This window comes from Brevibacterium sp. SIMBA_078, assembly GCF_046534565.1.
Taxonomy (GTDB): Bacteria; Actinomycetota; Actinomycetes; order Actinomycetales; family Brevibacteriaceae; genus Brevibacterium.
In genome coordinates this window covers 172,542-403,227 of record NZ_JAWRYQ010000004.1, presented here as the reverse complement: position 1 = coordinate 403,227, position 230,686 = coordinate 172,542, and the positions used below count along the sequence as shown (strand labels likewise).

Below are 230,686 nucleotides of genomic sequence, written 5' to 3'. Positions count from 1 at the left end.
CCGGCTCGGCTGGGATGCGCTTCGCCATGAGACAGAACTTGTTGCCGTCCGGATCCGCGAGAACATGCCAGCTTCCTGACGGCACGACATCAGTCTTCTTCGCACCCAGAGCCATAAGTCTTTCTAGCTCAGCCGAGCTGGGTCCGGGGTTTTGACGACAAGATCCCCGATTCGACTCACCATGGGCAATCGAACCTCACAGTCGGATTCCGTTGCCCGGGCCCAACGGCAGGTCGAAGACGAACCAGATGCCCAGCAGCACGGCCCAGGCCAGCCAGAACGGGATGACGAACGGGAACATCCGAGAAATGACCGTGCCCAACCCGGCGTTCGGCTCATACCGGCGGACGAGCCCGAGGAGGACGATCATGTACGGGTTGAGCGGGGTGATGACCTGAGTGGCCGAGTCTCCGACGCGGAAACCGGCTTGGATGAACGCCGGTTCGTAGCCGAGCAGGGCGAAGAGTGGGACGAACACGGCAGCCATGAGGGTCCACATCGACGACCCGGACACGATGAACAGGTTGAGCACACTGGCCAGGAGCATGAAGCCGATGACCGCGGCGAACCCGGTCAGCCCGATCGCCTCGAGCCCCGACGCCCCTGCGACGGCGATCCACGAACCGATTCCCGTCCAGTTGAACAGGGCGATGAACTGGCCGAGGATGAACGCGAGGATGAGGAAGGACATCATGTCGATGATCGACTGGCTCATCATTCTCACCAGGTCGTTCATCGATCTCACGGTGTGCACGACGATGCCGTAGACGACACCCATGAGCATGAAGTAGGCGAAGACGATGAACACGATCGACGACAGCAGCGGGGACTCCGGGAGGAATCCGCCGTCCTCGTTCCGCCAGGGAGAAGCAGGGAGCAGGAATGCGAAGAGGAAGACCGCGGTGAGAACGAGCCCCGAGACGACCGCCCAGATCAGCCCTTTCTTCTCCTCCGGTTCGAGTTCGGCCTTGATCTCTGTGGACGACTTTTCGTCCGAGGATTCAGAGGATCCCTCTGTTTTCACCGAGGCATCTCCGTAGGGGCTGTCGGGTGCCTGGTATTCGCGGGCCAGCCCGCTCGACGAGGCGTTCGCGTATTCGCGGGGCACTCCCTTGCGCACCATGTTCGGTTCGATCAGCCGGTCGATGATGAATCCGGCGATGACGGCCAGCACGATCGACGAGGCGATATTGAAGTAGTAGTTCGACACCGGGTTGACCGCGGTGTAATCGGTGTTCGGCAGGGTCTCCATCACCGAGGTGGTGATCCCGGCGAACAGAGCGTCGAGGCTCGTAGGGACGATCGAGGTCGAATAGCCGGCACCCGTGGCGGCGAACCCGCCGATGAGCCCGGCCATCGGATGCCGTCCTGCCGCTTTGAACACGAGCGCAGCCAAAGGCGGGATGATGACGAACGCCGAGTCGGCCATGATCGACCCGACCACCCCGACGAAGCCGACGGCATACGGCAGCAGCCACTTCGGGCTCTTGCCGAAGGCGATGCGCACGGCCGCTGCGAGCATTCCCGACTTCTCGGCCACACCGACGGCGAGGAGAATCGGCAGCACCGTCGCCAAGGGCGGGAACCCGATGTAGTTGTCGCCCATCGTCGTGGTCAGCCACGACAGGCCCTCCCCGGTGAACAGTCCCTTGATCGCAACGGTCTCGTCGCCGCCGGGAATGGCCACGGTGACATCGGCCATGGCCATCGCCGTGGAGACGAGGCCGGTGATGATGAAGAGCCCGAGGAACAGTGTGAACGGTTCGGGCAGCTTGTTTCCGATGCGTTCGATCCAGTCCAGCGTGCGCTGGCCGAAACCGACTTTCCCATCTGTCGTCGACATGAGCGGTCCTTCTCTTCGATGGATCAGGTCTGGGTGCGGCGGGACGATCTCAGTCGAAGAAGTGCTCGACGTCGATGGCTCCCCCGTCGCGGGTGAACTCTTCGGTCACCTCGGCGGCGAGAGCATCGTCGACGAGGAAGTCCAGTGCGGTGCACGCAAGACCGTAAGCTGCGTCGAGTGCCGCAATTTCAGCGGCCGGGGTCTGCGCTGCCTCGGCGAATTCACGAGTGTGCAAGGCCACCTCGGCGTCGGCGGTCTTGATGAGCGGATGGATGCCGGGAATCCGGTAGGAGACATTGCCGAAGTCCGTGGACGCAGCGATCGATTCGTCGAGCACTCCCGAGGGAAGCGGTTGGCGACCGCGCGCCTGTTCGTGTTCGGCCCAACGGGCGGTCAGCGTCGAATTCGTACGCACGGGCAGCGACGGCGGATGTTCATCCCAGTCGACAGTGACGCCGGTGCCGGTCATGAGCGCGGCGCCCTTCGCCGCCTCCTCGACCCGGTCGGAGAGCTCTTTGAGCGTCTCAGGGAACTTCGAACGGACGTAGCACTGCACGGTGGCGGTTTCGGTGATGATCGACGGTCTCGTTCCGCCGTCGGTGATGACCGCGTGCAGACGGGAGATCGGCGGCATCTGCTGCCGCAATAGGCCAAGTCCCTGATAGAAGAGGTTCGCCGCGTCGAGGGCGTTGCGCCCCATGAACGGCTGCGCCGAGGCGTGGGCGGCGACCCCCGAATACGTGACCTTGAGCAGGCGGCGTCCCAGCCACACCTGGTCGGCGCAGTCGTAGCCGTAGCCGTGGACCATGATGGCTGCGTCGATTCCGTTGAAGGCACCGGCCCGGGCCATGACCTCTTTGCCCGAATGACCTTCTTCCGCTGGGGTACCCAACAGCACGACGGTGCCCGGCACGGCGTCGGGGTCCTTCTCGTACAAGGCATGGAGGGCCAGGAACGCACCGACTCCAGCGGTGGCGATGATGTTGTGCCCGCACGCATGCCCGATCTCGGGCAGGGCATCGTATTCGGCGAGGATCGCGATCGTGCGACCGTGGCCGGATCCCGTCGTCGCCCGCAGTGTGGTCTTCACGCCGTAGAGGCCGGTCTCGACGTCGACTCCGTGATTCTCCAACACCGAGGCGATCGCGGCGACCGAATCGAACTCTTCGAAGGCCGTCTCGGCGAGATCATGGATGGTGTGGAGCAGGCCCGTGAGGTCGCCCTCCGCGGCGTCCAGTCCCGCAGCGATGCCGGACCGGCTCGTCACCGGGGCACCGGTGAAGTCAGAGACCCACTCGGCGGCCTGCTCGGCCCGAGCCCGGGTCTGTCTGGCCATCTCGTCGAGGTAGCTGTCGTCCGGTGCGGTCGAGTGGCCGAGGTCACGGATTTCGCTCATGGGTCACAAGCATAGGTGCCCTGCCGATCTGACACGCCCGGAACGGTCAGACTTCGACGAGGCGGATGGCCAGAGAGTCGATCTTCGCGACGAGGTCCTCGTCACCGGCGACAGTTTCCTGGAACCGGCGCACTTCCTCCGGCGGCACTTCGGACTCGACGCCGAGTGTGATGCCGAGCTCCGGCCCACCGAGGTGGACACTGTTGCTGCCGGGGCTCACACCGATCCGAGCCAGCCACGGGAAGGACTCGGCAATGGCACGCAGACGCTCGGCCACCTCGGCGTCGGCCCAGGACGGAGTCCAGGGCTGGGACTGCACGAACGCGAACATAGCCGGGCGGCGCAGCAGGAACGAGGACTCGGCCCCCGGATCGAGGACGACGAGCTGGGACTCGGCCTCGATCGCCCCGAGGACGAGCCGTTCGGACTCGATCGGCACGGGACGGGCGCCGGAATGCCACGCCGTCAACGGTGGGATTCCGGAGAACCCTGGAGTGCACTCGCGGCCGTCCTCGGCTTGGAGGCGGACCATCGCCATCTCCGAGGAGTTGTCGGCCATGAGCCCGTTCTCTCCGACCTCCTGATCGACGACCATCGGCACGATCGGGGCATAGAGCCTGGCCCCGGACAGTGCCGCGACGACCTGCTGGTGGGCGGCCGGATCCAGGGGTGCATGAGCGACCTGGGTCAGGGCCTCCAACAGGGCCGCATCCGCCAGCCCGGTGTCACCGGAGAACGGGTTGGGTTTGAGATCCCGGCCCTCCCACGCCTGTCCGGCGGAATCCGTCGGGGCATGGGCGTCGCCCGCCTGGGCATCAGACGCGGCGGACCGGGGCTCGTCCGGCCCATGCGGCTGGCCCGACTCGTGAGGGTGGCCCGGATCGTGCGAGTGCGTGCTCACAGACTCACCGTCCTGCGACGTCGAGGGCTTCTTCCAGAGTGAACTTGCCGGCGTAGAGTGCCTTGCCCACGATCGCCGAGTCGACGCCGAAGGGCACGAGCTCACGGAGGGCACGCAGATCGTCGAGGCTCGAGACTCCGCCGGAGGCGACGATCGGAGAGTCCGTCTTCTGCGCGAGATCCTTGAGCAGGTCGACATTGGGGCCCTGCAGGGTGCCGTCCTTGCGCACATCGGTGACGACGTAGCGGGAGCAGCCTGCGGCTTCGAGGGTGGCGAGGACTTCGTAGAGGTCGCCGCCGTCCTTCGTCCAGCCGCGGGCGGCCAGGGTGGTTCCGCGCACGTCGAGGCCGATGGCGACCTGGTCGCCGAAGCGCGAGATCATCTCGGCCGTCCACTCGGGGTTCTCCAGGGCGGCGGTGCCGATGTTGACGCGCTCGGCTCCCGTGTCGAGTGCACGTTCGAGGCTTTCGGTGTCACGGATGCCACCGGAGAGTTCGACCTTGATCCCCACTGCCTTGACGACCTGGTTGAGCAGATCCGAGTTCGATCCGCGTCCGAAGGCGGCATCGAGGTCGACGAGGTGGATCCATTCGGCGCCGCGGCTCTCGAAGTCCTGAGCGGCGTCGATGGGTGAACCGTAGTCGGTTTCGGTTCCGGCTTCGCCCTGGACGAGGCGGACGGCCTTGCCGTCGGCGACGTCGACGGCGGGGAGGAGGACCAGCTTGTTCGAACTGTCTGTCATTGTGACCTTTCTGCCAGGGTGCCACGGGGTTTGAGGCAACCATAGTCGGTGTGCTCGGTCAGGAGCTGAGTGAGCCTGTGGGGTTGGTGCCGGAGCTGCCGGTGCTGCCGGAATCGCTGCCCGGGCTGCTGTCGGCGGCGAACGAGGCGAGCCAGTTGCGCAGGAGCTTGGCGCCTGCCTCGGCGGATTTCTCGGGATGGAACTGTGCTGCCCAGGTGGTTCCGTCTTCGACGGCGGCGATGAAGTCATTGCCGTGGCGGGCGGTCGTCACTGTCGCGTTCGCCGGCGGCTCGGTCGCGGCGTAGGAGTGGACGAAGTAGAAGCGTTCGTCCCCGATGCCATCGAACATGGCCGAGTCCGCGGGAGCGTTAACCTTCGACCATCCCATATGCGGGATGACCGGTGCGTCGAGGCCGGTGACGGCTCCGGACCACAGACCGATGCCCTCAGTCTTGACTCCGTGTTCGACACCGCGGGCGAAGAACACCTGGAGGCCGACGCAGATGCCGAGCAGCGGTCGCCCTTGTTCGTGGCGTGCCCGGATGAGGTCGACACCCCCGACGTTCTCCAGTCCGGCCATCACGGCCGAAAATGCGCCGACGCCGGGAACCAGCAGTCCGTCGGAGTCGTTGATGACATCGTGATCGGCCGTCAGCGTGACCTCGGCACCGGCCGCGGCGACCGCACGAACGGCGGAACGGACGTTTCCGGCACCGTAGTCGAGGACGGCGACAGTCGTCATCGCTTCGCTCCCTTGCTCAGCACCGACCAGATCCTCCACAGGGAGAACCCGAGGACGATGGCACCGAGTGCGGCGACGACCCAGGCGATGGTGTTCCCGCCGAGGGCCAGAGCAATGCCGAAGGCCATGACGAGTCCGGCGAGGACGGCGGCGATGATCCACAGCAGAGCGGTGCGTGCCATGGCGGCCCGGCCAGGGCTCATCGTGGCCGCACTGGCCTGCAGCTTCGTCATCGACGAGGTCGGGATATTGCCTTCGACGTCCTCTGCGGCAACGGTTTCGAGCAGGAGACCTTCGAGCACATCGGGCAGGTTCTTCAGCGCCAGCCCGGCCGGCACATCGGATTCTCGGGCGCCGTGGCGGAAGTGGCCGGCGTCGATCTGCTCTTCGCTGCGCACGAGGAGGAGGACCTCATGTTTGCCCGCGAGCTTCGAGATCACTGCGGCCGCCTCGTTGCCGGCTTTGACATCCGTGTCGGCGAGCACGATTCCGCTGAACTCGCCGATCGGCACGATGATGCCGGAGATGTTCGACAGCACGCACGCGGCGGCCAGCTGTTGGGCGACCCCGAACGGGGTCACGATGACGGTTGTGCTCACAGGACTCCCTTGGTGCTGGGAACGGAGTTGCTGCGCGGATCGGTTTCGACGGCCTCCCGCAGCGCGCGGGCGAAGGCCTTGAACTCGGCTTCGACGATGTGGTGCGGGTCGCGACCGCGCACCAGGTCGAGGTGGACGGTCAGTCCGCCGTTGAAGGCGATCGATTCCAGCGAGTGTGAGGTCATCGAACCGGTGAAGTGACCGCCGATGAGGTGGTACTGCTGGCCTTCGGGCTCGCCTTCGTGGACGAAGTAGGGGCGCCCGGAGACGTCGACGACGCACTGGGCCAAGGCCTCGTCCAGCGGGACGGCGGCGAAGCCGTAGCGGCGGATGCCGACCTTGTCGCCGAGCGCTTCGCGCAGGGTCTGGCCGAGCACGATCGAGGTGTCTTCGACGGTGTGGTGGACGTCGATGTGCGTGTCGCCGGTGGCGGTGATGTCGAGGTCGATCATCGAGTGCTTCGACAGGGCGGTGAGCATATGGTCGAAGAACGGCACGCTCGTCGAGATGTTCGAACTTCCGGTGCCGTCGAGGTTGACGGACACGGACACCGTGGACTCGGACGTGGTGCGTGAGTTCTGGGCCTGCCTCATGGAGTGCCTTTCGTCGGGGCGGCTGATGACGGGGTCGGAGACTGCGGACGATCCGCGAGGATGTCCGGGGATTCGGCGAGGATGTCGTCGATGGCGTTGAGGAACGCTTCGGTCTCCTCCTCGGTGCCGGCGTTGACACGAGCGTGGCCGGTGATGCCGATATCGCGGATGAGGACTCCGCGGTCAAGGAGCTTCTGCCACAGATCGGCCGGTGAGGCGATGTTGCCGAAGAGCACGAAGTTCGAATCGCTGTCGTGGACGGTGAAGCCCGCCTCGGCGAGGTGGCTGGACATCCGATTGCGCGAGTCGATGAGACGGTCGACATTGCCAAGCAGCAGTTCGGCATGTTCGAGAGCCGTGCAGGCCAGCACCTGAGTGACCTCGGACAGGTGGTAAGGCAGGCGGACGAGGCGGAGGACGTCGATGAGCTCGGGTGCAGCGATGGCGTAGCCCAAGCGCAGGCCGGCACAGGCGAAGGCCTTGCTCATGGTGCGGGAGACGACGAGGCGGGGCCGGCCCTCAAGCAGAGTCATCGCCGAAGACTTGGCGGGACGGGAGAATTCCGCATACGCCTCGTCGACGATGACTATCCCTGCGCAGTTGTCGTAGGCGGCTTCGATGACGTCGAGACCGATCGAGGTCCCGGTCGGATTGTTCGGGGTGCACAGGAAGACGATGTCCGGATTCGCACGAGCCACCTCGGCGGCGACGGTCTCGGCATCGAGGGTGAAGTCGTCATTGCGTTCGACGTGCTGCCATTCGGCACCCGTGCCCGTGGTGATGAGCGGGTGCATCGAGTACGAGGGGGTGAAGCCTATGACAGTGCGGCCCGGACCACCGAAGGCCTGGACGATATGGCTGAGCACTTCGTTCGAGCCGTTGGCGGCCCAGATCATGGAGGGGTCGAGGTCGACGGAGTCTCCGGCGCGTTCGTTCACACCGTCCAGATAGGTGACGAGGTGTTCGCGCAGTGCGGTGAATTCGCGATCGGGATATCGATTGAGTCCGGCGAAGTGATCGTCGACGGCGGCGCGCATGCTCTCGACGACGACGTCCGGAAGCGGATAGGCGTTCTCGTTGACGTTGAGTTGGACCGGCACATTGAGGTGCGGAGCCCCGTACGGCTTGAGGCCGACGAGGTCTGAACGCACTGGCAGAGAGTCGATGTTTCCCACGGCGATCATTCTACCGAGAGGCCCCCGCCGCCCGGGCGGCGGGTCGGGCATCGAGATACGCCGGTCGGCTCACCCGATCGAACGGGTCAGCGCGCTGCCGGTCGGGCCGGCGCCCTGCCGGTCGAGCAGGGTCCGACCTCAGCGGACGGGGACGTCGAGGGTCTGGCCGGGGTGAACCGTCGGGGTGTCCAGGTGGTTGATCTCGACGATATCGGCAACGACATCGCGGGTGTCGCGGTCGATGCCGAGATTCGAAGCCACGGTCCACAGCGATTCGCCCTCACCGACGACGACTGCCTCGGCGTCGATGCCGATGCTCTCCGTCTCCGATTCGGCGACAGCAGCTGCCGAGAACGACTGGGTGGCGAGGAGGACCGCTCCGCCGATGACGACGAGAGCGACGAGCAGGGTCCGGAGAAGGCGCACAGCCTGGCGTCCACGAGGGGTCAGGTGCAGCTCGGTGTTCTGTGCAGACATCGCATTACCTCTTTCATTCGTACGATTCCACCAGTAATCGGTAGAACGTCTGTTCTATTCAACATGCCAATCGAACAAATGTCCAGTCCAACTCGAACATCTATGCGACAATGAGAGGGAACCAGCGTTGTTGATTGATCTGTCAGAACCATCTCAGTCGGCACTGACACGAGAATTTCCGAAGCGGAGATCACGGCGTTCAGCGGCAGGGAATAGAACGAAGGGGAACGAGCAATGGTTCAGAACAAACGAGGCAGAGGCAGGCCTCGCAACGAAGATGTTGCCAGCGAGATCGCTGCCGCTCGCACCGATGACGACGTCGTCCAGATCCCTGAGGGGTCATCCGGTGAGGGCGACTTCCGCCTCACTCCCCGTCAGCGTCTCGTGCTTGAGACCATCGAACGTGCGGTCGTGACCAACGGCTACCCGCCGAGCATGCGCGAGATCGGCAAGGCCGCCGGGCTGGCCTCCCTCTCCAGCGTCGCCCACCAGCTCTCCCAGCTCGAACGCCTCGGCTATGTCCGCCGCGACCCGAAGCGCCCGCGTGCGATCGAAGTGGTCAATCCGTTCGAAGAGGAAGAGGCAGAGCGCGCGAAGTACGAGGAGCTCGCCAACAACACCGTGCAGGTGCCCGTCGTCGGACGCATCGCCGCCGGTGGCCCGATCCTGGCCGAGCAGGAAGTCGACGATGTCTTCTCCCTGCCGACCCAGGTCGTCGGCTCCGGTGAGATGTTCCTGCTCAAGGTCGTCGGCGATTCGATGATCGAAGCCGCCATCTGCCACGACGACTGGGTGGTGGTGCGCAAGCAGCACACCGCTGACAACGGTCAGATCGTCGCCGCCCTCCTCGACGGCGAGGCCACGGTGAAGACCCTTAAACGCAAGGCCGGTCAGCAGTGGCTGATGCCGCAGAACGAGAACTACGAACCCATCGACGGCACCTACGCCCAGATCATGGGCCTCGTCGTCGCCGTCATCCGCCGCCTCTGATCTTCCGTCGGCTCTCCGCAGTCTGAACGCAAAGGCCCGCGACCGATTCGGTCGCGGGCCTTTGCATCATCCTTCGTCGGTTTCGGCCAGCCGTGCCAGGCTCTTGCGGACGAGGCCGGAATTCGTCGTCGGCCACATCCGCGGCATCGAGTTGACGAGGAACCCGGCATACCGGGCCGAGCGCAGCCGCGAGTCGAGCACGGCCACCACTCCCCTGTCCTTGGTCGACCGGATGAGGCGTCCGGCTCCCTGAGCCAGGCGCAGGGCGGCATGCGTGGCCGACACCGCCATGAATCCGTTGACTCCCCGCTGGTCGGCATCGCGTGCCCGCGCCTGCATGAGCGGGTCGTCGGGACGGGGAAACGGCAGACGGTCGATGATGACCAGGCGGTTCGTCCGTCCCGGCACATCGACTCCCTGCCACAGTGACATGGTTCCGAACAGGCAGGACTGATCATCGGCGGTGAATTGGGAGACCAGCGCCGGCAGGCCGTCGTCGCCTTGGAGCAGGATCGGGAAATCGAACTTCTCCCGCAGATGTTCGGCCGCCGCATTGGCCGCCGCCCGGGAGGAGAACAGGCCCAATGCTCCGCCGTTCGAGGATTCGACGAGTTCCTCGAGTTCGGTCAGCGCCTCCTCGCTCAGTCCGCTGCGTCCGGGTTTGGGCAGGTGGGAGGCGACATAGAGGATGCCCTGTTTGCCGTAGTCGAAGGGTGATCCGACATCGAGGCTGTCCCATTTCGGGGCGTCGGGTCCGAAGAGTCCCAACGAGGCTGCCACTGCGTCGAAGTTGCCACCCAGGGACAGAGTCGCCGAGGTGGCCACGACCGTGGATTCTTCGAAGATGCCGTTGCGCATGGTCCCGGCCACGCTCAAGGGTGCGACGACGAGATTCGTCGTCTCCTTCTCGCGGAAGGTCGAGCGTGAGAGCCAGATAACGTCGTTCTTTCCCGGGTCGCAGAAGCGTTCGGCGAGTTCGAAGATCTCCTGGCAGCGTGCCTTGGCCATCTGCCGGCCCGCGTCGGCCTCCTCGGTCTTGCCGCCGATGTCGTTGATGATCTGGCGGGCGGAATCGCGGATCTGCGCCAGAGCCAGTCCGAGCGCCTCGCTCATGTGGAGGATGAGCCCCTCGGGCACCGAGGTCTGCGCACGTTCGAGTGCCGCCGCGGCGGAGTCGAGCAGAGACACGACGCCGTCCTGGACGGTGGTGTGTTTGCGTACGGAACTCGTCGCGGCCGAGAGCATGCTCGTGTTGATCTGCCCGGACAGGGCGCTGGTGACCCGGTCCTTGAGCTCGTGGGCCTCGTCGATGATGATGACATCGTGTTCGGGCAGCACGTTCGATTCCCCGAAGGCGTCGATGGCCAGCAGGGCATGGTTCGTCACGACGATATCGGCGTCGGCGGCATTGTTCCGGGCGATTTCGGCGAAGCATTCGGTGAACAGCGGACAGTTCGAACCGAGGCAGTCGAAGGCGTTGACGGACACCTGTGACCAGGCACGATCGCTGACGCCGGGTAGGAGATCGTCGCGGTCGCCGGTGTCAGTGGTCTTCTCCCAGGTGCGGATCCGCTGGATCTCCTCCCCCAGCCCGGAGCGTTCGGTGGGTTTGCGTCCCGCCTCGGCGTCGGCACCGAGGTCGAAGAGCATGCCCTCGCCCTCGTCGGGGTACCCGCCGGCGAGCTTGTGCTTGCACACATAGTTCCGGCGCCCCTTGAGCAGTGCCGCCCGGGGCAGCGGATCGAGGTCCTTCTTCACGGCCTTGAACAGCCGGGGCAGGTCGCGGTGGATGATCTGCGTCTGCAGGGCCAGGGTTGCCGTTGAAACGACGACCTTCCCGCCGGTGCGGGTGACGTACTCGGCCGCCGGCACCAGGTAGGCCAAAGATTTGCCGGTGCCGGTTCCCGCCTGCACGAGCAGATGGATTCCCTTGTCCAGCGACGAGGCGACCGCCTGCGCCATCTCCTGCTGACCCTCACGTGGCGATCCGCCGATGGCGCCGACAGCGGATTCGAGGAGGGTGTCGACTGCCTTCACTCGTCGATGACCAGGTCCGGACGTTGGAATTCGCGCAGTTCGTCGACGAGCTCGGTCGGCACCTTGGCCTGCAGGCTGGTGCCCTCCGTGCCGTGCGATTCGTGTTCGACCGTGCCGAGGGCGTAGATCTTCGACACGAGGTCACCGCGTTCATAGGGAACGAGCACGGTCATGTCGATGTCCGGGACGGGAAGGCGGTTCTCGATGGCCTCGATGAGGTCATCGATCCCTTCCTTCGAGACTGCGGAGACGAACTGGGCGTCGGGATACTCCGCGCGCAGGCCGGTGATCACGGCCTCCTCGGCGATATCTGCCTTGTTGAACACGAGGAGTTCGGGGATATCCCCGGTCTCGACGTCTTTGAGGACGTCGCGCACGGCCTGGATCTGTCCGTGCGGATCCGGGTGGGAGGCATCGACGACGTGGAGGAGCAGATCCGAGCCGGCGGCTTCCTCCAGGGTCGAGCGGAAGGCCTCGACGAGCTGGTGGGGCAGGTTGCGGACGAACCCGACGGTGTCCGTGTAGGTGAAGACGAGGCCGTCGGCGGTCTTGGCCTGCCGGACGGTCGGATCGAGGGTGGCGAACAGGGCGTTCTGCACCATCACCTCGGCGTCGGTGAGCAGGTTGAGCAGGGAGGACTTGCCCGCGTTCGTGTAGCCGACGATCGCGACGGAGGGTACGTGGTGGCGGGCGCGGTTCTTCCGCTTGGTCTCGCGGGAGGGCGCCATGGCGTTGATCTCGCGGCGCAGCTTCGACATGCGCGTACGGATACGGCGACGGTCGAGTTCGATCTTCGTCTCACCGGGTCCGCGGGAGCCGATTCCGGCACCGCCGGCGACACGGCCGCCGGCCTGACGGGACAGGGACTCACCCCAACCGCGCAGTCGCGGCAGGAGGTATTCGAGTTGGGCGAGTTCGACCTGGGCCTTGCCTTCGCGGGATTTCGCGTGCTGGGCGAAAATATCGAGGATGAGCGCGACGCGGTCGACGACCTTGACCTTGATGACGTCCTCGAGTCCGCGCCTCTGGCTGGGGGCGAGTTCGGAGTCGATGATCACGGTGTCGGCGCCGACGGAGGAGACGACCTCGGCGAGTTCGGCAGCCTTGCCTTTGCCGAGGTAGGTGCCCGGGTCCGGCTTGTCGCGACGCTGGATGAGCGCGTCGAGGACCTCGGAACCGGCGGTTTCGGCGAGTGCGGCGAGTTCGCGGATCGAGTTCTCGGCTTCGGCCTGGGTGGTGTTCCAGATGCCGGCGAGGACGACGCGTTCGAGGCGGACCTGACGGTATTCGACCTCGGTGATGTCTTCGAGCTCGGTGGAGAGTCCGGCGACGCGGGTGAGGGCGGCGCGCTCGGCGAGGTCGAACTGGTCATCGCCCTGGGTGGTGTCGTGATCATCGAGGGCTTGGGCGCCTCGGGAGAGCACACGATCGAGCATCGCGTTGCGACGCTCCTTGTCTTCAGACGTCATTCATTCCTTTGTTCTCTGCCGCCCGCACGGAACTTCTCGTGCGGACGTCGTCATGCTTGCCACCGGTCCAGACGATTCGCACCGACGGTGGTGTCCATCAATTCTCCCACAGCCGTCTAGACTGAAACGGTGTCAGAGCACTATTTCACCGAATCGCCGAGCAGCGAGGCCAAGTCGCGGGTACTCAACCTCGATCTGGCCGGCCGCGCCGTCACCGTCGAAACCGTATCCGGCACGTTCTCGCCCACTCGCCTCGACCTCGGCACCGCTGTGCTGCTGCGGCATCTGGCTGAGCCGCCGGCCGGCGATATCCTCGATCTCGGCTGCGGTTGGGGGCCGATCGCCCTGCACACGGCCTTGGATGCCCAGGACGCCGAGGTGGATGTTCGAGTGTGGGCACTCGACGTCAACTCCCGGTCCCTGGAGACCACCGCGGCGAATGCGCGCAGGCTGGGTCTCGATACGATCAACACCGTCACCGCCGCTGATGTTCCCGCCGACCTGCAGTTCGCCGCGATCCGGTCGAATCCGCCGATCCGCATCGGCAAGGAAGCGCTGCACGAACTCTTGGAGACCTGGCTGCCGCGTCTGGCGCCGGGCGGCCGCGCCGATCTCGTCGTGTCGAAGAACCTCGGCGCCGATTCCCTGCAGAAGTGGATCGCCGGGATGCTCGGCGACGGATTCGAGGTCGTGCGGACGGGATCGTCGAAGGGCTTCCGCGTGCTCACGGTCGAGCGCGACTGAGCTCAGCCGATCGTGCCGCTGGCGACGAGGACCGCGGGGCCGGCAAGGCTGACGCGTCCGCTCGTACCCTCCGCATTGGGCTCGATTTCGATGCGCAGCTGACCGCCGGGCACGTCGACTCTCCACTGCAGAGGTGACTTCTCGCCTGCCCAGTGGTGGGCTGCGATCGCTGCCGCGCAGGCGCCGGTTCCGCAGGAGCGGGTCTCACCGACGCCGCGTTCGAACACGCGCATGCGCAGGGCGCCTTCTCCCCCGGCCACATCGGATCGGGCGGGTTCCATGACGATGTATTCGACATTGGATCCCTGTGCCGGGACGGGGTCGAGGACGGGGGCATCGCGCAGTTCGGCTGCTGCGAGTTCGGAGTTCTCGGCCAGGGCGACGACGGTGTGCGGGTTGCCGGTGGACACGCGCAGTCCGGGACGGGCGACGTCGATTCCGCCGGTGGTCACGAGCACGCTGCTGGCGGGGTCGAGTGACCATTCGCCCATGTCGATCGTGTACCAGGCGTCGCTGGCCGATCCGGGTCCGGCTGTGCCGGTGTCGACGACGTCGTCTCCGGTCTGAACGCCGAGGGCGGGATTGAGGGTGGTGCGCACGGCTTTGATGCCGTCACGGGTGCCGACGAGGATCTCGCGGGCATCGGCGGGGACGCGACCGCTGGTCACGAGTGCGTGGGCGAATACGCGAACGCCGTTGCCGCACATCTCGGAGAGGCTGCCGTCGTTGTTGTAGTAGTCCATGAACCATTCGGCACCGGCGTCGGCCTGTTCGGCGGCTCCCGGGATGCCGCTGGCTGCGGAGCGGACGATGCGGATGATGCCGTCGGCGCCGAGTCCTGCACGTCGGTCGGCGAGCGTGGCGACGGTTTCGGGATGCATCTCCAGTGTGCTGTCGTCGTCGGAGAGCAGAACGAAGTCGTTCTGGGTGCCGTGCCCCTTGAGGAAGCTGACATCGGTCCAGGCGGCGAACGGGGTATTCGGAGTGCTCATGGCTCCATCTTATCGGTGAGCGTCCAGTCAGGTCTTCAGTGCCCGTTCAGGACGTCGAGTGCCGCCGCCAGATTCTGTTCGGCGTCGGCGGCGCTGCCGTCGATCCAGCGGATGCGCGGGTCGCGGCGGAACCAGGTGTCCTGTCGGCGTGCGAACTGCCTTGTGCGGATCGTCGTCTCTTCCTTCGCCTCGGCGACGGTGAGTTCTCCGGCCAGGTGGCGTTGGATCTGTGCGTATCCGATGGCGCGCGATGCCGTCTTGCCTTCGGCCAATCCGACGTCGAGGAGTCGCAACACTTCGTCGACCCACCCGTGGTCCCACATGAGTTCGACTCGGGCGGCGATGCGCTCATGCAGAATCGCCCGGTCCATGCTCAATCCCAGATGGATGGTCGGTTCGATCTCCTGGTAGTCCGGCAGTTGGGCGCTGAAGGGTCGTCCTGTGAGTTCGATGACTTCGAGGGCTCGGGCGATACGTCGTTGGTCGTTGACGGTGATCTTCTCGGCCGCTTTCGGGTCGAGCTTGCGCAGTTTCTGGTGCAGCGCCCACCGGTCTGTTGCGACCTCGGCCTCGAGGCGGGCTCGCACCTCGGGATCCGTGCCCGGGAACTCCATATGGTCGACCGCGGCGCGCACGTAGAGTCCGGACCCGCCGACGAGGATCGGACGCAGTCCGCGCTCCCGGATGTCCGCAATCGCTGCGCGTGCACGCGCTTGGAAGTCCTGAACGTTCGCCTCTTCGGTGACGTCGAGGATATCGATGAGGTGATGCGGAACCCCCCGGCGCTCATCGACCGGCAGCTTCGCCGTGCCGATGTCCATCCCTCTGTAGAACTGCATCGAATCCGTGTTGATGATCTCCCCGCCGAGGCGGCCTGCCAGATCCAGCGCCAGGTCGGATTTCCCGGTGGCAGTGGCTCCGACGACGGTGATGATCGGCGCAGTGTCCTCAGTCATCGACGATCACTCCCAGAATCCGGTGCCGCAGACAGAACGCACCTCGTGGACACGTTCGTCGACGACCGGTTCCAGAGTCGAGACACGAGCGCCCTGGTCGACGGCGTGGCGGATGCCGGCAGCCAGCACACTGAGGTTGGCGGCCATGGCCTCCGCTTGGTCGCAGAGGTCGAGAAGACTTCCAATGTCGAGCGTCGTCCCGGAGGTGAGTGTCTCGACGACGGCACGATCGAATTCCGCGGCGCCGTCGATCGGGGCCAAGGGCGCGTCCTCCGTGGCGGCTCCGGACAGGTCGATGGGGAGCAGGAGGTTCTCGCTCGATCCGAGCGGGCCGATGTCGATGCCGATGGCGTGAGCGTGAAGGATCGCGACGAGGATGGCGGGGTCGGCCGCCTCGGCGAGTCTGCGCTCGTCCGTCGTCAGGCCTTCAACGGTGTCGACCCACTCGGTCCCGGACAGATACTGACCGGTGCGAGTATCGACGCCGCGGTCGATTCCCCACCCGCCGAGCCCAGCCACGGGTGGCAGGGTCTCGATGGGCAGGGCCCAATCGGTCTGCGTCCTCAGAGTGTCGCGGATAACGGTCCGCAGTTCGACCATTCGCGCCGTCTCGCTGCGGTCGATGTTCTCGAGCAGCACCGGGGCTGCCGGGATGCTGGCGAAGGCGCCCATCTCAGCCGCGAGGGCGGATGGTCGGCATACCGAGGTTCGTCGCGCCGGCTGCACCCTGTCCGGGGCTCGGTGCGCCGCAGCTGTCGGCCTGTGCCCGGTCGTAGGCGTCACCGGCGCGGGACGGGCGTACGGAGAATCCGGAGTCGGCGAGGAGGAAGTAGGGCTTCGCCTCGGTGACGGTGGCGGTGACGAAATCACCGGGTCGCGGCATCTGGGAGCCTTCGGGGATTCCGACGTGGACGAGGCGGTTGTCTTCGGCGCGACCGCTCAGTCGTGGGGAATCGTCGTGGGGCAGCTTGGTCACGAGCACTTCGACCTCACGACCGACCTGAGCTTTGTTCTCGTCCCAGGCGATCTCATCCTGGAGCGCGGTGAGGCGTTCGAACCGCTCCTGCACGACGTCCTTCGGCACCTGGTTGTCCATCGTGGCCGCCGGTGTGCCGGGGCGGATGGAGTACTGGAAGGTGAAGGCCTGTGAGAAGCGGGCACGGCGGACGATGTCCATTGTGCCTTGGAAGTCCTCTTCGGTCTCTCCGGGGAAGCCGACGATGATGTCGGTGGTGATCGCTGCGTGTGGGATACGTTCGCGCACGGAGTCGAGGATGTTCATGAACCGCTTGGTCCGGTAGGACCGCCGCATGGATTTGAGAATCGTGTCCGAACCGGACTGCAGCGGCATGTGCAGCTGCGGCATGACGGTCGGGGTCTCTGCCATCGCGTCGATGACGTCGTCGGAGAATGCGGCCGGGTGCGGGCTGGTGAAGCGGACTCGCTCGATTCCATCGACGTTGCCGACGGCGCGCAGCAGTTTTGCGAATGCGCCCTTGTCACGGAATTCGGCGCCGTAGGAGTTGACGTTCTGCCCGAGCAGGGTGACTTCGACGACTCCGTCGGAGACGAGTGCTTCGACTTCGGCGAGGATGTCGCCGGGACGGCGGTCCTTCTCTTTGCCCCGCAGGCTGGGCACGATGCAGAAGGTGCACGTGTTGTTGCAGCCGACCGAGATCGATACCCAGCCGGAGTGCTGGGATTCGCGGCGGCTGGGCAGGGTGGAGGGGAAGACGTCGAGGCTTTCGAGGATCTCGACCTGGGCTTCCTCGTTGTGGCGGGCGCGTTCGAGCAGCGCCGGCAGGGATCCCATGTTGTGGGTGCCGAAGACCACGTCGACCCAGGGCGCCTTCTTCACGATGGTGTCGCGGTCCTTCTGTGCCATGCATCCGCCGACGGCGATCTGGAGGCCGGGGTGGTTCTCTTTGACCTTCGCGAGCTGGCCGAGGTTGCCGTAGAGGCGGTTGTCCGCGTTTTCGCGGACGGCGCAGGTATTGAATACGACGACGTCGGCCTGGTCGTCGGTGTTCGCCTGAACGTAGCCGGCATCGTCGAGCAGTCCGGACAGACGCTCGGAGTCGTGCACGTTCATCTGGCATCCGTAGGTCTTGACCTCGTAGCTGCGAGGGGTGGTTCCGGATGTCGTCGGGGATTCAATCAGTTCAGTCATGGCGCACCCATTCTAGCCGTTCCCCATGTGCCGTTTCAGTCTTCGGCGAGCACTTCCCGTGTGACCTTGATGCAGATCGCCGAGGGGAAGCCGCGGCGGGCGAGCATGCCGAGGATTCGGCGCTCCCGCACCGCATAGTCGAGGCGCCTGGTAGAGGCGGCTTTCTTCTCGGCGACTTCGCGGGCGAGCTCTTCCTCGCCGTCGATGTCGGCCACGGCGTCGGAGGCGAGTTCGGGGCTGATGCCCTTCTTGCTCAGTTCACGTTTGAGCACGGACCGGGAGAGTTTCCGGTTCTCGCGCTGTGCCCGTGCGAAGCGGTGGGCGAACTCTTCGTCGTTGAGCAGACGCGAATTCTGCAGCTTCTCGATGAGGACATCGATCGCTTCGGGCATGAGGTCGCGTTTGAGGAGTTTCTTGCGCAGTTCGTCGCTGGAGTGGTCGCGCATCGCGAGCATGTTCATCGCCGTCTTCTTCGCCTGCGCGTAATCCGCGTCGAAGTCGGGAGCGTCGTCTTCGTCGTCGTCGAAGCTCAGCCCGGGACCGGCAGCGAAGTCAGGCGCGACATCGCCACCGCTCGCCAGGAAATCTGGACCATCATTCTCGGCCGCAAGGAAATCAGGGACGTCGATGAAATCCGGAGTCGAGTCGGTACCGCCTTCGACCCACCCGTTGTCCGGTTCCTGCTGCTGTCGCTTCCAGCCGCTGGAGTTCTTCTTGCGCTTCGACCCCGAGCTCTTTCGTTTGGCAGTTCGACCATTGCCGCCGGTGACATCATCGTCGTCGAGTCCGGAGAGACCGGCGAAGAAACCGGCCTCCCCTTCGGCATGACGTTGGTCGATCTCCGAGATCGCACTGCGCAGCTGCGAGAGTGTCTTGGTCTGAGGCGAATCGGTCCGACCCGAGTCCCCCGCACCGACCGTGTCGGTCGATGCGGCGGGCTCGTGGCCGGCGAATTCGTCGTCAGTCGACGAAGCGTCAGGAGACTTCGACGTCATCCGTCTGTGCTTCTCCGGCCATCTCGGCGCCTTCCTCGGGTTCGTCGACCTGGATGAGACCCAGCTTGTGCTTGATCTTCAGCTCGATCTCTTCGGCGAGGCCCGGATTGTCGCGGAGGAAGTTGCGGACGTTCTCCTTGCCCTGCCCCAGCTGATCACCGTCGTAGGTGAACCAGGATCCGGACTTGCGCACGATGCCGTTGTCGACGCCCATATCGATGAGGCTGCCTTCGCGGGAGATGCCGTGGCCGTAGAGGATGTCGAACTCGGCCTGCTTGAACGGCGGAGCGACCTTGTTCTTCACGATCTTCGCACGCGTCCGGTTGCCGACCGCGTCCTGACCTTCTTTGAGGGTCTCGATGCGGCGGACGTCGATGCGCACGGAGGCGTAGAACTTCAGCGCCTTACCGCCCGAGGTGGTCTCCGGGGAACCGAAGAAGACGCCGACCTTCTCACGCAGCTGGTTGATGAAGATCGCGGTGGTCTTCGACTGGGCCAGGGCGCCGGTGATCTTACGCAGAGCCTGCGACATCAGGCGAGCCTGCAGACCGACGTGGCTGTCGCCCATCTCGCCTTCGATTTCGGCCTTGGGCACAAGGGCCGCGACGGAGTCGATGACGATGACGTCGAGGGCCCCGGAGCGGATGAGCATATCGGCGATCTCGAGAGCCTGCTCACCGGTGTCCGGCTGGGAGACGAGGAGCTGATCGGTGTCGACGCCGAGCTTCTTCGCATACTCGGGGTCGAGTGCGTGCTCGGCATCGATGAACCCGGCGATTCCGCCGGCCTTCTGAGCATTCGCCACGGCATGGAGGGCCACGGTCGTCTTACCGGAGGATTCCGGACCGTAGATCTCGACGACGCGACCGCGCGGCAGACCGCCGATGCCCAGAGCGATGTCGAGTGCGACCGAACCGGTCGGGATGGAGGCGATGGGCTCACGCACACCGTCGCCGAGGCGCATGATCGCGCCCTTGCCGTAGTTGCGATCGATCTGGCCCATTGCGGCTTCGAGTGCCTTCGACTTGTCTCCGCCGGTGGGAACCTGAAGGTTCTTGGGTGTACGTGCCATGACGTCTCCTCTTCGTTGCTTTTCCGTTGAGACCAAGGCTAGAAGATGGCACTGACATAACGACAGAGGAAGCGATTCCCCCGTGGATAACCAGCCACTCGTGGTCACAGGTCCCGTGATTCCTCACCAGGATAACCCACATGGGAACAGGTGTTCTATATATTCGGGTGTGTCGCGTGTCTCCGCGAGATTCAGCCCTGGGCCAGGCCCAGCTGCCAGGTGAGGCCGAAGCGGTCACCCAGCCACCCGAATGGGCCGAATCCGTAGTCGTCGAGCGGCATGAACACAGTTCCGTCTGTGCTCAGTGCGGTGAAGATGCGTTCGAGCTCCTCAGCCGATTCGCAGTCGACCATAAGTGACACACCGGGAGTGATGTCCCACTCGTGTGCGACGAAGCTGTCGCTGAAGCGCAGTCTCTGGCCGGCGATCTCGATCTCGGACATGATGACCGTGCCTTCGGCGCCCGGACCGTCGGGACCGTAGCGATTGTCGAGGATCACTTCTCCGTCGGCGAAGACCTCGAGGTAGGTCTCCATGGCCTCGGCGGCGTTCTGTCCACGACTGGGCTGGAATGTGATGAACGGGACGGCCTGATTCATGCGGTCAGTCTACACGCGGGCGGCACGGCGCCGACAGTAAAGACCAGCACTGCTCCGACCAGACAGAGTCACAGACAATGCCGAGCGCCCCCGATCGATCAAAACTGCTCCGATCCAGCAGAACGGCATCGAGCCTCGGTCAGAACGGCGTCGCGCGCGGCTTTTCCTTGCCGAGGCGCCGAGATTCGGGAACGCCCATGGAATCGCAGACGGCGGTCCAGATGTCGCGGGGTTCGACTCCGGCTTCGAACGCCTGGGCTGCGGTCCGCGAACCCAAGGAGCTCAGAGTGAGGTCGGTGTGCAGGGAGGCGGCGCGGGCCTCACCGAACTCCTCGTTCATGAGGATCCAGTAGAGCGTGTGCCGCATCAGGGTTTGGCGGCCAGCCGCGGAGCAGAGTATCCCTCGGGATGACCGAGGATCTTGTCCGAGAGCTCCTGCGGAATGGTGTCGGGGATCTGCACGCCTTCTTCGAGAGCGAAGCGATCGGACACAGACGACAGCAGTGCCGACAGCGGCAGGTCGAGTGCTTCACAGATCGCCGACAGCAGCTCCGAGGAGGCTTCCTTCTGTCCGCGCTCGATTTCGCTGAGGTAGCCGAGCGACACGCTGGCACCGGTCGAGACATCGCGAAGGGTGCGTCCTTGACGACGGCGGGCGGAACGAAGTGCGTCGCCGATTTCGACTCTCAGTAACATAACGCGGCCCTCCCTTTGTCAGCGCGTCCCGTCAATGTAGTTCCAATAACCTTACAACCTGGCCGTGACACAGCACCAACCTGGTGCCCCGAGCGGATGGTATTGCCAGTCCATTCGAAGACTTTGGAGAATTTTCGTCCGATGGTCATCACGCGGTCAACCCCACAGCAGACGAACTTATTCCGTGGCGTCCTCACGAGCATTCGACGCCTGCCCGGCCTCGGGTCCGAAGGCGAGTTCGCCGACGAATTCGTCGAGGTTGACGGCCATCGCCTGCACCGTCTGACTGCGGATGGCATCACGGTCGCCGGTGAACTCGTGTTCGAAGACCTTCGCTTTCCCGCCGAAGGCGATCGCCGTGTAGACGAGTCCGACGGGCTTGTCGTCCTGCGGATCGGGTCCGGCGACGCCGGTGCAGGAGATCCCGATGTCGGCGACGCACTGCACGGCCGTGCCGACGGCCATCTGCGCGGCGACGACCGGGTCGATCGGTCCGGTCTCCTCGAGGTGGTCGGCATCGACTCCGGCCAGGCTCGCCTTGAGGTCGGTGGCGTAGGTGACCAGTCCCCCGCGCACCACGGCCGAGGCGCCCGGCACATCGACGAGCGAGGCGACGAAGCGTCCCCCGGTCAGCGACTCCGCCGACGCCAGCGAGATCCCCAGCTGAGAACAGGTGGAGATGATGCGACGCGCAGTCGCCAACAGCTCGGACTCAGCCACGCTGCGCGTCCCCATCGGACTGCGCGTTCCCGCCGTTCTTCGCGTCTTTGTACAGCTTGGCCGCCTGCACGCAGTAGTCGACGCCGGTGACGATGGTGGAGACGATGGCCGCGGTCATGATGACCCAGGCAAGTATGAGCAGGATGACGTAGACAACGGACGGCAGCACGGCCGAGAGCGGGAAGACCAACAGGAAGAGTCCGATCGCCGCGGTCTGCAGCACGGTCTTGACCTTGCCCCCGCGCGAGGCGGGCATGACGGCGATGCGGATCATGAAGAACCGCAGCACGGTGATCCCGAATTCGCGGACGAGGATGATCACGGGCACCCACCACGGCAGTTCGGCGATGATCGCCAGACCGATGAGTGCCGCGGCCATGAGCGACTTGTCAGCGATCGGGTCGGCGATCTTGCCGAAGTTCGTGATGAGGTCGTTTCGCCTGGCCAGGTAGCCGTCGACGAAGTCGGTGAACATGGCCAGCAGGAATACGATGAGTGCCCACCAGCGCAGTGTCACATCGTTGCCGCCGTCTGCCAGCAGAAGCACGAGGAACAGGGGCACCATGAGGATGCGCAGCACCGTGAGTGCGTTTGGGACATTCCACGGACTCGGTTCTGCGGAGGGCTGCTGAGAGGCTCCGGCCTCGACTCTATCGTTCACGCATCCAGCCTATCGGAGTGAGCTGAGCAGATCATTCCAACCAGGGCCATCTCAACCACAATCGCCGAGGCGGCGCACCGTCGGTACGGTGCGCCGCCTCGGCGAGGGGTGGGGTTCTTATCGGATCAGCGGCCGGTGAGCTGCCAGGCGTCCTCTCCGCTGGCCTCGACGACCTCGAGTCCGGTCTCCGGATCGACGTCGCCGACGGTGAGGTCGCCGGCATGACCGACGCCGTTCGCGTAGCGGTCGGGCGATGCCGATCTGTACGCCGACGCCGAGCCGTGGGAGGTCTCGCCGTAGTCGTCGTCGAACTCCTCGTCATAGTCCCCGGCTGCCGAGGCGTGCCCGGATCCGGTCTGTTCGGACTGGCCGTGGACTCCGTCGGTCGGGGCGTCGGCAGCGGCGCCGCCGGAATCCTCGGGCGGGGTCTCGCCCTTGATGATGGCCAGGGTGCCCGGCAGGTCGTCGGGGCGCACGAGCACGTCGCGGGCCTTCGATCCCTCGGAGGGTCCGACGATGCCGCGGGACTCCATGAGGTCCATGAGGCGACCGGCCTTGGCGAAGCCGACGCGCAGTTTGCGCTGCAGCATCGAGGTCGAGCCGAACTGCGTGGTGACGACCTGCTCGATCGCCTGGAGCAGCAGTTCGAGGTCGTCTCCGATGTCCTCGTCGATCTGCTTCTTCGGCGCTTCGACGGCCACGTCTTCGCGGTAGTTCGGGGTGAGCTGGCTCTTGACGTGTTCGACGACCTTCTCGATCTCGGACTCGTTGACCCAGGCGCCCTGGACACGCATCGGCTTGGCCGCGCCCATCGGCAGGAACAGGGCGTCGCCCTGACCGATGAGCTTCTCTGCGCCGGGCTGGTCGAGCACGACTCGGGAGTCGGCCAGCGACGAGGTCGCGAATGCCAGCCGGGAGGGCACGTTGGCCTTGATGAGGCCGGTGACGACGTCGACGCTGGGTCGCTGGGTGGCGAGCACCAGGTGGATGCCGGCGGCACGGGCCAGCTGAGTGATGCGCTGGATCGAGGCTTCGACGTCGCGCGGGGCGACCATCATGAGGTCGGCGAGCTCGTCGACGACGACCAGCAGGTACGGGTAGGGCTGGAGGACTCGTTCGGATCCGGCGGGCGGCTGGATGCGGCCCTCGCGGACGGCCTTGTTGAACTCCTTGACGTGCTTGAACCCGTAGTTCGCGAGGTCGTCGTAGCGGGCGTCCATTTCGCGCACGACCCATTCGAGCGCCTCGGCGGCCTTCTTCGGGTTCGTGATGATCGGGGTGATCAGGTGCGGGATGCCTTCGTAGATCGTCAGCTCGACGCGCTTGGGGTCGACGAGGATCATGCGGACCTCATCGGGGGTCGCGCGCATCATGATCGAGGTGATCATGGAGTTCACGAAGCTCGACTTACCGGCACCGGTGGCACCGGCGACGAGGAGGTGGGGCATCTTCGAGAGGTCGGCGACGACGAATCCGCCTTCGACGTCCTTGCCCACGCCCATGACCATGGGGTGGTCGGTCTTGCGGGCGGCCTTCGAGCGCAGCACATCACCGAGCGCCACGTTCTCGCGGTCAGTGTTCGGGATCTCGATGCCGATGGCCTTCTTGCCGGGGATCGGCGAGAGGATGCGGACATCGGCGCTGGCCACAGCGTAGGCGATGTTCTTCGACAGCGCCGTGACCTTCTCGACCTTCGTGCCGGCGCCGAGCTCCACCTCGTAGCGGGTGACCGTCGGTCCGCGGGAGAAGCCGGTGACCTCGGCATCGATCTTGAACTGCTCGAGTACATCGCGCAGGGCTTCGACGACACGATCGTTGGCCTCGGAGCGCTCCTTCGCGGGAGGTCCGGGCTGGAGGTTGTCGGAGGCGGGCAGGGTGTAGGTGACGTCCCCGGCCAGGGTGAGCTGTTCGACGCGTTCGGGAAGCTGCTCCGTGGGCGGGGGTGCGGGTGCGTTCGTCGTCGGCACCGGCGCCGAGGCGGCAGCAGGCTCGGACTTCTTCGCCTGGTTCGCGGCGTCGTCGTCCATCCCGATGGTCTTCTTCAGCTCGGCCATCTCGCGTTCGGCCTTGGTGGGCCGGCGCTGGCCGGGCTTGAGCTTGGGCTCCGGATCGGTTTCGATCCGCGTGGTATCGGCTTCTTCGTCGCTGACGTCGTCTTCGTGGATGTAGGCCTTGTCGTAGGCCTTCGTCGCGGTGTCGTCGTCGGCGGACTCGGCGTCGAGATCGGGGATCTCGGTCTTCTTCTTCCGGCTGCGGCGCTTGGCGCCCATCACGGGTTTGAGGTCGGAGGTCCGGCCGTTCTCGGCAACGAGGTCGGACTGTTTGGTCTCGGCCGCCTCGGCGTCGGTTTCGGGGCGGGCTCCGCCGGTCAGGCGGTAGTACAGGTCGGTGAGGCGACGGGGAATCGCGCGCACCGGGGTCGCGGTGACCACGAGCAGGGAGAACAGCCCGAGGAGGACGAGCAACGGCACCGCCACATACACGGTGGTCGCGACGACCAGCGGTGAGGACACGACGAATCCGAGCGCGCCTCCCCCGTTGGCCATGGCCTCGCGGGAGTTCGTGAAGGTCGGGTTGCCGGCGGCGATATGGGCTAGGCCCGAGGCAGCCAGCAGGCCGAGGATCATTCCGATGAGGATGCGGTTGTTGCCGCGGTTGTCGTCGCCGCGCAGGAACAGGCGGATCGCGTAGCAGGTGAAGACCACCGGCAGGGCGAGTGCCACCCGGCCGAAGGTGCCTTCGACGATTCCGCGGACGCCGTCGCTGATCGCGCCGGGGATGTTCCACCATTCGAAGGCGGCGATGATGATCGAGAGTCCGATGAGGAAGAAGGCTGTGCCGTCCCGCTTCGTCGGTGATTGATCGGTCGGTTCGTCGCTGAGAGTCTTTCGCGCACGGTTTCCGGCCATGTGGGCCACTCCCCTCCATGCACCGGTGACAACGTTTGTCCCGGGTTCTTCGGTCCCCGCTTGACCGGACCGACCAGCGTTTTTGCGCGCTGTGCGTTTCCCGGAACCAGAAGCGGGGGAAGTCGTTCTGGTCGCCATGTCTCTCATCTTAGGACGATATTGCGCTCCTGCCCAGCAAATCCGCAGGTTTCGGCGTGTGGTGCGGCGGCCCGCGGGGGCAGGTGTGAAGCACGGATTCGCACGTCAGGCACCCCGTATCGCCGAGAAACGGGCTGCGTGTCGAGAAACGGGTGTGCACGTGCGTTTCTCGACGCTGCGCCCGTTTCTCAGCGAAGTCGCTCGGCTGCGCTCCGTTTCAAGAGACTATTGAGTCAGTGCGGCTGGACCATACCGACATAGCTGTCCCCGGCGTCGTCAGCAGGAATCCCGGCGCTGTCAACGGTCATGCGGGTCGCTCGGGTGCATGGCGATGAACAGACCCCATTGGGTGGCACCGTCCTTGTTGCGCCGGCTCCGGAACTCTTCGAACAGCTCATCGATGCGAGCCCGGAACTCCTCGACCTCATCCTCGGTGAGCATCGCCGCCATCCGACCCATCGTCCGCTCCTCATACGGTGCGGCGGTGAACTCGGCGGTGAAGGCCTCGATCATCTCGGTCGTCATATCACCGGTGTTGAGGAACCAGCTCTTGCCCGTGGCGAGGTACGGGATCTCCCTGGACCCGCGCTTGCCTCGCCGCGCCTCCTGAGGTTCGAGGAATCCGGTGTCGGCGAGCATCCGCACATGGTGGAGCGAGGTCGCGGGATTGAGGCCGGTCGCCTCGGCGATCTCCCGATTGCTCATTGCCTCATCCAGACACAGCCGCAGGATTCGGATGCGAATACTCGAGGCCAGCGTTTTGGCCTCGGCCTCGGTGGCATCCCGGCGATCGACTGCTCGGGCGAGGGAGGCCGCGGCGGGTGTCTGACCTGTCGAACTCGGGTTGGGCGATTGCCCGGCCGCAGGAGTGTCATCGTTCATGCCTCAACGCTAGCGAGTGATCGGGAGATGTCAATCAATCGTCCAAAGTGATTGACTTTCCCCAATCACTCGTGGAGCATTATTGATTGACAACCCTCAATCACTGACTCTCAATCACTGATCCTCCGCCCGCCGTCTCGAGGAAGAGCCATGGCAGCAGCCGACCAACCGCCGTCGAGCGAACCACAACCGCAGCACGGTCCCGCCTCATCGCAGCGGCCGAAACACGTTTCTCTGTGGAGACACCGCGATTTCATGAAGTTATGGGCAGGCAACACGGTCTCCGTGTTCGGCTCCCAGCTCGTCCTCTTCGCCCTCCCCCTCATCGCCGTGCAGCTCCTCCACGCCGACGCCTTCCAAATGGGAGTGCTCGCAACACTGGAATCTGCGGCGTTCCTGCTCATCAGCCTGCCCGCCGGTGCCTGGGTCGACCGACTGCCGAAGAGACTCGTCATCGTCTCCGGCGACATCATCCGCGCCGCCATCCTCCTGACCATCCCGCTGACCTGGGCGTTCGACGCACTAAGCATGGTCCAGCTCTATCTCGCAGCGGCCGGGGTCGGAATCGTCAGCGTCTTCTTCGACATCGCCAACCAGTCTTACCTGCCCGAACTCGTCGATGGCGACGCGATCTCCGACGGCAACGGCAAGCTCCAAGCCAGCCAGCAGACTGCCGGAGTCGCCGGCCCCACGCTCGCCTCCGGGCTGGTCACCGCGATCGGTGCCCCGCTGACCATCGGACTGACCAGCTTCTGCATGGGACTGTCGAGCACCCTCGTCGGACTCATCCGACACCGCGAAACCCCACGACCGGCCGAGGACCGGGCCGGATTCGTCGCCGAGATCCGCGAGGGACTCGGCTTCGTCCTCGGCCATCCGCTGCTGCGCCGGATCACTGCCTGCACAGGTCTGACGAACTTCGCGTCGTCGGGCATCTTCGCGCTCCTCGTGCTGTACGCCCTCACCACACTCGGTCTCCACCAGGTCGAACTCGGAATCATCATGTCCGTTGCCTCGGCCGGCGGCATCCTCGGCGCACTCACGGCGGCATGGGTGCAGAAGATCCTCGGCGAAGGAACGAGCATCGCTGTGTCCGCGCTGATCGGCGGCCTCTGCTTCCTCGGTGTTCCGCTCGCTTCCGTCCTGCCGGCGCTGCCGACCCTGCTGATCAGCTGGTTCTTTGTGACCTGGGCAGTCGTTGTCTACAACATTGCGCAGGTGAGCTTCCGCCAGCGCCTGTGCCCGAAGCCGCTGCTGGGCCGGATGAACGCCTCCATCCGCTTCCTCGTGTGGGGACCGATGCCCTTGGGTGCCTTCCTTGCCGGCATCCTCGGCGACCGGCTCGGGGTGACAACGACGATGTGGATCCTGGCAGCCTGCGCACTGTTCGGCTCACTGCCGGTGCTCGCCTCCCGCCTGCTGGGAATGCGTGAACTCCCCCGCGAACTCGATCTGCTCAGCAGCGGGCAAACGGCTGATCGCGATTGAGAACGACAAGCCCGCCCCGCCTCAACGGGTGGCGTAGAGGTGCTCGGGACGGCCGGTGTTGCCGTACTGCAGGGACACCGTGATCGTGCGGGCCTCGACGAGTTTCGCCAGATGCCGCTGCGCGGTCGCACGGGAGGCGCCGACCGCCTCGGCGACCTCGAGAGCCGTCATCGGGCCGCTCGCCTCCTCGAGTGCTGCGAGAATCCGGGTCGTCGTCGACGATCCCGCCGGGCTCGCTCCGGTCCCGCCGACGGCCGCGGCATCGTGGAGGTTGCGCAGCTGCCGCTCGAGATCGGTCTGCCCGACCTTATCCCGCTCCCAATAGCGGAGGAATCGAGCGTAGCGGCGCAGGAAGTTCTGCAGAACCTCGGCGGCGAAGGGCTTGACGATGTACGTCATCGCCCCCGCGCGCAGCGCCGAGCGGACCACCTGCGGATCCGTGACCGCCGAGAGCACGATCGCCTCGATATCGGTCTCGCGGATGAGTTCGACCCCAGTGCCTTCGGGCAGGACGTAGTCGACGAGAAGCAGATCGACCTCGTTCTCGGCGATGACCTCGCGGGCCGTCTTCAGGTCGCGGACGGGTTCGAGAGCCGTGAAGCCGGGCACCTCGTCGACGTACCGGGCATGGATCTGCCCGACGAAAAAATCGTCATCGAGCACGAGAACGTTGACCATCATCTCTCCTCATCTGTTCGGAATTCGTCGTCGCCGGGTATCGCGTCGACATCACCGTCGCCGTCAATCGCATCAGCATCGCCGTCTTCGCCCATGTCACCCACGTCGCCCGCGTCGGCCGCGTCGCCCACGTCGGCAGGATCGTCGAGGGCATCGGGCAGGCGCATGCCGAAGCTCGCCCCGCCGAGGTCCGGATCGTGGCCGTCGATGAGCCACACCGCTCCCCCGCCCTTCTCCGCGACCCGGCGGCTGAGCGCGAGTCCGATGCCGAGTCCGTGACCGTCTCCGGTGCCGGTTCCCGAGGTGAGTCCGATCCCGAAATCCGGCGCCGAGGCGGCCGTCGAGGTCGAGAATCCCTCGTCGAAGATCTTCCCCGCCACCTCGTCGTCGATCCCGTCGCCGGTGTCCGTGACGACCGCGTGGAGTTCCGGTCCGGAGCTGAGGACCTGCACCTCGACCCGACCGCCGTCCTCGGCATACCGACGACCCGCGACGGCCGCACGGACGGCATTGTCGATGAGGTTGCCGAGGATGAGCGTGACCGCCTCCGGGTCACGGACCGCACCGACGGCCAGGGAATCGGGGGTGACGGCCAGGGCCACTCCGGCCTCGGCGGCGGTCGTTCCCTTCGCTTCCAGAACGGCGCGCAGGTACGGGTCGGCCACGAGGTCGATGTCCTCGACGGGGGTCGTGATCGGCCCGGTTCCCAGCAGTGAGGACAGATAGGTGTGGGCTTCGTCCGTCGCGCCCGTGTCGACGAGACCGAGCACGGTGTGCAGCCGGTTGGCGAACTCGTGCCGCTGAGTGCGCAGGGCCCGGGCCATGGCGGTGACGGATTCGAGCTGGCGAGCCATCGTGAGCATCTGGGTCTCGTCCCGCAGTGTCACAACCCCGCCGACGGACACCCCGTCGCGTTGGACCCGGACGGCTGTGGCCAGCAGAATCCGGTCGCCGATCGTGATCCGGCGCCGCAGGGCTCCGTCCGCCGGGGCGTCAGCCATGAGCGCGGTGACCTCCCCGGGCACATTGACGAGTTCGTCGTCGGAGAGGTCGACAAGTTCGCGGTCGGAATCCCCCGCCGAGGCGGCTGCCCCGTTCGCGTCGGCCGTGCCGTTCGCATGGTCGACGTCCCCCGCCGAGGCGGCACGGAGCAGCTCCTTCGCGTTCGAGTTGCTCAGCGTGAGCTTCCCGTTCGTGTCGAAGCCGAGCACTCCGTCGTCGAGGCCGTGGAGCACGGCACCTTGGTCGCGAGCCATTTCGGCGAGCTCTTCGGGTCCGACGCCGAGCGTCTCCCGCCGCAGCCGGCGCCCGAGCCAATACGAGACTCCGACCCCGAGTGCCAGCGCAAGCACTGCCACGGTTCCGAGCAGCAGCATCTCCCGACGCACATCGGCATCGAGCACGGAGGCGAAGATGCCCACCGAGACCTCGCCGACGACGGTCTTGCCGTCCTCACTCGAATAGATCGGCACCTTCGCCCGCACCGTCTCGCCCAGGGTCCCGGATTCGTGGGAGACGTTCTCGCGTCCGGCGAGTGCCTCATCCGGCGACGTCGAGACCTTGTGCCCGATCTTCGACCGATCGGGGTGGGTGAGTCGGATGCCGCGATCGTCGGTGATGACGGCGAAGGTGATGCCCGACCGGTCGCGCAGATCATCGGTGATCCCCAGCATCGAAGTCACGAGCTGCTCATCGGGCTTCTCAGCGTGCTCGGCCGAAGCCTGGGTGGCGGCGGCGCGGACGTCCGGATCGATCGCCAGCGTGCGGGCAGTGGCCAGCGCCTTCGTCTCGGTCACCTCGGTGACGGTGCGCGCCCCCATCCACGCGAACACTCCGGTGACCAGGGCGAGGATCACGATGACGAGCGCGAGCTGAGAGATCAGCACACGTCGGGAGAACGAACGATGGGGCCGGGGCACGCGCTCAGCGTAGCCGCGTTTGAGCGCAATGCGCAAAAGGCGCGCAACGATCTAAACGCCGTCAGTGCACACAAGCGCGCGCGGCCCGTGATCTGGGCCCTACGGTGTTTCGAGCCTCACATTCGCCTTCGAAGGAGAAGCTCGTGCTTGTCATTCTCGGTTTTGCCATGATCCTCGTCTTCATGACGCTGATCATGACCAAACGACTCTCGCCGATCCTCGCGCTCATCCTCGTGCCCACGATCTTCGGCCTCTTCGCCGGGGCCGGACTGGGCATCGGGGACATGGTCATGGACGCGATCGCCTCGATGTCGTCGACGGCAGCGCTGCTGCTCTTCGCCATCATCTACTTCGGCATCATGATCGACGTGGGTCTCTTCGACAAGCTCGTCGAGTTCATCCTCAAGGTCGCCGGCAACGACCCCGTCAAGGTCGTCCTCGGCACCGCACTGCTCACCGGCGCCGTGTCTCTCGACGGTGACGGATCGACGACGTTCATCGTCGTCACCGCGGCCATGCTGCCGATCTACCAGCGCCTCGAGATGTCGCCTGTGGTGCTCACCTGCGTCGCCGGTCTCATCAACGGCACCCTCAACATCGTCCCGTGGGGCGGCCCGACGGCTCGAGCCTCCTCGGCGCTGCAGATCGACGCCAACGAGATCTTCGTCCCCATGGTCCCGTCCCTGGTGGCCGGCCTGCTCGTGTGCCTCATCTTCGCTTACGTACTCGGCATCTCCGAACGCCGCCGCCTGGCCAAGAACGGCGTCGCCTGGGTCGAGGACCGCGGTTCGAACCGTCACAAGGACCTCGTCGGCGCCGTGGCCGGAGCCAGCACGGCCGCGGGTTCGTCCGCGGGCACCACCGCGGGTGGGCACGGGCACGGATCCGGCTCGGCCGCCTCGGCCAATGACGACACCACCACCGAGGCGACCCCCGCCTCCGCGGGCGACGCAGACGGATCCGCCGGAACTGGTTCGGGCCTGTCGAACACCGCGCTTGATCCCAACCGCGCGACCCTGCGTCCGAAGCTGTTCTGGTTCAACCTGGCCCTGACCGTGGCCGTGATGGTGCTGCTCATCATCGACATCCTGCCGCTGCCGTACCTGTTCATGATCGGCACCGTCATCGCGCTCATGGTCAACTTCCCTAAGATGAAGGATCAGCAGGAGGAGCTCGCCTCCCATGCGACGGCGATCATCTCCGTCGTGGCCATGGTCATGGCTGCGGGCGTGCTCACCGGCATCATGTCCGGCACCGGAATGGTCGATGCGATGGCCGAATGGCTCGTCGAGGTCATCCCGAACTCGATGGGACCCTACATGGCCGTCATCACCGGCTTGCTGTCGATCCCGATGACGTTCTTCATGAGCAACGATGCCTTCTACTTCGGCATCCTGCCCGTCCTCGCCGAGACCGCCTCCCACTTCGGCATCTCCGCGGCAGATATGGCCCGCGCATCAATCACCGGCCAGCCCGTGCACATGCAGTCGCCGCTCGTACCCGCGATCCTGCTGCTCGTGTCCCTGTCGGGCGTCGAGCTCGGCGATCACCACAAGAAGGTGCTGTGGCGTGCGCTCATCGTCGCCCTCGTCATGCTCGCCGTGGGTGTCGCCGTCGGCGTCATCGGAATCGGCTGAGCGGAGGACTGCGATGACTGATCTCTATTCGACCTCGCACCCCCGCTTCCCTGCCCCGTCCCTGCAGGTGACCGCCTCATCGGGCATCGGTTCGGTCTCAGCGACCGTGGTCCTGGCGCTGCGTCCGGATTCCTCGGACGAGGTGCTCGAACAGGGGATCGCCGCGGCCCGCCGTGAGAACGCAGCGGTGCAGGCGGTTGTGTTCGGCACGGACACGACGACGGCACCGTCCACGTCTCCCCTGGCCGAGTGCACCAAGTTGGGTGCCGCCCTCGCCGAGGCGGGGCTCGAGTATGCCGTCCACCGCTCCGGTCCCGATCCGGCCGAGCAGATCCTCGCTCTCGCAGACGATCACGATGCTGCGCTCATCGTCATGAGCACGAAGCGCCGCTCGCCCGTGGTGAAGCTGCTGCTCGGCTCGAGTGCACAGCAGGTCATCCTCGAGGCCGAGTGCCCGGTGCTGTTGGTCAAGTAGACGTTCGGAGCCAGTCGCACGAGCTGATCGCGCGGCCCCGGTTGCGCGGCTCTAGTCGCACGAGCCGGTCGTCCGACTCTAGATTCCGGCGATTCCGCGGCCCGGAGCCAGGAGTCCCCGCGGGTCGACCAGTTTCTTGATCTCGCGCAGACCCGACCGTCCCGGCTGCGGGCCCCAGGCGTCGACCTCGTCCCAGACCGGTGCGGGTGCGTGGATGAGTCGAGCGGCGATGACATGCAGGCCGAAGCTGCGCAGATGTTCGAGGACCACACGGGTGGCCACTCCCGGTTCGGACTCCGGCGCGCCGATGCCCAGTTCGAACGTGCCCGTGGCACTGCCGCGCAGCTGCAGCGGATAGCCGATCGTCGTCTCCAGTCGGGCGACGGCGTCGATGAGCGTCGGAATGAAACTCGGCGCCACGGACATTCCGATGGTCGCAGCCAGCCGCGCTCTGTGCCCCCACCATTCCGGCTGCCCGCACGGGGTCGCACCGGGGATCCGATCGACGAGGTGGCCCACTTCGGCCTCCACCTCGTCGGCCTCCCCTTCCACGAGGATCACTGTCGCCGCCGGTGAACCGGGTGGTCGTTCGATGACGACCGCGTCCGGGACTCTGCGGGCGAGGAGGAGGTCGGCGGCCGCCTCGGTGCCGGGGATCCATATGAATCCCTGCGTTGCGGGTCGCCTCGTGAGACGGATCTCGGCCTCGACGATGATCGCTCGGCCTCCCCACGATCCGGTGACGAGTCCGGGCAGATCGCGGCCGCCCAGGTCACGGTGGAGCCCGTGAGAGGTGCGGGCGATGGTCCCGTCGGCACCGACGACGGTCACGGATTCCACGGTCTCGGCCAGGCGAGGGCGGCGCAGGCAGCGGGGACCGGTGGCCGCGGTGGAGATCATTCCGCCCAGGGTGGCGCCGGCTTCGATGCGGTCGGCGGGAAGGTCACTGATGATCTCCAGACCAGACTGTGCGGCAAACCTGTTCAGGGCGCTGATCCGGGTGCCGGCTCCGGCACGGATGGTCCCATCGCGAGGATCGGCCGCCTCGGCGATGGAGGTCAAGTCGATGAGGAGTCCCGGAGTGGACGCGGGTGGATGATCGTCAAAGGCGGTGCCGCCGCCGAACACGGCCACGGTGCGGCGCTCGGCATGGGCACGGGCCATGAGTTCGGAGAGTTCGGCAATGCTTGAGGGGCTGGCCAGTCGGGGCAGTTCGTCTGTGGTCAGGCTCATCCCCACCTCCATGTATCCGTCCGTCGTCGGCGCCTCCCACCTGCAGGTCGGTCGGGGACCGTCACGTGGGAGTGTGTATGTCGAGCTTAGCGAAGAACGCCCCCGAAATCGGTGCTCATGGCACAGATTTCGGGGGCGTTCGGCGTCGTCAGCGAGTGCCGATCACGGCATGCGGGCGTAAGCCGGCAGGGTGAGGAAGTCGACGTAATCGGGGTCGAGTGCGACCGAGACGAAGGTGTCGGTGGCGTCCTTCCAGCCTGCGTCGTCACCGGGCAGCTTGGCGACCTCCTCGGCGACGATGCGCTCGACGAGCTCCTTCGTCACCGTCTCACCGGAGTCGAGGGTGATTCCGGCGTCCAGCCACTGCCACACCTGGGAACGGGAGATCTCGGCGGTCGCGGCGTCCTCCATGAGTCCGTTGATAGCGACAGCGCCGTTGCCTTCGAGCCAGGCGCGCAGGTACTGGATGCCGACGGACACGTTGGTGCGCAGGCCCGCCTCGGTCATCGCACCCGGAGTCGACTTCACGTCGAGCAGATCGGCAGCGGTGACGTTGACGTCTTCGCGCTTGTTGTCGATCTGGTTGGGCTTCTCGCCGAGGGTCTCGGTGAAGACCTCCTTGCAGAGTGCGACCATTCCGGGGTGTGCGACCCAGGAGCCGTCGAAGCCGTTGGAGGCCTCACGCGACTTGTCCTCGCGGACCTTGTCGAAAGCGGCCTTGTTCGCGGCTTCGTCCTTCGAGGGGACGAAGGCGGACATTCCGCCGATGGCATGTGCCCCGCGCTTGTGGCAGGTGCGCACGAGCAGTTCGGTGTAGGCGCGCATGAACGGCACCGTCATCGTCACGTCCGAGCGGTCCGGCAGCAGGTAGTCGGAGCCGCGGGAGCGGAAGTTCTTGATCACGGAGAAGATGTAGTCCCAGCGACCGGCGTTGAGACCGGCGGAGTGCTCGCGCAGCTCGTAGAGGATCTCCTCCATCTCGAAGGCCGCGGTGTAAGTCTCGATGAGCACGGTGGCGCGGATGGTCCCGCGGGCCAGGCCGAAGGCGTCCTCGGCGTGCTCGAAGACCTGGTTCCACAGGCGGGCCTCGAGGTGGGATTCCATCTTCGCGAGGTAGAAGTAGGGGCCGCGGCCCTTCTCGATCTGGATCTGACCGGCGGTCGAGAAGTAGAGGGCGAAGTCGACGAGCGAACCGGAGGTCTCCTCACCGTCGATGAGGATGTGCTTCTCCGGCATGTGCCAGCCGCGAGGACGCACGACGATGGTCGGCAGCTCCTCGTCGGGGGCGAGCTTGTATTCCTTGCCCTCGGGCGAGGTGAAGTCGATTTCGCGGTTGAGCGAGTCGAGGAGGTTGATCTGGCCCTGGATGACCGAGTCCCACTGCGGGGTGTTCGCGTCTTCTTGGTCGGCCAGCCACACCTTCGCTCCGGAGTTGAGCGCGTTGATCGTCATCTTCTTGTAGGTGGGGCCGGTGACCTCGACGCGGCGGTCTTCGAGACCGGGAGCCGGGGGTGCGACCTGCCAGGAGGGATCGTTGCGGATCTCCGCGGTCTCGGGGAGGAAGTCGAGGTCCTTGCCTGCGGCGATTTCGGCCTGGCGTTCCTTGCGAGCCTCGAGGCGCTCGAGGCGGTCGCCGTTGAACTTCCGGTGCAGATCGACGATGAGCTCAAGCGCCTTGGGCGTGAGGACCTTCTCAGCCCCGTCCGGCAGCTCACCGGTGATCTCCATCCCGGCGGGGATGTCCAGGTTTTCGATATGAGCGGTCATCGATGGTTCTCCTTAGTCAGCACATCGGTGCTGCGTCCTTTTCCACATCTGGTGATGCGATATGTTCGCTGGTCAACGGGGTTTTGACTGCGAAACTTTCACATTGTGAAAATGTTTGTTCACACAACGAAAGAATATGAGGTGATGCACGTCTCGTCAAACCATATCCTGCATTCGAGACGGTGTGTTCATTGACTCCGCCCAAGGGGCCGGAGAGGATAAGGGGAACATCTCTCATGGACTCGCCGATGCGGCAATGATGCCGCGGATCGGACTCACGGTGGACAACCTCGCTGTTGCAGCTCTCTTGGCCCTCTCCCCCATCCTCTTGGCCGGAATCCTTCTCATCGGATTCCGCTGGCCCGCCAAATACGCCATGCCCATCGGACTGGTCGCCGCAGCGCTCGTCGCGAACTTCGCGTGGAAGATCGAGTGGGTGACGATCGGCGCCTCGGTCGTCCAGGGCCTCCTCGTCGCGATCGGCCTGCTGTGGATCGTCTTCGGTGCGCTTCTGCTGTTGGCCACGATCACTCGGTCCGGAGCGATCGAGACCATCCGCGCCGGCTTCATCGCGATCTCCCCGGACCGGCGGGTGCAGGTCATCATCGTCGCCTGGCTCTTCGGCTCGTTCATCGAAGGTGCCGCCGGCTTCGGCACTCCGGCCGCCGTGGTCGCCCCGCTCATGTTGGCCCTCGGCTTCCCCGCGATCGCCGCGGTGCTCGCCGGTCTCATCATCCAGTCGACGCCGGTGAGCTTCGGCGCCGTCGGCACTCCGATGATTCTGGGCATCGGCTCCGGGCTTTCGCAGGAGGACGGGTCGATGTCGGCCGATGTCGCCGAACGTGCCGGTCAGCTCGGCCTCGGCCAAGCCGAATTCGTCGCTCACACCGCGACGCAGGTCGCGCTCATCCACGCCTGCTGCGGCATCCTCATCCCGCTGCTGCTGTCATGCATGATGACAGGATTCTTCGGCGCCAACCGACGCTTCGCCGATGGCCTAGCCATCGCCCCGTTCGCGATCTATGCGGCCGCGGCGATGATCGTGCCCTACCTCATCGTGGCCAATGTGCTCGGGCCTGAGTTCCCGTCGCTGCTCGGCGGGCTCATCGGTCTGGCCATCGTCGTGACGACCTCGCGGATGGGCTTCCTCATGCCGAAGAAGACTTGGGACTTCGCTCCGCGTGAGAAGTGGCCGTCGTTCTGGATGGGCACCGTCGACCCGAACAAGGAGAAGGCGCAGCTGACCAAGAAGATGTCGCTGCCCCGCGCGTGGTCGCCCTATCTCATCGTCGTCGCCCTGCTGCTCATCACGCGCAATGTGCCCGCGATCAAGGAGTTCCTCAACGGTCCGGCCGTGATCAAGATCGACAACATCTTCGGCACCCCGATCAGCCAGAACATGGATCTGCTGTGGTCGCCCGGCGCGATCTTCGTCCTCGCCTGCGGGCTGACGTACTTCATCCACCGGATGACGAAGAAGCAGATCGCAGGATCGTGGCAGATCGCCGGTTCGCAGATCGCCGGCGCGGCAGTGGCCCTGCTGTGTTCCCTGCCGCTGGTGCGCGTGTTCATCAACTCCGGTGCCGACTACAACGGCGCCGGCCTGGATTCGATGCCGGTCACCCTCGCCGAGGCGGCCGCCAGCTCCGTGGGCGACGCCTGGCCGCTGTTCGCCCCGTTCGTCGGCGCCCTAGGCGCCTTCGTGGCAGGCTCGAACACCGTCTCGAACGTCATGTTCTCGCAGTTCCAGTTCTCCACCGGCACCGCGATCGGCGCGGCCAGCCCCGAGACCGTGGTCGCAGCTCAGGCGGTCGGCGGCGCCGCTGGAAATATGGTGGCCGTACACAACGTCGTGGCCGCCTCGGCGACGGTGGGACTCATCGGTCGGGAGGGCGAGCTCATCCGGCGCACCTCGATCCCGATGCTCGTGTATTCGCTGACCGCGGGCGCCCTGGCGTTCATCGGACTCAACGGGCTGGGCTTCAACGCGGGCACCGTCGTCCTCACCGCGATCATCATCGGACTCGCCGTCGTCGTGGTGATGATCCGCCGCTCGCCGGGCAAGCCGCTGCCGGGCCTTGAGGCAGGAGGCGGCAGCGCAGCCATGGCCGAGGGGATTGCCGAAGGCGCCGACGGGCACTCGGCTCGCGGCGGCAGCTCTGACATCGACGATGACGAACCGGAGCCCACCGCTCGCGCTTAAGGGCCCGCAACTTTCCGCGGATCGTCCCCGCACTTGACGCTTCCGCACGCGCGAATCGTCCCCCGCACCAGGTGTCATCGCCTTTTGAGTCGGGAGTCATCGCCTTTTGATCCACGCATCGGGTTCAAACGCGATGCACCGGTCAAAAGGCGATTCGCCCAGAACGCGACAACGCCCGCAGAGCCTCACGGGGAGGCATCTGCGGGCGTTCGCGGTTTCGTCGGTGTAGCAGACCGACGACGGAGCTGCTCGAAAGGGGAGTCTCAGACGATGACGACCATGGGGACGATCATCGGCTTGCGGCGCAGCTTCGAGGACACCCAGCGGCCGACGGTGCGGCGCACCACCTGCTGCAGCTGGTACTGATCAGTGGTGCCGTCACGCAGGGCATCCTCGACGGCCTTCTGCACCTTCGGGACGATCGAGTCGAAGACGTCATCGGACTCGGCCACACCGCGGGCGTGGATCTCGGGTCCGGCGATGAGCGACTTCGTCTGCGAGTTCACGGCCATGAAGATCGTCACGAAGCCCTCACCGGACAGGACGAGGCGATCCTTGAGGTCCGCCTCGGTGATCTCACCGACCGAGGAACCGTCGACGAAGACGTAGTTGCAGTCGACGGCGCCGACGACCTCGGCGTGACCGTCCTTGAGGTCGACGACCCAGCCGTCATCGGCCAGCACGATATTGTTCGGGTCGACTCCGGTCGCCTCGGCGTGACGGGCGTTGGCCAGCAGGTGGCGCCACTCGCCGTGTACGGGCATGACGCCGCGGGGCTTGACGATGTTGTAGCAGTAGAGCAGCTCGCCGCCGGAGGCGTGGCCGGACACGTGGATCTTCGCATCGGCCTTCGAGATCACGCGGGCGCCGAGCTTCATGAGGCCGTTGATGACCTTGAACACGGAGTTCTCATTGCCCGGGATGAGCGAGGAGGCGAGGATGACTGTGTCGCCGTCGCCCACGTCGACGCGGTGGCTGCGGTTGGCCATGCGGGACAGGGCGGCCATCGGCTCGCCCTGGGACCCGGTGCACATGAGGACGATCTGGTCCTCCGGGTAGTCGTCGACCTTCTTGATGTCGATGAGCGTTCCCTGGGGCACGTTGAGGTAGCCGAGGTCCTCGGCGATCTTCATGTTGCGCACCATGGAGCGGCCGACGAGGGCCACCTTGCGACCGTGGGCGGTGGCGGCGTTGAGTACCTGCTGCACACGGTGGACGTGCGAGGAGAACGAGGCGACGATGATGCGGCGTTCGGCGGTGCCGAAGAGGTTCTCGAGCACGGGCCCGATGTCCTTCTCCAGCGCGGTGAAGCCGGGGACCTCGGCGTTCGTCGAGTCCGTCATGAACAGGTCCACACCCTCTTCACCGAGGCGGGCGAAGGCGCGGAGGTCGGTGATGCGGCCGTCGAGCGGCAGCTGGTCCATCTTGAAGTCACCGGTGTGCAGGATGTTTCCGGCGCCGGTGCGGATGAACACGGCCAGGGCGTCGGGGATCGAGTGGTTGACGGCGACGAATTCGAGGTCGAAGGGACCGAGCTGGTCGACGTCGTCTTCCTTCACCACACGGGTGATGGGCTTGATGCGGTGCTCTTTGAGTTTGGCTTCGATGAGCGCGATCGTCAGCTGCGAGCCGAGGATCGGGATGTCGCCCTTGCGGCGCAGCAGGTAGGGAACGGCGCCGATGTGGTCTTCGTGGCCGTGGGTGAGCACGAGGCCGATGATGTCATCGAGGCGGTCATCCAGGTAGGAGAAGTCGGGGAGGATGAGGTCGACGCCGGGCTGGTCCTCTTCGGGGAAGAGCACACCGCAGTCGACAATGAGGAGTTTGCCGTGGTATTCGAAGACGGTCATATTGCGGCCGACTTCGCCGAGTCCGCCGAGCGCGACGATGCGGACGGCTTCTCTGTCCATCTTCGGCGGGAGGGACAGTTCTTGGGTCAATGCATTATTCACTGAGGTAACCACTCCTGGTCAATTGGGCGGCGACGAACGCCATCTGCTCCTCATCAGCTGGGAGCAGCGGCATACGAACGTCGCGGTTGTCGAGTATTCCTTGGGCCTGCAGAGCGGCCTTCGCCGAGATCACTCCCGGCATGTGGTTCATGAGCGCATCCACCACGTCCGCGGTGTCGCGGGAAAGGGTGCGTGCGGTGTTGAGGTCGTTGTTGGCCACTGCGGAGACCATGGCGGCGAACCGGTCCGAGCAGACGTGTCCGGCCACGGACACGAGCCCGAGCGCGCCGAGAGACAGCAGCGGCAGGTTGAGGGCGTCCTCGCCGGAGTAGTACACGAGCGAGGAGTTGTTCATGACGAACGAGGAGGCGAAGAGGTCTCCCTTGGCGTCCTTGACCGCGAGGATGTTCGGGTGGTCCGAGAGTCGCAGCAGAGTGTCCGTGATGATCGGGGCACCGGCGCGGCCGGGAATGTCATAGAGCATGACCGGCAGGTCGGTGGAGTCGGCGGCCGCGCGCATATGGGCTTCGATCGCCGGTTGGGTCGGCTTCGAGTAGTACGGGGTGACGAGCAGGATCCCGTCGGCTCCGGCGTCGGCCGAGCGGCGGGAGAGGTCGATGGTGTGTGCGGTGACGTTGTTGCCGGTGCCGGCGACGATCTTCGCCCGCTTGCCGATGACACCGCGGACGACGCGGATGAGTTCGACCTTCTCGTCGTCGGTCGTCGTCGGAGATTCGCCGGTGGTGCCGGAGACGACGAGCATGTCGTTGCCGAGCTCGACGAGGTGGTTCGCCACCTTCTCCACGGACGCATAGTCGATGCTGCCGTCGCGCTTGAATGGAGTCACCATTGCCGTGCCGACGGAACCGAACGCGTCAATGGCAGTCGCTGCTGCCTGATCACCGAGAATCGCCATAGACCCAAGGATACCGCCCACGTCGTCTCATCAGTGCAGTGGTCCACCCGCGTTGCGGGTGTCGTTCGCCTCGGATGCGGCGCTCATGCGGCCACAGTGAGAGACAGATCACACCCGTGTCCGTCTGATCGTCTACGCTTGTGCCCTGCCTGCCACCGAAACTCAGGAGTTTTCGATGACCCGCACCCGCATCCGCGATTTCCATGATGATGACCTCGACGGAATCATCCGTCTCTTCGAAGCCGCCGTCCCGGAATCCGAGTCCGCTCCCCCGCTCTATCCGCTCTCCGAGGTGTTGGCCGCCTGCCAGCGCAATCAGGCCGTTGTGGCCGTCCGCGATGAGGAGATCGTCGGTGCCGCCGTCGGTCGCGCCGCCCACGGTCAGGGAGTTCTCGTGTTCTTCCATGTCCTGGAGGCGGTGCGTGCCGATCCGGAGCAGGGCACCCGCGCCGAGGCGGGGCTGCTCGATGCGCTCGAACGCCGTCTCATGCCGCTGGGCCTGGGGAAGCTGTCGATGCTCATTCCCGCCGGCACCTCGGCCTGCGATGGTCTGGTGGCCAACGGTTTCGAGACCCGGTCCGGGTTGAAGTACGTCGAACGGCACCTGCCGGTGCAGCGTCGTGAGCTCGACCGGCTCAAAGCGGTCGGGGGACGGATTCTGCCGCGCCACCTCTGGGATGGGGTGAGCGGGATGCAGGAGGAGAAGGACATGCTCGAGGACCGCCTCGTCGTGCCCTTGGCCGAACCGGATCTCGCCGATCATTTCGGGGTGGTGCCGCCTCGGGCGGTGATGCTCTTCGGTCCGCCGGGGACGGGGAAGACGACCTTCGCGAAGGCGGTGGCATCGCGGTTGGACTGGCCGTTCGTCGAGGTGTTCCCGTCGCGTCTGTCCGGTGAGCCCAGTGGTGTGGCTGCGGGTCTGCGGACGACGTTCGAGCAGATCAACGAGCTCGAGCATGCCGTGGTGTTCATCGATGAGGTCGAGGAGATCGCGTCGAAGCGCGGAGGTGAGCCGCCGTCGCCTACCCAGGGGGTGACGAATGAGCTGCTCAAGCAGGTTGCAGAGTTCCGGGATCGGGAGGGCCGGCTGCTCATCTGTGCGACGAACTTCGTCCGTGCCCTCGATGCGGCGTTCCTGCGGCATGGGCGCTTCGACTATGTCATTCCCATCGGTCTGCCGGATGCCACCGCCAGGGAGGCGATCTGGTCGCGCTACATTCCCGAGCACACGATCGCCGGTGTCGATCTCGATGTGCTCGTCGATGCCAGTGACGGGCTGACCCCGGCCGATATCGAATATGCGGCCCGGCGGGCTTCGCAGGAAGCGCTGGCCTCGTCGCTGCGACAGCAGCACGTCGATATCTCGTCGCGGACGGATGTGCTGTCGACCGATGACTATCTCGAGGCTCTGCGGGCGACGCGGGCGACGGTGTCCGAGGAGACGGCCCGGGAGTTCGGCGAGGACGTCGATACGATCGCGAGGTTGTGAGGCGGGGCCCTCTCAGCCTTCGAGCAGGCGGTCAGCGGTTTCGATGAGGATCCGCGTCATCGTGCGCGGTTCCGGTCCATGGCCGGCGACGATGGCGAGATCGAAGCCGTCGATGATCGCGATGAACGTGTCGACCACCTCGGCGGCGGTGAGTTCGAAGAGTCCGAATTCGGCCCTCTCAAGCCCATCGTCGACGATCGTCCGAAACAGTTTCCGCCACCCGTCGAACACGGCGTCGACGCAGTTCTGCAGGCCTTCGTCGGTGCGCGCGGCAGTGACGAGTTCGAGCCAGATCCGTGATCGCTGCTCGTGCATGCCCACACCGTGGATGGCTGCGAACGCGTCGTGGAGACGATAGCGAGCCATCCGACCGCGGGGGTCATCGCCGGGTTTCGACATCTGTTCGAGGTGCAGCAGGACTGTGGCCGTGTGGAAGGAGAACGACTGGGCCAGCAGTTCGTCCCGGGACTCGAAGTAGTACTGAACTGTGCCGATCGACATTCCAGTCGCTCTCGCCACGTCCCCGAGCCGGACGGCAGCGGGTCCGCGAGCGACGATCGCGTCGAGAGTCGCTTGGATGATCGCGAACTTCTTCGCTTCGGCCTGCTCGGGCGGCTGTGTCGGGCGCGGGCTCATGATGAGACCGCCTGTTCTCCTGTGGCCGGTTCCCTTGGTGGCCGGTGGCCGGCGCGTTCACCTGGGGCCAGCTGGGTGGCCGCGGTCAGTCCTTCGTAGACGGCCTCTTCGACCGTGCGCGGAGCCAGGGCGTCGCCGATCACCGTCACCGAGGCGGCTCCGAAGTCGAGGTCGACCGTTACCGATCGCGGGGCTCCGGAGACGATCGTCGCGGCGACATCGTCGACCTCGTGCACGACCTCGCAGAGGGTGGACTGCAGGTAACCGGTGTCGGCATCGACTCCGACGAGGCGGGCGTCATTGACGAACTCGAAGCGACCGGTCCGCAGCGCTTGGGCCACGAGCAGGGTGCGCGTGTACTGCTGGATCGCGGCGCCGGCGAAGTTCGCCGCCGTCGCGAGAACCACGTGCCGCCCGGCCTCGGCCAGACGCAGGGCGATGCCGAGGCCGATCCAGTCACCCTTCCAGTCCGTGACGAGCACGCGGCCGGGCGGAAGATCCGGGGTCTCCCGCAGATAGTCGCGAGCCCCGATGACGAGCGCATCGTCGGCGACTTCGAGGGCAGGCATGCGCTGTTCGGCTCCCGTGGCGATGATGACGTGGTCGGGGGCCACCTCGGCGATGAGGTTCTGGGTGGCCGGTGCGGAGGTGCGGATGTCGACGCCGGCGCGGGCCGCCTCGGCGGTAAGGTTCGTCGCCGCTCCCCCGAATTCGGATCGATACGGCAGCTCCTGAGCCAGCAGCACCGCCCCGCCGAGGTGGGGCTCCTTTTCGCACAGGACGACGTCATCGCCCTGTTCGGCGGCAATCGCGGCGGCCTTGAGTCCGGCCGGTCCCCCGCCGATGACGAGGACTCGGTCGCGGGTGCGCACTGTTGGTCGGGGAAGGAAGGTGAGCTCCCGGCCTGATTCGGGGTATTGAATGCATGAGATCGGCACGCCCTGTTGGAAGTGGCCGATGCAGGCTTGGTTGCAGCCGATGCAGGCGCGGATCTCATCGACTCGGTCGGCCCGGGATTTGTTCGCGATCTCGGGGTCGCAGATCATCGCACGGGTCATGATCGCCATATCGGTGCGGCCCTCGGCGATCGCGGTTTCGGCTTCGTGGGGCTGGTTGATGCGGCCGGCGACCATGACGGTCTTGTCGGTGATCTTCTTGACCTGCTCGGACAGGTTCGCGGCGTAGCCGGGGTCGATCTGCATCGAGGGCACGATGTGGACGGCACCTTGCAGGGTGGAGGAATCGCCGGCGGTGATCGAGAAGTAGTCGAGGCAGTCGACGCCGTCGGCGGTCAGGGTGTCGAGGTGTTCGATGAGGTCGAGGATCTCGGTGGCGACGAGGCCGTCCTCGGTCTTCTCCTCACCGGAGATCCGCACGCCCACCACGACATCTGGGCCGACTGACTGACGGACGGTCTGGGCCGCCTCGGCGAGGAAACGGCGGCGGTTCTCAGGGCTGCCGCCGTAGTCGTCGGTGCGGGTGTTGACGGCGGGGTTGAAGAATTGGATGGGCAGGTAGCCGTGGCTGGCGACGATCTCGACGCCGTCGATTCCGGAGTCGGCGATGCGTTTCGCGGCGTGTCCGTAGCCGGCGATGATGTCGCGGACCTCGGCGGTGGTCAGGGTTTCGGGGACGACTTTGAAGCGTTCCTGCGGTTCGTCGCTCGGGGCCTTAGCGCGGGGTGCCATGCCGCGTTCACCGTCCATGACTTCGCGGCCGGGGTGGAAGAGCTGAGCGAAGATCGTGGCTCCGTGGCGGTGGACCGCCTCGGCGACGTTCTGGTATCCGGGGACGGAGGATTCGTCGGTGGCCATGAGGACGTGGCTGGTATAGCGGGCGGTTTCGTGGACGCCGGAGACCTGGAGGACGATGAGTCCGGCCCCGCCTTTCGCGCGGGCCTCATGGTAGGCGACGAGGTCAGCACCGATGTGGCCGTGATCGTCGAGGACGGTGTCATGGCCGGAGGAGACGATGCGGTTGCGGATCGTCGAGGAGCCGATGGTGATGGGGTCGAAGAGGTGCGGGAACAGCTGTGACATGATCGTCCTTGATCAGATCGTCGGGATCGTCCGACGTGTTCGTTCGGACGGGGTGCCTCAGTTATTCATATCACCGTATGACGAACTGCGGCAAGGGGTCGGCTCAGGTCAATCGACTGCTTGGCTAGCTTCCTGCAGTTACCCTGAAGCTATGCCTGACGCCTGCTTTTCACATCCTCGACTTGCACAGGTCTATGACCCCCTTGATCCTGACCGATCCGATCTGGACACGTATGCGAACTTGGTCGTCGAGTTCGGAGCGGAAGCTGTGCTCGATGTCGGGTGCGGCACTGGTGAGTTCATCGCTCGGCTCGTCGACATGGAAGTCAGGGCTCTCGGCGTCGATCCTGCTGCAGCCTCCCTACGCGTCGCAGAGTCCAAACTGACACCTGGTTCAGCAGAGCTTGTCATCGGCACAGTTTCCGCCCTGGCTGGGGACAACGCTCTGAGAAACTCCTTCGATATGGCAACGATGACCGCGAATGTCGCACAGGTCTTCCTCGACGACGATGAGTGGCTCTCCACATTGCGCACGATCCGTCGGTGCCTTCGTTCCGGGGGAAGGTTGGTGTTCGAAACACGCGATCCAGCGGACCAAGCTTGGGAGCGGTGGACCAAAGAAGCGACTCACCGCACCGTCGACCTGGGAGATTTGGGCGAGGTCGAGGAGTGGATCGAGACGACGAATGTGGAAGGTGAGTTCGTCACCTTCGTATCACCAACGATCTTCCACCTTGACGGAGAACGCATCGATTCGACGTCCACACTGCGGTTCAGACCAAATTCTGTGCTCGAACAGACTTTATCGGAAGCAGGATTCACCGAGGTCGAGATTCACGATCTCCCCTACGCTCCCGGCCGCGGATAACTGTTCATCGCCATTGCCGGTTCCTGATGATGCCGACGGCCGAAGTCGGGTCGTCACAGTTCACGATCTTTCGCATCAGAGCTGATCACCGGACACAGAGAAGGTGTCGCAGCTGTTCAACCCTTCGTTGTATCCGGTGGTGAACCATTTCTGACGCTGCTTGCTCGAGCCGTGGGTGAATGATTCAGGGTTGACGAAGCCCGACTGCTCTTGGATGTGGTCGTCGCCGACGACGAAGGCCGCGTTGAGGGCATCGTCAAGCTGTTCTTTTGTGGGCTCTTCCAGGTACGGAGTGCCGTTGTCGTCGGTGAGTGTGGTGACATTGCCCAGCCAGGCGCCGGCGTAGCAGTCGGCTTGGAGTTCGGTGCGCACGCCGTTGCTCTCCGGACCTGTGCCGTTGTTCGGGTGCTCGCTCATCACGCCGGTGATGTTCTGGATGTGGTGACCCCATTCATGGCCGACGATATAGAGCTGGGCGAGCTCATCGGCCGAAGCACCGTACTGCTGACGCAGAATGTCGAAGAAGCTCGGGTCGATGTAGACGCCCTGGTCGGCCGGGCAGTAGAAGGGTCCGACCTGGTTCGATGCGGTCCCGCAGCCGGTCGACGTCTGACCGTCGACCAGTGTCATCGCCGGTGGTTCGTAGCCGTCGACCTGCTGTGCCCAGTAGTCGTCGAGGACGACCTGCGCTCCGGCCATTCGGCAGTCGATGTTCGTATTCGCGTCCTCGCCCGTATCGCACTGGGACATGCTCGTCCCACTGGACTGGTTCTGACCGCCGTCGTCCGGGGTGATTCCGCCCATCAGTCCGGTGACGTCAACACCGAGCAGCGGTCCGATGAGGAAGACGAGCAGGCCGACGATGCCCACGCCGCCACCGCCGACGATCGCGGTGTTGCGACCGCGTTTGCTCGTGCTGTTGCCGCTGATATCGGCGTTCGGGTTGAAGGTCATGGCATAAAGATACCCCGGGAGCGTACGCGGGAGAGCGTGCAGATGTGAAGTCGTGTGAGAATCGTTCCATGAGCTCTCACCCGGCGGAACCTCACCGAGCGCACGACGCGGACTCCACGGCCACCTCGGCGAGGGTTGCCCGTCGGCTCGGCCCCGACGGTCGGCTCATCGGACTCGATGTCGCACGCGGGATCGCGCTCTTGGCGATGATGGTCACGCACATCTTCGCCCTCGGCGACGAAACGGGGATGCCGACCTGGGCGGCGGTCTTCGCCGGTCGCGCCTCGGCGCTGTTCGCGGTCCTCGCCGGCTGTTCTCTGGTGCTCTCGACCCGATCCCGGATGGCGGTGTCGGGACGGTTGCGCGATGCGGCACCGAGCGTGCTCATCCGGGCGGCGGCCATCGTCCTCATCGGGCTCTGCCTCGGGTCGATCTCCGGACTGCTCGCGGTCATCCTCGTCAACTACGGGATCATGTTCGCCCTCGCCCTGTTCTTCCTGCGGTTGCGCGCGGGGGCGCTGTTCGCGATCGCCGGGGTCTGGATGGTTGTCTCCCCCGTTGTCTCGATGTGGGTGCGTTCGACGTTCCTCCTCGAACCGAGCTACCTGCCGATGGGCTTCTTCGACTTCGCGACGCCGGGGACGATGCTCACCGACCTCTTCCTCACCGGCTATTACCCGGTGCTGCAGTGGCTGTCATACATTCTGCTCGGCATGGCCGTGGCGAAGCTCGACATCGGACGCCACCTGCTCGCACTGTTCACCACCGGGCTCGGATTCTTCGTCATCGGTCGCGGTGCCTCATGGATTCTGCTCAATGTCTTCGGTGGCGATGCCGCGCTCGTGGAAGTTTCGCAGATGTGGGGCACGGACCTCACAGCGGCACTGTTCACCGGCAGCTACGGGGTGACTCCGGCGACGTCGTGGTGGTGGCTGGCGATCGCGGGACCGCATTCGGGGACGCCGTTCGATCTTCTCTCCACCGGCGGAACCGCGGTGATGACGATCGCTGCGTGCCAGGCCGCAGCGGTGCTCTTGGGTCGCCGGTCATGGGTGCTCGCGCCGCTGTCGGCGCCGGGATCGATGCCGTTGAGCGTGTATTCGGCGCACGTCGTGCTGTTGGAGATCACGAGGTCTCAGATCGTCGGCGGCCCGTTGGAGGCATCCGCAACTGTTGGCGAGCAGACTCTCGAGTTCGTCATCCACGCGGCAACGTTCGTGCTGCTGCCTCTGCTATGGAAAGCATTTGTCAGCTTGCGCGGCCCGCTAGAAGGCGGAATCGCGGGCATCATCAGGGTGGCGTCGCCGGGACCTAAGCGCCCTGCTTCTGACCTTCCCGGAACAGGCTGATCGACTTGCGCATCGTGGCGCGCGCCCGTTTGCGGTCGCCGCTGGCGTCGTAGGCGCACGAGAGCCGGAACCAGGACCGCCAGTCCTCGGGGGCGGCCTCGGCTTCGGCCTGGTACTTCACGAATTCCTTGTCGGCGGCCTCGCGGATGATCTTCCCGCCCGGTGTCCTGGCCAGGTCGTCGACGGGCAGTCCGCCTTCCTTCCCGAGGATGCGCGCGAGCTTCTCCGTGCGGGCGCCGAAGACGAGTTCAACGATGAGCGTCCATGCGCCGATGATGGGCAGGACGAACAGGGCGATGCCCATGATCTTGGGGATCATCGCGGGTTCGCGGACGAGGATCCACGCCCTCTGTCCCATGAGGACGAAGTAGAAGACGAGGACGACGGAGACGATGATCGCTCCGATCTTGGCCTTCGACATCAGAGGTCGAGCATGTTCTCGAGGCCGTGGATGAGCCCCGTGTAATCGGCGATGGACCGCACGGCGGTGACGATGCCGGGCATGAACGCCGAGGTGGAGTGCGAGTCCGTGCGGATGGTCAGGGCCTCTCCGTCGGACCCGAAGAGGATCTCTTCGTGGGCGTTCATGCCCTGCTGACGGATGGCGTGGACGTGGATTCCGTCGATGACGGCGCCGCGTGCACCCTGCGGATCGGATTCGGTGGAGTCGGGAACGGCGGGCAGTCCGGCGGCGTTGCGTGCCGCAGCGATGCGCTGGGCCGTGTGGTTCGCCGTGCCGGACGGGGCGTCGAGTTTGCGGGTGTGGTGGATCTCGACGACTTCGGCCGAGTCGAAGTAGGGTGCGGCGAGTTCGGCGAAGCGCATGGCCAGGACGGCACCGATCGAGAAGTTCGGGGCGATGAGCACCGCGGTCTCCGGGTGGTCCTTGAGTGTGGCTTCGAGGCGGGCCAGACGGTCGTTGTCCCAGCCGGTGGTGCCGACGACGGTGTCGATGCCGTTCTCGACGAGGAAGGTGACATTGTCCTCGGTGGATTTGGGCACGGTCAGTTCAACGGCGACGTCGATGTTCTGCTCGATCAGGGTCTCCAGCGAATCGCTGCTGCCGAGTGCGGCGACGAGTTCGAGTCCTTCGGCGTCATTGATCGCATCGACGGCGTGGGATCCCATCCGCCCCTTGGCTCCGATGACGGCTACGCGAATGCTCATATGCTGCTGACTCCTTGTGCGATGATCCCTGCGAGGTGTGCCTGTCGGGCCGAGACGGAACGACCGGAACGATCTCCGCCAGTCAGTCTAGCGACCCTCGCCGGATCTCTTCACATCCAGTGACCATCCGAACACTCCCAATTACTACCTGACGGCGGCCCAGCAACCTGGCGCGAGGTATCTGGGCCGCCGTCAGGTAGTTCTGGAGGGGACGGTGCGGGGTCAACGAGGTGGGTCGAACGGTACGCGCGGTCCACGGTGCCGCGGGTCTCCACTCAGCCGAGCGCAGACCTCGGCGTCGTATCTGATGCCGTCGTAAAGGAGTTTCTTTCGTTCGCGGCCTTCGACGATGAAGCCCGCATTCCTGGCGACTGCGGCCGAAGCCGGGTTGCTCACCCGGTAGCCGAGTTCGAGCCGGTAGATCCCGAGTTCGTCGTGGAGGAGATCGACGAGGCTGCGCAGCGCCGCCGACACCACGCCATGGCCGCGGGCCTCGGCCACCGACCAACAGGAGATCCACGCGCTCGAGTGGCGGCGTTCGATCCCGGGGGCCATGACGTTTCCAAGGATTCGTCGGCCTGAACGATCAGCATCGCCAACGATCGGCCGAGCGCAGAGGTCACCGGCATCCTCGGCGTCGGTGATGGTCTCCAGCCATGTCCGGGCACCACCGATCGTACGGTCGTCGGGGATGTTGCTCAGCAGTGCTTCGTCGGCCCGCTTGTACACCTCAGCCAACGCCTCGGCGTCGCCCGAGGCACCTGCCTGCCACGGTCTGAGCATTGCGTTCATCCGGCCGCCTTATCCGCGGTTGGGGGCCCAGCCGCCGGTCGGCCAGCGCTCGTTCTGGACTCTCAAACAACCTGACGGCGGCCCAGCTACCTCGCGCGAGGTTGCTGGGCCGCCGTCAGGTAGCAATTGGGGTGTCAGCCGAGGAGGAGGCCCTTGGTCTGAGCGACTGCGCGGTCGAAGCGTGCGCCGGCGTCGGCCCAGTTGACGATGTTCCACCAAGCCTTGACGTAGTCGGGCTTGACGTTCTGGTAGTCGAGGTAGAAGGCGTGCTCCCACATGTCGAGCTGCAGAACCGGGGTGCCGCCGAGCTGGATGTCGGACTGCTGGTCCTTGAGCTGCTCGATGAAGAGGTTTCCGCCGAGCTGGTCGTAGACGAGGACGGCCCAGCCGGAGCCCTGGATCGTGGTGGCCGCGGTGGTGAAGTGCTCGCGGAACTTGTCGAACGAACCGAACTGGTCGTCGATGGCTGCGGCGAGTTCACCGACCGGCTTGTCTCCACCGTCCGGGGACATGTTGTTCCAGAAGATCGAGTGGTTGACGTGACCGCCCAGGTTGAACGCGAGGTCGCGCGTCAGCTTCGGCACAGCGGCGAGGTTGCCGGATTCGCGAGCTTCGGCCAGCTGCTCAACGGCGGTGTTGGCGCCCTTGACGTAGGTGGCGTGGTGCTTGTCGTGGTGCAGCTCCATGATGCGAGCCGAGATGTGCGGCTCAAGAGCGGAGTAGTCGTAGGGCAGTTCCGGAAGTGTGTACTGCTCAGCCATGAGATTCCTCCTGATCAGATTTGATGACCACCACATCGGTGGCTTCATTTCGACCCTATCCCAGGGTCTCATCTCGAACAACAAGAGCCCCTCGGGTCCTATTCCATAACACGCGAAAAGAACGGCAAACCTGTCCTCACGCGCCCGATCCGAGGATTCCACCGCCCCGATGTCCCGAATCCTGAGACACCGAACAGATCATTCACCCCGGAAGCATGGCCTCACCCGCCCGCGATCGTTCGAAGATGTGGATGAGGGTCGGGCCCGCGTGGCCATCCGCCTCGTAGAGGGCCGCCAGCAGCGCCTCCTCACCGTCGACATGGACCCCGCGGGCGCCCATTGCCCTGGCCAGGGCCGGGAAGTCCGGACCGGTGAGGACGACTCCGGAGGGTTCGTCGCCGCGGTCGGACATTTCGTTGCGGATCTCCCCGTAGCCGCCGTTGTCGACGATGACGAGGGTGACCTGCACCTGCGCCTGCACGGCTGCCGCGAGCTCGGCGATCGTGAACATCGATCCGCCGTCGCCTTCGATCGCGATGACCCGCGCCGAGGCGGTCGCGAGCTTCGCGCCGATCCCTGCCGGCAGCCCGTACCCGAGCGTCCCGGCCCCGGCCGGGTAGAGGAACCGGTCCCCCGCTCTGGCCGACCACCCGGTCTGCACACCGTAGTAGCAGGCCATCGTCGAATCCGCCGCGACGATCACGGGCGAGTCCGCCGCGGCGGTGAAGGAGTTGAGTGCACCGCACAGGTCCGCCCAGGGGCGACCCGAAATTTCGGCCGCCGAGGTGGCCGCCGCCTTCTTCTGCTCCGCCCAGTCCGCGGTCGCCCGGGTGGTCGCCTCGGACCTGCGCGACCGGAGCACATCGACCAGCTGGGTCGCCGCCGTTGCCGCGTCGGCGAGGATCGGATGGGTGACCTCGCCGTTCGTGAGCATCTGGACTTCGTCGATGTCGATGCGCACGACCGTCTCGGGCAGAGGCAACGGTTCGGGCCAGAAGTCGCTCGGTGCCAGTTCGGTGCCGATGGCGATGACGGCGTCGGCGCCGGCGAGCAGCTCGGGCAGGGAGTCGAGGACTCCGACGGCCCCGAGGCACAGCGGTTCGCTGTCGTCGATGATGCCCTTCGCATTCGAGGACAGGATGATCCCGGCACCCAGTGTCTCAGCCAGCTCGAGGAGCGCTGGACCGGCCGATCGGGCTCCGGCACCGGCGATGATGAGCGGTCGCTGGGACTCTGCGACCGCCTCGGCGGCGGTGTCCACGGCGTGCGGATCGGCGGTCGGAAGGGGACGGACGATCGAGGGGTGGAGGCTGCCGGGGCCGGTGGCTTCGATGAGGTCGAGGGGGATCTCAATGGCGGCGGGTCGGGTGCGTCCGGCACGCATGGCCGTCAGGGTCTGTCCGACGGCCAGCGATATCTCGCCGGGGCTGGTGACGCGGTGGACCTCGGTGAGGACGGCCCGAAGTGCGGCCGTCTGGTCGCGGACTTCGTGGAGAAGTCCGTTGCCGCGGCCCGGATGGGTCAGCGGCATTCCGGGACAGATGAGGAGCACGGGTATCGAATCGGTGAAGGACTGGAGCAGCGCGGTGAGTGCATTGAGCACGGCGGGGCCCGTGGTCGTGACGACGACGTTGATCTCGCTGGTGCTCCGGGCCGCACCGTCGGCCATATAGCCGGCGCCCTGTTCGTGACGTGGGGAGACGATGTCGATTCCGTGTGCGCTCAGTTGGGCGAAGATCTCGAGATTGTGGGTGCCGGGGATGCCGAAGACTCGCGTGATGCCTTCGGCTTTGAGCGCTCTGGCCAGATGGGCGCCGCCGGTGAGTTCGACCATGGAAGTTCCTTAGCTTGAGTGGTCTCGGTTCGAGTGGTGACGTCTGTGCTCAGTGATCGCCGGCGTGGAGTTCGGCGAGATTCGCATCGACCTTCGCCTGCGCGGCCGCACGCGGGCTGATGCCATGGTCGCGAGCGGCGGTGAGGACCTCGGTGGTGAGCTCGCGCAGGGTCGTCGTGACGATGGTGCGGCTGTCCTCCCAGCTGCCGTCGACGTCACCGAAGGTCACCCACCACCACCAGGCGTTCGTCGCCGAGTTCGCGAGGAAGTCCGGGATGACGGTGACGCCGCGGTCCAGCAGCGTCTCTTCGGCGGCGGGCAGGACGGGCATGTTCGCAGCCTCGACGATGAGTGAGACGGTGATGCGGTCGCAGTTGTCCGGGGTGATGGAGTAGCTCACCGCCGCGGGGACGAGGACATCGGCATCGGCAGCGAGCCAGTCGTCACGATCGCCGACCTGATCCTCCGGGCGCAGTGCTCCGCGGTCGATACCCCCGAACTGGTCACGGGTCGCCAGCAGCGCTTCGACGTCGAGCCCGGCAGGATTGGACACGAACCCGTCGGCGTCGGCGATGCCGACGATGCGCAGTCCCGCCTCGGCGAGATAGCGGGCGGTGGCTCCGCCCATGGAGCCGAATCCCTGGATGACCGCGGTGGATTCGCTGGGGTCGCGGCCGGCGTCGTGCAGGGCAGCGATCACCGAGGTGGCCACACCGAGGCCGCCGACGAGTTCGTCCTGAGCGACGCCGTCGACCACGGCGGAGAAGGCCTTGGCCGCGCGGGCCTCGACGGCGGCCGGATCGTCGACGAGCTTGTTGACGGCGGAGAGCCCCGAGCCGAGTTCGCGGCGGGCGAGGATCTCGTCGATGTCGTCCTGGCGGACGCCGAGGTCTTCGCCGAGAGCCCAGTAGGCGTGCATGATCGGGTTGATGTCGACGAGGAAGCGTTCGAGGACGTCCTTGGCTCCGGGTGCGCGGGGGTCGAAGTCGATTCCGCCCTTGGCTCCGCCGACGGGCACATAGTGTCGGCCCTGGCGGAGGTGGATGGCTTCCTTGCGGGTCATCCCCTGGGCGAGCCCGCGCACTTCTTCGAGGGTGCAGCCTCTGCGCATGCGCAGACCGCCCGAAGCGGTGCCGCGCACGAGGGTGTCGATGACGACGTACCCGTATGCGCCGGTGTCCGGATCCTGCCAAGTGATGTCCATGAACATGGGACTCCCAAAAGATCGGCGGCTCAAGACTCTTACTGAACCGCTATTCAGTAAGGCGTGTGACTCCAGTCTGTCCGGGTGAGGGCCACCACGTCAAGGCCGCTAGGATCGAAGCATGCCGACAGCTTCGACCGCCACATGGCCGTCAACGCACGCGCGTCGCTGCTGCTCATCGCGGCGTTCGCGAGGCAGACCGGCGAGTCGGGAGGCGCTATCGTCGCCTTCACCAGCGATCACGCCACGGGAAATCTGCCCTATGGAGCGTCGAAGGGCGCACTCGATCGCATCGTCATCTCCTCCGCTGCACGGGAACTCGGGCCGAAGAGGATTTCGGCGAACGTCGTCAATCCTGGGCCGATCGATACGGGCTGGATGGACGATGAGACGAGAGCCGGGCTGGTCCCCTATCAGCCGCTCGGCCGTATGGGCACTCCTCGCGACATCGCCGGAGTCACAGCATTTCTGCTCTCCGATGAGGGCCGGTGGATCAGCGGTCAGCTGCTCTCTGCCGACGGCGGGTTCTCCGCCCGCTACTGAATTGAGCGCACGGCATTCGGCCTCAGTGAAGTTCGCGGGTGAGGAAGTCGTCGACCCAGGTGTTCAGCACCTCAGTGTCAACGGTCTCAGAGTTGACCATCAGCTGGATCGCTAGTCCGTCGAGAAAGGCGAGGATCCGGGTCGCACATGCCTCGGTGCCCCCGTCAGGTGCCGGGGACTCCCCCGCCGCGACGGCCTCGTCCATGAGGCGCACGAGAATCGACTTCCACTCGCGGTCGAGAGCGGCGAACGTCGACCGCAGAGCATCATCGAAGAGCCCAGCCGACCAGCCGTCGATCCAGATCTTCCAGCTGCGTGAGGATCCGCTGGGCAGGTACCAGCCGACGACGTCCCGCAACCGTCCGAGGGCCGTAGATCGTCCCCTCGCCGAGGCGGCTACCGTCGTGTGATCTTCACCGCCGTCGTCTGGTGCGTCCGTCCCCGCCGATGCGGTCCCAGCCGCCATCTCCCGCGCTCGATCGATATCTTGCCGCCCGGCGAAGTCGAAGGCCTCGGCGACGAGGGCTTCCTTCGTTTCGAAGTGGTAGATGACGAGACTGGCGCTCAGACCCAGACGTGCGGCGACGTCGGAGACGCGCAGCGCGCGCAGACCTGTTGCCTCGATCTCCTCAACCGTGGCCGCCAGGATCTCCTCCCGGCGGACCGCTGCACTCTTCCTCGCCACCTCGCCTGTCTCCCTTCACGTTCCTGCCGGCCCGCATCCCGCGCCCGAGGACCGAAGCCCCGAACGCGGAGACGCGCTCAGGGCAGTTCGACCTCGGCGGTCGGTCCGACCAGGGCCAGTGCCTTGGGCCGCGACAGCAGCCGTCCGGCCATCTCGCTGACGTCCTCGGCGGTGACCGAGCGGACGCGTTCAATGAGGTCCATCGGCGATTCGAGCGGCAGCCCGAAGATCTCCGACCGCGCAAGACGATTCATCCGCGCGGCAGAGGACTCGAGTCCGAGCACCATCGACCCCGACAGCTGGGACACGATCTCGTCGAGCTCGAACTGGCTCGGCGTCTCCTGTGCCAACCGATCCCATTCGCTCACGGCCAGATCCACGACGGCCTGAGCGTTCTCGGCCGTGCAGCCGGCATAGATGCCGAAGGTGCCGGTATCCGTGAACTGGCTGGCGACGCAGTTCACGGCATAGGCCAGTCCGCGCTCCTCGCGCACGCTCTGGAACAGCCGCGACGACATTCCGCCGCCGAGCATCGTGAGCATGACCGAGTAGATGAACCGGTCGTCGTCGCCTTCCGGCAGGCCTTCGCAGCCGAGCATGATGCCCAGCTGTTCGATGTCTTTGACGGTGTGCGACTTCCCGGATTGGAACTCCGGACGCACCCGTGCGGCCCCACCGAGGTGCGAGCCCTTCGCCACCGAGGCGGCGTCCCCGGCCCCCGCGCCCGACCAGACGTCGGCACGGGACCCGAGCCCCGCCTCGGCGAGAGCATCCTCAACCATCGCGAGGACCTCTTCATGGGTCGCCCCGCCCGCGGCAGCGATGACCAGACGAGGCGGAATATACGTCGACTGATAATGGTCGATGACCGTGTGGTGGCCGAGCACGCGGATCTGATCCTTCGTCGCACCCACGGGCCGGGCCAGCGAATGCGAGCCGAAGACCAGGGAATCGAAGTCGTCGAAGAGGACGTCTCCGGGATCATCGGCGGACATGGCGAGCTCTTCGATGATGACACCGCGCTCGCGTTCGAACTCCTCGACGTCGAGCTGGGAGTTCGAGACCATATCGACGAGCAGGCCGGTGATGTTCGGCAGATCCGTCACGAGGCACCGGGAGTAGTAGCAGGTGAGCTCCTTGGCGGTGATCGCATTCGAATCCCCGCCGGTGCGGTCGAAGGCCGCGGCGATGGTCTTCGCATCGCGGCTGCCGGTGCCTTTGAACAGCATGTGCTCGAGGAAATGCGTCGAGCCGGCGGTCTCGGCGGATTCGTCACGGGACCCGGCCGCGACCCAGATCCCGATCGTCTCCGAAGCCAGACCCGGCATGTGTTCGGTGGTCAGCGTCAAACCACCGGGGAGGACAGACCGATCGATTCGGCTGCCCTCCCCGGTGTGCGAACTGCTCAGTATCAGTTGTCTGATCCCTCTTCGTCCGACTTCTCGTCTTCGTCGGTGACCGGAGCCAGCGACAGCTTGCCGCGGTCATCGATCTTCGTGATCTCGACCTGGACCTTCTGGCCCACACCGACGACGTCCTCGACGTCCTCGACGCGCTTGCCGTCGTTGAGCTTACGCAGCTCGGAGATATGCAACAGGCCGTCCTTGCCCGGGGTCAGGGAGACGAACGCGCCGAAGCTCATCGTCTTGACCACGGTGCCCAGGTAGCGTTCGCCGACCTCGGGAACCTGCGGGTTCGCGATCGCGTTGATCATCGACCGGGCGGCCTCGGCGGCCGGTCCGTCGGTGGCACCGATGAGGACGGTTCCGTCGTCTTCGATGCTGATGTCCGCGCCGGTGTCCTCCTGGATCTGGTTGATCATCTTGCCCTTGGGGCCGATGACCTCACCGATCTTGTCGACGGGGATGTTCACGGAGATGATCCGCGGTGCCGTCGGTGCCATCTCGGCCGGGGCGTCGATGGCCTCTGCGATGACGTCGAGGATGACCATGCGTGCTTCGCGGGCCTGCTTGAGGGCGGCACCGAGCACCGAGGCGGGAAGGCCGTCGAGCTTGGTGTCGAGCTGGATCGCGGTGATGAAGTCACGCGTACCGGCGACCTTGAAGTCCATGTCGCCGAAGGCGTCTTCGGCACCGAGGATGTCGGTCAGAGCCGCGTACGCGGTCTGCTCGCCCTGGTCGGTGGAGATGACGTCGGAGACGAGACCCATGGCGATGCCGGCGACGGGCGCCTGCAGCGGCACACCGGCCGAGAGCATGGCCAGCGTCGAGGCGCAGACCGAGCCCATCGAGGTCGAACCGTTCGAACCGAGGGCCTCGGAGACCTCACGGATCGCGTACGGGAAGTCCTCGCGCTTGGGCAGAACGGGCACGAGGGCACGTTCGGCGAGAGCACCGTGGCCGATCTCGCGGCGCTTCGGGCTGCCCACACGGCCGGTCTCACCGACCGAGTAGGGCGGGAAGTTGTAGTGGTGCATGTAGCGCTTCGACGTCTCGGGTGAGAGCGAGTCGATGGTCTGCTCGAGCTTGAGCATGTTGAGCGTGGTGACACCCAGGATCTGGGTCTCACCGCGTTCGAAGATGGCCGAACCGTGCACGCGCGGGATGACGTTGGTCTCGGCTGTGAGCGGACGGATGTCCTTGAGTCCACGTCCGTCGATGCGGACCTGCTCGGTGAGGATGCGCTTGCGCACAACCTGCTTCGTCAAGGCGTTGAGAGCGTTCGCGATCTCCTTCTCACGGCCCTCGAAGCGCTCACCGAGCTTCTCGAAGAGCTCGTCGAGGAGAGCGGCACCGGCGGCTTCGCGCTCCTGCTTGTCGGCGATCTTGAAGTTCTCGGTCTGCTTCGCCTCGGCGAGTTCCTTGACGGCTTCGAAGACATCGTCCTCGTAGTCGCGGAAGACGGGGAATTCGACGGTCGGCTTCGCGGCACGATCGGCGAGTTCGGACTGTGCACGGCAGAGCTCGGCGATGAACGGCTTCGCAGCTTCGAGACCTTCGGACACGACCTCCTCGGTGGGGGCCTGGGCGCCGGTCTTGATCTTGTCGATGGAGTTGTCGGTGGCTTCGGCCTCGACCATCATGATGGCGACGTCGTCACCGACCACGCGACCGGCGACGACCATGTTGAACACGGCGTCCTCGAGCTGCGAGTGGTTCGGGAAGGCGACCCACTGGCCGTCGATGAGCGCGATGCGCACACCGCCGATGGGGCCGGAGAACGGCAGACCCGAGAGCTGGGTCGACATCGAGGCGGCGTTGATGGCCAGAGCGTCGTAGATGTGGTCCGGGTTGACCGACATCACGGTGACGACGACCTGGACCTCGTTGCGCAGGCCCTTGACGAAGGACGGGCGCAGCGGACGGTCGATGAGGCGGCAGGTGAGGATCGCGTCCGTCGAGGGGCGACCCTCGCGGCGGAAGAACGAGCCGGGGATGCGTCCGGCGGCGTACATGCGCTCTTCGACGTCGACGGTCAGGGGGAAGAAGTCGAAGCCCTCACGGGGGTTCTTGCCGGCCGAGGTGGCCGAGAACAGCATGGTGTCGTCGTCGAGGTAGGCGACGGCGGAGCCGGCGGCCTGCTGGGCCAGCCGACCGGTTTCGAAACGAATGGTGTGTTTGCCGAAGCTGCCGTTGTCGATATGGGCAACGGCGGATTCAGGGTTGAGTCCCACGTAGTCTCCTATGTTGTGCCGGCACGCGGTGGTCTGTGGTGCGCAGGTTTTCGTTCTCAACGCATGAGTGGACGCGCTGCCTTCGGCGTTGTGCCCTCGGCAGTGCGCGACCCCGCGCCGTTCCGGCGGGATATTGGCTCGGACATCCCATGGATCCAAGCCGGTCATCGATCGGGGCCCACGGAACCGGCGCCCTAGCGCTCATTCCTCCGGAGGCCACTACCGAAGACCGAAACGTCCATGGCGTGGTTGTCCGGTACGAAGTCTACCGCAGAAGCACAGAAGCGCCCCACCCGAAGGTGGGACGCTCTGCGTTTCAGCTACGCAGACTCGAATCAGCGGCGCAGGCCGAGGCGCTTGATGAGCGAACGGTAACGCTCGATGTCGACCTTCGCGAGGTACTTGAGCATGCGGCGACGCTGGCCGACGAGGAGCAGCAGGCCACGACGCGAGTGGTGGTCGTGCTTGTGGTCCTTGAAGTGCTCGGTCAGGTCGGTGATCCGGCGGGTCAGCAGTGCAACCTGGACCTCGGGAGAACCGGTGTCGCCCTCATGAGTTGCATATTCCTTGATGATCTCTTGCTTCACAGCGGTATCGAGAGCCATGGAGTTCTCCTTCGTGTCGTTGCGCGGCGCAGGGACCTGAAGTCTCTGCCCTATGGGACCGCGGCCGGTGAAAACGGCAGAGATCAGCTTATCAGGTGTGCAGGACCTCGCGCACATCGGCGATGTCCTCATGCATCTGCACGATGAGGTCATCCATCCCGGTGAACGCAACCTGCCCGCGGATGCGGGAGACGAATTCGAGAGTCATCTCACGGTCGTAGACGTCGAATTCGCCGAATTCCTTGTCGAGCACATACGCCTCGACCCGTCGGACCTGTCCCTGGAAGGTCGGGTTCGTGCCCACGGAGATCGCGGCCGGGTACGCCTGATCCTCACCGGAGAACGTCGCCCAGCCGGCGTAGACGCCGTCGGCCGGGACGAGTCCGTCGGGATTCTCCGAGAGGTTCGCCGTCGGGAATCCCAAGTCGCGGCCGCGGGCATCGCCGTGGACGACGGTGCCGTGGAGGGCGTGGTAGCGCCCGAGTTGGTCGGCCGCCTCGGCGACATCACCGGCGGTGAGCTGCTCACGGATCCGGGAGGACGAATACCGTCCCCCGCGCCCGACTTCGTCGATCGTTTCGACTCGGAACCCGAATTTCTCGCCGAGGCGGCGCAGGGTCTCGATCGTGCCTTCGTTGTCCTTGCCGAAGCGGACATCGTCGCCGACGACGACGATCTTCGCCCGCAGGGCTTCGACGAAGTATCGGCGCACGAATTCCTCGGCCGACTGGGCCGCGAAGTCGAGGTCGTAGGGCTGGATGAGGAGGCCGTCGATTCCGGTGGCGGCGATGAGGTCGGCGCGCTGCCGGGTCGAGTTGATCATCACGGTCGGCTCTTCGGGGCGGTGGACCGTGCGCGGATGGGGATCGAAGGTCATTGCGATCGAGTGCAGGCCCTCTTGCCTGGCCAGGGCGGCGACGGTGGTCAGGACGGTTTCGTGTCCGCGGTGCACGCCGTCGAAGTTGCCGAGGGTGACGACGGTGCCGACAGCGTCGACCTCGACTTCACCGAGTCCGTGATACAGCTCCACCAGACATTCGCTCCTTCCGTGCACCGATTCAGATTATCGCAGAGATCTTCCGCCTCCTAACCCGGACCTCGCCGAGGCGGGAGGACGGTTCAGGCGATGATCGCCCACCCGATGACGCCGAGGAGGGAGGCCAGGGCGATGGAGACGAAGGTGCCGATGATGAACCGCTCCCCCGCGGCCGCCGAGGATTTGATCTCTGCGAAGCGTCCGAGTCCTTTGACCGCGATGACCACGGCCATGAGTTCGGGCCGGCCGAGCACGATCGCTCCGGCGATGAGTGCGCGTTCGACGATGCCGATCCACAGTCCGCCGCGCAGGACTTCGACGTCCTCGGCTCCTGTGCGTTCGGGTTTGGAGCCCGGGCCCGCATGGGTCAGGCGGAGGAGCAACGGGACGAGCGGCCAGCCGATGAGGGCCGCGATGACGGCGGCGGCGATGGCGACGAGCACGTCAGTCCACATGTGCGTCTCCTTCCGACAGGGCTCGTTGGAGCCGGTCGAGGTGATGTCGGGCCAGATGCTCGGCTCCGGCGATGATCTCGGCGGGACCGGCCGCCAGCACCCGGGAGACCGCTTGCTGGGAGACGTCGAATTCCGCGGCGATCGCAGCCTGTGTGGCGTCCGGATGGTCGAGTCGGTATCCGACGTATCCGCGGGAGTGACCGCGCAGCTCGGTCAGTGTGCTGATGAGGAGCCGCAGAGCCGCCTCTGCGAGCCCACGATGGTCGGTGTCCGGGTTCGCGCTGACGACGTCCGGATCGGCGCTGACGACGAGGTGGGCGGGTGCGGATTTGGCCGCTTCGACCGCTTGGCGGGCGGAGTAGAAGGCTTCTCCCCTGCCTTCGGTGGTCGTCTCGGGCAGCGGCCGTTCGACCTCGCCGATTCCGAGGCCGATATGCCACTCGGAGTCGATCCCGATTCGGCGTACCGCCTCGGCGACGGCGTCGGGATCGTCGAGGACTCCTTGGACTTCGTCTCCGATGGTGCGGGCGAAGGGAATGACCGTGTCGATCGGAGAGAGAGCATCGAGGATGCGGGGCACCGCGTCGGCGTTCGACCGCGAATCCTGCTGGTCGATGGTCAAGACGAACATAGGACAAGTAGACCAGATGATTGCCTCAGATACAAGAGTTTCGGTTGTATTTGATGAATACAACTTTTTTAGTTGTTCTGAGCGTGGAAGCTGGATCCCTCAGGCGAGGTCGATGGCAAAGGCGGTCAGCGATTTCAGACCGCCGTTCCGACGCACTTCGGCCACGGAGACGAGGGCATCATCGCAGACGACGGCGACTTCCCGGTTCCCCGTGTCGCCGGCAGGTTCGGCTTTGTCTGCGTCGGAGCCTGTATGCCAGTCACCGGCCGCAACAGTCTTACCCTGCATGAGAGCTCTGGCCCGATCGGCATCGACGGTGACGACGGGCAAGAGGGTGCGGGCCGCCTCGGCGAGGGAGATGAGGGTGGGCGCGGGAACGTCGAGCTCCTCAGGCAGCGTCACAGCTTGGTCGATGTGGAAATCGCCGACGCGCGTCCGCCGCAGCGCAGTGAGGTGCCCGAAAATGCCGAGGTCGGTGCCGATATCGCGGGCCAGGGCGCGCACATAGGTGCCCGACGAGCAGTCGACTTCGACATCGACGTCGATATGCCCGTCCTCGGCTGCGAAGCGGATGTCGATGATTTCGAAGGCCGATACCTCGACACGTCGGGCCTTGAGTTCGACGTTCTCGCCGGCACGGACGCGGGCATAGGAACGCTTGCCGTCGACCTTGATCGCCGAGACGGCACTGGGCACCTGATCGATGGGGCCGCGCAGCTTGGCCACGGCGGCTTCGATGGCCGCAGCGTCGACACGAGCGAGATCGGAGGGATCGGCGAAGCGATCGGGCTCGGAATCGGCATCATCGGTCGGAATCGACGACCCCAGACGGATGGTGGCGAAATACGTCTTCGAGACCCCGGTGATGTAGGTGAGCAGCTTGGTGCCGCGGCCGAGGCCGAGCACGAGGACGCCCGTGGCCATCGGGTCGAGAGTGCCGGCGTGGCCGACCTTCTTCGTCCCGAACCAGCGGCGGATGCGGGAGACCACGCCGTGGGAGCTCAGTCCCTGCGGTTTATCGCAGACGAGAACGCCTTGTGGGGAAGTATCGCTCACTGGGTGCGGCGATCAGTTGAAGGACGCGTGCACATGATCGAAGTGGTTCGCCGTGGCGCTGCCGCGGTCCTCCATGGCCTTCCAGCCCTTGCCGGGCATCCAGATGCGCTGCTTCCAGATGACGTACTTGACGTTGAGGGCGCCCTGGTTCTGGATGAGGTAGTCGGCGATGCGGTCGCCGGTCGAGCCGGTGATCATGATGTCGACGGCTTCACCGGTGTTGTGGTCCGAACCGGTGCCGGGGCGACGTCCACCGAAGGTCTTAACCTCGGGGAACTTCGCGCAGACTGCACGGTAGCCGTTGACGGCGTTCGGCAGCAGGCCGGACTCGATCGAGGAGGACACGCTGCACGGCGGAGCCGAGGTGTCCGAGGAGGTGCCTTCGCCCTCACCGGAGGACTTCTCATCCGAAGACTTCTCGTCGGAGGACGAATCGTCGCTCTTCTCCGAAGTGGCCGAGGATTCAGCGGTCGGCTTGGGCTTCGGCGGAGCCTTGACCTCGAGATCGGTTTTCGAGGTCTTGTTCTTGTACTTCGGGTCGTCCTTGACCTTCTCCAGGTACTCTTCGCCGGCCTTCTTGCGTTCGGCGTCGAGCTCTTTCTGGCTCGGGGTCGAGGCAGTGGTCGACTCCTCGGGTGTCGTCGATGCGGCCTCGGTGGTGACGTTGCCGGATTCGGGTGGTCCCATGACGACGGTCGAACCGACGACGGCGGCGGTCGCGGCTGCTGGAACGGCGATCGCGGCGACGACGGGACGCTGCTTGACGGTCGCCAGCACGGAAGTCGCCGAGGACGGCGCATTCGCTGCGCGTCGACCGGCGGGGCGCTTGCCGGGAGCCAGGTCCCGGATCAGCTGCTTCGCGAACGACGGCTTCGGTGAGGAGTGCTTACCCAATGCAGAATTCCCTTAACAGAGTCGTAATCATTTCGTTACCGCAAAAAGTCTACGACATCTCGGAAAGATAACAAAACTGTTACGAGAACTTATTTCGCGACGTGACGAAGCTCAAATCGGGCAGAAAGCCGTCATTCTGCCGCTCTCCCCCGTTGACCAGGCGCGATGCACTCTGTTCGCTGGGATGCGACGATCACTCTTCGTCGGCGTCGTCGGCCTTCTTGTACGGGTCGGATTCACCTGCATGCTGCGCGTTCTTGGCCAACCCGGCGACTCGAGCATCGTCGGCGGCAGCCTGAGCGAGCAGTCCGTCGAGACGGGCGGCCGCCTCGGGGACGGCATCGGCGATGAATTCGAGGCTCGGAGTCAGACGGATCGTCAGCCCCTTGCCGACCTCGGAGCGGATGAAGCCCTTGGCCGATTCGAGGGCATGACCGGTGCCGACGAGATCCTGGTCGTCGCCGTAGACGGTGTAGAAGATGGTGGCGTGCTGCAGATCGCCGGTCACGCGCACATCGGTGACGGTGACGAAGCCGAGGCGGGGATCCTTGAGCTTGCGCTCGATGGTGCTGGCGACGATGACCTTGATCTGGTCGGCGATCTTGCGGGCCCGTGTCGAGTCTGCCATTGTGAGTGTCCTTCTGTTCGGGGCCGGAACAACTCTTCCGGCCCTATGATAGCTGTGCAATCGAACCGGCTCCGGCCGGTCCCCCGTTCGGGGGCCGACCGGAGCCGTCGACTCACGGTGTGAGTCCCATCCTCCTCGGCTGCGCTGCTGCGCTGTCGGATCAGAGGGTACGACTCGCTGTGCGACCGATCAGTCGCGCGGCTTCTCCTGCATCTCGAAGGTCTCGATGATGTCGCCGACGCGCAGGTCGTTGAACTTGCCGAGTCCGATACCGCACTCGTAGCCCTCGCGGACCTCGGTCGCATCGTCCTTGAACCGGCGCAGCGATTCGATGTGGACGTTGTCGCCGATGACGATTCCGTCGCGGGTGACGCGAGCGGTCGAGTTCCGCTTGATGAGGCCGTCGCGGACGATCGAACCGGCGATGTTGCCGAACTTCGAGGAGCGGAAGACCTCGCGGATCTCCGCGGTACCGGTCTGGACCTCTTCGTACTCGGGCTTGAGCATGCCCTTGAGCGAGGACTCGATGTCGTCGATCGCCTGGTAGATGACCGAGTAGTAGCGGACGTCGACGCCTTCGCGGTCTGCCAGGTCGCGAGCCTTCGCTTCCGGACGGACGTTGAAGCCGAGGACGATCGCGTTGTCGACCGTGGCCAGGTTGATGTCGTTCTCCGTGATCGCACCGACGCCGCGGTGGATGATCCGCAGGTCGACGTCGTCGCCCACATCGATCTTGAGCAGCGAATCCTCAAGCGCTTCGACAGCACCGGAGACGTCACCCTTGAGGATGAGGTTGAGCATGTCGACCTTGCCCTCAGCCAGAGCCTTCGTGAAGTCTTCGAGGCTGATGCGCTTGCGACCGCGGGCCTGAGCGGCGTTGCGCTCGATGGCGTCACGCTTCTCAGCGATCTGACGGGCCGTGCGATCGTCATCGGTGGAGATGAACGAGTCACCGGCACGCGGGACGGACGACAGACCGAGCACCTGCACGGGGCGGGAGGGTCCGGCCTCCTCGACGACGTTTCCGTTCTCGTCGAACATCGCACGCACACGTCCGTAGGCGGTGCCGCAGACGATGGCGTCGCCCTGACGCAGGGTGCCGGACTCGACGAGCACGGTGGCAACCGCACCGCGGCCCTTGTCGAGCTTGGCTTCGATCGCGATGCCGCGAGCGGACTTGTCGGGGTTCGCCCGCAGGTCCAGGGCCGCATCGGTGGTCAGCAGAACGGATTCGAGCAGCTGGTCGATGCCCTCGCGCTTGAGCGCGGAGATCGGCACGAACATGGTCTCGCCGCCGTATTCTTCGGCCACGAGGTTGTATTCGGTCAGCTGCTGCATGACCTTGGCGGGGTTGGCGCCTTCCTTGTCGATCTTGTTCACGGCCACGACGATCGGCACATCGGCCGCCTGAGCGTGGTTGAGAGCTTCGATCGTCTGCGGCATGACGCCGTCGTCGGCGGCGACCACGAGGATCGCGAGGTCCGTCGACTTCGCACCACGGGCACGCATGGCGGTGAACGCCTCGTGACCAGGGGTATCGAGGAAGGTGATCTTGCGATCTTCTCCCTCGTGCTCGACCTCGGCCTGGTAGGCACCGATGTGCTGGGTGATTCCGCCGGCCTCGCGGGAAGCGACATTGGCCGAGCGGATCGCATCGAGCAGCTTGGTCTTACCGTGGTCGACGTGACCCATGACGGTGACGACCGGCGGACGTGCCTGCAGGTCCTCGTCGTCCTCTTCTGCGGCTTCGGCATCGAGGTCGATGTCGAAGGTCTCCAGCAGCTCACGGTCTTCGTCTTCGGGCGAGACGATCTCGATCTTGTAGCCGAGCTCTTCGCCGAGGACCTCGAAGGTCGCCTCGTCGAGGGACTGGGTGATCGTGGCCATCTCACCGAGGTGGAAGAGCACGGTCACGAGGTTCGTCGGATCGGTGTTGATCTTCTCGGCGAAGTCGGCCAGTGAGGAGCCGCGACGCAGACGCAGCGGCGTGTTGCCGTCTCCGCGTGGAACGGTGACGCCACCGACCGAGGGAGCCTGCATCTGCTCGAGCTCTGCGCGCTTCGCCCGCTTCGACTTGCGTCCCTTCTGACGGGGACCGCCGCCGCGGCCGAATGCGCCCTGCGTGCTTCCGCGACCGCGACCTGAACCGCGACCACCGGGACCGCCGCCGGGTCCACGACGAGGACCGCCGGGTGCGCCGCCCGGTGCACCGGGTGCGCCGCCGCCTGGGGCGTTTCCGCGTCCGCCGCCGCCGCGACCGCGGCCGGGAGCGGGCTTGTTCAGTGCCGAGTTCTTCAGCATCGACGGGTTCGGGCGTGGTGCGCCCGGGCGAGGTGCCGGACGGGGACCGCCCGAGGATTCCTCACCGGATCCGCGCTGCTTCTGGCCGGGCTTCGGCATTCCCTGCGAAGGTGCGAACGGGTTGTTGCCGGGGCGTCCGCCCTGGCCACCCTGACCGCCTTGGCCACCCTGGCCGCCGGAACGACCGCCGGGCTTGGGTCCGCGACCGGGCTTCGGCATTCCCTGCGAGGACGCGAAGGGGTTGTTTCCGGGACGCGCGGCACCGCGACCGCCGGGCTTCCCGGCAGCACCCGGCTTGGGAGCACCGGGCTTCGGGGCACCGGGCTTGGGCGCGGCAGCCGGCTTCGGGGCTCCGGGCTTCGGCGCCGAGGAGGCAGCCGGCTTGGCTGCGGGAGCCTCGGTCGATCCGGCTGCCTTCGGGGCAGCCGGGGTCGCCGGCTTGGCGGCAGGCTTCGGTGCGGACTTCGCAGCGGGGGCGGCATCCTCGGCGGGGGCCGATTTCGCCGCACCGGCGGACTTCGCAGCACCCGGCTTGGCAGCCGACTTCGCGGCGGGCTTGGGTGCGGGCTTCGCACCGGGTTTCGGGGCTCCGGGCTTCGCGGCCGACTTGGCGGCCTTCTTCGCGCCGGTGGACTTCTCACCATCGGCGGAAGAGGAATCGGCGAACGCCTCCTTCACGCGGCGCACGACGGGCGCTTCGAGCGTCGAAGAGGCGGAGCGAACGAATTCGCCCATGTCCTGGAGCTTTTCGAGGACGTTCTTACTTGTTGTGCCGAGCTCTTTTGCGAGCTCATGGACACGGGGCTTTGCCACAGTTCTCCTGTCCGGGTTCTTTCCCGGTCAGGAAAGAACCTCATCAATGAAGAGCAGTACTCATTTCACTGCTCTCTCGAATTCCGTTTGGGTGTCATCGTGCGACACTCACAACTTGTCATCCATTCGGCTACCCGTTCTCTTTGGGTTCGGTGTCCGGCCTCGGGAGGTCCGAGGCGGTGATCTTCGTTCGAAAGGATCGAGCGAAGGCGGCAGTGGTCAGGGCCTTGTCCAGGCACTTCGCATCAGGATGCACCCACGCACCACGTCCCGGCAGTGTCGCTGACACATCGCGGACGACGGCGGGGTGCTGATCGGGGCGGAACACGAAGCGTGTCAGCTCGTCCCGACCGGCCTTCTGCCTACAGGCGATGCACGTCCTTACGGGTCCATCACCAACATTCACAATGAATGATTCTACAGCACCGGCGCCCCCGCTCGCGCCAAGGGGCCAGTGGTGCGAATCACTGCACGAGGCTATTCGCCTGCGACGATGTCGATCTTCCAGCCGGTGAGCTTGGCTGCCAGGCGGGCGTTCTGCCCTTCCTTGCCGATGGCCAGGGACAGCTGGTCGGTGGGGACGACTGCGCGGGATTCCTGAGCGGCGGCGTCGAGGATCTCGACGCTCTTGGCCTTGGCCGGGGACAGGGCGTGGGCGATGAACTTCGCCGGGTCGTCGGAGTAGTCGACGATGTCGATCTTCTCCTGTCCGAGTTCGTTCATCACGGCGCGCACACGGGAGCCGAGTTCGCCGATGCACGATCCCTTCGCGTTGACTCCCGGCTTCGTGGCGCGCACGGCGAGCTTCGTGCGGTGGCCGGCTTCGCGGGCCAGGGACACGATCTCGACGGTGCCGTCGGCGATCTCCGGAGCCTCATGGGCGAAGAGTCGGCGCACGAGGTTCGGGTGGGTGCGGGAGACGGTGACCGAGGTGCCCTTCGTGCCCTTGTGCACGTCGGCGATGTAGACGCGCAGTCGGGTGCCGTGGGCGTAGGTTTCGCCGGGGACCTGTTCGTGCGGGGGCAGCACGGCTTCGACGTCTCCGATGTCGACCTGGACCATCTGCGGGTCGCGGCCCTGCTGGATGATGCCCGAGACGATCTCGCCCTCACGGCCCTTGAATGTGCCGAGCAGAGTCTCGTCCTCGACATCACGCAGCCGCTGGTGGATGACCTGCCGAGCGGTCTGGGCGGCGATGCGGCCGAAGCCGGTGGGAGTGTCGTCGAACTCGCCGATCGGATTGTCGTCGTTGTCGAATTCCACGGCGAGGATGCGCACCTCGCCGGTGGACTTGTCGAGTTCGGCACGGGCGTCGGGCCAGGCCCCTTCGGTCTTCTGGTAGGCGAGGAAGAGCGCCTGTTCGATGAGTTCGATGAGGGTTTCCAGCGGAATCTCACGCTCTCGTTCGATGACGCGCAGAACATTGAGGTCGATGTCCATGTCTAAGTCCTCTCTCGCTCAACCGAGCATTGAATTGTCTGTGTTCACTTATGCAGGCGTAACAGTCTATCCCAGTCCGCGCCCGCATTCTGTCTGCGAAGGGGCCGCCGCACCGCCGGAGGTACGTGAGGTTCGCCTCAGCGGAACTTCAATTCCACCTGGGCCTTGCGGATCTCGCCGAGGTCGACCGTCTTCGACTCCTTGCGCTGGGGGTCCGTGCCCGTGATCGAACTCTCCCCCACCTCGGCGAGGTCGAGCTTGAAGGTGTCCTTCTTCGTCGTGATCTCCAGGCGACGGCCGATGACGCGTCGGAAGTGGCGCGGGGTCTCGAGCTTCCGGGTGGCACCGGGGCTCGTGACCTCGAGCTGGTAGGGCTTGTCCCGGAAGATCTCGACCTCGTCGAGGGCGTCGCCGACGATCTTCGTCGATTCGGCGATCTTCTCCATCGACATCGGATCGGTGCTCGATTCGTCGAGGTCGACGACGACGGTGAGCGTGCGCCGCGGACCGGCCGCCACCGCTTTGACGGTCTCGAGGTGGAATCCCGCATCCTGCAGGGGCGGGGCGAGCAGGCCCTTGATCCGCTCGACGTCTTCGTCCATTTCTCCTCCATATCCTTGTGCGTCCCCTTCGCCGAGGCGGGGCGAGGGGGTCGGCGCACCGTGCACCTGTGCGACCGCCGTGTTCTCACCCACCCTAAGCGACAGCCGCCGTCGAGGTTAAGCCTTCGGCGCGGTTCTGCCGGGTGTCGAGTCTCATTCTGCGGTCGGGCGGGCGACGGGCGGGCGACGGTCCGGTGTCGCTCAGCGATGGCGGGGCATCCGATAGGATTGCCGTATGCATTCTCCCGTCAGTCGCCGCGGCCTGTTGACTGCCGGCGTCGGCGGGTTGAGTCTGGGCCTGCTCACCGCCTGTGGCCTGCGACTCGATCAGGATCCCGAGATCCCCACTCTTGATGCGACTCAGCAGCTGCGCAATCGTCTGGCCCGTATCTTAGACTCCGCTTCTCCCGGCGCCGGCGATCCCGAATCTGCTGGTGAGAACCTTGCCGACTTCGTTGCGGCGATCGGTCCCGAATGGAATCCGCCGACCGAATTCGCCACAGAGGCGCCGCCGACAGAGGAGAACCGCACCTTCGTCCAGGCCGCCGAGGTGGCTTCCCGCGCCGTCTTCGAGGCCTCAGCGTCCTTGGGTTCGGATCTCATTCCCGTCCTGGCCGATGTGGCCACGGGCCTGGCTCTGCTCGCTGGGACGAAGAAGCCGGAGATCATCACCACCGCCGACGAACTCATCCGCGCTGGCCGTGAGGAACTTGACCAGAGCAGGGACGGCGGCGATGATGCGTCGGCGTCACCTAATGCCACCGGCGGAGCCGACGCCGATGCTGGGACGAACGACTCTGGAAGCCAGGTGCCGAAGGGGCAGGCGGAGATGTTCAACGCGATCCTCAATCAGTCGCGGGCAGCCGCCTACGGCTATGAACGGCTGGCCGTGAACTTCGATGCGAAGTCACGCGAACGCAAAGCGGCGCTGGCCAGGCTCGACTCCTTGGGTGCCCTGTCCGGGGAGATGCTCGAACGCCTCGGTGAGGATGCAGCCGATCCGGCCGCCTCGGCGTGGAGGCTCGATCCCTCACCGACGGATGCGGACTCCGCGAAGGAGTTGGCGCTGTCGTTGGAAGACGGCATCGCCTCCGCGCTTCTGCCCTGGTTGGAGGCGGACGCCTCGGCGATTCTCCGACTCTGGGAATCGGCCCGGACCCGGATGGTCTACGCCGCTCCGCAGCCGCTGCGTTTCACCTATGACGAACCCGGGCAGGCGGAGGTGCAGGAGTGAAGGTCCCACCGGTTCTCTACCGCGCGACGCGCGAGATCATCGGCGAATATCGCACCGATTCGTGGGTTGCCGCGCTCGACTATATGGCCAATGAGCTCCTCGATCGGTGGAAGCTGCGCTTCGACGATGTGCCGGGGGCGCCGTGGGCCGGATGCGAGTCCTTGGTGATTCCGGTGCTCACTCAGGAGAACTATCAGGGGGTGCTGCGGTTCGCGGCTCCCACCTCGGCGCATACGGCCGCGCATGCGCAGGTGCTGCGGGCGCTGAAGATGTGGAACGGGCACGGGGCGGTGCGGGTCATCCGGGATGATCGCAGCTTCCGGGTCACTCTGCAGGAGCGGCTGCGTACGAAGGACAATCTGTCCGTGCTTCCCCTGGCCGATGTGCCGCCGGTGTGGGGTGCGCTGCAGAGGTCCTTGGAAATTCCGGCGACCTCCGAGTTCCTGCGGGTCCAGGATGTCGTGGCCGGGTGGCTGAACTCGTTCGATGCCGATGCCGCGCTGCTGACCGGGTGGTCGGAGGCGGGTCCGCACGATTCTCTGCTGCTGTCGTTCGCCCGCAATTGGATGCAGACTCTGGCGTCCTCGGATGAGAACTGGCTCATCCATGCCGATCTGCACTACTACAACATCCTCGCCGGCAATCCCGATCCGACGGGCATCTCCACGTGGAAGGCCATCGATCCGCAGCCCTTGGCCGGTCCGACCGCGTACACCTTGGCCCCGGTGCTGTGGAACCGGCTGGCCGAGATCCCCTCGGATCATCCGCAGGCGCAGGCGGCGTGGCTGCGTGGTTTCGCCACGGACCTGGCGCTGTGCGCCGGGGTCGATCCGCAGTACGGGATGGGGGCGACCGTTGCCAGGGAGATCACGAACATGTTCTGGTATCTGCGCGCGGCCTCCGGCGGTTCGAATTCGAGTCTGGCCGACGCCGCCCGCTCCCTGTGGGTGGCCCGCGCGCTGTCCGGCGCCGATGTCGCCGGAGTCAACGCCCACGCCCTCAAACCCATCGGCTAAACCCTATTGCTACCTGACGGCGGCCCAGCAACCTCGCGCGAGGTTGCTGGGCCGCCGTCGGGTAGTAATTAGTGGATGAGGGTGGAGATGAAGTCGAAGCCGAGTTTGAGGATCAGCGCGGAGACGACGATGACGAAGACGACGCGGACGAACCCCGAGCCCTTCGCCAGCGCGGTGCGGGCACCGAAGATCCCGCCGGTGACATTGCCGACGGCCATGATCACACCCAGCAGCCAGACGACCTGACCGTCGGGGATGAAGTAGACGAGCGCTCCGAAGTTCGTCGCCCAGTTGATCACCTTCGCTGTGGCCGAGGCCTGCAGGAACGAGAATCCGATGATCGAGACGAAGGCGATGACGAGGAACGATCCCGTCCCCGGCCCGAGCACTCCGTCGTAGATGCCGATGACGAGCCCGATCAGCCACGACAGCGCGTGGTGGCGTTTCGAGGTCTCCCCGAACCGCAGCGTGGCATCGGCGCCGAGGCTCGGATTGAGCACGGTGAAGATCCCGACCCCGATGAGCGCGAGCAGAATGATCGGGGTGAACGCGTCGCTGGGCACCAAGGTCGCGAGCTTCGCCCCGAGCACCGCACCCAAGAACGCCGAGGCCGCGGCCGGGATCGTCGCCGACCGGTCCGGGGTGATCTTGCGCAGATAGGTGACCGCCGAGGCGGTCGTGCCCGCAATCGACCCGACCTTGTTCGTCGCGACCGCTTGGACGGGGCTCATCCCCGGCACGAGCAGCAGCGCGGGCAGCTGGATCAGTCCGCCCCCGCCGACGACGGCATCGATCCACCCGGCCAGGACTCCCGCGGCGAGCAGCCACAGGACCATCGTCCAGGTGACATCGATGCCACCGGCGAGGGCTTCGAACACCGAGGCGGCTCAGGCGTTCTGGTCGGCGCTGATCGCCGCATCGGCCGCGGCTGCTGCCTTCGCGTACGCCTCACGCACACGTGCCACGGTGGCAGGGACCACCTCTGCCACGGGCTGGTCTGACTTCTCCCCGGCCAACCGGTCGCGGACCTCGACGACGCCGTCGGCCAGACCGCGGCCGGCGACGATGACGGTGGGAATGCCGATGAGCTCGGCATCGGCGAACTTGAATCCGGGTGAGACCTTGTTGCGGTCATCGAGCAGGACGCTGACGCCTTCGGCCTCGAGTTCGGTCGTCATCTTCTCGGCGGCTTGAGCGATCTCCTCACCCTTGCCGGCGACGATGATGTGCACATCGGCCGGGGCCAGGTGCTGCGGCCACAGGAGGCCGTCCTCGGAATGGTATTCCTCGGCGATGCAGGCCATGACGCGGGTGACGCCGAGGCCGTAGGAGCCCATGGTCACGGTCGTCGCCTTGCCGTTCTGGTCGAGCACCTTGAGGTCGAGGGACTCGGCGTACTTGCGGCCGAGCTTGAAGATCTGACCGATCTCGACACCGCGGGCCAGCTCCAGCGGACCGGAGCCGTCCGGTGCCGGATCGCCGAGGACGACCTGGGCGGCTTCGATGGTGCCGTCGGCAGTGAAGTCCCGTCCGGCGACGAGGTCGAAGACGTGGCGTCCGGGCTCATTGGCTCCAGTGATCCAGCGGGTGCCGTCGACGATGCGGGGGTCAAGGAGGTAGCGGATCTTCGAGGGCGATTCGAGGCCGAGAACCGGCGCGTCGAGGGAGTTGCCGGGCCCGATGTAGCCCTTGACGAGCTCCGGATGGGCGGCGAGATCCTCAGCCGTGGCGGCTTCGAGGTCGACCTCACCGTCGCCGAGCATTCCGGTGCCGGCGGCCCGGTCGAGGTCGACTTCGCGGTCGCCGGGCAGGCCGATGACGATGATCTCGCGGGTGCCGTCGGGGTGGGTGACGGCGCAGACGACGTTCTTCAGCGTGTCCGCGGCCGTCCACTCGCGGTCGTCGCGCGGATGCTGGGCGTTCGCGGCGGCCACGAGAGTCTCGATGGTCGGAGTGTCCGGGGTGTCCTCGACGTGCGCGGCAGGCGACTGCGAGTAGGGAATCGCCTCGGGCACGATCGAGGTCACGGCCTCGACGTTCGCGGCATACCCACCGGGAGAGCGAACGAACGTGTCCTCCCCGACCTCGGAGGGGTAGATGAACTCCTCGGTGCCGGAGCCGCCCATGGCACCAGGGGTCGCCTTGACCGGCAGGCACGGCAGGCCGAGGCGAGCGAAAGCCCGCAGGTAGGCCTCGCGCATGGCTTCGTAGGAGGCGTCGAGTCCGGCGTCGTCGATGTCGAAGGAGTAGGCGTCCTTCATGATGAACTCGCGTCCGCGCAGCAGTCCGGCGCGGGGGCGAGCCTCGTCGCGGTATTTGGTCTGGATCTGGTAGATCGACAGCGGCAGGTCTTTGTACGAGGAGTAGAGGTCCTTGACCAGAAGGGTGAAGACCTCCTCATGGGTGGGGGCGAGGATGTAGTCGTTCTCGCGGCGGTCCTTGAGATGGAAGAGATCGGGCCCGAAGGCCTCCCAACGGCCGGACTTCTTGTACGGGTCGGCGGGCAGCAGGCCCGGGAAGTGGACCTCCTGGGAGCCGGCGAGTGCCATCTCTTCGCGCACGATGGCTTCGATCTTGCCGAGCACGGCCAGTCCCAGCGGCAGCCACGTGTAGATTCCCGGTGCTGACCTGCGGATGTATCCGGCACGGTGGAGCAGTTTGTGGCTGGCCACCTCGGCGCCGACCGGGTCTTCCTTCTGGGTTCGCACGAACAGGGACGACATGCGCAGGGCCATGGGTAAATCTCCTCAACTTGTCAAGACTCAGATCGAACACTATCGCACGCGGGCGAGCCGGAGGGAATCGGAGGGAATCGGAGCGAGCGCGGATTCGTCACCTGCGGGAAGAGAATTAGACTGGGGGCTGCAGCACCGAAGCCCGACATCGGTCGGGGCCGTCCGGTCCCCCGCCCGGTCCCCGTTGAAATGACGAGTCCGAACGATACGAAGAGCATGCCTGATCCCAGCCAACTCACGCAGTTCCCGCGGCCCTCGGTCGCGGTCGACACCGCGGTCCTCTGCCCCGTGCCCGGCCGTGGCCTGCATGTTCTCATGACCCATCCCGGGGACGGGGTGTGGCAGCTGCCCGGGTCGATCCTGCGTCCGCAGGAACGCCTCGCCGAGGCGGTCGCCCGCTGTCTGCGCGAAAAAGCTCGGTTGGTCGACCGCGCCCCCGTCCAGCTGCACGTGTTCGACCAACCCGACCGCGATGATCGCGGCTGGGTGATCTCCGTGGCCCATCTCGATGTTCTCTCCGCTTCCGATGTCGGGCTCGCCGAGGAGGGCGATCCCACCGAGGCGGCCGTGCCGGATGCTCCGGCACAGAGCACGGAATCGTCCGCCGCCGAGGCGGTCCTCCCCGAGGCGGCCGACCCTGCTCCTGCCGAGTCGGATTCCGATCACCCGGACTCCCCCGTCCACCGGCGGAAGCTCGTGCCCGTCCACGACGTCGGCGAGCTCAGCGCCGAACATCAGGAGATCGTACGCGTGGCCGTGCACCGACTGCGGTCGTTCCACGAACGCACTCCGGATCCCTTCGGGCTGCTGGAGAAGGAGTTCTCGCTGCGGCAGCTGCGCGAACTCCACGAGATCGTCGCCGGGGAGAGTCTGCAGGCCGATACGTTCCGCCGCACCATGCTGCCGCTGCTCGATCCCACCGGGGAGGCCGTCAGCCAGGGGCGGGGTCGTCCCGCGCAGACGTTCACCCGGCGCTCGGCACTGGCGCTGCGCGCCGACTCCCGGATACAGGACCCCGATGGCGCCGATACCGGCCTGCGCTCGTCCGGCACGAATTTCGCGGATGGCCGTCGCTGATGACCGAGATCAACCGCGATGCCGGAAAGCACATGCGCGTCGACGTGTGGCTGTGGACGACGCGGATGTTCAAGACCCGCAACCTCGCCACTCAGGCCTGCCGCGGCGGGCATGTGCAGGTCGACGGTCAGCGCGTCAAGGCCGCGCAGAAGGTGAGCATCGGCCAAGAGGTGCGCGTGCGCAAGGCCGGGTCCGAGTTCATCTGGAAGATCACCGGGTTCATCCCCACGAGGATGCAGGCCGCCATCGCCGTCCAATGCTACGAGGACCTCACTCCCCCGCCCGATCCTGCGCTGCGCGGATTCGTGCCCCGGCGAGACAAAGGGCTGGGGCGTCCGACGAAGAAGGACCGCCGGGAGATGGAGAAGTTCCTCGGCGATATGGCCAAACCTCAGTCGCGCAACCGCCGCGACTGATCCTCCGGGACCTCAGTACATGACGGTGGCGAAGGTGCCGACCTGTTCGAAGCCGACGCGGGCATACATGCGCAGCGCCGTCTCGTTGTAGTCATTGGCATACAGGCTCACCGTGGAATGGCCCTTGTCACGGGTGCGCTGGACGACCGCGGCCATGCCCGCTGCCCCCAGACCCTGATTGCGCACTGCGGGATGGACCCATACTCCTTGAACTTGGACGATGCGGCGGGCGCGGATGCCGATATCGGCCTTGAACAGCACCTGTTCGTCCTGCTCTTCGGCCGGCCACCGCGGCACCGCACCGCCTTGGGGCAGGGTGGAGGAGATCCGGGCGTAGCAGTTCTTGCCGCGGATGATCCCGCGCACCCGCGCCAGGTACCCGGCGGTGCCGTCCTCGATCGGTGAGAATCCGACCTCTTTGGTGAACATGTCCACACTGGCGGGAAACACCGCCCCGAGGTCATCGAGGGTCACCCGGTGCACATGCTCATCGGGAGTGACCAGCGGATCCGAGCTGATGGCCAACAGCGGCTGCCGTTCACGCACGCCACGTGCTCGGCCCCAATTGAGTCGCTGCTGCAGGTCGAGGATGACGGACCGGCTGCCGATGAGTGAGCAGGACACGCGACCGTCGGCATTGAGTTTCCGGGCAAGCACCTCATTCGTCGCCGGGGTCGCCGCGACCGGGATGATATTGCCGCCCACCCAGTAGGCGGCGACAGGCCGGTCACCGTCGAAGATTCCGTACAGCGTGCCTGCCGGGGAGCCCAGACGGGCGGTGCCCGTGACTTCGAGCAGGGAGACGAGGTAGACGTTCTCGCAGGGGTTGCGCGCAAGCAGGTCCGTCAGCCACCGGGTGTGCTGATGTTCCAGTCGTGCGATCCTCAGCGCCATGTGCCCCTGAACTCTTTCTCAGCCGTCAGCATGGGCCAATGACTGGACCATGAAACTCTTCGTCCTCACAAGGTATCGCACCTAGCCGACGGTCACTTCAGGCGGCCCCGACGCAGCGCCCGATGGCTGCCCCGCTGCCTCCTCGGCGATGCGGTTGGCCTCATGGATGAGCGTCTCGACGATCTCGGATTCGGGCACGGTTCGGATGACCTCGCCCTTGACGAAGATCTGGCCCTTGCCGTTTCCGCTGGCCACGCCGAGGTCGGCGTCGCGGGCCTCACCGGGGCCGTTGACGACGCAGCCCATGACAGCCACCCGCAGCGGCACCTCCATGCCTTCGAGCCCGGCGGTGACGCGTTCGGCCAGCGTGTACACGTCGACCTGAGCGCGCCCACAGGACGGGCAGGAGACGATCTCGAGCTTTCGGGGCCGCAGGTTGAGGGATTCGAGGATCTGGTTGCCGACCTTGACCTCTTCGGCGGGAGGCGCGGACAGGGAGACTCGGATGGTGTCTCCGATGCCCTCGGCCAACAGGTGTCCGAAGGCGGTGGCGGACTTGATCGTGCCCTGGAAGGCGGGCCCCGCCTCGGTGACGCCGAGATGGAGCGGCCAATCGCCGCGCTCGGCGAGCAGCTCATAGGCGCGGACCATGATCACCGGGTCGTGGTGTTTGACGGAGATCTTGAAGTCATAGAATCCGTGCTCTTCGAACAGGGACGCCTCCCACAGCGCGGATTCGACGAGCGCCTCGGGAGTGGCCTTGCCGTATTTGTCCATCAGCCGTTTGTCCAGGGATCCGGCGTTGACGCCGATGCGGATGGACACGCCCGCCTCGGCGGCGGCCTTCGAGATCTCCTTGACCTGGTCGTCGAACTTGCGGATGTTGCCGGGGTTGACGCGCACTCCCGCACAGCCGGCGTCGATGGCGGCGAAGACGTATTTGGGTTGGAAGTGGATGTCGGCGATGACGGGGATCTGGGATTTGCCGGCGATGATCGGCAGGGCCGCCGCGTCGTCGGCGGTGGGACAGGCCACGCGCACGATATCGCAGCCGGCGGCGGTGAGTTCGGCGATCTGCTGCAGGGTCCCGTTGATGTCCGTCGTCTGCGTCGTCGTCATCGACTGCACGCTCACCGGGGAATCGGATCCGACCCCCACTTTTCCGACATTGATCTGCCTCGTCTTCCTCCGCGAAGCGAGCACGGGAGGCGGCGGTGCGGGCATTCCGAGATTGACCGATGTCACGAAGGATCCCTTCAGTCAGGCTGTTGACCAGCCACAATGTCCGGGCCGGCGCCGATGCGGGACCCGGATTGTGCGAACCATCACCATTGTAGGACCTCCCACTGACACAGGACGCTCCGTCCGCAGGGCGTACCCCGAACAGTCCACCGGCTGACGATAGAGTGAAGGCGACCTGATGTCGGTACGAAGGAGCAGCCCTGTGAGCACACCCGGATTCGTCGAACCCGATGTCGAGGCGATGGCCGCGGCTCTCGAAGCCGAAGCACAGCAGCTCGACGACGAGGGTGCTTCCCTGGCATGGGGAATCTTTCGCCGAGGCGGCCCCGCCCGAACCGTGAACGGCGAGGTTCCGTACCGGATCGCGTCGATGACGAAGTCCTTCACCGCCGCAGCCATCGGGCTCTTCGCCGCCGACGGACTCGATCTCGACGCTCCCTTCGGTGCCCTGCTCCCGGGGCTGGCCGATACGGCCATCGCCGACCGCACCTGCCGACAGGCATTGACGATGAGCACCGGTTTCACCAAGGACGACCCGTGGGCGGACCGGATGGAGGCGATGACTCCGGCCGAGCTCACCGACTGGCTGCACCGCGGCGCCATCGCCTGCGCGCCCGCCGACACCGGCTATGAGTATTCGAACCTCGGCTATGCGCTTCTCGGCATGGTCGCCGAGGCGGTCACAGGCAGGGCGTTCACCGAACTCGTGTCCACTGAGATCTTCGATCCCCTGAAGCTCACGCGCACCGGTTTCGACCACACGGACTTCCCGGACCTGGCGACCGGGTTCCGCGTCGACCTGGGCGGCGGCCTCCACCCGGCCGAACTCACCGGCCCAGGAGTCTTCTCCCCCATCGGCGGGGTCATCTCCACGGTGAACGACATCGGCACATGGATGGACGCGCATCTCGACGCCCTCGAACGCATGGACTCCTATGCTTCCGGATCCTGGTCTCGGATACTGACCGCCAACCAGCAGCCACGACGGACCATGGAGATCCAGACAAGCGACCACCACGCGGAGACGCTCAGCTACGGATACGGTCTCGAGACTCGTCTGGACACACGTTTCGGCCGCATCGTCTGCCATTCCGGCGGCTACCCAGGATACGGCTCACATATGCGTTGGTTCCCCGACCTGGGACTCAGCCTCGTCGTGCTCGGCAATACGACCTATTACCCGGCGCAGCGCGTCGTCCAGGACGCGCTCGACCTCGGTTGGGCGGCGGCCACGGGACGACAGGGCACCCGGCTGGAACGTCGGGCCACCTCGGCGCCGGTGCCCCGTTATCCCGCCGCCCAACCCCAGATCGATGCCGTGATGGCCGCGGCGAACCTCGTCAACGACTTCGACGACACCGTCGCCGAGGCGATCTTCTCCATGAACATGGACCTCGACGAACCCCGCGAAGAGAGGCAGGAGCGCTTCGCCCGGTGGCGGGCGGAGAAGCAGATCGACCGTCCTCTCACCGAGGCGGACCTCGAGATGGTCTCCCCGTTGCGCGGAGTGGTCACAGTGCCGGGCACAACAGATGAGAACGCCACGATCACGGTCGGCCTCAATCACCTCGGCGAGGTGCAGACGATCACCCTCAGTTCCTGAACGGGTGCGCCACTGAACGGACAGTTCGCGCTCAACCGCAGATGGCTCACGCCTTCATTCCACGACGAAGTTACTCAGCCCTGCGAACTTGAGAATGAACGGTGCGATCGACATCAAGACGAGCAGTGAGGCGACCGTCCACAGCCAGGTCATCTTCGCCCTGTGTCCGCGGACTCTCGTCCCCATTGCGAACAGTGGGCTGAGCAGCGGCAGCCCGTAGAAGAGCGGAGTCAGCGCGAAGGCGAGCGCAAGGAATCCGATGAACGTCCATTCCGTTCGCGAGAAGAAACGCTCATGTGGCTTGGTCTCAGTATTCTCCACTCGCACCACCCTAGCCGAGATCGCCCAAACTGCATGTCCGGTCTAGCTGCCGGAGCCCGGCCCGGCCCATCCACCGGAACGACCCGACCTAACCGCCGGAGTTGAAGATCGCGTCGAGGGTGATGGGTTTGACGAGGTCGACGTAGACGAGCAGCGCCGTCATGCACAGCATCAGCCCGATGCACACGTACGTCAGCGGCAGCAGCTTCGCGGTGTCGAAGGGGCCGACCAGTCCGCGGCCGCGCCACCGGTTGATGCGGCGGCGCGCACCTTCGTAGAGACCCACGGCGATGTGTCCGCCGTCGAGGGGCAGCAGCGGGATCATGTTGAACGCGAAGAGGAAGATGTTGAGCGAGCCGAGCATGCCCAGTCCCATCTGTGCCTTGTCGACGACGTCGATCTGGTCGGTGGACACGATCTCGCCGGCGATGCGGCCGACGCCGACCATGCCGACGAGTCCTTCGGCGTCGCGGTCCTTCGTGCCGACGGCCACTTCGCCGATATCGACGAGTTTGACCGGCAGGGTGATGATTGCGTGGAAGACTCCGGAGACTTGGTCCCACACGGCGCCGGGGAATTCCTCGAGCGGCAGGGACTGACGTTCCTGAACTGGTCCGACGCCGAAGAATCCTTGGGTCTCGGTCTGCGGAGTTCCGTCCGGGTTGAGCACGGCCTTGCCGGTGTCGTCGACCTTCGGCCGTTCGGTGGCGATGATCGGCACGGTCACCGTTTGGGCCTGACCATCGCGGATGAAGTCGACATCGACGCGTTCGCCTGCATGTTCCTTGATGACCGAGGACAGCTGGTCCCAGTCCTTCGTCTCGACGCCGGCGATCGAGGTGATCTCGTCACCCGGTTTGATCCCAGCCTCCCAGGCAGGGGTGAGCTGATCGTCGGGACGGCAGGTGTTCTGCTCCGAGGCGGGACGCTGCTGCGCTTCGGAGGCGGGCACCGCACATTCGACGACAGTCTGGACGGTCGTCGTCGGAGTGACCACACCAATGCCCAGCAGCGAGATCCCCATGATGAGGATGCCCAGGACGAGATTGACGAAGGGACCGGAGAACATGACGACGAGGCGTTTGGGCACGCTGAGCGCATAGAACGTCCGGTGTTCCTCCCCCGGCGCGATCTCCTGGTTCGAGAACTCCCGGGCATCGGCCATCGTGTCTTCGAACAGCCGCCCCTTCCGCTTCTTGCGGTCCCGGCGCAGCGGAGCGGCATCACCGTCATCCGTCCCCTCGCCGGGGCGGCCCGAGGTTTCGCTGCCCGTCGAGTCGAGTGCAGCGCCCGGTTCGCCGAGGCGGCCCGACGTGCCGTCGATCCCGCCGTCGACGCCGGCGGCCGTGCCGCCCTTCTGCGCAGCGGCGGCGGTCTCATAGCGGGACTTCGTCGCTTCCTCGGGCGGATACATTCCCGGCATCGCGATGAACCCACCGAGTGGGAACGCTTTGATGCCGTACTCTGTCTCACCGCGGCGGAAGGAGAACAGGGTCGGTCCGAAGCCGACCATATAGTGCGTGACTTTCACCCCGAACTTCTTCGCCGGGGTGAGGTGGCCGAGTTCGTGCAGCGCAATCGAGATCGAGATGCCGATAAGGAACAGGATGATCCCGACGATGTAGAGCACAACTGTCATCGGCGGCCCCCGTTCTGGTCGGCGACGTCGGCGCGAGCGAAGTCCCTGGCCCAGGCATCGGCGGCCAGCACCGTCTCCACCGTGTGTTCGGCCGCCGGTTCGTGGGCGGCCAGCGCTCGGGCGAGGCCTTTGTCGATTCCGGTGAAGGCGATGTCTCCGGCGATGAAGGCGGCGACGAGTTCCTCATTGGCGGCGTTGAGCACGGCCGGGTAGCTGCGGCCTTTCTTACCGGCGTCGATGGCCAGACTGAGCGCGGGAAAGGCGAGATGGTTGACCGGTTCGAACGACCAGTGCATGGGCTGGCCCCAATTGTGGGGAACGGCCCCCGAGGTCAGTCGCTTCGTCGTTCCATCGTCCTGGGTGCCCAGCGCATAGGAGATCGGCAGGCGCATATCCGGTGGGGAGATCTGCGCGATCGTCGAGGCATCGGTGAATTCGACCATCGAATGGATCTGCGACTGCGGATGCACGACGACTTCGATGTGGTCGAAGTCGATGTCGAAGAGCAGGTGAGCTTCGATGACTTCGAGGCCCTTGTTGACCAGGGTCGCCGAGTTGATGGTGATCATCGACCCCATCGACCAGGTGGGGTGGTTGAGCGCCTGGGCGGGGGTGACCCGACGCAGGGCATCACGGGTCATGCCGCGGAAGGGACCGCCCGATGCGGTGATGATGAGTTTGCTGACCTCCCCGTGCGTGCCGGCGCGCAGCGCCTGGGCGATGGCGGAGTGCTCACTGTCGACCGGCACCAGCCGGGCGCCGGAGGCACGAGCGGCGTCGAGGACGATGGACCCGCCGATGATGAGGGATTCCTTGTTCGCCAGGGCCACATCCGTGCCGCGTTCGAGGGCGGCCAGGGTCGCGCCGAGACCGGCGGCACCGGTGATCGCGTTGAGGACCATGTCGGCGGCCAAGCCCGCGACCGCCTCGGCGGCATCGTCCCCGAGGTGGATGGCTTCGACAGGATCGGCGGTCCCCCGCTGGGCAGCCAGCTCGGTCAGTCGCGCACGCACCTCGGCCTCGCCTCCGGCGGGCGGGGTGGTGAGCCCGATGACGGGCACGTGGAAATCGAGGGCCTGCTCGAGCAGAAGATCGAGTTGGGACCCGGCGGCCAAGCCGAGGATCGCGTGCTCGTCCCGGTGTTCGGCGAGGACATCAAGGGCCTGGGTGCCGACCGAACCGGTTGAGCCGACTACAATGAAACCACGTTTACTCACGCCAACCGATGATGCCAAAGTTCTCTGGGAAATGACTCGACACGGACTCGTGTGTCGCCCAGCGGAACCTGGTCATCTGTCGTGCTTCGGGACACCGATCATCCACTGGGTTCCGGTAAAACTGTGAATGAAGAGAATCAATGGCGAAAGAGATGGATATGAGCAAGACGCTGAGCCCTGACGACATTCTTGGACTGGATTCGGTCTTCGAACCCGATGACCTGGAATTCGCATCGATCGTGAAGAAGTGGCTGGACGAGAACGTCCGGGAGAAGATCGGCGACTACTTCCTCGACGCCACCATCCCCGCCCGAGAACTGGCCGAAGGACTCGGCGAGCTCGGCCTGCTGGGCATGCACCTCGACGGCTATGGCTGCGGCGGATCGACGGCGACTCAGTACGGACTGGCCTGCCGCGAACTCGAAGCCGTCGACTCCGGTCTGCGCTCCCTCGTCTCAGTGCAGGGCTCGCTGGCGATGTTCGCCATCCACCACTGGGGATCGGAAGCACAGAAGGAAGAATGGCTGCCGAAGATGGCCGCCGGTAAGGCCATCGGCTGCTTCGGTCTGACCGAACCCGATGTCGGCTCCGATCCGTCGGGGATGAAGACGACCGCGAAGAAGGACGGATCCGACTGGATCCTCAACGGCGCGAAGATGTGGATCACGAACTCCCCGGTCTCCGATGTCATGGTCGTGTGGGCCAAGACCGAAGAGGTCGACGACAAGGGCAAGAACGTCGTCCGCGGCTTCGTCGTCCCCTCGAACACCGAGGGTGTGCAGACCCCGGAGATCCACCGCAAGATCTCGCTGCGTGCGTCGATCACAGGTGAGATCGTCCTCGACAACGTCCGCCTGCCCGAGGATGCGATGCTGCCGAAGGCCAAGGGACTCAAGGGCCCCCTGTCCTGCCTGTCCGAGGCCCGCTACGGCATCGTCTTCGGTGTCACCGGTGCAGCCCGAGACGCGCTGCTCTCCGCACTGGAGTACACCGGCACCCGTGTCCAGTTCGATCGCCCGCTGGCGTCGTTCCAGATCACGCAGCAGAAGCTGGCGAAGGCCTTCGGCCAGTACTCGCAGATCACTCTGCTCGCCGCTCACCTGGGCAAGCTCAAGGACTCCGAGAAGGGTGTCCGTCCCGAGCAGATCAGCCTGGGAAAGATGGTCAACGTCGATACCGCGATGAACGTGTGCCGTGACCTGCGCGCCCTGTTCGGCGGGTCGGGCATCACGAGCGAGTACCCGCCGCTGCGCCACGCGGTCAACCTCGAGACAGTGCTCACCTACGAAGGCACTCACGAGGTGCACCAGCTGACCCTGGGCCGCACGATGACCGGAATCAACGCCTTCGCGAACTGAAACCAGTGAGCAGGGCACCCACCCTCCGCTGAACACAGTCAACGCCCGCCGATCCTGTTGAGGTTCGGCGGGCTTTCTGCATCTGCAGTCACCGGCTGGTTCAAAGTGCTGGCGCACAGACTTCGCGCCCCGCGCCCGCACTTTGAACCAGCCGGTACGCAGCCGGCCGGCTGAAATCACTCGATTTCAGTCGGCCGTCGTCAGTTTCGACGACGCAGTTCGAGCACGACCGTCTGCTCATCCTCGCCGAGGTGGCTCCGGGCTTCCAGCCCCCGCTCGGTGGCGAACCCGGTGGCCGATGCGACCTGGCCCTGCCCGAGCTCGATGAGCAGCACACCGTCCGGAGCCAACCAGTCGAGTGACTCCGCGATGAGTCGACGGACGAGGTCGAGCCCGTCGCGTCCGCCGAACAGCGCGGTGCTCGGTTCGAAGTCGAGGGCCTCATGCGGCAGAAAATCGGCAGCAGTCTCAGGAACGTACGGCGGCACGGCAGCGATGACAGAGACTGACTGCCGTAACGTATCGGACAGTCCGTGGAGACAGTCGAGGACGTGCCCCGTCACGATGGTGTCTGGCTCCCCAACCTGTGCAGAATCCCCTGGCTGGATGGTCTGGATGTGACGTTCGACATTCTCCACCGCACATCGCAGCGCTTCCACCTGCGCATCACCGAGGTGAAGATCGACGCCCGGCACCTTGCCGGCCACCGCCGAGCCTACCGGTCCGACGCCACAGAACGCTTCGAGCACAACAGGTCGCACAGCATCGACGTCAGCATCTGTCCCCGCCCTGTTCCCCCGTGAGTCCGTCATCCGCTGGGCCGCGGACACAGCATGCGCGGCGAGCAGAGCCGTTCGCTGCCGTGGCACGAACACTCCGGGCTGGACACTCAAACGCATCCCTGAGAAGTCGACCCAGCCGACGATCTGCTCGAGGGGCTCACCGGAAACGCGGCGGGCCACCAGTTCATCGAGATTCGGCTCCGAGTCGTCGTCATCAGGTCCGGCCGCCGCCTCGATGAGGATCGCCGCCTCGTCCTCGGCGAAGACACAGCCGGCCGCGCGCAGAGCAGGCACCGTCTCTGCCGAACGCAGTTCGGCCGACCGCGGGTCCGCGGACGCCGGAACGTCGACACCATCATCGGCATCGAAGCCTCCAGGCTTCTGGGGCTCAGGAAGCAGAGAGGACCTCGGTGCGGTACCAGTCGAGGCTCGTACCCGCTTCAAGATCACCGTCGTCGGTGAGCAGCAGAGTGCGCTGCGGGTCGAGCGGAACTACTGCGGCGAATTCGACGCGGGAGTCGCGCATCGCCTGGTCGAGGTTCGCGGTCTCGGAGCCGATCGTCACGCCGACGCCTTCGAAACGCGACCGGGTGACCCGAACGGAGGCACGCCCCGGCTCGACCGGTTCGTCTTCGATGGCGTGGAGAACCACTAAGTCTGAAGCAGAGTCAGACGGAGCTCCTGCTCGCAGATCCACGACTAGCCCGATCCGGGCGGCAGCAAGAACACCGAGCGCCCGCGCCAACGGCGGGACATCCTCGGCGAAGGTGAGCCGGGCACCGGATTCCGGAACAACGCCCATGGCACGGAGCACTCCGGCGAGCTTCGAACTGCGGTCGAGCACCTCGGCGCGGTCGAGCTCGACGGGAACGGACAGGGCCTTGACCAGGCGGGGATCCGTGACTTCCCGGCCGTCGACGAGCGGTTTCTCCGGAGCGGGTCCGGTCAGCACGATGTCTTCGGCCTTGCCCATCGCGATCGGAAAGTCGAGGAGTTCGTAAACCGGGTTGAGCGTGCCGGGATCGGTCGCGGTCGGGACCGCGAAGTAGTGGAAATCAGTCAACGGAGGCCATCACTTCGACGACGCGGTCGATGAACGCATCGACCTGGTCCTCGTTGTACGCCTTCTTGCCTTTTGCGGTCTTGAACAGCACGCGGCGGACCTGGTCGACGCTCATAGCCACGCCCTGCGTGAAGTACGAGTTGACCTTGTCGCACATGTCGTCGACCTGAGTGATGTCGTAGCCGATGACTCCGGGAGGAGGATTGTCGAAGCGCTCACCGGGCTCACGGACCAGGCGTCCCCGCAGGGACGCGGCCACACGGGTGAGTTCGGAGACCCAGGCGTCCTGACCGGACTGCGCGATGAGGCGGTCTCGGGCCTGCTTGGCGAATGCGTCTTCGAGACGATCGAGCGCGGCGTCGACGACGGCGACGTGGTAGCCCTTACGGACGAGATCGAAACCGACCGTGCGCACCGCCCGGGAGTCGAGGTCGCCGGGCTGCGGCGTCGGCCGTTCGAAGGACTCACGTGCACGCTTGAAGAAGCTGTCGACCTGCTTGGGGTCGTATCCGTTCTTCCAACCGGACATTCGAGGGAAAGTCGTGTCCGCCATGTCTCCTCCAGAAGCGAGTGGCTGTGGTGTTTCCACCATAATAGATGGAAGCCGCAGCAATTGCGTTGCCGCGGTCCGCAGTTGCCGAACCGGGCGTCGATCAGTCGGCTGCGGCGAGCTGTCCGCAGGCGCCGTCGATATCGGATCCGCGGGTATCGCGGATAGTCGTCGGAATGCCCTGATCGATGAGGCGGCGGACGAATTCGTCGGCGACCTCCGGTTCCGAGGCCGTCCACACCGACCCCGGGGTCGGGTTGAGCGGGATCGGGTTGACATGGACCCAGCCGCGTCCGCGGGCATTGAGCTTCTTGGCCAGCAGTTCCGCACGCCACGCGTGGTCGTTCATGTCCTTGATGAGCGCGTATTCGATGCTCACCCGCCGTCCGGTCACCTGGTAGTAGTTGTAAGCGGCGTCGATGGCCTCATCGGCCTTCCAGCGCGTATTGACCGGGATCATCTCATCGCGCAGTTCGTCATCGGGTGCGTGGAGGCTGAGGGCGAACGTGACGGGGATGTCTTCGGCGGCGAGTTTGTTGATGCCGGGCACGAGTCCGACCGTGGAGATCGTGATCCGCCTGGCCGACATGCCCAGTCCTTCGGGACTCGGTCCGACGAACCGGCGCACCGCGTTCATCACTCGCTTGTAGTTGGCCAGGGGTTCGCCCATGCCCATGAAGACGATGTTCGAGACCCGTTCGGGGCCATTCGCCGAGGCGGCCGTGGCCTCCCCGTCGAATGCGGCTTCTCCCGCCGCTTCGTCTTCGTCGGCTTCCGCGCCGAGCGCGGTCTCTCCGGCACCGGGCATATCCGACTTCGGGGCTTCGGCGAGTTCGCCGGCGGCGATGACCTGGTTGGCGCGCACGACCTGTTCGACGATCTCGGCCGTGGACATGTTCCTGGTCAGCCCCTGCTGACCGGTGGCGCAGAACGGGCAGTTCATTCCGCAGCCGCACTGGCTGGACACGCACAGGGTGACCCGGTTGCGGTACCGCATGAGCACTGATTCGACGAGAGCTCCGTCGAAGAGGCGCCACAGGAACTTGATGGTGTCGCCGTTCTCTGTGCGCAGGCGGCGCACTTCGGTGAGCAGGTGCGGGAAGAACCGTTCCTGGATCTCTGCCCGTCTGTCCTTGGGCAGGTCCGTCATCGCCTCGGTGTCGGTGACATAGTGGCTGAAGTAGTGGGTGGAGATCTGCTTGGCCCGGAAAGCGGGCAGTCCCATCTCCTTGACCGCGTCGACGCGTTCGTCCATCGTCATATCGGCCAGATGCTGAGGAGGCTGCTTGACCCGTGCGGACTTGAAGTTGAGAAGGGGACGGCCATCGCGCATCGGGGTCTTCGATGTCGTGCCGTCGGCATGTTCGACGACGGGCCTGGTCTGCCTTCTGCCTGCTTGAGAACTCACACGGCCATTGTCTCATGTTCGCTGCACGACTGTCGTGTGTGAGCCGCCACGTCGGGCAGGTGCGAACCGGACTGGGTCAGAGGCAGCCGGGCAAACGGCCTCGCGGGCCGATCAGAGGTAGCCGGGCAGGACCGAGAAGAGAACGAGCGCGACCGGGGCGGTCGGCAGGATCGAGTCGAGTCGATCCATGACACCGCCGTGGCCGGGCAGCAGGGTGCCCATGTCCTTGAGTTCGAGGTCGCGTTTGATCATCGATTCGCTGAAGTCGCCGAGAGTGGCGAAAGCGGGGATGACGGCACCGATGACCAGACCGGTCCAGAACGGAGCATCGACGACGGTGACGGCGAGGACCGTTGCGACCGCTGCGGCGAAGACGGTCGAGCCGAGGTAGCCTTCCCAGGACTTCTTCGGAGAGATCCTCGGAGCGATGGGGTGCTTGCCCCAGAGCACGCCGAAGACGTAGCCGCCGGTGTCGGAGGCGACGACCGCGGCAAGGAAGATGATGACGTAGAAGTTGCCGTCCGGCTGGGTGAGGATGTAAACGATGAAGCAGGCCATGAGGCCGACGTAGGTGAGAGCGAAGAGGGAGAGCGAGACGTCTTTGACTGCGTTCTTCCGGCGCTCGACCATCGTGAAGAGCATGACTGCCCCCGCACTGGCGGCGAAGGTCACCCAGAGTGCTTCGCGGCCACCGATGAAAGTCGCCACGACCATGCAGGCCGCCGACACCATGGTGGGCACGCGGGAGACGAGGGAGCCGGAACGTGACAGAGCGTTCGCGAGCTCCCACATTGCGGCGACGATGCCGACAAGGACGATGAAGAGGAACGAGATCGGCAAGAAGATCAGGGACGCGAGCACCACGCCGCCGATGAGCAGTCCCATGCCGATCGCGGCCGGCAGGTTGCGTCCTGCTCGACCATAATCCTTCGGTTCAGGTTCGGAATCGGCCGCAGCCGCCTCGGCGGTCGGATTCGACTCCGGGTCGTCAGGCGAATACGGCTTGTCCGAGTTGCGCAGATCTCGACGTTTGGGGAAAGGGGTCTCGACCCGTGCGGCCTCGCCTGACGGATCCGGCTCCCCGAGGGGAGCCGGATCTGTTGCGGGGCTGTCGGACCCTGTCACGGCGATCATCAGACCTCGAGCAGCTCAGCTTCCTTCTGCGCAAGCAGCTTGTCGACGTTTTCGACCTTGCTCTTCGTCAGATCGTCGAGCTCGGAGATGCTGCGAGTGACCTCGTCCTCGCCGGCTTCGCCGTCCTTCTTGATGCGCTCGAGAGTCTCCTTGGCGTGACGGCGGATGTTGCGGATGGAGACCTTGCCGTCTTCGGCCTTGCCCTTGACGATCTTGACGTATTCCTTGCGACGTTCCTCAGTGAGGTCCGGGAGGACGACGCGGATGACATTACCGTCGTTGGCGGGGTTCGCGCCGATGTCGGAGTTGCGCAGAGCGTTCTCGATATCGGTCAGCGTGCCCTTGTCGTAGGGGGTCACGAGAATCGTGCGCGCCTCGGGCGTCTGGAACGAAGCGAGCTGCTGCAGCGGCGTCGGTGCACCGTAGTAGTCGATCTCGATATCGGCGAACAGTGCGGGGTTGGCACGGCCGGTGCGGATCGACGCGAAGTCCTCCTGCGTGAATTCGACGGCCTTGTCCATCTTCTCTCTGGCTTCGGCCAGTGTCTCTTCAATCACGGTTGCCTCTTTCCCTCTTCTTAAAGCTTTGGGTTCATTCTATGGGCCATCACTGAAAAATGCCGCACCGAATCATCGCAGGGGTGTTCTCACCTGCGTGGATACCAGGCGGATGACCGCCTCGGTGGAGACGGTCCCCCGCCGTGAGGATCCGCCTGAGTTCAGCGTCGGACCGCCTCGGTGAGGGTGGGTCTCAGCGGACGACCGTGCCGATCTTCTCACCGATGATGGCCTTGCGCAGGTTGCCCTCGCCTTCCATGCCGAAGACGTGCATCGGCAGCTTGTTGTCCATGCACAGGCTGAAGGCGGTCGCGTCAACGACCTTGAGGCCGCGCTGCAGGGCGTCCTGGTAGCTGATCTCGGAGATCTTCTCGGCGTTCGGGTCGACCTTAGGGTCGGCGGTGTAGACGCCGTCGACACCGTTCTTGGCGATGAGGACCTCATCGGCATGGACTTCGAGTGCGCGCTGAGCGGCCACGGTGTCGGTGGAAAAATACGGGAGTCCGGCACCGGCGCCGAAGATGACGACGCGGTTCTTCTCCATGTGCCGCATGGCACGGCGGGGAATATACGACTCGGCGACCTGCGACATGGGGATCGCGGTCTGCACGCGGGTGTCGACACCCGTCTGTTCGAGGAAGTCCTGCAGCGCCAGGCAATTCATCACGGTGCCGAGCATGCCCATGTAGTCGGCACGGGTGCGGTCCATGCCGCGCTGGGAGAGCTCGGCTCCGCGGAAGAAGTTGCCGCCGCCGACGACGATGCTGACCTCGACATCCTCGGTGGTGGGGGCGACCTCGCGGGCGACAGCGGCAACGACGTCGGGATCGACGCCGATCTTTCCGCCGCCGAAGACCTCGCCGGAGAGCTTGAGCAGAACGCGGCGCCGATGGGTGCGCACTGCGCGACTGGCGTAGCTGGATTCGTGAACAGGGGTGCTAGTCATGGAGTCCTTCTTCCGTGCGGGCAGGTCTGTACCCGGTGGGATCGTCACTGTGATCGGGCGTCTGGGTCAGTTTAGCGAAAAACGGGGCCGGACCGATTGGTCCGACCCCGCTCCACGGGTGAGTTCTCACTCACTCGGTGAACCTGGGAAGCAGAGTTCTGTCTGCTTCACGGTCAGTGGTGTATCAGGCTCCGACGCGGTAGCGCAGGAAGCCGGTGGCCTTGACGCCGGCAGCCTCGAGCACCTTGGCCACGGACTGCTTGGGATCCTTGGCGAATCCCTGGTCGAGCAGGCAGTTCTCCTTGAAGAAGCCGTTGACGCGACCCTCGATGATCTTCGGCAGAGCCTGTTCGGGCTTGCCTTCGTTCTTCGCGGTGTCCTCGGCGATGCGACGCTCGTTCTCGACGAGGTCGGCAGGAACGTCTTCGCGGGAGAAGTACTTCGGGGCCATGGCGGCGATGTGCACGGCGACATCGTGTGCCACGGTCTCGTCGTCACCTTCGAATGCCAGCAGCACGCCGACCTGCGGGGGCAGGTCCTTGTTGGTGCGGTGCAGGTAGGAGGCGATCTTGGAGCCTTCGACACGGCCCACGCGACGCAGTTCGACCTTCTCGCCCAGCGAGGCACCGGATTCGGTGATGAACTGGGAGACGGGCTTGCCGTCGGTCTCAGCGGCGAGGAGTGCCTCGGCCGAATCGGCCTTGTTGGCCACGGCCAGCTCGAGGACCTCTTCGGAGAGCTTGACGAACGGCTCGGACTTCGCGACGAAGTCGGTTTCCGAGTTGAGCTCGATCATGGTGCCGACTCCGCCTTCGACGGAGGTCGCGACCAGACCGTCGGAGGTCGAGCGGCCTTCGCGCTTGGTGGCGCCCTTGAGGCCCTTGATGCGCAGGGCCTCCATGGCCTTCGTCTGGTCGCCGTCGGACTCGTCGAGAGCCTTCTTGACGTCCATCATTCCGGCGCCGGTCTTCTCGCGCAGTGCCTTGATATCAGCGGCAGTGTAGTTTGCCATTCCTTCTCCTCAGGATGGTGGAGTTAAACGAAATCAGGACTCGGTCGACTCGGTGGAGTCGGCGGCTTCAGCGGCCGGAGCAGCTTCAGCGTTCTCAGCGTCAGCCGCAGGCGCAGCCTCAGCAGCAGGAGCGGCTTCTTCGGCCGGGGCAGCAGCCTCGGTGCCGTTCTCGTCGGTCTTGCCTTCGAGGAGCTCGCGCTCCCACTCGGGCATGGGCTCGACGGCGGAGACGTTCTTCTCGCCGCTGGCGTCGTCCGAGGAGTGGCGGGCGATGAGGCCCTCGGCCACGGCGTCGGCGACAACGCGGGTCAGCAGCGAGACGGAGCGGATGGCGTCGTCGTTGCCCGGGATCGGGTAGTTGACGTCGTCCGGGTCGCAGTTGGTGTCGAGGATGCCGATGACCGGGATGCCCAGCTTCTTGGCTTCGTCGACCGCGAGGTGTTCCTTCTTGGTGTCGACGATCCAGACGGCCGACGGGGTGCGCTGCATGTCGCGGATGCCGCCGAGGGTCTTCTCGAGCTTGTCCTTCTCGCGACGCAGGATGAGCAGTTCCTTCTTGGTGTGCGAGGAACCTGCAACGTCGTCGAAGTCGATCTCTTCGAGTTCCTTGAGGCGGCGCAGACGCATCGAGATGGTCTGGAAGTTCGTGAGCATACCGCCGAGCCAACGCTGGTTGACGTAGGGCTGGCCCACGCGCTGAGCCTGCTCAGCGATGGATTCCTGGGCCTGCTTCTTGGTGCCGACGAAGAGGATCGAGCCGCCGTGGGCCACGGTCTCCTTCACGAATTCGAAGGCGTTGTCGATGTAGCCCAGCGACTTCTGCAGGTCGATGATGTAGATGCCGTTGCGCTCGGTGAAGATGAAGCGCTTCATCTTCGGGTTCCAACGACGGGTCTGGTGTCCAAAGTGAACGCCGCTGTCGAGCAGCTGGCGGATGGTGACGACGGCCATGCCGACGCCCTCCTTTCTGTGCACCCTCAGGGTGCTTTTACGTCACGCGCGCGTCGATCGTTCTCAAAGCGAACCCTAGAGGGTCCGCGCTGATTCGATCGACGGGATGCGTCGATGACATTTTCGGTTGATTCCTGGTACCCGGTTCGTCCGCCCCACAGGCATACCTGACGGCTGCCTGCACCATGGGAAGGAGAAGAATTCGGATACGCGTAGTCAGAAGACACGCTTCTGCTGGGCTTAAGTCTATCCCGGCTGGGCAAGTCATTTCCAATCGGGATCGATCCACCGCCGAGGCGGCCCACCGGGCCGTATCGTCGCATCGACTCGTGCGTCGACGGGTGGGGATCGATGGGTGCGGGCGAGCTCCGGAGCGCACGGTGCCGTCTGCCGTGGGGAGCCGGATCGCCATCGATTCGGTGCACTCGACCATCGCCTCCTGTGGACGGTCGCCGCACTCGAACGTCGTTGACTTGTGGATAGACGCGGCCCGTCCACAGTACTGATTCTTACGGGTGACCCGGTCGTGCCCCAGGGGGTTGCATGCTCCCATGACTCACTTCGCGTTCGACCGGCTCCGCCAGCTGTTCCATCTCCGAACGAGGCGATCAGGCCTCGGCTCACCACAGTCACTGCTCCTTGCCGTGATCATCGCAGCAGCCCTTGTGCTCACGGGCACTCCCCCGACGGCGAGCGCCACCCCCGGGGCTGCGTCGACACGGAAACAGGTCAGCCTTCAGAGGAGCGCAACGACGAACTGGGTCACCCCGGTGCCGGCGATGGAGATCATCGAAGCCTTCGACCCTCCGGACAAGCCGTGGCTCAAGGGGCATCGCGGAATCGACGTGCTCGCAGTCGAGGGCGAACCGCTGCGGGCACCGACGGAAGGGATGATCCGCTTTGCCGGCACGGTGGCGGGGACTGCGACCGTCAGCATCCTCACCGAGTCCGATCATGTGCTCACGTTTCAGCCGGCCGCGACGTCGTTGAAGAAGGGTAAGGGATTTGCTGCCGGCGAGAAGATCGGCACGGTGGGAAGCGGTGGCCACTGTCAGCGTTCGTGCCTGCATATCGGAGCATGGCCGGCCGCGAGCGATCAGAGGTACGTCGATCCGGGCAAGTTCTTCGGCCAGGAGCAGTCGGCACTTCTGCCGCTGTCACGGAAACCTGCGAAGGAGCCGAAAGGCGGCGGAGATTCGGCCACCTCCGGCGCCGGAGCGTGGGGCGGTCACAGCAACGGGCGTATTCCCGCCTCGGCGATGTGTCAGTTGGAGTCCGCCCCCGGGCAGATGCTGCGCTGCGATGCTCAAGCGGCTTTCGATCGGCTCTCGACGGCGTTCGAGGCTCGGTTCGGCGTCCCGATCTCGGTCACCGATGCTTACCGGGACTACGCCACGCAGGTGATCCTCAAACGGCGAAAGGGGCGGATGGCGGCGACACCGGGAACGTCGAATCACGGGTGGGCGCTGGCAGTCGACCTCGGCAGCGGGATCAATTCCTTCGGCACCGCGCAGCATCAGTGGATGCGGGCGAATGCGCCGAAGTTCGGGTGGATCCATCCCGGGTGGGCGCGACAGACTGGATCCCTGCCCGAGCCCTGGCATTGGGAGTTCCGCAAGTAGGCAGCCGCGGTCAGCTGGACGACGAACCGAGAGTCTCAGGCCCGCGGGTGCGCTCGGCGGTAGGTGTCCTGCAGCCGCTGCATGGAGACCTGCGTGTAGATCTGCGTGCTGCTCATTGTGGAGTGGCCGAGCAGCTCTTGGATCTGTCGCAGGTCGGCACCGCGGTCGAGCATGTGCGTGGCAGCCGAGTGTCGCAGTCCGTGCGGTCCGATGTCCGGGGAGCTGGGGTCGTCGGAGCCGTAGCGGTGAACGAGTTCGCGCACCTGCCGCGCGCCGATGCGTCCTCCTCGGACGCCGAGGAACAGTGCGTCGCCGCTTCGGGGACCGGCGAGCAGTTCACGGGCGGCCAGCCAGTCCTCAAGGGCTTGGCGAGCTGGAGTGCCGAACGGGACGCGACGTTCTTTGTTGCCTTTGCCGAGCACGGTGATCATCGATGCGCGGTGGTCGATGTCGCTGCGGTCGAGTCCGGTCAGCTCCGAGACGCGGACCGCGGTGGCGTAGAGCATTTCGAGGATTGCGGCATCGCGAATGCGTTTGGCCGCATCGAGGGGATCGTTCTTGCCCTGCTGTGCGGAATCACCCGTCGTGGAGTCGCCTGTATCCGTGTCGGTGGGGGCGGACCCATCCGACTGTGAAGACCTGGTGTCGCGTTGAGCACCGCGGGATCTTTCGGCAGCGGAGATGAGGTCGGCGGCTTGCTGAGGTTTGAGCACCGTGGGTAGGCGGGAGTCCTTCTTCGGAGTCCGCAGACGGGCGGCCGGGTTGTTCGGCAGTCCCAGATTGCTCACACCGTAGGCGAAGAAGGAGCGCACGGCAGCGATCTTGCGAGCCACCGTCGATTTCGCGGCACCGGCATCGTCGAGGGCGATGAGCCAGGACCGCAGATCATCGAGTTCGACAGCAGCGATGTCGATCCGTGCGCCGGATGACTTCGCGGACTGTCCGTCTCCGCTCCCCAGTCGGAGCTTCGTCGAGTGCACGGCGTGATCGAGGAAGTCGGAAACGTCGGAGACGTAGGCTCGGGCGGTGTGTTCGGAGACGTCACGAGACCACAGGTGGTCGGCATAGCCGGACACCACCTCGGTGACGGTCGATGATGTGCTCACGTCCCCAGGATACGCGGGTGGATGTGCACAATCATGGAGCCGGAGTGCAGCCGCGCGTACATCGCCGGACAGGCCGATCGGTTGGCGCAGTGTTCAGCCACCCGGTTTCCGCAGCTTCACCCATCCGGTGTCACGGCGTGCGGCCAATCCGGCCAGGTCGAGCGCAGTGAGAGAGTTGAGCGCATCCGCGATCGTCAGCCCTGCCCGGGAGGCGATGGTGCCGACGTCGAGCGGCTTCGACACGGTCAGCGCATTCAGACAGATCTTCTCCCGCTCGTCGAGCCCTTCGCGGGGATCGAGAGACGGCGGGCGTTCTCCACTCCCCGCAGCAGCACTGAGCACGGCCGTGTCGAAGAGTGCCGGGGTGTCATCGTCCATGAGCGCGATGACATCGTCGCTGCAGGTGACGAGTTCCGCTTCGTGTTCGCGCAGGAGCTTGTGTGCTCCGGTCGAGGACGCCGAGTACACGGACCCGGGGAAGGCCGCGACCTGGCGGGAGAGTTCGAGGGCATGCCGGGCGGTGTTGAGTGCCCCGCTGCGCCACCCGGCTTCGACGATGACGCTCACCTGCGCCGAGGCTGCGATGAGTCGGTTGCGCAGCAGGAACCGGTGGCGCATCGGCGTCATTCCGGGTGCGGTCTCGGACACGATGGCACCGGTGGCGAGGATCTGTTCGAACAGGTCGGCGTTCGCCGCCGGGTAGAAGCGGTCGACTCCCCCGGCCATGATTGCCACCGTCGGTGCTTCCCGGGCAATGGCGGCACGGTGGGCGGCCGCGTCGATGCCGAACGCACCGCCGGATACGACGGTTATTCCTCGAGCCGCAAGATCCCACGCGAGGTCAGAGGCGCATTTGGTTCCGTAGTTGCTGGCGGCTCTGGCCCCGACAACGGCAACGGCACGATTCAATGCGGCCCTGAGGGACGCCGACCCTCTCACCCATAGACCCAGTGGCGCGGCAGGGCCGAGATCGTCGAGCATTCGTGGCCACTCATCGTCGTCGGGAATGACCAGTCGGCCGCCGATTCTCGCGATCTTGTCCAGATCGTTCCCGACCGCGTCGGCTTCCCCGGCTCGCACGGCCCACCGGTCGATGGTCGCTGACATCTGACCGTGTTCGGCCGCCTCGGTGCCGGTGTCAGCCAGACCTTGGACAGCATTGTGAGCGGTGGTCTCACCGCGACCGACGGCGGTGATGATCGCCAGCGCGGCGACCGGGCCGATTCCGTCGACGAGCCGTTTGAGCAGTCCGTCGCCTGGCTCACCGATGCGCAGCAGTGAGGCGATGGCCATGCGTACGTCCTCATGTGTGTTCACGGTCAGGACTCCTGTGTCCGCAAGGCGAGCGCCATTCTCATCGTGTCGGGGTCGGGACCCTGCTTTCCCGCCAGGTCGGCCAGAGTGGATGCGACCCGCAGCACCCTGTCATAGCCGCGCATGGTGATCCGACCCGTATCGAGTGCCCGGTCCAGGTCCGTCAGGTCAGTCGGTGTGAGTGCGAAGTGTTCGCGCAGCCAGGTTCCGGGCGCTTCGGCGTTGAGCCTCCAGTCGCAGCCGGCGAAGCGTTGCGACTGTCGCTTCCGCGCGTCGAGCACGCGGGCGGCCACCGTGGTGCTGGTCTCCTGGTCCCCGCCGAGCCGGATGTCGGCGGGAGAGACGGGGAAGAGCTCGAGTTGCAGGTCGACGCGGTCGAGCAGCGGTCCGGAGAGCCGATTGCGATAGCGGCGTTTGTCCAAAGGGGTGCACCGACAGTCCCCGCCGGCGCCGGCCATCCCGACTCCGCAGGGGCAGGGGTTTGCGGCCATGATGAGCTGGAAGGATGCCGGAAGCACCATCGATCCCCAGGCACGGTGGATGTGGACGCGACGGGATTCCATCGGCTGTCGCAGGGCTTCGAGCACATCGCGTGAGAATTCGGGTGCCTCATCCATGAACAGCACCCCGCGGTGGGCGCGGCTGAGGACTCCGACCGTTCCGGGGCGGCGTCCGCCGATGAGCGCCGAGGCGGTGCTGCGGTGGTGGGGTGCCTCGAACGGCGGGCGGTGATCGAGTCCGTCGCTGCCGTCGAGTTCTCCGCGCAGGGAACGGACGGTGGCGACTTCGACGGCTTCGCCGTCGTTGAGCGGCGGCAGGATTCCGGGCAGGCATTGGGCCAGCAGGGTCTTACCCGCTCCGGGTGTGCCGCGCATGAGCAGGTTGTGGCCACCTGCCGCGGCAACCTCGAGACCGAATCGCCCTTCGGCCTGTCCTTGGACCTCGGAGAGGTCATGGAGTTCCGGGCTCACGGGGACGGGCCGATCCATCTCGAGGACCGCCGGCAGTGCGGGGACGGCCATCGATCCACCATAGGCATTGACGACCTCGGCCAGCGAGGCGACCGGAAGGACTCTTGCCCGTCCGATCAGCCTCGCTTCGTCGGCATTGCCGATGGGGACGACGAAGCGGTCGAACCCAGCTTGCAGCGCGGTGTGCAGGGACGGGAGCACCCCGGTGACGGGACGGATTCTGCCGTCGAGCCCGATCTCACCACAGTGGATGACGCTGCCGGTGTCGTCGTTGGTGATCAACGAGAGTGCTCTGAGCACGGCGACGGCGATGCCGAGGTCGAATCCGGTGCCGATCTTCGGCACCGTTCCCGGGGTGAGGTTGATGGTCAGGTGTTCGGTGGCGACGGGTTTGCCGAGGTAGGCCAGGGCCGCACGGAGGCGTTTGCGTGATTCGCTCACCGAGGCATCCGGCAGTCCGACGATGTCGATTCCCGGCAGACCGGCGCTGACGCTGGCTTCGATCGACACGATCTTCCCGGTCAGCCCCCACAGGGCCACGGCAGAGGCCCTACCGATGATGTGCGCCGAGGATGTCGGTTCGACTTCGTCGGCCCCGGCTGACTCGACCAGCTCCGGCGGCTCGACCGGCTCTGGTGATTCGACCGGCGGTTCCTCCCGTCCCAGGGTCTCCTCGCTCACGAGTCGACCTGGATGTTCGGGCAGTGGAAGTACTGCACGCGCGGTTCCATGATGATCCCGAGCGCGTCGATGCGTGTGGCCGGAAAGTATGCGTCTTGCCCGCTCAGCCAGATCCCTGCCAATGTGCGGATGCGGGCGAGCTTGGTTCGGGTCACTGCCTCCAGCGGTGATCCGAGCATCGCGGTGCGGCGCGTCTTGACCTCGACGAAGACCGCGGTGTCACCGTCGCGGGCGATGATGTCGAGCTCTCCTCGTGCGCACCGGAAGTTGCGTTCGAGAATGACGAGTCCAGCGTCTTCGAGAAACGCAGCGGCAAGGTCCTCTCCCCTGCTGCCGAGCGCCTGCTTGCGCAGGCCCTTCACGGTCCGTGTGGTCTTCGACGTTCGTGTCCGACCGGGTGTTCGTATCCGTCCCATGCTGGTCAGATGACCATGCTGGCCTTGCCTCGGGGAAGAGCAGAAAAGGGTCCTGTGGAAGAGGCCGACTCATCCACAGGAGTTCTACGTTCGAGTCAGTGCCGCGTCCACAGCGATCGGTGCAGGAGTGCGTGAGCCCGGGATTCGTCTGCGAGTTGAAAAAACGGCCTCAGCCGCGGATCGCCGTCGGCGGTTCGAGATCGGACTTCGCGATCTCTTCGATGTTGACGTCCTTGAACGTCAGCACGTGCACGGTCTTGATGAACCGTGCCGACCGGTAGCTGTCCCACACCCACGCGTCGCGCAGGGTGAGTTCGAAGTACACGTCGCCGGCGTCGTTGTGAGCCTTGAGGTCGACGTGGTTGGCGAGGTAGAACCGGCGCTCGGTCTCGACGACATAGGCGAAGAGACCGACGACGTCCCGGTATTCCTTGTACAGCGCAAGCTCGAGTTGTGCTTCGTAGTCGTCAAGATCATCGGCGCTCATGACAGGCCCTCCTTCGCTCCTGAGTCCGCGGTCAGGCGGAAGCTTCTCCGGTGGTGGATGCTGGGTCCGAGTTCGGTGATGCCCTGTCGGTGCTTCACCGTCCCGTATCCCACGTTCGATTCCCAACCATAGTGCGGATGGGCCTCGGCGAGTGCGATCATCGTCTCGTCGCGTGCCACTTTCGCCACGATGCTCGCCGCCGCGATAGCCGGAACGGAGCCGTCCCCCTTGATCACGGTGCGCACAGGCGGCAGTTCGAGGTCGGCACAGTCACCGAATGTCCCCAGGCAGTCGAGGGTGAGTGGGGCCGAGAGCCAATCGTGTCGACCGTCGAGGAGCACCATCGTCCGGTCCGGGAATTCCCTCGCCGGGGCGGCCGTTCCGTTGACATCGGCACCTCCCGAACCGTTCCTTTCGGAACCGCCCGAACCGTGCCCGTCGGAACGTGCGCCCGCCCATTCGCGCAGCATCGAGATTATGGCGCGACGTCCGGCGAGGTTGAGCGCCATCGTCATCCCCACCTCGTCGAGTTCGGCCGGCGTCGTCGACCCCACTGCCGCGGCAGTCGCCCACAATCGCACACGTTCGGTGGCCTCCTGCCTCGACTGCGCGCTCAGCTGCTTCGAATCATGGATGCCGACGGGCACTTCGGCGGCGGTGAGGGTGCGCAGATCGAACAGGGCGACACCGACGCTGACGGGCCCGGCCAGGGCGCCACGGCCCACCTCGTCGACGCCGATGACGTAGTCGAATCCCTCGCTCAGCAGTTCCCGTTCGACGCTGAGGTCGGTCAGTCCACGTGCGGCCATCAGTTCCCGCTGAGTCCCTCGGCGGTGTCCGGTACGTCCGCGAAGACCTTGTCGGGTGTGGAGACCCAGCTGAAGTGCTTGAACGGCCAGTTGATGAGGAACACGGTGCCGACGACGTCGTCTTCGTCCACGAAGGGGTCGGTGTCTGTGTGGTACCGGGAGTCGGCGGAGTTGCTGCGGTTGTCGCCCATCACCCAGTAATGGCCTTCGGGCACTGTGACTTCGAATTCGACCTCCGAGGGGGCGGTGCCCTCATCGAGATAGGTTTCGTCGATCGGTTCGCCGTTGACCAGCAGGCGTCCTTCGGCATCGCAGCATTTGATCGTGTCGCCGCCGACGCCGATGACGCGTTTGATCAGCTGGTTTCCCGAGTCCGCGGGGGCCAGGCCGATGAATTCGAGGACCGGGTTGGGCGTGTATTCGGCGGTCTCAGCGGCCGAGAGCCAATGGTCCGGGTCATCGAAGACGATGATGTCGCCACGGTCTGCGGGTCCGAAGCGGTGAGCCAGCTGGTTGACGAGCACCCGGTCATCGACCTGCAAGGTCGTCATCATGGATTCGGACGGGATGTAGAAAGAACGGACGACCCACGTCTTCAGTGCCGTCGAGATGAGCAGGGCGACGACGATGATCGCCAGGGTCTCCAGCAGACCGCGCGCGAACCGTTTCGAGGCGGGCGGCGGGGAAGCTTCGGATTCGCTTGTCATTCGTTCGCTTTCACATCGGACCAGGAGTGCGGCTGTGGACTGAACCGAGCGTATCAGCACGACTCTCGCCCCACACTCAGCCGCAGCGCAGTTCCGTGCGAACACTCAGTCGATCGAGGACCCGTGCCCGATCACAGGGCCGATGATCCGATCGGTGGGGATGAATCCCCCACCGGGCCGACCCAGCAGCGACCGGGAGTCGGCGGAGTCGTTGCGGTTGTCGCCCATCACCCACATGGTGCCCTCGGGGACTTCGATGGAGAATTCCACCGCCGAGGCGGGGGTCGGCGCATAGTCTTCGCTCAGAGGCTTGCCGTTGAGCAGCAGACGGCCCTTCGCGTCGCAGCATTCGAGGCTGTCACCGCCGACGGCGATGACGCGTTTGACGTAGTAGACGTCCCGAGGGCCGAGTCCGACCCAGGAACCGATCTTCTGCAGAGGAGTGGGCAGCGCATCGTCGACGAACGATCCGCGGCCGTCGAAGACGACGATGTCTCCGCGTTGGAGATCTCCGCTCAGGGCGTCCGGGCGCCACACCGTGATCGAATCATCGACCTTGAGCGTAGGCTCCATCGAGGCACTCGGAATGGTGAAGCGCTGGATGACGAATCCGCGGACCGATCCGCCGAGCACGATGATGACGACGACGATCGCCACGATCGCCTTCCAGAACCGTGCCGAAGACAGAAGACGCGACCCGAAGGTCGCGTCTTCATGTCTGTTCGGCACCGTGTGATCACCGCCCACAGTGCCGGGCAAATCAGGCCTTTTCGCGGATGCGAGCAGCCTTGCCGCGCAGTTCGCGCAGGTAGTACAGCTTCGCACGGCGCACGGCGCCGCGGGTGAGGACCTCGATCTTGTCGACGTTGGGCGAGTGCACCGGGAAGGTACGCTCCACACCGACGCCGAAGCTGATCTTACGGACGGTGAAGGTCTCGCGAACGCCGTCGCCCTGGCGACGGATGACGATTCCCTTGAAGACCTGGATACGCGAGCGGGAACCTTCGATCACCTTGACGTGAACGTTGAGGGTGTCGCCCGGACGGAATTCGGGAACGTCAGACTTCAGCGAGGCTGCATCTACAACATCGAGCTTCTGCATTGTGGTATCTCCTGTGGCCTCTGCTTCAGGTCGAGGACACGCATATCGGACCGGTGTTCCGGTAACTGGATCGTCTGTCGGGATCTCTCCCCGTCGACCCGCCGATTCGATGCGACGGGCCACCGTGGGCACTCATCCCCCTGAAGCAGGTGAGTGCCAACAAACGCGACGCTCTATTCTGTCACGGTTGAGCGCTCAGACTCAAACCGCTCGAGCGCCGCCAGGTCGTCTTTGCTCAGGTCATCGAGCTTCTCGAGCAGATCCGGTCTGACATCCGCGGTGCGTTCGAGACGTCGGTCACGTCGCCACCTGGCGATCGCGGCGTGGTTGCCGCTGAGCAGGATCTCGGGCACTTCGCGTCCGCGCCAGGACGCCGGCTTCGTATAGATCGGGTATTCGAGCAGTCCGTCTTCGTGGCTCTCCTCGGTCAGCGATGCGGGGTTTCCGATGACGCCGGGGATGAGGCGGCTGACCGCTTCGATCATCACCATCGAGGCGACTTCACCGCCGTTGAGGACATAGTCGCCGATGCTCATGGGCAGCAGGTCGAAGTGCTCCCCGGCCCAATCGATGACGCGCTGGTCGATTCCTTCGTAGCGTCCGCAGGCGAAGACGAGGTGGTCGCGGGCGGCGAGATCCTCGGCGATGCGCTGGTCGAACACCTGCCCGGCGGGGCTCGGCACGATGAGCGTCGGCTTGCCTCCGGCTGCCGGACCGGCGGTCCGAGCCCCGTCCGCACCTTCTCCCACCGCAGCGCTGCCGCGTTCCGCGAGGATGTGCTCGAGAGCCAGCGCCCAGGGTTCGGCCTTCATGACCATTCCCGCTCCCCCGCCATAGGGCGAGTCATCGACGGTGTTGTGCCGGTCGAAGGTGAAGTCCCGCAGGTCGTGGACGCCGAGGCTCAGCTGACCACGATCGACGGCCTTGCCGATGAGCGAGAGCTGCAGTCCGGCGAGATATTCGGGGAAGATCGACACGATATCGATCGACATCTGCGGTCCGCCCGCCGCGGCGGGGGTCGCACCCTGGGTCACCAAGTCCGTTGCGATAGCCTCGGTGGGAGTGTCGCTGCCATTCATCGGAAACGGTCCGCTCATTCGGCGTCGAAGAGGCCGGCGGGCGGGGTGACGGTGACGCGTCCCGATTCGATGTCGACGTCGGGCACGATCTCGGTGACGAAGGGGATGAGCACAACGTGTCCGGCGGTGTGCTTCATGTGGAGCAGATCCTGGGCGGTGCCGTTCGTGACGTCGACGATCTCGCCGACGAGGGCGTCGTTCTCGTAGACCTTGAGGCCGATGAGGTCGTCGAGGTACCAGGCGTCGGTTTCGTCTTCGTCCTCATCCGCTTCGGCGAGGATGAGGGTGTTGCGGATCTCCTCGGCGCGGTTGCGGTCGGGGACCTCGTCGAAGGCCAGGAGCAGGCGGTTGCGATGCCACCTCGCCGACTTCAGCGTCAGCTCTCCGATATCGGGATCGGTGGCGAAGGTCGCCCCTGGATTGAGCCGGTCCTCGGGTCGGTCGGTGCGCACCTCGACGGTGAACTCGCCCTTGATTCCGTGCGGCTTGCCCAGCCGGGCGATCACCGTGTCCATACTGCTCCTCGAAGTCTGCTGTCGCTGTCTGTCCGGCCGGCCCTGCGCCCGGGTGACTGCGTTTCTGCGATCTGACGGCGGGCCGCCGTGTTCTGGCACCAGTGTAGTCGGCGACGGTTAGGTGAATGCATGAGAGGGGATGCAGCGCATGTGCACTGCATCCCCTCTCGGATGTTGGATTTACGCCTCGATGAGGTCCACTCGCACCGACTCACGGCCGGCCAGCGAGTTCATCACGGTGCGCAGGGCCTTGGCGGTCCTGCCTGCACGGCCGATGACCCGGCCGAGGTCTTCGGGGTGAACCCGGACCTCGAGGGTGGTGCCGCGCTGCGAAGAACGCGAACGAACGGAGACGTCGTCGGGATGATCGACGATTCCGCGGACCAGATGTTCGAGCGAATCAGGCAACATCTCAGGCTTCAGCGCTTTCTTCAGCGGCCTCAGGTGCGGCTTCGGCTGCTTCCTCGCCCGGAGCCTCGGCAGTTTCAGCGGACTTGCCGCCCTTCTGCGTGATGGCTTCCTTGATCACCGATTCGGCGTTGGGGGCCACGTAGGCTTCCTTCTCCGGCTGCGGCTTCACGGTGTTGACCGCTTCGCCTTCGCCGGTGAACTTCTGCCAGTCACCGGTGAGCTTGAGCAGAGCCTTGACCTGGTCGCTCGGCTGTGCGCCGACGCCGAGCCAGTACTGTGCGCGCTCGGAGTCGATCTCGATGACCGAAGGCTCACGGGTCGGGTGGTAGATGCCGATCTGTTCGATGGCCTTACCGTCACGACGGGTCTTCGAGTCAGCGACGACGACGCGGTAGAAGGGTGCACGGATCTTGCCCATGCGGGTCAGACGAATTTTGACTGCCACTTTAGTGGTGTCTCCTTTTGTGTTCTGTGTGCACAGCTGTACCAGAAGAATCGTGGGGTTGATCTGCTGGAAGCCGCGGCTCGGACTATCACTTCGGCGCGGATGAGAGGGCCCGGACCGAGAGCAAAAGTACAAGAGTCAATTGTGCCAGAAGGCTCTACTTCTTGCCACCTGGGAAGATTCCGCCGAAGCCCTTGGGCAGGTTCGCCGGATCGAATTCCTCGTCCTTGCCCAGATCGACTCCGCCGAAGGCCGAGCCGACCGGGTCCTGGGTCTTGCCCGCCTTCTTGTCAGCCAGCGCCTGCGCCTCCTGCGCACGCTTGGCCGGGTTGCCCGACTGACCGCCCTTGCGGCCCTTCTTCTTCCCTGCGGGTTTCTTCTTCTTGCCACCCGCGGCACCAGGCATTCCGCCCATTCCGGGCATCTGCGGCATACCTCCGCCGCCGGGCATTCCGGGCATTCCGCCGCCGCGGGTCATCGACCGCATCATCTTCTGCGCTTGGGTGAAGCGCTCCATGAGCTGGTTGACCGCGGTGACCGTGGTGCCGGCGCCCTTGGCGATGCGGGCACGGCGGGAGCCGTTGAGGATCTTCGGGTTGGAGCGCTCCTGGGGTGTCATCGATCTCACAATCGCTTCGACCCGGTCGACCTCGCGCTCGTCGAAGTTCGCCAGCTGCTCCTTGTACTGGCCCATACCGGGCATCATGCCCAGCATCTTCTTCATCGAGCCCATCTTCTTCAGGCCCGCCATCTGCGTGAGGAAGTCGTTGAGGTCGAAGTCCTCGCCGGATTCGACCTTCTTCTTGAGCTTCTCGGTCTCTTTTTCGTCGAAGTTCTTCTCGGCCTGCTCGATGAGCGTCATGATGTCGCCCATGTCGAGGATCCGGTCGGCCATCCGGTCCGGATGGAACTGCTCGAAGTCCTTCATCGATTCGCCCGTGGAGGCGAACATGATCGGCTTTCCGGTCACCTCGGCGACGGACAGCGCGGCACCACCACGGGAGTCACCGTCGAGCTTCGAGAGCACGACACCGGTGAAGTCGACGCCGTCGAGGAACGCCTCGGCGGTCTTCACCGCGTCCTGACCGATCATCGCGTCGATGACGAAGAGGACTTCGTCGGGGTTGACCGCGCTGCGGATGTCCGCGGCCTGCTGCATGAGCTCCTCGTCGATGCCGAGGCGACCGGCCGTATCGACGATGACGACGTCGTGGAGCTTGGACTTCGCGACCTCGATCGAGTCGGTGGCGACCTGGATCGGATCGCCGACGCCGTTGCCCGGTTCCGGGGCGAAGACCACGGCACCGGCACGTTCGCCGACGATCTGGAGCTGGTTGACGGCATTGGGACGCTGCAGGTCGGCCGCGACGAGCATCGGCCGGTGTCCCTCGGACTTCAGCCAGTGTGCGAGCTTTCCTGCCAGGGTGGTCTTACCGGCACCCTGGAGACCGGCGAGCATGATGACCGTCGGCGGCCGCTTGGCGAAGTTGAGTCGACGGGTCTGCCCGCCGAGGATGCCGACGAGTTCGTCGTTGACGATCTTGACGACCTGCTGGCCGGGGTTGAGTGCGCCCGAGACCTCCTCGGACAGGGCGCGTTCCCGGATTCGGCCGGTGAAGGCACGCACGACAGGCAGGGCGACGTCGGCGTCGAGCAGGGCACGTCTGATCTCACGGATGGTGGCATCGACGTCGGCTTCGGACAGCCGGCCTTTCCCGCGCAGATTCTTGAAAGTCGCGGTGAGCCTGTCGGACAGAGAGTTAAACACGTACAAGCCTTCTTCACGATGGTGTGGTCGACTCTCTAGACTAGCAACTCCCCCGTGCCGGGCTGAAACCAAGAGTGCTGACACTGCCCCGTGACCCCTCGCCGAGGTGGCGCTGGCCTTCCCGTATTCGTCAATTGCCGAACGCCGAGGCGGCACAAATGCTTCACCTGCGCGTGGAACGGCCGATCGCCTCGGCGGGGTGGTCTGCTTCCACCCTGCCGAGGCGATCAATGAGCACGACGTCGCACTCTCCCCCGTTCACGCGGCCGGCGAGACCCACCGGCCGCCTGGACGGGCGTCTGTTGGGGTCACCGGAACGAGTAGGCCTGCTCGGCGTGTTCGAAGGTGTCGATTCCCTCGAGTTCCTCCCGCGGGTCGATCCGCAGCCCCATCGTCGAGCGCAGGACCAGGGAGATCGCGAGCGTGACGAGACCGGCGAAGACGATGGCCACGAGACAGGCGAGCACCTGTGCAACGAGGAGTTCGAGTCCGCCTCCGTAGAAGAGACCGGCCGGTCCGTCTTCGTTGGGGAAGGCGAAGAACCCGATCATCACGGTGCCGATGATTCCGGCGACGAGGTGGACGGCCACGACATCGAGCGCATCGTCATAGCGCAGACGGTTCTTCGCTTCGACGGCGAAGATCGCACCGGCGCCTGCCGCGATTCCGATGAGGATGGCCGCATAGGGATCGACGTTCGCACACGCCGGGGTGATCGCGACGAGGCCGGCGATCGCTCCCGAGACGCTGCCGATGCTGCTCGGTCGCGAGGCCCGCAGTCGTTCGATCATGATCCAGGTGATCATGCCGGCGGCAGGTGCTGCCAGCGTGTTGATCCAGATGAGTCCGCCCTGTTCGATGGTGGTGGCGGCACCGCCGTTGAAGCCGAACCAGCCGAACCACAGCAGGGCCGCACCAAGCACGGTGATCGGGATGTTGTGCGGCTTGTGCGGGGTCGAGAAGCGGGCACGACGACCCATGACGACGACGAGCACGAGGGCGGAGATGCCGGCATTGATGTGGACGACCGTGCCTCCGGCGAAGTCGATGGCCGGCCCGAACAGACTGCCGATCGCACCGGATTCGCTGAGCAGTCCGTCTCCCCAGACCATGAACGCCAGGGGGCAGTACACGAGGGTCACCCACGCGGCGGAGAAGACCAGCCAGGTGGAGAACTTCGCCCGGTCGGCGACCGCGCCGGCGATGAGGGCGATCGCGATCATCGCGAACGTCGAACCGTAGCCGATGGAGATCAGCGAGGCCGGGTCGTTCGCGACCGAGCCGGTGAGTCCGAGTTCGGACAGCGGATTGCCGACGATTCCGGCGATCGAGTCACCGGAGCTCAGTCCGTAGCCGAAGAGGACCCAGACGAGTCCACCGACGGCCATCGCGGAGAAGACCATCATCATCATATTGATCGCCGAGGTGATCCGCGTCATTCCTCCGTAGAAGAACGCCACCCCGGGGGTCATGAGCAGCACCAACCCCGCGGCGACCATCATCCATACATTCACTGCATCGAGTTCCATGTCGTCTCTTTCGTGTCTCGGCCGGTTCCGAATCGAACCGGGCAGACACAGTCTGCATGACACATGTCACAGTGGTGAGTCGTCAATGTTTCCGGAATGTGACGAGCCTGGTCTCACCCTGCGAATATGCGGGTGAGACCAGGCTCGAAGAATGCGCGGGATCAGTTGCGCGACAATGCAGTCGGGACTGCTGAGCGTTCAATCAGCCCTCAGTCGAGCAGGGCGTCGACGAACCCTTCGGCGGTGAATGGCGCCAGGTCGTCCGCGCCTTCGCCGAGGCCGATGAGTTTGACCGGCACCCCGAGTTCACGCTGGACGGCAACGACGATTCCGCCCTTCGCTGTGCCGTCGAGCTTGGTGAGCACGATCCCGGTGATGTCGACCGCCTCGGCGAAGACCTTCGCCTGCTGCATGCCGTTCTGACCGGTGGTCGCATCGAGGACGAGGAGCACCTCGTCGATCTCGTGGCCCTCCCCCAGCGGTCGGGTGGCCACTCGTTTGACCTTGCCGAGTTCGTCCATGAGTCCGCGTTTGTTCTGCAGACGTCCGGCGGTGTCGATGAGGACGACGTCGGAACCGTCGGCCTGTCCCTTCTCGACGGCTGAGTAGGCCACCGAGGCGGGATCGGCGCCTTCTTCCTTGCGCACGGTTTCGACGCCGACACGTTCACCCCATGTGGACAGCTGTTCGGCCGCGGCGGCGCGGAAGGTGTCCGCGGCGCCGAGCAGCACGGACTTGTCCTCAGCGACGAGCACGCGGGCGATTTTGCCCACCGTCGTCGTCTTCCCGGCACCGTTGACCCCGACGACGAGGATGACCGAGGGGTCGCCGTCCTTGCCGGTATCGGCGAGCGAGCGGTCCATCGTCGGATCGACGAGTTTGATGAGCTCTTCGCGCAGCAGCCCGCGGACCTCTTCGGGATCCCGGGTGCCGAGCACCTTGACGCGTTCGCGCAGGCGGTCGACGAGCTCGGTCGTCGGTTCGACGCCGACGTCGGCGAGGATGAGCGTATCCTCGATCTCCTCCCAGGCGGACTCGTCGAGATTGTCACGGGAGAGGAGGTTGAGCAGTCCGCGCCCGAGCCCGCTGTTCGACTTCGCCAGGCGCTCACGCAGGCGGACGAGGCGGCTGGCCGGTTCGGTGGGGACCTCGGAACCGCGCGCTTCGGCTTTGTCCTTCTCGACCGCCTCGGCGACGTCATCGATGCTCAGCTCACCGGTGACCTCCGCATCGATGCCGCGTCTGTCATCGAGGCCCTTCTTGCGCGCGTTGACGCGCAGCGAGATGCCCACGCCGACGACGAGAGCGAACACGATCGCCGCGACGATGAGCAAGATGATCGGCTGATCCATGGTTCTTCCGTCCTCCTTTGAGTGCCGCCGTTCGGGCCGCCCGCACTCGAGTTCCCGGACTCTTCCGGTGGTGTCAGTGTGTCGGTGAGCGCGCCGGAATCAGTCGGCGCGGTCTCCATTGTCGCGGGCCTCGACCACTCGAGGCCGCATGGGTCTCAGGTCAGGATCCGCGGCTGCCGAAGAGCAGCCCGGCGGTGGTCTTCCACCCTGTTCCCGACTCGGGGATCTTCCAGTGGCGGGTGCGCGGGCGGACCGTGATGAGCGAGGGCGCGGCATGGCGTCGGGGCTGCGGCCGGAGCACATAGGAGTGATCGCGGATCGCGGTCACCGCCGCCTGTTCCCTGGTCGCCAGGTGCGAGGTGCCGTCATCATGGCCGAAGAATTCGTGGACTTCGTCGTCGTAGCCGGTCCACTCGGGCGGCAGACGGAATCGCTGCACGTCGGAGGAGTATCGCAGGCGTCCTTCGGCGCGCAGGCCGGGCAGAGCCACGAGAAGGACGACGACGAGTGCCAGGGCGAAGGAGATCGCGAGTCCGACGATGATGACAAGTACCGAATTCATGCCCTCGAGCCACCTCGCAGTACAGCAGCCTCGGCCATGGACGTCCCGCTCCTCACGTTCTTCGAATACCTGTGTCTCGGCCCAAGTCTATAGTCCCCGGACACGACTATTGTGCTCGCCCGCCGTGCGGCAGTTGCAAAATTCCCTGGGACTGTCCTGGGCATCACCGTCAAACGGCCTTGTGCCCCAGCGGCGGGCCTGCCACCTCGGGCGCGCCGGCCGAAGAGCGGACTGCCGATCACGGGATCCGCTGCGATATGACTTTCGACACCCCATCGCCGTGCATCGTCACTCCGTAGAGGGCATCGGCGATCTCCATCGTCCGCTTCTGGTGGGTGATGACGATGAGCTGCGAGGAATCCTGCAGCTCCTTGAACACCGTGAGCAGGCGCGAGAGGTTGAGATCGTCGAGGGCCGCCTCAACCTCGTCCATGACGTAGAACGGGCTCGGCCGAGCTTTGAAGATCGCGACCAGCATGGCCACAGCCACCAGCGACCGCTCCCCTCCGGAGAGCAGAGACAGACGCTTGACCTTCTTGCCGGCCGGGCGAGCGTGCACGTCGACGCCGGTGGTGAGCATATCGTTCGGATCGGTCAGGCTCAGTGCGCCTTCACCGCCGGGGAACAGACGCGAGAAGATGTCCTCGAACTCCCGCGCCGTATCGGCATAGGCTTCCGCGAAGACGCGTTCGACGTGCCGATCGACCTCCTCGACGAGCTGCATGAGGTCCTTGCGGGAGGATTCGATGTCCGCGATCTGCTTCTCGAGGAACTGATGCCGTTCCTTCAGCGCCTCGTACTCCTCGAGCGCGAGCGGATTGACCGTGCCGATGCGCTTGAGCTGCGACGCCGCCTGCTTCTGCCGCTTCTCCACCTCGGCGCGCACATACGGCCGGTCCTCGACGTCCTCTTCGAACGACGGAACGGGCAGATGCGGCCCGAATTCGTCGATGAGGCGGTCGATTCCCAACCCCGTCTCCTCCTCCGATCGGTGCGCGATCTCCTCCAGCTTCAGCCGGAAACGCTCCTTCGCGAGTTCGGCTTCGGCGGCGGCGTCTTTGAGCTTCTGCAGCTGGGTTCGGGTCGACCCCAATTCCTCGCCGAGGCGGCCCTTCTCTTCGCGCAGACCGCCGCGTTCGTCGACGAGGACCTGGATCGCCTCACCGAGCTCGGCCACCGTGGAGGTGGCCAGCTCCGCGGCTTCGGCCGCGGTTTCGGCGATGAGCTGCACCGAGGCGGCCGCGCGCTTCTTCTTCGCGATCGTGCGCTGCGTCTGCTCCCGCGCCACTTCTTCGGCCTTCGCAGCCCGCAGGAGGGATTCCACTCGGTCGCCTAAGAACCGGGCCCGGTCGGCAGCCGACCGGTGACTGATACGGGCTTCGACGAGGTCTTCCGAAGCTTGGGCGACCTGTGCGCTGAGTTCATCCCGAGCGGCGGTATCGACGACTTCGTCGACCTCGGCGGCACCGGCCAGTGCCGCCGCAGCCGACTGAGAGTCGCGTTCGGCGACGGCGAGGCGGGATTCGAGTTCGGTCGCGTTCTCCTGCGCGCGCTGCAGGCGAGTGCGAGCCACACCGATCTCACCGGTGATGCGCGAGACCTCCTCGGCCGCGGCCATGATCTTCGCATCCGAGGAGTGGAGAGCATCGAGGGCTGCGGCCGATTCCTCACGTGCCGCGGTCAGGCGCGGTTCGAGTTCCCTCACGGAGGCGTCGAGCTTCCCCTCCCGGTCTTCGAGATCGGCGATGAGGGAATGAGTGTCCTCGATAGCGGTCTGCGAGGCCAGGCGTGTGCCCGAGGCGGTCCGGGCCCGGCTGATGCGGGTCGCGGTAAGCACTTCACCGTGGACGGTGACAGCGGTGAGTTCGGGCCGGGCCTCGGTCAGCTCGATTCCGGTGCGCGCATCGGGGACGCAGACGACACCGTGCAGAGCCCGGGCCAGCAGAGCACGCAGTTCGGGGACGTCGCTGTCGACGACATCGGAGAGCCATCGCAGGCCTTCCAGCGCAGGCAGCTCCGGCAGTTCCGGCAGGGCCTCAGGGGCACTCCTGCCGCCCTTCCCTTCCGCAGGTTCGGCACCGGCTGGGATCGTCAGGGACACGTTCGTGTCCTCGCCGAGGTGGTCGAGCACTGCCAGCGCCACTTCGCTGTCGTCGACAATGACGCCGGAGACCGTCGTCGACAGAGCCGCGGCCGCGGCCATCTCGAACCCGTGGTCGACGCTCAGCCGTTCGGTCACGGCTGTGCGCACTCCCGGCAGATCCGCATTGACGATGTCCTCGAGATCGGCTTCCAGGGCGGTGCCCAAGGCCAGGGCTTCCGCGCGGGCCTTCGCCGAGGACAGTTCGGACGCGACCTGTGCCCGCTGCTCCTGCAGGCCAGTGCGTTCGGCCTCCAATTTCTCGAGGCGCTCCTGTGCCGCCTCATACGCGGAGTCGAGCTCGGTCTCACCGGCTTCGACGTCCTCGACCCCGGTCTCGGCCGATTCGAGTTCCCTGCTGCGCTCGGCGATGCGGGCGGTGACGGTTTCGATCTCTGCGCGGTTGGCTTCGATCCGGGACTTGAGGTCGGTGATCCGCTCAGCCGCCTGCGTCTGCTTCGACTGCAGCGCCGAGCGGTTCTTCACCGCCTCGGTGATGGCGATCTGTGCGGCCTTGACCTCGTCTTCGGCGGTGCGCAGGGCTCGGGTGAGCTCTTCCTTCCGCTGTTGGCTGGCCTCGAGTGCGGTCGTCTTCTCGGTCACGACCGCCTCGGCGTCGGTGAGTTCGGAGCGGTTGCGTTCGGCCTGAGCGCGCAGCTCTTCGGGTGACTTCGATTCCCTCTGCCCCAGGCTCGTGACCTCCGAGAGCAGGTGGGAGCGCTTGTCCGCGGCGCGTTGGCTCAGCCCCTGTGCACGCACGACTTGTGTCTGAGTCCGCGATTCGGCGGTGCGCTGGACTTCGAGCTCGCTGTCGAGTTCGGACAGCCGCGCTTCGATCTCCGACAGACGCGCCTCGGTGCGGGTGCGGCGATGGTCGAGTTCGGCGATGCGGTCGCTGTGGTCTTCGCCCTCGCTCGTCGAGGCCAGGGAGGACTGCATCCGCACGGCATCGTCGGCGAGCAGTCTGGCGGTGGCGTCGCGCAGAGTCGCCTGGACGGTCGCTGCCTTCGCAGCGGCCTCGGCCTGCCGCCCCAAGGGCCCCAGCTGCCGGTTGAGTTCGGTGCGCAGATCGGTGAGCCGGTCGAGGTTCGTCTGCAGTCCGGTGAGTTTGCGGACCGCTTTGTCCTTGCGGCGTCGGTGCTTGAGCACCCCGGCGGCCTCTTCGATGAAGCTGCGCCTCTCCAGCGGATCGGCATGGAGGATCGCGTCGAGGCGGCCTTGTCCGACGATGACGTGCATCTCCTTGCCCAGGCCGGAGTCGTTGAGCAGCTCTTGGATGTCGAGCAGCCTCGCCGGTGCCCCGTTGACGGCGTATTCGGATCCGCCGGTGCGGAACAGGGTCCGCGAGATGGTCACCTCGGTGTAATCGACGGGGATGGCTCCGTCGGTGTTGTCGATGGTCAGGGTCACCTCGGCGCGGCCCAGGGCCTGACGTTTCGAAGTTCCGGCGAAGATGACGTCATCCATCTTTCCGCCGCGCAGATTCTTCGCACCCTGTTCGCCCATCACCCAGGACAGGGCGTCGACGACGTTGGACTTGCCCGAGCCGTTGGGTCCGACGACGCAGGTGATTCCCGGCTCGAATCGGAGGGTCGTCGCCGAGGCGAAGGACTTGAATCCCCGCAGTGTCAGGCTTTTGAGATGCATATTGGGCACCAGCATATCCGCAGGCGGCGGCGAGATCCCGAATCTTTTGGTAGAGTTTCTCCTCGTGCGCAGGCGACTGCGCCGTTTTCCTCCGTAGCTCAGTTGGCAGAGCATTCGACTGTTAATCGAAGGGTCGCTGGTTCGAGCCCAGCCGGGGGAGCTGGGAGGGGCCCTGTCGTGCGCGGCAGGGCCCCTGCTTGTGCCAACCGTCCGATGCAGTCAACAAGGAAGGAACGCCGAGCCGGCAGCCCGTTCTCATTCGCGTCTCCGAGGACCCGCCCCCGATCGGCCCGATCGCTATGAGCAGTGAACATACCAAGACTCAGGAGCTCATCGAGCACCTGAAGCATCCGACGACCGCGCTCCGGCCCTTCAAACGTGAGGGTCTGGACAAGGTGGTCTTCTTCGCGGCCGGCATCCTCGCCGTTGCGTTCGTCGTCTGGGGCTTCGTCTCCCCCGAGACTCTCGGTTCGGTGGCGGGTACGCTGCTGACCGGAGTGATGGACAACTTCGGGTGGCTCTTCGTCATCGCCGCCACGATCTTCACGATCTTCGTCATCGTCGTCGCCGTCAGCAAGTTCGGTCGGATCCCTCTGGGCAAGGACGATGAGAAGCCGGAGTTCAAGACCTCCTCGTGGATCGCGATGATGTTCGCCACGGGCATGGGCATCGGACTCGTGTTCTCCGCGGTCGGCGAGCCTCTCTTCTTCTACATGTCGCCTCCCCCGAACACGGTCGACGGCTCCACGCCCCAGGCGATGGGCACGTCCATGGGAACGACTCTGTTCCATTGGACGCTCTACCCGTGGGCGATGTACGCCATCGTCGGTCTCGGCGTGGCCTACGGTTCGTTCCGTCTGGGACGCTCGCAGCTGTTCTCGTCGATGTTCACCCCGGTGTTCGGCGAACGCGCCGTCAACGGAATCGGCGGCAAGGTCATCAACATCCTTGCGATCCTCGCGACTCTGTTCGGTTCGGCCTGCTCGCTGGGTTTGGGCGCCATCCAGATCGGCGGCGGCATCGAGTCCGCGGGCATCATGTCCGAGGTCACCTCACCGGTGCTCGTCATCATCATCGCGATCCTCACGGCCGCATTCGTCGCCTCCGCGGTCTCGGGTGTGGAGAAGGGCATCCAGTGGCTGTCGAACATCAACATGGTGCTCGCGGTCATCGTCGCCCTCATCGTCTTCATCGGCGGACCGACGCTGTTCATCCTCAACGTCATCCCCTCCTCGGTGGGTACGTTCATCCAGGACCTGCCGCAGCTGGCGTCCCGAACGGCTGCCGACGGTCAGGGTGTCAATGAGTGGCTGTCGTCGTGGACGGTCTTCTACTGGGCATGGTGGGTGTCATGGTCGCCCTTCGTCGGACTGTTCATCGCGCGCATCTCGCGCGGTCGCACCGTCCGTCAGTTCGTCACCGGTGTGCTCATCGTCCCCTCCGTCGTCTCGACCATCTGGTTCGCGATCTTCGGCGGCGGTGCCATCGGCATCCAGGAGCGCGCCGAGCGCGGCGAGGGCACGGTCAAGGCGCTGGCGAAGGTCGTCGACGGCGAACCGGACATCAACATGGACACGATCCTGTTCGACCTCCTCGGCGCTCTGCCGCTGCCGAACCTCATTGCGATCATCCTGATGATCGTCACGGTCGTCCTCATCGCGATCTTCTTCGTCACCGGCGCGGATTCCGCGTCGATCGTCATGGGCACCCTGTCGGCCAACGGCATGCAGGAACCTGGCAAGGGCCTCGTGATCTTCTGGGGCACCGCGACCGGTGCCGTGGCTGCGGTGATGCTCTTGGCGGGCGGTTCCGATCCCGCCGAGGCGCTCGACGGGCTGAAGAACATCACGATCGTCTCCGCCCTGCCGTTCGTCATCGTCATGCTGCTGCTGTGCGTGGCGGTGTGGAAGGACCTGTCGAAGGATCCGCTCATCATCCAGGAGCAGCTGGCCGCACACGTGCTCGAGACCTCGGTGGCCACCGCGGTCGACGAGTACGACGGCGAGATCTTCGGCCTCGAGACCTCGGAACTCCAGATCGAGGACGAGCCGGCCGAGTCTTCGGAGGATGCCGCCAAGACCACGGACAAGGACACCTCAACAAAGGACTAACCCCCAATTGCTACCTGACGGCGGCCCAGCTACCTCGCGCGAGGTTGCTGGGCCGCCGTCAGGTGGTTTGAAGGAAAGGAAGTCGATAGATGAACAGAGTCATCAGACGCGAGGGGAACATTTCGAAGCTCATCGGCTGGATGCTCGTCGTCATGGCGATTCTCGCGTTCATCACGGTGATCATCCTGGCGATCTTCGCCGAACCCTTCTTTCTCATCTTCCTCTTCGCACCGGTCATCGCGCTCATCGGCGCGTGGGTGAATTTCCACTTAGGAGCCCGGGCGCGGTTGGAGATCACTCCCGAGGAGTTCATCTGGTGCGGCTTCACCGGCAGACCTCATCGGATCGCCTGGCGGGATCTCGACCGCATCCTCCTACCGGCTCCCGGTTCGCGCTATCGGCTGGCTGCGGCAGCGCGCCTGCGAGACGGTCGGATCGTCGAAATCGACTCACTGTGGTTGTCTCCGACGAACCCCGCGAACCTTCTCTCCCCGCCTGACCACACCGAGGCGCAACGCGCGCTCATCGACGGCCACAAAGCGTATCTTGCGAGGGCATTCCGGCACTGACGTCTTGGTACTGTGTTCGCATGCGGCACCGCTGATGACGAGAGACGGAGGGCGAGACTGATGATCGTGATCGACAGCATCGAGGCGCTGCGTGAGCACACTGCCGGCACTCCTTGCGTTCTCGCCACCCCCGAAGACCGAGAGCTGACGGATGAGGCGGCCAATAGCCTCGACCTGACGGTGCACAGCGCACATCCTCCGCCGAGGCGGCCGATGGCTGCGGTCGTCGACGACCAGATCAGCCTCGTGCTGCAGGTCCTCGACGAGGATCGTGCCCACCACGCGCTGCAGCTCCACGCCCGAGAGCGCGGCCTGCTCGTCATCGGTGAGAAGAAGGCCCTGGACTCCATCGCGGGAAAGCTTCCTGCCGATGCCGGCGATACGTGGACCGTGCTCGTCGAGCTCATTCTCAATGTGGCGCGCCGCTGCGAAGAGGCACTCGACGAGATCGATGATCGGTGCCAGGAGCTCGAAGCACAGTCCGTGGGCTACGCGTCTTCACCGCGGCGGCGGACGATGGGGAGACTGCGAGCCGAGCTCTTCCGGATCGGTGAGACCCAGGCCGCACAGCAGAGGCTGCTGTCGAACGAGGAAGAGCTCGCGCAGAGCCTCGGCGAGGACCATCAGCGGCTGCTCGCCCGTGCTTCAGCGGCGTTCGGGGCGAATCAGTCGATGACCACGCGTCTCTATGCGATGCTCGGCGACATCCTCAACGAACAGGATTCCGTCGTGTCCGAACGGCTGACTCTGGTGGCGACGATCTTTCTGCCGCTGACTCTGGCGACGGGGTTCTTCGGGATGAACTTCCAGTGGATGCTCGATCGTCTGGGCAGCCTGCCGGGGTTCATCATCTTCGGCCTCGTCATTCCCGGCCTGCTCACGGTGGCGACCCTCGTCTTCATCCGCCGGCTGACTCGTTCGTCGTGAGCCGGACGAACCCAGACGCAACTACATCCCGAACAGAGCCGGAATGGCGATCGGGCCGGCACCGAATGCGGTGATGACCGCGGCCAGCACCAGCAGGAGTATGTCGTATTCGGGACCTCCCGCCGAGGCCCAGTACTTCGAGTGCCATTTGAAGACGTGCAGGCTCGTCGTGATGAGCATGAGCACGACGACGCCGAGACCGGCCCATTGCGCGAGGACGCCGGTGGCGAATGAGACTGCGGCGGCAAGCTCGGCGATGGCGACGAACCATGCGGTCGGAACATTGAGCCCATCCGCTTTGGCGAACCGCGGAATGTCCTTGGCCTTGACCATGAACTCGCGGACGAAGGCCACCGTCAGAACTGCCCTGACGAGCAGGAGCACGATCCCTGCAGCGATCGTTGGAACCGTGAACATGAGCATTCCTCTCCGCCTGAGCGCCGAGGTGGCGACCTCTCGCCCGAGTCTACGCTTCACTGCGTTGAGGCCAGAGGTCTCGACAGCCTCTCCTGCCCGGCATCCTTCACCCTGAGTTTCATTTCACCGCGCTGCAGCGGTGCATCATGCCGTTGCCGGTGACCGATGGACCGTTGACTGTAGGACTTGCGGCGAAGGCGAGGGACTGCGAGCAAAGGGGCGGGATGCTCTTGGCCGCTGGGGTGCACCGCGCCTGAGGCTCGGCAACGAAGCCAAACAGCTGCGACGCCACCAGCAGGTTGCTCCGCCTACCTGTACCGCGGGGCCTTCTGACACTCAGGACAGAAGTGAGTGCCCCGCCCGCCGACGGTGATCTTGGCGATCTCGGTCCCGCAGCGCACGCAGTCCTGTCCCCCGCGCCCGTAGACGAGCAGCGCGCGATCGAAGTATCCGGATTCGCCGTTGACATTGACGTAGAGAGCGTCGAAGCTCGTCCCGCCCACGGCCAGGGCATCGCTCATCACTTTCGTCGCGGATTCGAGCACCGCCACGAGGCGGCTCTTGCGTGTCCGTGCCGGCACCGCCAAGGGGTGGACTCCCGCCCGGAACAGTGCCTCGTCGGCATAGATGTTGCCGATTCCGCTGACGAGCGTCTGGTCGAGCAGCGCGGCCTTGATCGCGGTGCGCTTCTTCGCCAGTTCACCGACAACGGCCTCCGGATCGAATGCGGGCTCGAGCGGATCGGCCGCGATGTGCACCGCCGAGGCGGGGACGAGTCGACCGTACCCGTGGACGAGGGGTTGGACGCCGATATGGCCGAAGATCCTTTGGTCGACGAAACGCAGTTCGCGGTCGCTGTCGAGGTGCAGAACCGCACGAGTATGCCGGTGGATCTCCTCGTCGGGCGAGTGGATGCGCAGCTGTCCGCTCATGCCCAGATGCACGAGGATGCCGAGTTCGGGCCTCGGCACAGATGAAGCGACCGAGACCGAGGACGACACAGCCCCCTCCCCCAGGCTCAGCCACATGAACTTCCCACGGCGCTCGGCACGCAGAATCCGCTGCCCGGTCACGGCCGAAACGAACCCGGAGACCGCAGACGGATCGATGCGCCGCTGGGACGTCGTGCCCAGAATTCGGGGGTCGGCCACCTCGGCGCCGGTGATCGTGGTCCCGGCCGTCCATTCGTCGACGCCGCGACGGACGCTTTCGACCTCGGGAAGCTCAGGCATCAGTGACCCTCGATTCGATCAGGCATGCGCCCGTGAGCGCACAAGGAGACCACGGTGAGGCTCAGCGCCGATAGTCCGGGTAGATGGTGCGGATGGCTTTGACGGCCACCTCGGCGGCCGCGGCTTCGGCGGCCTTCTTCGAGGAACCGTCACCGGCGCCCCAGTTGTTCGCCCCAAGCATCGCGGTAGCGGTGAAGACCATCGCATGGTCGGGACCCGCCGAGGTGATCTCGTAGCTCACGGCGCCGAGGTCGAGGTCCGCCGCGGCCTCCTGCAGGGTGGTCTTGAAGTCCATCCCGGCCCCGAGGTTGACCGCGTCGTCGAGCATTCCGTCGATGAGGCGGTGGACGAAGGCGAAGGCCTCTTCGCGTCCGCGGGAGACGAATGTCGCGCCGATGAGGGCCTCGACCGTGTCGGCGAGGATCGAGTCCTTGTTCCGGCCTCCGGTCAGTTCCTCACCCTTGCCCAGTAGGATGTGCTCGCCGATGCCGTGTCGGCGGGCGATCGACGCGAGGGCACGCGTGTTGACGACGGCCGAACGCATCTTGGCCAGCTGGCCTTCGGGCAGATCCGGGTTGTCGTAGAACAGCGATTCGGTGGCGACGAGGCCCAGAACGGAGTCGCCGAGGAACTCGAGGCGCTCGTTGGTGGGGATCCCACCGGCCTCGAAGGCGAAGGAGCGGTGCGTGAGCGCGAGACGAAAAGTCTCGGGATCAATATCGATCCCGAGACTCTTCTTCAGTGCTGCTGTGGTATCAGTGTCCACAGTCTCAGACGTCAGCGACCTTGCGGCCCTTGTACTCGAGGTACAGCGGGGTGCCGGCTGCGTCTTCGACGACCTTGGCCTGGTGGGGGCGCGAGTACACAACGCGACCGTTCTCCACAGTCTTGACCAGGTTCGGAGCCTTGGCCTTCCACTGCGAACGACGGTGGCGGGTGTTGCTGCGCGACAATTTACGCTTCGGAACAGCCACGTCTAGCTCTCTTTCTTCTCTTCCAACAGATTCTTCAATGATGCGAACGGCGATTCGGATTCGTCCTCGTCCACCTCGAGGTCCTCCCCCAGGGTGTAGCTGAACTCCTCGCTCTCATCCCGCGAGGGATTGAACGGCAGAGCCATCACGACGGCGTCTCTGATCGCGGGCTCGAGGTCGAGCTGATCCCGGTCGATGACGTAGGAGTCCTCATCCCCTTCGGCCTGCTCATAGACGTACATCTCCTGGATGTCCACATCTATAGGCAGCTCGATGGGTTCGAGCGTCCTCGCGTCTTCGCCGCGGGCCGTCGCCGAGACTGTTCCCGACACGTAGATCCCCTCCGACACGCTCTCGAACATCAGCTCGAGCGTCAGTGGTGAACCTTCCGCAACCCCGATCACTTCGATCTTGAGATCCGCTGGAGCCGACAAGGTGGTGTTCACCCGTTCCCACTCACCCGGATGACCGAGCAATCCCATGGATCTGAGATCATAGACGAATTCAGATCTGTTCTTCATGCCCTGTCCTCCTGGTGCGTTTGAGGATGTCGCTCCTGCGTTCACACGCGACTCACCATTCTAATCATTGTCAGCGGCCATTACCAATCGGGTCCGTCCCGCCGCGCAGGTGTTCCTGCTCACCATTTCTCGTGCTGGTTGCGCAAGGTGACGCCGCCGGCCAGAAGGAGCAGTGCGCCGGAGATCGTGAACACTATCCCGGAACCGGCGATGACGGTGAGCGCCGAGGCGGCCGAGGGGATCGCGACCTGGCTGAGTCGGTTGCCCGCCAAGCGGATCGACAGCACCGCGGCCCGGTTCGCCGGATCTGAGAGCGTCGACACCCAGGTCATCGTCAGCGGCTGGGTGAGACCGAAGCAGAAGCCTGCGATCGTGAGCAGGATCGCCAGCGTCCACGGTTGGCTGAGCACGGGGATGAGGACCACGCAGAGCCCAGCGGCCGCCGAGGCGGTCCACAGCAGGGAGAGATTCCGCCACTTCCGTGTGAGGAAGCCGATGAAGAGCCGGGAGATCACCGAGGCGAAGGTCCGTGCCGCAAGCAGCCACGTCACCGTTGTCACCGTCAGTCCGTTCTGCTGACCGATGAGCGGCAGGTAGGCGGTCATCAGATCCACGGCGGCGAGCGTGGCCATGGACGCGAAGATCGCGGGCTTCATCCCCCGCACCGACAGCAGAGCCAACGGGGCGATGGCACCTTCGGCCGCCTCGGCGCGGGAGACGTGAGGGGTCCGACCGCGGAGCATGACGATGACGGCGGCGATGAGGGTGAGCGCCGACAGTGCGGTCATGAACCACAGCGCGTTCGTGATCGCGGTATCACCCGAGGTGGCGTCGGCGACCATGCCGGCCAGGGGCAGGCCGATGGTCTGTCCGATCGAGACCCCGAGGGTGAGGTGGCCGAACTTCGCGGTGAGCTTCGAAGCGGGGAAGCTCTGCGGGATGAGCGCTTGGGAGGCGACCGTGGTGAGCAGCTGCCCGAAGCCCAGGCTCATCGTGGCGACCAGCAGCACGCCGAGGTTGGGGGCGGTGGCCGCGAGCGCGACGGGCAGGATCGACAGAGCGGTGCCGACCCACAGCACCGCTGTGGCGTATCCGCGGTCGACGAGGCGGCCGACGAAGAGCGCGGTGAGCAGCGGGACGAGTGAGTACACCGCGGTCATCAGACCGAGGACGACTCCTGATCCGCCGAGTTCCAGGGTGCGGTAGGAGATGAGGACGCGGACGCCGTTGTACGTCGCGTGCGCGATGACGGTGTGGACGACGAGGCCCGTGAACCAGGCCCTATTGGCAGGATCGGCGGCTGCGCTCATCCCTCAGACGACGCTGTCGTCGTTCGCGGCCGCGGGTCCGCGGCCGCCCAATGCCTCCAGCACCGAGGTGGGGACGAGGCCTTCGATGTTTCCGCCGCCCGCGTGGACTTCCTTGATGAGTGAGGAGGAGACGTGTTCGAACTTCGGATCACCGGGGACGAAGATCGTCTCGAGCTCGGACAGGTGTTTGTTCATCAGCGCCATCGGCAGTTCGTAGGCGAAGTCGGTGCCCGACCGCAGTCCCTTGACGACGGCGGGAGCGCCGATTCTCGTGCAGTAGTCGACGAGGAGGCCCCCGGAGACGAGGTCGATCGTGATGTTCTGCGCATTCTGAGTGCGTTGATCCTCGGCCAGGGACTGGCGAATGAGGTCGGCACGGATCTCCGGGTCGAAGCGACCGGACTTCGAAGGATTGTGGACCACTGCCACGACGACCTCTTCGAACATCCGAGAGCTGCGGGCGATGATATCGAGATGACCCATGGTGATCGGGTCATAGGAACCGGGACAGACGACCTTCATGCCCTCATCGTATCGTCTGCCCCGATCAGAGGCGGGCAGATCCGTGTCACGGACACGTGAGGTCGCAACCGTCAGTGTGCCTGTTCCCGCAGCCGCAGCCGCAGCCACTGATCGTCGGCGGGTGTCTCAGCGTCGGTGCCTTTGACCACTTGACCGTCGAAATCATCCACCGTTCCGTGCAGGCGGGAGGCCGCCTCGGCCATCACCCGGGCGACGATGGCAAGGGAACGGGGTTCGTCACCGGCGGCGACCGCCTCGGCGAGATTCCTGTGACTGTCCAGGACATCGCACCGGACCTCATATCCGCGCTTGTCCGACAGCGACAGCAGGCGGGTGTGAACCATCGAGACCTTCATGAGGTCGGTCAGCCGCGCTGACCCGGAGCACGCGACGATCGAGTGATGGAAGTTGAGGTCGGCGTCGCCGATCGTACGCGCGACATTCTCCTCGATCGCACGCTCGAGCTCCCTCAGCGCGCGGCTGATCCGCGCCGTCGAATTTCCGCCCCGGACAACGAGCTTGACCGCCTGCGATTCGATCGCCTCCCGCACGGCATAGACGTCGTCGATATCGGCCGTGCGCATCCGTCTCACATGCACACCTCGTCCTGGAGCATGCGTCATCACACCTTCGCTGATGAGGCGCTGCAGAGCCTCCCGCAGAGACGGCCGCGACACCTCGAGCAGCTCGGCCGTGCGCACTTCGTTGATCGACTGACCGGGCTCGAGCGAGCCGGAATAGATGGCGTTGCGGATCTGGTCGACGATGAGGTCGATCGTCGAAGAGCGGACCACTTTGCGCAGCACCGGCAGCTCGGAAGTCGGAGGATTCATCACGGTCACGATCATATAACGTTGTCAGACAGTGTGACATTCGGACAACATAAGTATTGAATACTGTTCCAGAGACGCACGTCACGTTGATGTGTCGACGTTCAAGGAAGGAACAGCAAATGAAACTCAAAGGACTGGCCGCCGCGACATCGATTCTCGCGCTGACGCTCACTCTCGGTGCCTGCGGCGGAAGCGACTCCGACGAGTCCGCACTGCAGAAGGCCGTCGACGAAGGAAAGATCACTGTCGGCTTCGCTGGTGAGGCACCATACAGCTTCGAAGAGGGCGGCGAACTCCAGGGAGCGTCGGTGGCACTGGCCAAGGCCGTGTTCAAAGAGCTCGGCGTCGACGACGTCGAGGGCGTCAACACCGAATTCGGTTCGCTCATCCCTGGTCTCAATGCCGATCGCTTCGATGCGATCTCGGCAGGCATGTCGATCCTGCCCGACCGCTGCGAACAGGCGTCCTTCGGTGATCCCGAGTTCATGTACACCACTGCCCTGATGACTAAGGAGGGCAAGCTCGACGGGATGAAGAACCTCGATGACGTGAAGAAGAAGGGCGTCAAGCTCGCCACCATGACCGGTGCCATTGAATCCGACTACGCCAAGGACCTCGGTATCAAGACTCAGCAGGTCGGTACCCCGCAGGACGGCATGGACGCCGTGACCACCGGCCGCGCCGATGTCTTCGCGCTCACCGCCATCTCGCTCAACTGGATGGAGAAGAACACCGAAGATTCCGGTGTCGAAGTCAGCGATTCCTTCGTCCAGGAGATCGACGGCGTCCCACAGGTCGGTGCCGGTGCCACGGTCTTCCGCAGCGATGACAAGGAACTGCGCGACGAATGGAACAAGGGCCTGGAGAAGATCGTCTCCGATGAGAAGTCCTACCTCGACGCCGTCGGCGACTACGGCTTCACGGCCGAAGAGCGCCCCGACGGTTCGATCACGACCGATCAGCTGTGCAAGGGCGAACTTCCCACCGCTGACTCCTGAGTCGGTTCCTCTCACGCACCATGAATGACAATGTCTCCACGTTGCTGAACTTCCTCCCACAGCTGTGGGAGGGAGTTCAGACAACCATCATCCTCACGGTGGCCGGCAGCATCGGCGCCGTCCTCATCGCACTCGTCCTCGGTCTGACGATGACCTCGCCGAGCGCCTGGCTGCGCATCCCGGCCCGCATCGTCGTCGAGTTCTTCCGCGGCACTTCTCTGCTCGTGCAGCTGTTCTGGCTGTTCTACGTGCTCCCGCTCCTCGGCGTCGATTTCGACCCTATGGCCTGCGGAGTCGCCGCTCTGGCACTCAACTACGGAGCCTATTCCGCCGAGGTGGTCCGGTCCTCGATCAAGACCGTGGCCCCCGGTCAGTGGGAAGCAGCCATCGCGCTGAGCCTCTCCCCCACCCGCCGGATGATCCGCGTGATCTTCCCTCAGGCCTGGGCGCTCATGATCCCATCGCTGGCGACCCTGCTCATCCAGCTGCTCAAGGGCACGGCGGTCGTCTCCTTCATCACGCTCTCCGACCTCACCGACAAGACCGAACAGCTGCGCCAGTCGACCGGCGACACGATGTTCGCCTACTCGATCAGCCTCCTCATCTACTTCGCACTGGCATGGCTGCTCCAGGAATTCATGAACTTCCTCGAACGCAGAGCGACGAAGGCCCTCGGCCGTCGTCGCCCGAACTCTCGCACCGATCGTCGTGAGGCCAGGCGTGCAGCCCGTGCCGATGCCGCGCGCCAAGACCGTCTCAAGTCACACGTTGCCGCTGGTGAAGGTGCTGACCGCTCCAAAGGTCCGTTCCCAGGACAGGGAGGTGGCCTCTGATGTGGAACTGGGAATTCGCCGCCGAAGCCCTGCCGATTCTGCTCCGCGGTTTCGTCAACACCTTGATCGCCACCGTCGTCGGCACCGCCATCGCCGTCGTCCTCGGGCTCATCCTTGCCGTGGCCATCCGCGGTCTGCCGCGCTGGATCAACTGGCTGGTCCGACTCATCGTCGCGTTCATCCGCAACACCCCTCTGGTCGTCCAGCTGCTGTTCGTCTACTATGCGTTCTCCGATATTCCAGGACTCGTCGATGTGCCCGCTCTGGTCATCGGCTTCATCGTCATCGGCATCCACTATTCAACGTATATGTCCGAAAGCTACCGTGCAGGCATCGATGCCGTCCCGCCGGGCCAGTTCGAGGCCGCCACTGCCCTCTCGCTGCCGCCGGTCCGCACCTTCACCGCGATCGTGTTGCCACAGGCGCTGCGGGCGACCATCCCGTCGCTGGGCAACTACGCAGTCGCCATGTTCAAGGACACCCCGTTCCTGTTCGCAATCTCCGTCGTCGAGCTCGTCACGGCTGCTAAGGAATTCGGCGGTTCGACCTTCGCCTACACGGAAGCCTTCACTCTGGCGGGCATCATCTTCCTCGCCGCCAGTTACCCGACCTCACTGCTCATTCAGAGATTGGACCGACGCCTTGCCACCTACTGAGAACACCCCAGCCAATTCCTCCACTCCCGGCGCAGGCACACCGGCGATCGAGTTCAAGGACGTGGAGAAGAGCTTCGGCCCGACCACCGTGCTCAAGGACCTCAACTTCACAGTGGCTCCAGGCGAGCGCGTCACACTCATCGGGCCCAGCGGTTCGGGCAAGACGACGATCCTGCGCCTTGTGATGACGCTCGAGGAGCTCACCGGCGGATATATCTTCGTCGACGGTCAGCCGCTGACTCACGAGGACCGCGGCGGCAAACGCGTGGAACTGCCGAAGAAGCGCACGCGTGAGATGACCACGCGCATCGGCATGGTCTTCCAGCAGTTCAACCTGTTCCCGAACATGACCGTGCTCGAGAACATCATCGAAGCTCCCGTCCATGTGCTCGGCAAGTCCAAGGCAGACGCGACCAAGGAAGCCAAGGAACTGCTCGAACGCGTGGGCTTGGCCGACAAGGCCGACGCTCACCCGACCCGTCTCTCCGGCGGCCAGCAGCAGCGCGTGGCGATCGCCCGGGCACTGGCGATGAACCCGGAGATCCTCCTCCTCGACGAGGTCACCTCCGCCCTTGACCCCGAACTCGTCGGGGACGTGCTCGGAGTGCTGCGCGATATCGCCGAGACCACGGACATCACGATGCTGCTGGTCACACACGAGATGCAGTTCGCCCGCGACGTCTCTCACCGCGTGATGATGTTCGACGGCGGTCAGGTGCTCGAAGAGGGTCCTCCGGACCAGATCTTCAACAACCCGCAGCACGAGCGCACGCGCAAGTTCCTCTCCAGCGTGCTCTAGTCCTCTGCGGCGCTCGCTTCGTCCTCGCCAGCGAGCTGGACGAAGTGGATCGCGGTCTCGCCGAAGGTCTTCGCCCGAAACACTTGGAGCCCGTCGGGCATCGTCGGCTCCGGCGAACGCGCGGCACGTTCGACCACGACGATGGACTCCATGTCCAGGTGTGTGCTCAGCCGTCTGAGGATCTGCGTGACCGCGTCCTCCCCCAGCGGGTACGGCGGGTCCATGAACACGAGGTCGAAGACTCGTGACTCCGGGTTCTCCGGTCCCGGCAGTCCGCCGAGAAAGTGGAGCACGTCCCCGGTGTGGACTTCGGCCGAATGGTCGAGACCGAGCTTGTCCGCATTGGATTCCAGAGCACGGGTCGCCGCCAGGGATGAGTCGACGAAGTCGACTTGTGCTGCACCCCGCGACATCGCCTCGAAGCCGAGCCCACCGGAACCGGCGAAGAGGTCGAGGACGTTCGCTGCAGGCAGCACCCCGTAGCCGTCGAGCATGGAGAACAGGGATTCCTTGACGCGGTCGGACGTCGGCCGGGTGTTCGCCCCCGATGGGGACGTCAGTTTGGCACCTTTGTGCGCGCCGGCGATGATTCTCATATCTGCTCCCTCAGCCTGCCTCGATGAAGTGGGCGTCGTCCTCGGGCAGGACGCGCCTGATGAAGGCCTTGAGCGCGGGCACCGCCTCGAGGGTGGGGTCGATGGCGACGATCTGCTCTGCGACCGTCTTCGCTTCGGCGACCATCTCGGAGTCGCGGAGGATGGACAGATGCCTCAGCGAGGATCCGCCCCACTGGGAGCCGCTGAGCACATCGCCTTCGCCTCGGGCGTCGAGATCGTACTCGGCCAGGGCGAAACCGTCGAGCGTCTCGGCGACGGCCTGCAGTCGTCCATAGCTCTCTTCCTCGGCACTCATCTCGGTGAGCAGGAAGCACAGGGCCGAGCTGCCGTCACGTCCGACGCGTCCGCGCAGCTGGTGCAGCTGTGCGACACCGAAGTTCTCGGCTTCGATGATGACCATCATCGTCGCCCTCGCCACGTCGACGCCGACCTCGATGACCGTCGTCGAGACGAGGATCTCGATGTCGCCTTTGACGAAGTCCGCGAGCACCCGGTCCTTCTCCGCCGTCGACATCCGCCCATGCAGCAGACCGAACTTCAGACCAGCCAGTTCCGGGGTCTCAGACAGCTTCCGTGTGATGTCTTCGATGCCCTGCTTCTGTCCGACTACGTCCCCGGACTCCGGATCTTCGATATCCGTCGGTTCGATTCGCGGGAAGACGACGAAGACCCCCTTCTCAGCCTCGACGGTCTGCCGCATGAGCTCCCGAACCCGGACGTACCAGGCAGGTTGGTCGACGATCGGCACCACATGGGTGGCGACGTCCTTCGGCCCGGCCGGCATCTCCTTCAAGGTCGAGATATCGAGGTCGGCGAAGACCGTCATCGCCACGGTGCGCGGGATCGGGGTCGCCGACATCACGAGAGTATGCGGGGTCGTGTCCCCGCCCTTCGCGCGCAGCGCTTCCCGCTGTTCGACACCGAAGCGGTGCTGTTCGTCGACGACGATGAGACCGAGATCGGAGAACATCGTCGACGCCGACAGCAGCGCATGCGTGCCGACGACGATGTCGATGTTGCCGGCGACGAGATCGAGCGCGAGTTCGCGACGCTCCTTCGCCGGCATCGACCCGGTCATCAGCGCCACTGTCACCTGGTCGTCGTCGGCCAGCAGCGGCGACAACGCCATCTGCTCGTCGAGGAATGTCTGGATCGAATGGAAATGCTGAGTGGCGAGCACCTCGGTGGGGGCGAGCATGGCGGCCTGGGCACCGGAGTCGACCGCGGTGAGCATGGCTCGCAGGGCCACAAGTGTCTTACCGGAACCGACGTCACCGTGCAGGAGCCGGTGCATCGGCCGGTCTGCGGCCATGTCCTCGGCGATCTCCTCACCGACCCTGACCTGGGATGCGGTGAGGGTGAAGGGCAGCTCCTCATCGAAGCGGCGGCTCTTCGTCCCCTGTGTGAGCAGCGGCGTCGCCTTCTCCGCGGCCAGAGTCGCTTTGCGGGCAGCGAACTCGGTCTGCAGGGCGAGCGCCTCTTCCCACTTCCACCTCAGCCGGGCCCGTTCGACGTCCTCGATCTTCCGCGGCCGGTGCATGTCCTCCAGCGCCGTGCGCAGATCCGGCAGTTCATGAGCGTCGCGCAGCCCTTTCGGCAGCGGATCCTCGAACTCCTCGTCACCTGCGACGGTGAGCAGGGTCTTGATCGAACTCCACAGCCGGGACTGCGCGATCTTCTTCACGGCCGGGTAGATGGGGAACGGCGAGTTGAGGTCCTCGGGCGTCCACTCGTGGTCATCCTCGGTGCGGTTGAGCCACACCGGAGACGCCAGGGTCAGCTGCCCGCGGAACGATTCCACCTTGCCGCCGAAGACGACGGTCAGTCCCGGCTTCAGCGCCTTCTCCAACCAGTGCTGGTTGAAGAACGCGATCTTCATCGACTGCTTCCCGTCGTGGACGATGACCTCGGTGATCGTGCCTTTCCGCTGCTTCATCCGCCGCGTCTCCACCTTGATGACTTCGGCCTGGATGATCGCGGTCTCCCCCAGCGGCAGGCCGCCGAGTTCCGTGCGCTCCCCGGGCACGAGGTAGCGGCGCGGGAAGAAGCGGAGCAGGTCAGTGACCGAATGCACCCCGCGCTTGGCGAGGTTCTTCCGATCGGCCGGCCGGAAGTTGTCTTCGAGCCGGGTCGTCATTCGACCCCCATGATCACGAGCACTCCGGAGTCTCTGGCATCGATGTCCTGGAAGTGGACGGTCTCATGCGACTTCTGGATCCAGTCCCGCAGGTGGTCGAGCACCTCCGGTGCGCAGTCGGGTCCGTGGACGACGGTGAGCAGCTCTCCCCCGGCCCCGAGCAGCCGATCGGCGAGCTTCTCGACCAACGTCCGCAGCTCCGTGCTCTGGGTCTTCGCGCGGCCTTCGATGAAGACCCGGTAGAACTGCGCGGGATGAGCCGCCACTGCCGTGCCCCCACTCGGACGATGATCCGTGGCCGCACCCGCAACGCCGCCCGCAGTCGATCCTTCGTCCTCGCTGATCACCGGCAGCATCCCCGTCGGCGGGTCGGTGGCGAGCTGATCGGCCGAATAGATCGTGCCCACCCTTGTCCCCGCGGCCGCTTCGGTCATATCCGCGAAGATCTCCCCCGCCGGGGCGAAGGGATCGTAGACGGCCAAGGCCGAGAGCAGGGTGCCGACGTTGCGAGAGCGCACGACGTGCGCCCCCAGCCCTGCCAGGGACTTCAGCGCCGAGGTGGAGCTGGGAATGACGATGACCTCACGGTCCTCGGCGGCGATGAGTTCGGACATCGTCTCGAACAGGTCCCCCACCTCCGGAGTCAGCGCCGTGGCCCCGTTGAGCGCGGTGTGCATGAGCAGTCCCGTGCCCTTGACCAGGACGATGAGCTTCGTCTCGCCCTCCTCCTCGTGCATCCGCAGGTCTTCCATATCGAGCCGGGCGATCCCATATTCGCCGAGGCGGTCGATGACGGTCGCGGCGGTCGTTTCGTCGGCGACGTGGACGTGGACCTTGCCCGCATTGATGACGATCGAGGTCCCGCCGAGGCGGTCGAGATCCTCGGCGAGGGAGTCAGTGGGGACGGTGGCCAGGATGGCGACGATCTCGAGTTCGTCGGCGGTGGCTTCGTGGATGATCTTCGGGGCGCGGGCCACCTCGGCGAGCATCGAATCCTGCGGGGTGCGGCCGGTGACGGTGGCGTAGAGGAGGTCGAAGAGTTCGACGATGCCCGTCGATCCGGCGTCGACCACCTCGGCTTCGCGCAGCACGGTGAGCTGTCCGGTGGTCTCCCGCAGAGCTGTGCGGGAGCGTTCCCGCACGGCCGCGATGACCTCGATCAGGGAGGCTCCGTCGTCGGCGCGTTCGCGGGCCTCGGTGGCCATGGCGTCGAGCACGGTGAGCATGGTGCCGTCGACGGGTCGGGCGACGGCGGCCCGGGCCCGGTCCGACGCGGTCTCCAGCGCGGTGGCCATGGCGTCGGCGGTGGCCACGGTGACTCCGGCCATGGCATCGGCGACTCCCTGCAGGGCGACGGCGAGGATGAGTCCGGAGTTGCCGCGGGCGCCGCGTCCGGCTCCGGCGGCCAATGCGGCGACGACGTGCGGGAGGGTGACGGGTCCCGTGAGCTCTTCGACGGCGAGGTAGGCGGCGCGCAGGGTGTGGTACATGTTCGTGCCGGTGTCACCGTCGGGGACGGGGAAGACGTTGAGCTCGTCGATCTCGGTGCGTTCCTTGCGCAGCCGGTCGACCGCACGGCGGGCCCAGCGGGCGGCCAGACGACCGTTGAGGCTGATGGCGTTGCTCATGTCACTTCCCGAAATGGCTGAAACCGCTCGCCGGCACGGGTGTGCCGTCGAGGCTGACATCGTGTCCGGTGCGGATCTCACCGATTCTCCGCCAGCCTACTCCAGGCACGGCGGCAGGCGGCGCAGACGCGGCGAAGCCGTGGTCCTCTCCCCCGTCGAGGACCCAGGACAGCGCCAGATCCTCTGCCGTCACAGCCGCCTCGGTTTCTCCGACCCCGTCGCCTGGCCCTCCCGTCGCTCGGTCATCGAGCACGAATTCGGCTGCCGGCAGCAGCGGGTCGATGAGGTCGCCCAGCAGAGCCCGATCAAGATCGATGCCCACCCCCGAGGCGGTCGCCACCCGGGCGAGGTCGAGGCTGAGTCCGTCGGAGACGTCGATCATCGCCGAGGCGGCCCCGACCGTGGCCAGTGCCCCGTAGTCAGGCTGCGGCGCCAGTTGGGTGTCGATGAGCGAGCGGAGGTCAGGCCCGGCGGTGTCTGGTCGCGCTCCGGCGAAGAGCAGGTCGAGTCCCGCGGCTGCCCGACCAACGGTGCCGGCCAGGAAGAGTCCGTGCCCGGGCTGGGCGCCGGAGCGCAGGATCGCGGACTCCTCCTCCAGGGTCCCGAGTGCGGTGATGGCGATGACGACGAGTTTCGACGACGACAGGTCCCCGCCGATGATCGGCACCGTGCAGTCCAAAGCCGTCCCCGCTCGTTCCGCTTCGTCGAAGAGACCGGAGTACAGGGCTTCGAGGCAGGCGATGTCCGTGTCATCGGGGACGGCTGCGGAGACGAGCAGTCCGTGCGGGGTCGCGCCCATGGCGCACACATCAGCCAGGTTCTGGGCCGCTGCCTTGATACCGAGCTTCTTCCAGTCCAACCATTCGCGAGTGAAGTCTTCGTTCTCCACGAGCATGTCCGCGGTCGAGACGAGTCGTCCCTCCGGTGCTGTCACGGCCGCATCGTCTCCGGGTCCGACGATCACGTGCGTGCTGCTGGGGTTGCGGGTGAGCACACGGGAGATGATGTGTGATTCGCCAAGTTCGGACAGTCGGGTCATGGCTCAAGGTTATCGGGCGATACGGTAGTCCTATGAGATCTCGCCCTGCTTCGACGCGCCGCAACGCCCGGCCCGCGCACCGTCGTCGTTCTCTCACCTTCATCGCTCTGGCCACGGTGATCACCGGTCTGGCAGTGACTGGGTGTTCGCGGACCGTCATCGTCGAGCCGGCCAAGGACGCAGCGAATCCGAAGTGTGCCGATATTCTGCTCACTCTGCCGGACGAGATCTCGGGTGAGAAGGCACGCACGACCTCCTCGCAGGGCACGAAGGCCTGGGGAGATCCCAATGTCGCGGTGCTGCGCTGCGGAGTCACTCCCCCCGGGCCGACGACGGATCAGTGCGTGAGCGTGTCCGGGGTCGATTGGATCTCGAAGCCGGTCGACGACGACGATTCGACGTGGAGGTTCACCAGCTACGGACGCACCCCTGCCGTCGAGGTGCTCGTCAATCGCAAGGCAGAGTCCGGCAACGATGTGCTTGCCGCAATCTCACCGACTTTGTCGAAGTTCCCGCCGGAGAACGAGTGCGTCGGCGCCGAGGACATCGCCGGCTAGAGCGCTATTTCGCGCGGGCGTGGTCGATCAGGGCGATCGAGATGAGTTCGCCGATGAGTTCGGAGTACTCGAGTCCCGACTGGGCCCACATGAACGGGTACGCCGAGGTGGGGGTGAACCCGGGCAGGGTGTTGAGTTCGTTGATGACGACTTCACCGGTGTCCGTGACGAAGGTGTCGACGCGGGCCAGACCGGTGCAGTCGAAGAGACGGAACACCGAGGCGGCCAACTCCTGCACTCGGGCCGTGACCGTCTCGTCGAGATCAGCCGGACAGGTGACTTCTGCGGCGGCGAGGTCGAGGTATTTGGCATCGAAATCGTAGAACGAATGGTCGCCGCTCACCCGGATCTCCCCTGGTGAGGACACGCGCAGCTCCGTGTCATAGACGGAACCCAGCACGGCGCATTCGACCTCACGACCGCTGACCTCGGGTTCGACGATGACCTTGGAGTCGTGTTCGAAGGCGCCGAGCAGGGCGGCCTCGAGATCGGCCGCCTCGGCGACGCGACTGACTCCCATGGACGATCCGGCACGAGCGGGTTTGACGAACACGGGCAGTCCGAGCTCGGCCACTCGCTTCTCCGCCTCCGCGCGGTCTGCGGCCCACATCGTCTCGGTCACGAGCTCCCACGGGCAGGTGGGGATCCCGGCGTGGGCCATGAGTGACTTCGTGTAGTGCTTGTCCATGCTCGCTGCGGAGGAGAACACTCCGGAGCCGACGAACGCGGTGTCGCTGAGTTCGAACAGTCCCTGCAGGGTTCCGTCCTCACCGAAGCGTCCGTGCAGGAGCGGGAAGAATACGTCGACCGCACCCAGTTCGGTGTAGTTTCCGTCGGCATCGCGGTGCAGCAGAGGTGCCCCGTTCGCGGAGACCGGAGGGATCACCTCGGTGCCGTTGTCCGTGACCTCCGGCATGGCCTCCGGGTCGAAGCGCATGCTCGCCCAGTCGTCGACGACCCGCCACACGCCGGTCTTCGTGATGCCGATCGGCAGAACGTCGAAGGCGTCGGAGTCGATGGCACCGATCACACCGGCCGCGGTGACGCAGCTGACGGAGTGCTCGCTCGAACGGCCTCCGAAGAGGACTGCGACAAGGGGCCGGTGATCGTTGTCTGCCATGAGTTTCCTTGCTGAAGTGGTACTCCCGCGAACTGGGGCCGAACACGGGTGCGCACAGCGGGTCAGGTGTGCGCGGACTGAAAGACTCTAGCTCACTTGGCCTCGTACGTGCATTCCAGCCACGCCCGTCCGATGCCCTTGAAGAACATGTTGAAGCCGGCGAAGGCCGGTGTTGCGGATTCGTCGATGCCCAGCGGTTCGGCCAGAGCGGTGACGATGAAGAAGTAGCGGTGCGGTCCGTGTCCTTCCGGCGGGGCAGCTCCGACGAAGCAGGGTTCGCCGGCATCGTTGCGCAGAGTCACGGCTCCGCTGGGCAGGAGGTCGGCGGCCGGGTCGCCGGCGTTGGTCTCCAGGCTCGTCACCGAGGCGTCGAGGTCCGTGACGACCCAGTGCCAGAAGCCCGAACCCGTGGGAGCGTCGGGGTCGTAGCAGGTCACGGCGAAGGCCTTGGTCTCGTCAGGGAAACCGGACCAGGACAGCTGCGGAGAGACGTCCTCACCGCCGGGCACGCCCATGGCGCCGGAGAGCTGTGGGCCGGTGAGCACCCCACCGTCTTCGATGTCGGTGCTCGTCAGCGTGAAGGTGGGAAGTTCGGGAAGGTTGAAGAACGGTGAGTTGGCGCTCATGTGTGCTCCTAGTTTTCCAGCGGGTGCCTGAGATTCGGTGCGAATCAGGCGGGTGGTCCTTCGTGCTTACGTTTCCGAGACAACAGCAATCCGGCGAGTTCGTCAACCTGCAGTTTTCCGGCGAGAACCGCACAGACCACCTCGGTAATGGGCAGGTCGACGCCGTTGCGTCGACCCAGGGCGAGGACGGCTGGAGCGGATTTCACGCCTTCGGCTGTCTGCGAGGTGTGGGCGATGACGTCCTCGAGGCTCATCCCCTCACCGAGGTGGCGCCCGAAGGTGCGATTGCGCGACAGGGGTGAGGCGCAGGTGGCGACGAGATCGCCGAGTCCGGCGAGACCGGACAGGGTGTGCGCCTCGGCGCCCATGGCCGCGGCCAGGCGAGAGGTTTCGGCAAGCCCGCGGGTGATGATCGAGGCCTTCGAGTTGTCGCCGAGCTTCTGCCCGTCGGCGATGCCCACGGACAGGGCGATGATGTTCTTGATCGCACCGCCGATCTCGACGCCGACGACGTCGGTGTTCGTATACGGGCGGAAGTACGCGTTCGCGCTGATCTCCGCGACCACCTCGGCGGTGGTGATGTCGGAGGACGCGACGACGGTGGCGGTGGGCTGCCGGTCGGCGATCTCACGCGCCAGGTTGGGTCCGGAGACGACGGCGATCTGGGATTCGGCGACCTCGGCGACCTCGGCGATGACTTCGGACATGCGTTTGCCGGTGTCGACCTCGATGCCCTTCATCAGGCTCACGAGCTTCACACCCTCGCGCAGGTGCGGCTTCCACCGGGTGAGGTTCTCCCGCAGGGTCTGGGCGGGCACGGCGAGGACGATGACCTCGGCGTCGGTGACCGCGGCGATATCGTCTGCGGTCGCACTCAGCCCCTCGGGCAGGACTCGCTCGCCGAGGTAACGCTCATTGGTGTGCGTGGAGTTGATCTCTTCGGCGACCTCGGGACGGCGGGCCCACAGGGTGACGGGGAATCCGGCGTCGGCGATGACCGCGGCGTAGGTGGTGCCCCACGATCCGGCTCCGAGGACGGTGATCTTGTCGACGCTCATTCGCCAGTCTCCTTAGCTGTGAAACGCTGCGGCAGTTCGCGTTCGGACAGTTCGGCCACCATCGCCGCCACGGTGTTCTTCACCCGCTGGGAGAGGTCTCCCATCGTCTTCTTCTCATCCCGGCGATCCCACAGGTCCGAATAGTCGATGGCGGGACCGAAGGCCACGACGGAGTCATGGCTGAAAGGGCGGAATCGGACCTTCTTCTGCCCGCGCGGGTAGACCGTGTCAAGTCCCCAGTGGGCGACGGGAACGATCGGGGCTCCGGTCTCCAGCGCCAGCCGGGCGGTGCCGGTCTTGAAGTGCTGGGGCCACAGCTCCGGGTCCTTCGTCAGCGTGCCCTCGGGGTAGATGACGACGGTCTGGCCGTTCGCCAGGGCGTCCTTCGCATATTCGAGGGAGTCCCCGGCCGAGGCCGAGGCGCGCAGCACCGGGATCTGTCCGATGATCTTGAGGATCTTGCCGAGCACCCCGGTGAACAGCGTCGACTTCGCGAGGAAGTGCGGCATCCGGCCGTTGCGCTTGAGCGCCAGCCCCACGAGGATCGGGTCGAGATGGTTGGCATGGTAGGCGGCGGCGATGATGCCCGTGCCGGCCGGCGGCAGGTGCTCGGTCCCCCGGATGCTCATCTTCGTGGCCGTGCGCAGGAGCCCGAAGGCCGCAGTGGCGGCAACGGTGCCCGCCCGGTTCTGGGAGCGCACCGAGGCGGGATCGAAGGAGACGAGATCGTGGTCGTTCGCGTCCGGTTCGATGTCGGCGCTCATGCGGAGACCTCGGCACCGAGTCCGGTGAGTTTGTCGAGGAAGTTCTCGTAGCCGCGGTTGATGAGCTCGATGCCGTGGACTTCGCTCGTGCCCTGGGCCGCCAGGGCGGCGATGAGGTGGCTGAAGCCGCCGCGCAGATCGGGAACGTCGATGCGGGTGCCCTTGAGGTCGGTGGGTCCGGAGATCACAGCCGAGTGTTGGTAGTTCCGTCGTCCGAAGCGGCAGGGGGTGCCGCCGAGGCATTCGCGGTAGAGCTGGATCTGCGCACCCATATCGCGCAGGGCGTCGGTGAAGCCGAACCGGTTCTCATACACGGTTTCGTGGATGATCGAGAGGCCTTCGGCCTGAGTCATCGCGACGACCAGGGGCTGCTGCCAGTCGGTCATGAAGCCGGGGTGGACGTCGGTTTCGAGGGCGAAGGATCGGAGTTTGCCGCCGGGGTGGCGGAAGCGGATGCCGTTCTCCTGCACATCGAATTCGCCGCCGATCTTGCGGAACACGTTGAGGAACGTGATGAGCTCCGGCTGGCTGGCGCCTTCGACGAAGATGTCGCCGCCGGTGGCCAGTGCCGCCGAGGCCCAAGATGCGGTCTCATTGCGGTCGGGCAGGGCACGGTGGATGAACCCGCGGAGGGTGTCGACGCCTTCGATGCGCACCACGCGGTCGGTGTCGACGGTGATGATCGCGCCCATCTTCTGCAGCAGCGCGATGAGGTCCATGATCTCCGGTTCGATGGCCGCTCCCCGCAGCTCGGTCACGCCTTCGGCGCGAACCGCTGTCAGCAGCACCTGTTCGGTGGCTCCGACAGAGGGGTAGGGCAGTTCGACCTTGGTTCCCTGCAGGCGGCTGTGTGCCTTGAGCATGATGCCGCCGGGGGTCTTGTCGACCTCGGCGCCGAACTTGCGGAGCACATCGAGGTGGAAGTTGATGGGGCGGTCGCCGATATGGCAGCCGCCGAGGTCGGGGATGAACGCCTGACCGAGGCTGTGCAGGAGAGGTCCGCAGAAGAGGATCGGGATGCGGGAGGATCCGGCGTGGGCGTCGATGTCGACGATGGAGCCCTGAGCCACATCGGCCGGGTCGAGGTGGAGTTCGCCGTCGGACTGGTCCCCGTCGGGGCCGGAGGTGACGCGGACTCCGTGGAGTTCGAGGAGTCCGGTGACGATTTCGACATCGCGGATGTTGGGCACGCCGCGCAGCACGGACGGGGTCTCACCGAGCAGAGAGGCCACCATCGCCTTGGGCACCAGGTTCTTGGCGCCGCGGACTCGGACGGTGCCGTCCAGCGGATTTCCCCCACGTACTTCGAGCATGTTCCTCCCTGATTCCGATGATCGGATCCGGGCGGGATGCCACCCGGAGACGGTGCCCGACGATTGCTGTGGGCACCGTCCTAGACTAACCCAGCCGATGGTCTCCCACCGATTCGCTCAAGGCGGCCCGCCGTCACGTTCGAACGTGACGGCGGGCCGCCTCGGTGGGGGTGGATCGATACGGACGGGCCGGCTTGGGTGAGGGTCAGACCTTGGCGGGCAGGGTCGTCGGCTTGAAGGCGAAGCGGGAAGATTCGTAGCCGACGATCTCGTCTTCCTTGGCCAGGGTGAGACTGATGTCGTCGTGGCCTTCGAGCAGGCGCCAGCGCGTGTAGTCGTCGATCTGGAAGGACACGGTGACGGTGTCGCACGTCACGGTCTTCTCGTTCAGGTCGACGGTGATCGACGTGCCGGGATGGTTCTCGAGTATCTTCCAGATCAGTTCGATATCGGCCTGTTCGAGCTGGGCGGCCAGCAGACCCTCTTTGCCGGAGTTGCCGCGGAAGATATCGCCGAAGCGGGAGGACAGGACGACGCGGAAGCCGTAGTCCTTGAGCGCCCAGACGGCGTGTTCGCGGGAGGAGCCGGTGCCGAAGTCGGGGCCGGCGACGAGGACGGAGCCGGATGCGAAATCGGGGTCGTTGAGGACGAAGTCGTCGTTGGTCCGCCAGCGGTAGAACAGGGCGTCCTCGAAGCCGGTGCGGGTGACCCGCTTGAGGAACTTCGCGGGGATGATCTGGTCGGTGTCGATATTGGATCGGCGCAGAGGAACGCCGATGCCGGTGTGGGTGGTGAAAGCTTCCATGGCTCGTCCTCCTTTGTCAGTCGTTCGCCGAGACGGGTGTCAGGTTGAGGGACAGGCGGTTGTCGGCCCATTCCACGGGTTCGGCATCCCGCGGCAGGTCGGCGACGTCGCCCGGTGAGGACAGGGTGCCGCGCACCGCGGTGGCAGCGGCCACGAGCGGGGAGACCAGGTGAGTGCGTCCGCCCTTGCCCTGGCGGCCTTCGAAGTTGCGGTTCGAGGTCGAGGCGCACCTTTCGCCTTCGGCCAGCTGGTCCGGGTTCATCCCTAAGCACATCGAGCAGCCGGCGAAGCGCCATTCGCCGCCGAAGTCCTTGAAGATGACGTCGAGGCCTTCTTCTTCCGCTTGGAGGCGGACCTTTGCGGAGCCGGGGACGACCATGAAGCGGACGTTGTCGGCCTTCTTGCGGCCGCGGACCACCTCGGCGGCGGCCCGGAGATCTTCGATCCGGGAGTTCGTGCACGAGCCGAGGAAGACGGTGTCGACTTCGATCTCGCGCAGCGGCGTGCCCGGGGTCAGGCCCATATAGGCCAGCGCATTGGCGGCTGCGGCCTTGTCGTTCTCGTCGGTGAAGTCGTCGGGGCTGGGCACGCTCGCCGACAGCGGCAGGCCCTGGCCGGGGTTCGTTCCCCAGGTGACGAAGGGTTCGATGTCTTCGGCTTTGAGGACCACCTCGGCGTCGAATTCCGCGCCTTCGTCGGTGTAGAGGGTCTTCCAGTACTCGACGGCGGCGTCCCAGTCTTCGCCTTCGGGGGCGTGGGGGCGGCCCTTGACGTACTCGAAGGTCGTCTCGTCGGGGGCGACCATTCCCGCCCGGGCACCGGCTTCGATCGACATATTGCAGATCGTCATCCGGGCTTCCATGGACAGCTGGCGGATGGCCGAGCCGCGGTATTCGAGCACGTAGCCCTGTCCCCCGCCGGTGCCGATCTTCGCGATGATGGCGAGGATGATGTCCTTGGCGCTCGAGCCTTCGGGCAGGTCGCCGTCGACGGTGATCGACATCGTCTTGAAGGGTTTGAGGCTGAGCGTCTGCGTGGCGAGCACGTGTTCGACCTCGGAGGTGCCGATGCCGAAGGCGAGCGCTCCGAAGGCGCCGTGGGTGGAGGTGTGCGAGTCGCCGCAGACGACGGTGGTGCCCGGCTGGGTCAGGCCCAGCTGCGGTCCCACAACGTGGACGATGCCCTGGTCGGTGTCGCCGAGGCTGTGCAGCCGGATGCCGAATTCCTCGGCGTTCTTGCGCAGGGTGTTGATCTGCGTGGCCGAGGTGGGTTCGGCGATCGGCTTGTCGATGTCCCACGTCGGGGTGTTGTGGTCCTCGGTGGCGATGGTGAGGTCGGGGCGGCGCACGGGGCGCCCGGCGAGTCGGAGTCCGTCGAAGGCCTGCGGGCTGGTCACCTCGTGGACGAGGTGGAGATCGATGTAGATAAGGTCCGGCGCACCGTCAACACCTCGTGAGACGACGTGATCGGCCCAGACCTTCTCGGCCAATGTGCGTGGCATGGTTCCTCCCGCCGGTGCAGGGATCTCTGCACCCGATGTAGACCTGACGGGCCGAGGTACGACCGCGTCGATGAACTGCGATGTGCGCACTGGGGTGAGTGCGTATTCGAAATCTACTCGGCCGTATCGCAATGCGAACTTGCATCTCGCCCACTGAGACGCGCACAATGGTGCCTATGACAAGCAATGGTAGCGGCGTCGGGGTCATCGACAAGGCCGCAATGGTTCTCTCCGCACTTGAGGCCGGACCCGCCTCTCTCGCCGAATTGGTGACGCTGACCGGACTGGCACGCCCCACTGCCCACCGCCTGGCTGTTGCCCTCGAATTCCACCGCATCGTCGGTCGCGACCTGCAGGGACGCTTCGTCCTCGGGCCGCGCCTGGCCGAGCTGTCGTCGGCCGCCGGCGAGGACCGCCTGTTGGCCGCGGCCGGGCCGGTGCTCGGTCAGCTGCGGGATCAGACCGGCGAGTCCGCTCAGCTCTTCCGCCGTCAGGGCGATCTGCGTCTGTGCGTGGCCGCGGCCGAGCGCCCCGTGGGCCTGCGCGACTCCGTGCCGATCGGTGCGACCCTGTCGATGCGCGCCGGTTCTGCGGCTCAGGTGCTGTTGGCCTGGGAGGAGCCGGACCGTCTGCACACGGGTCTGCGTGGTGCCCGGTTCTCCGCGACCATGCTCTCCGGGGTCCGTCGCCGAGGCTGGGCCCAGTCGATCGCCGAACGCGAACGGGGCGTCGCCTCGGTGTCGGCCCCCGTGCGCGGACCGAGCAATCGAGTGGTCGCCGCCGTCTCGATCTCCGGACCGGTCGACCGGCTCACCCGTCAGCCCGGTCGCCTGCACGCGAAGTCGGTCATCGACGCCGCGCGTGCGCTGACCGAAGCACTCGTGCGCGGCTGAGACGGCCTCCGGGTCTGTACTATGGCTCCATGATCGCCGCTCAGAGACGCAACATCATCGTCGATACGATCGAGAGAGACGGCGCCGTCTCCATCACCTCCCTGTCGGAGAAGCTCGTTACCTCGGCCGTGACCATCCGCCGTGACCTCGATCAGCTCGCCGAGGAGGGCAGGCTCATCCGCACCCACGGCGGTGCCGTTCTCGCGTCGAGTGCGCGGGAGTCGAGTTATGCGGAGAAGCTCGAGCAGGCTCTGGCCGAGAAGACGGCGATCGCCCGCGCTGCGGCGACCCAGGTGCGCAACGGCGATGTCGTGGCGCTGGGGCCGGGAACGACGACCGAACTGTTGGCCAAGGAGCTCGTGACGCGTTCGGGTCTGCGCGTGGTGACGAATTCACTGCTCGTCGCCGAGGCCATGGTCTCCTCCCCCGACAACGAGGTCATCGTCGTCGGCGGACTGCTGCGCCATTCGATCCGGGCCTTCGTCGGAGGCGGGACGGTGTCTCAGCTGCTCGGCCTGCGCGCCGATACCGTCTTCCTCTCCGGCAACGGCCTGGCCGCGGACTTCGGCCTGTCGACACCGGCGTTCCCCGTCGCCGATACGGATCGGGCGATGGCTGCCGGAGCCGGACGCGTCACCGCCCTCGTCGATCACACGAAGGTCGGGCTCCGCTCGTCGGTGCTCACCGTCCCGACCGAGCAGATCCACCAGCTCATCACCGACTCGAAGAGCGAAGAATCCGCGCTCACGGCCCTGCGTGAGGCAGGCGTCGAGGTCGAGGTCGCCTGACCTGCCGACCAAACGATCAAAACTGTTCAGGTTCGATCACTAGCGATCAGGCTCACAATCCTCTAAAGTGTCCACTCGGGTGTCGCACACCACAAGCATCCATGCATTGACGCATTTTGAAGCCATGCACTGACGCATATGGAGGAACCTTGGAAGCAATCCGCTTGGACGCACAGTGGATCGACTATCTGCTGATAGCAATCTACTTCATCTTCGTCCTCGGCATCGGGTGGTTCGCCAAACGCGGGATCTCCTCGAGCATCGAGTTCCTCCTCTCCGGACGGAGCCTGCCTGCTTGGGTCACGGGTCTCGCTTTCGTCTCGGCCAACCTCGGCGCTGTCGAGATCATGGGCATGTCCGCCACGGGCGCCCAGTACGGCATGCCGACGATGCACTACTTCTGGATCGGCGCGGTCCCGGCGATGCTGTTCCTCGGTGTCGTAATGATGCCCTTCTACTACGGTTCGAAGGTCCGGTCGGTTCCGGAGTTCATGCGCAGACGGTTCGGCACGGGCGCCCACCTCGTCAACGCGCTGTCCTTCGCCGTCGCACAGCTGCTCATCGCCGGTGTCAACCTGTTCCTGCTGGGCACGATCGTCAACCGTCTGCTCGGCTGGCCGCTGTGGATCACGCTCATCGTCGCCGCCGCCATCGTCCTGTCCTACATCACCCTCGGCGGACTGAGCGCGGCCATCTACAACGAAGTCCTGCAGTTCTTCGTCATCGTCGCAGCCCTCCTGCCGCTGACCCTCATCGGCCTCAACCGCGTCGGCGGCTGGGACGGACTGGTCGACCGGGTGAGCAATGACGGAATGCTCGGCGCCGAGCAGCTGAGCAGCTGGCCCGGCGAACAGCTCTCCGGGTTCTCCAACCCCGTCCTCTCCGTCGTCGGCATCGTCTTCGGCCTCGGCTTCGTCCTCTCCTTCGGCTACTGGACGACGAACTTCGTCGAGGTCCAGCGCGCCATGGCGTCGAAGTCGATCAACGCCGCCCGCCTGACCCCGATCATCGGCGCCTTCCCGAAGATGCTCATCCCCTTCATCGTCGTCATCCCCGGCATGATCGCCGCGGTGCTCGTGCCGCAGATGACGCAGTTCAAGGAGATCTCGGCCAACATCGACGAGGCGACCGCGCTCGAACAGACGGGCGTGACATACAACGACGCGCTCCTGCTGCTCATGCGCGAGGTCCTGCCCAACGGTCTCCTCGGTGTGGCGATCGCCGGCCTCCTCGCCGCGTTCATGGCCGGTATGGCCGCGAACATCTCCGCGTTCAACACGGTCTTCAGCTATGACCTGTGGCAGCAGTACGTGGTCAAGGACCGCGAGGACGACTACTACCTGAAGATCGGCCGCTGGGCGACGATCGGTGCCTGTGTCGTCGCGATCTTCACAGCGCTCATCGCGGGCAACTTCTCCAACCTCATGGACTACCTGCAGACGCTGTTCGGCTTCTTCAACGCCCCGCTGTTCGCCACGTTCATCCTCGGTATGTTCTGGAAGCGGATGTCGGCGACCGCCGGTTGGGTCGGCCTCGTCGGCGGCACGCTCTCGGCCGTGTTCGTGTTCATCCTCGCCGAGACCGGAGTCCTCGATCTGCCCGGTCAGGGTGCCGCATTCCTCGCGGCCAGCACGGCGTTCGTCGTCGACATCGTTCTGTCGGTGATCGTCACCCTGTTCACCACGCCGAAGCCCGCCGCGGAGCTGCGCGGACTCGTCTACTCGGAGACCCCGAAGTCCGATTTCGAGGACCTCAGCGAACCGAAGGCGCCGTTCTGGAAGCGCCCCGTGCCCGTCGCGGGTGTCGCTCTGGTGCTCGTCATCATCCTCAACGTGACATTCGGCTGAAGGAGCCAGTGAGACCCATGAGCAAATCCAACGAACTGACCAAGACCGCAGGCGCCTTCGACGTCCGCAACTTCATCGGTGCGCTGCTGGCGATCTTCGGCGTCATCCTCACGATCGCCGGAATCGTCGGCTTCACCCCCGACGAAGCCGAGCGCACCGGCGGGGTCGATGCGAATCTGTGGACCGGGATCGGCCTCATCATCGCCGCAGCCGTCTTCCTCATCTGGGCGAAGCTGCGTCCGATCCGCATCGTCGAAACTCCCGAAAATGGTGCGGACGCCGACACCGAGACGGCCCCCGGCACCGACTGACACCGCAGTCCGCGCGGCACCTCCTCAGAGCGCGGCCATCGCTGCCGCAACCTCGGGGTAGTCCTCAGCCGGCACTGTCCGCGAGGCTTCCTCGAGGATGATCAGCCGGGCACCGGGAATCTCTCGGGTGAGCGCCTCTCCATTGCCGACGGGGAAGAACGGATCGCGGCTGCCGTGCACGACCAGCGTCGGCACGCGCAGCTGCGGCAGGCGTTCTCGCCAGCGTGGCTGGCAGTCGAGGCGGGAGAACACCATTCCCAGCTGATCGGCCAGATGAGCTTCCGGATCTGAGTTCTGTGTCGGATCCGAGCCCTGTCCTAAATCGGAGCTCTGGGTCCGCTCCCAGATCCGGGCAGCGACCTCGCGGGCCTCATCAGGATCGTCGCCGAGGATCCGTGCACCTTCGGCCATATAGTCGGCCACCGAGTCGACATCCGCCCAGTCCGGCTGCGATCGGGAGAAGAGCGGACGCATCGTCGCCTGATCATGATCCGGCAGGTCATCGTCGACGGGTCCGGGAGCGACCGATCGGGTGCCGATGAGAGTGAGCGACGAAAACGCCTCCGGGTGGTCGAGCGCCGCGACCTGCGCGACCATCCCGCTGATACTGATTCCTGCGAGATGAGCGGGTCGACCGTCGAAGGTCCGTGCGAGTTCGACGGCATCAGCAGCGAGGTCTCGCAGGGTGTAGTCCGGTGATTCGAGATCACCATGGCTCGAGGCCCCGGCATCGCGGAGGTCGCAGCGCACAACGTGACGTCCCTGCCCTGCCAGCTGTTCGCACAGAGCATCGGGCCAGGACAGCAGCGTCGGGGCGCCGAGGCAGAGAACGAGCGGCGCTTCCGCCTCACCGAACTCGTCGACACCGAGGCTCACTCCATTGACGTCGCAGATACCCATGCCGCTCCCCCTCCTGCTCGATTTCATCCTCATCTGAGGTTCCAGCATGAACTGCGAAGGATCGAGAGGTCAACGCCTGCCTGGTCAGCCGAATCAGCGGCTCAGCCGAAATGGGTTCGGCCGAATCAGGAACTCAGTCGAAACGGGCAGCCCCCCGACCCGCTCTGACCGCGAAGATGTCCGGCTCCCCGAAGCCGTGCTCGGCGAATGCCGCCGTCACGGCGTCGCCGACCTGTTCGACCCGGTCTGCCCGGATGAGCGCGATCCCCGAGCCGCCGAAGCCGCCGCCGATCATCCGCGCGCCGAGCGCCCCGGCTCCCATCGCAGCAGCCACCGCCACATCGAGTTCGACACAGGAGACCTCGTAGTCGTGCTGCAGCGATTCGTGGGAGGCCACCAACAGGTCTCCGATGGCACGGATGCGCGCGTCATGTTCGTCGCCGGTTGATCGTTCATTGTCTTCGAGCAGTTCGACGGTGGCGCGGACCCGAGCGTTTTCGGCGATGACGTGGCGCACCCGCTTGCGCTGTTCCTCGCTCAGTTCGCTCAGGTCGACGTCGTCGGCGAGTTCCCGCAGACTGTCGACTCCGAAGATCGCAGCGGATTCCTCACAGGTCCTCCGCCTGGCGCCGTACCCGCTTTCGCTGTGCGAGTGAGAGACCTTCGAGTCGATGACGAGGAGTCTGAGCCCCTCGGCGTCGAGGTCGAAGGGAATCTGGCGCGCGCTGAGGTCGCGGCAGTCGAGGAAGAGCGCATGCCCGGCCTCGGTCATGATCGACGCCGCCTGGTCGACGATGCCCGTCGGCGCACCGACGAAGTCGTTCTCTGCTCGCTGTGTCAGCAGGACCTTCTCGCGGTCGTCGAGGCCGAGGTCGAACACCTCGTCGAGGGCGATGAGCACCGCGACTTCGAGTGCGTGCGATGAGGACAGTCCGGCGCCGACGGGCACGGTGGATTCGATATAGAGGTCGACTCCGCCGACCACCGTGCCGGTGGTCTTCGCGATCTCGTCGACGACTCCCGCAGGATGGCTCAGCCATCCGGGCAGAGTTCCGGGCACGAGCTCCGCGGCCGCGAACTGACCGGACAGACGTTGACCGGTGTCATCGCGATGGTCGGAGACGATGCGAATGCTCTCTCCCCGCCGAGGAGGCTGCACAGTTCCCGTGTTCTCTGCACTCTCCGGTCGCCGACCGATGGCGACGTACACGGCCCGGTCGATGGCGATGGGCAGGACGAACCCGAGGTTGTAGTCGGTGTGTTCGCCGATGAAGTTCACCCTGCCTGGTGCACGGAACGAACCGATCGGACGGTATCCGAACAGGGCCTCGAACTCCTCGGCGAGGTGTTCGGGGGTCGGTGCTGTCACGGCCCCGGGGGTCTCTGTGGTCATGAACGATCGCCTTCCAGGTTCAACGCCGAAGCCGTGCTCGCATTCGCGCTCACGGGTACGGCCGCCTCGGCGAGGGGTTCCAGGGTCACCGCACGCAGTCTGGCTGCTGTCTCCTCGGCGGAGACGTCGCCGACGAAGGCGCCCATGGCGGCCTCCGAACCGGCGAGGAACTTCAGTTTGTTCTCCGCTCTGCGGGGGCTCGTGATCTCGAGGTGGAGCCAGTCGGCGCGACGGTCGGCACTGTTGACCGGCGCCTGGTGCCAGGCCGCGATATACGGTGTGGGACTCGGGTAGAGGCTGTCGATGCGCCGCAGCACCTCCGGATAGACGCGGGCCAGGTCGTCGCGTTCGGTGTCGTCGAGTTCGTCGAAGCTTCCCACCTGGCGGTGCGGAACAAGGTGGACTTCGATCGGCCAGCGGGCCGCGAAGGGCACGAAGGCGGAGAAGTGATCGGTCTCGAGAATCATTCGCTCTCGTGCCTCGCGTTCGAAGGCGAGGACATCCCCGAGCAGCGGCCGACCGGTTCGGCGCAGATGTTCATGCGCCCGGGCCGAGGTGATCGCGGTGTGCGGGGTGACATACGGGTAAGCATAGATCTGTCCGTGCGGGTGGTTCATCGTCACGCCGATCTCCTCCCCGCGGTTCTCGAACATGAAGACCTGTTCGATGCCCGGCAGGGCAGAGAGTTCGGCCGTCCGGTTGGCCCAGGCGTCGATGACCGTGCGGGCGCGTGCGGTGCCGAGTCCGCCGAAGGAGCCCGTGTGTTCCGAGGAGAAGACGACGACTTCGCAGCGGCCGTATCCCGGTCCCGACAGCGCGAAGGTCACGGTTTCGGCGGAGTCCGCGGCCGCCTCGGCGAAGGTGGTGTCCACCCTCTGAGCGGACGGGACTTCACCGAGGCCGGGGCCGAGGGAGGGGAAGCGATTCTCGAAGACGGCGACGTCGAAGTCCGCGGCCGGAATCTCGGTGGGACGGTCCGGCGTCGACGGGCACAGCGGGCATTCGGCGGCGGCGGGCAGGTGGGTGCGGGTCTGTCGGTGGGTGGCCACGGCGACCCATTCGCCGGTGAGGACGTCGAAGCGCAGGGTGCCGCTGTCGGGGCGCGAATCGTGTGGCCGGGGGTCGGCGGCGATCGTCGGTGCAGGTGAGTCGGGGTCCTGGAAGAACAGGATCTCACGACCATCGGACAGGTTCGCCCGGCGATGCGACGCTGGCATCAGACCTCCCAAAAGTTATCATTTTCGATCATAATGCTAACATCTGGCGGCCCGGATGCGTGCGGACGGCGTAGAATATCTGCAACTGTTCTTCCCGCGCTCGAGCACCCTGGAGACCTATGACCGCCACCATCGAACTCGCCTGTGACGAGTCAGCGGCGGTCATCTCCACCATCGGCGCGAGCTTGGTTCGCTTCAGCGTCGGCGATCGTCCCGTCGTGGTGCCGATGAACGCCTTCGACGGAGCGGTACTCGCGCCCTGGCCGAATCGGATCGATGAAGGTCGGTACGACTTCGCCGGAGACAGCCACCGGCTGCCGATCACCGAGCCCGAACGCAACACCGCGCTGCATGGCCTCGTCGCCGATACGCAATGGTCGGTGGTCGAGCGCACCGAGTCGACGGTCAGTCTCGAATACACGCTGGAGGCGACGGAGGGGTATCCGTTCGCGTTCGATCTGCAGGTGGACTTCGAACTCGCCGAGGCGGAGCTGCGCATGCGCGCACGTGCCCTCAACACGGGGTCGGCTCCCGCACCGTTCGGTTTTGGATTTCATCCGTGGCTCTCCCCGGGCACGGCCCCATCGGGTACAACCGACCCCATTGACGGCGCCCTTGTCGACGAGGCTCAGCTCGTCATTCCCGCTGCGCACTGGCACGAGACCGACGAGCGGCTCATCCCCACGGCTGTTCGCCCCTTCGATGACGGCACTGCCGTCCCGGCCGATCATGCCTCCGATGATTCCGCATGCATGGTGTGCAAGGACTTCCGGGCGCTGCGCCTCATCGGCGGCACGATCCTCGATGATGCGTACGGCTCACCTCGGCGCGGTGACGACGGATGGTCACGGGCACGGCTGAAGGGTGCAGATCTGCGCGAGGTCGTCGTCGGGATGGGGCCAGGGTTCCGCACCTGGCAGGCGTGTACGGGCGACGGCCTCGATGAGGATCTGGCACGTCGGGCGATTGCGATCGAGCCGATGACCTGTCCCCCGAATGCATTCGCCGCGGGCGAAGCCGGCGAGGACTTCGACGTCGTCGCCCCGGGTGGCGAGCTTGTCGTCGAGTGGAGCGTTGCTTTGACCGGGGCAGACGATACTTCGTGCTTCCTTCCGAAATGACAGTCGCCCTGCCGCGAGTCGGCGTATCCTGATAGGTTGCGACTACAGGCAGATATCAGGCGAGCGTGCCCTGCCCTGGGTACGTTCCATTCTCGAAGGGGACACCATGTCGACACCGCAGAACCCGAACGACCCGAACAGCAGCTCGGCTGAGCAGAACCTCGACGGCCAGAACCCTGGTGCGAGCGACCAGCCGGAGAGTGCCCAGTCAGCCTCCGACCAGTCGGGGCAGAATCCTCAGGACACTCAGTTCCAGCCCAACCAGGATGCACCGGTATCGCAGCCCAGCCAGGATGCGCAGTTCCAGCCCGATCAGCCCACCTATCAGCAGGGCACCTATGATCCCAATGCCAATCAGGCACAGGGCCAGCAGTACCAGCAGGGCGGATACTCGCAGCCCGGCGCTTATCAGCAGGATCCCTATCAGCAGGGCGCATACTCGCAGGGTGCAGCCCAGCAGCAGGCTTATGGTCAGCCCGCCTACGGTCAGCCTGCGTATGGTCAGCCTCCGCAGTCGAATCCCCAGCAGTCCGGGTTCTTCAAGTCGCTGTTCGACATCCGCTTCGACAACTTCATCGCGGTGAAGTGGGCGGGCTTCATCTACATCATCGCGATCGTCGTCGCGGTCCTGTCCTACCTCGGCACCATCGTCGCCGGCATCACCACGGGAATCGCCGCAGGTGCGACCGCAGGCTACTTCAACGACGGACCGAGCTTCAGTGTGCTGCCGCTGATCCTCTCGATCATCTTCGGCTGGATCATCCCGGCCCTGTGGGTCATCGGCGTCCGCCTCGTGCTCGAACTCATCGTCTCCAACATAAAGACGGCCGAACATACGAAGCGCATCGCCGATTCAGTCAGCCGCTGACTCACTGCGCCCTATATTTCTGGCGCAGGAGCGGCTTCAATGTGCAGAAGTGGTGATCTCAATCAGTGCATATGAATCTTGAACCCGCAGATGCTGACACGGTGCAGGAACGCCCGTGAATTAGAGTGAGCCCCGCACCGAGATTCGATGCGGGGCTCAACCGTACCCCCGAGCAGATTCGAACTGCCGTTACCGCCTTGAGAGGGCGGCGTCCTAGGCCACTAGACGACGGGGGCTAGAACAACACTCCTGGACTGATCCAGACTGTGTCCGCTGGGCTACCAGGACTTGAACCTAGACTAAATGAACCAGAATCACTCGTGCTGCCAATTACACCATAGCCCAATGTTTTTCAAGGTCATCCCCGAGGAGATTTCCCTGAGCAACGAGATATAACTCTACACAAGCACCCCGCCTCCCGACAAATCCGAGAGGCTCCTTTTCAGTGTGACCTTCTTAACACCCAAGCCTCACCCGCGGGCGAGGCCGATGAGCCTGTCGAGGACCCGGTACCCGTCGGCGCGCAGACCGTTATGTTCGTACTCATTCGTCACCCACGGCTGCACCCCGGAGAGATGCTCGGCCGTGGCCAGCGAATACTCCACCGGCACGTACGCGTCCTCGAAGTACACTGCCGCAGCACCACGCACCGAGGCGGCCCGCAGAGCCTCGACATCGTAGAGACCGGGCCACTGACGTGCGGCGACGAGCTCGGCCACCTCGGCGAAGGGGGCGAGCTCGGGATCCTCATGCACCGATTCCGGCCCGGCATGTTCGCCGGCAAGCAGCGTCGGATCCTCGGCCACAGCAGCGGGCATCGCCCGCCTGGCCGCCCAGTTCGTCACAGTGCCGTCGGCCCAGCAGGATTCGTGGATGACGGCATAGAGCGGATTGCGCCCCGAGAAGGGCAGAGACGCGGCAAGGTCATGCCGGAACGCCCCCGACGAGAAGTCGAGGTCGAGCAGATAATGCAGCTTCTCCGGACCGTCCGAGGCACCGAGGAAGTGCCCGAGCAGACGGATCCGCTCCGGCGTCGCCCGCGCGCCCCCAGGCAGGGCGAGACCGTCACCGACAGACGCGAGCTCGACGAGGCGCCGCATCTTCTCACGGTCGCCGGGGAACGCTGCGTAATACTGCTCGGACTTGCGGATCATGCCCTCCCACGTACGTCCGTAGACGGTCGCGGGGTCGAGGCCGATCGCCGGCAGACCGCCTGTGAAGTACACCTCGTGGAGGGCACTCGAATGCGCGGAGATGTAGCGCAGAGTCGTGAAGCCGCCGAAGGACTGCCCCAGCAGGGACCACGTCTCCGCGCCGAGGTGGCCGCGCAGGATCTCCGCGTCCTCGACGATCGAATCGGCGCGGAAGTACGACAGCGCCTCGGCGATCGCGGCCGGGTCCTCCCCCACCGTCTCAAGGCCGGTGATGGCCCCGTCGACAGAGCCGATCGGGTTCGATTTCCCGGTTCCGCGCTGGTCGAGCATGACGACCTGGAATTCCTCGAGGGCACGTTTCACCCAGCCGCCTGGGCCTCCGACGATGCCCGGCCGCGGGGCTTCCACGCCGGGCCCGCCCTGCAGGTACACGAGGTAGGGCTTCTGACTGTCCGCCTCGGTGGCGATGATCCGCGCGAACACGTCCACCGTGTCCGGCAGATTCACCTTCCCCGAGGCGGCTGACCCAGAGCTCTCCCCCGCCGAGGCGGCATCCCCCGCCCATCCGAAATGATCGAACGGCACGGTGACCGTCACGTCACGGAAGTGCAGTCCCCCGCGGGTCCAGGCCGTCTGATTCACAGCTGCGCCGCGAGTGCCTTGAGGCGTGTCATGGAGGAGTCCTTGCCGAGGATCTCCATCGACTCGAACAGCGGCGGGGAGACCTTGCGACCGGACACGGCCACACGCAGGGGTCCGTAGGCCAGGCGCGGTTTGATCTCCATCTCGTCGACGAGTTTCGCCGACAGCACCTCTTCGAGCTTCGCCGTGGTCCAGTCGTCGAGCCCTTCGAGGACCTCGATGGAGGCGGCGAGCACCTCGGGGGCGGAGTCCTTGAGCGTCTTCAATCCGTCTTCGGCCATGACGAGGTCGTCATCGGAGGTGAAGAGGAACGCGAGCAGGTCAGGAGCTTCTCCGAGCAGCTTCATGCGGGTCTGCACGAGCGGAGCCGCCTCGTTGAGGATCGCCAGCTGAGCATCCGTCGGGGACTCCGGGAGCACCTCGGCGGCCTGGAGATACGGCACCAGACGGTCACGGAAGTCATCCGGCTCGAGGAGGCGGATGTGGTCGGCGTTGATGGCGGTGGCCTTCTTCACGTCGAAGCGGGCCGGGTTGGGCAGGACATCGTGGATGTCGAATGCCTCGGTGAACTCCTTGACGCTGAACACGTCGCGGTCGGGTCCGATGGACCAGCCGAGCAGGGCGAGGTAGTTGATGAGTCCCTCGGGGATGAAGCCGTTCTCGCGGTGGAGGAACAGGTTCGATTCGGGGTCGCGCTTCGACAGCTTCTTGTTGCCTTCGCCCATCACGTAGGGCAGGTGGCCGAACTCGGGGGTCGCCTCGGCGATGCCGATGGCCTTGAGGTGTTCGTAGAGAGCGATCTGGCGCGGGGTCGAGGACAGGATGTCCTCGCCGCGGAGCACGTGGGTGATGCCCATGAGCGCGTCGTCGACGGGGTTGACCAGGGTGTACAGGGGCTGGCCGTTGGCACGGACGACGACGAAGTCGGGCACGGTGCCGGCCTTGAAGGTGATGTCGCCGCGGACGAGGTCGGTGAAGGTGATGTCCTCATCGGGCATGCGCACGCGCCAGACGGGTTCGCGGCCCTCGGCGCGGAAGGCGGCTTTCTGCTCGTCGGTGAGGTCGCGGTCGTATCCGTCGTAGCCGAGCTTCGGGTCACGGCCTGCGGCCTTGTGCCGGGCTTCGACTTCCTCGTTGGTCGAGTAGGACTCGTAGATGTGGCCGCCGGCCTTGAGCTTCTCGATGACGTCGGCGTAGATCTCGCCGCGCTGCGACTGACGGTAGGGGCCGTTGTCGCCGCCGACCTCGATGCCTTCGTCCCAGTCCAGGCCCAGCCATTTGAGGGCCTCGACGACCTGGCCGAAGCTCTCCTCGGAGTCACGTGCCGCGTCGGTGTCTTCGATGCGGAAGACGAACTTGCCGCCGGTGTGCTTGGCGTAGGCCCAGTTGAACAGGGCTGTGCGGACCATGCCGACGTGCGGGGTGCCGGTGGGTGATGGGCAGAAACGAACTTTGACGCTCACGATTGTCCTTTGCGTGATCTTCTCGGGTGTGAGTCAGTGGTGTGCGCGGTGGCGCTGGTGGTGTGGTGGCGTTGGTGTTCCGTGGATGCGATCGCCGAGGCGGCGGTCGGCTCAGGCGTCCATGACCGGGTTCGACAGAACGCCGAGTCCTTCGATGGCGATGTCGACGCGGTTGCCGGACACGATCTGCCCGACCCCTTCCGGAGTTCCGGTGAGGATGACATCGCCGGGCAGCAGGGTGATCGTCTCCGACAGGTGCTCGATGATGGTCGGGATGTCGAAGATGAAGTCGGCGGTGGTGCCGTCCTGCTTGAGATCCCCGTCGACCCAGGACCGGATGCCGAGGTCGTCGACGTCGAGTTCGGTTTCGATCCAGGGGCCCAGCGGGGCCGAGGTGTCGAAGCCCTTCGCCCGAGTCCACTGCTTGTCGGACTTCTGGAGGTCGCGCAGGGTGACATCGTTGCTCGCGGTGTAGCCGAGGACGCAGTCGTTGGCATTCTCCGCCTTCACACCCTTTGCCACACGGCCGATGACGACGGCGAGTTCGGCCTCATAGGAGACGTATTCGCTGATGGCGGGCAGGCGGATGGGGTCGCCGGGGCCGATGACCGCGGTGTTCGGCTTGAAGAAGGTCACCGGAGTCACGGGAACCTCGTTGCCGAGTTCTGCTGCGTGTGCGGCGAAGTTGCGGCCCACGCCGATGACCTTCGAACGCGGCAGGATGGGGCTGACCAGACGCACGTCGTCGATCTTCAGCCTCTCGCCTGTCGATTGGGCCGGAGAGAAGAAGGGGTCCGAGTCGAGAACCGCGAGTTCGAGTCCCGACGTGTCCCAGCTTCCGTCGGTGATCGGCGGCACTTCACCCTCGACTACTCCGTATTTGGGTTCGTCCTGATGTACAAATCTGGCGATACGCATGTGTCACAGTCTAGTCAGTGCCTGGTGCCTTCCGCGCGTCGGTGCACGTCGATCCGCGATCGGGTCCCCGCAGATCCTCAGGCGGCGGCCCATGTGCGGGCGGGCCGCCCTGCTGAGAGACTGGTGACATGCCCGATCCGCACATCCCGCACACCTTCGATCTCGCCCGCATCGGGGCCGGCTTGCCCGCCGCCGCGCTCATCGATGAGCTGGGCCTCGCCGAGGCGGCCCCCGCCCCGAGATTGGTCGTGGAGGCTCCTCCCGGGACCGGCAAGACCACCGTGGTGCCGCCGATGATCGCTGAGCACCTGGCTGGTCCGGGCCGCATCATCGTCACACAGCCCCGGCGGATGGCGGCCCGCGCCGCGGCCAGGCGGCTGGCGTCGTTGACGGGGACCCGCCTCGGCGAGGTTGTCGGTTTCACCGTCCGCGGAGAGTCGCGGACCTCAAGGGCGACGCGGATCGAGTTCGTCACCACGGGTGTGCTTCTGTCCCGGCTGCTGCGTGATCCGGAGCTGACCGGAGTCGCCGGAGTCATCCTCGACGAGGTGCATGAGCGGCAGTTGGATACGGATCTTGCGTTCGCGATGTGCCGGGAATTGGCGGATCTGCGTGAGGATCTGTCCGTCGTTGTCATGTCGGCGACCTTGGATGCGCAGCTGTGGGCCGCGCGTCTCGGGGACGGGCCGCAGGCGCCGGCGGCTCTGCTGTCGGTGGCGGCAGATGCTTATCCTTTGGAGGTCCGATGGGCACCGGCGAAGGAGCGGCCGCTCGATGCACGGGGTGTGACCTGGGACTTCCTTGATCATCTGGCGGCGACGACGGTGCGTGCGCTGACTGGGACCGACGAGGGCGATGTCCTCGTCTTCGCTCCCGGTGCACGCGAAGTCGACGAGGTGGCTTCCCGCGTGCGGCGCCGTGTGGAATCAGATGGCGGTTCGGGTGGTGGCGGACCGATCGGCTCTGGTGGTTCGGGTACCGGTGACGCGGTCGAGGTGCACACTTTGACTGGTCGGACCCCTGCGAAAGAGCAGGACGCGATCCTGCGCCCACGTACCGACCAGGGACGGAACCGTCGCGTCATCGTCTCGACTTCGGTGGCGGAGTCGGCGCTGACGATCGACGGGGTCCGTATCGTCGTCGACTCGGGACTCTCGCGGGGACCACGGCTGGATACGCGGCGTCGCATGTCCGGGCTGGTCACGATGCGGGAGTCGAAGGCTTCGGGAACACAGCGTTCCGGTCGTGCCGCCCGGCAGGGACCGGGTGTTGCGTATCGGTGCATGTCAGAGGCTGATTGGGCGAGCCTGCCCGAGCACACTCCACCCGAGGTCGCGACCTCCGATCTCACCTCCGCAGTGCTCGCGCTCGCCGTGTGGGGCGGCGACGAGACCCTGCTGCCCGATCCGCTGCCGGACGGACCGAGGCGGCAGGCGGTCGACAACCTGGTCGCGTTGGGAGCTGTGGAGGACTCGGCTCTGCACGTCACCGAGACGGGGCGGGCGATCGCGGCGGTTCCCGCCTCGGTGTGGTCGGCACGTGGCCTCCTGGACGGGGCTGCGCTGCTCTCTCCCGCTCGTGCGGCAGAAGCGGTCGCCGTCATCGAATCCGAGCAGAGGGCTCCAGGCGCCGATCTCTCCGCTCTGCTGCGGCAGCTGCGGCGCAGCAAGGATGCTCGATTCGCTCAGGACCGCAAACGGTTCGCGTCGATCGCACGCGAGTTCGCCTCGAGCGGCGATGGCGGAGATGGCGGAGACGCGGGAGACGGCACCGGGAACGGCGGAATCGGCGACCGTGGCATGGTCACCGGCGATTCCGGCGCGTCGCTGACCCCCGAAGATCTCGGACTCGTCACGGCGCTGTCCTATCCCCTGCAGATCGCGCGTCTGCGCAGTGCCTCAGACTCCGAATACCTGCTGGCTTCAGGCACGGCGGCGAGCCTGCCGCGTGACTCCTCGCTCCAGGGCAGCCCATGGTTGGCCATCGCCGAAGTAGGCCTGGCCGGATCGCGGGCGATCATCCGGTCTGCTGTGCCGATCGACGGCGACACAGCGGAACTCGCCGGCGCCGGACTGCTGCACATAGAAGAAACGGCGACGTTCGAGTCCGGGAAGGTCCGTGGGGTACGGCGCTTCCGCCTCGGCGGAATCGAACTGACCTCTACCCCGATCCAGGCCGGCCCCGATCTCGCCCGCCGTGCCATCGCCGAATCGGTGCGCGAACGGGGAGCCCGCGAGGTTCTGCGTCCGTCGGAGGCTTTCGAATCGCTGCGCGCCCGGCTGGGACTGCTCCGCGCGATCTACGGGGACCCGTGGCCGGAGGTGACGTGGGAGCACCTCTCTGACACGCTCGATCAGTGGTGTCCTGATGCGCTCGACCAGATCGCGAAGGGCTCCGATCCTGCCCGCGTGGACCTCGTCTCCGCGCTGCGCGGTCTGCTGCCCTGGCCCGAGGCGGCCCGCCTCGACGAGCTTGTGCCGACCCACGTCACAGTGCCCAGCGGGTCACACGTCCGGCTCGAGTATCCGAATCCCGACCTCGTCGAGACGCGTGCCTCGACCGGTACGGACGACGAATCTCCGACCATTCCCGAGCGAGCAGAGCTCCCGAGCCCGGTCCTCGCGGTCAAACTCCAGGAGTGCTTCGGCTGGACGGATGTGCCGCGCATCTGCGACGGACGGGTTCCGGTCACCTTGCACCTGCTCTCCCCTGCCAGGCGGCCCCTGGCAGTGACCAGCGATCTCGCCTCTTTCTGGGCGAATGCTTACGCCCATGTCCGGGCCGAGAACCGGGGCCGCTACCCGAAGCATCCGTGGCCGGAGGACCCACTCACCGCACCTGCGGCGAAGGGCACGAAGCGCTCCGGTCGCTGAGCTGGAGCCCGCTTCGACCGTCTGGGACAATGGTGCGGTGACTTCCGCACTCTCGACCACGGCTCCCGCCCCGTACAGGGCGGCGACCGAGCGTACCGACGCATCGTCGGGCCGCCTCGGTGACGGTGTCGTTCCTGCCGAGATCTGGCGCGAGCTGCGTGACGAGCACGAACAACGGATCGCCGAGCGCACCGATGCGCATATCGAGCGGCGGATGCGACAGGAGACCCACCCGGTCGAAGACTTCCTCTTCACCTACTACCCGTTCAAGGTCGGGCAGCTGAAGAAGTGGCATCCAGGTCCTGGTGTGCGCGTTGCACTTGAGACGGCCGATCATCGTCGGTATTTCGATCGTCGGTGGTATCGCATCGACGATGCGCAGAATTTCGCCGAGGTGGACCTCGAGTCCTGGCGCACCGACCGTGGAGACGGGGCGAAGTTCATCGCCTCGCTGCTGTCGTCGACGCTCAACCGGAAAGCGAACTTCGGATGCTTCGGCATCCACGAATGGGCGATGGTCTACCGTCTCACCGACGAGCAGCGCCGTCATCAGCAGGTGCCGCTGCGGCTGAGCCCAGCCGAGACCGATGCCGTGGTCGAAGGCCACCGCATCCAGTGTTCGCATCATGATGCGTTCCGTTTCTTCACCGAACCGGCCCGGCCTCTCAACACCTTGCAGCCGAGCCGCGAGGGCATGGTCGCCAACGAGCAGCCCGGATGTCTGCACGCGGGGATGGATCTGTACAAATGGGCGATGAAGATCTCGCCGATCGCTGATTCGGATCTCGTCGTCGACTGCTTCGACCTGGCGCTCGACATTCGCACCTTGGATATGGAGGCCTCCCCCTATGACCTGCGCGGATGGGGCTACGGAGTCGTCGCCATCGAGACCGCTGCGGGCAAGGCCGAGTACATGGAGCGGCAGAAGGAGTTCTCTGGAAGGGCGCAGACGCTGCGGGCTCGACTGCTCGATGCCTTGGCAGTCGCCGAAGTCTATCCGCGCTGAGTCGCCTGGGGGCTGCGCTGGCTAGCCGCTGCGACTGCGCCGGGCCCGCCGTGCTGACCAGTCGCTGCGGCCGCGCCGCTTCGTGGACGTCTTCGCGGTCGCGGCACCGGCGCGCCTACGATCGACGGTATGCGTGCCATTGTCTTCGATCAGTTCTCCGTCCGTCCCCGACTCGAGGAGATTTCCGCTCCCACGGCCCCCGATGCCGGCGTCGTCATCGATGTCGAAGCCACCGGGGTGTGCCGCAGCGATCATCACGCGTGGGCCGGCCACGATGCGACGATCGCTCTCCCCCACGTGCCCGGGCATGAGCTGGTCGGTCGGGTCGCCTCGGCGGGTGTGGGCGTACAGGACTTCCGTGTCGGCCAGCGGGTGACCGTTCCATTTGTGTGCGGGTGCGGGACGTGCCGGTGGTGCGTTTCCGGCAATGCGCAGGTGTGCCCCGATCAGACGCAGCCGGGATTCACGCATTTCGGGTCGTGGGCGGATCAGGTCGTCATCCACAATGCCGATGCGAACCTCGTGGCCGTGCCCGACGATCTGCCGGCCGCGGCCGTCGTCGGGCTCGGATGTCGATTCGCCACTGCCTTCCATGGTCTGCGGGTGCGGGCTCGGCTTGCCGCGGACGAGACGGTCGCCGTCTTCGGCTGCGGCGGGGTGGGACTGTCGGCGATCATGATCGCCCGGGCCCTCGGCGCGAAGGTGGTCGCCATCGACGTCAGCGATGCGGCCCTGGAATCCGCCAGTGAGTTCGGTGCCGAACGATGCGTCAACGCACGGGGTCTCAGTCCCGAGGGGCTGAGCGCCGAGGTGGTCGCGCAGTTTGCCATGACCGATCCGGATGGGGTGGCGGTGACCGTTGATGCTCTGGGTCGGGAGGACACGATTCGGGCGGCGATCGGTGCCCTGGCACCCTTGGGCCGGCATGTGCAGATCGGGCTGCTGCCCGCGGAGCCGGTCGTCGACCTGCCGCGGGTGATCGCGCTCGAACTCAGTGTGCTCGGCTCACATGGCATGGCTGCGGCTGAGTACCCGGAGCTCGTCGACCTCGTCGTTCAGGGGCGCTTGCGACCGCAGGACCTCGTCACGAATGTCATCGGCCTCGACGAAGCGCCCGCGGCGATGGAGGCGATGGGCTCCCCTGCTGCCTCGGCGGGGATGACGATCATCGACCTGGCACGGTGACGGTCGGCTACCCCGGCACTGTGCACCGCCTCGGCGAGGTCGGCCGCGACGATAGAGTCCGCACCTGCGGCGGCGGCTCCTCATCCCTCGCCGAGTGACTCCCGCATACTCGCGGCCAGAGAGCCGATGAGCTCCTGATCTCCGCGGACGCCGGGTGCGAACGGCAGACTCAGGCGGTCTTTGTCCTTGTCCCGGTAGCGCGGAATGACGTGCATATGGAAGTGGAAGACCGACTGCCAAGCCTCGGCACCACAGCAGTTGAGGAGGTTGACGCCATCGGCTCCCCAGGCGTCGAAGGCGTGTTTGGCGATGCGCTGGGACTCGAGCACCACTGTGGACAGATCCTCGGCCGGGATATCCCGCAGGTCCGTGCTGTGACGTTTCGGAACGACAAGCAGATGCCCATCCGACCCGGGCTGGATGTCCATGAACGCGAACGTCGACTCGGTCTCGGCGATCGGCGCACTCGGTGCGTCACCTGCGACGATCGCACAGAAAATGCAGTCGCTGCTCATCAGTTCCAGTTCCTCCCCGCAATGAGTTGGCTGTGCCGTACGGCGTTTGGCCCGGGCCCTCAGATCGTACTGGTAAGCCTTCAGACCATGATGGCGAGGACGACATTCGTGTCCTGGCCTTCCCAGCGGCCCAGCAGCAGACCTGCGTCGGACTTCTCGGCTGGTGATTCGGGCGAGAGACGGTAGAGGATCTCGACGTCGCCGGCGCCCGGCAGAGGTCCCGTCCCGAAGGCGTGGGCCACCTCGGTGATCTCTTCTCCCCGATTGCCCTCTTCGTCGACGCGGTACTGCTTCGCCGCGGTCGACGCGGTGGCGATGGTGTGGTCGAGGCGCTGCCGGAACAGCGGGTCGCCCATGCCGGCGTAGACCCACCGCTTGCCGAGCACCGAGTGATCCATGTTCGCCACGAATGCTTCGTCGGCGCCCTCGAGCGGTGCGCCGCGATAAGTCAGCGGCACCTGCAGCAGCTGGTCGCCGCTCCTCACGATGTGGATCTCGATGCCCACTTCGCCAGCGGGGTCGTCGAAGCGGTACGCGGTGACTGCCTCGAGCGGGTTTGCCGCGAGGTAGAGCTCGGTGGCCCAGTCCTGCTTGGCCACCCAGTCGGTGACGACGTCGAGCTTGCCGGGATTGAGCTGAGCTGCGTAGATATCTGCCATGACGGTTCCTCCTGAAATCTGTCTGACGTCGGCGTCAGGTGTGGCTGGGCGCAACAGGTGTCTGTAGGTGTGAGGCGCTCGGCGGTCTTCGGACGCTTCGCATCATGTCTTGCGTGGTCTCAGGCCTTGCGGGTGCCGGGGACCCATTCTCCGTCGACGACTTCGTAGTCGGCGAATACCGCCGGGGCCTCTTCGCGCATGACCTCGCCGATCTTGTTGAAGATGAGGCGGATCTCCTCTTCAGCGCCCTTTGCAGTGCGCATTTCGATGACGTGACGCAGCGAACGCAGGTTCGCGGTGTAGACGATTCCGGTGGCCAGGCCCTCGGGGGCGAAGCGACGCATGAACGAGGTCATGTGCTTCTTGTGGGAGAACTTCGTGCCCTCCTCGTCGAGTTCGAAATGCTCGGCCATCCACTGCTGATGCTCCTCGAGGGTGTCGAGGACCTTGAGGCTGCGTTCCATGAGTTCGGGATCTTCGCGTGCCCACTCGGGGAACCAGAACGGAATGTCGGTGAGGCGAACGTATCGCAGCGATTCCTGCGAGAACGCGGATCCCGCGCGGTGGCGGATGAGTTCGTGGGTGAGCACACGCGAGACGTTGTGGAGGACGAAGGTGAAGTTCGCGTGTTCGAGGACGGACCCGTGCTGGGACTTCACCACATTTCCGAGGTACTGCGCGGAATCGGTGCGCACGCGCGAGACGTTCGGGTTGAGTCCCGGCTCCCACGATCGGTAGCACATGCGTCCGGAGAACTCGAGGAGATCCTCGGCGTCGGGAGATTCCGCATCTTCGACCCGGTCCGCCCAAGAGGATCCGCCCACCTCGTCGAGGTAAGTCCTCATCGCTTCCCAATCGATATTGGGCTTGGCGAGCAGTTCAACGGACGGTTCGACCTGGCGCATGGCTCTCCTAGTGCAGGGGACGTGATTGATTCCCAATCCTACAGACAGCCCGGCTGGTTTCGGTGACCGGTCCGCACCGAAATCCTCCTCGCCTCAGCCGTCTTGGCTGACAGGTGCGGCGGGTCCCTTATCGTCGAAGTTGCGCAGGCTTCCGCCCGTATCGACGATGTAGGCTCGTGCCCCCGCGGATTCCGCCATCACCGAGGCGGCCGCACCGTCGACGTACACGACCGCGGCATGATCATCGATGGCGGTTCCGGGGCCGGGAAGTCGGCCACGCGCGATCCATTCCCGGAAGGATTCCTTCCGCCCGGGTTCGCCGTGGAAGTGCGGGCAGACACTCCCCCGCAGGAATCCGAGCCCATCATGCAGCGGAGCCAACGGACCGAACGAATCCGTCGAGGAGGCCTCGAACCAGCAGTTCGCACCGGCGCTGATGCCGGCGAGGATGGTCCCTCCGGCAGCAGCTTCTCTCATCCGCTGGTCGACGCCATGCCTGCGCCAGAGGCTGAGCAGGTTCGCCGTGGAGCCGCCGCCGACGTAGATGAGGTCCATGTCGAGCAGCATCGCCGGATCCTGGTAGTCCCACGGACTCTGCCCGAACAGGGAGAGGACATAGGTTCGCGCACTCGCCTCGAATGCCGCTTCGAACCGCTCGATATAGTCGCGGCTGTCGCCGGATGCCGTCGGGACGAAGCAGACGTGTGGGAGTCCAACAGAGGCGCCGAAACCGCTCTGAGCACCGGCCTCGTCCTCAGTGCCGGCGCGGATCCGTCTGGCGGCCATGCGCACCAGCTCGTCATCAATGGCCGAGGCCCCGGTCTCGGACGTCGAGAACCCACCGCCGCCGAGGGCCACGATCGTGCCACGGAAAGCAGTGGGTTCAGCGTTGCCCACGGCACACTGTGCGTCAGCACTCACGGCACGCGGTGCGTCCATTTCTCGGTCCCGAACTTCTCGTCGACCAGTTCCTGCGCCCGCTTCAGCTCGTCCTCGGTGTAGGTGCCGTAAGTGGCCCCATAGCGGGTGGCGAAGGTGTCCGCCATGACATCGATGATGTCCTTGCGTGCCTCACCGGTCTGACTCCGCAGCGGGTCGACGCGTTTCTTCGCGCTCGCCACTCCCTTGTCGGAGATCTTCGCTTCGCCGATGCGCAGAACTTCGACCATCTTGTCCGCGTCGATGTCGTAGCTCATGGTCGCGTGGTGGAGCAGTGTGCCGTCGCGATTGCGCTTCTGTGCGGCACCGCCGATCTTGCCTCCGGTCGAGGAGATGTCATTGATCGGCTTGTAGAACGCCTCCACACCGAGGGTCTTGAGCGCCGCGAGAACCCACTGGTCGAGGAACACATACGACTCCTCATAGTCGAGACCGGCGACGAGGGCAGGCGGGACGAACATCGAATAGGTGATGCAGTTGCCGCCCTCCATGAACATCGCACCTCCGCCTGAGATGCGACGCACGACCTGGACGTCGTACTTCTCCACACCTTCGGGCCGCAGCTCGTTGACGTAGGACTGGAAGGCCCCGATGACGGTGGCCGTGTCCTCCCATTCCCAGAACCGCAGGGTCGGCTGCCTGCGACCTGCTGCAACTTCTTCGAGCAGAACCTGATCGAGCGCCACATTGAGCTGGGTCGGCAGCACTTCGCCGCGGATGACCTGCCAGTCGAAGTCGGTGAAGTTCGCCGCCGAACCCAACGCCCGGCGCACGACGGCGGCGATATCGGCGGTGGAGAAGCCGTGCATCGCCAGTTCCGAACCGTAGCCGGCCAGAGCCTCGTCGAGGCGGCCGCGCAGCGCCGCATTATCGGCATTGACGCTGGCGCCGACGAGGGCCGGTGCAAGGTCGAAATAGGCTTCCTCGGGTTCGAGGAAGAAGTCCCCGGAGATCTTCACCTCGGTGATGGTCCTACCGTCGGTGGTGACATCGGCGACGACGAGTTTGCCGCCGATGACCTTGTATTCGCCGTGGAAGTGCTGCGTCTCGTTCGTCATGTCTCCCAACCTACTCCCCTGTCAGTGCGTTCCACATGAACCGGTAGCTCAGCGCCCGGGTGAACGCGGTCTGCTCGTTGTCCGAGGCGGCGGAATGTCCGCCTTCGGTGTCTTCGAAGAACCACACGTTCTCGATTCCGTGCGCCTGCATCCGGGCGGCCATCTTCCGTGCCTGCACCGGCCCCACCCGATCATCCGACGTGGCCGTCCAGAACAGCACCGGCGGATAGTCCTGTCCGTCCTCGAGGAGGTGGTAGGGAGAGAAATCCCTGATGAACGCCCAGTCCTCGGCCACATCCGGGTCTCCGTACTCGGCCTTCCACGAATAGCCGGCGCTGAGCTTCGTGTATCGGGCCATGTCCAGCAGCGGAACTCCGCAGGACACAGCGCCGAAGAGCTCGGGATATTGTGTGAGCATATTGCCGACCAGCAGGCCTCCGTTGGATCCGCCGGCGCAGGCGAGCGTCTGCGGGCTCGTCACTCCGCGGGCGATGAGGTCACGGGCCACGGCCGAGTGGTCTTCATAGCAGCGCATGCGGTTCTCTCGCATCGCGGATGTGTGCCACTCGGGTCCGTATTCGCCTCCGCCGCGGATGTTCGCGAGGACATAGACGCCTCGGCGACCTGCTGGGAGGGTACTTCCGGTGGTGCTGCGGCTGAGCCAGCCGATGCCGACGACGGGTGAGTATCCGGGGGTGCGGCTGACTTCGAAACCGCCGTAGCCGTCGAGCAGGGTGGGATTCTCTCCGTCGAGCGCGAGGTCGTCGGCTCCGATCTGGAAGTACGGGATCTTCGTTCCGTCGGCGCTGGTGGCGAAGTGCTGCTCGACGCTCAGCCCTTCGGCATCGAACATCGCCGGTGCCGATTTGACCACCTCAGCGGTTGGCTCGTCAGAGTTCGTTCCCGCAGCTTCGTCCGAGGGACCCAGCGTGCCGTACGACAATGTCGAAGGTGTGAGGAAGCCGGTGCTGACCATCCAGAAGTCGTTGGCAGTCGCCGGGTCGTGCTTGTCGACTGCGCCGAGGCCGACCATATGGTTGGCCGGGACTCCGGGCAGGGCGGACTCGGCGAAGTCGTTGCCCAGGTCGAGGACCGTGAGCTTCGACTGCACGTCGGCGAGCAGCTCGAGCACGAGGTAGTCCCGAGTGAAGGTAAAGGACTGCAGCGAGGTGTGGGCGTCGGGGGTGAAGATCACGCGCGGAGCGATCTCGCCTGTCTTGACCGCATCGATATCGGCGATGGCGAGGCCGCCGGCGGCCACCTCGGTGGTGGCGGACTTCCATGTCGACTGGGGGCGGAAGAGCACGAGGTCGCGTTCGAAGCCGACCTCGACGTCGGTGGGGACGTCGACCCGGTTGAGAGCGTCGGCCCATGCCGTCGGCTCGACCGACAGCGAACCGTCTGCGCTCGTGATGTCGGTGAGATCGAGGAAGCTCATGGTCGAGTTGAAGAAGTCGATGGCGTCGATGATGACGGCGCGATCGGTGGCCTCGGTATCGGGGCGGATGTCGCTGCCGACGAAGATCGCCACGTGGTCGCGGGGCACTTCGGCGACGATCGGGGCGTCGTCGAGGCTCTGACCGCGGCGGAGCGCTCGGGCTTGGCGCGGATAGGACGAGGTCGTCAGTGAGTCGGCGTCGGTTTCGGTGGCGACGAGCACGGTGTCGTCGTCGAGCCAAGCCAGCCGTGTTTTGGCGGCGGGGATGTCGAAGCCGCCGTCGACAAAGGCGCGGTCATCGAGGTCGAATTCGCGGACTCGGTGCGAGTCGCCTCCGTCCGGGGAAAGGAGGACGAGTGCACGCCGATTGTCGCTGCGGCGCACCATCGCACCTGACCAGACCCAGGCAGTGTCTTCTTCTGCGGCCAGTTCGTCGAGGTCGAGCAGCACCTCCCAGTCGGGTGCGGCAGTGCGGTAGCTGTCCCAGGAGGTGCGTCGCCACAGGCCCTTCGGGTTGGTCTTGTCCCTCCAGAAGTTATAGAAGTGCTCGCCGCGTTTGGTGACCATCGGGATGCGGTCGTCGGAGTCCAGTGCGGTGCGCAGATCATCGGAGATATCGTCGAAGAGGCCGTCGTGAAAACGGTCGAGGGTCTTCGCGTTCTGGTCCTTCACCCAGGCGATCTGCTCCTCGCCGTAGATGTCTTCGAGCCAGAGGTGTTCATCGTCGGGCAGATCGGCGCTCGTCGTCGGGTCCGTAGAGGGAGAGTCTTCTTCACGCATGACCCCATCCTAGTGACCGCCGCTGACTCAGCCGCTTGGTGCCGCTGACGAGGAACTGTTCTGCCGTGGATGTCTTACCGCGGGCTGCGGTACATGACCAGGCCGGGGTGCCCGTTGGGGGCTTCGGCCCCGTGGCCGAGTTCGGTGAAGCCGAGTGTCTCGTAGAGGCGTCGTGCCGGGCTGTCGATATCGTCGGTCTGCAGCCAGCAGCCGAAGCGTCCGACCTCGCCGATCCACGTTTCGAGAGTGCGTCGTCCCAGGCCCCGAACGCGCCGGTTAGGATCACGAGCGAGCAGGTTGAGAGCGAAGGTCGATTCGAGTTCGGTCGAAGCCCCGCCGAGGCGGCTCTGCAGTTCGAATGCCCACGGATATTTCTGTTCTTCCCACTTCCAATGGTGTCCGTAGGCGAATGAGCTCAGCCGTCCGTCGGGCTGCGTCCGGGTCAGGGTCATGAGGACCTGTCCGTTGCGGACGGAGACTTCGTAGACATCGGCGAACAATGACGCGAACCGCGGGTCCTCGTTCAGCGGCGGCTCGGCGGCAGCGGCCCCATAGACTGCTTCGACCTCGCTGCGGGGCGGGAGGACGCCGGCGACTCCCGGCCCCGAGGGCACGCCCTGCCACGACGGGCCCAGACCCGCCGGCATCCCCCACACGATTTCGACCGCAGGAACGTCTGCTTGGTCGGAGCGCGCGATGTGGTCAGCGGGCGACGGCTGCCCGTTGGGGTCGTTCATGACTATCACCATAGTCCCGCGACAGAGCGGGCAGTTGAACTTTCAGTGACCACTTGTCATCGCTTCGGCAGACTCGGTTCACAGCCTGCCTCGGTGTTCGATGATTGCGGCGCAGAGGAGTTCTTCGGTGGGACTCATCGGGCGTTCGTCGGCATCGAAGATATCGATTCCGATGGTGGTTCCGCCGACATCGACGGTTGCCGGCTGCGAGGTCCGGCGAACGTACCGCCATGGGATCAGCACCGAAAACGCGTGGTCAGTTTCCCGGTCGCCTCGTCCCGGCTCGGGGTCATGTTGTCGACCGGGAAGTTGCTGCCGTTCCCGATCGTGCTGCTGATCAGGAGGATCCTGCTTGCCTGGACCGTGACGCGCACCCGGACCTCCGTCCTGACCAGAGGCGCATCCGGGATCGGGGTCGCTGAGTGGTTTGGTGCGGGTCTTGTAGTGGTGGCCGGTCGGCGTAACGACTTCGAGGGCGTCGGCAGTTGCCTTGTGGCGCCACCCGCTGAGTTCCTTGAGGTAGTTGCAGGCGGCGCATAGTCCAGAGGCGTTGTCCCATTCGGTTTCGCCGCCGGCGGCGGCAGCGTCGGCATGATCGGCGTGCTGGATGGGTGCCTCGCACCAGGGCGAGCGGCAGACGTCGTCGCGGAAGACGACCATACGTCGAAGCAGCCCGGAGAATTCCCTGCGGCGCGAGTCCATCCTCACGAGCTGCCCGTCTTCGGGCCGCGTGTAGAGCCTGCGGATGAAAGTGGCGGCCTCGTTTTCGGCAACGACAGCCCTGGCGGCCTGTGCCGGGATCGGGCCGACTCCGGGGAACCATGCCGATTCTTCTCTTGGCCCGAACAGACTGCTGTCCTGCATGATGAGGTGGATTTCGGTGGGCACTGCCGCAGCAGCAGCCTGCCCGGTCAGTCGCTCGACGAAGAGGTCGGCAGCGATCTGATTCTGACCTCGGCCGTCGGCACTGCCGGTGGCGATGACAGTCTGCGCCGACTTCTTGAGGTTGGCGAATGCGGCGACAGCCTGCGGCATCGGCAGCAGAGCGGTCAGATAGGCCATGTTTCCGGGTGCCGGACGCACGCTGACCGCGCGTTCTTCGGTACAGCGCTCGAGGTGGTCGACCGCAGCCTTTTGGTCGAGTTTCTGCGCCAAGGCCCTCACTTCATTGCCCAGTCTCCTGACGCCCACTTCGGCCAGTCGATCGGCCATCCGCTCGTCGAGCTCGTGCTTCTTCTCCCGCGGAAGCCAGTCGGATTCCTTTGCGACCGTCCGGGCCTTCTCCTCAGAGATGTCGCCGCCCTTCATCGCCGTGTAGACATTGGGCAGGTCCAAGAGCAGGGTGCGCGAGAATTTGAGCAGCGCGTTGCCACGGTGCCGGGAGACCTTTCTGGCCAAGCCGATCTCCGCACCGACTCCGAGTCCCTGTTTCTTGCTCGGAACTCCGTCTTCGGCTTCCCGATTCTTACGGTGCATATCGAACGTCAGGGATTCGCGGGCCTGCGCGGCGGCGCAGGCGGAGGTCAGCTCCTCGAGTGCCGAGATGCGATCGATCGCTTCTTCCTCGGTCGCGGCCGGAGGCAAATCGGACAGGCTGTCACGCCACCGAAGTATCTCGGTGAGTACGACTGGAACCTGCTTTGCCTCCATGCCCAGAACATTACAGTCCGGCACTGACACAAGAGTCCACCTGGGCATCTGTCCAGGTCAGACGTCCGTGGAGGCAGATCGGGCGCTGACCTCAATGAGGCGCGGACAGTGGCCCTTTTCGACTGAAGGCTACGTTGCTCCTGTGGCCCGATCAGCCCGACTCCCGTGGCCGGATCAGCTCAGTTCTTCACCGGTGGTCTCTCGGGCGAGGAAGCCCATGAGCAGCACGGCGACGACCACGAGCGCTCCTGTGAGGACGAACGTCAGGGTCAAGCCGAGCACGGGCCACATGAACGCACCGAAGACGATCGGAGCGATACCTGTCGCCAGTCGGGACGCTGCCGATGCCCAGCCGAAACCGGATCCGCGCAGTCGGGTGGGATAGAGCTCGGAGACGTAGGTGTAGAGCGTCGGGATGGCGATCTGGATGACGAAGCCGAACCCGATGATCGCAGCCTTCGCTGTCCAGGTGAGATCGGCGCCGGAGGCTTCGATGAATACGGCAGATCCGACGAGGAGGACGGCGGCTACGATCGATGAGACCCCGAGCACCCATTTGCGACCGAATCGTTCGACGATGAGCGCGGAGACGATCACGCCGAGGATGCCCACCGCGGTCATCGACCCGGTGACGAGGAATGCCGCCTGATCGGCCAGCCCCTGCTTCTTGAGGATCCCCGGCAGCCATGTCAGTGCCGCGTAGTAGACAAGGAGGACAGAGACGAAGAGCGACCAGGCGACGAGCGTCGTCTTCGCGGAGTGCTGCCACAGCTGCACCAGCTGGCCGCTGGCCGCGCGCAGCTGCCTGCTGACCTTCGGCCCGGAGCCCGAAATCGGCTCGGTCTGCGACAAGGCAGGGCCTGTCGTCGGCGACGCGGTAGAACCCTCTGCCGTTTCATGGGTCCATTCGGTGACGTCGGCACCGGTGCGCTCGACCAGTCGCCTGATGATCGCATCGGCCTCTGCGTAGCGTCCGACCGAGGCCAGATAGAGAGGTGATTCCGGAATCCCGAAACGCACCGCCACCGTCAGCAGAGCCGGCACGATCATGACGAGCATGATCAGGCGCCAGTCCCCGAAACCGAGCAGATAGGCCGAAACGAACGCGCACAGCGAGGCGCCGATCGGCCACCAGCCGTCCATCGCCGTGAGCACGCGTCCGCGGTGACGGCTGGGAGTGAACTCCCCGACGAGGGCGTAGTCGACGGGGATGCATCCGCCGAGCCCGAATCCCGCCAGGAAGCGGAAGAGGATGAACCACCCATACGCGGGTGCGAAGGCTCCGGCGACGGTGAAGACCGAGAACACGAGCAGGGTGAGAGTGAATGCCTTCTTCCGCCCGATGACGTCGGCGATGCCGCCCCAGATGAAGGCACCCAGCGCCATGCCGATGAGGTTGGCGGTCGCGATCCACGCGGCCTGGCCGACGCTGAGGCTCCAATAGTCGCTGAGCAGCGGAATGAGGAATCCGTTGAGGGCGACGTCCCATGCGTCGAACATGAAACCGAGCCCGCCGATGATGAAGATGGCACCTTGAGTGCGCCACTTCCATGGCAGGTGAGCGATGACTTCGGAGGCTGTCGGAACCGACGCCGAGGTGGTCGTGTGCACGACTCCACGGTACCTCAATTAGCTCACGACTGAGTAAAATAACGAACCCTGGTCTCGCCGACCGAATCGATCTACACTGACACGAATTCTCGAGCCAGAGACATGGTGCCCGACAGAGCAGGTGGACCGCGTGAACGACCACGGTGAGGTCAGCGCCGCAGCAGTGGTCTCCTCATTGACCTTTGACAGAACCGCCACCCAACTCCGCTTCCTGCTCGGCGGCAGCGGTCTGTTCTTTGTCGCCGTCTTCGCTGGCGCCGCTGTCGCCATCGGCTTCGTCATCGAGCCCGCGGCGGCAATCTGGGTCATCCCCGTCTCACTCGCCCTCGGCATCGGAATCACCATCGCATTTGCGCGGTGGGGAGCGCTGTCCATGATGGCGTTCGTCGCTGATGAACATCTTCGGGTGCGCGCGGTTCTCGGAGCCCCGGGGATCCGGCGCCTATCGAGGAAGCTAGGCAGCCAGGCCTACCTGCGGAACGAATTTCTCCTCGGTCTCGCCATCGTTGTCATCTATCTGCTCATCGCGGTGCTTGTGCCCCTGACCGGTCTCGGTGTGAATGGTTCAACCGCAGTTCTGGCCTTGCCGATGCTGTGGATCGGCTCCGGAGCCGGATTCTTCATGATCCGCGCCGGACTGCGGATCCACCCCGAAGACACTCCACTGGAGAGCAATGTCGCCGCCCCGCTGGCCGCCGCCTATCTCCTGAAGCACGGCGGCTTTGACGAACTCACCACGGGGATTCCAGCCGATAAGCTCGTCAGCAACATCACCGACTCCGACATGGAGAACATCGACCGGGTGTCGTCAGCTCTGGCCCGAATCCGTCATCTGCCCCCTCCCTGACCAGGCATTCGCCTACTCCCTGACCAAGCATCCGCGCGTTCACCAGCGGAACCCGTTGTCCCAGAGCACAGCAAAAGGGGCCGGGAACCGCGATCAGTTCGCGGTTCCCGGCCCCTCTCAGCACGGTCCCGGAAGACGGCACCGGGCCTGATCCAAAATCAGGCCAGACGCACGAGCCAGTTGTTCTTGTCCTCGACGCGTCCGTACTGGATGCCGAGCAGCGTCTTGCGCAGCTCCATGGTCGTCTCGCCGGCCTCTTCACCATGGTCGATGGTGAAGTCTTCGCTGACGAGCTTGCTGATCGGCGTGATGACCGCAGCGGTGCCGCAGGCGAACGCCTCGATGATCTCGCCGCTGGCCGCACCCTCGCGCCACTCCTCGATGGAGATCTGACGCTCTTCCGCCTCGAGTCCGAGCTGAGGAGCCAGTTCGAGCAGCGAACGGCGGGTGACGCCGTCAAGGATCGAATCGCTCAGCGCCGGGGTGAGCAGCTTGCCGCTCTTCGTCACGAGCATGAGGTTCATGCCGCCGAGCTCATCGATGTACTTGTTCTCCACCGAGTCGGTGAACAGCACCTGCTGGCACCCCTTGGCGGCCGCCTCGTTAGTCGCCACCAGCGACGATGCATAGTTGCCGCCGCACTTGGCGAATCCCGTGCCGCCCGCGCCGGCGCGCTTGAGCTTCGGCGAGAGCCAGATCGACACCGGCTTGATGCCCCCGGAGAAGTAGGGTCCGGCCGGCGACGCGATGGCGTAGTAGTCGACTTCGTGGCTGGCCCGCACGCCGAGGAACCGCTCCGTGGCGATCATGAACGGCCGCAGGTACAGGCTCGACTCATCGGCGTCCGACTCCGGCGTCGGGACCCATGCCTGATCGAGGCTGACCAGGTGCTTGAGCGAGTCGATGAAGTCCTCTTCAGGCAGCTGCGGCAGCGCGAGACGCTCGGCGGACTTGTTGATGCGCGCGGCATTGCGCTCAGGTCGGAACGTCCACACCGAACCGTCGGCATGACGGTAGGCCTTGAGCCCCTCGAAGATCTCCTGGGCATAGTGAAGCACGGCGGCTGCCGGGTCGAGCAGCAGCGGACCATACGGACGGACCTCGTGACCCTGCCAACCGTCATCGACCGTGTAGCGGATGTGCGCCATATGGTCGGTGAAGTACTGGCCGAAGCCGGGATCCTTCTTGATGTTCTCGCGCACCAGCTCGGGTTGCGGCTGGAGGTTCTTAAGAACGGTGAAATCTGTCATGAAAACTCTTTTCTCACTTGTGATGAGTGACACTTTCAGGGTAGTCCATCACCCCGGCGCTCGTCGCACCGGGGTGATGTCGTCAATCCTGAAATCGGGTGTCGCTCGGTTGGGTTCATCCTCGCAGAGATGACCCCGTCGTCACCCACCCGCCCCCTCGCCGAGGCGGTCGATCCGGTCAGCCGAGGCGTGCCGCGATCGCGTCGCCCACCTCGGCGGTGGACCGCTTCGTTCCGTCACGCTCGGCGAGGTCGGCCTCGACGGCCGTCTCAATCGCCTTGGCCACGGTCTCGAGCCCCAGATGGGAGGCCATGAGCGCCCCCGACAGGATCGAGGCGGTCGGGTCGGCGATCTGCTGCCCGGCGATGTCCGGAGCGGATCCGTGGATCGGCTCGAACAGGCTCGGCGCCGTTCCTTCGACATTGAGGTTCCCCGAGGCGGCCAGACCGATTCCACCGGTGACCGCGGCTGCGAGGTCGGTGAGGATGTCGCCGAAGAGATTGTCGGTGACGATGACGTCGTAGCGCTCGGGATTCGTGACCATGTAGATCGTGCACGCATCGGTGTGCTCGTAGTTGACAGCCACCTCGGGGAACTCCTTGCCGACCTTCTCGACCACACGACGCCACAGGTGACCGGCGTGGACCATGACATTGTGCTTGTGCACGTAGGTGAGTTTCTTGTTCCGTGCCTGAGCGCGGGCGAACGCATCGCGGACCGCACGCTCGACGCCGTACCAGGTGTTGACCGAGACCTCGGTCGCGACTTCCTGCGGGGTGTCCGTGCGCACGGAACCTCCGGATCCGGTGTACGAGCCTTCGGTGCCCTCGCGGACGACGACGAAGTCGATCTTCCCGGGGTCGGCCAGCGGGCTGGTGACTCCGGCGAACAGCTTCGAGGGACGCAGATTCACCGCGTGCCCCAGCCCGAAGCGCATCTTGAGGATGACTCCGCGCTCGAGCACGCCGGAGGGCACGGACGGATCTCCGCAGGCGCCGAAGAAGATGGCATCATGTTCACGCAGCGATTCGAGCTCTTCGTCGGTGAGCGTCTCACCGGTCTCGTGATAGCGCTGAGCACCGACCTTGTAATCGGTGAGCTCGAGCTCGACGGGCTCGCCGGACACCTCGATGGCGCGATTGAGGACTTTGAGGCCTTCGGGGACGACCTCGTTGCCGATTCCATCTCCGGGCATGACTGCGATTGAGAACTTCATGCTCACAGAATAAGACTCAATCTCACGATACAACTGCAGCGTCTTACGATGTGAACCGTCATCTGCGCCGTCGCAGAGGTGCGGAGGTGCGCCGACCTCCGCCGCTGCCCCGCGCTCCGTGCGCCGCTGCCCCACAGTTCGTGTGCCGACATGAACAAATTCACGTCTCAATCACTGTTCTCGGCTACACATCCGACGCCGCAGGGACGAAAATGGAGACAGCACCCCAAACCCCGTGGGGCCGCACGCAACCAGCCCCGAGAGAAAGTCGATCATTGACCGAAATCATCCGCAACGCCCGCGCCGCAGCTCTGCCCGCCAAACTCTCCCGGTCCTGGCTGCTCGTCAATGCTGCGAGGGAGGAGCTGTTCACTCCCGCGCAGACCTCGGAAGCGGATTCCGTCATCTTCGACCTCGAGGCTTCTGTCGCCGATGACAAGAAGATCGCAGCTCGCGACAATGTCGTGCGCGCCCTCGATTCGGGAATGTCCGCCTGGGTGCGCATCAACAAGATGGAATCCGAGTTCTGGGCCGACGACCTCGCCGCCGTCGCCATGCTTCCGGGACTGCGCGGAGTCATGCTGCCCGAGACCGAACGCCCCGAGCAGGTGTCCTACACCGCGATGCGCGCGAAGGCCGGACTGCCCGTGCTCGCCCTGCTGGAATCGGCCCGCGGAGTGGAGAACGCCACCCGCATCGCCGAGGCGCCCGGCACCTTCCGCCTGGCCTTCGGCACCAACGACTTCCGCAAGGACACCGGCTTCTCCGGCGATCCGATGGCTCTCGCCTATGCCCGCTCACGTCTGACGATCGCCTCCCGCATGGGCGGCCTGCCCGGACCCATCGACGGTCCTTCGGCCGCCGACGCCGATGATGAGACGGTCTGGGCCGATGCCGAAGTCACACACATGATGGGTATGACCGGAAAGCTCGTCCTCACTGTCGACCAGGTCAACACCCTCAACGAGGCCATGAGCCCGAGCGAGGACGAACGCGATTGGGCCCGCCAGATGCTCGAAGCTGCCGAAGGCGGATCCGAGATCACCGACGGCTCCTACCTGCCGCGCCTGACCCGTGCGAAGAAGATCGCGTCCATGGCCGACGCCTACGGTCTCTGGAACGCTTGAGCCGACAGCCGCCCTGGCTGCTGTGGGCGACACTGCCCGCCGTTCTGCTCGTCATCGCCTTCGGGCTGTGGCTGCATCTCGAACGCATCGGGCCCACTGCGATCGATCAGTCGTGGCTGGAATTCGCCGGCCTCGACAGAGGTTCGGTGCCGTACTGGACCGCCGTCGTCCTCGCCGAAGTCGGCGGCGGCACGGGTGTCGTCATCTGCACCGCGCTGCTCGCAGGCGTCTTCGTGCTGCGCAGACGCCTGCGTTCGACGATCGTCCTCGTCACCACGATGCTCGGGGGCATCGCCGCCTCGGAGATCCTCAAGGCCGTCGTCACCCGGCTGCGCCCCGGCGATCAGCTCTACGAATCTTTGGGATTCTCCTATCCTTCAGGACATTCGATGGGCGCCGCCGCGCTGGCTATGAGTCTGGCCATCATCGCCTGCCGCCGTCATCAGCTGCGCCGATCGGCAGCACAGGCAGCAGAAGCTCAGCCACCGAGGATGGGCTTCCATTGGTCGTTCATCCTCGCCGGGATCTGGATCCTCGGCATGATGTGGTCGCGGACCGCGCTCCAGGTCCATTGGCTCACCGACACGATCGCCGGTGCCTTCATCGGCATCGCCGTCGCCGTTCTCGTCGACGAACTCTGGACCCTGACAGCGCAGAGGACCCGCTCACCCCGCTTCGCACTGTGGCTTGCGGGGTGAACGGGTCCTTCTGCTGAGGGGCTCAGTCCTCCTGGAGCGAGACGCCGGTGAAGGCCGAGGCGTTCACGGCACCGGCCACGGCCTTGACGACCTCGTCCGAGACGACCGAATCCACTGCCAGGACAGACAGCGCCTCATTGCTCGTCGACGCGGGCGAGACCTGCATTCCGGCGATGTTGACGTTGTTCGCACCGAGCGCCAGACCCAGCTGACCGATGATTCCCGGACGGTCCTCGTAGCGGAAGATCAGCAGGTTGTCGGTCAGTTCGATCTCGAGCGAGTAGCCGTCGACCTCGGTGAGCTTCTGCACGAGCTTCGGACCGGTGACCGTGCCGGACACGGAGATGCGCTGACCGGTGCTCGTCGTCGCGGTCAGTCGGGTGATGTTGCGGAACGATTCGCAGTACGGATCGGTGACGAGCTCGACGCCGATTCCGCGCTCTTCGGCCAGCAGCGGAGCGTTGACGTAGGAGACCTGATCGGACACGACGTCCTTGAACAGGCCCTTGAGCGCGGAGAGCTTGAGGACGGAGACGTCCTTGTCGGCGATCTCGCCGTTGACCTCGACCTTGAAGTGGGTGACCGAGGAATCGGCCAGCGCGTTGACGACCCGGCCGAGGCGCTCGGCCAGGGGAATTCCCGGACGCACATCCTCGTGGATGGCGCCGCCTGCGACGTTGACCGCGTCGGGGACGAGTTCCCCGGCCAGGGCCTTGCGCACGGACTTCGCCACGGCGACGCCGGCCTTCTCCTGAGCTTCATGAGTCGAGGCGCCGAGGTGCGGGGTGACGTTGACGGCGTCGAGGTCCATGAGCGCCGAGTGCTCCGGCGGTTCGACGTTCCAGACGTCGATTCCGGCGCCGCCGACCTCGCCGTTGGCCACGGCCTCGGCCAGGGCCGCTTCGTCGATGATGCCGCCGCGGGCGACGTTGATGAACCGCGCTCCCGGCTTGGCCGCCTTGAGCTCCTCGGTGCTGATCATGCCGACCGTCTCCGGCGTCTTGGGCATGTGCACGGTGACGAAGTCCGACACGGCGAGCAGGCCGGGCAGGTCGAGGACCTCGACGCCCATCTGAGCCGCGCGTGCCTGAGTGATGTAGGGATCGTAGCCGACGAGTCGCATGCCGAAGGCCTTCGCGCGTTCGGCGACGAGTCCGCCGATGCGGCCGAGGCCGACGATGCCCAGGGTCTTCTCGTAGAGTTCGACGCCGGTGTACTTCTTCCGGTTCCACTCCCCCGCCTTCAGCGAGGTGTTTCCGGCACCGAAGTAGCGAGCCGAACCGAGGATGTGGGCCATCGTCAGCTCGGCTGCGGAGATGATGTTCGAGGTGGGTGCGTTGACGACCATGACACCCGCCGAGGTGGCCGCGGGGACATCGACATTGTCGAGTCCGACTCCGGCGCGGGCGATGACCTTGAGGTTCTTCGCCGCGTTGATGGCTTCGGCGTCGACCTGCGTGGCAGACCGGACGAGGATCGCATCGGCGTCGGCGATGGCGGGCAGGAGCTGGGATCGGTCGGCGCCCTCGGTGTGACGGATCTCGAAGTCTCCTCCGAGAGCTTCGATGGTGGCCGGTGACAGTTCTTCGGCGATGAGCACGACGGGCTTGGGCACTGATTTCCTCCTGTTGCGTCCGGGACGCGTCCACCTTATGAGACTTTCAGGATTCCTTCACAAGGTCTCAGATTCTGGGAAGAATCGCTCAACAGACCGTCTGGGTCGCGAAGAATCCGCGGAGTGCTCAGAACCCGTTCGGCGAGTACGGCGCGCGCCCCAGGCTGAACATCGCGCTGGCGAGCACGGCGGATCCCGGCGTCTGCTCATCGATGCGTCCGGCCCGGGCGAGGATGACGGGATCAGCTCCGCCGAGGTACAGCGAGCCGAGCTCGGCGATGCCGAGCCCCAGGTCTGCCGGCGTCGAATCGGAGGCAGGGGTCACCTCGGCGCTCTCACCATCCGAGGTGATCGTGAAGCGTCCACCGGCGAGGTCGAGGGAATCGTCGATGTCGATCGTCAGCGTTCCGGGCACGTACCAGGGCCGAGCTTCGAGCGCGGCCTTGACGTCGAGGATGCGGATCCAGATGTTGTCCTCGCTCGCGACAGTCTTCACGCGCCGGGAATCGGTGAGCAGCCACGGCAGCGGGGAGTACTCGGCGGACTCGCCGAAGGTCACGCGGGTCGACAGGTCGATGGCGGCGAGGAACGACCACAGGGAAGCGTAGGCCGCATCGGTGGCGGCCACGAAGTCGATGATGTCGACGGTCGACGGGGTCTTCGACCAGCCGGCGAATTTGTAGGACACATAGCCGTCGGGCTCGCCACGTTCGTCGAAGTGCAGGGCCGCGCGGACGCCGCGATCTTCTTCGCCGGTCTCGGTGTTCAGCGCCCCGGTGGCACGTTCGATGTAGGTCTGCTGGCGCTCCATCGCTCCGGGCGAGGTGCGCATGAATCGGTCGTAGATCCTCGGAGCGAGTTCGCGCAGCTCGCTGGGCAGGCACATCTCGACCCGGCGATCGGGTTCGCGGACCATCTTGAACCCGGGTGAGGTGTCGACCTCGATCGAACGCAGCCAGGTGGCCACGCCGAAGCCGAAGCGCGAGTAGATTCCGCCTTCGGTCGCGGTCAGTGCGGCGAACGGATAGCCGGCCGCTTTCGCCTCGGCGAGGTCCGTGGTCATCAGCGACCGCAGCAGTCCGCGCCGACGATGGGTAGGTCGCACCGTGATCCAGGTGATGAGGTGCCCGGGGACCAGCCGTCCGCCGCCCACGTTGACGAGCTTCTCGAACCAGGCGAAGGTCGCGACCGGGATCGACGACTCCAGTCCGTGGCCGAACTCCTGGTCGGCATAGACGGCCGTGAGCTTGCGCCCATCGGCGATCGCCCGCTTCACCCTGCCCAACAGGGCCGCATCAGTGGAGCGGGGGTCGTGGAAGCCGACGCTCGTCGAGGCGAAGTACGCCTTGGTGCGCTCATCCGGCTCGCCGGTGGCTTCGTCGATGGTGGGCTCGAAGTCTTCGAATCTGTAATTCGTCACACATCCACAGTAGTGCAGATCGGGGCCGCCGTCGGGAGATTCTCCCGATCGATGTCTGCCGCCCTGGGATCGCCGAGGCACTGGGATCGCCGAGGTGAATGCGAAGGAGCCCCGGACATCTGTCCGGGGCTCCTTGTCTCAGTCGGCCGCGCTGGGGCGGACGCAGCGTCGCAACGGAGGGGCCGCCTCGGCGAGGTTGAGATTCAGACTCAGCGAGCGGCAGTGCCCTCGGTATAGTCGTCGTCGGAATCCTTCAGCCATGCGAACATCTTGCGCAGCTCGCGACCGGTGGACTCGATCGGGTGAGTCTCTTCCTTGGCGCGCAGCTCTTTGAACTCCGGTGCGCCGTTCTTCTGGTCGTTCATGAAGCGCTCGGCGAACTTTCCGTTCTGGATGTCGTCGAGGACGCCCTTCATGTTCTCCTTCACCTCGGGGGTGATGACCCGCGGGCCGGAGACGTAGTCGCCGTACTCAGCGGTGTCGGAGCAGGACCAACGCTGCTTGGCGATGCCGCCCTCGACCATGAGGTCGACGATGAGCTTGAGCTCGTGGAGGACCTCGAAGTAGGCGATCTCGGGCTGGTAGCCGGCCTCGGTCAGGGTCTCGAAGCCGTACTGGACGAGGTGCGAGACACCGCCGCAGAGCACGGTCTGCTCACCGAACAGGTCGGTCTCGGTCTCCTCGGTGAAGGTGGTCTTGATGCCGCCGGCACGCAGGCCGCCGATTCCCTTGGCGTAGGACAGCACGGTGTCCCAGGCCTTGCCGGAAGCGTCGACCTCGACAGCGACGAGCACGGGCACACCGCGGCCGTCGACGAACTCACGACGAACCACGTGGCCGGGCCCCTTCGGGGCGACCATGATGACGTCGACGCCCTCGGGAGCCTTGATGTAGTCGTAGCGGATGTTGAAGCCGTGGATGAACACGAGGGTCTTGCCGGGAGCCAGCTGATCCTTGATCTCGTTGTTGAAGATCTCGGCCTGAACCTGGTCGGGTGCGGCGATCGTGATGACATCGGCCCATGCGGCCACCTCGGCGGGGGTGCCGACCTCGAGGCCCTCAGAGGCGGCCTTGTCGCGGCTGGCCGAGCCTTCCTTGAGGCCGATGCGGACTTCTGCGCCGGAGTCGCGCAGGCTCAGCGAGTGGGCGTGGCCCTGGCTGCCGTAGCCGATGACGGCGACCTTCTTGCCCTGGATGATCGACAGGTCTGCATTGTCGTCGTAATAGCGTTCTGCTGCCATAGTTCTAGCTCCTTCGGATTACGGGGTGATGTCCCCATTGTTTCACAGTTCGGTACTGCTGTTCACGTATTGAGATGAGCGGGGTTCCACAAGTTGGAACGCAAAATCAGCTGCGCAGTGCACGGTCGGTGATCGACTTCGCCCCGCGGCCGATGGCCACGGTTCCCGACTGCACGATCTCCTTGATCCCGAAGGGTTCGAGGACCTCGCGCAGGGCTTCGACCTTGCCGAGTTCACCGGTGGCCTCGATGCTCACGGAGTCGGGTCCGACGTCGACGATCTTCGCCCGGAACATCTCCACCGCCGAGGCGACCTGGGGGCGCGTGGCCGCATTCGCCTTGACCTTGTAGATGATGTGCGCACGGCGCACCGAGGACTCGGGTTCGAGTTCGACGATCTTGATGACGTTGACGAGCTTGTTCAGCTGCTTCGTCACCTGCTCCAGCGGAACGTCGTTGACGTCGACGACGACGGTGATCCGCGAGAGCTCCTCATGCTCGGTCACACCGACGGCAAGGCTGTGGATGTTGAAGCCGCGGCGGGCGATGAGTCCGGTGAACCGGGTGAGCACGCCGGGTTTGTTCTCGACCAGGACAGAAAGAGTGTGTCGGCTGTTGTTCATTCCAGGCCTCCTTCGATCTGAGCCACGGAACGCACCGTGCCGTCTTCGTTCGCTCCGGCCTCGGCGATGGCGGCCTCGGCCTCCTCTTCGCCCTCTCCGTCGAACTCGGGACGGATGCCGCGGGCGTACTCGATCTCATCGTTCGACACGCCTGCCGCGACCATCGGCCACACCATCGCATCCGGTGGGACCGTGAAATCGAGGACGACCGGTCGGTCATTGATCGACAGCGCCTTCTCGATTGCGGCGTCGACATCCTCGTTGCGGTCCACGCGGATCGCCTCACAGCCGTAGGCTTCGGCCAGTTTGGCGAAGTCGGGGATGCGGATCGTCTCGTGACCGGTGTTGAGGTCGGTGTTCGAGTAGCGGCCGTCGTAGAACAGGGTCTGCCACTGACGGACCATGCCCAGCGACGAGTTGTTGATGATCGCGACCTTGATCGGAATGTTGTTGAGCGCGCAGGTGGCCAGTTCCTGATTCGTCATCTGGAAGCAGCCGTCACCGTCGATCGCCCACACCACACGGTCGGGCTGGCTGACCTTCGCACCCATGGCCGCGGGCACGGAGTAGCCCATGGTGCCGAGTCCGCCGGAGTTCAGCCAGGACTTGGGGCGTTCGAATTCGATGAACTGAGCCGCCCACATCTGGTGCTGTCCCACTCCTGCCGCATAGACCGCCTCGGGGCCGGTGAGCGCGGAGATCCGCGAGATGACGTACTGCGGATCGCACAGTTCGCCGTGCGTCTCATAGCCGAGCGGGTAGGTCTGCTTGAGACGGTTGAGGAAGCGCCACCACGGTTCGCGCTGGCGCTCCAGAGCCTTGGGGAACTTGCTGCGCATCTCTGCGAGCATCTCGGCGAGCACTTCGCGGGCATCCCCGACGATGGCGACATCGACCTCTCGGTTCTTGCCGATCTCGGCCGGGTCGATATCGGCGTGGATGACCTGGGCGTTCGGAGCGAACGAGTCCAGCTTTCCGGTCACGCGGTCGTCGAAGCGAGCACCGATGGCGATGAGCAGATCGGCCTTCTGGAAGGCGGTGACGGCAGGTACGCTGCCGTGCATTCCGGGCATGCCCAGGTGCAGCTGATGTGAGTCGGGGAAGGCTCCGCGCGCCATCAGCGTGGTGACCACGGGGATGTTCGTGGCCTCTGCCAGACGCAGCAGCTCCTTCTCGGCCTCCGAGCGGATGACTCCGCCGCCGATGTAGAACACCGGGCGCTGAGCCTCGGACATCAGGCGTGCTGCCTCGCGGATCTGCTTGGCGTGCGGCTTGAGGATCGGGCGGTAGCCGGGAAGCACCGGCTCTTCCGGCCAGACGAATGGCGCCGTACCGGTCTGCGCATCCTTGGTGATGTCGACGAGCACGGGGCCGGGACGGCCGGTGGTCGCGATGTGGTGAGCGTTGACGAGTGCCGCCGGAATGTCCTCGGCACGGGTGACGAGGAAGCTGTGCTTGGTCACCGGCATCGTCATGCCGACGATATCGGCTTCCTGGAAGGCGTCGGTGCCGAGCAGCGACGAGGCCTGCTGACCGGTGATCGCGAGCATCGGCACGGAGTCCATGTGCGCATCGGCCAGGGCCGTGATGAGGTTCGTCGCACCCGGTCCCGAGGTGGCGATGCACACGCCGAGCTTGCCCGATGCGGCCGCATAGCCTTCGGCCGCGTGGCCGGCGCCCTGCTCATGGCGGACGAGGATGTGACGGATCTTCTCCGTCTCGAACAGCGGGTCGTAGGTGGGAAGGATGGTGCCGCCGGGAAGCCCGAATACCGTGTCGACCTCGAGCTTCTCGAGGCTGCGGACGATCGCCTGTGCGCCGGTGAGGACCTCAGGGCCGGTGTTGCGGCGAATGCTGGACGGTGTGGCTGTGACCGGTGCGGACGCGGGTTGAGTGCCCGTGTCCTTCGCGGTCGAGGGCTTGGCTGCCATCGATTCCTATCCTTCCTAGGTTTCCTTCTCATCTCCGCATTAAAAAAGCCCCTCCGGATTCGGTAGGGGCGCGCGGAACGTGTCGTCTCGACAGGCTACGGAAGATCCGCACGCTGGGTAATAACGACGACAAGAAGGTGAGTCATGCCTCAATAGTTCCCCGCAGCACTTGGGGGTGTCAAACCTCGCAATCGTTCGTCCCGACATTCGAGATCGACCATGGCTGCCAGGCGAGACTCGCCGAGGCGGCTCGGTGCCCCCTTCCCCCACCGCCGTTCCGCACGACCTCGATATTCAGCGCACAGAGAAACGGGAAGTCCGTTTGCCGGATTCGTGGAATAGGTCACAGTCTGCGACTAAGCTGAATACTCGTGCGCCCCCTCCTCCGTTTCTGGCCTGATCTCCGCTCCCGCATCGGCGTGTACGTCCTCGTACTCGTCCTCACCCTCCTGGCCAACGGAATCCAGCTGATCGTCCCGGTGATCACTGGTTACATCGTCGACGGGCCCATCGCCCACCGAGATCTGTCCGCTCTGTGGCTGCCGGTCCTCGGGGTGCTGCTCATCGGCATCGCCGAGGCTGTCGGGATGTGGGCCAGGCGCATGGTCGTCGCTCCCGTCGTCTCCCATTGGGAGGTGACGTGGCGTTCGCGTCTGTTCGATCGTCTGCAGTACACCTCGGTGGCGATCCATGACTCCTGGGAGTCCGGCCAGCTTCTCTCGCGCGCGGTGAATGATCTGTCCCAGCTGCGTCGCTTCTTCGCGTTCGGGCTGCCGTTCCTCCTCTCCACACCGATCGTGCTCGCCGTCGGCACGGTGATGCTCGTGATCATGCAGCCGGTGTTCGGTCTGATCATGATCATCATGGCGGTGCCGGCGATCATCGCGGTCGCCGTCTTCGAGAAGCACTATCGGGAGACCTCCCGTCGGTCGCAGGACACCATGGGCGAACTGACCACCGACGTCGAGGAGTCGATCCAGGGCATCCGCATCCTCAAGTCCTTCGGCCGCTCCCCCTGGGCGGCCGAGCGCTTCTCCGAGATCTCGACCCGGCTGAAATCCTTGGAGATCCGCAAAGCGAAGCTCGACTCTTGGCTGTGGAGCGTGCTCCTGCTGCTGCCGACCCTTGCTCAGGCCGCGATCGTCGCCGTCGGCACCTGGGGTGTCATCGAGGGCTGGACGACGATCGGCACGGTCGTGGCGGCCGTGACGATCTCGATGGTGCTGCGGATGCCCATCGAGATGCTCGGCTTCCTGCTCGCCGATGCGCTCATGGCGCTGACCGCCGCAGGACGGTACTGGGAGGTCATCGACATCCGCCATGACATCACCGATACCGACGGCGGTGTCGACGATGCCCCCGAAGTCGGCCGCTACCGAGGGAAGCTGCGCTTCGACGATGTCGACTTCCATTTCGCTGATACCGACCGGCTGACCCTACAGGACCTCGATCTCACGATCGCCCCCGGCCAGACTCTCGCTCTCGTCGGGGCGACCGGCTCGGGGAAGACGACGCTGGCGTCTCTGGTGCCCAGGCTTCAGGACGTTTCTGCCGGCACCGTGAGTATCGACGGCATCGACATCCGGGACATGCCCGTCAACGAGCTGCGCCACCTCGTGTCCGTGTCCTTCGAAGACCCGATCCTATTCTCGACCTCGGTGGCCGAGAACGTCGAGATGGGTGCCCCGGGCGCGAGCGAGGACGAGATCTGGCAGGCCCTCGAGATCGCCGCGGCGAAGGACTTCGTCTCTCGTCTGCCCGATGGTCTGGACACTCAGGTCGGCGAGCAGGGTCTGTCGCTGTCCGGTGGTCAGCGGCAGCGCCTTGCCTTGGCACGAGCAGTCATCGGCAAGCCGCGCATCCTCGTGCTCGACGATCCGCTCTCGGCCGTCGACGTCGACACCGAAGACCGGGTGCAGCGGGCGCTGCGGGAGATCCTGCCGGATTCGACGACGCTCATCATCGCCCACCGTCCCTCCACAGCGGCTTTGGCCGATGTGGTGGCGGTGCTCGATGAGGGTCGGATCGCGGCACTCGGCACTCATGAGGAGCTGCTCGAGTCCTCGAAGCTCTACCGCGAACTCATGGGGGCGAGCGCGAAAGCCGAGGCGCACACTCATCCGGGGGCGGCCGCCTCGGCGCGGGAAGGAGGACGCTCATGAGCATGCCACGACTCGACAGCGACGACGAAGTCGAGCAGCTGCCACCGGATATTGCGAAGAAGGCGCGAGCCCTGCTGATGTCTCTGGTCAGACCGCATCTGGGGATGATCATCTTCCTCGCCGTCATCGTCGTGCTCACGGCGGCGCTGATGGTCATCGGCCCGGTGTTCATCGCCGATGCCCTCGATCAGGGTGTGCCCGCAGCCATCGACGGGGATACGGGGCCGCTGATTCGGGCGGTCACGTTCTTCGTGGTCTCCGCGGTCGCCTCGGCGATCCTGGCTTTCACCTCGACGAGACTCGTCGGGATCACTGCGCAGAAGATCCTCTTCACCCTGCGCGAGCGGGTCTTCACCCATGTGCAGCGTCTTGACCTGGGCTATCACGAGAAGTCGACCTCGGGTCGGCTCGTGTCCCGGCAGACTTCGGACATGGAATCGGTGCAGCAGTTCCTGTCGTATTCGCTCTTCGACACGGCGCTGGCGGTGCTGCAGATGCTTTTCATCGCCGTCACCCTCGTCGTCCTCGATGTGCCGCTGGCGATCGTCGTCTTCGCCGGTTTCGTGCCGCTGTTCTTCATTACGAAGGCCGCGCATTCGACTCAGCGCAGCGCCTACCGGCGCACGCGGACGTCGATCGCGAAGGTCATCGTCCACTTCGTCGAGACGATGGGCGGCATCCGTGCCGTGCAGGCGTACCGGCGTCAGCCCGAGCGGCGCGGGACGCTGAGCGATCAGGATGCCCGGTATCGGGATGCGAACACGGACGCCCTGCGCGGGGTGGCCTGGTTCGCCGGGTGGACGCGGTTGATCGGCAACGTCACGCAGACGGTGATCATCGTCATCGGTGCGTGGCTCGTCATCGAGGGGTGGACGCAGATCGGCGTGCTCGCCGCCTTCATCCTCTACCTGCGTCGTTTCTACGGTCCGCTTGATGAACTCGTGCAGGCGTTCAATCTCTACCAGTCCGCCTCAGCGGCGTTGGAGAAGATCGCGGCGGTGCTCGACACCGACCCCGAGGTGGTCGAGCCGACCCAGCCGCAGGCACTGCCTGCGCACGCGAACGGCAATGCGTCTGCCAACGGTCGTGCACTCGATCTCGACGAGGTCCGCTTCGCCTACGCCGACGGTCCCGATGTCCTCCCCCGCTTCGATCTCCACATCCCCGCGGGGCAGATCGTCGCGCTCGTCGGCGCCACGGGCGCGGGCAAGTCGACCCTGGTCAAGCTCGTCACCCGCTTCTATGATCCGAGCGTTGGTCGGATCACCCTCGACGAGGTGGATCTGCGTGATCTCGATGATGCGCAGCTGCGATCGTCGGTGGTCATGGTCACTCAGGAGTCGTTCCTCTTCGCCGGCACTATTGCCGACAACATCCGCATCGGCAATCCTGATGCCAGCGATGACGATGTCGTGGCGGCTGCGAGCGCCGTCGGCCTGGCTGCGTACATCCGCCGGTTGCCCGACGGCTATGCCACGGATGTGAAGAAGCGCGGCGGCCGGCTGAGTTCTGGCCAGCGTCAGCTCGTGTCCTTTGCCCGAGTGTTCCTCGCCGATCCGGACGTCGTCGTTCTCGACGAGGCGACCGCGCACCTCGACATCCCCTCCGAGCGACTGGTGCAGAACGCTCTGGCCACGGTGCTCGAGGGCAGGACAGCGATCATCATCGCTCACCGCCTGTCCACCGTCGAGATCGCCGACCGCGTGCTCGTCATGGAATCCGGTCGGATCATCGAGGACGGCACACCCGACGAACTCATCTCCGGCACCGGGAAGTTCGCGCAGCTGCACCAGGCCTGGCGCGACTCCCTCGTGTGAGGTCACTCGCTGATCAGCGGCACGAACCGGTATCGGCCGTGATGAGTGATCGTCAGCCCGTCGGAGCCAGGGCCGTCACGGACGACGCGGAGCATCTCCCCCGCTACGGGAATGACCATCGTGGCACCGACGGCCAGCTGATCGACGAGCTGGTCGGGTAGTGATTCTGCCCCTGCGGAGACGAGGATCCGGTCGAACGGTGCCTCAGCCGGGAGACCGAGGGCACCCGGAACGGCTTCGTGGATGGCCACCTCGGCGAAGGTCTCCCGGTCTGCGGAATCGGCGATGACGGCCCCGATGGCCGACCGCGAGGATTCGACGAGCTCGGGATGCCGTTCGACACCGAGCACCCGCCCGGTCGGCCCGATGAGGACGGCGAGCAGCATCGAGGTCCACCCGGACCCTGATCCGAGGTCGAGGACTGTGTCGCCCGGCTGCGGATCAAGCAGGCGAAGCATGTCCGCGACGGTGCTCGGCTGCGAATTCGTCTGTCCGTGCCCGATCGGCAACGGAACGTTGTCAGAGGAATTCTGACGTTCCGCCACCGGCAGGAACGGTTCGCGCGGAACCCGGGCGAACGCCTCGGCGATTCGATCGCGCGTCGCATCCGATGTCATTGCTCCTCCGATCCACGACGGTCTTCGGTACGTTCCCATTGTGCCGATCCGCGCCGAGGGCACAATGGCGCCACCGAGTATCGTTGTGCCGTGACTCAATCTGATCTCAGCCGCGCCCAGAGCCTCATCACCTCGATTCCCGACTATCCCGAACCGGGAGTGGTCTTCCGCGACATCTCCCCGCTGCTCGCCGATGGTCCGGCGATGCGGGCCGTCACCGAGGCGCTCATCGAACCTTTCGCAGGTCAGTTCGATATCGTCGGCGGGCTCGAGGCCCGTGGCTTCCTCTTCGCCGGTGCCATCTCAGCGATGACGGGAGTCGGAATCCTGCCGATCCGCAAGGCCGGAAAGCTCCCCCGCCCGGCGGCTGCCGTGTCGTACACGCTCGAATACGGCACCGCCACGATCGAAGGTCCCGATGTCCTGAAGAAGGGCGAGCGCGTCCTCCTCATCGATGACATCCTCGCCACCGGCGGGACACTCACAGCGGCCCAGTCCCTGGTCACCGATCTCGGCGCCGAAGTCATCGGCTCAGCCGTCGTCCTTGAGCTCACCGCGCTCGGCGGACGCGAGCACACGGGCGAGGTTCATACCCTCTTCGCGGAGTGAGGCGCCTCAGCCGATTCGGACACCCTCAGCTGATTCGAATGAGGGCGTCGCCGGCAGAGATCGGTCCCGCCTCGGCGAGGGTCAGGTTCTCCGCGTCGGCTTCGAGGACGACGACCGGAACGACCACGGACTTCTCCGCCTCCCGTGCGGCTGCCAAGTCCCAGACGACGATCTCTTCGCCGGCCTCGATCTGCTGCCCGGCCTCGGCACGGAGCGTGAAACCCTCTCCCTTCAGGTGAACGGTGTCGATGCCCAGGTGGACGAGCACGCCCTGATCGGGCCGGTGGGAGATGACGAAGGCGTGGGGCTTGAGGCTCGCCAGCTTTCCCGAGACAGGAGCCGTGACCGTCAGGGTCGTGGCCTCGCCGGGGTCGATGGCCGCGCCGGGGCCGACGAGCGCTTTTGCGAAGACGGGGTCGGGAACCTCCGTCAATGGGATCACCGTGCCGGTGATGGGTGCAGCGATCGTGACTGCCATAGTCAGCAGGCCGCCTTTCTCCAAAATCAGTTGTACTTCGCCTAGACTGACCTCAGACTACAGACAAGGATCACTGTCGACCAGCAGATGCTCACCGGCGAGCAGAGGAGACGAAGACGTGACTCAGCCCATTAGGTCTTCGATGTCATCGACGAGGTTGTCGGCCTCCGGACCGACGACGACCTGGACCGCGCTCCCCTGCACCACCACGCCGAAGGCACCGGCTGCCGTGAGCGCCTGTTCGTTGACGAGAGAGTCATCGTCGACCTCGACGCGCAGGCGAGTGATGCACGCTTCGATGTCGTCGATGTTGTCGGCACCGCCCAGTCCGGCGAGGATCTGCGCTGCTTTGTCCATGTCTGTCACCTTCATCTCCGGCGTCCACGCGCCGGCGTCGATTTCACGTTCTGCGATCTGCGTCACAAGTCTACGGCGATTCGTGCCCAACTGCCCCATTTCCGAGGAGGAACCCGATGACCACCGCATCCGCTGAGGCACCGAAGAAACGCAGGAAGGCGATACCGGGATTCGCCCAGCTCCAACGCGTCGGCCGCTCGCTCATGCTCCCGATCGCCGTGCTGCCGGCCGCGGCCCTGCTGATGCGCTTCGGCCAGCCTGACATGCTCGGTGCCGATGGGCTCGGCCAATTCGCGGACTGGCTGTTGCCGGTGGCGACGGTCTTCGCGGCCGCCGGTTCGGCTCTGTTCGACAACCTGCCGCTGATCTTCGCCGTCGGTGTGGCCATCGGCTTCGCGAAGAAGGCCGACGGCTCCACGGCATTGGCCGCCGTCGTCGGCTATATGGTCCTCACCGGAGTCTTCACCGCCATGGCTCCGGGCTTCGGCTCGGACAACGGCGAGGGCGAGAACGTCATCAACTTCGGAGTGCTCGGCGGAATCGTCGTCGGCATCATCACCGCCCTGCTCTATCAGCGCTATCACCGGATCAAGCTGCCCACCTACCTGGGCTTCTTCGGCGGTCGCCGTTTCGTTCCGATCGTCACTGCGGTTGCGTCGATGGTCATCGCCGTGATCATGGCGCTCATCTACCCCGTCTTCGACGCCCTCATCAACAAGGGCGTGGGCGGCTTCCTCATGGAGCACGGAGCCAACCCGGGCACAGGGTTCGTCTTCGGCACGATCAACCGACTCCTCATCCCCTTCGGACTGCACCATCTGCTGAACAACCTGCCCTGGTTCCAGCTGGGTTCGTGCACAACCTCCTCGGGGGACACCGCGCACGGCGACATCACCTGCTTCTTCTCCGGTGTGGACGGCACGGCCGACTGGACAGGGTCGTTCATGACCGGCTTCTTCCCGATCATGATGTTCGCGCTGCCGGCCGCAGCCCTGGCGATCTACCGCACCGCCCATCCGAAGCGTCGCAAGGTCGTCGGCGGCATCATGCTCTCGGTGGCGCTGACCGCGTTCATCACCGGAATCACGGAACCGCTCGAATACGCCTTCGCCTATGTCGCATTCCCGCTCTACGCGGTCCACGCCGTACTCACCGGCACATCATTGGCGTTGGTGAATGCGCTCGGCATCAAATCCGGATTCGGCTTCTCGGCCGGGGCGCTGGACTATCTGCTCAACCTCGGACGAGCGTCGGAACTGTCCGGCGGCATCGGGCCGGTCCTGCTTCTGCTGGTCATCGGCCTGGCCTATGCCGTCATCTACTACTTCCTCTTCCGGTGGGCGATCATCAAGTTCAATCTGCACACCCCCGGCCGCGAGGACGAGACCGACACCGGCACCGGTGCTCCTTCGGTCTTCGACGAAGCCCAGATCGCCGCCGAAGAGTCCACGGGCAAGAAGCGCGCACAGGACGAGGGCAGAAGCTGACCGACCAAAGCTGACCGTCCATGGAATGCTCCGGGGCCCGGTGACGTTATACGCTCGGTTCGGTGCCCTCACCGGGTGCCGAACCGGCGGACCCGATCAGCCTCGGATCCGTCCTGACCAGTGCATACGTGACGAAAGGCGGCACCATGACGGTTCCCACACTCACTCTCAACGACGGCAAGACGATCCCGCAGCTGGGATTCGGCGTCTTCAAGGTCGACCCCGACGAGACCGAACGCATCGTCACCGACGCCCTCGAAGTCGGCTACCGCCACATCGACACCGCTGCCGTCTACGGCAATGAGGAAGGCGTGGGCCGGGCCATCGCGAAGTCCGGGATCGCCCGCGACGAACTCTTCGTGACGACCAAGCTGTGGAACGACCGCCACGGTGCGGAAGAATCCAAGCGGGCCCTCGGAGAATCCCTGGAGAAGCTCGGGCTCGACCACGTCGACCTCTACCTCATCCATTGGCCGACCCCGGCGAACAAGAACGCCGTCGAGACCTGGGAGGCCTTCCCCAGCTACCGCGATCAGGGCCTGACCACCTCGATCGGCGTCTCGAACTTCGACCACCGCTTCCTGCCGGAGATCCTCGACACGGGCATCATCCCGGCCGTCGACCAGATCGAGGTCCACCCGCAGTTCCAGCAGGTCGAGACCCGTCCGCTGCTGGCCGAGCACGACATCAAGATCGAAGCCTGGGGTCCGCTGGGCCAGGGCAAGGTCGACTACGCGAACACCGTCATCGGTGAGATCGCCGCCGCCCATGAGAAGTCCTGGGCTCAGGCAATCATCCGCTGGCACCTGCAGAAGGGCCACGTCGTCTTCCCGAAGTCGAACAACCGCGACCGCATGGAACAGAACTTCGACGTCTTCGACTTCGAGCTCACCGACGCCGAGGTGGCAGCCATCGACGCGCTCGAAAACGGCGGCCGCGTCTCGGCCGATCCCGCCGAGGTGAACTGACCCGGTCAGGTTCGGGCAATGCGAAAGCCGCCGAGGCGACTCGCCCCGACCAACGGTCGTGACCGAGGTGGCCGGTTGAGCAGTCAGGTCGAACAATGACGAAGCCGCCGGAGAGTCGGAACTCTCCGGCGGCTTCGTCGTTCTCAGGCAGCGGCCCGCACCGTGGCGCTCACTCCGCCGGTTGACCGTCGACACCGAGGACGACGGCGTCGATGAGCACCGGTCCGTCGGCCTGCAGGGCCTCGCGGTAGGCGGTCTCGAATTCCTCTCGGGTCGTGGTCCGGCTGGCCGGGACTCCGTAGCCCTGCGCCAACGACCCGAAGTTGATCGCGCCCAGGGTCAGCCCCGGGGTGTCAGGGACACCCATCCGTTCGGCGAATCCGGAGAGCGCACCGTAGCCGGAGTTGTTGACGATGATGAAGATCGTCTTCGTGCCCAACTGGGCAGCCGTGTACAGAGCCGTGAGCCCGTAGTTCGCGGAACCGTCACCGACGGTGGCGACAATGGTCTTCTCCGGGTCACCGATCGCCAAACCCAGCGCGACCGGCAGCCCGAAGCCGAGCCCTCCCGAGGCCGGGAAGTGGTACGTGCCCGGCCTGTCGATGACGATCCGCTCGAGGTAGTCGAGGTCGAGGGTGGTCGTCTCATTGACGTACACGACGCTGTCGTCGACATGATCGTTGAGCACGGCGAGCACCTCGGTGCCGGTCATTCCCTGCTCTGACCGCGGCGGGGAGGTGACGATTCGAGACCCACGGTCGCCTCGGCGAGTTCCTCGATCCGTCGTCGCTGCAGCGAGGTCGGCGAGCGCGGTCGCGACGTCCGCGACGACGGCGCGGCCGAACGGTGCCCGTGTCGCCTCACGCGGGTCCTGGGTGATCTGGATGACCTCGGTGCCCGGCTCCAGATAGTTCGCCGGCTCCCAGCGGTGGTACCGGAACGTGGCGGCTCCCATGACGAGCACGACGTCGTGGCCGGAGAGCCGGTCGCGCACCGATCGGATGCCCGGAACCAGGACGCCTTCGAAGTTCGGATGGGTGGTCGGGAACGGGCACCGCGTTGGTGAGGGTGCGACGTAGACGGAGGCGTTCAGGCGTTCGGCCAGCACCATTGCGTCCTCATAGACCGTCGGATCAGCCACTGCGGCGGCATCGACCTGCGGGCCGAGGACGAGGGCAGGGTTCTGTGCCCCGTCGAGGACGTCCGTGAGTTCGCGGCGCAGCGACTCCGGCATGGTTCCTGCCGTCGTCACCGAACGCTTCGCCAACAGTGCGTCGTCGGGTAGTGCCGGTTCGTCCCAGTCATCGAGCGGAACGGACACATAGACGGGACCACTCGGCTGGGTAGTTGCCTCGAGTGCCGCCTGCGACAGCGTGCGCGGCACGTCGGTGGCCGCCAGCGGCTCGTGCGAGTATTTCACCAGCGGAGCGGGCAGCGTCGAGGCCTCGACGCTGGCCAGCATCGTCTCCTGACCGACGGTGCGGCGCACCTGCTGACCTGCGAGGACAACTAGCGGAACGTGGCCGTAGTGGGCGTTCGTCAAGGCACCCATGCCGTTGCCCGACCCCGAGGCGGCGTGCAGATTCACCAGCGCCGGCCCTCCCGTGGCCCGTGCGTATCCTTCGGCCATGCCGACGACGACCTGCTCATGCAGACCGAGGACGAACCGGAAATCGTCGCCCAGTCCAGCGAGGAACGGCAGTTCGTTCGAGCCCGGATTTCCGAAGATCGTCGTCATCCCGTGGGCACGGAAGACCTCCAGACTCGCGTCGAGGACTGTCTTCTCTCCGTCTGCCATGTCACTGCTGCTTTCGTTCGTGTCGGGTGTGCTCAGTTCGGGGAGGCGTCGGTGCGGTCTCGCACCGACGCCTCCCAGTGCATGTGGTCAGAAGGGCACGGGGCCCATCGACGAGCGGACGCCGATCCAATGCAGCGTGGTGAAGTCCTCGATCGCCTGCTCGCCGTTGAAGCGGCCGATGCCCGAGTTCTTCTCACCGCCGAACATGACATGCGGCTCGTCGTTGACCGTCGAGTCGTTCACGTGCGTCATTCCCGCCCGCACACCGCGGGCGAAGCGCACACCGCGCTCGACGTCGCGAGTGAAGACGGCGGACGACAGCCCGAATTCAGTGTCATTGGCGATGCGCAGAGCGTGTGCCTCGTCGTCGGCCTTGATGATTCCGACGGCGGGACCGAAGATTTCATTGCGGGCGATGTCCATGTCCATGGTCACATCGGCGAACACGTGCGGGCCGATGAGTCGTCCGTCGATCTGGCCGCCGACGACCTCCCGTGCACCTTGGTCCTTGGCCGACTGAATGAGGTTGGTGACCTCTTCGGCCTGGGAATCGTTGATGATCGGGCCGACGAGGATACTCTCATCGGTGGTGTTGCCGGCGTTGAGGTGTGCCGCCCGCGCGGCGAAGCGCTCGACGAAGTCATCGTAGATCGACGCGTCGACGACGATGCGGTTGACCGCCATGCAGATCTGGCCCTGGTTGAGGAACTTGCCCATGAGGGCGCCGTCGACGGCACCGTCGATGTCTGCGTCATCGAGGACGACGAACGGAGCGTTGCCGCCGAGTTCGAGCGCCACGTGTTTGAGATGCCCCTGAGCCGCGAGTGCTCCGACGCGCTGACCGACCGGGGTCGACCCGGTGAAGGAGATCATCGAGGGAACCGGGTGTTCGACGAAGTGATCGCCGATGATGGCGCCCGAGCCGGGGACGACTGACAGCAGTCCGGCGGGCAGCCCGGCCTCTTCGAACACCTCGGCCAGGATGAGCCCACCCGAGATCGGGGTGTCGGAGGCCGGTTTTACGACGACTGCGTTGCCGAGTGCCAGAGCCGGGGAGACTGTGCGGATGGACAGATGCAGCGGGAAGTTCCACGGCGAAATCACCCCGATGACTCCGCGCGCCTGGCGGTAGACGCGGTTCTCCTTGCCGGGGAACGACGAGGGGTGGAGGGTGCCGTGAGCCCGCGTTGGGAACGTCGCGGCTTCGCGGGTGATGCCGATGGCCGAGGAGATCTCGATGTCGGCCTTGAGCGCCGAGGCTCCGGCTTCGATGCGCAGCAGAGCGGCGATCTCGTCTCGGCGCCGTTCGAGGACGTCGGCGGCGCGGGAGATCACGGCAGCGCGTTCGGAGGCCGGAAGGGCTTCCCACTCGACCTGAGCCTCCGCGGCCGCCTCATACGCTTCGTCGAGGTCGGCGGCGTCGGCACCGTTGAAGCTGCGCAGCTCCTGTCCGTCGAAGGCCGCAGTCACTCGGACCGGGCGGTCGGAGGATCCGTCGCGCCAGCGACCGCCGATGAAGGTTCCGCCCTGAAGGCGTTCGATGACCTCGGCGGCCGATGCTGAGGTGTCGGGTACGGACGTTGTGGTATCTATGGACATGGCGAACTCTCTGAAGCAGGTGTCGAAGACGACCAGTCCGTGGCGGGCTGGCCTCCGAGGCAGACGTGATGCAGCGGATGCTTCGAGACTATGCCGCCCTCCGGAATTCGGCCAATAGAATGTCCACATCCGCGTATAGACTGTGTTTATAATCCTGCATGGCCAGTATAGATCTGACACTTCTGCGGACGTTCAACGCGATCTTCGAGACACGGAATCTCACGAGAGCGGCCCACGAGCTCTGCGTCACCCAGCCATCGGTGAGCTACGCCCTCTCTCGGCTGAGGAAGCAGCTGGGCGATCGACTGTTCGTGCGCACTGCCAGCGGCGTCGAACCCACGGTGCGCGCCGAGGAGCTCTATATGGTCTTTGCCCGAGCGGTGTCCGAGATCGACGCAGCCGTCGATGACGATTTCGATCCATCAACGACAGAAAAGGCATTCCGGCTCTGCCTCTCCGACCTCGGCGAGCTCACCTTCCTCCCCGCCATCAGCGCACGCATGGCGTCCGAGGCCCCGCACGCCGCGCTGGAGATCGTGCCGATGCACATCAACGACGTCCGCGAATGGATGCGCCGTGGTCAGGTGGATGCCGCAGTCGCCAGCATCGATCTGCCCGGCCTGGAGAAGCGAGAGCTGATCGCCGGCGACCGGTATGTCTGCGCGATGCCCGGCGGCGCCGGAGGAACGGGTGAAGAAATGAGCCTGGAGGAGTTCACGAACGCACGACACGTCGTCGTCGACCAGGCCGCCGGACACGACCAAGTCGAAGCGGCCATCTCCGCGCATGGCATCGACCGCCGGGTCGTCCTGAGGGTTCCCCATTTCTCCGTGCTTCCCCAAGTTCTTCCGCTGGGCAACCTCGTCGCCATCATTCCGATGCATGTGGCACAGACCTTCGCCGCGGACTGGGATTTCGATATTCGGGAACTGCCTGTCTCCGTCCCGTCGTTCGACGTCTCTCTGTACTCACAGCCCGCGGACCTGCTGCTGCCGGCGACCCAATGGTTCATGGACCTCGTCGCCGAGACGGCGGCGACCGGAGCGGCATGACCGGTCCCACCCGCACCATTGATGCCTTCTATATCCATTAGCAAGAGAATCTAGTGGCCCTATGTGGTCATGGCTTCTAGAGTCGGTTGTCACGACCAGTGCACTGTCCTGCAAACGCAGCACCTGGTCAATGGTCGGTCTGCCGGATCAATGAGGAGCCCCTATGTCCACCACCCATGCACCACTCACAACCGAGGCGTCGACGAAGAGCCAGCAGCGCAAGGTCGCCGCCGGCACGCTCATCGGCACCACCATCGAGTGGTACGACTTCTTCATCTACGCCCAAGCCGCCGGACTGATCTTCGCGGATCTGTACTTCAAACCGCTGGGCGCCGAGAGTTCGGCGCTGGCCCAGATCGTCTCATGGGCGTCTTTGGGAATCAGCTTCCTCTTCCGCCCCCTCGGCGCCGCAGTCGCCGGACACCTCGGCGATCGCCTCGGCCGTAAGACGATGCTGGTGCTGTCGCTCATCCTCATGGGCGGGGCCACCGCTCTCATCGGACTGCTGCCGACCTATGCGACGTGGGGCGTCTGGGCTCCTTTGCTACTCGTCTTCCTCCGCGTGCTCCAGGGGTTCTCCGCTGGAGGCGAATGGGGCGGAGCAGCGCTCATGGCCGTCGAACACGCCCCGGCTCAACGTCGCGGATTCTTCGGCGCCTACCCCCAGATCGGCACTCCCCTGGGCATGGTTCTCGCAACCGCAGTCATGTTCGTCACCACCACAGTTCTCAGCCCCGAGGCGTTCCTGGCATGGGGGTGGCGCATTCCCTTCCTCCTGTCGGTCGTACTCGTCGCAGTCGGCTTCTTCATCCGCCGTTCGGTCGAGGAAAGCCCGATGTTCCGCAGAATGCAGGAGAGGAAGAACGATTCTCATGCTCCGATGACAGTGCTCCTGCGCCATCATCTGTGGCAGGTCATTCGAGCATCCCTGATCTTCGTCGCGAACAACGCCGCCGGCTACCTTCTCATCGCCTTCTTCGTCTCCTACGGCACGAAGCATCTGGGCATGGAACAAGCACCGCTCCTGCTCATCAGCACCGTCGCCGCAGTCTTCTGGCTGGCCTTCACGATGACCGGCGGCATCGTTTCCGACCGCATCGGTCGTGTCCGCACCTACCAGATCGGCTACGCCGTGCTCCTTCTCTGGTCGGTGCCGATGTGCCTGCTCATCGAGACCCGCAGCCTGCTGTGGTTCGCTGTGGCGCTGATTTTGCTCAGCCTCGCTCTCGGCCTGTCGTTCGGCCCGCAGGCAGCGCTCTTCGCGGAGATGTTCCCCACGAGCATCCGCTACTCGGGAGTCTCTCTCGGATACGCGATCGGTGCGGTCGTCGGCGGCGCCTTCGCTCCGATGATCGCCGAGATGCTCGTGGCCGAAACCGGCAGCTCCGTCGCCATTGGCGCCTACATCACGGCGCTGTGTCTGATTTCGCTCATCGTCGTCTCCACCGTCAGGGAGCCTCGCGGCATCGACCTCGACAAGGCAGGCGCCTGAAACGGCCCACCACCTCAACCGGTTATGAAAGGAAAAGTGATGACCACACACGCAACCGCCGACGCAGAGACCTCGACGTGGCCGAGGACGGTCACCGTCATCGGAGCCGCCGGCCTCATCGGTGCCGGCGTAGTCGAAGGGCTGGCGCTCTCCGACGCCGCGGACACCATCTGCCTCACCGATCTCCGTGAGAATGTCCTGCAGGCACACGCCATTGATATCTCCGAGGCGCAGATCCTCGCGGGCACCGACCGAGCCCGGCTGGCGGTCGGAGAGGAGACCGCGCCCGACGAGGTCGATCTCGTCATCGTGGCGGCCTCTGCCCCAGAGACCCCCGACGGGGACCGGAGAGACTTCCTCCGTGACAATCTCCAGCTGCTGCGCAAGATCACCCCGAGCATTGAACGGCTGGCGGGCGCGGAGGGCATCGTCATGCTCCTGTCGAACCCCGTCGACATCCTCTGCGAGGCATTGCGGCGGACCTCCTCGGTGACGCCTGACCGGATCGTCGGGTACAGCGTCAACGACAGCATCCGGCTCCGGGCCGCCATCGGAAGGGTCTTGGGCGTGTCGGGGGCGCGCGTCGGAGGGCTAGTCCTCGGGGAGCACGGTGATGGTCAGGTGCCCCTGTGGGACAACATCACGGTCGACGGCGCCCCGTACGAACTCGATGCCGAGCAGCGTCGCCTGGTTCAGGAGGACATCCTCGGCTGGTTCGCTCGCTGGTCGGCGCTCAAGCCGGGGCGCAGCAGCGGGTGGACGACGCCACGCGGAGTCGTCGCCGATATCGGCAGCATGTCGGCGGGGACGCCCCACCCTGCGTGCGTCTGGACCGGAGGGATCGAATCGGTCGCCGACAGCTTCATCACCCTGCCGACGGTGATGGAGCACGGTCGGATCAGACCCGCCGATGATGCCCTTGCCGTCTCGAGCGAGGTCCGCCAGGGGCTGGAGAAGGCAGCCGAGTCGGTCGCCGTCGCGGCAGCGGATGCTCTGGCTGATCTCCCGACTGCGTGAGCATCGCGAACCAGGGATCCTTCGGGTTCGCCTGCCCACGACTCAGCCGATCACGCGGATCGGCTCTCCCGAAATCCAGGCGGCGATGTCCTCGACAGCCTGCGTGAAGAAGATTCGGTAGGTATCTTCGGTGACGTAGCCCAGATGCGGTGTGAGCACGGTGCGCGGTGTGCTGCGCAGTCGATGTTCGACCGGCAGCGGTTCTTCGTCGTGGACGTCGAGTCCCGCGCCGCGGATCCCGCCGGCTTCCAGCACCGTGATGAGTGCATCGGTGTCGACGAGTCCCGCGCGGGAGGTGTTGACGAGGATGCTGCCTGGCTTCATCGCCTCGAGTTCCGTAGCTCCGACGAGTCCTCGGCTGCGTTCGCTCAGCTTGTAGTGGATCGTCACCACGTCGGCGGTGGAGAACAGTTCGTCCTTGCTCACGGCGCGCGCGCCCAGGCCCTGTGCGCGCTCGGCGTCGAGGTTCTGGCTCCACGCCACGACCTCCATGCCGAACGCCGCACCGACCCGTGCGACCTTCGTTCCCAGTCGTCCCAGACCGACCACGCCGAGGCGGTGCCCATCGAGGTCTCCCCCGACGGTCGACTGCCAGCCCCCGCCTCGGACAGCGGCGTCCTCGGCCGGGATGCTGCGCAGGACGGAGAGGATGAGTCCCCAGGTCAGCTCGGGTGTCGCCGAGGTGGTCGACTCGGTTCCGCAGACCACGATCCCCTTCGCACGCGCCGCCTCCACGTCGATGGAGGCGTTGACCCGTCCCGTGGTCACGAGCAGACGCAAGTCCGGCAGCCGTTCCAGCCGACCGGCGGTGAAGGCGGTTCGCTCCCGTATCGCCACAACCACCTCGGCGCCGGAGAGGACCTGCACCAGGTCATCGTCGTCGACGATGGGACGATCGATGAACTCGACCTCGGCATCGAGACCGCTCCAGTCCGCGAACTTGCCTGCCACCTGCTGATAGTCATCAAGAACGACGATGCGCATTGTGTTCCTCTCCTGAAGTCGTGTGACCTACATCCTAGAGCCGATCGCCGAGGCGGTGCAGACGTGATGTCTGCACCGCCTCGGCGATGGTGGAACCGGCCCGTATCGCTGAGTGTCACCCGAGGGTGAGCGGAATCAGCAACGGACCTTGAGGTGGATCAGAAGCAGACCGCGCCCTTCGACGCCGACTGCACGAGCTTTGCGTACTTGCCGAGCACACCGGTGAGACGGTGGTTCTCGGGCAGCGTCCAGGACTTGCGACGCTCGGCCAGCACCTCTTCGTCGACGTGGAGTTCGATCGAACGAGCCGCGATGTCGACGGTGATCTTATCCCCGTCCTCGACGAGCGCGATCGGACCGCCGTCGACTGCCTCGGGGGCGATGTGGCCGATGCACAGACCGGTCGAACCGCCGGAGAAGCGACCGTCGGTGAGCAGCAGGACGTCCTTGCCGATGCCCGCGCCCTTGATGGCGCCGGTGATCGCGAGCATCTCGCGCATTCCGGGTCCGCCCTTGGGTCCTTCGTAGCGGATGACGACGACGTCGCCCTTCTTCAGTTCTCCGTTGAGCACGGCGTCCATGGCCGGCTGCTCCTGGTCGAAGACGCGAGCGGTGCCTTCGAAGACATCGGCGTCGAAGCCCGCAGACTTCACGACCGCGCCTTCGGGAGCCAGCGATCCCTGCAGCACGGTGAGACCGCCGGTGGCGTGGATCGGGTTGTTGAGCGCGCGCAGGATCTTCCCGTCCGGGTCCGGCGGGTTGATCGACTCGAGGTTCTCGGCCACGGTCTTGCCGGTCACGGTCAGGCAGTCGCCGTTGAGCAGACCGGCGTCGAGGAGGGCCTTCATGATCACGGGTACGCCGCCGATCTTGAAGACGTCGTTCATCACGTACTGGCCGAAGGGCTTGACGTTGCCCAGGTGCGGAACCTTGTCGCCGATGCGGTTGAAGTCATCGAGATCGAGCTCCACTCCGGCCTCGTGGGCGATGGCCAGCAGGTGGAGGACCGCGTTCGTCGAACCGCCGAAGGCCATGACCACAGCGATCGCGTTGTGCAGCGATTCGCGGGTGATGATGTCCTTCGTGGTGATGCCCTGGCGCAGCATGTTAACGACTGCCTCACCCGACTTGCGGGCGAACATCGTGCGGTTGCGGTGGATGGCCGGCGGTGCGGCCGAACCCGGCAGCGACATACCCATGGCCTCGGCGGCCGAAGCCATCGTGTTCGCGGTGTACATTCCGCCGCAGGCACCCTCACCGGGGCAGACGGCGCGCTCGATGGCGTCGACGTCCTTCTGGGACATGGTGCCCGCACGGCAGGCACCGACGGCTTCGAAGGCGTCGATGAGGGTGACTTCCCTCTCCGAGCCGTCCTCCATCTTCGCGGTTCCGGGCATGATCGAACCGTTGTAGAGGAAGACGCTCGAGAGCCCGAGGCGGGCGGAGGCCATGAGCATTCCGGGGATCGACTTGTCGCAGCCGGCCATGAGCACGGAGCCGTCGAGTCGCTCGGCGCTCATCACGGTCTCCACGGAGTCGGTGATGACCTCACGGGAGACCAGCGAGTAGTGCATTCCCTCGTGGCCCATCGAGATCCCGTCCGAGACGGAGATGGTGCCGAATTCCAGGGGGAAGCCACCGGCCTCGTGGACGCCTTCCTTGGCGGCCGAACCGAGACGCTGCAGCGACATGTTGCAGGGGGTGATCTCATTCCACGAGGTCGCGATCGCGACCTGCGGCTTCACCCAGTCATCGTCGCCCATGCCGACGGCGCGCAGCATGCCGCGTGCGGCGGTGGCCTCGAGGCCGTCCGTGACATCGCGAGAACGGGGTTTGATGTCGGGAGTGGTGTTGTCTGTATCGATGCTCATGCAGGCATGCTACGCCCGATTTCAGCATCCGCACGCCGGACTCTCGCATGGTGGAACCTCTTCTGGGAACCATGCGAGAGTCCGCCTGCGAGGCGGTGGTCCGGCCCTGCTTAGATCAGATTTGCGTGACCTATTGCCAGCGCCTAGGGCCCCCGCTCACGGCGTCTCAGGCCTTGATGAGATTGACCGGCTGCTCGCCGTCGTTGATCCGCCTGACCTGCTCGGCGAGGATCTTCACGACCCGTGGTTCGAACGCCGAGGTGTCGCCTCCGACATGGGGTGTGATGAAAGTGTTCGGGGTGCCCCACAGCGCGTGGTTGCGCGGCAGCGGCTCCGGGTCAGTGACGTCGAGAGCGGCATGGAGCCGACCCGTGGCGAGCTCCGCCACAAGCGCGTCCGTGTCGACGACCTTGCCGCGCGCGACATTGACGATGAGCGCATTGTCGGGAAGCAGGCTGAGGAACTTCTCATCGACGAGGCGGTTCGTGCCCTCGTTGAGCGGGGTGATGAGCACGACCACCTCGGTGTGGGGCAGAAGCTCCGGCAGCTCATCGACGCCGTGGATCTTCCCGCGCTCGTCCTCACGTGCGGTCGAGGCGACTCGGGTGAGCTGGACTTCGAAGGGGTCGAAGCGATCGGCGATGGCCGAGCCGATCTCGCCGACGCCGATGATCATCACCCGCCGGTCCTGCAGCGAGCGGTGGCGCTGGTGCTCCCATACCCGCGAGACCTGCGAGCGCACGGCGTCGTCGATTCCGCGCAGACTGGCCAGGGTCAGCGCCAGGGCGAGCTCGGCGGTGCCTCCGGTGTGCACGCCGGAGGCGGTCGCCACCTGGATTCCGCGTTCGGGCAGGTGGGCGACGGGGTCGAATCCGGTCGTCTGCGTGATGACGAGGCGCAGGTTCGGCAGCTCGTCGAGCAGCTCGATCGTCGGCCCGGAATCCATGTACGGCAGGACGACGACGTCGACATCGTCCCGGCTGAGCTTGGCCGACCGTTCGGCATCGGAGAAGACGACGAGGTCGACGTTCGCACGCTGGTGAGCGGGGATCCGAGCGATCACTCGGTTGCGGAGCTCGGAGTTCGGGAAGGCGATTGTGGTGATGGACATGCCCTCATTGTGGCACGCGCCCCTGCCCGGTGCCGAGGGCTTCGTCACTCTGAGATGACGGGCCTCGCCACTCAGGCAGCGCTCGCCACATCACTCGGGCAGTGCTTTCCCGATCCGCGTGAACACGGCCTCGAGCACCTCGAGTTCGGCATCGCTGACATGGTCGAAGAAGATCTCGTCGACGTAGCTCTTGTGCTGGGACCCGGCGGACAGGAATGCCCGCGCCCCCGCCTCGGTCAGCGCCACATTGTGGGCACGCCCGTCATCGCGACACTGGGTCTTCGTCACCAGCCCCGCGTCGACGAGGACCTTGATCCGATAGTTCAGCCGCGACGGCGAGAAGACGAGCTTCTTCGCCAGGGCGCTCATCGTCAGCGTCCGCTCTGGGGCTTCCCACAGCAGGAGCAGAGTGTTGTAGTCGCTGACGTCGAGCCCCGCGTCGTCCTTGAGCTGGACTTCGAGGGCCTGACGGAGGCGCTGCGAAGTCTCGAAATAGGTCCGCCACGCATTCTGCGCCAGCGTCTCCCTTCCGAGCCCGAATCTGATCTCCGTCATTTCAGCCCTCGAGCAGCTGTGCGAACGGGGTGACGTTCGCGGGGTCGAATTCGTCGACGATTCCGCGATTCGCCGAGGAGGCGCCCCGGGTCGCACCCGCTCCTGCACGTCCGCGCAGATCGGGATCGGCCACCTCGGCGAGGTCGTCATTTCCGGCCCCGATGATGGTTGCGGTCAGGGACACGAGCTCCTCCCCCGCCTGGCGGATGCGGGCGGTCAGCGCGCGGCCGCCTTCGACGGTCCCCCAGTCGTCGGTCGCGGCGAACACCGTGGTGGGCACGACGACGCCCTTGAGGTAGGACAGCATCGGCCGCAGCACCGCGTCCCCGGCCAGCGAATGGCGGGCGGTGCCGCCGGTGGAGGCGATGAGCACGGGTTTGCGGCTCAGCGTCTTGTCGTCGATAAGCTGCCAGAACAGGGTGTGCAGTCCGACGGGGGCGGCCTTGTACACCGGTGCGACAGTGACGATCGCATCGGCGGCGGCGATGGTCGCGAAGGCCGACTCCAGCGCTTCGGAGCGGAACCCGGTCAGGGTCATATCCGTGAGCGCAGTGGCGAGGTCGCGGACGTTGATGACGTCCGTGGTCACGTCGATGCCCACCGATTCCCCCGCCGAGGCGGCCTGGCCGAGGACCCGGTTCGTGAGCTTGAGCGTGGTCGAGTCCTCGCTCAGCGAGGTGGTCACGGCCACGATGGTCATCGTGTTCGTGCTCATGAGCGGTCGGCTCCTTCCGGTGTCGCATTCTGGGCGGCTTCGGCGGCGCGGGCCTGGCGGTCTTCGTAGGCCCGCGATCCTTCTCCGCCGCCGGGGATCGGGTCACGGCCTTCACGATGCCGGATGACGAGGGATTCGTGGGTCGGGGCGTCGGGGACATCGGCCGGGCGGCCCTCCGCGAACTCCTCGCGGAGGACGGGGATGACCTCTTCGCCGAGGAGGTCGAGCTGTTCGAGCACCGTCTTCTGCGGCAGTCCCGCATGGTCGATGAGGAAGAGCTGGCGCTGGTAGTCCCCGGCCCAGTCGCGGAAGCTCAGGGTGCGCTCGATGACCTGCTGCGGCGAGCCGACGGTCAGCGGAGTCTGCGTCGAGAAGTCCTCGAGGCTGGGCCCGTGGCCGTAGACCGGGGCGTTGTCGAAGTAGGGACGGAACTCGCGGACGGCGTCCTGGGAGTTCTTGCGCATGAACACCTGACCGCCGAGGCCGACGATCGCCTGACTGGCCTTGCCATGGCCGTAGTATTCGTAGCGCTGGCGGTAGAGCTGAACCATCCGCGCGGTGTGCGAGGTCGGCCAGAAGATGTTGTTGTGGAAGAACCCGTCGCCGTAGTAGGCGGCCTGTTCGGCGATCTCGGGGCTGCGGATCGATCCGTGCCAGACGAACGGCGGCACTTCGTCCAGTGGGGTCGGGGTGACGGTGAAGCCGTTGAGCGGCGTACGGAACTTGCCTTCCCAGTCGAGGTTCTTCTCACGCCACAGACGGTAGAGCAGGTTGTAGTTCTCCACGGCCAGCGGGATGCCGGCACGGATGTCCTTGCCGAACCACGGGTAGACGGGGCCGGTGTTGCCGCGGCCCATGATCAGGCTGATGCGACCATCGGAGAGGTGCTGCGCGTACGAGTAGTCCTCGGCGATGCGCACGGGATCAGTTGTGGTGATGAGCGTGGTCGCCGTGGAGAGTTCGAGCTTCTCCGTCTGTGCGGCGATGTTGGCCAGCAGGACCGGCGGGTTCGCCGGAGCCACGAAGGGCGGGTTGTGGTGCTGCCCGGTGGCGAAGACGTCGAGTCCGACCTCCTCAGCCTTTTTGGCGATCTCGACGGTGTTCTTGATCCGCTGGTTCTCGCTGACGGTGGTGCCGTCGGTGGGGTCGGTGGTGACATCGCCGATGGTGAAGATTCCGAATTCCATGACGCCTCCTGCATCTGGGCTTCTGCGGTTCTCGCGGCCGCCCTGCTGATCGGACTAACTTCAATTTTGAAGTAACTAGTTGAAATCTTAACAGACGTGCTCGCGAAAGTATTCCCGGCCCCTGAGCGGGCGTCTGGACGGCCCGAGCACGCTATCGCCGCAAGCAGCCGATTGCTGGGTCGATCCACGGTGATTCCCGCCCGACTTTCACCGTGGATCGACCCAACAATGCACGAAAAGCGGCTCCCGCCCGTAGGCAGGAGCCGCTTTCAGTCCGGCAGCAGGAGCCGGATCAGATCCAGAGGGCGGGGTCCTCGAGGACGAAGTCCGGATGCTTCGTCGACGGTTCAGCTCCTGCCTTCGCCGAGGCGGCGCCGTCCTTCTTCTTCGAGCGCACAGTTGCGGGGATGCCCACGGCACTCGAGTCGGCCGGGACGTCCTTGACGACGACGGCGTTGGCTCCGACCGCAGAATTGTCGCCGACGACGACCGGGCCGAGGATCTTCGCGCCGGCTCCGACGAGCACGTGATTGCCGATCGTCGGGTGACGCTTCGTCTGCGCCATCGAGGTACCGCCGAGGGTGACCTGGTGATAGAGCATGACATCGTCGCCGACTTCCGACGTCTCGCCGATGACGACTCCGTTGGCATGGTCGATGAAGAAGCGCCGCCCGATCCGAGCCCCCGGGTGGATCTCCACTCCGGTCAGCGTCCGCACGAGCTGGGACATCAGTCGCGCCGGAACCTTTCCGACGTCATGCTGCCACAGCCGGTGGAGTCCGCGGTGCGCCCAGATGGCATGCATCCCGGGGTAGGAGACCAGGGAGACGAAATCATTGCGCGCCGCCGGATCGCGTCGCTTCACCGTCTCGAGGTCTTCTCTCAGCGTCTCGCGCACACCGGGTCGGCTCAGCCCATAGGCGGCCGCACCCGCAGCCGCTGCGGCCGCTGCCCACAGTGCCTTCATCGTTGACTCCCCCTGCTCATTCGTCCTGGTCTGTCTAGTGCAAGTCGGATCCGGTCGGAAGAATTCCCGCAGCTGTCCGAAATCGGACTCTGCAGACAGCGAGGGCGCCAAACCGAAGTCTGACGCCCTCGTGCCGCTGCCATGGAGTCAGTCCATGTACTCGGCAAACAGCGGAGTCGACAGATACCGCTCGCCGTAGCTGGGGATGATGACGACGACGCGCTTGCCGGTGTTCTCCGGTCGAGACGCGACCTTCTCGGCAGCGAAGAGTGCGGCGCCGGAGGAGATGCCGACGAGCAGGCCCTCTTCGAGAGCGACGGCGCGAGCCCGCTCGAAGGCGTCGTCGTTGTCGACATCGACGACTTCGTCGTAGATATCGGTGTTGAGCAACTTGGGCACGAAGTTCGCGCCGAGGCCCTGGATCGCGTGCGGTCCGGCCGTGCCTTCGGTCAGCAGCGGCGAAGCGGCGGGCTCGACGGCGATGATCTTCACATCCGGGTTGGCCTCACGCAGCGCGGCTCCCGCGCCGGTGATGGTTCCGCCCGTGCCGATGCCGGAGACGAAGATGTCGACCTTGCCGTCGGTGTCGGCGAGGATCTCTGGACCGGTGGTGGCCTTGTGGATCTCGGCGTTGGCCTGGTTCTCGAACTGGCGCACGAGGACGGCGCCGTCGGAAGCAAGCTCTTCAGCCTTAGCCACTGCCCCCTTCATACCTTCGGCCTTGTCGGTGAGGACCAGTTCGGCTCCGAATGCGCGCAGCAGAGCGCGACGTTCCTTCGACATCGACTCGGGCATCGTCAGCTTGACCTTGTAGCCGCGGGAGGTGCCGACCATGGCCAGCGCGATGCCGGTATTGCCCGAAGTCGCCTCGACGATGGTTCCGCCGGGCTTGAGTTCGCCGGATTTCTCGGCTGCGTCGATCATCGCCACGCCGATGCGGTCCTTGACGGAGTTGCCGGGGTTCGAGGATTCGAGCTTCGCCACGATCTCGGCGCCCGACCGGTCACTGGCCTTGTTGATGCGGACCAGCGGCGTGCGGCCGACGAGTTCGGAGACATTGTTGAAGATGGTCAAAGTAAGTCCTTTCACGATTCTTTGTGCACCGCCGTCGGCGGCCACTCGCCGTTCGGCGGACGTGCACCTGAACGGGTGGAGCGACAGCTTGCATCTCGTGGTCCGAGACGGCTTGCCCTCATCATAACCACGCCGACCCTGAACGTGTTCCCAGATATGTTGCTCAACAATCTGTGTTCGCTGGGGGCGAAACTTTATGGCGACACCTATCACATACGCGAGATAGCCGCATATCCATCCACCCGCTTGAGCGCGGGATGCGATCAACCGCTGAGCAATCGGTGGACACGATCACCGAGGCGGCCCTCCCCCGAGATCGCGCCCGAGCGCTGCGATCGGGCGGAGTCTGAGACGGTCTCAGGTGACCGATACGATTGTCCTCATGGCTATTCATCCCATCGTCGTCTATGGCGAGCCCGTTCTGCATCGTCGTGCCGAGAAGATCACCGAGTTCGACGAGGACCTTGCCGAACTCGTCGCAGACATGCACGAGACGCTCGACGCCAGCAACGGTGTCGGACTGGCCGCACCGCAGATCGGTGTCGGCAAGTCCATCTTCGTGTTCAACGCCGACGATGACTATGGGGTGCGTCGTCGCGGAACCTTCGTCAATCCCGTGCTCATCGCCTCGAAGGTTCCCGACACCCGTCCCGATCCTGACGATGAGACCGAGGGATGCCTGTCGGTTCCGAGTCTCGATTTCCCCCTCAAACGTGCCGACCGAGTCACCGTCAACGGCTTCGATGAGAAAGGCGAACCGGTGACCCTGAGCGCTGACGGCTGGTTCGCCCGCATCATGCAGCACGAATACGACCACCTGCAGGGAACCCTCTACGTCGACCGTCTCGACAAGCGGTGGTCGAAGAAGTGGAAGAAGGCCCAGCAGGCTCACGGCTTTGATCAGCCGGGCCTGTCATGGATGCCGGGAGTCGACCCCGACCCCTTCGGTCACTGAGCCAGGGCCGAGCTCAGGCTTCGAGTTCGTCCACGGACTTCTGAGCCGCAGCCAGGCGGGAGTCGAAGTCGTCGAAGTCATCGGCGGTCTGGTCGAGTTCGGCGACGAGCCCGGAGATGATCGACGACTGCGAATCCGCATCGATGCGCAGCTCCCTGAACTGCCAATCGGCGGAATCATCGGCCGCGGTGCGAGACAGCACATCGAGCACCCGATCGCCGAGCTCGCGGGAGCGTTCGGAGTTGTGCAGCAGCATCAGCTGCTGATCGAGTTCGAGCAGCCGCTCATAGTATTCGTGCATCGACTCCACGCGGCGCGCCATCGACGAGAAGGCGACGGCCAGCTTCGACAGATAGGTCTCCACCGACTTCGCGGTTCCCGCATCGCGGATGCCTTCGATCTCCTCGCGCAGGCTGACGAGTTCCTGCAATCGCACTCCGATGGAGGCCACAGCATGGTCCAGGTCGACGCGGGAGACGTGGTCTTTGAGTATCGGATGTGTCCAGGCACGGGTGCGCACGATCTTGCGGGCGATTGTGACAGCGAGATGGAACAGACGCTGCTCGTCGGTGTCCCGGCCTTCCTTGCGCCCTGGCAGATAGCCGAGACTGGCCGGAGTCACCCACTGGGCGCCTGAGACCTTGCGCCGATTCTTGCGGCTCAGACGCTTCGGATCACGCAGGTATTTGGGGCCCGTGACCGCGGCGAAGATTCCGGTGCCCAATGCCGTGGCCGCACCCATTCCGCCGAAGGTCAGTGCGGCATCGGCGAAACCCGAGACCAGAGCCAGTCCCCCGGGCGCCGCGAATCCCGCGGTCACGGCGGTACCGGCGGCAGTGCCGCCCTTGAACAGGACGCTGGAGCGGAAGAAGTTCCGGCTCATCCCACCGGTGAGCATGATCGCGCTCGGAGCCCCGGCCGTGTAGCGGTATCCGCGGGCGCTCCAGGCACGCAGCACCGCCTCGTTGACGCTGTCGGGCACGAGCACCCGATAGATCGGTGCGGACTTCCCGCATTCGCTCTTCCACAGCGATTTCCACTCAGACACCGCTTCACCTCCACGCGTGTGGGTCACGCACTCGGCCCTGTCCCTGCGGGCCATCGGTTGCGGGGAATGCGAACAGCCACACCCTCCGCTGTGCTCGGGAAACCGGTCGGTTCCCTTGGACGCACAGTCTAGAGGGTGTGGCTGGATCAATCCTGAGTCCTGCTCGGCACCATCAGGCGCCGGCATCGACCAGGATCAGTGCGGACCTGTACTCAGCCGTTGATCTTCGCGAGGATGAGGTCCTTGGCCTTTCCGGCATCGGCCTGTCCGCGGGTGGCCTTCATGATCGGACCCATGAGCGCGCCGATGGCCTGCATCTTTCCGCCCTTGATCTTCTCGACCACGTCGGGGTTGGCCGCGATGGCCTCCTCGACGGCGGCTTCGAGTGCACCGGTGTCCTCGACGATTTCGAGGTCGCGGGCCTTCATCACCTCGGCGGGCTCGCCTTCGCCGGCTGAGACTCCGGTGAGCACATCCTTGGCCAGCTTGTCGTTGAGCTTGCCCTCGTTGATGAGCTCGACGAGTCCTGCCACCTGGGCAGGTGTGACGATCTCGGTGGGGTGCTTGTCCTCCTGGTTGGCCAGGCGGGCGACCTCACCGGTCCACCACTTGCGTGCCGCGGCCGGCTTCGCACCGGCGGTGACGGTGTCCTCGATGGCTTCGAGCAGTCCGGCGTTGACGATGTCGCGCATCTCCAGGTCGGAGAACTTCCATTCCCCGAGGAGGCGGCGGCGCTTCTGCGCCGGCAGCTCGGGCAGACTCGCCCGCAGCTGATCGACCCATTCGCGGGACGGCTGCAGCGGGACGAGGTCCGGCTCGGGGAAGTAGCGGTAGTCGTCGGCGTCGGACTTCGGACGCCCCGAGGAGGTCTCCCCGGTCTCCTCGTGGAAGTGACGGGTCTCCTGGACGACCTTCTCCCCCGCTTCGAGGAGAGTCGCCTGGCGGGCGATCTCGAAGCGCACTGCGCGTTCGATCGAGCGGAAGGAGTTGACGTTCTTCGTCTCCGTGCGGGTGCCCAGCGGTGCCTCGGGGCTCTCCCGCAGGGACACGTTGACGTCGGCGCGGACGTTGCCCTGTTCCATGCGGGCCTCGGAGACGTCAAGGGCGCGGAAGATGTCCCTCAGGGTCCGCACATAGGCGGCGGCCACCTCGGCGGCCCGTTCCCCTGTCCCGGTGATCGGGTGGGTGACGATCTCCACGAGCGGCACACCGGCTCGGTTGTAGTCGACGAGGGAATGGTCGGCACCCTGGATGCGGCCGGTGGCGCCTCCCACGTGGGTGTTCTTGCCGGCGTCTTCCTCCATATGGGCGCGCTCGACGGGGACGGTCACGATGGTGCCGTCTTCGAGCTCGACCTCGACCTGTCCTTCGGCCGCGATCGGCTCATCGGACTGGCTGGTCTGGAAATCCTTGGGCACGTCCGGGTAGAAGTAGTTCTTGCGGGCGAACCGGCAGGTCTCGGCGATCTCGCAGCCGAGGGCCAGACCGATCTTGATCGCGTACTCCACCCCCTTCTCGTTGACCACGGGCAGGGACCCGGGCAGGCCGAGGGAAGTGGGGGTCACGTTCGTGTTCGGTCCCCCGCCGAAGGTGTTGGGGGCGGCGTCGAACATCTTGGTCGCGGTGCCGAGTTCGACGTGGACCTCGATGCCGATGACCGGATCGTATTTCTTGATCGCGTCTTCGTATTTCACTTGGCGTTCAGTCCTTCCGCGAGAGTGTCGAGCACGCGTCCGCCGGCGGATTCGAGTGCGGCCTCCAAGGGTCCGGCCACCTCGTAGAGTTTGATGTCCTCACGGGCCGGAGCCAAGATCTGGAAGCCGACGGGCAGACCATCGGCCAGGCCCGCAGGCAGGGACAGTCCGGGAATGCCGGCGAGGTTCGCCGGGATCGTCGCCACGTCACCGAGGTAGAGGGCCATCGGGTCGGCGGCCTTCTCCGCACCGAATTTCAGTGCGGTCGTCGGGGTCGTCGGGGACACGAGGACGTCGCAGGCGGCGAACGCCTTCGCGAAGTCGTTCTGGACCAGGGTGCGGATCTTCTGCGCCGAACCGTAGTAGGCATCGTAGTAGCCGGCCGACAGAGCGTAGGTGCCGAGGATGATGCGGCGCTTGACCTCCGATCCGAAGCCTGCGGCACGAGTGGCCGACATGACGGTCTCGGCGGTGACGGGACCGGATTCCGGTTCGACGCGCAGGCCGTAGCGCATGCCGTCATAGCGGGCGAGGTTCGAAGACACCTCGGAGGGCATGATGAGGTAGTAGGCGTCGAGGGCGTAGGAGATCGACGGGCAGTCGACCTCGACGATCTCGGCTCCGGCAGCGGCAGCGGTTTCCAGCGCTGCCGTGAACGCGGTGCGGACTCCGTCCTGGTATCCCTCACCGGCCAGCTGCTTGATGACACCGAGCTTCTTGCCCTTGAGCTCGCTGGTCTGGGCGGCGCTCAGGAATCCGCCGACCTCATCGGGCAGCGAGGTCGAGTCGAGCGGATCGTGTCCGGCCAGCAGCTCGTGCAGGGCTGCGGCGTCGGCGACGTTTCGGCCCATCGGTCCGACCTGGTCGAGGCTCGAGGCCATGGCGATGATGCCGAAGCGCGAGATCGACCCGTAGGTCGGCTTGACGCCGACGGTGCCGGTGAACGCGGCGGGCTGGCGGACGGATCCGCCGGTGTCGGTGCCCACGGACAGCGGGGCCTGGAATCCGGCCAGCGCTGCGGCCGCGCCTCCCGACGATCCTCCGGGCACGTGGTCGAGGTTCCAGGGATTGCGGGTGTTGCCGAAGGCCGAGTGCTCGGTCGTCGAACCCATGGCGAATTCGTCGAGGTTGGTCTTGCCGAGCACCGGCAGTCCGGCGGCCTTGACTTTGTTGTGCACGGTCGATTCGTAGGGCGGAACCCAGTTCTCGAGCATCTTCGACCCGGCGGTCGTACGCGTGCCTTCGGTGACGACGAGGTCCTTCAGGGCCACGGGCACACCGGCCAGCGTGTGGAGGTCCTCACCGGCGGAGCGCTTGGCGTCGACGGCTTTCGCGGTCTCCAGGGCAAGTTCGTCGGTGACGGTGATGAAGGAGTTGAAGTCATCCTCGGTGGCAGAGATGCGGTCGAGGTGCGCCTGCGTGACGTCGACGGAGGAGAACTCGCCGGACTTCAGTCCTGCGGCGAGTTCGAGGGCGGACTTGTTCGTCAGTTCGGTCATCTCACTCCTCCCCGAGGATCTGCGGAACGAGGAACTTGTCGTCCTCGGCGGCCGGGGCCGAGGCCAGCGCCTGTTCGCTGGAGAGCGTCTCGCCCACGACGTCGGGGCGCATGACGTTCGTCAGCGGGATGGGATGGCTGGTTGCGGGCACATCGTCGTCGGCCACTTCGTTGACCCTGGCGACGTTTCCCAGAATTGTGCTCAGATCACCGGCGAGCGATTTCAGCTCATCGTCGCTCATGGCGATCCGAGACAGTGAAGCCAGATGCTCCACCTGTTCGGGGGTGATTGCGGAAGACTCCGTCATTCCCTGCCTTTCATCGTCGTTTTCACTCGCCACCAGTCTAGTCTCTTCAGCGGACCCGCCCCCGCCGTTGCGCTGTGACCTTCCCCCAGAACTACCTGACGGCGGCCCAGCAACCTCGCGCGAGGTTGCTGGGCCGCCGTCAGGTAGCAATTACTAGGCGGAGGGGCGTTCGGGCCAGGTGCGGGTGCCGTGGATGTATCCGGCCATGTCGGCCACGACGCGGTCGGCGTCGGCCTGGGTGAACTCGCCGGCTGAGACTCCGGCCTGAAGGTCGGCGGCGAGATCGGCGATGCGGGTCCGGGCGTCGGCCGCGGTGGCCGCGACGAGTTCGGTGCCGGTGAACGAGGCGCCGACTGCAGGATCGTCGACGATGGTGCCTTCGATGGCCTCGTGGTCGTTCGTCGAGTCGCCAACGAACGCGGTCGCCGACTCTTCGGTTCGCGCGGTGACCGGAGCAGCCGGAGTGCGCATCGAGGTCAGTGCCGGCTGGGCATTGCGTTTCGTACTGTTCGGTCCCGGGTTGAGAACCAGGTCAGCCAGGCCGGCCGTCACCGGCACTGCGGTCAGGGCCGCGGCAACGACCACGCATGTACCGGCGAGGACTTTGGGGATCCATCTCATGTCCCACACTCTTCCACTCGAAGCTGTCTCTGAGCTTGGCTGAGTCTGAACCCCGACTTCGAGTTCGGTCACGAACGAATCACAGCCGCACCATGGAACCTCCCCGAACCGGAATGTATTCCCTCCGGCAGCGAACCGCTAGGAACCGGGCACGGGGCCCGGGCACACCTCAGTCGAGGCTGCCGGTCTCCAGCAGAACCCTGAACTGGTCCTCGTCGAGGACGGGCACGCCCAGCGACTCCGCCTTCTCCAGCTTCGATCCGGCGTTCTCACCGGCGACGACATAGTCGGTCTTCTTCGAGACCGATCCCGCTGCCTTGCCGCCGGCACCGAGGATCGCCTCCTTGATGCCATCGCGGGTGAACGAGCTCAGCGAACCGGTTGCCACAATCGTCAGTCCCTCGAGGGTCTGCGCGGCGGCTTCGACCTCGTCGTCTTCCATCCGCACCCCTGCGGCCGACCAGGTCTCGACGATCTCGACGTGCCAATCGATCTCGAACCAATCGCGGATGCTCTGCGCGATCGTCGGACCGATGCTCTCGACGGCCGACAACTCCTCGAGGCTTGCCTCACGGATGGCCTCAAGGGTGCGGAACTTCGCGGCCAGGGTCCGTGCCGCGGTCGGCCCGACATGGCGGATCGACAAGGCGACGAGCACCCGCCACAGATCCTGATCCTTCGCCTTCTCCAGCTCGTCGAAGAGCTTCTTCGTGTTCGCGCTCGGGGCGCTCGGCTTCTTCGCGGTTCCCCGGGTGTAGAAGTACGGCACAAGCTCACGCTCACCGGTCTCCACTCCCTTGGACTTCTTGTTCCGCCAGATCTTGACCTCCGCCAGATCCTCCGGGGTGAGGTCGAAGAGGAAGGCCTCCGAGGTCAGCGGGGGCGTGTCCGGTTCGGCCGGCGCCGTCAGCGCCAACGCGGCCTCCTCGCCGAGAGCTTCGATGTCGAAGGCCGCGCGAGAGGCGAGGTAGAAGATGCGGTTGGCCAGCTGCGCCGGGCACGACCGAGAATTCGGACACCGCAGATCCTTGTCGCCCTCCTTCTGCTCACCGAGCTCGGTCCCGCAGGACGGACAGTGGGTGGGCATGACGAATTCGTGTTCGGATCCGTCCCGCAGCGCCGCAACCGGGCCGAGCACCTCGGGGATGACGTCACCGGCCTTGCGCAAGGTGACGGTGTCGCCGATGAGCACACCCTTGCGTTTGACCTCGTACCCGTTGTGCAGGGTCGCCCGCTCGACGGTCGATCCGGCCACGGTGACCGGCTCCATCACGGCGAATGGGGTCACTCGCCCGGTCCGACCCACCTGCACCTGGATGTCGATGAGCTTCGTCGTGACCTCCTCGGGCGGGTATTTGAAGGCCGTCGCCCACCTCGGTGCGCGAGAGGTATAGCCCAACGTTTCCTGCACGGCGATATCGTCGATCTTGATGACGATTCCGTCGATCTCGTGGGTGACATCGTGACGGTGTTCGCCGTAGTAGGAGATGAAGTCCTCGATCTCGTCGACGGTGTCGAGGACCTTGAAATAGTCGCTGATCGGCAGACCCCAGGACCGGAACTGCTCGTAGACCTCGGACTGGTGGGCCGGTTCAGGATGCGAATCATCGGCCGGCGTCCACACGGCGATTCCGTGGACGAGCATATGCAGGGGCCTACGTGCCGTGACGGCCGGGTCCTTCTGCCGCAGCGAACCGGCCGCGGAGTTCCGCGGATTCGCGAACGGAGCCTTGCCCTCGGCGACGAGGGAGGCGTTGAGTTCGGCGAAGTCCTCGACGGGGAAGAACACCTCACCGCGGATCTCGACCTCGGCCGGCGGGTGCTCGGTGTCGAGGCGGTGCGGGATATCAGAGATGGTCCGCACGTTCGCGGTGATGTCCTCACCGATGCGTCCGTCGCCGCGGGTCGCCGCCCGCACGAGTTCGCCGTTCCGGTAGAGCAGATTGACGGCGAGGCCGTCGATCTTGAGTTCGCACAGGAACTTCGACTTCACCGAGGTGGCCGACCGTACCCGTTCGTACCAGGCTCGCAGTTCGTCATAGTCGAAGACGTTGTCGAGGCTGTACATCGGACCGATGTGTTCTACCGGGTCGAAGGTCGAGGTGTCGACGACTCCGCCGACGGTCTGCGTCGGTGAGGAATCGGTGACGAGTTCGGGGAACTGCGCCTCGAGGTCTTCGAGGCGGTGGACGAGTTCGTCGTACTCCGCGTCGGAGACGAGCAGGGAGTCCTGATAGTAGGCGGCCCGCAGCTCCTCGATCCTCTCGGTCAGCTGGGCATGGGCCTGAGCGCGAGCGGTCGCGTCGGTGAGGTCGACTCCCTGCAGGTCGGGTGTGGTCGAATCCGAGGTCTGGTGCTCGGGCGTCGATGAGTCGGCATTGTCCGGTGTCGTGGTCATTCGATCTCCTCAAGAGCCCGCCGCAGACCGGCGGCGATGGTCATGGTTCCCCGATTGTGCTCGGGTCCGATCCCCTGCTGGTCCTCCAGCAGCGGCGGGTAGGTCATCGGCAGTTCGGGGCCGGCGATGATCCCGAATTCGCGCAGGCTCGCGACCCCCATGCCGATGCGCGACCACGGGGTGCGGATCCGCTCGCACCACTGGTTGACCGCGTCCGATCGCCCACCGGCCGCCGCTGGCAGGTGGATCCAGGTGCCGAGCCCCGCCTCGGCGAGGATCGCCAGCTGTTCCCAGCTGTGTGGTTTCAGGCTAGCCAACGGCACTGACACGGATCGGGCGCCGGTGCGGCGGACCGCCTCGGCGGCGGGAATCTCTTTGCCCTGCAGGTGCAGAGAATCGAGATCCGGCAGGGCCAGCACGGTGGGCGGGAGGTGGCGCAGCGTGGATTCGAGCGCCGCCCACACCTGGGTTTCGCTGATGGCGGGCAGGCTCGCCCACCCGGACACGGTCGGCCAGGTGCCGGTGAGGACCGGGTTCAGGCGGGATTCGACGAGGCGGACGGTCGGCTGCATGCCCAGGCCCGCGATGCGGTCGGTGAGGGCGGCGATGCCGAAGGCGTAGGCCTGGACGACGTCGCGGCGGGCCCCATAATCGCCGAGCACGCGGGCGCCGGAGCTCAGGCTCAGCGCGGTCACGAGCGTCCACGGTCCCGGCAGGCTGATCTGGACCTGCCCGGGACGGGACGCCCCGTATTCGGCGATCGCGTCGAAGGCTTCGATGAGGGCCGAGTCCTCGAGTCGTTCGTCTTTGCCCGCCGAGGCGGTCAGCCGCCATCCGTAGGAGGTGCGGTCGACGTGGAGTTCGGTGAGCAGACCGACGGCGCGACCGATGGCGTCGGCACCCCATCGGCCCTCGGACTGATGCGCGGTCAGGGGCACCGGCGGAAGCTGGTCGGCGAGGAGATCGAAGCCAGAGGCCGCAGCCTCCCGGACCGGACTTGTCGCGATATAGCCGCGGCGCGGATCGCGGACTCCGGGCAGCCAGATTCCCGTGGTCGTGGCGGCGGGCAGAACTCGGTCAGCCATGCTGGTGGGCGCGGGGGATTCCGAAGACGTCGACATAGAATCCGAACTCGCTTTCCAGGGAATCGATGATGGTCTCGGCGCGGACGAAGCCGTGGGATTCGCCCTTGTACAGACGGTAAATGTACTCCACTCCGGCCAGTTCGAGTGTATCGACGAATTCCTGGGCCTGTGAGGGTGGCACAATCGGGTCGCGGTCGCCTTGCATGACGGCCACGGGCACCTTGATATCGCTGGTCCGACGGATCGGCGACCGGGTGATGTATTCGTCCTGGGCGGCGGGCCAGGGTCCGACGAGACCGTCGATGTAGTGGGACTCGAAGTCGTGGGTGTCGACGACGAAGCGCATGAGGTCGGTGACCCCGAAATACGAGGTGCCGCACGCGAACACGTTCGTCGAGGCCAGGGCGGACAGCACCGTCCACCCGCCCGAGGAGGCTCCGGAGATGGCGATGCGATTCGGATCGGCGAGTTCGGCTGCGATGAGTCCGTTGACGGCGGCGACGGTGTCCTCGACGTCGACGACTCCCCACCCGCCGCGCAGCCGGTCACGCCAGGCGCGACCGAATCCGGTCGACCCGCCGTAGTTGACCTCGAGGACGCCGATGCCCTGGGAGGTGAAGAAGCTCGTGCGGGCCGTCATCTCCGGAGTCGCCTGTCCCGTCGGTCCGCCGTGGATCGAGACCACGAAGGGCGGGAGTTCGTCGACGGGAGCGGCGAAGCGCGGGTTGTGGGGCGGGTGGATGACGACGGGCACTCCCCCGAGCTCGCCGACCTGCGGGCGGGAGTAATAGCCCTGGTGGGTGTCGAGGCGTTCGCTGGCGATCTCGGTGAACAGGCCGGTCACCCGGTCGACTGCGTAGAGGACTCCGGGGCGCCTCGTCGACTTCGCCGTCAACAGCAGGTGGGTGCGCCCGAGGTCGAGGAGTTCGATCGTGCCGAAGGTCTCCCCGGTCGTATCGATGGTCTCCCAGGTCGTGTCGGAAGGGCTGAGCCGGCGGCGCACGAGGGATGCGGTGGCCGCCTGCGAGTGGGCCCACACCTCTTCTCCGTCATTGAGGTGCCACCTTGTGCCCAGCTGCCAGAGGGCGCCGCCGATCTCCTCGCCGGTGTCGATGACCGGTCGCAGGCGGTCGAATCCGATCTTTTCGGGCGCCGGTGCCTGCCGGTCGTCGGTGACCAGGGGTCGCGCGGTGACGGGGTCGATGTCGAGACCGTATAACGACCAGTGACCGTGATGGTCGGAGATGACGTGGAGAGAGGAATCCGAGGTGAATTCCGGCTGGAGCAGGGAGATGCCCGGATCGGTCGGGCTCGGCAGTCCCGGATCGGATCTGCGTGGTCGTTCGACGCCGTCGCCGCTGAGCACTCCGACCGCAGGGGTGGCCGGGGTGCGCACATCGACCAGCCACAGGGTGGTTCCGTCCCAGGGCATGTTCGGGTGTTCCCAGCCGATGAATGCCAAGGTGCTGCCGTCGGGTGAGAGCCTGGGCCAGGCCATGAAATGAGAATGGGTCGAGAGCACATTCGTCGTTCCGTGCTTGGTCAGCAGCACGATGGCGCGTTCACGACGGGTGGACCGGCAGTCCTCGCGCACGCACAGCAGTCCCCACGGGCTCATGTGCAGATCTCCGTAGCGGATCCGCCCCGAGGTGTCCGGGGTCAGGGCATGTGGGGCTCGCCCGGGAATGATCTGCCAGACGCGCTGATCTGCGGCGTTGACGAAGTAGATGACCTCGCTGTTCTGGTCGAGAGCCCACGAGGCTCCCCCGTATTCGTGGACGGCGGAGCGGATGTTGAAGCCGGTCGGAATGACCTGCTCACGCTCTCCCGGACGCGACAGTGACGTGCGGACGAGCCCGGTGCGAGCTTTCTCAGCGGGGATCTTCGTCGAATAGAAGATCTCGTCTCCCCGGAAGGCGGCGTCGAAGATCGGAGCGGCACCGGCGGCCACCTCGGCGGCGCCCAGAGGTGAGGACCACGTTCCATAAGGTGCCGTGACGACATCTTGGGGACTTTCCTTCATGCCCCCAGAGTATCGCCAGTGGCCGACATCGGCCCCGAAGCCGTCGTTTAAGTGAGGTGAAGCGGCTCAGGCGCCTGCGAATTCGGGGGCCGGGGTGGTGCGGTCCTTGGCCGTGGAGTCGATGGTGGCCTGACCGAGGACGCGGGTGCCGCGGTAGATCACCATGGTCTGGCCCGGGGCCACTCCGGAGAGCTCCTCATCGACGTCGACGTGCATGAGCTGCCCGGCCGGGCGTGCGGCGGGCACCTCAACCTCGTCGATGATCGGATTCGCCTCGTGCTCGGGCGCCTCGGCGACGAATTCGCCGAGCCAGGCACGGGCCGGCACCGGATCGGCGTGGGCGCGGATCTGCACTTCGCAGTCGATGCCGGTCTCCGGGGTGTCCCCCATGTCCGACGGAGCTGCACCGGCCCAGGAGGTGCGGATGCCGGTCAGATGCGAGACCGCGAGATCGGCGCGTGATCCGACGGTGACGGTGTTCGTCGCCGGGTCGAGGCCGGTGACGAATCGCGGCTTGCCGTCGGCAGCGGGCTTCTCGATGCCCAGACCCTTGCGCTGGCCGATCGTATAGGTCATCGCTCCGTCGTGCTCGCCGAGCACTTCGCCTTCGGAGTCCTTGATGAGTCCCGGACGCATCGGGATCTTGTCGGCCAGCCAGGCCTTCGTGTCTCCGTCGGGGATGAAGCAGATGTCGTAGGAGTCGGGCTTGTTCGCCACGGAGAAACCGCGCTCGGCCGCCTCGGCGCGCACTTCGGCCTTCGACGCCGTCGCACCGATCGGGAAATAGCAGTGCTCGAGCTGGTCGGAGGTGAGCACGCCGAGGACGTAGGACTGGTCCTTGGCCAGGTCCTCACCGCGGTGGAGTTCGGGGCGGCCCTCATCGTCACGGAGCACCTCGGCATAGTGGCCGGTGGCGATGGCGTCGAAGCCGAGCGCCAGGGCCCGGTCGAGGAGGGCGGCGAACTTGATGCGCTCATTACAGCGCATGCACGGGTTCGGGGTGCGTCCTGCGGCGTATTCGGCGATGAAGTCATCGACGATGTCTTCCTTGAACCGCTCGGAGAAGTCCCAGACGTAGAAGGGGATGTCGAGCATTCCCGCCACCCGGTGGGCGTCGCGGGAGTCTTCGATCGTGCAGCAGCCGCGCGATCCGGTGCGCAGGGTCCCGGGCATGCGGGACAGGGCGAGGTGAACGCCGACGACTTCGTGTCCGGCGTCGACGGCACGGGCGGCTGCGACGGAGGAATCGACTCCGCCGGACATGGCGACGAGTACTCTCATGATGCTCCTTGCATCCATCGGGGTGTTGCCGAAACCATCCCGGCTCGGCGTGCCTGGTCGACGACCTCGGGAAGGGCCGCGAGCAGGGCATCGACATCGGCTTCGGTCGTATCGTGACCGAGCGTGAAGCGTTGAGTGGTGCGGGCGGTGTCCTCATCCATCCCGCATGCCAAGAGCACATGGGAGGGACGGGAGACACCGGCAGAACAGGCCGATCCCGTCGAGGTGGCCAATCCCCTGGCATCGAGACCGAACAGCAGCGAGTCCCCCTCGCAGCCCGGGAACGTGAAGTGGGCGTTGGCCGGCAGGCGGTCCGCTCCGCGCGGACCGGAGAGCCGTGCCCCGTCGATGCTCGATTCGATTCCCGCGATGAGGCGGTCCCGCAGTCCCGACAGTCGTGCCGACCGGGCCGCGAGGTCGTCTGTGACGAGGTCGACGGCGGCGGCGAAGGCCACGGCACCGGCGACGTCGAGGGTGCCCGAGCGCACGCTGCGTTCCTGTCCCCCGCCGTGGAGGATCGGCGTCGGGCTCGCTGCGCGGTCGAGCAGGAGTGCGCCGATTCCGACGGGGCCGCCGATCTTGTGCGCGGTGATCGTCATCGCCGTCGCCTTGAGTGCGGCGAAGTCGAGCGGGATCTGTCCGAGCGCCTGCACGGCGTCGATGTGGAAGGGAACGCCGAGTTCGGCGGCGACCTCACCGATCTCGGCGATCGGCTGCAGAGTGCCGATCTCGTTGTTCGCGGCCATCACGCTGATGAGCGCGGTGCGTTCGGGGTCGCGACGCAGTTCGGCGGTCGCCGCGTCCAGATCGAGACGTCCTGCCGAGTCGACGTCGAGGTAGACGGCTTCGGCGCCGAGGCTCTCCAGCCACTCCACGGTCTCGAGGATCGCAGGATGTTCGATCGTCGTCGTCAGCACCCGCGGGCGGGCAGGCTCCGTGAACGTTCCGCTGTTGCGGGCGAGGTAGAGGCCCTTGAGAGCGAAATTGTCCGCTTCGGTGCCTCCGGATGTGAAGATCACCTCCGACGAGGTGGCCGCACCGACCGCGCGGGCGATTCCTTCGCGTGCTTCTTCGATGCGCATCCGTGCCGCCTGTCCGACCGCGTGCAGGGCCGAGGGGTTGGCCCGGCGGGCCAGCTCCTTCGTGTACACCTCAAGCACCTCGGCGGGCATCGGCGAGGTGGCTGCGTGATCGAGATAGATGGGCACCCTGCAATTTTAGGGCGTGAGTCGGGCTACGGCCAGGATCCGTGCGGCATCTCACCTGCGCAGCCGCACATCCGGACGAGTTGTCCGCTGGTATGGCCGACTAAACTGGGTCGGGTGTTCACCGTTTTCACCATCGTCCTCTATGCCGCCACCGGCATCCTGACCCTGTGGTCGATCATCGAGACCATCCGCAATCGCCCGGCCGGCAAGGCTCTGCTCGGCGGTGCCGCACTGCTTCTGCTGCTGCTCATCGTGCAGCTGATCATCTCGATTGCGACCTTCGGCTCCACACATGATGTCGACCCGCTGCTCTACTTCGGCTACATCATCACGGCGATCATGGTCATGGCGCTGGCCGGGTTCTGGGCGTTCGCGGAACTGAGCCGTTGGGGGCCGGGTGTGCTGGCCGCGGCAGGACTGACGGTGATCGTGATGATCGAGAGATTGGACCAGATTTGGCAGTGACCAGGCGCAATCGGTTCGGCGGAGACTCCGCCGACGATGCGAACTCAGCAGGCAGCGCGGACTCCACGGCCGCCTCGGCGAGGGGAAAGACGGGACGGTCGCCGTTCTCGGCGATGCATACCGGACCCGGACGGGCGCTCACGGCGGTGTACGGGGTCTTCGCGCTCTCGGCCACGGCCCGAGCCGGCTACCAGCTCATCCGCGAATTCGATGTCGCGCCGATCGCGTACTCGCTGTCCGCGCTGGCTGCGGTGATCTACATCCTCGCCACGGTCTGCCTGGTCATCGGCAACCGCGTCTCGCACCGGATCGCCGTCGCCGCCTGCGCGATCGAGTTCGTCGGCGTCATCGTCGTCGGCATCCTCAGCCACACCCACCCCGAGGACTTCGCGAAGCCGTCGGTGTGGTCGAACTTCGGCAGCGGATACGGCTATATTCCACTGCTCCTGCCGCTCATCGGCCTGTGGTGGCTGCTGCGCGTCGGCCGCCGCGCAAACCGCGACTGAGCGGCGCATGAGCGGGTTCAAAGCTCATATGCGGTGATCGTGATCAGCGCGTATGAACTTCGAACCCGCGGGTGCTGACACGACGAGCGAACAGCAGCCCCGCCTCACTCCACCTTGGAGGACAGCACGTTCCAGTCGGTGGCGACGGCAGTGAGTTCGTCACCGGTCTTCATCAGCACATAGGGGTGCGCGGTGTCGACCTTGATGGTGTCGCCCTCTTTGTCGTTCGTCTTCACGGCTTCGACGGTGTCGCCGAGGTCGAGGGCGTAGTCCGACGGTGCCTTGATCGTCAGGGTGCACCGCACCTCGCCCATTCCGATCGCACCGTTCTCGGTGCTCAAGGTCATGTCCTCGAACTTGAGGTCCTCATAGGGCTTGCAGTCGACGTCGACCTTGTCGAAGCCGGAGTCCTCGTCCCGCAGGTCACCCAGGTAGTCGCGGAATCCCTTGAATCCGCCTTCCTTGAGTCCTTCGGGGCCCCCGGACTTCGCCTTGCCGTCGACGAGGAACGATGAGACGTCACCGGACGCGGTCGTCAGATCCTCGGAGAATTCCTCGGGTCCCTTCTCCACGGCGCCGCTGTCATCGGCCATGAGGGTGGGCATCTGGTCGGTGGGGATATAGGACGCCGAACGCACGAGCGGATCGGTCGACGCCGATTCCCGGGTCACCAGCATCACCTGGGTCAGTTGCTTGTCCCCATCCGTGGAATTCTTGTCCGCGGTTCCGAAAGCGTAGAACCACATCGGATATTCGGTGAAGTTCGGGCTGCCGGCAACGACCTCGGTGAAGTTCGGTGCGCGCAGCTTCTGCTTCGCCTTGTCCGCGATCTGGATCTGCGCGCGGGTGTGGTCGATGAGCGGTGCCGCCTGGATTTTGTCGAGGTCGGAGCCCTTGTCGCCGAGGGTCTTGTCCAGCGATTCCGTGTAGTTCGTCATGAACTTGCCGGCCTCACCGGGGCGCACCGCCGTGCGTTCGTACGGGGTGGTGTCCGGGCTGCTGGGTTTGGCGATCGGCATGTTCGCACAGCCGCTGAGCACGAGTCCGGTGCCCAAGACGGAGGCCGTCACCGCGCGGAAGGACCGCCGGTTCCGCAGGTCCCGTCGCCGAGGCGGCGCTTGGCCGGCCGTGTCCGGCTGCACTGTCGAGATCGGCTGGGTCGCCGGTCCCGGCTCGCCCGTGGCTGTGTGGTCATCTGCCAGTCCCCGGCCGCCTCGGCCGGAGCCGCTGCCGCCTCCGGGTCCGCTGTCGCTGCTGTCCGGTCCGCCGCCCTCGGGTCCGCTGCCGTTCGGGCGTCCGGCGTCCTTCTTCGGCGGGCGGATGCGCGAGGCCCACCAGCGCATGAAGAAGAACACCGAGAATCCGGCGAGGATGATCGTGCCGGCAATGCCGAGCAGGCTGAGTGCGAACACGCCCTTGACGCGCATCTGGAGACTCACCGTCGTTCCGTCGAGACTGTCATCGGAGTTCGCAGGAGCGATGACGAGCACCTGCGGTTCGGCATCGAGACCGAAGGTCTTCGCGACCGTCTTTCCCGTGTCCTGGCTGATCCACCAGTCGCGATCGGCGATATCGGCCTCCGGCTTCTCATCACCGGGAGTGAACCGGTGGGTCGCGGAATTCGGGAACGACACATCACTGATCTGCTCCTGCGCCACCCCGTCGAGGTAGCTGTCGGCGTCAACTCCGCTGGCGGTGCCGACGAACAGCTCCGTGCCCTTCGAGTTCTTCGCCGTCACGGTCACGCTCGAACCCGAATAGGGCACGATCGCCTCGTCGAGGACGACGGCGTAGGCCCCGTCCTTGACCTTGAAGGCAGGCGTCTCGGTGATCTCGTCGGTGCCGACGACCGAGAGCGCAGAGATGACCAGTCCGGCGAGCGTGAGTGCTGCTACGCCGAAGAGGATGGCGGTGATGAGTCGGATTCGCTGGATCAGAACAGTGCCCTCATGAGTGCGGTCCGTGCCTTGGTCACGGCTGGGTCGTCAGCGCCGAGGACCTCGAACAGATCGAGGACCCGCAGGCGCAGGGATTCCTTCTCATCACCGGTGGTGGTGCGGATGAGAGAGATGAGTCGGTTGAAAGCGCTGCCGGCATTGCCGCTGACGACTTCGGCGTCGGCCGCGGCCTTAGCGGCCTCGACGTTCTTGGGGTCCGCATCGGCGGCCGCGATGAGATCGGCCGGTTCCTGGTCGATGAGGCGGCGGCCCAAACCTGCCCGGGCGAGACCGAACTTCGCCTCTTCGTCGGCTGGAGAGTTCGCCAGCGCGGCCTTGAACAGGTTCTCTGCGGTGTCGAAGTCGCCCTTGGCGAGTGCCTCTTCGGCCTCCGGGTGGGCGGGGCCGGCCGGTTCGGGTTCGGCTCCCCCGACGGCCGCATGCCCAGTCACACCGTTCTCACCGGCGAGCTTGAGCAGTTCGTCGAAGTACGCCTGGACCTGCGGTTCGGGCAGAGCACTCTGGAACAGCGGCACGGGCTGACCCTTGATGAGGGCGACGACAGTGGGGATCGACTGGACTCCGAAGGCCTGCTGCAGACGCGGGTTCGCATCGACGTCGACCTTGGCCAGGACCAGACGTCCCCCGTACGAGGTGACGACGCGTTCGAGGATCGGCGAGAGCTGCTTGCACGGTTCGCACCATTCGGCCCACAGGTCGATGACGACGGGCACGCGGTCGGAGATCGCCACTAGGCTCGTGAACGTCGATTCATCGACGTCGAAGACCAGCCCCGGAACGGCGACCGCATTCGGGTCCCCACCGGCCTGGCCACCGGCAGCACCGGCCCCCGGACCGGCGGTCTGACCGCCCTGCTCGGCGGGCATGTTCTTGCTGCGCACCGCCGACAGGTCGAGTCCCTGATTGGGCTGCGTGCTCTCCTGCGAGGGATCCATTGACACGTGGTCTCCTTTGTGACGCGGTCGGTGGGCTCGGCGCAAACCGTGACGCACCTGGTCCATGTTTACCCAACAGAACGTATCAACACCGGTGCGCCCACGGCTATTTCCTCAGCCGTCGGGGAAGGAACACCACGGTGCCGACCCTTCCGCCTCAGCCTGCTTCGGCTCCGGCGAGAGTCTCGAGACCGCCGATGAGCTTGACCTTACCGTCCTTGGGGACGAGGAAGGTGAGCACCTGGGTGGTCTTCGTCGTCACCGGCTCCTTGGTCGTCGCGGAGCCGACGAGTTCCTTCTGCGGCGACGACAGCGACAGGGTGCCGGTGCGGCCTTCCTTCGATTCGGGGCTGATCGTCGATTCGGCGTCGATGACTCCGGTGACGATGGCGGCGTCCCCGGCGGTGCCCTGGGCGACGAGTTCCTTGCCCGGAGTGTACTTGTAGTCGACTTCGGCCTTGCCTTCTTCTGCGCTGGCCTTCTGGTCCTTCTGGTTCTTCCAGATGGACTTCGAGAAGTCATCGGACTCGAACTTCTTCGCCTCCTTCGAGTCCGCTCCGCTGCCGAGGGCCTTCGCGTAGTCGGCGACGGCCTTCTGCGGAGTGGTGACGAAGTCCTTGGATCCGGGTTCGAGCATCTTCGCGCCCTGACGCGAGTCGGGCAGTTCGGGCAGCTTCGTGCCGGCCGTCAGCCGGGTCTGCGACCACAGTTTGTAGTTGCTGCGCGGATCCTCCTGGGTCAGCACGAGCAGCTGCGAATTCCCTCCGGCGGAGGTGATCAGGCTAGTCACGCGCGGCCAGGCATCGGTGGCCGAGGTGTAGTTGGCGACGATCTCTTCGCTGGCCACCTCCGGCGCCATCTTCTGGTCTTCGACGTCGTCTTTCACCTTGTACAGGTCTTCACGCTGCTTGAGCGCGGGACCGGCGGCACGTTCGGCCAGCGCCTTCTTGTCGGTATTCTTGTCCGCGGCCTTGACGTCGGCGGCCACGGAGTCGAGGATCCGCTTGGCCTGGTCATCGGTGACACCCGCGGCTGCGGAGCTCGGAGCCTCGGAGGGCTCGGGCTTCGGCAGCTCTTCGGGCCCGCAGGCACTGAGTGCGAGCACTGGGACGACGGCGAAGGCGGTGCCGTATTCGGCGAGTTTGCGGCGGCGCTCCTGGCGCGCCTTGCGGCGGTTCGCTTCCTTCTTCGAATTGTTCGCACCGAGGAAGAGGAGGACGACGCCGATGACGAAGAGGACGCCGCCGATGATCATCAGCGGGAGCGCCCAGGGGGTCTCGGCGTGGTTGGGCCATGTGAGGGTCACGGATTTGACGGCTCCGGCTTCGCCGTCACCGGCGACGAGGAATCCGGTGCGGTTTGCATCGTCGTTCCACTCCAGTTCCACCGAATCGGTGCCGGTGACCTCCGACTGCCACAGATCGGCCCCAGCGGGGTTGGGAACCTTGCCCTCACCGTCGGTCGCCTTGGTCGTGAGCTTGCCGCCTTCGGCGATCCCGGTGACGCGGTCATAGGCTGACTGTCCCGCCCAGGCTTCGACGTTCTCGATCGGGGCTTGGGCGATCGTGAGGTCGCCGCTGCCCTTGACCTCCAGGGTCGCAGGCGTTTCGTAGAGGTTGAGCATTCCGGGGTCGACGATGACTGCCGGTTTGTCGGCATCGATCTGTGCGGTGGCAGTGATCGTATCCTCCGGCGCCCACAGGGTCTTCTGCAGGATGCCGAGGCCACCGACGACGACACCCACCACCATGAGAATCACAGCGAATGTGTAACGCACGAGCGAACCTTCCCTCAGCCGAGCAAAATGGCACCCCTGGTTCGGGGACACTTCAAGTTTAAGTCACATACCGGACATCGACTTTGTGCGCACGCTCAGTGTGTGTCGACGTTCACACGCCCAAGCCGCGCAACGGCGCCGATCGCACCCCGGAATGTCCCGTTCCCCGCTGTCTGCCCTAAGCTGGGCGGGTGAGCAACAACAGAATTGTGTGGATCGACTGCGAAATGACCGGCCTCGACGAGGTGCGGGACGAACTCATCGAGGTGGCTGCGATCGTCACCGACTTCGAGCTCAACCCCCTCGACGACGGAATCGACATCGTCATCAAACCCTCGGCGGATGCACGGGCGAACATGAATGAATTCGTCACGAACATGCACACCACCTCGGGCCTGATCACCGAACTCGACGCGGGCACCACCGTCGCCGAGGCGCAGTCCCGGGTCCTCGAATACGTGAAGAAGCATGTCCCCGAGGCCGGCAAGGCACCGTTGGGCGGGAACTCTGTCGGCACCGACAAGGTGTTCCTCACCAAGCAGATGCCCGAACTCGTCGAGCACCTGCACTACCGGATCATCGACGTCTCCTCGATCAAGGAACTGTCCAAGCAGTGGTTCCCCCGCGCCTACTTCCAAGCGCCGGCCAAGCACGGCGGGCACCGCGCACTCGGCGACATCATCGACTCGATCATCGAGCTCCAGTACTACCGGAAGGCCGTGTTCTCCGCCGAGGGACCGAGCTCCGACGAGGCGAAGTCGATCGCCGCAGAGGTGGCCGAGAACTACTCGAACCTCACCGAGGAGAGCACCTTCGACGAAAGCTGAGCGCTTCAGCCGGCCTTCTTCTCGGGGCGGGCGAAGATGTTCGACGGGAAGGCACCTGACTTCGCGATGACGCGCAGCAGGTCCCGGCTCGGCGAGAGCAGCGATTCGATCGTCTGATCGTCGAGGACAGACCACGCGGTTGCAACGGTGCCGTCGGTCAGGGCTTCGACCTGTTCCTTCAGGTCACGTCCCGCCTCGGTGATGGCGGGGAGGTCGCGCCCGCGGTCGTCCTTGTCCACGGTGATCAGCCCCGCCTCGGCGAGCCTGGCCTGCGCGGTCTGCCATTCCTCATCCGTGTACCCACGGGTCTTCTGTGCCGCTCGCGGGCGGAATCCGGCACCGGTCGCGACGTCGAGCATGAGGGCGTCGATCCCGGGCACACCGGCGGTGACGAGGGAGGCGACATGGCCGTCGCCGCGGAATTCGCGGGCCACGGTCGCCACGTCCCACATCTTCTCGAATGCGGTGGCCGCCTCATGGCCGCCGATGACGTCGGCGGTGGCCGCGGCAAGGGTGCGACCGGAGAAGTCCATGGCGGCGAGCACGGGTGCCAGCGTCTGAGTCATCTGGGTGGCCGCCTCGGTGAGCAGGGCGATGTCGTCACGGTCACCGAAGAGTTCGCCCATGTACGCGCTCACTGCGTCGAAGCGGGCCTGGACCATCTGCTCCGGGCTCACCGTCTCCCACAGGCGCGGGAGCATTCCGGCGACGAAATTCGGGGAGTAGTTGTAGTACGCGGCGGATACGACTCCGGGATTCACCCGTCCCAGCGGGGCCGAACGGGCGGCCATATTGCCTTCGACACCGGGTTCGAGTCCGTACTTGGCGTACTCGGCGCCGACCGTCTCTGAGAAGTAGATCGACGAGTGGAAGGAGTTGATGCGGGCCGAGACCGTTCTGATGTTCTGTGTGCGCTGGGATTCCATATCGTCATCCTATGGGCGGTCCCGTCCCAGGTAAATGGGTCTGCGCATGCATCGTCGCCGCTCTGGTCGGCGCTGGAGATTAGCGCAGTCTCATAGGACCTAAATCGCCTGCCCCTCCCCCGAGGCGGCCGGACTTCCGCGTCGATCCTCGTACCGGCGCGCCCGTCCGGTCGCGCACATTTGCCGGGTCAGGACCCGGTGCTACGGTCTGAGCATGGAGTGACACGGACCGTTTGCGACCACGGCATCGTCCCGGTCGGAAGCCGATCCCGCCAACCGCATCAGCACAGCGTCCGGCTTGGAGGTCAGATGAGGATCGCACTGTTCGCCACCTGCATCGTCGATGCGATGTATCCCGAGGTTGCGCAGGCAACCGTGAGTATTCTGCGCCGACTCGGCCATGAGGTGATCTTCCCCGAAGGCCAGTCGTGCTGCGGGCAGATGCACATCAACTCCGGCAAGTTCGCGCAGGCCGAACCGGTCATCGCCAATCACGTCCGCGCATTCACGAGCACCGAATGGGATGTCGCCGTCGCCCCGTCCGCCTCCTGCGTGGCCTCGCTCGGCCACCAGCAGCCGATGGTCGCCACCCGGGTGGGCAATGATGCCCTGGCTTCCGAGGCCGCCGAGGTGGCTGAACGCACCTACGAGCTCACCCAGTTCCTCACCGACGTCCAAGGCGTCACGGATGCCGCGGCCGATCTCGGATCCTATTTCCCGCACCGCGTGACGTATCACCCGTCGTGCCACGGAATGCGACTGCTGCGTCTCGGCGATCGGCAGTCCTCCCTCGTCCGGTCCGTCGAGGGCATCGACTTCGTCGAACTGCCTCTGGCCGATTCCTGCTGCGGGTTCGGCGGCACCTTCTCCGTGAAGAACCCGGAGGTGTCCTCGGCGATGCTCGCCGACAAGGTGCGCACGATCCAGGCGACCGAAGCCGATGTCTGCACCGGCGGCGATGCCTCCTGTCTGCTGCACATCGGCGGCGGAATGTCGCGGTTCGAACGCACCGGCAGCTTCGACGGCGCCCCGGACGTCACCGCCGTGCACGTCAAGGAGACGAGCTCGACCGATGAGCAGGGGCACACGACCGAGACGCTGACGACGGTCGTCGGTGCCGACGATGACGACCACCTCACCCCGGGCCATCGGGGCACCTCTCCGGCCGAGCCGAGCCGCACCCAGTCCGGGTTCCGCGTCGGTCAGGCAGCGGTCCATCTGGCCCGGATCCTCGCCTCGACGAAGGAGGACCCGCTGCGGGTGCCGAGCGAAGGAGCAGAAGTGAGCGGAGGGAGCCTGCGATGACGTTTCTGGGAATGCCGTTGCTGCCGTCGAAGCGACGCAGCGATCTGCCCGGCGGGCAGGGCAACATCATCGAAGCCGAAGCCTTTCCCGAGGTCTCGCACGAACATCTGAGCAATCAGCAGCTGCGCAACAACATCGGCCACGCCACCTCGACGATCCGGTCCAAGCGCGCCGAGGTCGTCTCCGAGCTCGTCGACTGGGAAGCCCTGCGCGACGCCGGTGAGGCCACGAAGAACGAAGTGATGGCGAACCTGCCCGAATACCTCGCACAGTTCGAAGAGGCATTCACCGCCGCCGGCGGGATCATCCACTGGGCCCGCGACGCCGATGAGGCTAATGCCATCGTCACCGAACTTATCGAGGACAATGCGCCGGTGCTCGAGACCGGACGTCGCGAGGTCATCAAGGTCAAGTCGATGGCCACCCAGGAGATCGGGCTCAACGAGCACCTCGAGCATGAGGGCATCGATGCGTTCGAGACGGATCTGGCCGAGCTCATCGTTCAGCTCGGCGAGGACAAACCCAGCCACATCCTCGTTCCCGCCATCCACCGCAACCGGGATGAGATCCGTGAGATCTTCATGGACAAAATGCCCGACGCCGGGGAGCTGACGAACGAACCGGCCGTCCTCGCCGAGGCGGCTCGCCGACACCTGCGGCACAAATTCCTCACCACGAAGGTCGCGATCTCCGGAGCGAACTTCGGCATCGCTGAGACCGGCACCCTCGGAGTGGTCGAGTCCGAGGGCAACGGGCGCATGTGCCTGACCCTGCCGGAGACGCTCATCACCGTCATGGGCATCGAGAAGCTGCTGCCGAGGTTCGCCGATCTCGAGGTTTTCCTGCAGCTGCTGCCACGCTCGTCGACCGGTGAGCGGATGAACCCGTACACCTCGTTCTGGACGGGGAAGTCCGAGGGAGACGGTCCGCAGAACGTCCATCTCGTTCTCCTCGACAACGGACGCACCAGGGCTCTGGCCGATGAGCACGGACGCACGGCGCTCAACTGCATCCGCTGCTCGGCATGCATGAACGTCTGCCCTGTCTACGAACGTACCGGCGGACACGCCTACGGCTCGACCTATCCGGGACCGATCGGAGCGATCCTGTCCCCGCTGCTCACGGGAGTCGAAGAGCAGGGCAACGGTTCGCTGCCGTACGCGTCGAGTCTGTGCGGCGCCTGCTACGACGTGTGCCCCGTGAAGATCAACATCCCGGAGATCCTCGTCCATCTGCGGGGCGAAGATGTCAAAGCCAACCACTCCCCTGTGTCCTCCCAGCTCGACACCGCCCTCACCGGCGCGTCGTGGATGATGGGCGACGGGAAGCGGATGGCCGCGGCGGAGAAGGGACTGCCTCTCGCACACAAGGTCACCGGCGGTGAGCAGATCAACGCGCTGCCGGGAATCGCCGGCGCCTGGACCTCGAGCCGGGACATCCCGGCCCTGCCGGAGAAGAGCTTCCGACAGCTGTGGGCCGAAGAGGAAGCAGACAACCGCGACGAGGAGGGACAGCGATGACCGATACTGCCCGCGAGGAGATCCTCGCCCGCATCAGTGAGGCCCTCGGTCGCCGTGGCGGCGGGGAATACGTGTCGTCGTCTCCGCGGACAGCGGCACCGGTCACCGGCGGCACGGCGCGTTCGAACTCCGGTGGGGCCGCCTCGGCGAACACTGCCGCCACGGCCGCCGACGCCGGATACCACCATGAAGGCACGCACTCGGGTGAGGACCTTGTCGAGCTGCTCATCGACCGTCTCGTCGATTACAAAGCCAACGTCCACCGCGCCGACGGCGACCCGAGCGCGACGATCGCCGAACTCATCGGCGGCCATTCCTCGGTCGTCGTCCCCCACGGTCTCGACTCGTCTTGGCTGGCGGGTTACGCCGGTGAGGTGCGAGTCGATGCTCCGGGTGAGGAGCTCAGCGTCGACGAACTCGACGCTCAGGGGGCGGTGGTGACCGCCTCGGCGGTGGCGATCGCACAGACGGGCACCATCGTCCTCGACGGATCGGACGAGTGCGGGCGGAGGGCAATCACGCTCGTGCCCGACCATCATGTGTGCATCGTCCGGACGGACGACATCGTCGACATCGTCCCCGAGGGAATCGCCCGGCTCGACGCGCGCGCACCTCTGACGTTCATCTCCGGGCCCTCGGCCACGAGCGATATCGAGCTCAGCCGGGTCGAAGGAGTGCACGGACCGCGCACCCTCGACGTCATCATTCTCAGCAGTTGAGCGCAGCAGGGACCTTCGACTCTGCCGAGCCGGCGAGCGCACTCGGACCGGCGAATGCGAATGGACCGGCGGGTGCGGAACAATGGAGCCCATGACCACGGCGCAGACCCTTCAGTACCCGCGGCCGGATGACCGGCCTCGACGTCGCAGCCGGCGGACGACGTTCATCGTCTCCGCGGTCGTCATCGTCCTCACACTCATCATCGGCAGTGTCGCGGCCGACCGCATCGTCGACTACGCCACGGAGCAGCGCATCGCCGACGGGCTTGCCGACTACGGTGACGCCGAGGTCTCTGTCGAAGGCTTCCCCATCCTCACGCAGCTGGCTTCCAGAGAACTGAACTCGGTGCATGTCACGGCCGATGAGGCCACCTATGAGGGCGTCGACTTCACCGATGTCGATGCGAAGCTCTATGACGTTCCCACCGGCGGGTCGAAGCCGATCGGCACCGTCGACGGCACTGCGGTCCTCCCCCACTCGACCCTCGACGAGCTCGCCGCCGAACATGCGAACCTGCCCGAGGGCATGTCGTTCACCACCGTCGACGGCGAACTCTTCCTCAAGGGGTCGATGCTCGACCAGGATCTGCTTGTGGGCATCGACCCGAAGGCCGACGGCAGGAGGGCCGTCGTCGACGCGACGACGATCAAGCTGGGTTCGGCGGAGTTCTCCCTCGATCGCCTGCCGGCGTTCCTCACCTCGGAGATCTCCGATATCGTCATCGATCTCGACTTCCTGCCCGCCGGACTCGAGCTCACCGACCTCACCGCCACCGACTCGGGGCTGCAGGTCCGCCTCCACGGATCCGGAGTCAGCCTGCAATGACCGGCGGGGAACGCAGCCGGCCATGGTCGGGTCGGGCTGCCTCGGCGATCAGGTAATGTTCCGGTCGTGACGACTCCCATTCCCGCCGAAACCGCCGATGATAACCGCCGCTACCGCCCCGAACCGACCGTCCTCACCGCGCTGACCTCACCGAGGCTGCTCACCCGTGAGGTCCTCGCCGGACTCGTCGTGGGGCTCGCCCTCATCCCCGAGGCGATCGCGTTCTCGATCATCGCCGGAGTCGATCCGAAGGTCGGGCTGTTCTCCGCGTTCATCATGGCCACGTCGATCGCGTTCCTCGGCGGACGCCCGGCCATGATCTCCGCGGCGACAGGAGCCGTCGCCCTCGTCATCGCCCCCGTCGCCCGCGAGCACGGGATGGACATGTTCATCGCCACCGTCATGCTCGCCGGTGTGTTCCAGATCCTGCTGGCTGTGGCCGGAGTCGCGAAGCTCATCCGGTTCATCCCCCGCAGCGTCATGGTCGGGTTCGTCAACGCCCTGTCGATCCTCGTCTTCGCAGCACAGGTCCCGCACGTCATCGGAGTGCCGTGGATGGTCTACCCGCTGCTGGCCATCGCCATCGTCGTGCTCGTGTTCATGCCGAAGCTGACGAAGATCGTGCCGGCACCGCTGATCACGATCGTCATCATCACCGGCATCGTCGTCGTGTTCGCCATCGATGTCCCCACCGTCAGCGACCAGGGCGAACTGCCGCGCAGCCTGCCCGAACTCTTCATCCCGCACGTGCCTCTGACCTGGCAGACCTTCACGACGATCGCACCCTACTCGCTGGCCATGGCACTGGTCGGGCTGATGGAGTCACTCATGACGGCGAAGCTCGTCGACGAGATCACCGACACCCACTCGAACAAGACCCGTGAGTCGTGGGGTCAGGGTGCTGCGAACATGATCTCCGGTCTCTTCGGCGGGATGGGCGGCTGCGCGATGATCGGGCAGACGATGATCAACGTCCGCGCCTCGGGGGCGAGGACTCGGATCTCGACGTTCATGGCCGGAGCGTTCCTGCTCCTCCTCGTCGTCGTGCTCGGCGACATCGTCGGCATGATCCCGATGGTCGCCCTCGCTGCCATCATGATGATGGTCTGCGTCGACACCTTCGACTGGCATTCCATCCGTCCCTCGACGCTTAAGATGCTGCCGAAGTCCGAGACCTTCGT

At 65.5% G+C, this 230,686-nt stretch carries 209 protein-coding genes, 3 tRNA genes and 1 pseudogene (1 of these 213 running past the window's edge); 55 read left to right on the top strand and 158 right to left on the bottom strand.

Annotated elements, in window-relative coordinates; all coding sequences use genetic code 11:
- Window positions 1–13 precede the first annotated feature (13 nt).
- From SB749_RS16710 to SB749_RS16665, 10 genes and pseudogenes are all read right to left on the bottom strand, one after another.
- A pseudogene (locus SB749_RS16710) lies at window positions 14–133 on the bottom strand (VOC family protein); the annotation flags it as partial.
- A 63-nt stretch (window positions 134–196) separates the two neighbouring features.
- Complete coding sequence (locus tag SB749_RS16705) at window positions 197–1,843, bottom strand: AbgT family transporter (RefSeq protein WP_410711280.1); 1,647 nt, start codon at window positions 1,841–1,843, stop codon at window positions 197–199.
- A gap of 49 nt (window positions 1,844–1,892) precedes the next feature.
- A complete protein-coding gene (locus SB749_RS16700) occupies window positions 1,893–3,239 on the bottom strand; it encodes a M20 family metallopeptidase (protein WP_410711279.1) in 1,347 nt (448 codons plus the stop codon).
- 46 nt (window positions 3,240–3,285) lie between these two features.
- A complete protein-coding gene (locus SB749_RS16695; protein ID WP_410711278.1) occupies window positions 3,286–4,140 on the bottom strand; it encodes an SseB family protein in 855 nt (284 codons plus the stop codon).
- 4 nt (window positions 4,141–4,144) lie between these two features.
- Window positions 4,145–4,882 carry a bifunctional 1-(5-phosphoribosyl)-5-((5-phosphoribosylamino)methylideneamino)imidazole-4-carboxamide isomerase/phosphoribosylanthranilate isomerase PriA gene (priA, locus tag SB749_RS16690; protein ID WP_139470134.1) on the bottom strand — a complete coding sequence of 246 codons (738 nt, stop codon included), beginning with the start codon at window positions 4,880–4,882 and terminating at the stop codon, window positions 4,145–4,147.
- A 58-nt stretch (window positions 4,883–4,940) separates the two neighbouring features.
- A complete protein-coding gene (gene hisH / locus SB749_RS16685; protein ID WP_410711277.1) occupies window positions 4,941–5,624 on the bottom strand; it encodes an imidazole glycerol phosphate synthase subunit HisH in 684 nt (227 codons plus the stop codon).
- Window positions 5,621–6,223 (bottom strand): hypothetical protein, encoded by a 603-nt coding sequence (locus SB749_RS16680; RefSeq protein ID WP_410711276.1) that lies wholly within the window; start codon window positions 6,221–6,223, stop codon window positions 5,621–5,623. The genes hisH and SB749_RS16680 overlap by 4 nt, the downstream gene beginning before the upstream one ends.
- Window positions 6,220–6,816, bottom strand: a complete 597-nt coding sequence (hisB, locus tag SB749_RS16675; RefSeq protein WP_166823776.1) for an imidazoleglycerol-phosphate dehydratase HisB — start codon at window positions 6,814–6,816, stop codon at window positions 6,220–6,222. Before hisB ends, SB749_RS16680 begins: the two co-directional genes overlap by 4 nt.
- Window positions 6,813–7,991: a histidinol-phosphate transaminase gene (locus SB749_RS16670; RefSeq protein WP_410711275.1), complete on the bottom strand. Its 1,179-nt coding sequence runs from the start codon at window positions 7,989–7,991 to the stop codon at window positions 6,813–6,815. The genes hisB and SB749_RS16670 overlap by 4 nt, the downstream gene beginning before the upstream one ends.
- Before the next feature lie 138 nt (window positions 7,992–8,129).
- The gene (locus SB749_RS16665; protein WP_101546893.1) at window positions 8,130–8,468 is read right to left on the bottom strand and encodes a LysM peptidoglycan-binding domain-containing protein; all 339 of its coding nucleotides are present in this window, start codon (window positions 8,466–8,468) and stop codon (window positions 8,130–8,132) included.
- A 234-nt stretch (window positions 8,469–8,702) separates the two neighbouring features.
- Between SB749_RS16665 and lexA the strand changes: the two genes are divergently transcribed.
- On the top strand, window positions 8,703–9,458 hold the full coding sequence (gene lexA / locus SB749_RS16660) for a transcriptional repressor LexA (RefSeq protein WP_092012603.1): 756 nt from the start codon (window positions 8,703–8,705) through the stop codon (window positions 9,456–9,458).
- A gap of 66 nt (window positions 9,459–9,524) precedes the next feature.
- Here lexA and SB749_RS16655 read toward each other — a convergent pair whose 3' ends face one another.
- Window positions 9,525–11,495, bottom strand: a complete 1,971-nt coding sequence (locus SB749_RS16655; RefSeq protein WP_410711274.1) for an ATP-dependent DNA helicase — start codon at window positions 11,493–11,495, stop codon at window positions 9,525–9,527.
- On the bottom strand, window positions 11,492–12,964 hold the full coding sequence (hflX, locus tag SB749_RS16650; RefSeq protein ID WP_410711273.1) for a GTPase HflX: 1,473 nt from the start codon (window positions 12,962–12,964) through the stop codon (window positions 11,492–11,494). Before hflX ends, SB749_RS16655 begins: the two co-directional genes overlap by 4 nt.
- Window positions 12,965–13,093: 129 nt before the next feature.
- Here hflX and SB749_RS16645 point away from each other — a divergent pair, with 129 nt between their 5' ends.
- Window positions 13,094–13,708 carry a class I SAM-dependent methyltransferase gene (locus SB749_RS16645; protein WP_410711272.1) on the top strand — a complete coding sequence of 205 codons (615 nt, stop codon included), beginning with the start codon at window positions 13,094–13,096 and terminating at the stop codon, window positions 13,706–13,708.
- 2 nt (window positions 13,709–13,710) lie between these two features.
- Here the strand turns inward: SB749_RS16645 and dapF are convergent, their stop codons facing one another.
- From dapF to SB749_RS16580, 13 genes are all read right to left on the bottom strand, one after another.
- Window positions 13,711–14,700 carry a diaminopimelate epimerase gene (gene dapF / locus SB749_RS16640; protein WP_410711271.1) on the bottom strand — a complete coding sequence of 330 codons (990 nt, stop codon included), beginning with the start codon at window positions 14,698–14,700 and terminating at the stop codon, window positions 13,711–13,713.
- A gap of 35 nt (window positions 14,701–14,735) precedes the next feature.
- Window positions 14,736–15,656 carry a tRNA (adenosine(37)-N6)-dimethylallyltransferase MiaA gene (gene miaA, locus SB749_RS16635; RefSeq protein ID WP_410711270.1) on the bottom strand — a complete coding sequence of 307 codons (921 nt, stop codon included), beginning with the start codon at window positions 15,654–15,656 and terminating at the stop codon, window positions 14,736–14,738.
- 6 nt (window positions 15,657–15,662) lie between these two features.
- The gene (locus SB749_RS16630) at window positions 15,663–16,328 is read right to left on the bottom strand and encodes a hypothetical protein (RefSeq protein ID WP_410711269.1); all 666 of its coding nucleotides are present in this window, start codon (window positions 16,326–16,328) and stop codon (window positions 15,663–15,665) included.
- Between the two features lies 1 nt (window position 16,329).
- The gene (miaB, locus tag SB749_RS16625) at window positions 16,330–17,826 is read right to left on the bottom strand and encodes a tRNA (N6-isopentenyl adenosine(37)-C2)-methylthiotransferase MiaB (RefSeq protein ID WP_410711268.1); all 1,497 of its coding nucleotides are present in this window, start codon (window positions 17,824–17,826) and stop codon (window positions 16,330–16,332) included.
- Between the two features lie 35 nt (window positions 17,827–17,861).
- Window positions 17,862–18,821: a regulatory protein RecX gene (locus SB749_RS16620; protein ID WP_410711267.1), complete on the bottom strand. Its 960-nt coding sequence runs from the start codon at window positions 18,819–18,821 to the stop codon at window positions 17,862–17,864.
- On the bottom strand, window positions 18,802–19,893 hold the full coding sequence (gene recA, locus SB749_RS16615; RefSeq protein WP_410711266.1) for a recombinase RecA: 1,092 nt from the start codon (window positions 19,891–19,893) through the stop codon (window positions 18,802–18,804). The genes SB749_RS16620 and recA overlap by 20 nt, the downstream gene beginning before the upstream one ends.
- Before the next feature lie 191 nt (window positions 19,894–20,084).
- Window positions 20,085–20,492 (bottom strand): VOC family protein, encoded by a 408-nt coding sequence (locus tag SB749_RS16610; protein WP_410711265.1) that lies wholly within the window; start codon window positions 20,490–20,492, stop codon window positions 20,085–20,087.
- Between the two features lie 139 nt (window positions 20,493–20,631).
- Complete coding sequence (locus tag SB749_RS16605; protein ID WP_410711264.1) at window positions 20,632–20,859, bottom strand: DUF3046 domain-containing protein; 228 nt, start codon at window positions 20,857–20,859, stop codon at window positions 20,632–20,634.
- Window positions 20,859–21,188, bottom strand: coding sequence for a helix-turn-helix domain-containing protein (locus tag SB749_RS16600; protein ID WP_139470108.1), 330 nt, complete (start codon window positions 21,186–21,188; stop codon window positions 20,859–20,861). The genes SB749_RS16605 and SB749_RS16600 overlap by 1 nt, the downstream gene beginning before the upstream one ends.
- A 177-nt stretch (window positions 21,189–21,365) precedes the next feature.
- Window positions 21,366–21,908: a CinA family protein gene (locus SB749_RS16595; protein ID WP_410711263.1), complete on the bottom strand. Its 543-nt coding sequence runs from the start codon at window positions 21,906–21,908 to the stop codon at window positions 21,366–21,368.
- Window positions 21,901–22,569: a CDP-diacylglycerol--glycerol-3-phosphate 3-phosphatidyltransferase gene (pgsA, locus tag SB749_RS16590; RefSeq protein WP_410711262.1), complete on the bottom strand. Its 669-nt coding sequence runs from the start codon at window positions 22,567–22,569 to the stop codon at window positions 21,901–21,903. The genes SB749_RS16595 and pgsA overlap by 8 nt, the downstream gene beginning before the upstream one ends.
- 125 nt (window positions 22,570–22,694) lie before the next feature.
- Window positions 22,695–25,478 (bottom strand): DNA translocase FtsK 4TM domain-containing protein, encoded by a 2,784-nt coding sequence (locus SB749_RS16585; RefSeq protein WP_410711356.1) that lies wholly within the window; start codon window positions 25,476–25,478, stop codon window positions 22,695–22,697.
- A 435-nt stretch (window positions 25,479–25,913) separates the two neighbouring features.
- Complete coding sequence (locus SB749_RS16580; RefSeq protein ID WP_410711261.1) at window positions 25,914–26,498, bottom strand: ArsR/SmtB family transcription factor; 585 nt, start codon at window positions 26,496–26,498, stop codon at window positions 25,914–25,916.
- Between the two features lie 150 nt (window positions 26,499–26,648).
- Here SB749_RS16580 and SB749_RS16575 point away from each other — a divergent pair, with 150 nt between their 5' ends.
- Window positions 26,649–27,986, top strand: coding sequence for an MFS transporter (locus SB749_RS16575; protein ID WP_410711260.1), 1,338 nt, complete (start codon window positions 26,649–26,651; stop codon window positions 27,984–27,986).
- 21 nt (window positions 27,987–28,007) lie between these two features.
- Here SB749_RS16575 and SB749_RS16570 read toward each other — a convergent pair whose 3' ends face one another.
- Both SB749_RS16570 and SB749_RS16565 read right to left on the bottom strand, forming a co-directional pair.
- On the bottom strand, window positions 28,008–28,667 hold the full coding sequence (locus SB749_RS16570) for a response regulator (protein ID WP_410711259.1): 660 nt from the start codon (window positions 28,665–28,667) through the stop codon (window positions 28,008–28,010).
- Window positions 28,664–30,583, bottom strand: coding sequence for an ATP-binding protein (locus SB749_RS16565; RefSeq protein ID WP_410711258.1), 1,920 nt, complete (start codon window positions 30,581–30,583; stop codon window positions 28,664–28,666). The genes SB749_RS16570 and SB749_RS16565 overlap by 4 nt, the downstream gene beginning before the upstream one ends.
- Window positions 30,584–30,726: 143 nt before the next feature.
- Between SB749_RS16565 and SB749_RS16560 the strand changes: the two genes are divergently transcribed.
- Window positions 30,727–32,220, top strand: coding sequence for a CitMHS family transporter (locus SB749_RS16560; protein WP_410711257.1), 1,494 nt, complete (start codon window positions 30,727–30,729; stop codon window positions 32,218–32,220).
- Between the two features lie 13 nt (window positions 32,221–32,233).
- Window positions 32,234–32,695 carry a universal stress protein gene (locus tag SB749_RS16555; protein ID WP_410711256.1) on the top strand — a complete coding sequence of 154 codons (462 nt, stop codon included), beginning with the start codon at window positions 32,234–32,236 and terminating at the stop codon, window positions 32,693–32,695.
- Window positions 32,696–32,773: 78 nt separating this feature from the next.
- Here the strand turns inward: SB749_RS16555 and SB749_RS16550 are convergent, their stop codons facing one another.
- On the bottom strand, window positions 32,774–33,928 hold the full coding sequence (locus SB749_RS16550) for an FAD-binding oxidoreductase (protein WP_410711255.1): 1,155 nt from the start codon (window positions 33,926–33,928) through the stop codon (window positions 32,774–32,776).
- A 162-nt stretch (window positions 33,929–34,090) separates the two neighbouring features.
- Window positions 34,091–35,695, bottom strand: a complete 1,605-nt coding sequence (gene aceB, locus SB749_RS16545) for a malate synthase A (RefSeq protein WP_410711254.1) — start codon at window positions 35,693–35,695, stop codon at window positions 34,091–34,093.
- 184 nt (window positions 35,696–35,879) lie between these two features.
- Here aceB and SB749_RS16540 point away from each other — a divergent pair, with 184 nt between their 5' ends.
- Window positions 35,880–37,898, top strand: a complete 2,019-nt coding sequence (locus SB749_RS16540; RefSeq protein ID WP_410711253.1) for an L-lactate permease — start codon at window positions 35,880–35,882, stop codon at window positions 37,896–37,898.
- 263 nt (window positions 37,899–38,161) lie between these two features.
- On the opposite strand, the gene SB749_RS16535 is transcribed toward SB749_RS16540, so the two are convergent.
- Together SB749_RS16535 and dapA are read right to left on the bottom strand one after the other, a co-directional pair.
- Entirely contained in the window at window positions 38,162–39,808 is a 1,647-nt protein-coding gene (locus tag SB749_RS16535; RefSeq protein ID WP_410711355.1) for a ribonuclease J, read from the bottom strand.
- A gap of 34 nt (window positions 39,809–39,842) precedes the next feature.
- Window positions 39,843–40,766 (bottom strand): 4-hydroxy-tetrahydrodipicolinate synthase, encoded by a 924-nt coding sequence (gene dapA / locus SB749_RS16530; RefSeq protein ID WP_139468766.1) that lies wholly within the window; start codon window positions 40,764–40,766, stop codon window positions 39,843–39,845.
- Between the two features lie 175 nt (window positions 40,767–40,941).
- Between dapA and SB749_RS16525 the strand changes: the two genes are divergently transcribed.
- Window positions 40,942–42,255: an ATP-binding protein gene (locus tag SB749_RS16525; protein ID WP_410711252.1), complete on the top strand. Its 1,314-nt coding sequence runs from the start codon at window positions 40,942–40,944 to the stop codon at window positions 42,253–42,255.
- 12 nt (window positions 42,256–42,267) lie between these two features.
- On the opposite strand, the gene SB749_RS16520 is transcribed toward SB749_RS16525, so the two are convergent.
- The gene (locus SB749_RS16520) at window positions 42,268–42,891 is read right to left on the bottom strand and encodes a TetR/AcrR family transcriptional regulator (protein ID WP_410711251.1); all 624 of its coding nucleotides are present in this window, start codon (window positions 42,889–42,891) and stop codon (window positions 42,268–42,270) included.
- On the bottom strand, window positions 42,888–44,930 hold the full coding sequence (locus tag SB749_RS16515; RefSeq protein ID WP_410711250.1) for an FAD-dependent oxidoreductase: 2,043 nt from the start codon (window positions 44,928–44,930) through the stop codon (window positions 42,888–42,890). The genes SB749_RS16520 and SB749_RS16515 overlap by 4 nt, the downstream gene beginning before the upstream one ends.
- Here SB749_RS16515 and SB749_RS16510 point away from each other — a divergent pair.
- Window positions 44,929–45,798, top strand: a complete 870-nt coding sequence (locus tag SB749_RS16510) for a class I SAM-dependent methyltransferase (protein ID WP_410711249.1) — start codon at window positions 44,929–44,931, stop codon at window positions 45,796–45,798. The genes SB749_RS16515 and SB749_RS16510 overlap by 2 nt on opposite strands.
- Window positions 45,799–45,873: 75 nt before the next feature.
- On the opposite strand, the gene SB749_RS16505 is transcribed toward SB749_RS16510, so the two are convergent.
- Entirely contained in the window at window positions 45,874–46,752 is an 879-nt protein-coding gene (locus SB749_RS16505; RefSeq protein ID WP_410711248.1) for a neutral zinc metallopeptidase, read from the bottom strand.
- 68 nt (window positions 46,753–46,820) lie between these two features.
- Between SB749_RS16505 and SB749_RS16500 the strand changes: the two genes are divergently transcribed.
- A complete protein-coding gene (locus SB749_RS16500) occupies window positions 46,821–48,101 on the top strand; it encodes a heparan-alpha-glucosaminide N-acetyltransferase domain-containing protein (RefSeq protein WP_410711247.1) in 1,281 nt (426 codons plus the stop codon).
- Here SB749_RS16500 and SB749_RS16495 read toward each other — a convergent pair.
- The 6 genes from SB749_RS16495 to SB749_RS16470 all read right to left on the bottom strand — a co-directional run bounded on the left by SB749_RS16495 (window position 48,064) and on the right by SB749_RS16470 (window position 53,859).
- Entirely contained in the window at window positions 48,064–48,522 is a 459-nt protein-coding gene (locus SB749_RS16495; RefSeq protein ID WP_410711246.1) for a tetratricopeptide repeat protein, read from the bottom strand. The genes SB749_RS16500 and SB749_RS16495 overlap by 38 nt on opposite strands.
- On the bottom strand, window positions 48,522–49,268 hold the full coding sequence (dapB, locus tag SB749_RS16490; RefSeq protein WP_410711245.1) for a 4-hydroxy-tetrahydrodipicolinate reductase: 747 nt from the start codon (window positions 49,266–49,268) through the stop codon (window positions 48,522–48,524). The genes SB749_RS16495 and dapB overlap by 1 nt, the downstream gene beginning before the upstream one ends.
- Window positions 49,269–49,490: 222 nt before the next feature.
- The gene (locus tag SB749_RS16485; RefSeq protein ID WP_410711244.1) at window positions 49,491–50,060 is read right to left on the bottom strand and encodes a GNAT family N-acetyltransferase; all 570 of its coding nucleotides are present in this window, start codon (window positions 50,058–50,060) and stop codon (window positions 49,491–49,493) included.
- Window positions 50,061–50,194: 134 nt separating this feature from the next.
- Window positions 50,195–50,821 carry a superoxide dismutase gene (locus SB749_RS16480; protein ID WP_039210893.1) on the bottom strand — a complete coding sequence of 209 codons (627 nt, stop codon included), beginning with the start codon at window positions 50,819–50,821 and terminating at the stop codon, window positions 50,195–50,197.
- A gap of 202 nt (window positions 50,822–51,023) precedes the next feature.
- A complete protein-coding gene (locus tag SB749_RS16475) occupies window positions 51,024–52,655 on the bottom strand; it encodes a thiamine pyrophosphate-binding protein (protein ID WP_410711243.1) in 1,632 nt (543 codons plus the stop codon).
- 49 nt (window positions 52,656–52,704) lie between these two features.
- Window positions 52,705–53,859, bottom strand: a complete 1,155-nt coding sequence (locus SB749_RS16470) for a Glu/Leu/Phe/Val dehydrogenase dimerization domain-containing protein (protein WP_410711242.1) — start codon at window positions 53,857–53,859, stop codon at window positions 52,705–52,707.
- An 84-nt stretch (window positions 53,860–53,943) separates the two neighbouring features.
- Between SB749_RS16470 and SB749_RS16465 the strand changes: the two genes are divergently transcribed.
- The gene (locus SB749_RS16465; protein WP_410711241.1) at window positions 53,944–54,402 is read left to right on the top strand and encodes an SDR family oxidoreductase; all 459 of its coding nucleotides are present in this window, start codon (window positions 53,944–53,946) and stop codon (window positions 54,400–54,402) included.
- Window positions 54,403–54,424: 22 nt separating this feature from the next.
- Here SB749_RS16465 and SB749_RS16460 read toward each other — a convergent pair whose 3' ends face one another.
- The 14 genes from SB749_RS16460 to rimP all read right to left on the bottom strand — a co-directional run bounded on the left by SB749_RS16460 (window position 54,425) and on the right by rimP (window position 69,182).
- On the bottom strand, window positions 54,425–55,087 hold the full coding sequence (locus SB749_RS16460; protein WP_410711240.1) for a TetR/AcrR family transcriptional regulator: 663 nt from the start codon (window positions 55,085–55,087) through the stop codon (window positions 54,425–54,427).
- A 77-nt stretch (window positions 55,088–55,164) separates the two neighbouring features.
- Window positions 55,165–56,436 carry a M16 family metallopeptidase gene (locus SB749_RS16455; protein ID WP_410711239.1) on the bottom strand — a complete coding sequence of 424 codons (1,272 nt, stop codon included), beginning with the start codon at window positions 56,434–56,436 and terminating at the stop codon, window positions 55,165–55,167.
- Between the two features lie 62 nt (window positions 56,437–56,498).
- The gene (locus SB749_RS16450) at window positions 56,499–58,721 is read right to left on the bottom strand and encodes a polyribonucleotide nucleotidyltransferase (RefSeq protein ID WP_410711238.1); all 2,223 of its coding nucleotides are present in this window, start codon (window positions 58,719–58,721) and stop codon (window positions 56,499–56,501) included.
- A gap of 335 nt (window positions 58,722–59,056) precedes the next feature.
- Window positions 59,057–59,326, bottom strand: coding sequence for a 30S ribosomal protein S15 (gene rpsO / locus SB749_RS16445; RefSeq protein ID WP_039210907.1), 270 nt, complete (start codon window positions 59,324–59,326; stop codon window positions 59,057–59,059).
- Window positions 59,327–59,417: 91 nt separating this feature from the next.
- A complete protein-coding gene (locus SB749_RS16440) occupies window positions 59,418–60,356 on the bottom strand; it encodes a bifunctional riboflavin kinase/FAD synthetase (protein ID WP_410711237.1) in 939 nt (312 codons plus the stop codon).
- Window positions 60,357–60,445: 89 nt separating this feature from the next.
- Entirely contained in the window at window positions 60,446–60,817 is a 372-nt protein-coding gene (locus SB749_RS16435; protein WP_410711236.1) for a hypothetical protein, read from the bottom strand.
- Window positions 60,807–61,448 carry a hypothetical protein gene (locus SB749_RS16430; protein ID WP_410711235.1) on the bottom strand — a complete coding sequence of 214 codons (642 nt, stop codon included), beginning with the start codon at window positions 61,446–61,448 and terminating at the stop codon, window positions 60,807–60,809. Before SB749_RS16430 ends, SB749_RS16435 begins: the two co-directional genes overlap by 11 nt.
- Window positions 61,449–61,547: 99 nt before the next feature.
- Entirely contained in the window at window positions 61,548–62,504 is a 957-nt protein-coding gene (gene truB, locus SB749_RS16425) for a tRNA pseudouridine(55) synthase TruB (protein ID WP_410711234.1), read from the bottom strand.
- A 12-nt stretch (window positions 62,505–62,516) separates the two neighbouring features.
- Window positions 62,517–63,398, bottom strand: coding sequence for a ligand-binding protein SH3 (locus SB749_RS16420; protein WP_410711233.1), 882 nt, complete (start codon window positions 63,396–63,398; stop codon window positions 62,517–62,519).
- A gap of 193 nt (window positions 63,399–63,591) precedes the next feature.
- A complete protein-coding gene (gene rbfA / locus SB749_RS16415) occupies window positions 63,592–64,026 on the bottom strand; it encodes a 30S ribosome-binding factor RbfA (RefSeq protein ID WP_139468786.1) in 435 nt (144 codons plus the stop codon).
- A gap of 189 nt (window positions 64,027–64,215) precedes the next feature.
- Window positions 64,216–67,140: a translation initiation factor IF-2 gene (infB, locus tag SB749_RS16410; protein ID WP_410711232.1), complete on the bottom strand. Its 2,925-nt coding sequence runs from the start codon at window positions 67,138–67,140 to the stop codon at window positions 64,216–64,218.
- 130 nt (window positions 67,141–67,270) lie between these two features.
- Window positions 67,271–67,546, bottom strand: a complete 276-nt coding sequence (locus tag SB749_RS16405; protein ID WP_101547294.1) for a YlxR family protein — start codon at window positions 67,544–67,546, stop codon at window positions 67,271–67,273.
- Between the two features lie 71 nt (window positions 67,547–67,617).
- Window positions 67,618–68,580 (bottom strand): transcription termination factor NusA, encoded by a 963-nt coding sequence (gene nusA, locus SB749_RS16400; protein ID WP_101547295.1) that lies wholly within the window; start codon window positions 68,578–68,580, stop codon window positions 67,618–67,620.
- A gap of 137 nt (window positions 68,581–68,717) precedes the next feature.
- Window positions 68,718–69,182, bottom strand: coding sequence for a ribosome maturation factor RimP (gene rimP / locus SB749_RS16395; protein ID WP_169252659.1), 465 nt, complete (start codon window positions 69,180–69,182; stop codon window positions 68,718–68,720).
- 235 nt (window positions 69,183–69,417) lie between these two features.
- Between rimP and SB749_RS16390 the strand changes: the two genes are divergently transcribed.
- Both SB749_RS16390 and SB749_RS16385 read left to right on the top strand, forming a co-directional pair.
- Window positions 69,418–70,416, top strand: coding sequence for a hypothetical protein (locus SB749_RS16390; protein ID WP_410711231.1), 999 nt, complete (start codon window positions 69,418–69,420; stop codon window positions 70,414–70,416).
- Window positions 70,413–71,432: an aminoglycoside phosphotransferase family protein gene (locus SB749_RS16385; protein ID WP_172174321.1), complete on the top strand. Its 1,020-nt coding sequence runs from the start codon at window positions 70,413–70,415 to the stop codon at window positions 71,430–71,432. The genes SB749_RS16390 and SB749_RS16385 overlap by 4 nt, the downstream gene beginning before the upstream one ends.
- A 68-nt stretch (window positions 71,433–71,500) precedes the next feature.
- On the opposite strand, the gene SB749_RS16380 is transcribed toward SB749_RS16385, so the two are convergent.
- Together SB749_RS16380 and SB749_RS16375 are read right to left on the bottom strand one after the other, a co-directional pair.
- Window positions 71,501–72,268, bottom strand: coding sequence for a TSUP family transporter (locus tag SB749_RS16380; RefSeq protein WP_410711354.1), 768 nt, complete (start codon window positions 72,266–72,268; stop codon window positions 71,501–71,503).
- Between the two features lie 51 nt (window positions 72,269–72,319).
- Complete coding sequence (locus SB749_RS16375) at window positions 72,320–74,167, bottom strand: proline--tRNA ligase (RefSeq protein WP_410711230.1); 1,848 nt, start codon at window positions 74,165–74,167, stop codon at window positions 72,320–72,322.
- A 216-nt stretch (window positions 74,168–74,383) separates the two neighbouring features.
- Between SB749_RS16375 and SB749_RS16370 the strand changes: the two genes are divergently transcribed.
- Both SB749_RS16370 and SB749_RS16365 read left to right on the top strand, forming a co-directional pair.
- Window positions 74,384–75,244, top strand: a complete 861-nt coding sequence (locus tag SB749_RS16370; RefSeq protein ID WP_410711229.1) for an NUDIX hydrolase — start codon at window positions 74,384–74,386, stop codon at window positions 75,242–75,244.
- Complete coding sequence (locus SB749_RS16365) at window positions 75,244–75,660, top strand: RNA-binding S4 domain-containing protein (RefSeq protein WP_410711228.1); 417 nt, start codon at window positions 75,244–75,246, stop codon at window positions 75,658–75,660. Before SB749_RS16370 ends, SB749_RS16365 begins: the two co-directional genes overlap by 1 nt.
- A gap of 12 nt (window positions 75,661–75,672) precedes the next feature.
- Here SB749_RS16365 and SB749_RS16360 read toward each other — a convergent pair whose 3' ends face one another.
- Both SB749_RS16360 and ispG read right to left on the bottom strand, forming a co-directional pair.
- Complete coding sequence (locus tag SB749_RS16360; RefSeq protein WP_172171337.1) at window positions 75,673–76,554, bottom strand: DUF4081 domain-containing GNAT family N-acetyltransferase; 882 nt, start codon at window positions 76,552–76,554, stop codon at window positions 75,673–75,675.
- 81 nt (window positions 76,555–76,635) lie between these two features.
- Entirely contained in the window at window positions 76,636–77,799 is a 1,164-nt protein-coding gene (gene ispG / locus SB749_RS16355; RefSeq protein WP_410711227.1) for a flavodoxin-dependent (E)-4-hydroxy-3-methylbut-2-enyl-diphosphate synthase, read from the bottom strand.
- A gap of 199 nt (window positions 77,800–77,998) precedes the next feature.
- Between ispG and SB749_RS16350 the strand changes: the two genes are divergently transcribed.
- Window positions 77,999–79,399 (top strand): serine hydrolase domain-containing protein, encoded by a 1,401-nt coding sequence (locus tag SB749_RS16350; RefSeq protein WP_410711226.1) that lies wholly within the window; start codon window positions 77,999–78,001, stop codon window positions 79,397–79,399.
- 54 nt (window positions 79,400–79,453) lie between these two features.
- Here SB749_RS16350 and SB749_RS16345 read toward each other — a convergent pair whose 3' ends face one another.
- The 3 genes from SB749_RS16345 to dxr all read right to left on the bottom strand — a co-directional run bounded on the left by SB749_RS16345 (window position 79,454) and on the right by dxr (window position 82,576).
- The gene (locus tag SB749_RS16345; RefSeq protein WP_139468796.1) at window positions 79,454–79,720 is read right to left on the bottom strand and encodes a hypothetical protein; all 267 of its coding nucleotides are present in this window, start codon (window positions 79,718–79,720) and stop codon (window positions 79,454–79,456) included.
- Window positions 79,721–79,808: 88 nt separating this feature from the next.
- The gene (locus SB749_RS16340) at window positions 79,809–81,359 is read right to left on the bottom strand and encodes a M50 family metallopeptidase (RefSeq protein ID WP_410711225.1); all 1,551 of its coding nucleotides are present in this window, start codon (window positions 81,357–81,359) and stop codon (window positions 79,809–79,811) included.
- Window positions 81,356–82,576: a 1-deoxy-D-xylulose-5-phosphate reductoisomerase gene (dxr, locus tag SB749_RS16335; protein ID WP_410711224.1), complete on the bottom strand. Its 1,221-nt coding sequence runs from the start codon at window positions 82,574–82,576 to the stop codon at window positions 81,356–81,358. The genes SB749_RS16340 and dxr overlap by 4 nt, the downstream gene beginning before the upstream one ends.
- A 158-nt stretch (window positions 82,577–82,734) precedes the next feature.
- Here dxr and SB749_RS16330 point away from each other — a divergent pair, with 158 nt between their 5' ends.
- Window positions 82,735–83,934, top strand: coding sequence for an acyl-CoA dehydrogenase family protein (locus SB749_RS16330; protein WP_062244374.1), 1,200 nt, complete (start codon window positions 82,735–82,737; stop codon window positions 83,932–83,934).
- A 200-nt stretch (window positions 83,935–84,134) separates the two neighbouring features.
- Here SB749_RS16330 and SB749_RS16325 read toward each other — a convergent pair whose 3' ends face one another.
- The 9 genes from SB749_RS16325 to rpsB form a co-directional block, all read right to left on the bottom strand.
- Window positions 84,135–85,160: a N5-glutamine methyltransferase family protein gene (locus tag SB749_RS16325; protein WP_410711223.1), complete on the bottom strand. Its 1,026-nt coding sequence runs from the start codon at window positions 85,158–85,160 to the stop codon at window positions 84,135–84,137.
- Window positions 85,105–85,779 (bottom strand): hypothetical protein, encoded by a 675-nt coding sequence (locus SB749_RS16320; protein WP_139908439.1) that lies wholly within the window; start codon window positions 85,777–85,779, stop codon window positions 85,105–85,107. Before SB749_RS16320 ends, SB749_RS16325 begins: the two co-directional genes overlap by 56 nt.
- Window positions 85,772–86,332, bottom strand: a complete 561-nt coding sequence (locus tag SB749_RS16315) for a DivIVA domain-containing protein (RefSeq protein ID WP_025777300.1) — start codon at window positions 86,330–86,332, stop codon at window positions 85,772–85,774. Before SB749_RS16315 ends, SB749_RS16320 begins: the two co-directional genes overlap by 8 nt.
- Window positions 86,333–86,432: 100 nt before the next feature.
- A complete protein-coding gene (gene rlmN / locus SB749_RS16310) occupies window positions 86,433–87,662 on the bottom strand; it encodes a 23S rRNA (adenine(2503)-C(2))-methyltransferase RlmN (RefSeq protein WP_410711353.1) in 1,230 nt (409 codons plus the stop codon).
- Window positions 87,663–87,848: 186 nt separating this feature from the next.
- Window positions 87,849–88,871, bottom strand: a complete 1,023-nt coding sequence (locus SB749_RS16305; RefSeq protein ID WP_410711222.1) for a phosphatidate cytidylyltransferase — start codon at window positions 88,869–88,871, stop codon at window positions 87,849–87,851.
- Window positions 88,871–89,428 (bottom strand): ribosome recycling factor, encoded by a 558-nt coding sequence (gene frr, locus SB749_RS16300; RefSeq protein ID WP_101544639.1) that lies wholly within the window; start codon window positions 89,426–89,428, stop codon window positions 88,871–88,873. Before frr ends, SB749_RS16305 begins: the two co-directional genes overlap by 1 nt.
- Window positions 89,429–89,621: 193 nt before the next feature.
- Window positions 89,622–90,374: a UMP kinase gene (gene pyrH / locus SB749_RS16295; RefSeq protein ID WP_410711221.1), complete on the bottom strand. Its 753-nt coding sequence runs from the start codon at window positions 90,372–90,374 to the stop codon at window positions 89,622–89,624.
- 184 nt (window positions 90,375–90,558) lie between these two features.
- A complete protein-coding gene (tsf, locus tag SB749_RS16290) occupies window positions 90,559–91,386 on the bottom strand; it encodes a translation elongation factor Ts (RefSeq protein ID WP_101544635.1) in 828 nt (275 codons plus the stop codon).
- 33 nt (window positions 91,387–91,419) lie between these two features.
- Entirely contained in the window at window positions 91,420–92,337 is a 918-nt protein-coding gene (gene rpsB, locus SB749_RS16285) for a 30S ribosomal protein S2 (RefSeq protein ID WP_410711220.1), read from the bottom strand.
- 551 nt (window positions 92,338–92,888) lie between these two features.
- Between rpsB and SB749_RS16280 the strand changes: the two genes are divergently transcribed.
- On the top strand, window positions 92,889–93,959 hold the full coding sequence (locus SB749_RS16280) for a D-alanyl-D-alanine carboxypeptidase family protein (protein WP_410711219.1): 1,071 nt from the start codon (window positions 92,889–92,891) through the stop codon (window positions 93,957–93,959).
- 35 nt (window positions 93,960–93,994) lie between these two features.
- On the opposite strand, the gene SB749_RS16275 is transcribed toward SB749_RS16280, so the two are convergent.
- The 18 genes from SB749_RS16275 to smc all read right to left on the bottom strand — a co-directional run bounded on the left by SB749_RS16275 (window position 93,995) and on the right by smc (window position 113,000).
- Complete coding sequence (locus tag SB749_RS16275; RefSeq protein ID WP_410711218.1) at window positions 93,995–95,065, bottom strand: tyrosine recombinase XerC; 1,071 nt, start codon at window positions 95,063–95,065, stop codon at window positions 93,995–93,997.
- A 93-nt stretch (window positions 95,066–95,158) separates the two neighbouring features.
- A complete protein-coding gene (gene dprA, locus SB749_RS16270) occupies window positions 95,159–96,382 on the bottom strand; it encodes a DNA-processing protein DprA (RefSeq protein WP_410711217.1) in 1,224 nt (407 codons plus the stop codon).
- 2 nt (window positions 96,383–96,384) lie between these two features.
- Window positions 96,385–98,031: a YifB family Mg chelatase-like AAA ATPase gene (locus SB749_RS16265; protein WP_410711216.1), complete on the bottom strand. Its 1,647-nt coding sequence runs from the start codon at window positions 98,029–98,031 to the stop codon at window positions 96,385–96,387.
- The gene (locus SB749_RS16260; RefSeq protein ID WP_410711215.1) at window positions 98,028–98,447 is read right to left on the bottom strand and encodes a YraN family protein; all 420 of its coding nucleotides are present in this window, start codon (window positions 98,445–98,447) and stop codon (window positions 98,028–98,030) included. Before SB749_RS16260 ends, SB749_RS16265 begins: the two co-directional genes overlap by 4 nt.
- 169 nt (window positions 98,448–98,616) lie before the next feature.
- Window positions 98,617–98,934 carry a DUF2469 domain-containing protein gene (locus SB749_RS16255; protein ID WP_025777313.1) on the bottom strand — a complete coding sequence of 106 codons (318 nt, stop codon included), beginning with the start codon at window positions 98,932–98,934 and terminating at the stop codon, window positions 98,617–98,619.
- On the bottom strand, window positions 98,931–99,743 hold the full coding sequence (locus SB749_RS16250) for a ribonuclease HII (protein WP_410711214.1): 813 nt from the start codon (window positions 99,741–99,743) through the stop codon (window positions 98,931–98,933). Before SB749_RS16250 ends, SB749_RS16255 begins: the two co-directional genes overlap by 4 nt.
- Window positions 99,743–100,450, bottom strand: a complete 708-nt coding sequence (gene lepB / locus SB749_RS16245) for a signal peptidase I (protein WP_410711213.1) — start codon at window positions 100,448–100,450, stop codon at window positions 99,743–99,745. The genes SB749_RS16250 and lepB (SB749_RS16245) overlap by 1 nt, the downstream gene beginning before the upstream one ends.
- A 105-nt stretch (window positions 100,451–100,555) precedes the next feature.
- Window positions 100,556–101,179 carry a signal peptidase I gene (lepB, locus tag SB749_RS16240; RefSeq protein ID WP_410711212.1) on the bottom strand — a complete coding sequence of 208 codons (624 nt, stop codon included), beginning with the start codon at window positions 101,177–101,179 and terminating at the stop codon, window positions 100,556–100,558.
- Window positions 101,180–101,210: 31 nt separating this feature from the next.
- Window positions 101,211–101,552 carry a 50S ribosomal protein L19 gene (rplS, locus tag SB749_RS16235; protein WP_025777317.1) on the bottom strand — a complete coding sequence of 114 codons (342 nt, stop codon included), beginning with the start codon at window positions 101,550–101,552 and terminating at the stop codon, window positions 101,211–101,213.
- 173 nt (window positions 101,553–101,725) lie between these two features.
- Window positions 101,726–102,544 carry a tRNA (guanosine(37)-N1)-methyltransferase TrmD gene (trmD, locus tag SB749_RS16230; RefSeq protein WP_410711352.1) on the bottom strand — a complete coding sequence of 273 codons (819 nt, stop codon included), beginning with the start codon at window positions 102,542–102,544 and terminating at the stop codon, window positions 101,726–101,728.
- 101 nt (window positions 102,545–102,645) lie between these two features.
- Entirely contained in the window at window positions 102,646–103,146 is a 501-nt protein-coding gene (gene rimM / locus SB749_RS16225) for a ribosome maturation factor RimM (protein ID WP_181272020.1), read from the bottom strand.
- Between the two features lie 180 nt (window positions 103,147–103,326).
- Window positions 103,327–103,557 carry an RNA-binding protein gene (locus SB749_RS16220; RefSeq protein WP_039210974.1) on the bottom strand — a complete coding sequence of 77 codons (231 nt, stop codon included), beginning with the start codon at window positions 103,555–103,557 and terminating at the stop codon, window positions 103,327–103,329.
- A 1-nt stretch (window position 103,558) separates the two neighbouring features.
- Entirely contained in the window at window positions 103,559–104,002 is a 444-nt protein-coding gene (rpsP, locus tag SB749_RS16215) for a 30S ribosomal protein S16 (protein ID WP_410711211.1), read from the bottom strand.
- A gap of 157 nt (window positions 104,003–104,159) precedes the next feature.
- Window positions 104,160–105,770, bottom strand: a complete 1,611-nt coding sequence (gene ffh, locus SB749_RS16210; protein ID WP_410711210.1) for a signal recognition particle protein — start codon at window positions 105,768–105,770, stop codon at window positions 104,160–104,162.
- Window positions 105,771–106,078: 308 nt separating this feature from the next.
- A complete protein-coding gene (locus tag SB749_RS16205) occupies window positions 106,079–107,299 on the bottom strand; it encodes an ammonium transporter (RefSeq protein WP_025777323.1) in 1,221 nt (406 codons plus the stop codon).
- Between the two features lie 209 nt (window positions 107,300–107,508).
- Window positions 107,509–108,651 (bottom strand): signal recognition particle-docking protein FtsY, encoded by a 1,143-nt coding sequence (gene ftsY, locus SB749_RS16200; protein ID WP_101544616.1) that lies wholly within the window; start codon window positions 108,649–108,651, stop codon window positions 107,509–107,511.
- A 160-nt stretch (window positions 108,652–108,811) separates the two neighbouring features.
- On the bottom strand, window positions 108,812–109,213 hold the full coding sequence (locus SB749_RS16195) for a hypothetical protein (protein WP_039210980.1): 402 nt from the start codon (window positions 109,211–109,213) through the stop codon (window positions 108,812–108,814).
- Window positions 109,214–109,451: 238 nt separating this feature from the next.
- Window positions 109,452–113,000: a chromosome segregation protein SMC gene (smc, locus tag SB749_RS16190; RefSeq protein ID WP_410711209.1), complete on the bottom strand. Its 3,549-nt coding sequence runs from the start codon at window positions 112,998–113,000 to the stop codon at window positions 109,452–109,454.
- Window positions 113,001–113,087: 87 nt separating this feature from the next.
- On the opposite strand from smc, the gene SB749_RS16185 reads away from it, so the two are divergent.
- From SB749_RS16185 to SB749_RS16170, 4 genes are all read left to right on the top strand, one after another.
- A tRNA-Asn gene (locus SB749_RS16185) sits at window positions 113,088–113,160 on the top strand.
- Between the two features lie 139 nt (window positions 113,161–113,299).
- Window positions 113,300–115,111, top strand: a complete 1,812-nt coding sequence (locus SB749_RS16180; protein ID WP_410711208.1) for a BCCT family transporter — start codon at window positions 113,300–113,302, stop codon at window positions 115,109–115,111.
- 89 nt (window positions 115,112–115,200) lie between these two features.
- Window positions 115,201–115,680 carry a hypothetical protein gene (locus SB749_RS16175; RefSeq protein ID WP_410711207.1) on the top strand — a complete coding sequence of 160 codons (480 nt, stop codon included), beginning with the start codon at window positions 115,201–115,203 and terminating at the stop codon, window positions 115,678–115,680.
- Window positions 115,681–115,746: 66 nt separating this feature from the next.
- Window positions 115,747–116,607 carry a CorA family divalent cation transporter gene (locus SB749_RS16170; protein ID WP_410711206.1) on the top strand — a complete coding sequence of 287 codons (861 nt, stop codon included), beginning with the start codon at window positions 115,747–115,749 and terminating at the stop codon, window positions 116,605–116,607.
- Between the two features lie 21 nt (window positions 116,608–116,628).
- Here SB749_RS16170 and SB749_RS16165 read toward each other — a convergent pair whose 3' ends face one another.
- From SB749_RS16165 to SB749_RS16130, 8 genes are all read right to left on the bottom strand, one after another.
- On the bottom strand, window positions 116,629–117,024 hold the full coding sequence (locus tag SB749_RS16165; protein ID WP_410711205.1) for a DoxX family protein: 396 nt from the start codon (window positions 117,022–117,024) through the stop codon (window positions 116,629–116,631).
- Window positions 117,025–117,332: 308 nt separating this feature from the next.
- The gene (gene mutM, locus SB749_RS16160) at window positions 117,333–118,256 is read right to left on the bottom strand and encodes a bifunctional DNA-formamidopyrimidine glycosylase/DNA-(apurinic or apyrimidinic site) lyase (RefSeq protein ID WP_410711204.1); all 924 of its coding nucleotides are present in this window, start codon (window positions 118,254–118,256) and stop codon (window positions 117,333–117,335) included.
- 61 nt (window positions 118,257–118,317) lie between these two features.
- Window positions 118,318–119,022 (bottom strand): ribonuclease III, encoded by a 705-nt coding sequence (rnc, locus tag SB749_RS16155; protein WP_025777329.1) that lies wholly within the window; start codon window positions 119,020–119,022, stop codon window positions 118,318–118,320.
- 4 nt (window positions 119,023–119,026) lie between these two features.
- Complete coding sequence (rpmF, locus tag SB749_RS16150) at window positions 119,027–119,230, bottom strand: 50S ribosomal protein L32 (protein ID WP_025777330.1); 204 nt, start codon at window positions 119,228–119,230, stop codon at window positions 119,027–119,029.
- Window positions 119,231–119,232: 2 nt separating this feature from the next.
- Window positions 119,233–119,751: a YceD family protein gene (locus SB749_RS16145; protein WP_039210983.1), complete on the bottom strand. Its 519-nt coding sequence runs from the start codon at window positions 119,749–119,751 to the stop codon at window positions 119,233–119,235.
- Between the two features lie 119 nt (window positions 119,752–119,870).
- Window positions 119,871–121,061, bottom strand: a complete 1,191-nt coding sequence (locus SB749_RS16140; RefSeq protein WP_410711203.1) for an MFS transporter — start codon at window positions 121,059–121,061, stop codon at window positions 119,871–119,873.
- Between the two features lie 3 nt (window positions 121,062–121,064).
- On the bottom strand, window positions 121,065–121,583 hold the full coding sequence (gene coaD, locus SB749_RS16135) for a pantetheine-phosphate adenylyltransferase (protein ID WP_410711202.1): 519 nt from the start codon (window positions 121,581–121,583) through the stop codon (window positions 121,065–121,067).
- 71 nt (window positions 121,584–121,654) lie between these two features.
- The gene (locus SB749_RS16130; protein ID WP_410711201.1) at window positions 121,655–122,416 is read right to left on the bottom strand and encodes a GntR family transcriptional regulator; all 762 of its coding nucleotides are present in this window, start codon (window positions 122,414–122,416) and stop codon (window positions 121,655–121,657) included.
- 119 nt (window positions 122,417–122,535) lie between these two features.
- Here SB749_RS16130 and SB749_RS16125 point away from each other — a divergent pair, with 119 nt between their 5' ends.
- From SB749_RS16125 to ehuA, 4 genes are read left to right on the top strand one after another with little or no spacing between them, the layout of a single operon-like run.
- Complete coding sequence (locus SB749_RS16125; RefSeq protein WP_410711200.1) at window positions 122,536–123,414, top strand: transporter substrate-binding domain-containing protein; 879 nt, start codon at window positions 122,536–122,538, stop codon at window positions 123,412–123,414.
- A 20-nt stretch (window positions 123,415–123,434) separates the two neighbouring features.
- Window positions 123,435–124,247 (top strand): ectoine/hydroxyectoine ABC transporter permease subunit EhuC, encoded by an 813-nt coding sequence (gene ehuC, locus SB749_RS16120; protein ID WP_410711199.1) that lies wholly within the window; start codon window positions 123,435–123,437, stop codon window positions 124,245–124,247.
- Window positions 124,247–124,903 (top strand): ectoine/hydroxyectoine ABC transporter permease subunit EhuD, encoded by a 657-nt coding sequence (ehuD, locus tag SB749_RS16115; RefSeq protein WP_173155948.1) that lies wholly within the window; start codon window positions 124,247–124,249, stop codon window positions 124,901–124,903. Before ehuC ends, ehuD begins: the two co-directional genes overlap by 1 nt.
- A complete protein-coding gene (ehuA, locus tag SB749_RS16110) occupies window positions 124,890–125,702 on the top strand; it encodes an ectoine/hydroxyectoine ABC transporter ATP-binding protein EhuA (RefSeq protein ID WP_410711198.1) in 813 nt (270 codons plus the stop codon). The genes ehuD and ehuA overlap by 14 nt, the downstream gene beginning before the upstream one ends.
- Here the strand turns inward: ehuA and rsmD are convergent.
- Genes rsmD through thiL form a run of 4 tightly spaced genes read right to left on the bottom strand, consistent with a single transcriptional unit; the run spans window position 125,699 to window position 131,123 of the window.
- Complete coding sequence (rsmD, locus tag SB749_RS16105; protein ID WP_410711197.1) at window positions 125,699–126,298, bottom strand: 16S rRNA (guanine(966)-N(2))-methyltransferase RsmD; 600 nt, start codon at window positions 126,296–126,298, stop codon at window positions 125,699–125,701. The two genes, ehuA and rsmD, sit on opposite strands and share 4 nt — an antisense overlap.
- 10 nt (window positions 126,299–126,308) lie before the next feature.
- Window positions 126,309–128,456 (bottom strand): ATP-dependent DNA helicase RecG, encoded by a 2,148-nt coding sequence (locus tag SB749_RS16100; RefSeq protein WP_410711196.1) that lies wholly within the window; start codon window positions 128,454–128,456, stop codon window positions 126,309–126,311.
- Window positions 128,453–130,084: a DAK2 domain-containing protein gene (locus SB749_RS16095; protein ID WP_410711195.1), complete on the bottom strand. Its 1,632-nt coding sequence runs from the start codon at window positions 130,082–130,084 to the stop codon at window positions 128,453–128,455. The genes SB749_RS16100 and SB749_RS16095 overlap by 4 nt, the downstream gene beginning before the upstream one ends.
- Window position 130,085: 1 nt before the next feature.
- Window positions 130,086–131,123 (bottom strand): thiamine-phosphate kinase, encoded by a 1,038-nt coding sequence (thiL, locus tag SB749_RS16090; RefSeq protein WP_410711194.1) that lies wholly within the window; start codon window positions 131,121–131,123, stop codon window positions 130,086–130,088.
- Between the two features lie 32 nt (window positions 131,124–131,155).
- Between thiL and SB749_RS16085 the strand changes: the two genes are divergently transcribed.
- Window positions 131,156–131,680 carry a DUF3515 domain-containing protein gene (locus tag SB749_RS16085; protein ID WP_410711193.1) on the top strand — a complete coding sequence of 175 codons (525 nt, stop codon included), beginning with the start codon at window positions 131,156–131,158 and terminating at the stop codon, window positions 131,678–131,680.
- Between the two features lie 4 nt (window positions 131,681–131,684).
- Here SB749_RS16085 and SB749_RS16080 read toward each other — a convergent pair whose 3' ends face one another.
- The 7 genes from SB749_RS16080 to leuC form a co-directional block, all read right to left on the bottom strand.
- Window positions 131,685–132,800, bottom strand: coding sequence for a D-alanine--D-alanine ligase family protein (locus SB749_RS16080; RefSeq protein WP_410711192.1), 1,116 nt, complete (start codon window positions 132,798–132,800; stop codon window positions 131,685–131,687).
- A gap of 92 nt (window positions 132,801–132,892) precedes the next feature.
- Window positions 132,893–133,426, bottom strand: a complete 534-nt coding sequence (locus tag SB749_RS16075) for a YbhB/YbcL family Raf kinase inhibitor-like protein (RefSeq protein ID WP_410711191.1) — start codon at window positions 133,424–133,426, stop codon at window positions 132,893–132,895.
- A gap of 44 nt (window positions 133,427–133,470) precedes the next feature.
- Complete coding sequence (locus tag SB749_RS16070; RefSeq protein WP_410711190.1) at window positions 133,471–134,484, bottom strand: NAD(P)H-dependent glycerol-3-phosphate dehydrogenase; 1,014 nt, start codon at window positions 134,482–134,484, stop codon at window positions 133,471–133,473.
- The gene (locus SB749_RS16065) at window positions 134,481–135,248 is read right to left on the bottom strand and encodes a lysophospholipid acyltransferase family protein (protein ID WP_410711189.1); all 768 of its coding nucleotides are present in this window, start codon (window positions 135,246–135,248) and stop codon (window positions 134,481–134,483) included. The genes SB749_RS16070 and SB749_RS16065 overlap by 4 nt, the downstream gene beginning before the upstream one ends.
- Window positions 135,245–136,561 (bottom strand): UDP-N-acetylglucosamine 1-carboxyvinyltransferase, encoded by a 1,317-nt coding sequence (gene murA / locus SB749_RS16060; protein WP_410711188.1) that lies wholly within the window; start codon window positions 136,559–136,561, stop codon window positions 135,245–135,247. Before murA ends, SB749_RS16065 begins: the two co-directional genes overlap by 4 nt.
- 205 nt (window positions 136,562–136,766) lie before the next feature.
- The gene (leuD, locus tag SB749_RS16055) at window positions 136,767–137,366 is read right to left on the bottom strand and encodes a 3-isopropylmalate dehydratase small subunit (RefSeq protein WP_410711187.1); all 600 of its coding nucleotides are present in this window, start codon (window positions 137,364–137,366) and stop codon (window positions 136,767–136,769) included.
- A gap of 16 nt (window positions 137,367–137,382) precedes the next feature.
- Window positions 137,383–138,867 carry a 3-isopropylmalate dehydratase large subunit gene (leuC, locus tag SB749_RS16050; protein ID WP_410711186.1) on the bottom strand — a complete coding sequence of 495 codons (1,485 nt, stop codon included), beginning with the start codon at window positions 138,865–138,867 and terminating at the stop codon, window positions 137,383–137,385.
- Between the two features lie 176 nt (window positions 138,868–139,043).
- On the opposite strand from leuC, the gene SB749_RS16045 reads away from it, so the two are divergent.
- The 4 genes from SB749_RS16045 to SB749_RS16030 all read left to right on the top strand — a co-directional run bounded on the left by SB749_RS16045 (window position 139,044) and on the right by SB749_RS16030 (window position 142,706).
- Entirely contained in the window at window positions 139,044–139,760 is a 717-nt protein-coding gene (locus SB749_RS16045; RefSeq protein ID WP_025777351.1) for an IclR family transcriptional regulator, read from the top strand.
- Between the two features lie 29 nt (window positions 139,761–139,789).
- Window positions 139,790–140,548 (top strand): DeoR/GlpR family DNA-binding transcription regulator, encoded by a 759-nt coding sequence (locus SB749_RS16040; RefSeq protein WP_410711185.1) that lies wholly within the window; start codon window positions 139,790–139,792, stop codon window positions 140,546–140,548.
- A gap of 149 nt (window positions 140,549–140,697) precedes the next feature.
- Window positions 140,698–142,395, top strand: a complete 1,698-nt coding sequence (locus tag SB749_RS16035; RefSeq protein ID WP_410711184.1) for a sodium:solute symporter family protein — start codon at window positions 140,698–140,700, stop codon at window positions 142,393–142,395.
- A gap of 17 nt (window positions 142,396–142,412) precedes the next feature.
- Window positions 142,413–142,706, top strand: coding sequence for a hypothetical protein (locus tag SB749_RS16030; RefSeq protein ID WP_410711183.1), 294 nt, complete (start codon window positions 142,413–142,415; stop codon window positions 142,704–142,706).
- 24 nt (window positions 142,707–142,730) lie between these two features.
- On the opposite strand, the gene SB749_RS16025 is transcribed toward SB749_RS16030, so the two are convergent.
- The 3 genes from SB749_RS16025 to galT form a co-directional block, all read right to left on the bottom strand.
- Complete coding sequence (locus SB749_RS16025; protein ID WP_410711182.1) at window positions 142,731–143,606, bottom strand: alpha/beta fold hydrolase; 876 nt, start codon at window positions 143,604–143,606, stop codon at window positions 142,731–142,733.
- Window positions 143,607–143,739: 133 nt separating this feature from the next.
- Window positions 143,740–144,999, bottom strand: a complete 1,260-nt coding sequence (gene galK / locus SB749_RS16020) for a galactokinase (protein ID WP_410711181.1) — start codon at window positions 144,997–144,999, stop codon at window positions 143,740–143,742.
- Window positions 144,996–146,216: a galactose-1-phosphate uridylyltransferase gene (gene galT, locus SB749_RS16015; protein ID WP_410711180.1), complete on the bottom strand. Its 1,221-nt coding sequence runs from the start codon at window positions 146,214–146,216 to the stop codon at window positions 144,996–144,998. The genes galK and galT overlap by 4 nt, the downstream gene beginning before the upstream one ends.
- Before the next feature lie 119 nt (window positions 146,217–146,335).
- Here galT and SB749_RS16010 point away from each other — a divergent pair, with 119 nt between their 5' ends.
- Together SB749_RS16010 and SB749_RS16005 are read left to right on the top strand one after the other, a co-directional pair.
- Window positions 146,336–147,337 carry an aldose 1-epimerase family protein gene (locus SB749_RS16010; protein ID WP_410711179.1) on the top strand — a complete coding sequence of 334 codons (1,002 nt, stop codon included), beginning with the start codon at window positions 146,336–146,338 and terminating at the stop codon, window positions 147,335–147,337.
- Window positions 147,338–147,443: 106 nt separating this feature from the next.
- On the top strand, window positions 147,444–148,205 hold the full coding sequence (locus SB749_RS16005; protein ID WP_410711178.1) for a DUF4282 domain-containing protein: 762 nt from the start codon (window positions 147,444–147,446) through the stop codon (window positions 148,203–148,205).
- Window positions 148,206–148,368: 163 nt separating this feature from the next.
- Here the strand turns inward: SB749_RS16005 and SB749_RS16000 are convergent.
- The 5 genes from SB749_RS16000 to SB749_RS15980 form a co-directional block, all read right to left on the bottom strand.
- A tRNA-Glu gene (locus tag SB749_RS16000) sits at window positions 148,369–148,441 on the bottom strand.
- 37 nt (window positions 148,442–148,478) lie between these two features.
- Window positions 148,479–148,550, bottom strand: a tRNA-Gln gene (locus SB749_RS15995).
- A 125-nt stretch (window positions 148,551–148,675) separates the two neighbouring features.
- Complete coding sequence (locus tag SB749_RS15990) at window positions 148,676–150,001, bottom strand: alpha/beta fold hydrolase (RefSeq protein WP_410711177.1); 1,326 nt, start codon at window positions 149,999–150,001, stop codon at window positions 148,676–148,678.
- Window positions 149,998–151,464: a glutamate--tRNA ligase gene (gene gltX, locus SB749_RS15985; RefSeq protein WP_410711176.1), complete on the bottom strand. Its 1,467-nt coding sequence runs from the start codon at window positions 151,462–151,464 to the stop codon at window positions 149,998–150,000. Before gltX ends, SB749_RS15990 begins: the two co-directional genes overlap by 4 nt.
- A 111-nt stretch (window positions 151,465–151,575) precedes the next feature.
- Entirely contained in the window at window positions 151,576–152,382 is an 807-nt protein-coding gene (locus SB749_RS15980) for a fumarylacetoacetate hydrolase family protein (RefSeq protein WP_101544555.1), read from the bottom strand.
- Window positions 152,383–152,510: 128 nt separating this feature from the next.
- Between SB749_RS15980 and hrpB the strand changes: the two genes are divergently transcribed.
- The 3 genes from hrpB to SB749_RS15965 all read left to right on the top strand — a co-directional run bounded on the left by hrpB (window position 152,511) and on the right by SB749_RS15965 (window position 157,446).
- Window positions 152,511–155,255: an ATP-dependent helicase HrpB gene (gene hrpB, locus SB749_RS15975; protein WP_410711175.1), complete on the top strand. Its 2,745-nt coding sequence runs from the start codon at window positions 152,511–152,513 to the stop codon at window positions 155,253–155,255.
- A 37-nt stretch (window positions 155,256–155,292) separates the two neighbouring features.
- Complete coding sequence (locus SB749_RS15970) at window positions 155,293–156,261, top strand: 3-methyladenine DNA glycosylase (RefSeq protein ID WP_410711174.1); 969 nt, start codon at window positions 155,293–155,295, stop codon at window positions 156,259–156,261.
- 129 nt (window positions 156,262–156,390) lie between these two features.
- Window positions 156,391–157,446 (top strand): zinc-binding dehydrogenase, encoded by a 1,056-nt coding sequence (locus SB749_RS15965; RefSeq protein ID WP_410711173.1) that lies wholly within the window; start codon window positions 156,391–156,393, stop codon window positions 157,444–157,446.
- Between the two features lie 80 nt (window positions 157,447–157,526).
- Here the strand turns inward: SB749_RS15965 and SB749_RS15960 are convergent, their stop codons facing one another.
- The 9 genes from SB749_RS15960 to SB749_RS15920 all read right to left on the bottom strand — a co-directional run bounded on the left by SB749_RS15960 (window position 157,527) and on the right by SB749_RS15920 (window position 167,738).
- The gene (locus SB749_RS15960; protein ID WP_410711172.1) at window positions 157,527–157,961 is read right to left on the bottom strand and encodes an HIT family protein; all 435 of its coding nucleotides are present in this window, start codon (window positions 157,959–157,961) and stop codon (window positions 157,527–157,529) included.
- Between the two features lie 80 nt (window positions 157,962–158,041).
- A complete protein-coding gene (locus tag SB749_RS15955) occupies window positions 158,042–158,620 on the bottom strand; it encodes a maltokinase N-terminal cap-like domain-containing protein (protein WP_410711171.1) in 579 nt (192 codons plus the stop codon).
- A gap of 119 nt (window positions 158,621–158,739) precedes the next feature.
- On the bottom strand, window positions 158,740–159,525 hold the full coding sequence (thyX, locus tag SB749_RS15950) for an FAD-dependent thymidylate synthase (protein WP_062243820.1): 786 nt from the start codon (window positions 159,523–159,525) through the stop codon (window positions 158,740–158,742).
- 93 nt (window positions 159,526–159,618) lie between these two features.
- The gene (locus SB749_RS15945; RefSeq protein ID WP_410711170.1) at window positions 159,619–160,464 is read right to left on the bottom strand and encodes a Type 1 glutamine amidotransferase-like domain-containing protein; all 846 of its coding nucleotides are present in this window, start codon (window positions 160,462–160,464) and stop codon (window positions 159,619–159,621) included.
- Window positions 160,443–161,522, bottom strand: a complete 1,080-nt coding sequence (locus SB749_RS15940; RefSeq protein WP_410711169.1) for a biotin/lipoate A/B protein ligase family protein — start codon at window positions 161,520–161,522, stop codon at window positions 160,443–160,445. Before SB749_RS15940 ends, SB749_RS15945 begins: the two co-directional genes overlap by 22 nt.
- Before the next feature lie 10 nt (window positions 161,523–161,532).
- On the bottom strand, window positions 161,533–163,740 hold the full coding sequence (locus SB749_RS15935; RefSeq protein WP_410711168.1) for a prolyl oligopeptidase family serine peptidase: 2,208 nt from the start codon (window positions 163,738–163,740) through the stop codon (window positions 161,533–161,535).
- A gap of 74 nt (window positions 163,741–163,814) precedes the next feature.
- Window positions 163,815–164,477: a GNAT family N-acetyltransferase gene (locus SB749_RS15930; RefSeq protein ID WP_410711167.1), complete on the bottom strand. Its 663-nt coding sequence runs from the start codon at window positions 164,475–164,477 to the stop codon at window positions 163,815–163,817.
- A gap of 78 nt (window positions 164,478–164,555) precedes the next feature.
- Window positions 164,556–166,127 carry a DUF222 domain-containing protein gene (locus SB749_RS15925; RefSeq protein ID WP_410711166.1) on the bottom strand — a complete coding sequence of 524 codons (1,572 nt, stop codon included), beginning with the start codon at window positions 166,125–166,127 and terminating at the stop codon, window positions 164,556–164,558.
- A 174-nt stretch (window positions 166,128–166,301) separates the two neighbouring features.
- Entirely contained in the window at window positions 166,302–167,738 is a 1,437-nt protein-coding gene (locus tag SB749_RS15920; RefSeq protein ID WP_410711165.1) for an MFS transporter, read from the bottom strand.
- 130 nt (window positions 167,739–167,868) lie between these two features.
- Here SB749_RS15920 and SB749_RS15915 point away from each other — a divergent pair, with 130 nt between their 5' ends.
- The gene (locus SB749_RS15915; RefSeq protein WP_410711164.1) at window positions 167,869–168,585 is read left to right on the top strand and encodes a hypothetical protein; all 717 of its coding nucleotides are present in this window, start codon (window positions 167,869–167,871) and stop codon (window positions 168,583–168,585) included.
- Between the two features lie 158 nt (window positions 168,586–168,743).
- On the opposite strand, the gene SB749_RS15910 is transcribed toward SB749_RS15915, so the two are convergent.
- Window positions 168,744–169,835, bottom strand: coding sequence for a branched-chain amino acid aminotransferase (locus SB749_RS15910; protein ID WP_410711163.1), 1,092 nt, complete (start codon window positions 169,833–169,835; stop codon window positions 168,744–168,746).
- 178 nt (window positions 169,836–170,013) lie between these two features.
- The gene (locus tag SB749_RS15905) at window positions 170,014–171,051 is read right to left on the bottom strand and encodes a 3-isopropylmalate dehydrogenase (protein WP_410711162.1); all 1,038 of its coding nucleotides are present in this window, start codon (window positions 171,049–171,051) and stop codon (window positions 170,014–170,016) included.
- Window positions 171,052–171,326: 275 nt separating this feature from the next.
- Between SB749_RS15905 and SB749_RS15900 the strand changes: the two genes are divergently transcribed.
- On the top strand, window positions 171,327–172,178 hold the full coding sequence (locus SB749_RS15900) for an HpcH/HpaI aldolase/citrate lyase family protein (protein ID WP_410711161.1): 852 nt from the start codon (window positions 171,327–171,329) through the stop codon (window positions 172,176–172,178).
- On the top strand, window positions 172,175–172,876 hold the full coding sequence (locus SB749_RS15895) for a phosphatase PAP2 family protein (RefSeq protein WP_410711160.1): 702 nt from the start codon (window positions 172,175–172,177) through the stop codon (window positions 172,874–172,876). The genes SB749_RS15900 and SB749_RS15895 overlap by 4 nt, the downstream gene beginning before the upstream one ends.
- A gap of 22 nt (window positions 172,877–172,898) precedes the next feature.
- On the opposite strand, the gene serA is transcribed toward SB749_RS15895, so the two are convergent.
- The 5 genes from serA to SB749_RS15870 form a co-directional block, all read right to left on the bottom strand.
- Window positions 172,899–174,491, bottom strand: a complete 1,593-nt coding sequence (gene serA / locus SB749_RS15890) for a phosphoglycerate dehydrogenase (RefSeq protein ID WP_262775202.1) — start codon at window positions 174,489–174,491, stop codon at window positions 172,899–172,901.
- Between the two features lie 127 nt (window positions 174,492–174,618).
- Window positions 174,619–175,911: a GNAT family N-acetyltransferase gene (locus SB749_RS15885; protein WP_410711159.1), complete on the bottom strand. Its 1,293-nt coding sequence runs from the start codon at window positions 175,909–175,911 to the stop codon at window positions 174,619–174,621.
- Between the two features lie 209 nt (window positions 175,912–176,120).
- Complete coding sequence (ilvC, locus tag SB749_RS15880) at window positions 176,121–177,152, bottom strand: ketol-acid reductoisomerase (RefSeq protein ID WP_264799193.1); 1,032 nt, start codon at window positions 177,150–177,152, stop codon at window positions 176,121–176,123.
- A 106-nt stretch (window positions 177,153–177,258) separates the two neighbouring features.
- Window positions 177,259–177,774 carry an acetolactate synthase small subunit gene (gene ilvN, locus SB749_RS15875; protein WP_025779412.1) on the bottom strand — a complete coding sequence of 172 codons (516 nt, stop codon included), beginning with the start codon at window positions 177,772–177,774 and terminating at the stop codon, window positions 177,259–177,261.
- Complete coding sequence (locus tag SB749_RS15870; RefSeq protein ID WP_410711158.1) at window positions 177,771–179,705, bottom strand: acetolactate synthase large subunit; 1,935 nt, start codon at window positions 179,703–179,705, stop codon at window positions 177,771–177,773. The genes ilvN and SB749_RS15870 overlap by 4 nt, the downstream gene beginning before the upstream one ends.
- A 371-nt stretch (window positions 179,706–180,076) precedes the next feature.
- Here SB749_RS15870 and SB749_RS15865 point away from each other — a divergent pair, with 371 nt between their 5' ends.
- Both SB749_RS15865 and SB749_RS15860 read left to right on the top strand, forming a co-directional pair.
- A complete protein-coding gene (locus SB749_RS15865) occupies window positions 180,077–181,867 on the top strand; it encodes an ABC transporter ATP-binding protein (protein WP_410711157.1) in 1,791 nt (596 codons plus the stop codon).
- Window positions 181,864–183,684 (top strand): ABC transporter ATP-binding protein, encoded by a 1,821-nt coding sequence (locus tag SB749_RS15860; RefSeq protein ID WP_410711156.1) that lies wholly within the window; start codon window positions 181,864–181,866, stop codon window positions 183,682–183,684. Before SB749_RS15865 ends, SB749_RS15860 begins: the two co-directional genes overlap by 4 nt.
- 2 nt (window positions 183,685–183,686) lie before the next feature.
- On the opposite strand, the gene SB749_RS15855 is transcribed toward SB749_RS15860, so the two are convergent.
- Window positions 183,687–184,301 carry a protein-L-isoaspartate O-methyltransferase family protein gene (locus SB749_RS15855; RefSeq protein WP_410711155.1) on the bottom strand — a complete coding sequence of 205 codons (615 nt, stop codon included), beginning with the start codon at window positions 184,299–184,301 and terminating at the stop codon, window positions 183,687–183,689.
- A gap of 90 nt (window positions 184,302–184,391) precedes the next feature.
- On the opposite strand from SB749_RS15855, the gene SB749_RS15850 reads away from it, so the two are divergent.
- Window positions 184,392–184,910, top strand: coding sequence for an adenine phosphoribosyltransferase (locus tag SB749_RS15850; RefSeq protein ID WP_410711154.1), 519 nt, complete (start codon window positions 184,392–184,394; stop codon window positions 184,908–184,910).
- 25 nt (window positions 184,911–184,935) lie between these two features.
- On the opposite strand, the gene SB749_RS15845 is transcribed toward SB749_RS15850, so the two are convergent.
- Complete coding sequence (locus SB749_RS15845) at window positions 184,936–185,388, bottom strand: PTS glucose transporter subunit IIA (protein WP_410711153.1); 453 nt, start codon at window positions 185,386–185,388, stop codon at window positions 184,936–184,938.
- Between the two features lie 123 nt (window positions 185,389–185,511).
- Complete coding sequence (locus SB749_RS15840; protein WP_410711152.1) at window positions 185,512–185,844, bottom strand: glucose PTS transporter subunit EIIB; 333 nt, start codon at window positions 185,842–185,844, stop codon at window positions 185,512–185,514.
- A gap of 17 nt (window positions 185,845–185,861) precedes the next feature.
- Here SB749_RS15840 and SB749_RS15835 point away from each other — a divergent pair, with 17 nt between their 5' ends.
- Both SB749_RS15835 and SB749_RS15830 read left to right on the top strand, forming a co-directional pair.
- Window positions 185,862–187,232, top strand: a complete 1,371-nt coding sequence (locus tag SB749_RS15835; RefSeq protein WP_172171185.1) for a PTS transporter subunit EIIC — start codon at window positions 185,862–185,864, stop codon at window positions 187,230–187,232.
- Between the two features lie 146 nt (window positions 187,233–187,378).
- The gene (locus SB749_RS15830; RefSeq protein WP_410711151.1) at window positions 187,379–188,200 is read left to right on the top strand and encodes an aldo/keto reductase; all 822 of its coding nucleotides are present in this window, start codon (window positions 187,379–187,381) and stop codon (window positions 188,198–188,200) included.
- A gap of 169 nt (window positions 188,201–188,369) precedes the next feature.
- Here SB749_RS15830 and mdlC read toward each other — a convergent pair whose 3' ends face one another.
- Together mdlC and SB749_RS15820 are read right to left on the bottom strand one after the other, a co-directional pair.
- Window positions 188,370–189,998 carry a benzoylformate decarboxylase gene (mdlC, locus tag SB749_RS15825; RefSeq protein WP_410711150.1) on the bottom strand — a complete coding sequence of 543 codons (1,629 nt, stop codon included), beginning with the start codon at window positions 189,996–189,998 and terminating at the stop codon, window positions 188,370–188,372.
- Window positions 189,999–190,085: 87 nt separating this feature from the next.
- A complete protein-coding gene (locus SB749_RS15820) occupies window positions 190,086–191,597 on the bottom strand; it encodes an aldehyde dehydrogenase family protein (protein WP_410711149.1) in 1,512 nt (503 codons plus the stop codon).
- A gap of 158 nt (window positions 191,598–191,755) precedes the next feature.
- Here SB749_RS15820 and SB749_RS15815 point away from each other — a divergent pair, with 158 nt between their 5' ends.
- The 3 genes from SB749_RS15815 to SB749_RS15805 all read left to right on the top strand — a co-directional run bounded on the left by SB749_RS15815 (window position 191,756) and on the right by SB749_RS15805 (window position 195,158).
- Window positions 191,756–192,649 (top strand): LysR family transcriptional regulator, encoded by an 894-nt coding sequence (locus SB749_RS15815; RefSeq protein WP_410711148.1) that lies wholly within the window; start codon window positions 191,756–191,758, stop codon window positions 192,647–192,649.
- 163 nt (window positions 192,650–192,812) lie between these two features.
- Window positions 192,813–194,141 carry an MFS transporter gene (locus SB749_RS15810; protein ID WP_410711147.1) on the top strand — a complete coding sequence of 443 codons (1,329 nt, stop codon included), beginning with the start codon at window positions 192,813–192,815 and terminating at the stop codon, window positions 194,139–194,141.
- Window positions 194,142–194,180: 39 nt separating this feature from the next.
- Window positions 194,181–195,158 (top strand): lactate/malate family dehydrogenase, encoded by a 978-nt coding sequence (locus SB749_RS15805; RefSeq protein ID WP_410711146.1) that lies wholly within the window; start codon window positions 194,181–194,183, stop codon window positions 195,156–195,158.
- A 42-nt stretch (window positions 195,159–195,200) separates the two neighbouring features.
- On the opposite strand, the gene SB749_RS15800 is transcribed toward SB749_RS15805, so the two are convergent.
- The 8 genes from SB749_RS15800 to cysK form a co-directional block, all read right to left on the bottom strand.
- Window positions 195,201–196,142, bottom strand: a complete 942-nt coding sequence (locus tag SB749_RS15800) for a D-2-hydroxyacid dehydrogenase family protein (RefSeq protein WP_410711145.1) — start codon at window positions 196,140–196,142, stop codon at window positions 195,201–195,203.
- A gap of 158 nt (window positions 196,143–196,300) precedes the next feature.
- A complete protein-coding gene (gene ilvD / locus SB749_RS15795) occupies window positions 196,301–198,013 on the bottom strand; it encodes a dihydroxy-acid dehydratase (protein WP_410711144.1) in 1,713 nt (570 codons plus the stop codon).
- Window positions 198,014–198,179: 166 nt separating this feature from the next.
- Window positions 198,180–199,124, bottom strand: coding sequence for a 2-hydroxyacid dehydrogenase (locus tag SB749_RS15790; protein ID WP_410711143.1), 945 nt, complete (start codon window positions 199,122–199,124; stop codon window positions 198,180–198,182).
- A 90-nt stretch (window positions 199,125–199,214) separates the two neighbouring features.
- Window positions 199,215–199,679: a MarR family winged helix-turn-helix transcriptional regulator gene (locus SB749_RS15785; RefSeq protein ID WP_410711142.1), complete on the bottom strand. Its 465-nt coding sequence runs from the start codon at window positions 199,677–199,679 to the stop codon at window positions 199,215–199,217.
- A 1-nt stretch (window position 199,680) separates the two neighbouring features.
- The gene (locus tag SB749_RS15780) at window positions 199,681–200,394 is read right to left on the bottom strand and encodes an NAD(P)H-dependent oxidoreductase (RefSeq protein ID WP_410711141.1); all 714 of its coding nucleotides are present in this window, start codon (window positions 200,392–200,394) and stop codon (window positions 199,681–199,683) included.
- Window positions 200,391–201,581 (bottom strand): LLM class flavin-dependent oxidoreductase, encoded by a 1,191-nt coding sequence (locus tag SB749_RS15775; protein WP_410711140.1) that lies wholly within the window; start codon window positions 201,579–201,581, stop codon window positions 200,391–200,393. Before SB749_RS15775 ends, SB749_RS15780 begins: the two co-directional genes overlap by 4 nt.
- 292 nt (window positions 201,582–201,873) lie before the next feature.
- Entirely contained in the window at window positions 201,874–202,548 is a 675-nt protein-coding gene (gene epsC / locus SB749_RS15770; RefSeq protein WP_410711139.1) for a serine O-acetyltransferase EpsC, read from the bottom strand.
- 147 nt (window positions 202,549–202,695) lie between these two features.
- Window positions 202,696–203,622 carry a cysteine synthase A gene (gene cysK / locus SB749_RS15765; protein ID WP_410711138.1) on the bottom strand — a complete coding sequence of 309 codons (927 nt, stop codon included), beginning with the start codon at window positions 203,620–203,622 and terminating at the stop codon, window positions 202,696–202,698.
- 382 nt (window positions 203,623–204,004) lie between these two features.
- On the opposite strand from cysK, the gene def reads away from it, so the two are divergent.
- Window positions 204,005–204,577 carry a peptide deformylase gene (gene def, locus SB749_RS15760; protein ID WP_172171172.1) on the top strand — a complete coding sequence of 191 codons (573 nt, stop codon included), beginning with the start codon at window positions 204,005–204,007 and terminating at the stop codon, window positions 204,575–204,577.
- Between the two features lie 13 nt (window positions 204,578–204,590).
- Here def and SB749_RS15755 read toward each other — a convergent pair whose 3' ends face one another.
- The 10 genes from SB749_RS15755 to SB749_RS15710 all read right to left on the bottom strand — a co-directional run bounded on the left by SB749_RS15755 (window position 204,591) and on the right by SB749_RS15710 (window position 217,741).
- On the bottom strand, window positions 204,591–205,625 hold the full coding sequence (locus SB749_RS15755) for a hypothetical protein (protein WP_367647470.1): 1,035 nt from the start codon (window positions 205,623–205,625) through the stop codon (window positions 204,591–204,593).
- Between the two features lie 212 nt (window positions 205,626–205,837).
- On the bottom strand, window positions 205,838–207,319 hold the full coding sequence (gene gatB / locus SB749_RS15750) for an Asp-tRNA(Asn)/Glu-tRNA(Gln) amidotransferase subunit GatB (RefSeq protein ID WP_410711137.1): 1,482 nt from the start codon (window positions 207,317–207,319) through the stop codon (window positions 205,838–205,840).
- Window positions 207,316–208,818 (bottom strand): Asp-tRNA(Asn)/Glu-tRNA(Gln) amidotransferase subunit GatA, encoded by a 1,503-nt coding sequence (gene gatA / locus SB749_RS15745; RefSeq protein ID WP_410711136.1) that lies wholly within the window; start codon window positions 208,816–208,818, stop codon window positions 207,316–207,318. Before gatA ends, gatB begins: the two co-directional genes overlap by 4 nt.
- Before the next feature lies 1 nt (window position 208,819).
- Window positions 208,820–209,125, bottom strand: coding sequence for an Asp-tRNA(Asn)/Glu-tRNA(Gln) amidotransferase subunit GatC (gene gatC, locus SB749_RS15740; protein WP_410711135.1), 306 nt, complete (start codon window positions 209,123–209,125; stop codon window positions 208,820–208,822).
- Window positions 209,126–209,278: 153 nt separating this feature from the next.
- Window positions 209,279–209,746: a hypothetical protein gene (locus tag SB749_RS15735; protein WP_410711134.1), complete on the bottom strand. Its 468-nt coding sequence runs from the start codon at window positions 209,744–209,746 to the stop codon at window positions 209,279–209,281.
- Between the two features lie 169 nt (window positions 209,747–209,915).
- Entirely contained in the window at window positions 209,916–212,144 is a 2,229-nt protein-coding gene (ligA, locus tag SB749_RS15730; protein ID WP_410711133.1) for an NAD-dependent DNA ligase LigA, read from the bottom strand.
- A complete protein-coding gene (locus SB749_RS15725; RefSeq protein ID WP_410711132.1) occupies window positions 212,141–213,229 on the bottom strand; it encodes a hypothetical protein in 1,089 nt (362 codons plus the stop codon). Before SB749_RS15725 ends, ligA begins: the two co-directional genes overlap by 4 nt.
- Window positions 213,222–215,252: a S9 family peptidase gene (locus tag SB749_RS15720; protein ID WP_410711131.1), complete on the bottom strand. Its 2,031-nt coding sequence runs from the start codon at window positions 215,250–215,252 to the stop codon at window positions 213,222–213,224. The genes SB749_RS15725 and SB749_RS15720 overlap by 8 nt, the downstream gene beginning before the upstream one ends.
- A 66-nt stretch (window positions 215,253–215,318) precedes the next feature.
- A complete protein-coding gene (gene mnmA / locus SB749_RS15715) occupies window positions 215,319–216,533 on the bottom strand; it encodes a tRNA 2-thiouridine(34) synthase MnmA (protein WP_410711130.1) in 1,215 nt (404 codons plus the stop codon).
- Complete coding sequence (locus SB749_RS15710; protein WP_410711129.1) at window positions 216,530–217,741, bottom strand: cysteine desulfurase family protein; 1,212 nt, start codon at window positions 217,739–217,741, stop codon at window positions 216,530–216,532. Before SB749_RS15710 ends, mnmA begins: the two co-directional genes overlap by 4 nt.
- Window positions 217,742–217,855: 114 nt before the next feature.
- Here SB749_RS15710 and SB749_RS15705 point away from each other — a divergent pair, with 114 nt between their 5' ends.
- Together SB749_RS15705 and SB749_RS15700 are read left to right on the top strand one after the other, a co-directional pair.
- A complete protein-coding gene (locus SB749_RS15705; RefSeq protein WP_025778593.1) occupies window positions 217,856–218,206 on the top strand; it encodes a hypothetical protein in 351 nt (116 codons plus the stop codon).
- Window positions 218,207–218,319: 113 nt separating this feature from the next.
- A complete protein-coding gene (locus SB749_RS15700) occupies window positions 218,320–218,712 on the top strand; it encodes a hypothetical protein (protein WP_264801833.1) in 393 nt (130 codons plus the stop codon).
- 104 nt (window positions 218,713–218,816) lie between these two features.
- Here the strand turns inward: SB749_RS15700 and SB749_RS15695 are convergent, their stop codons facing one another.
- The 3 genes from SB749_RS15695 to SB749_RS15685 form a co-directional block, all read right to left on the bottom strand.
- A complete protein-coding gene (locus SB749_RS15695) occupies window positions 218,817–220,478 on the bottom strand; it encodes a hypothetical protein (protein WP_410711128.1) in 1,662 nt (553 codons plus the stop codon).
- A gap of 167 nt (window positions 220,479–220,645) precedes the next feature.
- Window positions 220,646–221,605 (bottom strand): tetratricopeptide repeat protein, encoded by a 960-nt coding sequence (locus SB749_RS15690; protein WP_410711351.1) that lies wholly within the window; start codon window positions 221,603–221,605, stop codon window positions 220,646–220,648.
- A gap of 157 nt (window positions 221,606–221,762) precedes the next feature.
- Window positions 221,763–223,382, bottom strand: a complete 1,620-nt coding sequence (locus SB749_RS15685; RefSeq protein ID WP_410711127.1) for a hypothetical protein — start codon at window positions 223,380–223,382, stop codon at window positions 221,763–221,765.
- Window positions 223,383–223,609: 227 nt separating this feature from the next.
- Between SB749_RS15685 and orn the strand changes: the two genes are divergently transcribed.
- Entirely contained in the window at window positions 223,610–224,209 is a 600-nt protein-coding gene (gene orn / locus SB749_RS15680; RefSeq protein WP_410711350.1) for an oligoribonuclease, read from the top strand.
- Between the two features lie 5 nt (window positions 224,210–224,214).
- Here orn and SB749_RS15675 read toward each other — a convergent pair whose 3' ends face one another.
- Complete coding sequence (locus SB749_RS15675; RefSeq protein ID WP_410711126.1) at window positions 224,215–225,135, bottom strand: SCO6745 family protein; 921 nt, start codon at window positions 225,133–225,135, stop codon at window positions 224,215–224,217.
- A gap of 309 nt (window positions 225,136–225,444) precedes the next feature.
- On the opposite strand from SB749_RS15675, the gene SB749_RS15670 reads away from it, so the two are divergent.
- The 5 genes from SB749_RS15670 to SB749_RS15650 all read left to right on the top strand — a co-directional run.
- Window positions 225,445–226,440, top strand: a complete 996-nt coding sequence (locus SB749_RS15670) for a (Fe-S)-binding protein (protein ID WP_410711125.1) — start codon at window positions 225,445–225,447, stop codon at window positions 226,438–226,440.
- Window positions 226,437–227,960, top strand: a complete 1,524-nt coding sequence (locus SB749_RS15665) for a lactate utilization protein B (RefSeq protein WP_410711124.1) — start codon at window positions 226,437–226,439, stop codon at window positions 227,958–227,960. The genes SB749_RS15670 and SB749_RS15665 overlap by 4 nt, the downstream gene beginning before the upstream one ends.
- On the top strand, window positions 227,957–228,679 hold the full coding sequence (locus SB749_RS15660; protein WP_410711123.1) for a LutC/YkgG family protein: 723 nt from the start codon (window positions 227,957–227,959) through the stop codon (window positions 228,677–228,679). Before SB749_RS15665 ends, SB749_RS15660 begins: the two co-directional genes overlap by 4 nt.
- A gap of 91 nt (window positions 228,680–228,770) precedes the next feature.
- Window positions 228,771–229,505 carry a DUF2993 domain-containing protein gene (locus SB749_RS15655; RefSeq protein WP_410711122.1) on the top strand — a complete coding sequence of 245 codons (735 nt, stop codon included), beginning with the start codon at window positions 228,771–228,773 and terminating at the stop codon, window positions 229,503–229,505.
- Window positions 229,506–229,571: 66 nt separating this feature from the next.
- A protein-coding gene (locus SB749_RS15650) for a SulP family inorganic anion transporter (protein ID WP_410711121.1) crosses the window boundary here: on the top strand, window positions 229,572–230,686 show its 5' portion. Its footprint extends 406 nt past the window's final position; the window shows 1,115 of its 1,521 coding nt (coding positions 1–1,115); the start codon lies at window positions 229,572–229,574; the stop codon falls past the right edge of the window.

Bases quoted from the DNA above. Each gene is read 5' to 3' on its own strand.
- SB749_RS16705 (WP_410711280.1), bottom strand. From the start codon at position 1,843: ATGTCGACGACAGATGGGAAAGTCGGTTTCGGCCAGCGCACGCTGGAC.
- SB749_RS16700 (WP_410711279.1), bottom strand. From the start codon at position 3,239: ATGAGCGAAATCCGTGACCTCGGCCACTCGACCGCACCGGACGACAGC.
- priA (WP_139470134.1), bottom strand. From the start codon at position 4,882: ATGACAGACAGTTCGAACAAGCTGGTCCTCCTCCCCGCCGTCGACGTC.
- hisH (WP_410711277.1), bottom strand. From the start codon at position 5,624: ATGACGACTGTCGCCGTCCTCGACTACGGTGCCGGAAACGTCCGTTCC.
- hisB (WP_166823776.1), bottom strand. From the start codon at position 6,816: ATGAGGCAGGCCCAGAACTCACGCACCACGTCCGAGTCCACGGTGTCC.
- SB749_RS16665 (WP_101546893.1), bottom strand. From the start codon at position 8,468: ATGTCTGCACAGAACACCGAGCTGCACCTGACCCCTCGTGGACGCCAG.
- lexA (WP_092012603.1), top strand. From the start codon at position 8,703: ATGGTTCAGAACAAACGAGGCAGAGGCAGGCCTCGCAACGAAGATGTT.
- hflX (WP_410711273.1), bottom strand. From the start codon at position 12,964: ATGACGTCTGAAGACAAGGAGCGTCGCAACGCGATGCTCGATCGTGTG.
- dapF (WP_410711271.1), bottom strand. From the start codon at position 14,700: ATGAGCACTCCGAATACCCCGTTCGCCGCCTGGACCGATGTCAGCTTC.
- miaA (WP_410711270.1), bottom strand. From the start codon at position 15,656: ATGACTGAGGACACTGCGCCGATCATCACCGTCGTCGGAGCCACTGCC.
- SB749_RS16630 (WP_410711269.1), bottom strand. From the start codon at position 16,328: ATGGGCGCCTTCGCCAGCATCCCGGCAGCCCCGGTGCTGCTCGAGAAC.
- miaB (WP_410711268.1), bottom strand. From the start codon at position 17,826: ATGACTGAACTGATTGAATCCCCGACGACATCCGGAACCACCCCTCGC.
- SB749_RS16620 (WP_410711267.1), bottom strand. From the start codon at position 18,821: ATGACGTCGAAGTCTCCTGACGCTTCGTCGACTGACGACGAATTCGCC.
- recA (WP_410711266.1), bottom strand. From the start codon at position 19,893: ATGGCACGTACACCCAAGAACCTTCAGGTTCCCACCGGCGGAGACAAG.
- SB749_RS16610 (WP_410711265.1), bottom strand. From the start codon at position 20,492: ATGAATCAGGCCGTCCCGTTCATCACATTCCAGCCCAGTCGTGGACAG.
- SB749_RS16605 (WP_410711264.1), bottom strand. From the start codon at position 20,859: ATGCGGCACACGCTCTACTGGATCCTCATGAACGAGGAGTTCGGTGAG.
- SB749_RS16600 (WP_139470108.1), bottom strand. From the start codon at position 21,188: ATGTTACTGAGAGTCGAAATCGGCGACGCACTTCGTTCCGCCCGCCGT.
- SB749_RS16585 (WP_410711356.1), bottom strand. From the start codon at position 25,478: ATGGCCGGAAACCGTGCGCGAAAGACTCTCAGCGACGAACCGACCGAT.
- SB749_RS16580 (WP_410711261.1), bottom strand. From the start codon at position 26,498: ATGAACGATGACACTCCTGCGGCCGGGCAATCGCCCAACCCGAGTTCG.
- SB749_RS16575 (WP_410711260.1), top strand. From the start codon at position 26,649: ATGGCAGCAGCCGACCAACCGCCGTCGAGCGAACCACAACCGCAGCAC.
- SB749_RS16570 (WP_410711259.1), bottom strand. From the start codon at position 28,667: ATGATGGTCAACGTTCTCGTGCTCGATGACGATTTTTTCGTCGGGCAG.
- SB749_RS16555 (WP_410711256.1), top strand. From the start codon at position 32,234: ATGACTGATCTCTATTCGACCTCGCACCCCCGCTTCCCTGCCCCGTCC.
- SB749_RS16550 (WP_410711255.1), bottom strand. From the start codon at position 33,928: ATGAGCCTGACCACAGACGAACTGCCCCGACTGGCCAGCCCCTCAAGC.
- aceB (WP_410711254.1), bottom strand. From the start codon at position 35,695: ATGACCGCTCATATCGAAAACCTGGACATCCCCGCCGGGATGGAGATC.
- SB749_RS16535 (WP_410711355.1), bottom strand. From the start codon at position 39,808: ATGGACAGAGAAGCCGTCCGCATCGTCGCGCTCGGCGGACTCGGCGAA.
- dapA (WP_139468766.1), bottom strand. From the start codon at position 40,766: ATGGCGATTCTCGGTGATCAGGCAGCAGCGACTGCCATTGACGCGTTC.
- SB749_RS16525 (WP_410711252.1), top strand. From the start codon at position 40,942: ATGACCCGCACCCGCATCCGCGATTTCCATGATGATGACCTCGACGGA.
- SB749_RS16520 (WP_410711251.1), bottom strand. From the start codon at position 42,891: ATGAGCCCGCGCCCGACACAGCCGCCCGAGCAGGCCGAAGCGAAGAAG.
- SB749_RS16510 (WP_410711249.1), top strand. From the start codon at position 44,929: ATGATCGTCCTTGATCAGATCGTCGGGATCGTCCGACGTGTTCGTTCG.
- SB749_RS16515 (WP_410711250.1), bottom strand. From the start codon at position 44,930: ATGTCACAGCTGTTCCCGCACCTCTTCGACCCCATCACCATCGGCTCC.
- SB749_RS16505 (WP_410711248.1), bottom strand. From the start codon at position 46,752: ATGACCTTCAACCCGAACGCCGATATCAGCGGCAACAGCACGAGCAAA.
- SB749_RS16500 (WP_410711247.1), top strand. From the start codon at position 46,821: ATGAGCTCTCACCCGGCGGAACCTCACCGAGCGCACGACGCGGACTCC.
- SB749_RS16495 (WP_410711246.1), bottom strand. From the start codon at position 48,522: ATGTCGAAGGCCAAGATCGGAGCGATCATCGTCTCCGTCGTCCTCGTC.
- dapB (WP_410711245.1), bottom strand. From the start codon at position 49,268: ATGAGCATTCGCGTAGCCGTCATCGGAGCCAAGGGGCGGATGGGATCC.
- SB749_RS16485 (WP_410711244.1), bottom strand. From the start codon at position 50,060: ATGAACGCAATGCTCAGACCGTGGCAGGCAGGTGCCTCGGGCGACGCC.
- SB749_RS16480 (WP_039210893.1), bottom strand. From the start codon at position 50,821: ATGGCTGAGCAGTACACACTTCCGGAACTGCCCTACGACTACTCCGCT.
- SB749_RS16475 (WP_410711243.1), bottom strand. From the start codon at position 52,655: ATGGTCGAACTCACCGGCGGCGCCCATCTGGCCAGAGCGCTCAAAGCC.
- SB749_RS16470 (WP_410711242.1), bottom strand. From the start codon at position 53,859: ATGGACATCACTTGGCAGGATCCGGACACCGGCGCATACGGGTACGTC.
- rpsO (WP_039210907.1), bottom strand. From the start codon at position 59,326: ATGGCTCTCGATACCGCTGTGAAGCAAGAGATCATCAAGGAATATGCA.
- SB749_RS16435 (WP_410711236.1), bottom strand. From the start codon at position 60,817: ATGTGGACTGACGTGCTCGTCGCCATCGCCGCCGCCGTCATCGCGGCC.
- SB749_RS16430 (WP_410711235.1), bottom strand. From the start codon at position 61,448: ATGTTCGTCTTGACCATCGACCAGCAGGATTCGCGGTCGAACGCCGAC.
- rbfA (WP_139468786.1), bottom strand. From the start codon at position 64,026: ATGGCAGACTCGACACGGGCCCGCAAGATCGCCGACCAGATCAAGGTC.
- nusA (WP_101547295.1), bottom strand. From the start codon at position 68,580: ATGGACATCGACCTCAATGTTCTGCGCGTCATCGAACGAGAGCGTGAG.
- rimP (WP_169252659.1), bottom strand. From the start codon at position 69,182: ATGGACGAAGACGTCGAGCGGATCAAGGGCCTGCTCGCCCCGCCCCTG.
- SB749_RS16390 (WP_410711231.1), top strand. From the start codon at position 69,418: ATGCATTCTCCCGTCAGTCGCCGCGGCCTGTTGACTGCCGGCGTCGGC.
- SB749_RS16380 (WP_410711354.1), bottom strand. From the start codon at position 72,268: ATGGTCCTGTGGCTGCTCGCCGCGGGAGTCCTGGCCGGGTGGATCGAT.
- SB749_RS16375 (WP_410711230.1), bottom strand. From the start codon at position 74,167: ATGGCCCTGCGCATGTCGTCCCTGTTCGTGCGAACCCAGAAGGAAGAC.
- SB749_RS16370 (WP_410711229.1), top strand. From the start codon at position 74,384: ATGCCTGATCCCAGCCAACTCACGCAGTTCCCGCGGCCCTCGGTCGCG.
- SB749_RS16365 (WP_410711228.1), top strand. From the start codon at position 75,244: ATGACCGAGATCAACCGCGATGCCGGAAAGCACATGCGCGTCGACGTG.
- SB749_RS16360 (WP_172171337.1), bottom strand. From the start codon at position 76,554: ATGGCGCTGAGGATCGCACGACTGGAACATCAGCACACCCGGTGGCTG.
- SB749_RS16340 (WP_410711225.1), bottom strand. From the start codon at position 81,359: ATGACAGTTGTGCTCTACATCGTCGGGATCATCCTGTTCCTTATCGGC.
- SB749_RS16330 (WP_062244374.1), top strand. From the start codon at position 82,735: ATGAGCAAGACGCTGAGCCCTGACGACATTCTTGGACTGGATTCGGTC.
- SB749_RS16315 (WP_025777300.1), bottom strand. From the start codon at position 86,332: ATGGCGGACACGACTTTCCCTCGAATGTCCGGTTGGAAGAACGGATAC.
- rlmN (WP_410711353.1), bottom strand. From the start codon at position 87,662: ATGCGCGATGGCCGTCCCCTTCTCAACTTCAAGTCCGCACGGGTCAAG.
- SB749_RS16305 (WP_410711222.1), bottom strand. From the start codon at position 88,871: ATGATCGCCGTGACAGGGTCCGACAGCCCCGCAACAGATCCGGCTCCC.
- pyrH (WP_410711221.1), bottom strand. From the start codon at position 90,374: ATGACTAGCACCCCTGTTCACGAATCCAGCTACGCCAGTCGCGCAGTG.
- tsf (WP_101544635.1), bottom strand. From the start codon at position 91,386: ATGGCAAACTACACTGCCGCTGATATCAAGGCACTGCGCGAGAAGACC.
- rpsB (WP_410711220.1), bottom strand. From the start codon at position 92,337: ATGGCCGTCGTCACCATCCGCCAGCTGCTCGACAGCGGCGTTCACTTT.
- SB749_RS16280 (WP_410711219.1), top strand. From the start codon at position 92,889: ATGACTCACTTCGCGTTCGACCGGCTCCGCCAGCTGTTCCATCTCCGA.
- SB749_RS16260 (WP_410711215.1), bottom strand. From the start codon at position 98,447: ATGGGACGGATACGAACACCCGGTCGGACACGAACGTCGAAGACCACA.
- SB749_RS16255 (WP_025777313.1), bottom strand. From the start codon at position 98,934: ATGAGCGCCGATGATCTTGACGACTACGAAGCACAACTCGAGCTTGCG.
- SB749_RS16250 (WP_410711214.1), bottom strand. From the start codon at position 99,743: ATGGCCGCACGTGGACTGACCGACCTCAGCGTCGAACGGGAACTGCTG.
- lepB (WP_410711213.1), bottom strand. From the start codon at position 100,450: ATGACAAGCGAATCCGAAGCTTCCCCGCCGCCCGCCTCGAAACGGTTC.
- rplS (WP_025777317.1), bottom strand. From the start codon at position 101,552: ATGCAGAAGCTCGATGTTGTAGATGCAGCCTCGCTGAAGTCTGACGTT.
- trmD (WP_410711352.1), bottom strand. From the start codon at position 102,544: ATGTCGATCGATATCGTGTCGATCTTCCCCGAATATCTCGCCGGACTG.
- rimM (WP_181272020.1), bottom strand. From the start codon at position 103,146: ATGGACACGGTGATCGCCCGGCTGGGCAAGCCGCACGGAATCAAGGGC.
- SB749_RS16220 (WP_039210974.1), bottom strand. From the start codon at position 103,557: ATGTTGCCTGATTCGCTCGAACATCTGGTCCGCGGAATCGTCGATCAT.
- SB749_RS16205 (WP_025777323.1), bottom strand. From the start codon at position 107,299: ATGGAACTCGATGCAGTGAATGTATGGATGATGGTCGCCGCGGGGTTG.
- ftsY (WP_101544616.1), bottom strand. From the start codon at position 108,651: ATGGATCAGCCGATCATCTTGCTCATCGTCGCGGCGATCGTGTTCGCT.
- SB749_RS16195 (WP_039210980.1), bottom strand. From the start codon at position 109,213: ATGAATTCGGTACTTGTCATCATCGTCGGACTCGCGATCTCCTTCGCC.
- smc (WP_410711209.1), bottom strand. From the start codon at position 113,000: ATGCATCTCAAAAGCCTGACACTGCGGGGATTCAAGTCCTTCGCCTCG.
- SB749_RS16180 (WP_410711208.1), top strand. From the start codon at position 113,300: ATGAGCAGTGAACATACCAAGACTCAGGAGCTCATCGAGCACCTGAAG.
- SB749_RS16175 (WP_410711207.1), top strand. From the start codon at position 115,201: ATGAACAGAGTCATCAGACGCGAGGGGAACATTTCGAAGCTCATCGGC.
- SB749_RS16165 (WP_410711205.1), bottom strand. From the start codon at position 117,024: ATGTTCACGGTTCCAACGATCGCTGCAGGGATCGTGCTCCTGCTCGTC.
- mutM (WP_410711204.1), bottom strand. From the start codon at position 118,256: ATGCCTGAGCTTCCCGAGGTCGAAAGCGTCCGTCGCGGCGTCGACGAA.
- SB749_RS16145 (WP_039210983.1), bottom strand. From the start codon at position 119,751: ATGAAGAACAGATCTGAATTCGTCTATGATCTCAGATCCATGGGATTG.
- SB749_RS16140 (WP_410711203.1), bottom strand. From the start codon at position 121,061: ATGAGCGCAGCCGCCGATCCTGCCAATAGGGCCTGGTTCACGGGCCTC.
- coaD (WP_410711202.1), bottom strand. From the start codon at position 121,583: ATGAAGGTCGTCTGTCCCGGTTCCTATGACCCGATCACCATGGGTCAT.
- SB749_RS16130 (WP_410711201.1), bottom strand. From the start codon at position 122,416: ATGAATCCTCCGACTTCCGAGCTGCCGGTGCTGCGCAAAGTGGTCCGC.
- SB749_RS16125 (WP_410711200.1), top strand. From the start codon at position 122,536: ATGAAACTCAAAGGACTGGCCGCCGCGACATCGATTCTCGCGCTGACG.
- ehuC (WP_410711199.1), top strand. From the start codon at position 123,435: ATGAATGACAATGTCTCCACGTTGCTGAACTTCCTCCCACAGCTGTGG.
- ehuD (WP_173155948.1), top strand. From the start codon at position 124,247: ATGTGGAACTGGGAATTCGCCGCCGAAGCCCTGCCGATTCTGCTCCGC.
- rsmD (WP_410711197.1), bottom strand. From the start codon at position 126,298: ATGAGAATCATCGCCGGCGCGCACAAAGGTGCCAAACTGACGTCCCCA.
- SB749_RS16100 (WP_410711196.1), bottom strand. From the start codon at position 128,456: ATGACGACCCGGCTCGAAGACAACTTCCGGCCGGCCGATCGGAAGAAC.
- SB749_RS16095 (WP_410711195.1), bottom strand. From the start codon at position 130,084: ATGAGCAACGCCATCAGCCTCAACGGTCGTCTGGCCGCCCGCTGGGCC.
- thiL (WP_410711194.1), bottom strand. From the start codon at position 131,123: ATGACCCGACTGTCCGAACTTGGCGAATCACACATCATCTCCCGTGTG.
- SB749_RS16085 (WP_410711193.1), top strand. From the start codon at position 131,156: ATGAGATCTCGCCCTGCTTCGACGCGCCGCAACGCCCGGCCCGCGCAC.
- SB749_RS16080 (WP_410711192.1), bottom strand. From the start codon at position 132,800: ATGGCAGACAACGATCACCGGCCCCTTGTCGCAGTCCTCTTCGGAGGC.
- SB749_RS16075 (WP_410711191.1), bottom strand. From the start codon at position 133,426: ATGAGCGCCAACTCACCGTTCTTCAACCTTCCCGAACTTCCCACCTTC.
- SB749_RS16070 (WP_410711190.1), bottom strand. From the start codon at position 134,484: ATGAGCGTCGACAAGATCACCGTCCTCGGAGCCGGATCGTGGGGCACC.
- SB749_RS16065 (WP_410711189.1), bottom strand. From the start codon at position 135,248: ATGAGCGCCGACATCGAACCGGACGCGAACGACCACGATCTCGTCTCC.
- murA (WP_410711188.1), bottom strand. From the start codon at position 136,561: ATGCTCGAAGTACGTGGGGGAAATCCGCTGGACGGCACCGTCCGAGTC.
- leuD (WP_410711187.1), bottom strand. From the start codon at position 137,366: ATGGAAGCTTTCACCACCCACACCGGCATCGGCGTTCCTCTGCGCCGA.
- leuC (WP_410711186.1), bottom strand. From the start codon at position 138,867: ATGCCACGCACATTGGCCGAGAAGGTCTGGGCCGATCACGTCGTCTCA.
- SB749_RS16045 (WP_025777351.1), top strand. From the start codon at position 139,044: ATGACAAGCAATGGTAGCGGCGTCGGGGTCATCGACAAGGCCGCAATG.
- SB749_RS16040 (WP_410711185.1), top strand. From the start codon at position 139,790: ATGATCGCCGCTCAGAGACGCAACATCATCGTCGATACGATCGAGAGA.
- SB749_RS16030 (WP_410711183.1), top strand. From the start codon at position 142,413: ATGAGCAAATCCAACGAACTGACCAAGACCGCAGGCGCCTTCGACGTC.
- SB749_RS16025 (WP_410711182.1), bottom strand. From the start codon at position 143,606: ATGGGTATCTGCGACGTCAATGGAGTGAGCCTCGGTGTCGACGAGTTC.
- galK (WP_410711181.1), bottom strand. From the start codon at position 144,999: ATGACCACAGAGACCCCCGGGGCCGTGACAGCACCGACCCCCGAACAC.
- galT (WP_410711180.1), bottom strand. From the start codon at position 146,216: ATGCCAGCGTCGCATCGCCGGGCGAACCTGTCCGATGGTCGTGAGATC.
- SB749_RS16010 (WP_410711179.1), top strand. From the start codon at position 146,336: ATGACCGCCACCATCGAACTCGCCTGTGACGAGTCAGCGGCGGTCATC.
- SB749_RS16005 (WP_410711178.1), top strand. From the start codon at position 147,444: ATGTCGACACCGCAGAACCCGAACGACCCGAACAGCAGCTCGGCTGAG.
- SB749_RS15980 (WP_101544555.1), bottom strand. From the start codon at position 152,382: ATGCGTATCGCCAGATTTGTACATCAGGACGAACCCAAATACGGAGTA.
- hrpB (WP_410711175.1), top strand. From the start codon at position 152,511: ATGCCCGATCCGCACATCCCGCACACCTTCGATCTCGCCCGCATCGGG.
- SB749_RS15965 (WP_410711173.1), top strand. From the start codon at position 156,391: ATGCGTGCCATTGTCTTCGATCAGTTCTCCGTCCGTCCCCGACTCGAG.
- SB749_RS15960 (WP_410711172.1), bottom strand. From the start codon at position 157,961: ATGAGCAGCGACTGCATTTTCTGTGCGATCGTCGCAGGTGACGCACCG.
- SB749_RS15955 (WP_410711171.1), bottom strand. From the start codon at position 158,620: ATGGCAGATATCTACGCAGCTCAGCTCAATCCCGGCAAGCTCGACGTC.
- thyX (WP_062243820.1), bottom strand. From the start codon at position 159,525: ATGCGCCAGGTCGAACCGTCCGTTGAACTGCTCGCCAAGCCCAATATC.
- SB749_RS15945 (WP_410711170.1), bottom strand. From the start codon at position 160,464: ATGGACGCACCGCGTGCCGTGAGTGCTGACGCACAGTGTGCCGTGGGC.
- SB749_RS15940 (WP_410711169.1), bottom strand. From the start codon at position 161,522: ATGACGAACGAGACGCAGCACTTCCACGGCGAATACAAGGTCATCGGC.
- SB749_RS15935 (WP_410711168.1), bottom strand. From the start codon at position 163,740: ATGCGTGAAGAAGACTCTCCCTCTACGGACCCGACGACGAGCGCCGAT.
- SB749_RS15930 (WP_410711167.1), bottom strand. From the start codon at position 164,477: ATGAACGACCCCAACGGGCAGCCGTCGCCCGCTGACCACATCGCGCGC.
- SB749_RS15925 (WP_410711166.1), bottom strand. From the start codon at position 166,127: ATGGAGGCAAAGCAGGTTCCAGTCGTACTCACCGAGATACTTCGGTGG.
- SB749_RS15910 (WP_410711163.1), bottom strand. From the start codon at position 169,835: ATGACAGATTTCACCGTTCTTAAGAACCTCCAGCCGCAACCCGAGCTG.
- SB749_RS15905 (WP_410711162.1), bottom strand. From the start codon at position 171,051: ATGAAGTTCTCAATCGCAGTCATGCCCGGAGATGGAATCGGCAACGAG.
- ilvC (WP_264799193.1), bottom strand. From the start codon at position 177,152: ATGGCAGCAGAACGCTATTACGACGACAATGCAGACCTGTCGATCATC.
- ilvN (WP_025779412.1), bottom strand. From the start codon at position 177,774: ATGAACAACAGCCGACACACTCTTTCTGTCCTGGTCGAGAACAAACCC.
- SB749_RS15870 (WP_410711158.1), bottom strand. From the start codon at position 179,705: ATGGCAGCCAAGCCCTCGACCGCGAAGGACACGGGCACTCAACCCGCG.
- SB749_RS15860 (WP_410711156.1), top strand. From the start codon at position 181,864: ATGAGCATGCCACGACTCGACAGCGACGACGAAGTCGAGCAGCTGCCA.
- SB749_RS15855 (WP_410711155.1), bottom strand. From the start codon at position 184,301: ATGACATCGGATGCGACGCGCGATCGAATCGCCGAGGCGTTCGCCCGG.
- SB749_RS15845 (WP_410711153.1), bottom strand. From the start codon at position 185,388: ATGGCAGTCACGATCGCTGCACCCATCACCGGCACGGTGATCCCATTG.
- SB749_RS15840 (WP_410711152.1), bottom strand. From the start codon at position 185,844: ATGGGGCAGTTGGGCACGAATCGCCGTAGACTTGTGACGCAGATCGCA.
- SB749_RS15835 (WP_172171185.1), top strand. From the start codon at position 185,862: ATGACCACCGCATCCGCTGAGGCACCGAAGAAACGCAGGAAGGCGATA.
- SB749_RS15830 (WP_410711151.1), top strand. From the start codon at position 187,379: ATGACGGTTCCCACACTCACTCTCAACGACGGCAAGACGATCCCGCAG.
- mdlC (WP_410711150.1), bottom strand. From the start codon at position 189,998: ATGGCAGACGGAGAGAAGACAGTCCTCGACGCGAGTCTGGAGGTCTTC.
- SB749_RS15820 (WP_410711149.1), bottom strand. From the start codon at position 191,597: ATGTCCATAGATACCACAACGTCCGTACCCGACACCTCAGCATCGGCC.
- SB749_RS15815 (WP_410711148.1), top strand. From the start codon at position 191,756: ATGGCCAGTATAGATCTGACACTTCTGCGGACGTTCAACGCGATCTTC.
- SB749_RS15810 (WP_410711147.1), top strand. From the start codon at position 192,813: ATGTCCACCACCCATGCACCACTCACAACCGAGGCGTCGACGAAGAGC.
- SB749_RS15805 (WP_410711146.1), top strand. From the start codon at position 194,181: ATGACCACACACGCAACCGCCGACGCAGAGACCTCGACGTGGCCGAGG.
- SB749_RS15800 (WP_410711145.1), bottom strand. From the start codon at position 196,142: ATGCGCATCGTCGTTCTTGATGACTATCAGCAGGTGGCAGGCAAGTTC.
- ilvD (WP_410711144.1), bottom strand. From the start codon at position 198,013: ATGAGCATCGATACAGACAACACCACTCCCGACATCAAACCCCGTTCT.
- SB749_RS15790 (WP_410711143.1), bottom strand. From the start codon at position 199,124: ATGTCCATCACCACAATCGCCTTCCCGAACTCCGAGCTCCGCAACCGA.
- SB749_RS15785 (WP_410711142.1), bottom strand. From the start codon at position 199,679: ATGACGGAGATCAGATTCGGGCTCGGAAGGGAGACGCTGGCGCAGAAT.
- SB749_RS15780 (WP_410711141.1), bottom strand. From the start codon at position 200,394: ATGAGCACGAACACGATGACCATCGTGGCCGTGACCACCTCGCTGAGC.
- SB749_RS15775 (WP_410711140.1), bottom strand. From the start codon at position 201,581: ATGGAATTCGGAATCTTCACCATCGGCGATGTCACCACCGACCCCACC.
- epsC (WP_410711139.1), bottom strand. From the start codon at position 202,548: ATGAAGGCACTGTGGGCAGCGGCCGCAGCGGCTGCGGGTGCGGCCGCC.
- def (WP_172171172.1), top strand. From the start codon at position 204,005: ATGGCTATTCATCCCATCGTCGTCTATGGCGAGCCCGTTCTGCATCGT.
- gatA (WP_410711136.1), bottom strand. From the start codon at position 208,818: ATGACCGAACTGACGAACAAGTCCGCCCTCGAACTCGCCGCAGGACTG.
- gatC (WP_410711135.1), bottom strand. From the start codon at position 209,125: ATGACGGAGTCTTCCGCAATCACCCCCGAACAGGTGGAGCATCTGGCT.
- SB749_RS15735 (WP_410711134.1), bottom strand. From the start codon at position 209,746: ATGAGATGGATCCCCAAAGTCCTCGCCGGTACATGCGTGGTCGTTGCC.
- ligA (WP_410711133.1), bottom strand. From the start codon at position 212,144: ATGACCACGACACCGGACAATGCCGACTCATCGACGCCCGAGCACCAG.
- SB749_RS15725 (WP_410711132.1), bottom strand. From the start codon at position 213,229: ATGGCTGACCGAGTTCTGCCCGCCGCCACGACCACGGGAATCTGGCTG.
- SB749_RS15720 (WP_410711131.1), bottom strand. From the start codon at position 215,252: ATGAAGGAAAGTCCCCAAGATGTCGTCACGGCACCTTATGGAACGTGG.
- mnmA (WP_410711130.1), bottom strand. From the start codon at position 216,533: ATGAGAGTACTCGTCGCCATGTCCGGCGGAGTCGATTCCTCCGTCGCA.
- SB749_RS15700 (WP_264801833.1), top strand. From the start codon at position 218,320: ATGCATACCGGACCCGGACGGGCGCTCACGGCGGTGTACGGGGTCTTC.
- SB749_RS15690 (WP_410711351.1), bottom strand. From the start codon at position 221,605: ATGGATCCCTCGCAGGAGAGCACGCAGCCCAATCAGGGACTCGACCTG.
- orn (WP_410711350.1), top strand. From the start codon at position 223,610: ATGACCGGCCTCGACGAGGTGCGGGACGAACTCATCGAGGTGGCTGCG.
- SB749_RS15675 (WP_410711126.1), bottom strand. From the start codon at position 225,135: ATGGAATCCCAGCGCACACAGAACATCAGAACGGTCTCGGCCCGCATC.
- SB749_RS15670 (WP_410711125.1), top strand. From the start codon at position 225,445: ATGAGGATCGCACTGTTCGCCACCTGCATCGTCGATGCGATGTATCCC.
- SB749_RS15665 (WP_410711124.1), top strand. From the start codon at position 226,437: ATGACGTTTCTGGGAATGCCGTTGCTGCCGTCGAAGCGACGCAGCGAT.
- SB749_RS15660 (WP_410711123.1), top strand. From the start codon at position 227,957: ATGACCGATACTGCCCGCGAGGAGATCCTCGCCCGCATCAGTGAGGCC.
- SB749_RS15655 (WP_410711122.1), top strand. From the start codon at position 228,771: ATGACCACGGCGCAGACCCTTCAGTACCCGCGGCCGGATGACCGGCCT.